Genomic DNA, 190,665 nt, shown 5'->3' with positions numbered 1-190,665 from the left:
GACCCGAACCTGACAGGCTCTGCGACACTGTGAATGTGTTGGAGGCCTCAGCAATATCAAAGCCGCCGCCATGATCGCCAAGGCTGATCGCACGGCTGGTGCTGGTAAAGGCGTTACCGGTTACCTGCAAGGTGCCGCCATCGAGCATCACTGAGGTTGTAAGATCGCCGATATTGTTGTCCCCACCCACCGACAGGGTTCCGCCCAGCAGATTGACGGTACCGACAAAACCCGAATTATCGCCGGTCAAGGTGGTTAAGCCGGCTATCTGGTTGATGGTGCCTGTTCCGGCAATGACCGCATGGAGGGTGGTGCTGTCGGTGATGTTGAAATTGAGGCTTCCGGTGCTGCCGCCGCCAGCGCCGTTGAATTCGATATGATCGACATTGAGCGTTCCGGCGGCCTGGGCAGCGGCACCTTGCGCCGCACCAATATTGACAATGCCGCTGGATCCCGCCTGATAGCCGATCCGCAGCAAGGGGATATTGACGACGCCGCCGTTGGAAACGGTGAGTTCACCAGCACCCAAAAGGCCGACAGTCAAGAAGCTCGCGCCGTCGACGCCGCTGAGCGATGAGCCGGCACCAGAGATACTGGCGCTGCCATGCGAGCCGGCGCGCACACCGATATCTGTTCTCGGGCTGATGACCTGTGCGCCATCGTTGACAATCAGCGCGCCGTCGCCAAAATCGGCAATCCAGATTTTGACATCGGTACTCAGCAGTGATCCCTGGCCGGAAACGGTGACCTGTCCGTAAGCAGGGGGATTCGAGCCGATAATCAGCCCTGCGTCCAACGCTGCCGGATTATAGTCTCCATTCGCATAAAATTTTGCGCCATTGGTGATGTCAATATAGCCATCAGCCCCATTTTGGGCGACGATCACCTGCCGATGGGTGGTAAAAGTTGTGCCGACACCATCAACCGTGAGATGTGCTGTTATCTTCGGCGCCGTCTGGGAATTAGGCCCCTCCCCGACCCAGAGCAGATTCCCTTCAGCGGTTGCTCCACCTGTCATGAAAACGCCAGCATCGGCGTTGATCCCGGGCATTTCTCCGATAAGGACCCCGGTGGAATTGCTATCCGGGACCTGTTGAAAAATCCAAGTGGTGGCGCCCGGCGCCGGACCATTGAAAATCGGCCCATATGAGGTGATGGAGGGTTGGGCAAAGGCTGCGCTCATGCCTGCTATTTGACAAAGAGCCAATGCGGAAACTGAAGCAATGAGGTCAAGATAGCTGCGCGTTCTGAGAGCATCATGCACCACGGGAACCCCTGTCCGCCTCACAACACATCGAAGATATCGGGTTTAACCGCGCATCGATACTTAAGGCACTAATAATTTATACTTATCTAATTTAGATATAATTCGATTAATACACGATCTATTACATCTACGGTTTACTATATTAAATTTTATATAATATCAAAGCCAATTTGTTGGGCTTCCCGAAGCTTGTAGCAAGGCGCCTGCCATGCCTGGGTCATGACCGCAATAACGTGCGGTGAAATCGCCGCCCTGCCCATATCAAGAGGTGATATCGCTAAAGTCTCCGAACAGACATCTGCAGGAAGAGGATGCGCTCTGACCTATTCTTTGATGAAAGAGAAGAGAAGCCCATTGTAATCTGCTAACAAGTAATTGCCTGTTTACGCCCGCAATATTTTAGTTATGTTTTTCTAATACATATATCAAATAAATAGAGAGCTTTTATCATGCCACAATCACATCAGAGATATTTGAATAAATCCACAGTTGACATCATCAGGACAGTTTACAGAGATGAATTGTTCGATGATAAACTACCCATTTCCTTTTCTCCGCTTATCAATGACTATGGTTTGATGGCAGGTGAATTTCTCCCTTCCGAGCAGTCTTCCTACACATGTCATCCATCCCGGATTTTTAACGCTATTACGTCAGGAATATTGTTAAACCAGCTTTGCTTTGTTTATCTTCTGGAGAGCAACATCATCGATCCTGCAGAAGGACGCGGTTCGACCGGGCGCCTCTTGCTCACCAACATATCGATCGATTGCAAGGGGGTTATCAATAACAAGTCGGAACGCGATTATCTGTTCACAATAAACACCTCCAGGAAGGGCAAGCGAGAAACAGGGGAAGTCGAGCTCTCGCTTTCCAAGGGACGTTTCATTGTCCGTTCCAGCATCATCATTGCGGGTCGAAACCACCACTAAACAGCAAGTTCAGGGTGAGAATGCTATGCGTAGAAAAGACTTTTCCAGCGTCGGGCCAGGATTTCAGCTCTATAACGACCTGCTCATCCTTGTGATCCTGGGCTCATCCTTCTCTCTCTAATATCGTCACCAGCAGCGGCTTCCTCGCTTGGAACGGCTTTTACACCTCCAGCAATCAAGCACAGTTAAAGAATAGGGTGAGAACGCGTTCCTCGTCCGCCTCCAAAAACGCAACCGTTCAAATCAAACTCGCGGACATGGTGGCGCTGGGATTGTTCATTTGAAAGCGCCATCATGTCGCTTGTCGGGCGCCACATCTGCGACGCACAAGTGGACACCACGCTGCGCTGCTTACCTTTTCTTCCACGCATTCCAGAAGCGAATTTAGTTCTGAAGCAGGCTTTTGATCAGTGCGTAGGTGGCGGTAACGCGGGCTTCGTTGGGATAATTCTTGTTTGCGAGCACCACCACTCCCAGACGTTCACTTGGGATCATGGCAACATAGCCACCAAAACCGTTGGTAGAGCCGGTTTTATTGAGAATAACATGCTTCTGAGGCGGTAGCGGGGGTTCGATCTTTTCGACAGCTTGTGGCTTCAAGATAAAATCATACCCGTTGCCTTGCACCATCTGTTCCACAGCGACTGGCCACGGATATTGTTCCCAGATCATATCCTGTGTAAACAGGGCCGTCTTGTATTGGCCTTGCTGCGTGCGGTGGATTGCTTCCTGCAACTTATGTGAGACAGTAACCGCTCCCATCTCGATATCAAGAAGTCTGAGCATGTCACGGGCGCTCGATTTTACACCATAGGCCTCAGCATCCAGAACGCCCGGCGTAACTCTGATGGGAGCGTCAGTCTTGCGATCATAACCAAAGGCGTAGCTGTCCATCTTGTCGCTGGGTATGTCTATCCAGCTATTGCGAAGGCCGAGCGCCGGAAACAGCATTGTTTGCACAGCCTCTCTGTAATCGCTCGCCAAGGCTTTGCCACTAATATAGCCAAGCATTCCAATACTGATATTAGAATAGCTCCGCGCACCCGGATCGGAGGGCCGCCATTCTTTCAACCAGTTCACCAGGCCGGCTATGTCACTGACCTTTTCTGGTACCTGCAACGGCAGGCCGCCCGAATGATGGGTGGCAAGGTCCATCAGTGTGAGTTTATCGCCGATTGTGCATTTGTCGTCGCAAAGATGATGGGCCATTGTTTCATTGAGATTGAGGTCCCCACGGTGTTCAGCCCAGGCTGCGAGGGTGGCGGTGAAGATCTTGCTGATGGAGCCAAGTTCAAAAAGCGTATCAGGCGTCACGGGACTTTGTTGCTCGCGCTGCGCCAATCCTGTCGCATAGAATTCATGAACACCGTCTCGTGTTATGCCGACAATCAGACCTGGGACATTAAACTCTTGCACAATGGGCGCAAAGGCTGCCTGCGCTTTGGATTGAAAATCATTGGCCATCACCAGCGTGGGATCAAACGCCACGAGAACCGGAATCAGCTTGAGCGATAGCGAGGACAGCTTCATTTTGCAGCTCCATAAGACCGAAAGTGATTATATGCATTGTCGCTAACCCGCCCCGTGAGGCAAAGTTAAGGCGATAGCGTCCGGTCGTGCTGAAAGGCTCTGGATAAACAAAGCTGATCGCCGTCATGGAACGGCTGCCGGACAGGTTCCTGCTCATCCAGTCACAGAAGTGATCTATCCCAGGTCATTGCAGGGCCATGCTCTATCCGGTCGGTGTTTGTGTCCAGGCCCAAAGAGAACCAGATGCTTGGCGCGCGGCAGTTTGAGGTGAAATAGTTCCCGCAACGTTGCGGGAAGTCGCTTTCCTGTGCATGCAAATGTTTGGGCGAATTCTCATATTGTATCGCCGATGAACAGATTTCTAGCGGATCCTTGAAATGAGCCCGCAGACAGTCACAAAAATCCTAGTCCGTACATTCCTGGTTACACTTGGCTGGAGCCTTTATCTCGTTTTGATCGAGGCCTTGTAAATGCTCGACCGCAGTCAGCAGGCAAACGATGGGAAAAAGGGGCCGGCAAGCCTTTCACCCTCCATTGGTCGTTTTGATCTGCAACCCATGTTGGTGAACGATCAAAAGTCTCGACGCTCTCCGCGATGAACCCAGTGCCTTGTGACAAGCGTGGTCGTTCGAAATGGCCCTGAGCGCAGCCAGAGGAGCGGAACCAACCGGTGGGAGAGAATGGGTCGCTCGTGGTTGCGATCCTCCGCGCAGTATGCCGGCTTTTCCACTCGATCCGCATTATGACGGCAGATTGAACAGCTGGGACGGAAGATCGGCTTCAACGGCTTCGACTGTGGCCCTGTAAGAAGTGACCAGCAATCCCGGCTGCAGATATTTGCTCGCAAGACATCAAAGCCCAGCAAAGATGCGGAACGCTATCCTGAAACTTGTATTTGCTCTGAGAGCGAGACCGACATAGACACAAGCGGATTTCATCGTCTCCCGGATTCTATTCGTATTTATGAAGAAAATTGTTCTGATCTTATCCCTCGCATTGCTCCCGCTTTTCAGTGGTGTCCTGCTACTGACCGGTGTCGAGACCACGCATCGCGAACACCGCACCGATTACAGTTTTTTCATTAAGCAACAGCCGTCACGACAAGTGTTCTTCGAAAACCCGATTGTTTGTGGAGAATGCGACGTTGAAATTTATGAGAGATTACCACTGTCTCGCCTCGAGGAAATTCAGAGCTTTTGCCGTCACCGCTTCGGTCTCGACAACTTGCGGATGTGCCATGCGATATTCGCAGAAGAGCAACGACAAGCACACACACCCACGCAGGACCTGGATGCAATCGAGCAGGTCGCTGCGCGCTTTCTCAACAACAGCAATATTGAAAACGGTACGAATTTTTTGTTTCCGTCCATCAACGACAAAACCGTTGTGAAGGAATGCGCACGACCACTCAGTGCAAAATGGCGGGAAGATGCTGATCAGAAAAAACGCGTCGTTGTGAATTGCGAAGAGACAAATCAGCCTGCGCCGGAGAACCGCTGGTCCGTCACACTATCCGTCGTCAATGATCGTTGACCGTATCAACCGTCAACAGATCACACCGCACCGGGAAGAGGAGCGGTAAAGCCGTCGCACGCAAGCTCCGTCAGGAACGCAGGTTAGAAATCGGGTTGCCGGCTGAGGTTAGGGAACTGGCCGGAGACAGTGTTGCGGGCTTCGTCGATGGTCGAAGCATCATTGTTGGTGGGCGCCGCTTCGTTGAAAGACAAACTCGGGCTCCTTTCCGCGAATTCCCCAGCACAGAAACGGGGCGTCCTTGGTTGCAGTCGCGATTGACGGCAAGATTGCGAGTTATATCATCATGGCGGATCCGTTACGCGGCGGCGTCACGCAGACGCTACGCGGTTTACATAAGGACGGCGTCAAGCGCATCGTTCTGGCGACAGGTGACAGTGCTGCGGTAGCCAAACGCGTCACCCGAGGACTGGAACTCGATGCGATCTACGCTGGACTTTCAGCGGATCAAAAAGTGCTGACCGTGCTCAGCGAACGCAAGGCCGGGCCTGTCATGATGGTTGGTGACGGTGTCAACGATGCGCCTGCGCTTTCGGCGGCAGACGTCGGGGTTGCGACGGGCGCCAAGGCAACGGCAGCGGCGGCGGACGCAGCCGACGTCGTTCTGCTCGTTGACAGCATAGACAGGCTTCGCGCAGGAATGGAGATCGCAAAGCGCTCAAGACGCATTGCTATCGAAAGTGTTTTGGGGGGTATCGGCCTATCAGTTATTTGAATGGTCGTCGCAGCGTTAGGCTATCTGTTGCCGGTCCAGGGTGCATTGCTCCAGGAGGGGATTGACGTCGCTGTAATCCTGAATGCGCTTCGCGCGTTGAGAATCTCGCCAGCCATTGGTAAGAGGTCGCAACGCGACCTGAATAAGCTTTTACGCCAGGGTCCTTATCGATAATTCCAACCGTTCAACGACGAGGAGAGGAACCTGCTACGATAGCTTTATACCGGCCACCTGTTGCAGCGCTGATACCGAACAAATTTCTATCGAACCTGAATCATGCGACACAATGAGGCCAAGTTTACGCAGCCTTGTGAAACTCCTGCTCACGGTTTCAACAGTCAGCCCCAGAAAGTCCGCTATATCCTGGCGGGGCATCGCTATGGGAACAAATTTCGATTCTGGTTTCTGCTGATAAAGAAGGAGGATAAAGCAAGATAACTTCTCAACTGATGACAGACTACCCAGAATAACCTGCAGAGAATTTGATCTTCTCAGTAGATTTCGGGTTTCCTTCTGCAAGGCTAGCCATGCGACTTCATTGCATCTGACAAACGCCTGCAGCTTGTGTTAAGAGAGCGATGTCAATTTGCTCTCGACAACCGTCTCAACGCTTTTTGAATAGGAGCCGCTATCAACGAGCCCGATGAAATCGTTAGGGAACAAGAAATGCGTTATCTGTCGTCTGCCATCTGACAAAAATCTGAAAGCCCTCAGTAATCCGTCGTTGACCATATAAACGCGACGTATCTCTTCACCTTCGCTTACCACAGTATAATTCTGAGTGAATGTTTTGACAGAGCCATCGCATTGAATGAATGCGCTCCCCATGGCAATTTCGCGAAACACGGTTCATTATCCCCTTTATTCGATCGGACCATATCCCGGCCCTGTGGCGGCGTCCATGAGACAGGTTTGAGACGTTCACAATCGCAGTCGCTCCATCTCGGGAACCTATCATTGCGATATTACCCTGATAGATGAGGGCCGTCCTTGACGTGTCGCAAACTCTCTGAGCGAACCAAATAATTTTGAAAATGCCGGCCTGACAGGTCTGGTTTCAGGAACGCCGTCCGTCCCAAGCCCTTCGAGCAGGGTGAATGAAGGGGATAATGCGGAGAAAACGCGTCGATGATGGTTTGGTTGACTTTGATCACGCGTATCTCCCTTCAACGAGACAAGATCAATGCAAGTCCCGCCACAACAAATATTGCGCCAAGCCAAGCTCCCGTATTTGGCTTCTGACCGGTCCGCAGCCATAACATTGGAAGAATAATGACTGGCGTTGTTGCTGAAATTGTTGAAACTATACCGGTCTCTCCACCTGAGAGAGCGAACAGCATCAGCGTCATACCCATGGCCAGCGCGAGAATACCCGACAGTGCAGTCATGGATGCCACGTGGATAGTCATACGGTTGCGCGGTCGAACAACTGACAGCGGAAACGCGGAGAGAACACTGAGGCAGCAAGCCGCCGTGCCAACACGCAGCAGTGAGGCGAGAAATGGATCGATGCCACTTTCCATCACCGGTCGTACGATGATTGATCCAACTGCCTGACCCGTCGCAGCCAGAAGACCCAATGATATTCCCACCGTCCAGGAACCATGTACCGTTTCCAGCGCATGAGTGATCACACGGCGACTATTGAAAAATATCGCAAAGCAGACCCCAACAATCGTTAGGGTGATACCTGCAACCAACCGAAGCGTCAGTTCCTCCCCCAGCACGCCCCATCCAAGAAACGCAGCAATCGGGGCATTCATAGCAAATAAAATCCCTGCTCGGCGTGGCCCCAATCTGTTGAGGGTTGCAAAGAGCATGGTATCGCCAAGGAATATGCCTATCACGCCAGAAAGAAAGAGAGGGATTGCAGTGGCAAAGGATAATTGATGCCAGGTTCCGGTGGCCACCACGTAGATCATCAGCAAAAAACTAACAAATATCTGGCGCATCTGATTGAATGTGAACGCACCGAGATGACCGGCAGGTCCAGCGGAAATCAGACCGGTTAGAGCCCAGCATATAGCGGCTCCTAAGGCTGCCAGTTCATAAATAGGCATAGCGACCCCTGGAAAACCTGAAGCTTCCAATTTTTGACGTGACGTACTGAGTTGCAGCTTCACTTATCGGAGGCCGGCAGCGATGGCAATCATGCAGCAAAGCCTGTGACAAGGGGAAGACGAAATTGTCATGCCGTCCACTTCCTCAATATAAACAGCATGTATTTATGCTCAGAACGCATAAATCCCATAACCAATTGGCGTTTGTTAATTCGAATGCGAGCTTTCAATATTCATATCAACAAAAGCACTGAGCTAAAAAGCCAGAGGGAACGTAATGATAAAGTCTTTGATCGCAGACCCAGGAAAACTGGAAATCGTGCCGCCGCGTCATTGGGCAACGAAAGCTCTCGCAGTTGCTTGCGTCCTCGCGGTCCTGTTTCTTGTCCGAGCTTTCTGGAAGGGTGACATAGCCTGGCAATATGTCTCTGCCAATCTATTTGCGCCAGCGGTCCTCTCCGGTGTCGTCAATACCATCATCATGACGTTCTGCGCGATGGGGCTTGGCATATTGCTTGGCGTCGTGGCGGCGATGATGCGTATGTCGGATAATGGTGTGCTGCGCAGCATCTCGATTGGCTATATTTGGTTGTTTCGCGGAATTCCAGCTCTGCTTCAACTGCTTTTGTGGTTCAACCTGGCACTTATTTTTCCAACAATTGGTATTCCGGGGCTTTTTTCTGTCAAGACTGTCGAGATTATGACCCCTTTTGTGGCGGCTTTTCTGGGGCTGGGAATCCAGCAGGGCGCCTATACTGCCGAGGTTGTAAGAGCCGGTATTATGTCCATTGATAAGGGGCAAACAGAAGCCGCACAATCGATCGGAATGACCAGCCTTCGGTCTATGGTCAAGATCGTTCTCCCGCAAGCCATGCGTGTGATCGTTCCGCCAATTGGCAATGAAACAATCGGTATGGTGAAGTTGACATCGCTTGCAAGCGTTATCCAGTATTCAGAAGTGCTTCGAAGCGTTGAAGATATTTATTATGTCAACTCACGCGTCATCGAACTGCTCATCGTTGCTGCCATTTGGTACATGGTGGTCGTTACAGTCCTGAGTATTATCCAGCTCTATATCGAGCGGCATTTTTCGAAAGGGTGGGGAAGACGCAATCCAAGGCAGCAGATTGTTCAGGTGACTGCCGGAGAGGAAGCGTGATGGAACCGATCATTCATGCTCGTGGACTTCAAAAATATTACGACAGCTTTCACGTCCTCAAAGATATCAACTTTGATATTCATAAAGGAGAAGTGGTTTGCATCATTGGTCCTTCCGGATCAGGAAAGAGCACCTTTCTGCGCTGTATAAATCAGCTTGAGAAGGTCAATTCCGGTTATATTTCAGTCGATGGTGAAATTGTTGGCTTCAGGCTTGACGACACAAAACTCTATCCCCTCAGCGACAAGCAAAAGGCGAAACAGCGCCAAGCTGTTGGCATGGTCTTTCAGCGGTTCCATCTTTTTCCGCATCTAACCGTTCTGCAAAACATAATCGCCGGCCCCACCGGCGTGCAAAAGCGACCAAAGTCGGAATGTGTTGAGGAAGCACAGCAATTGCTCAACCGCGTCGGACTTTTGGATAAAGCGGATTCCTATCCGGCTGAACTGTCAGGCGGACAACAACAGCGAGTTGCTATTGCCCGAGCCCTCGCCATGCGCCCCAAAGCCATGCTGTTTGATGAGCCGACTTCGGCACTCGACCCGGAACTTGTTGGTGAAGTGTTGGGCGTGATGAAAGAACTTGCCGCATCGGGCACAACAATGATCGTGGTCACCCACGAAATTGGCTTCTGCCGCGAGGTGGCCGATCGTGTGATCTTTATGGACGAAGGCCGTATTGTTGAAACAGGAACCCCTGATCAGGTGCTCAATAATCCGACAAATCCGCGCATCCGAAATTTTGTGTCGGCAGTCCTATAACAAACAATAATCACTTAAGAGGAGAACATCATGAAGCTTACCACCCTCGTTGCCACAGCGATGACTCTGCTATCGGCATCTGTCGCGATGGCAGACAACAATCTCAATCTGATCAATGAAGGCGAACTGCGCGTCCTGGTCAATCCCATTTACCCACCAATGGAATACGTCAATCCGGAGACCGGGACGCTTGATGGCTTTGATATTGATCTCATCAATGCGGTGGCAAAGAGGCTCAACCTGAATGTCCTTCTTGTAACCTCTGCATTTCAGGAGCTGCAAAGCGGACTGCAAACGGGACGCGGTGACATTATCGTTTCCGGCATGAGCGACAATCCCAAGCGGCAGGAAAGCATGGATTTCGTCGATTACCTGACGAGTGGCCCTATTCTCTTCACGACCAACGCAAATGCGGCCCAATATAAGAACCCAGAGGATCTTTGCGGGAAGAAAGTTGCAGGAAGCCGCAGCACGACCTTCGGAACCAATGTCACCGACTGGAGCAAAGACAATTGTGTTGCCAAGGGAAAACCAGCCATCGTGTTTGAAGGCACCGCCGATTCCAATGCTGCGCGTCTGGGGATGAAGCAAGGCCGTTATGATGCGGTGGTACAGGGAATTGAAACCATCGCCTATCAGATGCGTCTCGAGCCCGATACGTTTACCCTTGTCGGCGACCCATTGCTGAGCAATGACACATTCGGCATGGGCTTTAAGAAGTCAAATACCGCTCTGCGCGATGCGGTTGCGAAAGCGCTTGACGCCGTTATCAAAGATGGCACTTACGCTGAAATTCTTAAGAAGTGGGGCTTGACCCACAACGCCGTCGAAAAGGCCATCATCAACGGCGTCAAGTAAGCCTCAACGAAGTTTAACGCGATCAGGAACAAACCAACGGAACGCGATAGCGCGTTCCGCAGGTTCACTGTGCGCACAATTTAAGTCACTGCAAACAAGCTAGCGAGCGTCTCAATGCTGCGGTCTTCCCTATATCAAAGTTCAATTCTCTGGCCAGAAGCGCGGCGCTCAGCGGTGGCTCTAGCCTTTGACGTGGATGGCCCGACCGGAGACGCAATGCTTGACGGCTCGCTGCGGGACAATCCGCGATATTTTACGCAAGGTGCCTATGGCCCGTGGAAAGCTCTGCCACGCCTTTTGGAACTGCTGGCCAGATATGAGCTGAAAGCAACTTTCTTCATTCCAAGCTGGGTTATTTTGCATTGGACCGAGCAGTGTGTCCGCCTTGTCGCGGAGGGACACGAAGTTGCCTATCACGGCCATCGGCACGAGGTTTTTATAGACTGCACGCCTCAGCAACAGCTCGATATTATGGAAGCCTCCAAGGAAATTTTCCAACGCTATCTTGGCGTGAAACCGGTTGGTTTCCGCACACCGTCTGGAGACTGGAGCAATGAAACGGCGGAATTGCTAAAAGCCTTTGGCATCGTTTACTCGAGCTCGATGCGTGGCGATGACAGGCCGTACTTTCACGAGACACTCTTGCCCGGCCCCGGCCTGGTTGAGATCCCGGCCCGATGGGATATCGATGACTATACTGCGCTCGCCTATACGGAAGAACCCGATTTTCCGATAGGGCTCGACCGCATTTCCGACTACCGGACGGTTGAAGCCAATTGGAAAGCCGAGTTCGAAGGCTATCATCGTGAAGGTCTGTGCTGGACAACCATACTTCACCCCAAGGTTTGCGCCCGTCCGGGACGTCTTTCAATCCTTGAAGGTCTTTTTCACGCGATCAGAGCGCATGGTGATGACGTGTGGTGCGCACGCCTCTCGGAAATTGCGCAATGGTGGATAGCAGCAAACCGCGCACCATCAGGCAGGGTCACAAGCTAATGACTGCACGGTCAAATTCTCATCTCACAAATGTCGGTGGGCCACATTCGTTCTGGCCTGAAGGCAAATGCTGCGCCGCTTCAATTTCGGTTCTGTTCAGTGATGGGCTGGATGCCCTCGCCGCATCGCCTGATCTTGCGGAAAGAAACAAAAGCTTCTCTGTATGGAAATATGGATCAGCGCGTGGTGTCGAACGCCTGTGCCGTACTTTCGAAAACAGAAAATTAGCGGCGAGCTGGTTCGTCCCAGCGACGCTCATCCAGACACATCAAACACTTCTTCGCGATATAAGCGCCATCGGACATGACTTCGCCAGCCATGGCCTGACAATCGAGCGTTACGATCTCTTCAGTCCGCAGCAATCGCTGGACCGCGTCAGGCAGTCGAAATCCCTTCTTGAGACCTGCCTTGGTCAGGAGATCACAGGCTTTCGCCTGCCGGCAGGAAATTGGCCTCACGGATTTGACCGGATACTGCTTGAGGCTGGCTTTCAGTGGTCAGCATCGTTGAACGGCGATGACATACCATTCCTCCATCCATCGCGGCTGCTGGAAATCCCCGTGCATGTCGAACTTGATGACCGCCCCTATTTCCAGTTCAACTTCACACCAGCCTTTCCAAAGGGCCAGAGCAGGCTTCCGGCATATGAAGGGGTTCTGGCAAACTGGAAAGCTGAATTCGATGCCTATCATCGATATGGCGGCTGCTTTGTCCTGCAAATCCATCCGGAATGGAGCGGCACGCCGGGCAGGATCAGCATCATTGAAGAGATAATTGACTACATCGGGAGTCATGACGATGTCTGGTTTGCGACAGCATCTGAAATTGCAGAATGGTGCCTTGAGCACGTGCGGCCTTCGCCACCGCAACATCCGATAAACGTCTACGAAGATTACGTGCAGGAGACCGCACAATGATCACAGATGTGCTTGCAGGTCTTCTCACAGAAACCTCCGAACGCGCCTTTTCGGAAGCGACAATCGGCAAAACAAAAACACATATTCTCGATACGATTGGGGTGTCTCTTGCGGGAGCACGATCATTCGAAACACAAAAAATGCGGGAAGTACTGCTACCATCGCGCGGTGAAGGTTATTGTGGGGTCTGGGGAACATCTTACTCCACCAACGCCCGCACCGCAGCGTTAATCAATGGCGTCTCAGCTCATGCCTATGAACTCGATGACAGTGGTGGCTGCGATCATTCGGGTGCTGTCGTGCTTCCCGCGGCAATTGCTGCTCTTGCAGATATTACCGAGCCTGTGACCGGAGCTGCCTTTCTGCGCAGTATTATTCTGGGCTATGAGGTCGGTCGCCGTGTGCTGGAGGCCGCGGGCGGCTATGAGACCCATAACGGTCTGGGCTGGCACTCAACGGGCACCTGTGGGGTATTTGGGGCAACGGTCGCAGTTGGCTCTCTTCTTAAACTCGAAAGGCATGCTCTTTCCTCGGCGCTTGGCACGGCCTGTTCATTCGCTGCAGGGACATGGGCTTTCATCGGCAACGGAAGCTCTGCGAAAAAGCTGCATGCAGGTCGCGCCGCCGAAGCCGGGATTCTCGCCGCGTTTCTGGCACGGAGCGACTTTCAGGGACCAGCGGCGGTGTTTGAACCCGATCATTGGGGAAGCTTTTTTGCAACCTATTGCGGAAACCACGCTGACCCGCAGAAACTTATAGGCGATTATGGTGTGTTCTGGCGTATCAATCGCTGTTCGATCAAGCCCTATGCAACGTGTCGGGGGACGCACTCCGCGATTGACGCTATCAACTTGATTTTCGCGAAAACCGGATTGCGCGCCTCCAATGTGGCGAAGATTGACGTCGGTATGAGTGCCTTTCAGTTTGCAATGTGCGGCAGCAAGCGAGTCACGTCGCGTGCACAGGCGCAGATGAGCCTGCCTTACGCAGTGGCCGCCAGACTGCATTATGGCAAGGTTTTTCTAGATGAGCTTGCCCACAATGCCTGGGAAGCGCCAGAAATTACAGCCTGGCTCGACAAATTCACCATAGCCATCGACAAAACAATGGCCGACGAAGATGAGCCGGAAATCACGATTATTACCCATGATGAGCAGGAGCACCGGCAAAGGGTTGAAACTCCTCTTGGCGGCCCGGACAATCCTCTTTCTGTTGAGCAGATCATGGGAAAGTATCACGACCTTAGCAAAGGCATACTGCCACCGAAGCAGATTGACGCCATACAGGAACTGATCACCGATCTTCAAGACGTGCCGGACGTCCGGGCGCTTCTTCCCCTCCTGCAATCCCCCATGCAAAACTGAGGACAATGTCAGATGTCAACCGATATGGCTTCAACCTGGTCACCACTGTTTAAAGAAGCAGTTGCTGACGATTTCCGCGATTTTCATGAATGCCTCGATCAGGACAAACGCCTTGCGTTGCATGATGTTCATGGCTCGCGGGTCCACGCTGACATGTTGACGCGTGCGGGAATTTTAACGCAGAAAGAAAACCTGGCGATCCAGTCCGGTCTCAATGCAATCGCTGAGGAAATGCAATCAGGAGAATTTGTCTGGAAAAAAGAGCTCGAAGACGTTCATATGAACGTTGAGAAACGCCTGACCGAGCTTGTGGGTGAGCCCGGCAAGAAACTTCACACGGCACGCTCGCGCAACGATCAGGTAGCAACGGATATACGCCTTTACGCGCGCAGCGAGCTCGAAAAGCTTGATACGGAGATTTCGGGCCTTCTTCGTGCACTTGTTGATCTTGCCGAACAGCAAGCGGAAACCATTATGCCCGGCTTCACGCATCTTCAGGTGGCACAGCCGATTACATTTGGCCATCATATAATGGCTTATACCGAGATGTTTCTGCGTGACCGTCAACGGGTGAGAGAAGCGCGTGAGCGCCTCAACATCTCGCCTCTGGGTGCTGCCGCGCTCGCCGGAACCGGCTTTCCTATCGACCCCGCGTTCAGCGCCACAAAGCTCGGCTTCAACGCAGCGTTCCGAAATTCCCTTGATGCCGTCTCCGACCGCGATTACGTCGTGGATATCTGTAGTCTTGGCGCGATCATCATGGGGCATCTTTCACGACTATCGGAAGAAATCATTCTCTGGTGTACTCCGATGTTCGACTTCATTGAGGTGGGTGACCGATTCTGCACCGGATCTTCGATCATGCCACAGAAGCGTAATCCGGATCTGGCTGAACTGTTACGCGGCAAGGCCGCGAGACTGATTGGGAACCTCGCTTTCTCCGCCTCGCTGATGAAAAGTCAGCCACTTGCCTTCAACAAAGATCAGCAGGAATCCAAGCCTCCGCTTACAGACAGTCTTGAAACAGTCCGCGGTGCGGTATCTGTGACAACGCAGATGATCCCTTCGATAAAGGTGAAGAAAGAGAAAATGCTTCTCGCAGCAGATCAGGGTTATTCAACGGCAACAGACCTCGCAGATTACCTTGTGCGTGCCGGCCTGCCTTTCCGCGATGCCCACCACGCGGTTGCCGCTATCGTCGGTTGTGCCCGGGAAAAGGAGCTGAATACGCTGTCAGATTTGTCCCTGGCACAAATGCAGGCTTTTGCCTCTGTGATCAAAGAAGACGTATTTGATGTTCTATCGGTGACAGGCTCGGTTGCGAGCCGCGATCATCGGGGCGGCACCGCTCCGAAACAGGTGCATGCTGCTATAGCGGAAGTTCGTGATTTGCTTTAATTCTAGAGGTTGTGGGACGATCCGACGCCCCACAACCATGGTTCACCTGTTTGTTGAATTCAATAGCTATCGGAAATCAACCTCAAGCTCTGGTACGTGATGCGATAATGTTCGCCTTTCCTGGCCGATAATGATAGGCTGGGTGGCTTCCTCAATCCTCTGAAACCATGAGTGCCCCTTGGATCTCAAGCAGGAAAACAATCGTCTGCCACCTTTGCAGACACTGCAAAGTTTTTCAGTTGTGGCGGATACTGGAAGCTTCACCGCCGCCGCCAACCAGCTCAATATCAGCCAAAGCGCCATCAGTCGTCAGATTCAGCTTCTGGAGCATTATTTCGGCTGTAGCCTTTTTGACAGGCATACGCGAAAAGTGCTTTTGACGGAGCAGGGACGAGCGTTGCTACCCATCATCAATGGATTGATGGCGTCGCTAAAAAATTCATTTGAGGCCACAAAGCGGCCTAGCCGAACATTGACGATACGCATGCCCCCGACGCTTGCTCGTCGCTGGTTCCTGCCCCGTCTTCCAGACCTTTTGAGAAGGCACCCTGATCTGAATATAAATATCGACACGGCGTGGTTCGCCCGCCCGAACTTTTCAATAGACGATATTGATATGCTGATTACTTATGGAAATGGCAGCTGGCCAGGCATGGTGGTTATCCCTTTGGTCAGAGAAAGCCTGACGCCCATGTGTGCGCCATCTTTGATATCCATACTGGGTCGTCCTGCAAACATAGCCAAACTGGCCGAATGTGTATTGATACACTCTAATCCGCGACACAGTGACTGGATGCTTTGGTTACAGGCTGAAGGCGCTTATTCGCTCCGAGGTTCACGTAATCAGGTCTTTGACACGCAGGATTTTGCAATGACAGCAGCTGCAAGCGGCTTTGGTGTCACAATGGGCGATCGCACGTTTGCAAAAGACGATCTGGCCAGTGGGGTGCTCCTACAGCCCTTCCCTCGAATATTGGAGACGGGATACGGGTATTATGCACTGTTTCCGGATCGCAAAGATCATCGCGATCGAATAAGGGAGCTATCCAGCTGGTTTGACGGGCAGGCGATACAGCGTGACTTTTAAATTCTTGATATCCAGGTAACGAAAACACATTTCTTTTTTCGTTACCTGGATACTTCAACCGCACGAGCCTTTGAAATGCCGGTGATTTCCAGTTTTATCTGGAATATCAATCGATTATTCTCCGATAGCCCGTCTAAATGATGGGCTCTAGAGCATGTCTCTCTAAAGAATATCCGCCGGGCGGGGATTCAGTCCACCGGACCGATTTCTGATCCCGCCGCGATGGGATAAAGATACGCGTAAAAACAAACAGTGAGACGCATTTTTAACGATCCAGCTTAAACAGGCAATGCTCTAGTTTAAAGTGCGACTTGGCAATGAATACCTGGGATAAGCGATGAATGCCGGCGTTTGTGAGAGCGGAACACCTCAAATTCCGTCACTGCGATATTGGACCCCAGATGACCGTCATCGCTCGGCAATCTGCTGGAAGATCAAGCCCAACAACTTTCGAGACCCGACGCTTGGGATTACAATGGCCTGCCAGGGTCGCCGGCAACCTCAGCAACTCCAGTGAAGTCGGCCCATGGCGTTAAGCCGGCTCGGACGGCTTATGCGCTTCGGGAGGGTAGAAAAACGCCCCGGAAACGCATCTTTCCGGATGATAACCGTTCATACGCTTTGGTTGCTTCGTCAAGCGAGAAGGTTTCGACGATCGGCTTGACCCTGCCCTTCGCGGCAAGGTCAAGGATTTCGGCGAGGTAATGCTGTCCGCCATGCGTGGAGCCGATCACGCGTTGGCGCATCATGTGGAATGGCTTGCCGTCGGAGGGGATCGCGAACGGTTTGCTGAAATCGAGCCCGCAAAGAACAATGCGCCCGTCAGGCCTCATCCCCGCGACCGCCTTTTCCGCGGTGGCGAAGTCATTCGTCGTGACCAGAAGGACGTCCGCGCCGCCGACCGCTAGCAGTTCCTTGCCATCGGCGACAACCATATCAGCACCAAGGTCGGCGGCCAGCTTGTGCTTGTCCGCCGAATGAGTGATCGCGATGGTTTCAAATCCCAAGGCCTTGGAGAACTGCAGGGCTACGTGGCCCAGCCCACCAATGCCAAGCACCGCAATTCTGTCACCGGGCTTCGGTTCCGCATCGCGCAGGCCACTCCAAGTTGTATAGCCTGCGCACATCATGGGCGCGGCATCCGCATAATCGAGCCCATCGGGCAACAACACACTGCCTTCGGCAGAAATCGCAATGTACTCAGCGTGACCGCCCTGCGTGGCGAAGCCTGTCGTTCTCGGCGAATCGCAGTTCATAGCCGTCTGACCGGTTAACGGGCGGTTTTGGCGGCAATACAAGCATCGGCCACAAGAGGACTGAACCCATGTAGTGCCGACCCGATCCCCTACCTTGCGTGTGTGTACCCCCGCGCCCACTTCGACAATCTCGCCGACAACTTCGTGGCCGGGGGTCTGCGGATAGATATCGCCCCCTGCCCCCTGGGTTGCCCAGACGTCCGTATAGCACATGCCGGAGGCGTGAACTTTAACGAGGATTAGCCCCGGCTTCGCCTCGGGCATGGGAACCTCTTGAACTTCCCAGGGGCGGTTCGCCCCGGTCATCACAACAGCTTTCATCTTCATTCATTTTTCCTCTATTCGGCAAGTCCCGGTATTCGTTGCGGCTGAGGGCGTGCACGTCACCAGTCGCTAGTCGGAGAGCCGTGGTTAGGCCGTGCGGCGTCAACGTTACGAGCTGTTGACTATTTAAACAATCTGATCAATTCTTGATGTTATGGTGAAAGCAATTCAGCAATCTAAGGGCAATGATCTGGCGGCATTCGCTGCTTTCCTCGCCGTCGCGAACCGCCGCAGCTTTCGCTGCGCCGCGAGCGAACTGAACATAACCCCCTCCGCGATTAGCCATTCGATCAAGGCTCTTGAGCAGCGATTGGACGTCCGCCTTTTCAATCGAACGACGCGCAGCGTCTCGTTGACAGAAGCCGGAGAGCGCCTTGCCTCCAAACTGAGGCCAGCAATGGCCTCGATCGATGAAGCCGTTCAGGAGTTGGAGGGAAATGGTGCAGTCCCGAGCGGCACAGTTCGCATAAATGCCAGTGAGGGTGCTATCCGTTTAGTATTGCGACCGCGGCTTGCCCGCTTCCTGCACGAGTATCCGAAAGTTCATCTTGATATAGTCAGCGATGGAAGACTGAGTGATATCGTGGCCGATGGTTTCGACCTCGGCATTCGATTGGCGGAGGCCATACCAAAAGACATGCTGGCCATCCCGGTAACGGGAGACGTACGCTTCGCGGCAATTGCATCCCCGGAATACTTAGAGCGTCGAGGATATCCCGTCGTGCCCCAGGATCTGCTCAGCCATGAGTGCATACGCTTCCGGTTTGAAAGTGGAGCAATTTATCGATGGGAATTTGAACGTCTGGGGGTTGTGGAACGAATCAATGTAGCTGGTTCTCTTACATTGAGTGACCAACCGCTGATGGTGGAGGCTGCTATCGACGGAATAGGTATAGCATTCGTTCCCGACCATCTTGCGAAAGATGCATTGGAGGACGGTCGCTTAAAGCGCGTCTTGGAGGATTGGTGCCCAGCGTTCCCGGGACTTTGTCTTTATTATTCGGGGCGTCGCCACGTTTCATCGGCACTCAGGGCATTGATCGACATGCTGACCCAACGCCGCAGATAATCGAGAGCCAACGTGGTCTGCACGTCGCCATTCTCGCTTGGCAAGTGGCTTTTTGATGGAACCAATTGTTGGTTTTGCGCTGATAAGTTGTATGTTTCCTCTGTGACGGCCCTACCATCTTTTTGAGGGTTGAAACGGCACAGGACTTCCATCGGCAGCTAGGCTGGCACTCGTCGATTTTCTGGTCGCATGCCAGCGGCTGCATCGCGATGCCTGCGTGAAAGAGTAGAAATTTTACGCTCTTGCCAAAGCGGTCCTTGCCGCAATGACGCAATACCGGCTCCAACGATAAGGATTATACCGAGTATCGAGGTCACATCCGGCACTTCGGCAAAGAAAATCATTCCCCAGACGACGGCGAAGCCCACATAGGAAAAATCGAAAGTTCCGATGACGGATGGCGGTCCATTCTGATAGGCGACGGCGGTCCCGATGCTGCCGATGAGTATAGCTGCTGCCATGAGCCCCATCGAAATCCATTCGGCCTGCCCCATCGCAGCCCATGGCGCCAGCAGAAAGCCATGCCGCGCGACATCTGGCCGTAGCGCGACCAATCCGGTCGCTCCTGCGCCAACAACAACAAAGCAAATATTCAGCGCCAGCGCCAGGGCAATAGGATGCTGTTGCCGGCATCTGGTGCGGGTGATGATCATGGCACCGGCGTAAAGCATGGCAGCCAGCAGCGGGAGGATTGTATATGCATTGAAATCGCCCACCCTCGGTCGAAGGATCAGCAGGACACCCAGAAACCCCACAAACACGGCAATGAGGCCGAGGCGGGAAATTCGATCACCTATGAAAAGAGCCGAGAACAGCGATAGGAAGAGGGGAAGCGTGTAGTAGGCGGCAGCTGCAACTGAAAGTGTCAGCTTCGGAAGCGAAAGATAATAGCAAATCCACATGGCAACCAACATCAGGCTACGCAGGACAACCCAACCAAGCAAATGGGGGACCCTAAGTCTTACAGACGATGTCACAACGAGGACGACGAGCAGAACCGGGATGGCGAGCAGTGAACGGATTACGAAAATCTGCCAGATGACGAAGCTGCCGCTTGTTAATTTAATCAGCGCATCGCCCAAAGAAAGCGCCAGCACGGTCAGGATGATGATGCCGACCGGCATGGGAATGTGGTCGGCGGGTTCTACCCGCGAGCTGGCTTTCGACATGAGGGATCCTCTCCGACAAATTCATATGGAACCTTAGGAGAACATCTTCCGGCAAGCAATGAAGGGAAACCTGAAACGGTCATTCCGACACCGGGAAGCCAACGATCGCGTTGGGGCGTAAACCTTCATTGACCCCATTTACTTTCCACGACCGCAATTCACCTTGCAGGAACTCTGACGGGTCAAGGGCTCCGGATCTCTCAAAGTTAAGATTGCTTTACGCGCGGTTTGGTTCATTCGGATCTGAGCAGGAATTCTCCAAAGCGGCGGCCTGCGGGACAGGGGCTGCAAATTGCAAGGGTGATCGGGATATAGAAAGATCACCCGTCCTGCACAAGCGGATCGAAGGTGTCGGCGAGAGTGAGAAACATGCATCCGCGCGGAAGGATGGGAAGATCGTTTCGGTCGAGCGCACGCGTCGCGGCGCGCCAGCGGACAGAGCCACGAGGAAACCACGCGGCCAAAGCGGAACGCAGGTCGGACGCATAAATTGGGTCAGGGTGGGGGAACTTCAAATTTGACGATCCTCACCCGCTCTGATCACCCTATTGCTGACAGATCAGCAGATCGGCAAGTTTCTGGGCTGCAGGTCCGAGTGCCTCGTCCCGACGGTAGGCGACATAGGCACTCGAGGTGACCTCGCCATTGCGGCCCATGGCGCTGACATTAAGGCGCACAAGCGTCCCTTGCTGCAAGTCCCGCTCGACGAGCCAATGCGGGAGCCGCCCCCAACCTGCTCCCCCCAAGATGAGATGGTGTTTGGTATCCTGCGAACTGACGCGGCAGGTCTGTGACGAAACGACTCCGAAGTCTCGGCCTGCGGATATGTCGGAGGGATCGGTCAGAACGATCTGGAGATGATCGGCAACATCCATCAGCTCCATTGGACGGCCCGCATGGCGAAGGGCCAGCGGATGGGTCGAAGCAGCGACCGAAACCTGCCGAATGGTTATCAGCGGCTCGAACTTGATGCGGGGGTCGCGGAAATCTTCACCGACCATCACCGCAAGCGCACAACGGCTCTTCCGAAGCGCATCGAGTGGTCCGCCCATAGCCTCCGACCATACACGAACGGCCACAGCAGGATAATCGTGTCGCATCCGTGAGATCGCACGTGCGACATCCGGCATAGGAAACAGCGTATCGACAGAAATCGCGAGTTCCGTTTCGACGCCATGCGTGAAGCCCCGCGCTTGGGCGCGCAGGACGTCCACGCGCAGAATGATGTCGCGTGCGTTGCCGAGCAATATCTGTCCCTGCGGTGTCAAGGCGGGCTTGTACCCGGAACGGTCAAACAGTTCCACGCCAAGTGTGTTCTCAAGGTTGGCGATGGTTGCGCTTACACCCGACTGGACGCGTGAAAGCTTCTGAGCTGCGGAGCGGAAACTGCCGCTATCGGCAATTGTTACGAAAGTCCTGATCTGATCGAGAGTGAGGGCATCCAACATGATCTATCCTTATGATCATCTCTAGCATTTTATTATCACTTATTCCGCTCATCGATTTGATGCAACCTTATGGTCAATGAAACGAATGCGAGGACGACGAGATGACGAAAGTGCTGGTGCTTTACTATTCCTCCTATGGGCATATCGAGACGATGGCTTCGGCCGTGGCGGATGGCGCATGTGAGGCGGGTGCGACGGTGGCGATCAGGCGGGTACCGGAGCTTGTTCCCGAAGCGCTTGCTGCAAAATCCGGATACAAGGTCGATCAGTCCGCGCCTGTCGCAACGTTGGCCGAACTCGCGGATTCCGATGCCATCATCATCGGAACGCCGACCCGCTTCGGCAATATGGCCTCTCAGATGAAGAACTTTCTCGACCAGACCGGTGGCCTCTGGTTCGAGGACAAGCTGGTCGGAAAAGTGGGAAGCGTCTTCACCTCAACCGGGAGCCAGCATGGCGGGCAAGAAACAACGATCCTGACCACCCAGACCGTGCTGTTCCACCTCGGCATGATCATTGTCGGCCTGCCCTACAGCTTCAAGGGCCAGATGCGGATGGACGAAATCACCGGCTGCTCGCCCTATGGTGCGTCCACGCTGGCTGATGACGGACAGGGTGGGCACCGCGAGGTCAGCGAAAACGAACTTGAGGGCGCGCGCTTTCAGGGACGGCATGTCGCCGCGATCACGTCCGCCCTCGTGGCCGGTCGCTTGGCAAGGGCGTCGTGATGAAGCCGTCGTCAACAAACGATATCGTGACCACACACTGGGCCGGCGTGTCCGTCATCGTTGGCAGCGGGATTGCTGTCGCCTTGCAGTTTGGCAAGGTGGCAATTGCAGCGCCCTTGTTGCAGAATGATTTTACAATCACCTTAGCGGTGATCGGCTGGCTGTCAGGAATATTCGCGCTCATCGGCCTTGTCGGCGGCATTCCGACTGGTGCGTTTGTTGCGCGTTTTGGGGCGCGGCGCATCCTCATCCTCGGGCTGTTGCTTACGGCAGCCGGCGCGGCACTTAGCGCGGCGACACTGGGACTGACGAGCCTGTTTCTAGGACGTGTTATTGAGGGTGCGGGCTTCTTGCTTGTGACGGTCGCTGCACCCTCATTGCTCGAAAAGGTCACGCGACCAGCGGATCGTGACCTGGCCTTCGCCCTTTGGAGCTGCTTCATGCCTGTCGGCATGGCGACGGCGATGCTGGTGGGTCCGCTGTTCGAGGCCTGGCGGACACTGTGGTGGGCAAGCGGCGCGCTGGCACTGGCCATCTGCATGGGAGTTTCACTTATCATTCCGACCGGAGGGAAGGGCCCGGTCATGTCCTGGAAGGGCTTGCGCCGCGACAGCATGAGCGTTTGGCGCAACCGGGGAGCTGTCGGGCTCGGGATCACCTTTGCGCTCTACAGCCTGATGTTTTTCGCTGTTTTCAGCTTCCTGCCGGTGCTGCTGATGGAGCGGCTGCAGGTTACGCACCAGATGGCCGGCCTGCTCAGCGCACTGGCTTCGGTCGTGAACGTCATCGGCAATCTGGCGGCAGGTCTGCTCCTCACCAAGGGCTTTAGCCGCTCGGCGCTCCTGAACGCTGCATGCTTCGTTATGGGAATGGCCAGCTTCGGGATATTTCTCCCCGTGCTACCGGACAGTGCGGCCTTCGGCCTGTGCCTGTTGTTCTCGGCTGTCGGCGGGGTGATCCCGGCTATCCTACTGTCCTCCGCGCCAATTGTGGCGCTAGCGGCAGGGCCGGCTCCGATTGTTCTGGGGCTGATCGTTCAAGGCAACAATCTTGGACAGATAGTTGGTCCAACGGCCATCGGCGGCGCATTGGACCGATTTGGCTGGGATTCAGCCGCCTACATTGTGGCGAGCGCGGCGCTTATTGCCGTGTTCGCGGTGACCTTGACGCTCAGGCGGGTCGGTGCAGACCAGGTCATGCTGGGGATGGGCGACCGCTGATGGGCATCGATTTCAATCACACGATCCTGGCAACGCGAGACGCACAGAGGTCTGCCCTGTTTCTGGCTGAGATGCTTGGACTGCGACCGCCGCGCAGATGGGGACCATTCTGGATGGTCGTCACCGATAATGGCGTCAACCTCGACTATATGGACGTAGAGCATGCTGTCGTTCCGCAGCATTACGCTTTCCTGGTCGATGACACGAGTTTCGGCGCTTTGCACAACCGGCTCGTCAAGCGGAACTTGCACTATTGGGCCGATCCTCAACGGCAGAAGCCGGGAATGAACGACCACGATGGTGGCCGCGGCCTCTATTTCAACGATCTCAACGGACACCTCCTCGAAATGATAACCCGCCCCTACGGTAGCGGCGGCTGGAACCCATGATCGACGATCGCGGACGACCTCTCTCACAGGGGCCGAAGGCTCGACAGATCCTAGGAGCGGGAATCTGCTTTGCCGTATTCTTATTTAAACAGCCCGCTTTCACTGCTGTTTCAGGCCTAAAATGGACTTGCTTCGTCGCAGGCACTGTTCCGGCGTTTATGATTACTGGAAAAAGCTCCCGTTTGATCAGCGCCCAGAACTCTACCTTCATGAACTTAGCCTTGGTGCTTTCAATTTCCAGCGGTATTTTTTTTTGATATTCTGGAGGATCCTGTCAATGGCGCTCGCTGACCAACAATCGTGATGCGGGTTCCACCGAATGGTTGCCCGATTTTCAGAAGGGGCGGTTCGTGCGCTTCATGAATGAGAATGGCACGCCTCAAGGCAATACAGCGCAATGGGGCTATACGCGTTTCGTATATTTACAATTGGCCAGAGATGCGATCACATTTTTTGATAAAAGCAATCCAATAAAGGGCAGTTCCGCCCTAGCGACTGATTACCCGCCAAGAACTGCGATGGTGAAATAATCAGGCTCGTAGGGTCGAGACCGCCCACCTGCATCAGGCGTATCACCTCATAACTAGAACGACCCTGAGATCATTGACGTTCGTTCCGGTGGGACCGGGCATGAACAGATCATCAATCGCATCAAATGCCGTCCATGCGTCATTGACGTTAAGCCGCGCAGCCCCGTCTTCACCCGCCTTTTGCAGCCGCGAAACCGTTGTGCCATCGGCAAAAGCTCCAGCATTATCTTCCGAACCGTCGATGCCATCGGTATCCGCTGCCAGCGCGTGAATATTCGTATAGCTATCTATATCAAGCGCGAAGGACAGTAGAAACTCGCTGTTGCGCCCGCCTTTGCCGCCTTTCGCACGAATAGTCACGGTCGTTTCACCACCTGACAGGATCACCACCGGCTTTTTAAACGGACGATCACGATCAGCCACTTCACGCGCAATCGCCGCATGAACATGAGCAACTTCGCGTGCCTCACCTTCCATTGAATCGGACAGGATCACCGCCTCAACGCCATGGCGCTCCGCTTCCTTGACTGCGGCCTCCAGAGAAACAGCTGCTGACGCAATCACCCGTACTTCATTGTCGGCAAAGATTTTGTCGTCGGGTTTTGGCGCATGAGCCTTCTCGCTTTTGATATGCGCGAGCACAGCATCTGGCAGTTCAAGCTTATAGCGTTCGATGATTTTCAGCGCTTCGTCGCGGCTGGTTTTATCCGGCACAGTTGGGCCTGACGCAACAAAGGCAGGATTGTCACCGGGAATATCAGAAACGACCAGCGAAAAGACTTTTGCCGGATGGGCGCAAGCAGCTAATCTTCCACCCTTGATGGTCGAAAGATGTTTTCTCACGGCATTCATTGCCGAAATCGGCGCACCAGATGCCAGCAACGACTTATTGACGGCGATCTCATCTTCCAAGGTCAGGCCTTCAGGCGGCGATGGCAACAATGCCGAACCGCCACCGGAAATGAGCGCGACGACAAGATCATCCTCGGTGAGACCCGACACCGCGTCAAACAGTCGTTTTGAAGCAGCAAGCCCGGCATCATCGGGAATCGGATGCGACGCCTCAATGATCTCAATAGTTTTGCAGGGCGTGCCATAGCCGTAACGCGTGACTACAACACCTTCCAGCGGCGCTTCCTCATTCTCATGCCGCTCTGCCCATGCCCGCTCGAATGCAGCCGCCATCTGCGCCGAGCCTTTGCCTGCACCAATCACAATCGTTCGGCCTTTGGGCTTTGCAGGCAGATTGGCGCGGATCACCAGTTCAGGGTCAGCAGCAGCAACCGCTGCATCGAACAGGGCTTCCAGAAAGACTCGCGGTTCTAACTTTGCCAACATATCGTTTAGAGGGCTCCTCTTGTGACCACAGAACCATTGCCTGTATTGGGCGGATTGTGGTGGCGACGCATACAGCGGGCCACCCTAGTGTGATGCTATTTTGCTATGCCGGATATCGACTTTAAAATGGAAGCTCCAAGTGTATATTTTGGATCCACCATATTACCAAGGCGGACGCGCCCCGCCTGTGTTAAAAGCATATAGGCTTCGATTTCATCGAAATCGAAATCCGTTGCCATCCAGCGGATCAACTCCCTGTAAGCCTGTCGAGCCGCGTCTTCCATCGGGCGGGACGAACCAATCGTCATATAGAATTTTTCATTCTCCAAACGGGGTGTACGGATCGTCCAGTTCTTGATCAAATCGACCTGGATCGTGGTTACAGTTGGATGTTCAACGGCCACACCGCAAAGTTCGCCATCACCTTGGGCGGCGTGGCAATCGCCAAGAAACAGATAGGCACCCTTGGTCTGCACGGGGAGGTAAATGACGGCGCCTGGTGCAACATCAGGCAAATCCATATTGCCTCCATAATAATCCGGAACGAGAGCACTGATCGCTTCGATTTCCGGTGCAGTGCCGATTGTACCGATGAAAGGTTCATATGGCAGTGTGATACGATCGCTCCACTTGACGCCTTTTTCAGCATCAATGTGCAACTTCTTGACCACTTCCGGCAATGTTGGCGTCAGCATCGCAGTATCTGCCGTCGGCACAAGACCGCCAAATTCCGGCATGATGACAGTGGTGCCCGATGGTTGCTCACCGCGCGGACGGATTTGTTGTATATATACCGCCAGAGTGTCGCCTTTCTCGGCACCCTCGACATAAATTGGTCCGTTTTGCGGGTTGAGAAATGGAAAGTTCAAAATCTCTGAAGGCTTGTCCGTTTCCTTGCGGATTTTTCCTTCAAATGCGTCGTGCGTCTCAGCGGAAATGACCGCGCCCGGCTCCACATGCAGAACAGGCTCAACATAGGAACCATAAACATATTGATATTTGCCCTGCACTTCCTCACTGATGTGATGGTTTTTTCCAGCGATGCCTTTTGCGACGCCTTTGCGGACCATGATCGTTTCATCAAACCAGGACATAGAAGTCTCCCTTAATAATTTTGCAATGCAACAGATTTCCAAGCCACGCTCGGGCCGGAAAAAACGAGTATTGGGGTAGGCAAACTGAAAAATGCGAGACTGCCATCATTACACGGCCAGATATCTGCGGACCGTGTCGCGATCCTCCAACATCTCGGCTGTGAGTGTTGCAATGATACGTCCTTTGTCCATGACGTAGCAGCGCTGGGCCATGGCGCGGATCATATCGATATTCTGCTCAACGAGAATGATCGACACTCCAGTCTTTTGGTTGAGTTCGACTGATAGCTTGGCGATATCCATCACGATGTTTGGCTGAATTCCTTCCGACGGTTCATCGAGAAGAATAAGAGATGGGCGTCCTATCAAAACACGACCAATCGCCAATTGTTGCTGCTGCCCGCCCGACATTGTTCCGGCGCGTTGATGCCGTCTTTCTGCGAGAATTGGAAACCGGGCATAAACCTCGTCGTAAAGCTCTTTGCTGGCACCCGGAGTGATGGATACACCAACAGCCAGATTTTCTTCAACAGTCATCCGGGGGAATACATCCCGACCCTGCGGAACATAGCCGATACCGTAGCGTGCCCGCTTGTGCGGTGGCAAATGCGTAAGCGCCTGTTCGTTGAAACTTATTGATCCTCGGTCCGCTGGTAAAAGCCCGATAAGCGACTTCATAAGTGTCGACTTACCAACACCATTGCGACCGATGACGGCTACGATTTCGCCCTTGTGCACATCGATATCGACACCCTGCAGCACGGGCTTTCCCCCATATCCAGCCCATAAACCGCGTGTTTGAAGTAGAATTTCCTTATGCATCGGCCTGCCCCAGATAGATTGCGGCGACCCGGTCATCCTTGACGATGTCCTCGATCGAGCCTTGCGCAAAGATTTTACCAAAATGCAGAACGGTGACCTGTTGGGCGATTTGCCGAACGAATGCCATGTCATGCTCAACGGCCAACACAGTCACTCCTTGTGCATTCAATTGTTGAACCATTTCGCCGGTGGCAAATGTTTCGTCCGGGGTCATGCCTGCCGTCGGCTCATCGAGTAGCAGCAGTTCCGGTTCAAGACTGATCGCCATACCGATCTCCAACCACTGCTTCTGGCCATGGCTGAGATTACCAGCAAGTTTAGGGGTGGACTCTTCAAGCTTCAGGAAGCTTAGAAGGCGGTCGATTTCGCGTTTGAGATCTGCACCGCGATGCTTGCGTTGAACAGCTATTTCGAGGTTCTGGTAAACACTCAGCTCCTTGAAGATTCCCGGCACCTGGAACTTCACACTGATCCCGCGGTCGATCCGATCAAACGATTTTAATCGCGTAATGGTCTCGCCCTTGTAAAGAACATCACCTTCACTTGGCAGATATTCGCCGAGAATGAGCCGGAAAAGGGTACTTTTTCCCGCCCCATTGGGTCCAATCAAACAATGAATCTCCCCCTTCCTGAGTTGAAGGTTGACATCATTGGTTACATGCAAACCACCAAAGCGCTTATGCAGATTGCGTGTTTCAAGAATAGTCATGACGCTGACCTCTTGCGTTTGAAAAATGGAACACACCCAATCAAATTGGCTAACCCCAGCACGATACCTTGTGGCGCAAGGAGCACTGTGAACACAAGCAGTGCACCCATGACAATCAGGGCGTATTGAGCGCCATAAATTGTCAGTGCCTGAAACCCGGCGAGCACGAGAATTGTGCCGATCAGCGTGGCTGTGATGTCGCTGCGTCCACCAACTGCAACCCAGACAATCGGCAGTGCTGCTGCGGTAATGCTCATGCTTGATGGCGTAATATATTGTCCCCAGGCCGTATAAAGAACGCCCGAAAGACCGGCCAGCATTGACCCTATGATGAAGCCCCCCCACTGATAGAGGCGAACATCATAGCCCAGCATCTCGGCTCTTTGCGGGTTTTCGCGAATGGCAACGAGAACATTGCCAAATGGCGAGTTCAGTAGAATCCGCAATCCCAGATAGACGATCAAGACGAGGCAAAGGACGACATAATAGAGTCCAATATCGGGATAGAGGGCGATATCGCCGCCAAACCACGGAAAGGTAATCGGTGGCATACCGCTCATGCCATTGAAACCGTTAAGACGAGCCTTTCCGATCGCCCATTCCGGGCCCGCGGTCTGCGCCATGAAGCGTTCCAGAACCAGCGTTACCGAGAGGGTGACGATGCCCAGAAAAACCCCGGTTATCCGCCCATAAAACAGAAAATAGCCAATGACGGCGGCAAACAGACCGGCAAGGAGAATAGCCAGCACCAGCGCCACGAGTGTAAATCCGAAAGCATCACCGATATTGATTGCCAGAACGCCATAAGCGTAACCCGCAACGCCGAAGAATGCAGTTTGGCCAAACGACAAGGCACCACCATAGCCCCAGATGAGACTGAGCCCCATGGCCATGAATGTCCAGATCAGGAAGTAGACATTGTTTCCAATTGTGTATCCGTCAGAAAACATTGGATAGATAATCGCGAGCAGGACAACGGCAACGAAGCCACTCCAGAAAACGGGGCCCTTCCCCTTGGTTTGCGGGCCTTCAAGATGCCCCAATAGCTTGGTTGCCATTAACCTTTTCCTTTGATGAAAAGCCCTGAAAGGCCATTTGGCAGCACACGAATGACGATGATTACGGCCACGAGCAGCCCAATCTGTCCGAACAGCTGGCCATACATGGAGGTCAGACTTGCCTTTACGACAGCGAGAATGGCCGCAGCCGGTGCCGTACCCAGAAAGACATCGGCGCCACCGACAACAACGGTTACGAATGACTCCACGATGAAGCTTGAACCCATAGTCGGCACCAGCGTCATGGTGGGAGCATAAAGCCCGCCTGCGAGCCCTGCGAGACCCGCGCCCAGACCAAATGTCAGCGCATAAATATAATTCGTGTTCACACCGAGCGACTTGGCCATGTCGGGGACCTGAATGGTCGCGCGTGCAAGGATGCCGAAACGGGTCTTGTTAAAGACAAGATAGAGGCCTGCGAGGATCGCCAGTGCTGCCAGCATCAGGACCATGCGGTATATTGAGAAGGACAAAGCTCCCAGCGTGAATGAGCCCAATGGAGTGCCGATACCCTGCATCGTTGAACCCAGGAGAATGAGCGTTCCCTGTGTCGCAATCAGACTGATACCCCATGTCGCAACGATCGTATCAAGCGGGCGTCCGTAGAGATGGCGAATAACAAGCCGCTCAAGCAGCATACCGATGAGACCGGCCACCAAGGCACCTGTGATTATCGCCAATGGCAAGGGCAACCCGGCCTTTGTAGTCATTACGGTCACATAAGCACCGCACATGATGAACTCTCCATGCGCGAGATTGATGACCCCCATCATACCGAAAATAATTGCCAGTCCGCATGCCGAGAGAACGAGAAACGCGAAAGCATCGCCAAACTGATAGAAGGCAGCGAAAAGAGAACCCAATAGCTCCATCATAATAATCCTTAGCGGGAGACGTCTGGTCTACCGGCACGCAGCAGATGCGTGCCGGATCAGACCCTTACTGCTTCGAAGGTGGATTAGATGGTGTGTATTGTTCGCCCGGATTGCTTTTCGTCAGGTCGCAACCCGCATCACCCAGCCAGTAAGGTTTCACATCCTTCCAGACTTGTGGGAAAGAAACATTGTGGTCATCGCCCACTTTGGCCAGATAGATGGTGTGCGACATATGCTGGCTCTTGGGATCAAGACAGGTTTTTCCCGAAGGGCCATCAAAGCAAACATCCCCTTCGGCGATTATCTTGCGCAAGTCATCCCGCTTCGTTGAACCACCGGCCCGCTCAACCATCTGCTTATAGAGGTTGACTGCAATATAGGAGTTGGCTGCTTCCTGATTGATATAGGGTTCATTTGGAAACTTGGCGTGGAAGCGTTCGATGAAGTCCTTGCTCGCAGGCGTATCAACTTCCTCGATGTAGTTTGTCGTCACATGCATATTGGCAAGGCTAGGCGGCGTAAAACGCTTATGCTCATAACCCTGTCCGACATTGACCGATGAAGCCATTGGCAGTTTCAGATTTGCGGAAGCCGCCTGTTCATAATAGGAGGCCTGCGCTGTTCCAACCAGCAAAGTCACAACCACATCGGGCTTGGCCGTCTGAATATTCTGAATGGTCTGCGAGAATTGTGACACACCGAGCGGGATGAATTCCTCACCCACCATCTCGCCGCCGTTCTCCTTGACGATATTGCGTACCCATTCAGCCGAAATCTGGCCGAAATTATAATCTGCGGCGATGGTGTAAACCTTCTTCCCGTAGGTTTCCATCATCCATGGAATGAGGGTCGAGAACTGCTGTTCCGGCACAGCACCGGTGACCACCATATTGGCATCACAGACACCGCCTTCATACTGATTGTTATAAAAGGCGAAACCGTCGAACTGGCGCACGATCGGCCGATAAGCCTCACGGGAAGCCGATGAAAAGCCTGCAAAAATCACATCGACCTTATCGCGTTGCAGCGCACGGCGTGTAAATTCCTGAAAGCGGGTATTGTCCGACTGGGTGTCATAGATGACCAGCTCAATCGGGCGTCCTGCAATACCACCTTTGGCATTGATTTCTTCGGTCGCGAGTTGGATTGCATGGACCTTGCCGATAACAGGCACGACAAATTCGCCAGATTGGTCTTCCAGAACCCCAATCTTAATCGGCTCCTGAGCAAGTGCTGCACCAGAAAAAAGCGCAAGCGTTCCCGTGACCGCAAAAGCTGCGGTTTTCTTGATGATAGACATTTTTATTCTCCTCGGAGGTTAGTTCGCGATCGTTGACCTTTGAATGGTTTCTGTTTCGCGGTCGTCCACCTTCATCCGTTCGCTGATGAAGTATTCTGCGTATGTTTCAACATTCATTCGCGATTTCATGCTTTCCTTGCGAAGAAGGTTGTAAGCCTCGTCATCACAGACATTGTGACGACGCATGATCTCGACAATTGCTTTGATCAGACTACGACGTTGCTGGCGGCGCATTTCATGCAGAGCAATTGTGGTCTCCATCTGTTGTCGCTGCTGGTAGGCGTTGATGCCAAGAACAATTGCCGAATAGACGATTGATCCGTAAACGGGTTTGCGCAGGAAGGCCGTGGCACCTGACTGCACAAGCCCTTTCAAGCGGCTTGGAGCTTCGACACCAACCAGGCCGATAATCGGAACGCATGCCAGACCGCTGACCGGACTGACTGGAAGCGAAAGTGGATTATCGAGATCACCATCCACAAACAACACGTCACGCTCAGCATTCAACTCAGCCTCCGACAGTTCCGCACTGTCAGCTTTTAGCGGGACATAGGATGCACTCAGGCCCAGTTTTGGGAGGGTTGAATCCAAAGCGCCAATTGCTCTGAAATCACGCGAAACAATGATCCCGCGGCGGTTTCTAAAATTCTGTATGAAGCGACCGCTCATTGGACAACCCTCAAACTAGCCTGACCAATCGAGCTTATAGCGAGGCTGTCGGCAGAAACGAGATAGGGGTCGGGTCGCACGGGCTCTGGTGCCTCGATCAACACTTCAAATTCAGCGTCCCGGGTCGATAGTCCAATCCGCGGCGTCAGATAGGCATGGTGTGTTTCGGGGTCGATTGTGACCAGTCCCTGCGGCGCCTGTAACTGCATTCCGGCAACAGCGCTTCTCACCAGCATGGGATCGCTGGAATTGGCCGCAGCAATAGCCTTTCCGAGCATGATCGTGGCGATATAGGCGGCTTCACCTTCTGCGGCAGGAGGTGGTCCGTCGGGAAAAGCCTGGTTATATTCGGCCACAAAACAACAGTTTTCGGGATTGGTCAGGGTCGAAAAATAGACGGACGAGCTGATATGACCATTCCTGCACTCGGGCATTATTTCGGTAAGATCGGGTTCAGAAAGATTGCAGCTTGCTATTGGGAAGCGTTCGGTCTGATTGATGCCGCGTGCTTCACAGGCCTGCCGAAACTGCTCGAAAAAGGCATATGAAGAGTCACCGATCAAAGCATTGAATATAAAATCCGGCTGCTCTTCAAAGATGGTTTCGATAATCTTGTGAAAGTCGGTCTCGCCAACGCCGAGATAGCGCTCGGCCAGGACACGACCCTTGCGCACATGAATATATTCGCGCAGGACACGGATGCTTTCCCAACCCCAAATATAGTTGGAACCAACACAAAAGGCTTTGCGACCATATCGGGCTAGGAGGTAGTCCATCAATGGTGACATATGATGGTTCGGCGAGGCACCCGTATAGATTACGTTTGGAGAGCTTTCAAAACCTTCATAATGGGATGGATGCCATAGCTGCGCATCATACTTTTCAAAAAGTGGAATAACCTCCTTGCGGCTGGATGACGTGTAGCATCCCACGACATGACGATAGCCAGCGTCGATCATCTTTTTGGTCGCCACCGAATATTCTTCCAGATCACCACCGGGGTTGTAATGCACCGGCTCCAGAGTGACCCTCAGATCATCGTCGGCATTTATCTGTGCACATGCCAGCAGGGTTCCGTTCAAGATCGCACGTCCAACTGCCGCATAGGCGCCAGTTGTTGAAATCAATATGCCGATCTTGCAGGTCAGCTCACCCATTCCACCTCACAAACGACAAAAATCCCGCCAACACGAAGTGTTGCGGGCTTCATTGCCACCTAGTTCCCTTAGATTATTTTTCTACGCATTTACGGGCAACGTTGCCCCCGCGTTTCGAATATACAACAAGCTTTTGCACACTCTGTCAAGCGTTTCGTCAGTGCTTCGTCACGGCATCCTGAAACCACAACTGCATCGACGTGAGAAGCTGTGCCGATCATGTCAGAAAAGCACCTGTCGCTTCAAAGCATGAAATTGCCAGTCAGAAAATGTTGCTTGATCCAGCGGCTATCGCCGGCACAATGTCCGAAAGTGTTCCGCAACAATGGATTTGCCGGGGCACGCTCTTCACTAATTTCATCCAAACTCGGATATTCCATTTCAAGATGTCGATCTCTTCAACTCGATAGTATTCAAGATCTACCTCGTTCGACATCCAATTGGTCCGGGGTATCGAAGACTGGAGGGATCTGGGTTCATCCGTCCGCCGAAATTCAGTGACAAACGATTCTAAAGCACTATCTACAGCGCGAAGAACTGTTGCCCTGTCAAAGGGTTTTGACACTCGTTCCTCAATAGCCTCACGGGAGAGTACTTCTGGGTTTCCGGCGGCCCCTTTGCGACCGGGATGCGGGGTAGTCCATAGAACTTTATTGTTTGGCCCGGGTCTTTGACTCTTAAACCTACCGCCCGGTTGGCGGTTCCATAAGAGCTTCGCTTATCAGTGACCATAACGCGCAACGAACGGCCCTGAGCAGAGAGAAGGTTTCGCATGAAATCTATGGATGGCTTGGTATCCGGGCGTTTCTGCACATGCAGCCGCCATTTATCGCCAAAGGCGTGGTGTGCGGTGACGGCTGCCGTCTGCACAGACAAACCCAAGCTTTACTGCCTATCTCTATAGTGCCTTTTGCATAAGGGATATTCCTGGATAAGCCAGCAGGTCCTCGACGATGCGAAAGATTGGCGGAAATTATAGCCACACAGCTTCGGCAATAATCCTGGCTGGAAAACGGTGACGGTGGCAAAGCGAAGCGCATCCACTTCCGCCGAGAACCGGCTTCCAAGGAGGACAGCTGCATCGTTGTGGATAATACGGCGTCCCATATCGATCGCCTCAGGCCGATCAGGTGTGGTTTGGATTCCAAGGCTTGCCCCTTTCGTTGCGGAAAGGTGATCCAGATTGTCCGAAGTAAGATGCTGATGTGGATCAATTTTTGCTGCCCAGCTGGGGGATCTTTCAATATCGATGGCGGGGGCATCCCTCGCGCCCAAATACAATTCACTTCTAAATTAGAGCCTGCCACAACTCAAAAGCGGCATATAAGGCAGTTGTCATCAGTGCGCTGAGCAGCATACCGCAACTGGCGAAAGCTACGGTATAGGGAGAAATACTCAAAGCTCTGGCGATGCCCATCGCGTGCGATGTTATCCCGAGCGCAAATGCCTTGTCTTCAGACTTCAGCGTTTTACCAAATAACCGCCAGGCGGGTTCCGAGATGATTACACCTCCTACGCCGTTGCACATGACCCCAAGAATTGTCAGACTTTCCCAGCCGCCTGTTGCCGTCGACAAAGGCAGCGCAACGGCCAAGGTCGTCATTTTAGGTGCGATGCTTGCAAATTCAGAGCCTGAAAGCCCAAGCATGGCTCCAATAAGCCAAGCTGTTCCAATTCCGCTCACGGTTGTAATAAGCGTCGCGATGAACATCGCTGATGCATTATTGCTGATTAAAACACGCTGTTGCCAGAGAGGGATTGCAAGGGCAACGGTCGCCAACCCTACGAAAAACGTTAGGGGGTACACTGCTTTGAGATATGTCTGCGCATCTTCCCCCCAAAAGTGCAGGAGCAAACATATGGATACAATACCTAGGACGAGTGGATTGCCGATTAAAAGATACGGCAACCTCTTTGCGAGGGCGACGCAGATGAGCCAGATCGCAATCGTTAAGCTAAGCCATGCTACACTTGAAATCATGTTATCTACCGGTGCGCCGCAACCATCTAAAAACATGAGCGCAAAGTAGCAGCGAAACGAGCAATGACACTGCAATCGTAATGATGATTTTGATGAAACCACCCAAGCCAATTCCAGATAGAATAAGAAACCCAGCGCCAGATGGGTACAAGAAGAGCGGGAAATTTTGCAGAAGCACAGACCCCGCTGGAAGAACTGCGGCAAACAGATTTTGAAATATTGCGAGACCCAAAAGCAGAATAAGTAACCCCAGAACCGCCCCGGGAACTGGCAAGTCAAATTGCGCGACCAGGAAAGCACCTATCGACCAGCTCACGACGATGCAGATGAACCCCGGCACAAAGCTGATTAACTTATCCAATGCTTTTCAACTCCAAGCAACACGCATTCACTTACGGGACCGGAACGGCTTCATGGACCAACCCCTCTCCTTTTAGTTTTTCCCAGAAGCCTGATGGTATGTCGGCGTTGAAATGCGCCACATTCTGCTCAACTTCTTCTCGCCGCACTGCACCAAAAACCACCGAAACCACTTCTGGTGCTGCGAGTGGAAATTGCAATGCTGCAGCGGGTAATGCAATATCAAATGATCTTGCGATAGTCGACAATCGATTTACTTTTTTGGTCACCTCTGCCGAGGCATCGCTATATTCATATTTAGAACCTTCAACAGCACCCGTTGCCAGAATGCCGGAATTGAAAACACCGCCGACAACGATGGACGCTCCCTGTTTGCCAGCACGCTGAATCTCATCGAAATAAATATCGTGTTCCAGCAACGTGTAGCGTGACGCCACCAGAAAAACATCGAGGTCTGCAAGATCCAAAAAGCGGTTGATCATACCGCGCTCATTCACGCCTGCACCAATTGCTTTAACTTCACCGCTGCGCTTGAGTTCCTCTAATGCGCGAAAACCACCATCCTCAAGCTCTTTCAACTTCGAGCTGAGACTGTCTGCGGTATTAAAATATCCGGTATCTAGATCATGAATGTAGAGTGTATCGACCTGATTGATCCCAAGCCGCTGCAAACTATCCTCATAAGAGCGCATAATTGCATCGTAGGTGAAGACATGATGATGATCAAAACAGAGCGCGCCAGACCACGCCGGAGGTTTGAATGATGCGCGGTCTTGTGGTCGGAATAGCACCCGCCCCACTTTTGTCGTCAGCGTATATTGATCCCGTGGCAAATCATAAAGGACACGACCTGTGCGATGCTCCCCTTGCCCCAGACCATACCATGGCGCGGTGTCGTAGAGCCGAATACCGAGTTCCCATGCAGCCTCTAAGGTTGCGCGCGCATCGATCTCGCTCACGGCAGAATAAACACCTGCTAACGGGCAAGTTCCTAACCCTAAAATCGGTAGCGACAACGCCGTGTGACCAACCTGCCTACGCTCGTTTAAATCCATGACCCTATCCTAAAGTTCCTGTGTCGTTACAAGGCTTCCACTTGACGCCGAGCGGTAGGCGGCTTCCGCCAGCACATAGGTGTGAAGGCTATCTTCTCCCGACGTTTCAAAGGAGCCGATGCCCTGCAGGACATCAATGAAGTGCTGTTGAGTGCGAGGAACGCTGTCCTGAATTTGTGTCCATGGTTCGAATGTCCAGTCACGTCCGTCTGCTGAAATTACTTCTTCTCGCTGCCCGCCATTAGAGTGGATGATAAGCTTCTGATCGCCGATAATCTCAATAGTGCCCAAGCGTCCTTCGATCTCTCCGAGAGTTTGTGGAAACGGGTTTGGAAAGCGATGAGACGCATAGCTGACATCTACGATTGAGGTCGCTCCGTTGTCATGTCTGAGTAGAATGGTTGCCGCGTCTTCCCCGGCCAATCCTTCCCTCACAGATTGATTGATGCAGCTAATCGCATTGGCATTACCAAAGATAAACCGTGCGAGATCAAGCATATGGATACCAACATCCATAATCATAAAGCGCTCTGTTTTCAGCAAGTATGGCTGATTGGAATAAACATCAATCGCATTGCGCCATGACAAACGTCCAAAAGTCAGATCACCGATTTCACCTGATTTTAGAATTTCGCGGATACGGCGAAACAACTTTTGAAACCGGAAGTTTTCATGAACCATGAGCGGTACTTCAGCCGCTTTTGCATGAGCAACAATACGCCGACACGTATTAAGATCCGGGGCGAATGGCTTTTGTACAATCACAGGCACATTATGTTGGACCGCAAGTCCGACGAGCGCTTCATGCGTATCCATCGTCGTGCAAATATCGACAAAATCAAAAGCGCCCGATGCCAAGATATCGGCACTCGTATGCCACGCAGGAATATTAAACGCCTGCGCATAGGCCTGCGCCTTTAGAGGGTCGAGATCGCACACAGCAGTGATTTCCGCTCCATGAACATCAGCCCATGCATGAAGTTGGTTTTTAGCGAAGAAGCCACATCCGATAAGCAAACCTTTTAAAATTTCTGTCATTTTATATTACTCATCGCGTAGGTGTAGAACGGCATATGCATCGAGTTTCACGAGATCAGGAAATTGCTTTGCTATGGAAAATGTATCCTTTTGGAGCGCCGCAGCTTCTAAAGATCCTGCATCGAGCAGATGTCCTTGCGGACGTAACCAATCAGTGAGCGACACGTCCCGTGCTTGTGCAGAAAGATTGGCCAACAAAGTATGAGGTTTCCCATTCACCTTCCACTCTAAGCGCGCGAGCCCATCCTCAAGGCCCGCCGCGACAAGCTCGCCACCAGCCGCACGTGAAATCCATTTTGCAACGTAGAACAATGGATAGAGGCTACCATCCGGCCATTCATCCCAGATGGTTCGTGAGCCTGTCTGACGTGTCGATATTAATCCAAATGGCCCGGTGGCGGCACCAAAAGAAAAACGCTCTACAGACCAAGATGCAAGTTGAGCTAGATAACCGACATGCCAAGCAGCGGCGAAGAGCCCGCGTTGGCGCGGGTCTTGAGCTGCCATTCCTTCACGCGCAGAGAAATCATTATTTGTGAGAGTTGGTCCATACGGATTGATGCGTGCGCCAATTCCAGTCGGTCCGACACGCAAAGGCTTGTCGCCAACCAGCAATCTTGCTGAATTGAGAATGTGCGGCAGAGATTGCAAAGTTTCCAATATCGATGCGTCATCAGCCGCATGAACGGAAGGCGTCGTGGTAAAAGTGAAGTAATCGGCTAAAGTCCGATCTGGACGTTTTCTGTTAAATTCGGTGAAAAATGCAGGTGTTCCGCTGCCATGACGTGCACGAGGAAAGTATTTCCTGAGACCAGCAAGAATAGCCTCTTCTGACGGATGATCAGGTCGCACTTCGCCAGGCTGAAACGATTGCTCATCGATTTTAGCGAATGCTGAAATTTCCGATACATGAATGCTGGCATAGCCGATAAGTTTCGCCAAGGATGCCAACTCTTTATCCGCACCATCGATATCGCCGGAAGCCAGAATTGCCTGGATTTCGAGGGAAGCGCCGATCACTTCGAGCAAGCGGGCGAGCGAGGAGAGTGACGAGTTGTTGGTTTCTTTCGTAAAATCATATCGCAAGAGAACCCGCGCGGGCGCAATTTCAGCAAGCGCCTCCGAATGTGGCATCGCATTCTCGACGGCTTGCAGACTATCGAAAGGGAGGCCAAAGGCAGGTAGTTTTTGCCCCTTAACCTGCGGAACCTCAATGGCTTCAAACGCTATATCGCTGCCACCGTCATCACAAATACTGACCTCTACCGACTGAACTGCGGGAACCTCTTGATCGAGCAGGTAAGGATATGGCAGCCCAATCGGACGGCTATAGGTTTTGAAAGAAGCATCGGACCAATTGCGATGGTCTTCCATCTCGAAAATATCACCCTCAAAACGTGTCGTAACGCTTAGACCCTCATAGGGGTGATGCGTCAGCGCACGAATGTCCATTAACGGCTGACCCGGACTGATTGGCACAGGCATAACCAGTTTACGGGATGCACCGGAGGCATGTTGCACATCGATTTCTGTGCCGACAACGCCTGCCAACGGATGCAGAACCACAAACCCGGTGCGGTTGGTCTCAAATGGTGCTGTCGCTTGAATGACGCCTTTAGCAGTCAAATGGCCGCTTGCGGTGCCCTCAAGCGTAATACTGACTTGGACCCCGGTGGCAACAGAGCCGTATAAAGCGTCGTAGGTGATCCGGAAATTATTCGGGTTTTCAGTGACCTCAAGATTACTGATCTGCGCCGCTGGCGTCCCCCATCCCGGGGTCCGCACCAGAAACATGATTGCGCGCAGAATTTCGATACCGTGCCAGCGTATCCAGCGCAGTGCACCACTGTCGAGTGTCGCTTCCAGTTTGCCTGCTTTAAAAACTTGCTTGGGGCTTTCTAAGACGTCAGTGCCCGTTAAGAAAATAGCATGTGTCATCGGGATTGTCTCTTAATGAAGCTGTCGAAAGCAACGGCTGCAACGATGATCAGGCCCACCAAAATCTGTTGGGTGTATGGTGAGACATTCAGGATGACGAGACCGTTGAGCAGAACGCCCGTCAACAATGCTCCGATGACAGTACCAATCACTGAACCTGTGCCGCCATAGAGACTGGTCCCACCAATCACGACAGCAGCAATCGCGGTCAGTTCATAACCTGCACCCGCAACGGCCTCGGCAGAATTCAAACGTGCCGCAAGCACAAACCCACCCAAGCCTGAGCAGAAGCCAACAATTGCGTAAACAAGTATCGTCACTCGGCTGGTGTTGATGCCAGACAAGCGTGCAGCATCGGGATTTGAACCGACGGCATAAACCGAACGACCAAAACGCGTCTGTGTCAGAACAAAGTGAGCAATGAGGGCCACAACCGCAAAAACAATCACCGGTACAGGAACAGGGCCAACCATCCCTCGGCCCCACCAGCCAAAAAACTCATCGAAGCCGGAAACAGGACCGCCATTCCCAACAGTGAGCGTCAATCCACGAAATACAGTCATGCCACCCAGCGTCACAACAAATGCCGGAACAGCTAGCTTTGCAACCGTCACACCTTGAAGAAAACCAGCGAATGCACCGACTAACACAGCTGCGAATGCAGCGATTGGCCAGGAGAACCCTCCTCCGTCACCAACTAGCAAAAACCGTCCTTCGATTCCGCCTTTGGCAACGACTGCGGCTATAATTCCGGATAAGGCAACCAGTGATCCAACGGACAAATCAATGCCGCGCGTGATGATCACAAATGTCATTCCAACGGCAATAATTCCGTAAATTGAGACCTGTCTGAGGATGTTGAACAGATTAAGGGGCGATAGAAAACGCGGCTGCAATGTTGTGAAAATTACCACTAGAATTAGCAAAAACACCAGCGGCGCGACACGACCTAAAAGAGCGAAAGCTCTTGCACGCGATCGTGCATTGGATGAGCTCTGAGACATTCACGAATTCCTTGATAGTTTTAAAGCCGGCTGCCAAATCAAACTCTGGTCATTTTGGACATAAGTGTTTCAGCTGTGACGTTTGCCGCATCGGTCTCAAACGTTGATCGCCCTTCACACAGAGTTACGATACGATGAGAAACTGCCATGAGTTCTGGCAGATCAGAGGAAATGACGAGAACGGCGACACCTTGTTGAGCGATCTCACGCAGGAGGCCATGAACTTCCTCCTTGGCACCTAAATCGATGCCACGTGTGGGCTCATCGACTATCAGCAGTTGCGGCGAGCGCGCTATCCAACGGGCCAAGATGACCTTCTGCTGATTTCCACCCGATAGCGTCACAATCGGCGCCGAAAAGCCCGGAAAACGAATACCAAGGCGTTCCACATAATGTTCAAGAGCACGCTGCTCGCCTGCGCTATCGTTGAGAATGCCAAACCGCGCTTTGACAGCAGACGCTATGGCAAAGTTTTCAAGCACACTTCTGCCGGGCAAAATCGAAAGCCCTTTTCGGTCTTCCGAAACATAGCCAATTCCTGCTTTAATCGCATGTTCGACTGACGTCGGTTTAAACGGCTTACCCGCGAGGAATATCTCACCGCCGCCCATGGCATCAAGGCCAAAGATCATTCTTGCGACCTCGGTTCGCCCAGCGCCTACGATACCTGCCAGGCCGATAATTTCTCCGGCTCTAACCGTGAAGCTGACATCTTTCACGCTGGCTGTAAGGCGCCCGGACAGGCGGCTAGCAAGGCTTTTCACCTCAAGTACGGTGCGTCCTGCAGCATGATTGGTTGGCTTTTTCCCAATCTCAACATCTCGACCGGCCATCGCTTTAATCAGGACTGCCGTCTCGACATCTGACACATTGCCTTCACCAGCGATCCTGCCATCACGTAGAACAGTGTATGTTTGGCAAAAGGCGCGGATTTCATCAAGGCGATGGCTAACATACAGGATTGCGACCCCTTCAGCAGAGAGGCGGGCAATGATCTTACCTAAATGCTCCACTTCCTCCTGTGACAAAGATGCCGTCGGCTCATCCATGATGACGACACGCGACTGGCGTGTGAGAGCACGGGCGATTTCGACCAACTGCTGTTGTGCAATTGAAAGCTCAGCCACGCGGGCGTTCACGTCAATCACAGTCAGCCCGAGCAATTCTAGTGCAGAGCGTGATTGTTCCCGGATGCTGCGCCAGTCCACCAGGCCAAAGCGGTTCCGTGGCAAGTGGCCAGCGAAAATGGCTTCTGCAACAGTGAGGTCGGGAAAGAGAGAGAGTTCTTGGCGTATAACACTGATGCCAGCGCGATTGGCATCAAGAGGTTGAGCAAAATGCACAGCTTGTTGATCAAAAAGGATTTCACCATCGTCAGGCTGATGCACGCCAGACAAAAGGTTGATAAGCGTCGACTTGCCTGCACCATTTTCACCAAGCAGAGCGCGCACTTCTCCGGGACGCAAAGCGAGCGCAATACCATCCAGCACCGTTACCCCAAAGAAACGTTTAACCAGAGCCCTCGCTTCCAAAAAAGAGAGACCGGAACGCGTTTCGCGCTCCGGTTCTTCTAATTCAAGCGGGCTTAGAACGGCCCTTACACTCATTTCTTGATCAGCCCTACTCGTTCGGCCTTATCAAGGTTGTCCTTCGTAATCGCAACAGGAGCGATCAGGATATTGTCCGTTTCTGGCTTTTTACCTTCACGGATAAAATCGACAAGCGTGCGGACGGCAACGCGCCCCTGCTGACCTGGAAACTGGTCAACAGTGCCTGCAAGTGAGCCATTGTTAACGGCAGCGAGAGCATCTTCCGAGCCGTCATAGCCAAAAATACTAACCTTACCCTTGAGACCACGGGCGTCAACAGCCTGTGCCGCACCCAATGCCATGTCATCATTGCCCGCAATGATAACTTGCGGCGCTTCTGCAAGCCCAGTGAGGACGTTTTCTGTGACAGTAAGTCCCTTATCACGCGAGAAGTTGGCGGCTTGTTCGGCAAGGAACTTGTACTTCTCACCGCCTGCATCGATCACTTTATGCGCGCCACCATTGCGATCATTGGCTGTCTTGTCACCCGGAATGCCCTGAAGATTGACGATTGTGGCCCCTTGAGGAAACAGCTTAACAACGGCTTCTCCCTGTGCTTCCGCACCTCTGAAATTATCGGCCGCAACATTTGCCAGCACGTCCGGCACGCCATTTACGGGGCGGTCAACCGTGACAACAGTGATGCCAGCTGCAATGGCTTCTTGAACGGCTGGTGCGAGCGCATCAGCGTCAGCGGGAGCAATGATGATACCATCGACGCCCTGCACGATGGCAGCTTCGATATCAGCGATCTGTTTTGGAGCTGAAAGCTGTCCATCCGCCTTCAGAATTTTCACGCCGCCAATCTTGTTTGCTTCATCTTCAAGTTGATCGGTCAGAAATACGAAATGCGAGAAGGCAAAAGTGAGTGGCGAAACGAAAATCGTCACCTCTGCATCTTTGCCTTTTGGCTCGGCGTGCAACGGAGAAAGACTTGCGGCCAACACAGCGATGCCAGAAACGGCAGTTAGAATTGTTTTGCGGATCATTTTGGGAGATTCCAAGGTTTCAACTGAAACTAAAATAGCCGCAGTCACAGCCGAAAGATCGCTCGTGGATTTTGTTTTTGCGCCACCTGAAAGAAACTAAATTCGTTTTTCATCGCTTCCTAAGAAAAACAATCTATGCGCGCATCCGACAACATGGGCGCATATCTTTCAAATCACTTTTCTTGAGTTATCCTAATGACATACAGCTTGCTGTACCATCGTCATGCGGGAACTCCGGGAGCAGTTATCTGTCGGTTTGGTGCTTGCACCAGCCACAATACCCACCGAAAGATCGGGCACAGCCGTGCCAGTTTGAGTAACCAAAGATCTCTTTTATTCGAAATAATGCACACCGGGGATATCCGTGTGTCAGGACAAAAACAATGTCAGACTATCTTGCTTCACTCTTCTCGCTAAACGGAAAAACTGCTCTTATCGCAGGCGGTGCAGGAGCAATCGGCTCTGCTATTTCCGAAGCTTTCGCCAAAGCCGGTGCGCGTGTCATTGTGCACGACCTTGCGCAGGACCGCCTCGACGCGCTTGAGAGCCGGTTTCTCTCTGAGGGGCTGGAGTTCACTGGCCTTCAGGCTGACCTTGGTTGGGCAACAGCCTGTGACGAACTGGTGGAGCGTGCTCGTGCTATTACCGGTCGCATCGATATTCTTGTGAACCTACAGGGTGCCAATCGGCGCAAGCCAATCGCGGATGTCTCGCAAGACGATTTCGACCTGATCACGTCCGTTAATTTCCGCAGTGTCTATTTTCTTTCAAAAGCTGTGCAGCCTCTTATGAAAGCGCAGGGCGGCGGCAAAATTCTGCACTTCAGCTCGCTTTCAGCAAATATTTCTTTTGATACAATCTCTGTTTACGCGGCAACCAAAGCAGCCGTGACGTCGTTGACCAAGTCTATGGCGCATGAGTGGGCAAGCGACAATATTCAGGTCAATGCAATTGAACCCGGATTTGTCAAAACAGAATTTACAAAACCGCTTTGGGATGACGAATATCGCGGGCGCTGGTTTGCCAGTTATATTCCGGCTGGGCGGCTTGCAGTGCCGGATGATTTGATCGCGACTGCATTGAGCCTCGTGGCACCATCATCACAATACATCACTGGTCGTGCAGTTGTCGTTGACGGTGGCGTTTTGTCCGGTGACAGCTGGGTCCAAAACCCTGATAAGCCTTCGTTTTATCCATAACGGTCTGTTGGTTATCGCTTGTAATTTCCCCGATCTTACGAAGGAAGAGATGTAAATGGCCAATTGGCTTATCGAAACGCATGAGCTAGCGGAACTCATAGAGAAAGAGCCTCATGCAAACCGCGTGGTGCTCGACACATCATGGTATCTGCCCGAAGCTCAGAAATACGCGATCGACGATTTCCGGTTAGGGCATATTCCCGGCGCGCGTTTTATCGACCTCTCCGAAATTTCGGATCCGAACTCGCCCTATGTCAATATGCTTCCTGATGCCGCCCTTTTTGCTGCAGTTGCGGGACGCCTGGGTATCGGTCCCAACACGGAAGTCATTATTTATGACGTCGGATATGTCTCATGTCGTTTATGGTGGATGTTCCGCACTTTTGGCCACGACAATGTACGCATTTTAAATGGTGGTTGGCGCAAGTGGCAAGCTGAGGAACGTGCTGTTGAAGTTGGCGATTTTGCAATGCCGATACCGCAAATATTCGCCGCGCAGCTGGTGGAAGGACGCGTTGTGACGATAGATGACGTGCAGGCTGCAATCGACAATGATAAAACCACTATTGTTGATGCTCGAACCGCCGCCCGTTTTGATGGACTGGAAGGCTCGGGCTATCCCGGCGTTGCTTCTGGCTACATGCCGCGCGCGATCAACACGCCCTGGGCCTTGTTCTTTGATAGGGAAAGTAACTTTTCGTTTGTTTCGACGGAAAGAGCCGCGGAGATTTTCCAAGAAGCCGGTGCTGATGTGCACGATGACGTCATCACCACATGCGGATCAGGCGTAACCGCCTGCATACTCGGCTTTATGATTGAGCGGCTCGGCAACACCAACTGGCGTCTTTACGATGGCTCGTGGCACGAGTGGGGACAGCAGTCCACAACGGCAAAGCTTATCAAAGAAGCTTAACCACTCTCAACCCACATATGCTTGAAGCATTACTATCGATGAATTCTGGATAGCACGTCGCAACTCCTTATCTTAGTGTGACGTGTTATCAGTTCTCGAAGGGAAGCATTCATTCGCGAGATGCTCGAGCCGCTATGGATGCATATTGGTCCATCCGTTCGACAATCAGTTCCGAACGATACACTTTTCAGAAGTTCGGCGCAAAGCCACATCAATGTCTTTGATGCAATCGTTGTTAAGGACGTCAAGGCAGCAACATCAGACTCATATCGGCCATAGGTGGGCGTCATCCTCTCAGATCTGAGGAGAGAACCCATACTTATAGACCCGCCAACTCTAGGGGTACCGGTGAAGAGTGGCGGTACCCACCCCACCTCAGCTCGCGGCTAAAAACTCTTCTGCAACTGAACGAATGCCGGCGGCATCTAACTTGTAGTGCGCATAGAGATGGGTCGGTGGCGCAATGAGACTGTACTCGTCGTAGATTCCGTGCCGCTTGAGTTTGACGCCAGCCCCTTCATCAGCCAAAACCTCGGCCACAGCCGCTCCAAGCCCGCCCAGAACATTGTGTTCTTCAACAGTCATCATTTTCTTCGTGCGCGAAGCGGCAGAAAGGATAGCCTCCCGGTCAAGAGGTTTGATTGAAGCCATATCGATCACCCCGATAGAGCGACCCTTGGCATTCATCGCACGGGCCGCTTCAAGCGCACCGTGGACAGCCATGCCGCAAGCAATGATCGTCAGCTCTTCGCCTTGGAGGTGTTCATGCGCCTGGCCGAAAACGAAGGTTGTATCCTTGTCGTAGACAACTGGATCTCGGCCCCGACCGATCCGGAAATAGATCGGTCGATCATGATTGGCGGACGCGCGAATGGCTGCTTCGAGCTGAGCGCCGTCTGCAGGCGAGACGACGGAAAGATCGGCAATCGAGCGGGTCGTCGCTATATCTTCGGTCGCGTGATGCGACGTTCCATAAAAGCCCAGCGATATACCAGTGTGATGGCCAATCATTCGCACTGGCTGCGCGGAGTAAGCAACGTCCATGCGGATCTGCTCACAGGCAAGCAATGCGATGAAAGAAGCAAAAGTCGCAACAAAGGGCGTAACACCGCAGGTTGCAATGCCGGCTGCGACACTCACCATATTCTGTTCAGAAATGCCGAAGGAAATGTATCGATCAGGGTAGACCGATGCGAAACGATTGAGGCCGTTGGAATATTGCAGATCCGCAGAACCGGCCACAACGTTGTGTCCAGCCTCCACGAGATCAATAATACCGTTCGAAAGATGAACGAGGCCAGGATTTGCTGCGTTCAGACCGCGATATTGCCAGGAATTGGCGGAAAGGGTGCGTCTCATGGTCAGATCTCCCGTGACTTGATTTCAGCAACAGCGGCTTCGGCGTCCGACGGATCGAGATAACCGAGATGCCAGCCCGGCTCCGTTTCCATATAGGAGACGCCCCTGCCCTTGACGGTGTTGGCTATAATGCAGCAGGGAATCTGGCGCTGGTCATCGGCGCGTATGCGCCGCAGGAGCTCGGTCGTCGCCGCCACGTCATGTCCATCCACGACATGAACCTCCCAACCGAAGGCGCGCCATTTCTCATCCAACGGTTCTACGTTCATGACATCATTGACCTTACCGTCGAGCTGATAACCGTTACGGTCGATAATGGCGATCAAGTTGCGGGCCTTGTGCTGAGCGGCGCCGATAGCTGCCTCCCAGACCTGACCTTCCTGCATTTCACCATCACCCATCATGCAGAAGACTTTGTAGTCTTCGCCCGTCCAGCGCTGTGCCAATACCATGCCAAGCCCATTGGAGAGCGCATGACCAATTGAACCAGATGAAAAGTCAACGCCAGGCACCTTGCGCATGTCGGGGTGATCACCGAGCGGGCTGCCTAGACGCGTATAGGTGTCGAGCCAGTCTTTAGGAAAAAACTCGAGATCCGCATATACGGGAAACAGACCAACCGCGGCGTGACCCTTTCCAATCGTGAAGCGGTCACGTGACGCCCAATTCGGCTCTGCGCGTCGAATGCGCATCACATCGTAATAAAGTGCGGCAAATATCTCCGCGGCGGAAAACACCGACGTGTAGTGACCCGTCTTCGCGATCTCGATGAGACGAACGGTTTCAAGGCGGATAAACTGTGCACGCTCCTTGAGCATGGCAACTGTTTCATCGGAGGGTTCGAAGCTATTCGGTTTTGACACGCCTATCGTGTCCGTCGGCGAGACCATTTTAAACTCCTGATTTATGCGTGAGAAGCGCTTATCCCGACCTCACCCTTTTGCATCAACAAGGTCGGCTTACGGTATCGCGCATACGAAAACCGCGATGGACGTTGACCGGGCACCTACGAGAAAGTGCATCCGTCAGTATCGTTCCAACCGATAAGAATTGCGTCACCTGCCACCGGTCTTGTGGTGAAATCCAGAAGTGGCTTGCGAACCACCATCGTCTGCCCGCAGCCAATGTCCACCAGTGCGCGCAAATGGTCGCCGAGGTAAGTCGTATCTAGGATTGTTCCCGTGCACTGATTGGAGCGGTTTTGCGCCGCTGTGCCGATCACCAGATGCTCGGGCCTGACTGCGATTTTTACAGGCTTACCCATATCGGTAAAACTGGAGGATAGATGTGTCCGCACTGTCTGGCCGCAATCCAAGCGGATCGTTGCATAACCCCGTTCATCCATGCCTTCCGAATGTCCAGAGATGATATTGTTCTCGCCAATAAAGCCCGCCACAAAAACATTTGCGGGCTGCTCATAAAGCTCCTGCGGGCTGGCGATCTGAGTGACCGATCCCCGCTCGAAAATGGCAATGCGGTCGGACATGGCAAGCGCTTCAGTCTGATCGTGGGTGACATAGACCATTGTGACACCCAAATCCCGATGGATTTGCTTGATCTCATATTGCATATGTTCGCGCAGCGTCTTGTCGAGTGCGCCAAGCGGTTCGTCCATGAGAACCAGGCTCGGCTCAAAGACGAGCGCGCGAGCAAGTGCCACGCGCTGCTGCTGCCCGCCGGAAAGCTCACTCGGTCGACGGTTTTGCATGCCTTCCAAGCGAACCATCGCGATGGTCTTATCGACCTTGACCCGTATTTCCTGCTTGCTCATCTTTCGCATGCGCAACGGATAAGCCAAATTCTGCGCTACGGTCATGTTGGGAAACAAAGCATAATTCTGAAAGACAACGCCGATGCCCCGGCGGTGGGGCGGCAAGTGTTCAATCGGCTTTCCCTTGACGAGAATATGACCTCGGCTAGGCGCTTCGAAACCGGCAAGCATCATAAGCGTTGTGGTCTTACCCGAACCTGAACCGCCGAGAAGTGTTAGAAACTCGCCCTGCCTTACCGACAGGTTCAGATTCTCGATAACAACGGTGCGTCCATCATAGGTTTTCTGCACACCCACGAATTCAATGATGTGTCCGGTTTGCATGAATGACCTTTCATGTGGCTGGTATGGGTTTTGGGGTTCCCCGTCCTGTCGGGAAGAATTTTTGCGCTCTATCAATCCCTGTATGGCACGTCAGTCGCGAGCCACCCGTCCTCCTGTTTCTGCCAGTAAATATCGTGCAGTCGACGTGTTAACGGACCGGGCTTGCCATCGCGGACTGCGTTGCCGTCGATTGTCGTGACGGGCATGATACCGCCAGCCGTGCTGGTCATGAAGATTTCGTCGGCACCGAGAACCTCGCCAATGGCGACAGGACGGACCTCGCAACGCAGTTGCAATTGCTCGCATAGTTCGAGAACGGTCCTACGGGTCATGCCTTCAAAAACACCGCTTTGTGGTGTGAAGAGAACATTATTTTTGACAGCGAATACGTTGAAGCCGGCGCCCTCGGTAATATTGCCATCCCCATCACGCAGAACGGCCACGAAAGCATCTCTGTCATAGGCCTCAAAAATGCCCATGGTGAGGTCAAGCCAGTGGAAGTTCTTGATGCGCGGATCCACCGCCTGTGGTGCAATACGGTGAACCGAGCTGACAACCATGGGAACGCCCTGCCGGCGCTGATCGTCATTCGCGATCCAGACAAAAGGCGTAGCGAAAGCATAAAAACGCTGGGTACAAAGACGCGGATCACGGCTGCCAGCCGGCGGCATTCCCCGTGTGCATGTCATCTGCACATAGGCGTCGCGCAAACCGCTCAAACTGACACATTCGATGAGGATCGCGGCGATTTGCTCACGCGTGTAGGGCAGCGACATCCGAAGCCCACGCATGGACGCAAAAAACCGTTCGATATGGTCGTCAAGACGAAAGAAGCGTCCCTTCCAGACATGCGCAACGTCGTAAGTCGCGTCAGAACGCACGAAGCCGCGATCAAGAATTGGAATGGTGGCCTCGGCAACTGGCATATAGCGCCCGTCAATGAATGCAACGCCCGCCTGCGGGTTAGGAATGTGGACAGCAGTTTCTCTGGTCATGTTATGCCTTTCCGAGATTTCGTGCATTGCGGTTCACCAGGAACAGCGCGGCGATGAGGCTGAGGGTGGCGACGATCATGAGGAACGTTGCCATTGCAAGGATGGACGGTTCGATATTGTCGCGAAGTCCCTCGAACATTTTCAAGGGAAGGGTTCGCTGGGCGGGGCCGGCAAGGAACAGCGTCACAACGACCTCATCAAACGAGGTCATAAAGGCAAAAAGCGCGCCAGAGATAATGCCCGGTGCAATGACCGGCACAAGAACTGTCATGAAGGCTTTGTAAGGAGACGCGCCAAGACTGGCCGCGGCGCGAAGCAGCCCCATGTCGAAGCCCTGTAGAGTGGCCGTCACGGTGATGAGCACGAACGGCGCGGACAGGACTATATGGGCGATGATAACGCCAGGCATGCTGGCGGTCAGGCCGAACTTCGCCATCAGAAAGTACATCCCGAGCCCGCTAATGACAGGCGGAACAATCATTGGCGCGATGAGAAAGCCGAGGATCGCGGTTGGCATGGGCAAGTCGCGACGGGCAAACGCATAAGCTGCAAGTGTGCCGAGAATGGTTGCGGCAACCGTCGACACCGAACCGATGATCAGGCTGTTCTTGAGTGATGAAAGCCACGGGCCATTCGCAAAAACACGCTCATACCACTGCAACGAAACACCTGGCAGCGGATAGGAGAGAAAGCTGCCCGAACTGAAGGACAGCGGGACGATAGCAATGAGTGGAACGACCAGAAACAGTATCATAGCCACGCCAAAGCCGTAGTAGAGTGTCCTTATGATCATTGCTTGACGATGATAGGGCATTGGCGACCTCACTTTAGTCCCGCAAGCTGACGCACGCCCACGGTGCGCGCGGCGAGCGCATAGACGGCAACAGTGCAAAGCAACAGCACAATCCCAAGTGCCGACGCCATGCCCCAGTTGATGGTTGTGTTGGCGAAGAAGGCGATGAAGTAGCCGAGCATCTGGTCGCGCGCGCTGGCGACCAGCGATGGCGTGATATAATAACCCGCTGTCACGATGAAGGTCAGCAACACCCCCGCTCCGACACCCGGCAACGTCATCGGCAAATAGACATTGAGAAAGCCGCGAACCGGATGAGCGCCAAGAGAGGCTGACGCCCGCATGAAATGTGGTGGTATACCCTTCATCGTGGAATAGAGAGGAAGGACCATGAAGGGTAACATCATGTGGATCATCACAATATAGAGCCCGGTGGTGTTGAAGATCAGCTCCAGGGGCTGCCGGATCAGACCAAGCCAGCCGAACAGGGAATTAACGAGCCCCTCGCGTTGAAGAAGGACAATCCAGGCCGAGGTGCGCGCCAATAGCGATGTCCAGAACGGCAACATCACGGCTATGATGAGCGCGATCGAAAGAAAGCGCGGTGCGCTCACCATCAGATTGGCAAGCGGATAGCCAAGCAGAGCGCAAACCAGAGTGACGATAGCTGCGGTCTTGAGCGTACGAAAGAGGATATCGACATAGGTTCGTTGCTCTTGGGGTGCCTGTACGACCTTACCGTTGTCATCAATGGCAAGGTCGACTGCGGCAAGCATGTAGAAAGGTGTGTAGGCTGGCGACGCGCGTTTCATCGCGTGCCAGTAGGCTGGCGCCTCCCATCTCTTGTCGATTCCGGCCAGAAAACGGCGTGCAGCACCATCTGCAGTGATATCGTCTGGCAGTGTACGCACCTTGCGAACGGTGCTGGTGAGTAGCGTTCGGTAGCCGCTCTCTTCGTAGTTCAAGCGTCGGGCAGCCTCAGCGACGAGAGTGCGCGGAGCGCCAGAAATTTCCTGCAGGAATGTGGAGAAAACCACATCCGGTGGCAATTCGGCTGGATCGCTCGCCGTCCAGCGGGACAATTCAGCCACCGTTTCTGGTAGAGCCTGCGTCAGTTCGACATTATCAATTGCCTTGTAGAGCATGATGCCGATCGGCAGCATGAATGTCAGCAGCACATAGAATAGAAGTGGCGCCACAAGCATGAGGGAAACAGCGCGACGACGTCTGTCGGATCGCCCCCATTGCCGGCGCTTTGCCTTGGTCGCGGCGGTGTCCTCATCGATCAAGGTCATCGGAATCATGCCTTCCATAAACCATGCCTCCACAAACCATGCCGGCTGGAAATCGACCGGCATGGCCTATAACACTATCCAGTTGGCTTACTGAGCAACCCAGCTGGCAAAGCGTTCTGCCAGTTCCTCACCGTGATCAATCCAGAACTCCGAGTTGAAACGCACCGCGTTTTTGAGATTGTCTGGTGCAGATGGGAGTTTTGCCAGTCGGTCCGCGGGAAGAGCTTCCATGGCTTTAACGTTGCTGACGCCGTAGGCGATATTCTTGGCAAAGGTGGTTTGCGGTTCCTTCGACATCATGAATTCGACAAAAGACGTTGATTCATCCAGGTTCGGCGTTCCCTTCATGATGGCCCAGAACTCAGTCGAGTTGATCTGTCCGTCCCAGACGATAGCGAAGTCTTTCCCTTCCTTCTGGGCATTGTCAACCCGACCGTTATATGCGGTCGTCATGACGACATCGCCTGAAGAAAGCCATTCCTGCGGCTGGGCTCCACTCTCCCACCACTGGATATGTGGCTTGAGTTGATCGAGCTTGGCGAAGGCTCTGGCCTGACCTTCTGTGGTAGCAATCACGCGATAGACTTCCGACGGCGGCACACCGTCCGCCATCAAGGCTACTTCCATGGTCAGCTTCGCAGTCTTGCGCAGACCGCGTTTGCCTGGCCACTTTTCAACGTTCCAGAAATCGGCCCAGTTCTTGGGCCCGTCCGTCAGTTTGGTTTTATCAAAGGTCAGAATGTTGGCCCAACTCAGAGCACCGACGGCGCATTCCTTGAACTGGCTAGGATCAATCTCATCTGCATGTGGCTTTTTCGACCAGTCAATATTCTCGAGAAGCCCCTGCTCGCACGCCATGGTGACTTCATCGTCCTCCATCTGCATAACGTCCCAGGTGACGTTTCCCGCGTCGACCATTGCCTTTTGCTTGGCGAGGCCGCCATTTGTTGTGTCTTCAAGCACCTTGATGCCCTTTTCCGTGGCGTAGGGCGTGAAATAGGCTTCTCGAAACGCGTCCTGAATCGCACCGCCAAAGCCAACGACAGTCAGATCGCGAGCTTGGGCGCCAGAAAGGCATGCCGCCGTTGCGATACCAGTTGCCAAAAGCATGTTGCCATATTTATGCATGTTCATGTCCCTCTCTGTTTTATGATCATTGCTCGCCCTTTGTTTTTCTTGTGACGAGGTATTTCGCTTCAGACCAGAATTTGCATCGGGTTCTGAAGAAGCGCCTTGAAACTGGACAGCCATTGCGCTCCCAAAGCGCCATCTATTGCCCGATGATCGAGCGACAGCGTCACGCGCATAACGCGGGCGTGAACGGCTTTGAGCTCTCGGGACACAACCCGTTCTTCGATCGCGCCGACTGCGAGAATTGCGGCTTGCGGTGGATTGACAATGGCGGTGAAGTCGCTGACGCCATACATGCCGAGATTGCTGATGGTGAAGGAACCGCCACGATACTCACCCGGTTTCAAGCTGCCATTGCGGGCCCTGAGTGCCAGATCGGAAATCTCATCCGAGATGACCGATAGCGATTTTTGGCCAGCGTCCTTGACCACCGGGGTGATCAACCCGCCAGCTGTCGCCACCGCAATGCAAATATCCGTTCGTTGCAGGCTGAGAAGGGCGTCCTCAGTCCAGATAACATTGCAGGCGGGAACGCGGGCGAATGCAGCCGCGGTGGCCTTGACCAGAAAGTCCGTAACCGAAAACCGCGCTTCTGCCGGACGCGTCGCATTGATCTGCTTTCGAAGTTCAAGCAGCGCATCGACAACGATTTCGGCGTTGAGATAGAAATGTGGAATCGTTTGTTTGGACGCGCTCAAACGCTGTGCAATCGTCCACCGCATAGCGGAATGCGGTATGGCAACATGCGGGATCTCCACATCGTTCGAGCGGACAACGGAGACATCTTCATTTACCACCGCTGGCTGGGCGGCAGGAGTGGTCGTAGGGGAAGACGAGCGTATCGCGGTATGGAAAGCCTCGACATCGCCGCGCAGAATACGCCCGCGCGGTCCCGTCCCATTGATGTCAGAGAGCAGGATACCCATTTCTCCTGCGAGCCTGCGCGCAAGCGGGCTGGCGAATATGCGCCGATTCAAGCTCCCGCGTGGCGTTTCCACCGACGGTGCTGCTGATGAATCGAAGCCGAACGCGTCCCGTTGAACCAGCATCGTAGAGGTGGAGGTTGTAAGCAGTTGTGCCACATTGGCTTCAGTCTCGCCTTCATCCGCGAGAATGCCGATCGGTGTCTCCACTGTTACTGTCGCGCCATCGCCGTGTATTATGCGAGCAATGCGTCCGGTTTTAGGGCTGGAGATTTCGATGACGGCCTTATCCGTCTCGATTTCGGCAAAAGCCTCACCTGAGGCAACAGCTTCTCCCTCGACCTTCAACCACCGAGCAATGGTGCCGTCGCGCGCATTGGCCACGACGGACGGCATGACGAGAAACTCAGGCATGGTGTCGCTCCGGCAGGGTTGCCAATGCAGCCGCGATTTCTTCTCGCCCGACATAGGCAGCGCGTTCGAGAACTTTGGAGATCGTCGGAGACGCTTCGCTTCCGCTGACCCGCTCGACGGGATGATCAAGCCAGTCGAACAACCGACGCTGGATTTCATCGGAAAGCCATGAACCGTAGGAGGACCCGCGCGGTCCCTGTTCGACAATCATGACGATGTTGGTTTTCTTCACGCTCTCCGCAATGGTTTCCCAATCGAGGCTGGCACGGTCGAGGCAGCGCAGGTCGATGACCTCGGCATCAAGGCCTGCCTCCTCAACGGCATCAAGCGTCGCCTGCACCATGGCGGAGTAGGTCAGTATCGTCGCGGCGGACCCGCTCCGGCGCACCGACGCTTTGCCAAAGGGAATGAAGTAATCAAGATCGCCAACCGGTGCTGGGCCCATCGTTTGATAAAGATCAACATGCTCGATCACCAGAACAGGGTCATTAGACGCCAGTGCTGTGTTCATCAGCCCGACATAGTCGAACGGCGTCGATGGCGCGACAATTCTCCAGCCCGGGGAGGTGGCGAAAATGCCTGCGGGATCCATGGAATGCTGAGAGCCATAACCTGTGCCAATTGCGATCTTCGTACGCAGCACAAGAGGGACGGCCATGTCGCCCCCAAACATATGGCGCGCCTTGCCGACCTGATTGAACACCTGATCTGCCGCAACCCACATGAAGTCGGGATACATGAACTCGACAATTGGACGATAGCGTCCATCCATCGCAAGTCCACCACCCAAGCCCAGGAAAGCGTTCTCGCTGATCGGCGTTCCGAGGATGCGATCCGGATACTTAGCCTTGAGACCACGCGTCGCGCCGTTGGTTCCCCCTTTCAAGCGGTGAATATCCTCGCCCAGAACGACGATGCCTTCATCCAGCGCCATACGCCGGTCCAGCACATCAGCAATGACGTCGACAAATTTGCGTTGTTCGATCCCGAAACTGAAGTTCGATCTCTCGACATATTGGAGGCCCGACAATTCGGATCCATCGCTACGAATTCCGACATCGCAAAAGTCCGGCTTCGGCCACAGCCCCGTCTTGATAATGCGGCGATTATCCACGTGATCTGTCAGCTCATCTGCAACATCCTGCATGATCTGTTTGCAACGCGCTCTCAACGCTTCGATACCAGTCTGATCGACAAGGCCACGCGCCATCATTTCACGTGCTACCCGATCCAACGGATCCTTCATCCGCCAGCTTGCCTCCTCCTCTTTCGTGCGATAGCCGAAGGCAGAGCCCGGGAAAGAACCGTTCTGATGGAAGTAGCGGTAAACCTCGGCCTCGATGATGGTCGGACCGTTTCCGGCGCGCATATGTGCAAGCGCCTCCTTCATAGCGAGATTGACCGCAAGCGGATCCATCCCGTCAACATGCCAGGATGGAATGGCGAAGGCCTGTCCGCGCGCCGCCAAACGCGTTTCTGCCGTTGATTCTTCAAGGCTGGTCGCGACCGCATAGCGGTTGTTTTCGATGAAGAAGCATAGCGGCAGGCGCCAGGCCGCAGAGAGGTTCATCGTCTCCAGTACCGAGCCGATATTCACCGCGCCGTCGCCAAAGTAACTTACCGCAACCGCGTCCGAGCCTGACTGCTTGTGGGCGAAGGCAGCACCTGCTGCCAGCGGCACGCCGCCGCCAACAATGGCATTGGTGCCCAGTGCACCCGCGGCCTGCCATCGCAGGTGCATGGACCCACCGCGACCACCACAGAACCCTTCGGCCAGGCCCATGATTTCGGCCAGAGAGCGGCGAAGAAGGGAACGGATTGAACTGTCAAATGCCATTGCGAAAGGCAGACCATCGGGCGCGACAAAGTTCAGAGCCTTTGCGAGAAATTGATGATGCCCCCGGTGAGAGCCGTTGATCTGATCATCTGCGCGCAGAGGCAGGATCGAGCCAACCGCACCGCCTTCTTGACCAATGGATGAATGTGCCGGGCCATGAACCAGCCCCTCATTTGCAAGTTCGAGGACTGCTTCTTCAAATGCGCGGATGAGATGAAGCGATGAGAGCATGGTTTCCAACGTGGCTGCGTCTTCCGCATCCCAATCCTTTTTGGTCGTGCCAAACTCTAGCCAGCGGGTGGAACTCGATACGGTCTTGGTTTGCGGCATTTCTTCCTCTACAGAAAAAGCTCGACCGTCACCTGCGAGCGTCTCGCAAGCGGCAGACAGCGGTCAGACATTACGCGCGATACCAGCGATTTTGATGCTCTGAACAAGCCAGAGCGGTTCCCACATTTATTCTGGTTGTGTTACTGCTAGGCTTTCATTTTCTTTGCGCGGTGTCAATTGATTGTATCCAATGAATCTAAAAATAAGGGAAAATATGCATAATATGGCTCGACAAAGACATTTTCCCGATGGACTATGCTTAGATTGGATACATTGACGCAAAGGTGAGCAAATGTCGATAACCAGCTACCGCCATCAGGACGAGGCATTTGCACGGGATAGCGGCTTACCTGGCCTGCGCGGCACGGAGCATATCGGTTTCACCGTCCCCAATCTGTTGGAAGCGGTGGATTTCTTTGTAAACGTCATCGGCTGCGAGCCATTTTACGCGCTTGGCCCTTTCTCTTCTGACGGGGATTGGATGCAGACAACTCTCAATGTGCATCCGCACGCCGTCATGAAGAAGCTACAGTTCTTACGTTGCGGGAATGGCTCCAACTTCGAGATATTTGAGTATTCTTCGCCCGACCAAAACCCGGTTCAACCGCGCAATAGCGACATCGGTGGACATCACCTTGCTTTCTATGTCGACGATATTGATACGGCAGTGCAGTATTTGCGCATGCATGATGTCCGCATTCTCGGTGAGCCTGTGGTGCGGAAAGATGGTCCGAGTGCAGGGCAAACCTGGGTTTACTTCCTGGCACCATGGGGAATGCAGCTCGAACTTGTTTCCTTCCCCAATGGCAAGGCTTATGAAAAAGGTCTGACGCGCCGTCTTTGGAGTCCGGTTGGTTCGCTTGCTGATCGCCTCTTCACCGAAGGGTAAAAGTAGTAGACGTGGGCCGAACATTGTCTGCTATATCTGGCGTCTCTGATGCACTGTCAGAGCATAGAAGGGGCGATTTTATGAATGAAACCACGTTGGGTCTTCGAGTAACGGGGGAAATTCGTCAAAAGATATTGAGCGGCGCGTTCGCGCCTGGACTGCGCATCCGTCAAGAAGAACTTGCCGCACAATTCGGCACGAGTCGTGTGCCCGTTCGCGAAGCTCTCAAACAGCTCGAAAGCGAGGGTCTCGTCGTCATCGTTCCCAATAGTGGCGTCTGGATTGCGCGTGTCGATATCAATGAGTGCGTGGAGATGTGGAAGATTCGAGAGCGCATCGAACCGCTTGCGCTTGGCGAAAGCCTGCCGCACCTGACCGATGACGATATTCGCGGCCTTGAGGAGATCTGTCACGCCATCGACGCCACAACAGATGTGGAGGAATTCCTGCGGCTTGATCGTCAATTTCATCTCGCAAGCTATCGCGCGACAGCCATGCCTACGCTCATCCCCATGATCGAGCGCATCTGGAACACCACCCAGCATTATCGGCGCGCGTACACAATGCTTTTGGGCCGGGAGCGGTTCTGGATCATTCAGTGCGAGCACGGGCTTCTGATGGAAGCGATCAAGCGAAGAGATGTCGAGGACTCAGAAAGAGCCCTTTACAGCCACATTCGCCGCACCCGCATGGAGCTTGAACGAAACCGCACGGCCTTTACTGACATTTCTTTCTAGAAAGCGGTGATGTCGGTCGATCTTGTCAGAGGCTTGTTCTGAACCGACAGCGCCCCCTGCCACATCGGCTTCGTGCCCGCTCACATCGGCATGTCGATTGCTGTTGAGGCGCATCAGGAAATGACCACCGCAGCTCGTCTGGTTGGCCGTGCGGACAGAACGAGCTTCCTCTCAGTAAACCAATTGACGCCAGGGACGCTTCGTGCAATTAATTGATGATGCATCATACAACAAACATCGGTTCTTCTCATGTATGATTATTGTCTGGTTGGCGGCGGCATTGTCGGCCTTGCCACCGCCCTTACCATTGTCCGGCAGCAACCCTCAGCCCGCATTCTCGTGCTGGAGAAGGAAGACGCCGTTGCGATGCATCAGACCGGCCACAATAGCGGTGTGATTCATGCCGGCATTTATTACCAGCCCGGCAGCTTCAAGGCAGAGCTGTGCCGCGCTGGCGAGCGCATGACGAAGCAGTTCTGTGACGAGAACAATATTGCCTATCGCGTTCCCGGCAAGCTTGTTGTTGCGACAAGTGAAGTCGAAGTGCAGCGTCTGGCCGCCCTTGAAACGAATGCGGCTGCGAACGGCATTGCTTGCCGTCGTCTCAACGGCGGTGAATTGCACGAATTCGAACCCGCTGTGACCGGGCTTGGTGCCTTGCTGGTCGAGCAGAGCGGCATTGTCGATTATCGTGCGGTCTGCCGCGCCATGGCAGATCTCATTGGGACTGCTGGTGGCGATATCGAGTTCAATGTGTTTGTAGACCGCATTGAAGAACGCAGCGACAATGTCCGGGTCCATGCGGGCGGCAAGGTATGGGAAAGCAGGCAGGTCATCGCCTGCGCGGGACTGCAGGCTGACCGCCTTGCCCGCCGATCCGGTGTCGATGTCGACTTCCAGATCGTGCCGTTTCGCGGCGAATATTATGCGTTGCGGCCTGAACTGAACAAACTTGTCGAACGCATGATTTATCCGGTCCCGGACCCTTCGATGCCGTTTCTCGGCATTCATCTGACGCCGATGATCGACGGCAGCCTGACCGTCGGACCCAATGCCGTTCTGGGCTTGTCGCGCGAAGGCTATCCAAAATTCTCGGCCAATTTGCGTGATATGGCGACCTATGCGGCCTTTCCGGGCTTCTGGAAAGCGATCACCGCCCATCTTTCGTCCGGCCTGGAAGAGATGAAGGACAGCCTGTTCAAGAAGAGCTATCTGGAAAAGTGCCGGAAATATTGCCCATCCCTGCAGGAGAGCGACCTTGTGCCCTACCGGGCGGGGATAAGAGCACAGGCCGTTTCGAGTGACGGCAAGCTTATTCACGACTTCAAGTTCCACCAGACAAAACGTGTGCTGCATGTGTGCAATGCGCCGTCTCCCGCGGCCACGTCGGCGATACCTATCGGAAATCTGATCTTACAACGCTTGCAAACAGGTAATTGAGTACGTCATGACCAATCCTCACTACCGCGACACCAAACTGTTCATCGATGGAAAATGGGTGGAAGGCGAAGGCGGCCCGCCCATCGCCGTGCTCAATCCGGTCAATAATGAAACCATCGGAACGGTTGGCGTCGCCTCGAAAGCTCAGCTTGAAGCCGCAGCCCTTGCCGCTGAACGCGGCTTTAACATCTGGCGCGATATGAGCGTCTTCGAACGCTCGAATATTTTGCGTAAAGCCGCCACGTTGCTTCGCGAGCGCGCCGGGGACGCTGCGCGTCTGCTGACTCTCGAACAGGGCAAACCGCTGGCCGAAGCGCTCGCGGAAATCAACGTCTCGGCCGATATTTTCGACTGGTTTGCTGAAGAAGCCAGACGGGCTTACGGTCGTATCATTCCGGCGCGGGACCGTTTTGTGCGCCAGACAGTGTTCAAGGCCCCGATCGGACCGGTGGCTGCGTTCACACCGTGGAACTTTCCTGTATCGCAGACGGCGCGCAAGCTGGGTGCGGCACTCGCCGCCGGTTGCTCGCTCGTCGTCAAGCCTTCGGAAGACACCCCCGCCTCGCCAACCGTTCTGGCCGAAGTACTGCATGAGGCCGGACTGCCGGCAGGCGTCGTCAACTTCGTCTATGGCGTGCCAGCCGACATATCGCGCTATCTGATCGCGCATCCGGCTATCCGCAAAGTCTCGTTTACAGGGTCGGTCCCGGTCGGAAAGCACCTCGCCTCGCTGGCAGGTGCGCATATGAAGCCCGCCACGATGGAACTTGGCGGTCATGCACCGGTTCTGGTCTTTGGCGATGCCGACATCGCGGCAGCGGCAACCACGATGGGCCGCTCGAAATACCGCAACGCTGGACAGGTCTGCGTCTCTCCGACCCGTTTCCTGATCGAGGACAAGGCTGTCGATCAGTTTGTCGATGTGTTTCTTCAGGAAGTCGGGAGCGTCAAGGTAGGCTCCGGTCTCGACGTCGACAGCACCATGGGGCCGCTGGTTTCACAGCGACGCGTGGAAGCCATTGAAGCGCTCGTGGCTGATGCTCGAGATAAGGGCGCGCATGTTGCCGCCGGTGGCAAGCGCATCGGCAATTCCGGCAATTTCTACGAACCAACGGTTCTGACGAATATCACGCGCGATATGAACATCATGAATGATGAACCTTTTGGCCCAGTGGCATTGATCATTCCGTTCTCTGACGCGGAAGAAGCCTTCAGCGAAGCCAATCGTCTGCCATTCGGCCTTGCTTCCTATGCGTTTACGCAATCGGCAACACGGATTGCCGAACTGGAACGCCGCCTCGAGGTCGGTATGCTGACCATCAATCACCTTGGTCTGGCGCTTCCGGAAGTCCCATTTGGTGGCGTCAAGGACAGCGGCTACGGTTCCGAAGGTGGCAGCGAAGCCATCGAACCCTATCTCACAACCAAATTCGTCACGGAACGACATACGGTGTAATCTGCACGGATCAAGCAGGCTTGATAAAGCGGCACTCCAACGGAGTGCCGTTGCTTTTTTGCGCGGTCATTCGCTCAAACAACAATCCCCACATTGCAACCAGCAATGCGGGGATCTTCGCTTTAGTCTATCCCTGCGTTACGCGCGTAGGCTCGCCGTTCTTTCGAGATCGATCTTGAATGTGCCAGGCTCCTCATCATTGGAGACCAAAGCAACGCGATAGATTTTTTCGGCAGCTTTAGGCGACAACCAGCCACGGTTCGCGGTGGCAAGCACGCGCTTTGGATCGCGTTTCAGCGGATCGCCGTAACCGCCGCCGCCCGACGCTGTAAAAGCAATCTTCGCACCGTCCTCAATGACGACTTCCGCAAAGGCCGGCAGAGTTTCTTCCCTGCCCTCGCCGACAATCTTGACCGTCTCCGAAGCCTTGCCCGTACCGCCACCCAACACGCCGCGTGGCGGGAAGGTCGTGCCATCAGCAGCGTAGACAATTGTCATATCATGGTCGAGTGGGTAGAAAACGCCGCCGACTGTCGGCGCGCCTTCAAACTCACCATAACCCTGCGAATCCTGGACAACACCGCGCCGCTCGATAATGATGGGATACATCGATTCATCAACCTCGACAGAGTCCAGCTGGATCAAACCAGCATTTGCTGGACCGCAATAGGTCAGCCAGCCATCATGGCCATGCAAGGCCCCACCACCGGCATATCCGACGAAGACCTGATTAACATAGCCTTTGCCATCCTTGTACGGGTCCTGACCTGAAATAACCCCAACCCCTGCCGGAAGATGAGAGCCGCCTTCCGCTTGACCATATGGCGCGCCCATCTGGGAGAACACTGCATTGCCGGCAATCATCAACCGGTCATTGACGTTGGTTGTGGCGACAGAAGTTCCCACCGGATATTTGGGCTTTCCGATTGCAGACCCTTCTCGCAACAACACCTTGATCTGCGCCTTGGCCCCCTCATTATGCGGGACGCTTTCATCAAGATTGTTGAACACACCAATACGGCATGATCCGGTCGCCGTGTTCTCCGACAAATTCAGGCCGCCTGGAACGCAATCGATATTGTCTCGCGCATCAACGACAATTTCACCTTTTTCAGGATCGACGTGGATGGTCAGTTTGACAGGAATACCTTCGTCGGCAACGCCGGGCACCGGGTCGTGGCGAACTTCATAACTGTAATGACCAGCGGGAAGCTTCGCAATGGCGGCCTTGGCGCATCGCGCCCCATAGTCGAACCAGTCTTCCACGAAGTCCATCACCGTTCCCGGCGAATAACGTTCCAGCAATTCGTGAATTCGACGCTCACCAGTGCGACAAGCGCCAATCTGTGCACGCACATCGCCAAGCCACATTTCAGGAACGCGATTGCGCATCGAGCCGATGCGAAGAATATCCGCCTTTTCCTTGTAGTTTTCGGCAATCCGCACGCAGGGCCAGTGCATTCCCTCTTCAAAGATGCTCTTCGCGAATGGCAGATAGGTCGATGGTGTCGGCGCTCCGGTATCAGCATGGTGTGACAGCGCCATCATCCAGAATAGCGGTTGACCCTGATAGAAAACCGGCATCGCCACGATCAGGTCGGCATGGTGCGTACCGCCCGTAAATGGGCAATTGTTGAAAAAGATATCTCCCGGCTTGATATCATCAAAGAGTTTGGTGATCGGGCGTGTCGCCAGATCCATCGACATAACGTGGATCGGCAGGGCATCTTCGACCGATACCAGCCGGTGGTCGTAAGTCAGGATAGCGCAGGAAAAGTCGCGCGCGTTCTTGATAACAGCCGACCGGCTCGCGCGCATGACGACAAGCGTCATCTCGCGCACCACCGCCTCGAAACGGCTTTTGAGAACGGACATAAGAAACGGATCCACACGACGGGCCGCACCCGTATCCGATATTTTTGTGCTCATATTCATCACTGAACCTTTCTGATCAGGCTACCTGGACAACAAGGTTGCCATATGTATCCACGGTGGCATCGTGCCCCTTCTTCAGGTAGGCGGTAAAGGTTTCGGCATCGACGATGCACGGACCTGCAAGTTGCGCGCCAGCGCCAAGTCCCGCCAGCTCGTAAACCGGCAGTTTCTCTTTCGCCTTGATTTCGTGGCTGTAAACATTGCGGAAGCCCTTTGGCTGTACTGCGCCGTTCTGACTGTGCAGCGTATGGCTGAGCCAAATGTCCTGTCCCGTACGTTTACCAATCGCACGTAGCTTCCAGGCTGTGAACTCCACGACGTCACCCTCCGCACGAATGGAATAGATGCGTTCATGCATCTTGTGGAAGGCTTCAACAAATTCCGCAAGTTGGGACTGCGTGACTTGGCCATTTTCAGGCGTGAACGGAACTTCAATTTCGAAGGATTGATACTCGTATCGTCCCATGAAACTGAATTCGAAACGCCGGTTTTCAGGAGTAACGCCTGCCTCATCTAGGAACCCGTCGCCGGACTGCCTTAGTCGCGACAGGATCGCGTTGACACCTTCTGGGTCAAATCGTTCGCTTGAAGTCAAAAGCACGCCGGTATCCTCGCGACGGATATCCGAGATCAGACCGCCAAAAGCCGACAGGCCAGCCATGAAGCGGGGGATCATATAGCGTTTGAGGCCGAGAATATCGGCCATTTCCGCGATATGGATAGCTGTTGCGCCGCCACCGCAAACGAAGAAACTGTCACGCGGATTAATTCCCTCGCGCACGGTAATTTCTTCAATAGCGGCCACCATGTTGTGGTTGGAGGTCGTGTAGATGGCATAGGCGGCTTCTTCATTGGAAACCCCCAATTCGCCAGCAACCTTTGACAAAGCCTGCTCGGCCAAGTCCTGCCGCAACTGCATTTTGCCGCCCAGAAAATAGTCTGGATCGACAATCCCCAAAACGACATTGGCGTCGGTAACCGTCGGCAGCTCACCACCCTTGTTGTAGCAGGCAGGGCCCGGGCGCGCGCCTGCACTATGCGGCCCGACATGCAAGAGACCGCCAGCATCCACTGATGCGATAGACCCACCGCCCGCACCGACAGAACGTACGTCAACCTTGGGAATGCCAAGACTGTCATGATGGATCATGCTGTCAGGCGTAACGATGATCTGGTGGTTGCGCAAAGCGGAAACATCGAATGTCGTACCACCCATGTCGCCGACGATAATGTCGGGTTCGTCGGAAAGCGCAAGGGCGGCCATTGGAGCAAGGGTTGGACCTGACATGACCGAGTAAATCGGCTTTCGGATCATTTCTGCAACCGGCATCATACCGCCCACGCAATTGGCCAGCAGCAATTCACCACCGAAATTGGTTTGGTCGAGTGCAAGGCGTAACTTTTCGATATAGCGCTTGACGATGGGGTTGATCGAAGCATCGATCGCAGCAGCGATGATGCGCTTATATTCGCGCGGCATCGGATTGATTTCATGGCTGAGCGTGATAGCTACGCCTGGCAGTTTCTCTTCGAGTATCTGGCGTATTTCCAGTTCGTGCTCCGGGTTAACCACGGACCACAGCAAGCCTACGGCAATCGCTTCAACACCGAGTTTCTTGAAGTCTTCCGCCGCCTTTACAACGTCATCGCGATTGAGCGCTGTGACCACGCGTCCACGCGCGTCAATGCGTTCACTGACGGTGCGCGTCAGGTGACGGGGCACATAGGCTTCGGGATAATCCAGCCGCCACTGAAAGGCGCCCTTGCGCGGGCCTTCGCGCAGAACCAGCACATCCTGATGGCCTTCGGTGACAAGCAGTCCAACCTTGACGGTCTTGCGCTCCACCAAGGCGTTGGTCGACACGGTCGAACCGTGAACGATAAGGTCGACCTGCTTGAAGAAGGCATCCGGGGTGAGATCATATCCTTCGGCGGCAATATGGAGGACATTGATAAACCCCTTCTCAAACTCGCCCGGTGTCGTCGGCGATTTGAAGATCGAGATTTCACCTTTTTCGTTCGAAACAAGGCAGTCGGTGAAGGTACCACCAATATCGATGCAAACCTGATATGTCATTGGATCCTCAAGATATCTCTTTTGGGGTCGATAAATGAACGGCAAAGCCGCCCGTAATACGAATACGAAAGCTCTGGACTAGCGCTGCGTCTGCATCTGCACGACGACAAGGGAAGTGATGATGATGAGGCCGAGGAATATCTGCTGGAGATAACCATCGACCTGAATGAGGTTCATGCCGTTGGAAAGAACCGTGATAAAAAGCGCTCCGATCAAAGCCGCGGTCACGCCGCCCTCGCCACCGGTCAGGCGCACACCCCCAACGACTGCTGCCGCAATGGATTCCAGGGTGAGATTTCCACCAAGATTGGGTTCGCCAGAGCCTGTGCGTGCCGTCAGCATGATTGCTCCAATGGCCGTCAGCACTCCACAAATGGTGTAGGCCAGAATGACCGCAGGCGCCGTTCGTATGCCAGCCGCCCGCGCAGCCTTGGGGTTCGCGCCGATAATATAGAGGCTACGACCGAATTTGGTGGCGGTCAGGACAAAGCCGAGCACAATGAAGATCAATGCAAGCACCCATATAGGCGCGAACAGACCAAGAAACTTTCCTTGCGAGAGCACGGCGTTAAAGACTGGAGGCAGGCCCGTGAGCGGGAAACCACCGCTGACAGTTGAGGCCAGGGCAAGGATGATATTGGCCATACCCAGCGTCACCACCAATGCGTTGAGCTGGAACCCGGCAATCAATACGCCATTCGTCAAACCGATTGCCGCCCCGGTCAGGAGTGCTGCGCCCATTCCAAGCAATACGGAGGTACCGTCCCCGCCATTGACCATCACCATGGCGGAAACCACGCTGATCAACGAAATATTGCAGCCCAGTGAAAGGTCGAAACCGCGTGTGAGAATGACGAAGGTTTGCGCCATGGCGAAGATCGCAAGGAAACTCGCCTGCACAATGATGTTCTGTATATTGCCCAGCGACCAGACGCGGGGTTCCACCAAGCCGAACAACAGCAAGGTGGCGAGGATTGCGAGAGGCAGAACCAGGCTGGTGACGCGGTGCGAAATCGACAGGGATCTTTTGATGACTGGCCGGGAAGTCGTGCTGTCGGACATGGTCATTTCCTCACCTGAAGCAAACGTTCAAACCCCAAAGCGACGATCAACACCGCGCCAAGCATCAATGTCTGAAATTTACTGTCTATTTGAAGCAAGTTCATCGCGTTGCCGATAACGGTGAGAAAAAGTGCGGCTAGAACGACAAGTTCCGCTCGCCCCACTCCACCACGCAACGACACGCCTCCAATAACTGCAGCGGCGATTGTTTCCATAGCCAGCGTGCTGCCGATTGTGGCCTGCCCTGAACCAAGCCTTGCCGTCATCAGAAAGCCGGTCAGGGCCGCCAGAACGCTTGCAAGCACATATGTTGATACAATCACACGCTTGACCTTGATGCCGGAAAGAAGTGCTGAACGGGGATTGCTGCCAATCGCATAAATATGACGTCCGAAAGCAGTATGACGCTGCATCACAACACAGAGGAGGGCGACGGTAGTAACGATGATCATGATCACTGGTATGTTCATGATCTGATTTCGACCGACGCCTTTGATATACCCGTCGAACACGCCGTAAACGGGAATGCCTTGGGTGAAATAGAGAGCAACGCCCATGATGATGGAGGTCACCGCCAGCGTCACCATGAAGGGCGAAATGTTAAAGGTCGCAACAAGAGCACCATTGATAAGCCCCACCAGTCCACCAAGTGCAAGGACAGCCAATAATGCGAGCAATGTTACGTAGAGCTCCATTCCCGGGAACATGGGTCCCACGACAAGCATGATCGTTGCTGTAACCAATGTCCCCCCCGCCACGACAGCTCCAACCGAGAGGTCGAAGCCGCCGATTGTCATAACCAGCATCTGCGCGAGAGCAGGCAGGGCCAGAAATGAGAAGTTTCTCATGACATTGATCAGATTGAGCCGGTTCAAAAAGCTCGGCGCTATCAGCGAAGTAATGATCAGTGACAAGGCCAGGAACGTAAGCACGATACCGCCGCTGGCGATAAAGCGCTGGAGAAAATGCGGCCCGCTATGAGGGGCAGTTTGTCGGGCGAGCGTGTCCGTCATGCTATCAATTCCTTCCCGGCGCTTTCCCCAAAATAGTGAGACAAAACGCTCGCTTCGGATTTTTCATTTTCCTGGATTTCCGCCATGATCCGACCTTCATGCATGACGTAAATGCGTGTCGACAGATTGATCAACTCAGGCAATTCCGAAGTGGAGACAATAACGCAAGCACCGCCCTCGACGAGACGCTTGATGTATCGGTAGACATCGGCCTTGGCGCCCACATCGATCCCCACAGTGGGCTCATCAAAAATATAGATGTCGAAATCCTTCATCAAACCGCGCGCCAGCATGATTTTCTGCTGGTTGCCGCCCGAGAATGCACGGGCGCGCCTGTCTGGATCGAAGGGGCTAAGCGCCAGTTCCTTCAGCGGACCAGCGACGACTGACGCTTCTTTCCTGTGTTTGAAGAAGGGGCCAATGGAAAGACTGGGCAGGTTTAAACCCGCCATGGTCACATTCTCACGGGCGGGCCGGATCAAAGCCAGTCCCTCCTCGCCACGGTCGGCAGGGAAATAGCAAAGATGGTTGTTCAGCATGACCGGAGGCGTCGGACGCTCGACGAGCTTGCCATGAAGTTCGATGCGTCCTGACGATATCGTCTCAAGACCAAAGATGGCGCGACACAATTCTGAACGCCCGCAACCAACCAAACCAGCAAGGCCAACAACCTCACCCGCTCGTGCATAAATGCTGGCATCGACGACAGCATCGCTTTCAACCGAAAGCCTGTCGATCATCAGAGCAACTTCGGTCGGACTGGTCTTGATCTTTGGAAACAGTTCCGAGACCGGACGCCCGATCATCATCTCGATCAGACCTTCGTCACTGATCTCCCCGGTGTTCACAGTGCCGATATACTTACCGCCGCGCAGAACTGTCACGCGATCAGAGAGATTGCGCAGTTCCGCCATGCGATGGGATACGTAGATGATACCGACACCCTTGTCTTTCAATCGCCTTATGGTGCGGAACAGCTTTTCCGCCTCACCATCAGTTAGCGATGCTGTCGGCTCATCAAGGATAAGAATTTTGGGTTCAAGTCGAAGGGCTTTGGCAATCTCGATCATTTGTCGCTGAGCGCGCGAAAGATGTCCGACCAGTGCATCGAGCGGGACATGAAACTCCAGTTCATCCAGCAATTGCTGTGCTTCGGCTCGCATGGCCGCTTTTTTGAGGAAAAGCCTGCCACTCTTTTCGCGTGCCAAAAACAGATTTTCCAGTACCGTCAAATCCGGAACAAGGCTGAACTCCTGAAACACCGACGCGATGCCAAGCGCACGTGCAAGTGCCGGGTTCATTTTGTTGTAGGTCTTTCCGTTCACCGTCAGCTCTCCTGCCGAAGGCTCGAAAGTTCCAACAATCAAATTGATGAGCGTAGACTTACCCGCACCATTTTCACCCAGAAGCGCATGGACCTCGCCGGGCTTCAGGTGCAGCTCAACGTTGCTCAACGCGGCAATGTTGCGGAAATTCTTTGACAGCCCTTTGATGTGAAGCATGTTCATTCCCGATCAATGATCCCCGCCCGGCCACTTTCGAGGCCAGACGACGTCGCATTGTTGAAAGGCGAAACTGCCTGAAAACGCAGCCTATTTGGCGTTGACCGAGAAAACGGGACGCGTGTTGGCTGGGGCGAAGATCTGCGTGGTATCGAAGCTGTCGATATTATCCTTGGTGACAATACCAGGAGAAACGAGCAGCACTTTCTCGTGCGGTTTCTTTTCAAGGGCACGAACAGCGAGATCAACGCCAATACGACCCATCATGACCGGATATTCAGTCGCAAAGGCAACAACTTTTCCGCTCTTGACCGCATCCAGCATCGTCTGATTTTCATAGGAAGAAACGATCATCACATCGTCACGCCCGGCATCTTCCACCGCGCCAATTGCAGCTTCCGCGGTTGGGGCGCCACCCCAGATGACGTTCATATCGGGATAGGTCTGCAACGCATCTTCTACCAGACGTAGCTGCGCTGGAACGCTGGCCTCACCAAACTGCTCCGCCAACAATTTGATATTGCCCACTTTGACGGAGTCCCGGAAGCCGCTCATATAGGTTTCCGCCCATCCCGAACCCTGAGGTCCGGGAAATCCGACTGCTTTTCCTTGCTTGTCGCCAAGAAGCTTCTTGGCATATTCGCCGGTCTGATAGCCCTTCTGATAGAAATCTGGTGTGACGCGGGCAGTGATCGGCGTGTCGAGAATGGGATTCGCCACAGCGATATTAACGATGCCCTTGTTCATGCCTTCGGTGATCTTCGCAGCGACGCCCGCTTCCGAGATTGGCGAAATAAGAATGGCATCCGCGCCGGCCGCGACGCAATCGTCATATTGCGAGATTTGCTTGGGAAGTGATGTGTAGCCGCCAGCTTGATAGATCGTCAGATTGACGCCCAGACGCTTGGCCTCCTCTACCATGCCGTAATTGACCGATACCCAGTAGCCATCCTGAATATGAGGATAGAGAACGCAAAGGTTCCAGGGCTTTTCAGCCTTCTCAAGCGGCGTGTATTCAATTTCAGAGGCCGACTTCGGATCACCGTCCTTTGCGGACTGTATCTTGAAGGGCCACCATTTTGCGGATCCATCTGCAGCAAATGCGGTTGCCGAAAACGAGACCGTCAGCGCCAGTATGGACGCGCCAATAGCATATTTCAGATTCATATCGAGACGAGCTCCCATTTTGCCCTCTGCGGTTGATTTTGTGAGGCGATTTTGCCTTCTTTAATTCGTTAACGCTTATATAGAATGCCCAAGCTGTCAATGCGATTGGATACATTGCTCTTATTTTTTTCGCTTTTGCGTCGTTTATTTTACTTATGAGCGCAAAATGTATCCAATCACGTTTTAATGCATGATGCCAGCGGGGGATTAAAGCCCGGTGCGCTCATTCGGATTTTTGCCTTTAAGAGCGGCCGATTGCGGTCAGCGTCTCATCCAACGACGTCTTCGTTGCCGCGACGACATCATCGACTTGCGCAGGCGTGATGATCATGGGCGGGCAAAACGCAATCGCATCCGCCATGTTGCGCGTAATGACGCCATTGCCGAACATCGCCGCATTGGCGAGAGCGCCCAGCGTGCCGACTTTCTCGTGCGGCGCCTTGGTTGCCTTGTCGCCGACCAGTTCAAGCGCAGCAATGAGACCAACACCGCGAACTTCGCCAACCAGCGGATGATCGGCCAACTCGCGCAGACGCTTTTGCATATAGGCACCGGTTTCACGCGCATTGGTGACAAGATCGCGCTCTTGGATGATCTTGAGATTTTCAACGGCAACGGCGGCTGCCACCGGATGACCCGACCCCGTATAGCCGTGACCGAATACACCAAGGCGTGCGCTTTCATCCGCCACCGGCTGGTAGACGCGGTCATTGAACATGAAGGCCGAGATTGGCAAATAGGATGACGAAATCTGCTTCGACAGCGTCATGATATCCGGCTTCATGTTGAAGGTCTGTGAACCGAACATATTGCCGGTACGACCAAAACCGCAGATCACTTCGTCGGCGATCAGCAGAATATCGTATTTCTGCAGGACGGCCTGGATCTTTTCCCAGTAACCTTCCGGTGGAACGACAACACCCCCTGCCCCCATCACCGGCTCGCCGATGAAGGCTGCAACCGTTTCTGGACCTTCGGCGAGGATCATGTCTTCCAGATCCCCGGCTAGACGCGTGGTGAATTCATCGACCGTCTCACCCGGCAGCGCATCACGGTAATAATGCGGGCAGGTCGTATGCAAAAAACCCGGCAGCGGCAGATTAAAAGAGGTGTGATTGACTGGCAGGCCCGTGGCGCTGGCCGATGCAATCGTCACGCCGTGATAGCCACGTTTGCGACCGATGATCTTGGTGCGCTGCGGCTGGCCCATGGCGTTGGCACGGAACCACAGCATTTTGATGATGGTGTCGTTGGCTTCCGAGCCGGAATTTGTGAAATAGACTTTGCTCATCGGAACCGGCGCGATGCTGATCAGCTTTTCGGCCAATTCGATGACCGGCGGATGCGACCGGTGCGTGAAAGTGTGCGAATAAGGCAGCTTCAACATCTGCTTGTGTGCAGCATCCGCCAGACGTTTTTCGGAAAAACCGACGCCGACACTCCACAGACCCGCCATCGCCTCGATGTAACGCCTGCCATTATTGTCTTCAACGTAGATGCCATCCCCCTTTTCGATCACCACCGGGCCGATTTCTTCGTGCCGGCGCGCATTGGTATTCGAATGGAAATGATAGGCAATATCACGTGCTTCAACGGAATTAGGCTGTCTCGTCATGTAATTCCCCTTTCAAAGCCGGTGGACCGGCTGTTACGGCTCTTATTTGCAGGTGAGGCCATGACAGCGAAGCTTACGCTGTGGCCACACGAAATCGTGGAGGCTGATCGTCCGTTGCAAATAAGCTATAGATAACTGTACTTCCGTGCAACATATTTGATGCATCAAACTACAAATATGCTAAAAGAGGCTATTGGATGGTAGTGGAGAGCGCGCGCATGCACAAAATTGCTGAACTGCAGACCCTCGTGCACGAGAACCTAGGCGATGTCGTTTATCGCAAACTCTCGGAGGCCTTAATGCGGGGCAAGTTTGCCCCCGGCACGCGGCTGACGATTCGCGAGCTGGCGGCTTCGCTCGGCACATCGGTCACGCCGGTTCGCGATGCACTGCTTCGGCTCATTCAGGACAATGCCCTTATCCAGAAAACACCGCGCGATGTGCGCGTGCCCATCCTGACGCCGGAACGCTATTGCGAGATACGCGATATTCGGGTTCGACTGGAAGGACTGGCGGTCAGCCGCGCCGCCGTTGCAGCGACACCAGAAGACATCGCCCGGCTCTGGGCCATTATCAACGACAATGAGATCGCCATTGCGGAACAACGCTGGGAAGATGCTCTAGAGTGCAATCAGATTTTCCACTCGGCTTTTGCGGAAATTGCAGGGATGCCATCGCTGATTACAATCCTTGGAACCCTCTGGCTGCAGATGGGTCCATTGATAGCAGGCATATACGAGTATGGTGGCCGTGATATGATTGAAGACCACTATATCGTCGTCAAAGCAATCGAAGCCCGTGATGCAGATGCCGCCGAGGCGGCGCTCGCCAAAGACATCCTGGATGCCAGCGAGCTTATTCTCGAAAGGATTGCGGCCCTTTTGCGCGAATAGGCTCGCGCTTTGTCATGACTGTGAATCGCCAGCCACGCGCAAGGTGACCGACGTCCATCGTTGAGGAGAAATTTCTGAAGCACAACCTGTCTTCAACGCTTGATCGCTAGAACGCCCGGACAGTTCATCTGGACGTTAAGGGGTGCGTGTTTTAGACCCCGCACATTTGCTGACCATTTCAAGCAGTGGTGGAGACGCGAACAGTTTATTCAAAACCCGCCCGACCACCTACACAGCGCTTTAATCCCAGGCGGGCTTCAAGATCCACCATATGTTAGCCGATCGCGAACGGCGGACATCCAGTCGAATCTCAGCGGCACCGAGCGCGCGGGCTTCGACCGCTGCCTTTTTGGCAGCGCACTTCAGAACGGGCCAGTAGAAGGCCGAGAATGTCGTCCTCCTGGGGCAATTGCTGGCAACTTCTCCCAGCACAGAAAATCTTCGTACCCATCAGCTTTTGACCACTCCCATTTCATGTGGAATGGAAACCTGTTGTAGTTGATTGTGGTCAGCTGACGATGTCAAAAATCTTACTGTCGTGACGCCGACCGAAACGTCGACAATGATTTTGATTTGCGCTGATGACCCACGACAAACGGATACGTCACGCAAATTGTGGCTCGTCGTGTCTCTGCATAGCCGGACATCCCCGCAACTCTTGAATACAGCGTAAACTGGGATTGGCGCTGCCAAGATCTGAACCGTCGCTAGCCGTCATAGGCCTGATAGTCATCTGCTCAGACTTGAAGAAGTCGCCCGTGTGGCGCGTGCCTCGTGTGATGAACGCAAACGGTAACGATCTCCAGGATAGGTGAACCGACTGCGGGTGACGGGTATCCCGTCACGCCATGTCTGCCTGTCTACAAGCAAACAAGGTTGGCTGACGTCTATCTGCAGATTTTCGCGAATATCTTCATCCGGGCGTATAGCGCGGATTGTATTATCGACTGTCGTGACAATCGTGTTGCGCAACAGCCAGAAATTCGGGGTCATCAGGGTGAAGTCCTGCTCGAGATAATCGGGCGCTTCCGCGCTATTCACATATCGTTCTTCGATCTGGATCGGGGTTCCATCTTCAAGGTGCAAAAGCTTGGAATAGAAGACTTCGTTTTCGGGTGAGCTCTGCAACATATTGCGGCGTGGATTGTCCGCACGCAAAACCTCGTGCTGCAAAACCCGGCTGCTATGCGCGCCGCCCGACAGGATCACCTCCTCGGAAGCGTCCGGCAGATTGAAAATTGCGCATTGCATTCGTGGACCGATGACAAATGTGCCACGTCCCTGAATGCGCAAGAGAACGCCATCAGCCTGCAATTCCCGCAATGCCCGGCGCACCGTCAGACGAGACGCGCTGAAGGTTCCCGCAAGATCATCTTCCGAAGGCACCTGGAAGTTTGCCGGCCATTCTGCTGTTTCGATCTTTTTGTCGATAGCGTTTTTTATTTGAGCATATAATGGTTGGTCTGAACTGTTCATATCTCTACAACAAATGATGTTATTAATAGTGCATAATCACATCCATAGTCTGGCTGGGTCAAGGCCACTTGCGTGATTACACATGGCTTGAATCATGGAATTTGTCCCTGGTGATTGCGCGCTATCCTTTCGGCCACAAATTCTGCGTCTGCGGGAAGATCGGCCAGCTCCAAAGAGCTGAAGACATTTAAGACCATCAGCGAAACGGCGAGAATGTCTGGCTTGCCATCAACGGAACACACCCTGAAATAGACCGGAATCAGTTTTTCCAGAACCATCACTTCAATTCTTTCAGCGTTTAACTCAGCGCTTTTTATCGTTTGACGGAATGCACCCGTATTCTCAAAACGTGTCGCCCACGAATGCAGCTTCAGTGTCTTTCGTACAGCTCTCAGCGGGATGACGACCTCTTCCCGCCATTGTTGTATCTCCGCGTATAAAGCGCTGATCGCCTTTGCCGTGACATGATGATCTGTTTTCACCGCGTGCAGAACCGCCAGATAAAACGGCACATCAAGGGTGTAACTGTCCTGCAAGCCCAGCAAGGCACCTGGAATTCCGGGTTCGGCATAAAGCTCGAGCATAAATCTCCAAAGTGCTGAATGCGGTTCAGTATCGTTCACACGCGTGTTCCTCTGCCCTTATGATCCAGACTGCAGTCCATCCCAACGCTTGACGGTGCCGGTTTCAATGCCGAACAGATCAAGAGCGCGGCCCACCGAGTGGCAAACCATCTCATCGATACTTTTTGGATGCGAATAAAAGGCGGGAACGGGCGGCATGATGATCGCCCCCATTTCGGTGAGTGCTGTCATCGTTTTCAAATGACCAAGATGCAGCGGCGTTTCCCGAACCATGAGAACCAGTCGACGCCGTTCTTTCAAAACCACATCGGCAGCCCTGCTCATGAGTGTCGACGTCACCCCCGACGCTATCTCGGACATTGTTTTGACCGAGCACGGCGCAACCAGCATACCCATTGTCCTGAACGATCCCGATGCTATCGAAGCGCCGACGTCAGCAGCCGAATGAACGACATCGGCGCGATCGGACAGTGCAGACTTTTGTATGTTCAGCTCCTGATGCAGCGTGAGCAGCGCTGCGCGTGAAACGACAAGATGCGTTTGAACGCCTACTGATCGCGCCAGTTCCAATGCTTTGAGCCCATAGGCTGCACCCGAAGCGCCCGAAATTCCTACCACCAGGCGTTGAACGTTCATCGGTTAAGCTCCTTTGAACCAGTCGCTGGCCTTCACATGATCGCCAAGTCGCAATCGTTTGCGTTCAAACTCCTGCTCACGCCCCCAAGGCTTTGTCGCATCAACCAGCAGCCTGCCCCAATGGTCCTTTTGTTCATCTCGATAGAAAGATGGCGTATCCGGGATGATCAGCATATCCTTATCCGGACGGCAACGCGTTAGAATGGCCCATTGAACATCATCCATGTCGTAAATGTTCACGTCGGTATCCACCACTGTGATCTGCTTTGACCATATGGGCTCGGCACCGATAGCCGCCAGCATGACCTGACGCGCATGTCCCTCGAACTGCGGTTCGATCTGAATAATGGCATGATTGACGAATGGTTGACAGGTCACATTGACAATGCCGGGCAGCGCTGCGCTCAGACGCTGATAGATATTGGCGGAGACCGATAATTCAAGTGTCAGCACTTCTTCGGGCGAACCACACAAGATCGAATGAAACAAGGCGTCTTTGCGCACGGTGACACCCAGCACCTCAAAGACCGCATTCGGTCCGACGGGAACGTAATAGCCCATAAACTCGCCAAAGGGCCCTTCGGCGCGGCGTTCATTGGGAAGAAAGCGTCCTTCGATAACGACTTCGGTTTCTGCAGGAACTTCAAGATCAATGTGATTGCATTTGCGCATGGCAATCGGTCGTCCACGCAGCCGCGCCGCCACTTCCAACTCGTCGACATCATATGGCAGGGGTGCTGCTGCGGTTAGAAATGCATGCGAAGGTGTGCCAATCAACATGGCCGCTTCGAGCGGCTTGCCCAGTTTTTCCGCCTTTTCATGATAGATCGTCAGATGATGGCGAGGTGCCAAGCGACAGCGCAGCTCATGATCGCTGATAAACATCGAACGATGATAGGACAAATTACCAACGCCGGTTTCTGGATCTTTAGCGATAAACATTGCAGAGGTGAAATAGGGCGCGCCGTCCCGGTCAGAATAGGTAATCAGCGGCAGATCCGACAGTTTCACTTCTTCATATTCAGGAAGCTCGCTGTCCTCGGCAAGTTTGAGCGGCTCCTTCATCTCTGACGTGCCAAGCGATGCAAGTCGGCTCCACTGGGTGCAAAAATCCTTTGCATCAATGCCGATCACTTCGGCAATTCTATCGCGCGTGCTGTAAACATTGCTGACAACGGGAAACCGTGTGCCTTTCACGTTGGTAAACATCACCGGCTTCGCCCATTTTTTCTGCGCAAGCTGTGTGACGGCTGCAAGTTCATGCGCTGGGTCAATCTCACGATCAACCACCAGCAGATCGCCGCGCTCTTCAAGCTTGTTGATAAAATCTCTCATCTCAAACTCCATTGTAGGGTTCAGCGGACAGTGCCAAAATTGGGTGTTAATGCGATACGGGTGGTGCGCGCATCGTGTGCAGAACGCAGCCGATAACGGTCTCCGGGATAGATAAAGCGGCTGCGTGTGACCGGAACCCCGTCGCGCCAGGTCGAGCGGTCCAGAAGAAGGCAGGGCTGGTTAGCATCGATCTGCAAAAGCTGGCGTATATCTTCTTCAGCGCGAATTGCACGAATCGCATTATCAACGGTTGTGATCACCGTTTCTCGCCGAAACCATGCCTCCGGCCCCTGCGCTGAAAACGTCTGATCCAGATATCCGGGCGCTTGTGCGGCGTTGACATAACGCTCTTCAAGCTGAATGGGCGTGCCGTCTTCCAGATGAAGAAACCGGCTGTAATAAACCACCGCATCTGGGGACAATTGCAGAATGTTGCGCGCAGGATTGTCCTGCGCAAGGGTCATGTGGATCAGAACCTGACAGGTGTGTGCGCCGCCAGAGCTTGCGATCTCCTCGCTGATATTGGGGAGGTCGAACACCGCGCACTGTGCGCGCGGCCCTAGCACAAACGTGCCCCGCCCCTGCACACGGATCAAAACGCCCGCCGTTTGCAGCTCGCGTAGTGCACGGCGCACGGTCAGTTGTGAAACATCAAACTCTGCCGCCAGTTCACCTTCCGAAGGAACTTGAAAATTCGCAGGCCATTCTTCCGTCTCGACGCGACGATCGATTTCACTTTTGATTTTTTTGTAGAGATGACGGTCAGTGTTCACGATACGCGCTCATAATATGGCCAATGTGATAGTAAACTTCGACTATTATGATATCATAATCAAGCCAGTAAATTACGAAATGCTATAAATCTGCCCGATCAAACCTGCCCAAGCGGACAGAAAGGCGGATATATCGCGGTTATATCGCCGTATTGCAGCATTTTCAGCGTCCAGGCTTTTTTCTATTGACTTTTAAAGTGATATCACTTTGCATAGATAGAGATATCTTTAGTGCATCGAAATGAACGATTCCGGGCCGCACCGCGCAAAAGGAAGCCATACTTCCATCGCACAGGCTCGCCAAGAGGAGGGGCAATGTCGACCCACGACCTGCAAAAACTTACTATGTATATCAACGGTGAATGGGTAGAGCCGTCATCGGGCCAATATATTGAGACCATTGATCCGTTTACGGCCAAACCATGGGCTTTGGTGCCGCGCGGCAATGCCGAAGATGCTGACAGAGCCATACAAGCAGCGCATAGAGCCTTTACCAATGGCCCGTGGAGAAAGTTGCATCCCAGCGAGCGTGGCCGCATTATACAGCGCTTCGCCGACCTCATCGAACAGCATGCCGATGAACTGGCTGAGATCGAAGTGCGCGACAATGGTCGCCTTCTCGCAGAAATGCGCCATCAAATTCGCTACATTCCCCGTTGGTATCACTATTATGCCGGACTTGCTGACAAGATCGAAGGCGCCGTACATCCCTGTGATAAAAAAGCCCTGAGCTTCTCGCGGCACGAACCCCTCGGCGTCTGCGTGGGTATCGTGCCGTGGAATGCGCCGCTGTTTCTGTTTTCACTCAAGGCTGCCCCCGCCCTGGCTGCCGGTTGCACTCTCGTGATGAAGCCAGCCGAAACCACGTCGGCTACCGCCATCAAATTGATGGAACTGGTCGAGAAGGCTGGGTTTCCCGCAGGTGTGATCAATGTCGTGACAGGTTATGGACCCGAAGTGGGCGAGCCGTTGGTGACGCATCCCCTCACGCGCCACGTTGGCTTTACGGGATCAACACGCACAGGGGCACATCTCTATGCGCTGGCCGCCAAGGACATCAAGCGGGTTAGCCTCGAACTGGGTGGCAAATCGCCCAATATCATTTTTGAGGACGCCAATCTTGATAACGCCGTACGTGGCGTCGTCGGCGGCATATTTGGCGCGGTCGGTCAGACATGTATCGCCGGTTCACGCTTGTTGTTGCAGCGCAAAATCCACGATGAATTTCTGGAAAAACTGACTGCCTTCACCAAAACGGCGCGCATTGGCGATCCCAAACACCTCGATACCCGCATCGGTCCGATCGCCAATGCCATGCAGTATGAAAAAGTACTGGGCTATATCGATATCGCCCGCCAGGAAGGGGCAGAACTCATCCTAGGCGGCAAACGGCCCGATCTGGATGAATGTGCGGCAGGCTATTTCGTTGAGCCAACGATTTTTTCGGGTGTGAACAATGATATGCGCATTGCGCGCGAAGAGGTGTTTGGGCCTGTACTGGCCGCCATCCCATTCGATGATGCGGAAGAAGCCGTAGCGATCGCCAATGACAGCGAATTCGGGTTGGCCGCAGGGGTCTGGACTTCGGATATGCGTCGCGCCATCCTCATGTCGGAAAGGCTTGAAGCGGGCAGTGTCTGGGTAAACACATATCGCGATGTGTCTTACACCACCCCATTTGGCGGCTATAAAAAGAGCGGAATAGGCCGGGAAAACGGAATAGAAGGAATTAAAGAGTTCCTGCAAACCAAAGCCGTGTGGTTGTCCACCGCAGAGGAGATCGCAAATCCGTTCGTGATCGGCTGAGAAGGAACTTTAGAACCAAAGCCTAAAAACAAGTGAGCCATTTGAGGCCGGGTGGCTCGCAAACAATGATGGCCAAAAGGGGAACTAGAAAATGATGGTTGTAAAGATAAAGCGCGCTGAAAAGGCAACAGCGCTTACTATTGGGGCGGCGATAAGCCTTCTCATGATCACAGGCTCCGTCAGTGCACAAAACGCAGCCGACAGCCTGCCACAGAAATATCGCGAAACCGGTGTCATCAAGCTGGTTACCGACGCGAAATATCCGCCCTTTCAGTCAATCAACGACGCCGGTGAGATGGTCGGTTTTGAGGTCGATCTCTGGAATGCCATCGCGGCCCGTCTCAACGTGAAGATGGATGTGACGTCGGTGGCTTTCGATTCTCTGATCCCCGGTGTGCAATCGGGGCGTTGGGATATCGCGATGGAGGGCATCACGGACAATGCCGAGCGTCAGAAGGTTGTCAGTTTCGTTGATTACGGTTACACGACATCATCAGCCTATGTCCTTGAGCAAAAAGGCACTGATATCAACGACCATCTGGGCCTCTGCGGGCTGAAAGGTTCCGCGCAAAGCGGCACCGAATGGGTCGAGATGATTACGAAGGAAATTGGGGATGCCTGCGCTGCGGCAGGCAAGCAAAAGCCTACGGTTTCTGAATTCGGCACATCCGAAGCGACATTGCTGTCGGTTTATTCCGGACGCAGCGATTTCGTTTTGACCTCTGCCGCACTTGCTGGAGAAATTCAGAAGTCAGCACCGCATCCCGTCAAAGTGATTTCCATGGGCATTTTGCCAAGAATGCCGAGTGGAATTGCATTTCGCAAGAATGAAGCGGATCTCGGCGAAGCACTGCTTGCAGCTCTCAAGGAAGTCAAGGCCAGCGGTGACTACGACAAAATCTACGCCCGTTGGACCGTCTCGCCAATGGCGATGGAACACGAGCCGGGTATAAATCTGGCCACGATAGCCGCTTCAAAATAGCAATCTCGGCCGATGACACAGCTCATGATCGGGCTCATCGGCCGCATCAATGCGCATACGATTGAGAGATAGCTACTATGTCGGATGATTCAACTCTCGACCCCTCCCCTTCCACTGACCGACCCATGCTGACCTATGTTCCGGCTAGCAACTGGAAAACAAGGATTGCAGCAACGCTGCTTATCATCCTCATAATTTACTGCGTGCAGATGATTGCTGCCAATCCTAATTTTGGATGGGGTGTCGTTGGAGAATATCTATTCGATAACCGCATCCTATGGGGGCTGTCTCTCACTTTATGGTTGACGGTGGTCACCATGGTTATCGGAGTTGTTCTGGGAACAATTTTAGCCATTATGGCAATGTCCAACAATATGGTTATTTCGAATGTGGCCAATGCCTATATCTGGTTCTTTCGTGGAACCCCCGTCCTGGTTCAGTTGATTTTCTGGTACAATCTCGGTGCCCTTTTCCCAGAAATTTCGATCGGGCTGCCTTTTACATCCTGGTGGATTTCCGTTCCCACCAACTCACTCATATCGCCAATAACCGCTGCTGTGCTGGGTCTGGGTTTGAACGAAGGCGCTTATATGTCCGAAATCATTCGGAGCGGCTTGATCTCGGTTGACCCGGGTCAAAAACAAGCAGCAAAGTCACTTGGTATGACCAACGGCAAGGCTTTGTGGCGCATTATACTGCCGCAGGCGATGCCCATAATCATCCCTCCGACCGGCAATCAGACGATTGGCATGCTCAAAACGTCCTCATTGGTGAGCGTGATATCATTGGCAGACCTTCTCTATTCAGCACAAACCATCTATTCCCGCAATTTTCAGACCATCCCTTTGTTGATCGTGGCGTGCATCTGGTATTTGGCGGCAACAACCATTCTGAGTGCGGCGCAGGTGCGCATCGAGCGGCATTTTGGTCGCTCCAATCAGCAGACCAATACAACCCCAGCCCGCCCAACCCGTCGTCTGTTTCGTCAGAAAGCAAGATAAAATGTCCGAACCGATGATTGTCTTTGACCGGGTGTCGAAAAATTACGGCAGCATGACTGTCCTCAGTAATATCAACCTTGAAGTGGCGGCCGGTGAGGTCATCAGTCTGATCGGCCCGTCGGGATCAGGAAAATCGACACTGCTGCGCTGCGTGAACCATCTGGAACGCATTGAGCACGGCAGCATAACGGTGGAGGGCGAGTTGATCGGCTACCGGCGCGACGGCAATTTTGCGCAGGAGCTACCAGAAAAGCTGATTGCACGCCAACGCGCCCGGATCGGCATGGTATTTCAGAACTTCAACCTCTTTGGGCATAAAACGGCACTCGAGAACGTCATCGAAGCGCCCGTCCATGTCCTGGGAATTGCAAAACGCGAGGCCGAGAAACAGGCAGGCGAATTGTTGGCACGCGTGGGGTTGGCGGATAAATTAAACCATTATCCCCGCATGTTATCGGGCGGTCAGCAGCAACGCGTTGCCATTGCACGCGCCTTGGCGATGAAGCCCAAGGTCCTGCTTTTCGATGAGCCGACCAGTGCGCTTGATCCGGAACTGGTGGGGGAAGTGCTGGACGTCATGCGGTCGTTGGCAGCCGATGGTCTGACAATGATGGTAGTGACGCACGAAATGTCGTTTGCACGCGATGTTTGCAACCGAATTGCATTCATGCAGGCTGGCAAAATTGTCGAATGTGGCGCGCCGTCGGAAATATTGGATAATCCCGCATTTGAGCGAACGCGCTCCTTCCTTTCCAAGGTTCACTAGATGATCGTTCCGCACAAGGCGCATTCTTCGGGCCAATGGGACCTCATCATCGTTGGCGGCGGTATAGTTGGCTGTTCAACGGCTCTCTATGCAGCGCGAGCAGGGATGCGTGTGCTGATCGTCGAGCGTGATACTCCGGGATCAAGACAATCGGGCCGAAATCTCGGCTTTGTGCGTCAGCAGGGCCGCGACTTTCGCGAACTGCCGCTGGCCATGGCTTCTCTCAACCTATGGGATGGGCTGGAACAGGATCTAGGCCGCAAGGTCGGCTGGCTTCGTGGCGGCAACGCTGTTCTTGCGACCAATGACAGCGACAAAGCAAACCAAGCTGATTGGCAATCCAAAGCCAGGCAGTTCGGGCTGGACACGATTCTGCTTACACAAGCGCAAATTCGCGAAAAACTTCCGCTTATCTCAGACAAAGCTGACGTGCGCGGGGCGATGTTTACGGCATCGGACGGGCGAGCCGAGCCGGGTCGGGCAACCAGAGCCATGTTTGAAGCCGCCGTCGAATCCGGTGTTTCCGTGATCCTTGGTGGGCGCGTGACGCGCGTGGATATTCATGCTGGAAATGTCCACGGGGTCTGGATTGGCAGCAAGCTTTATCGCGCAGATCAGGTGCTATGTGCTGCGGGCAGCGAAAGCGCCAAGCTGCTGCGCGCTGTTGGATACAATCTCCCGCAGGAAAGAATACGAGCAACCGTGGCACGCACGGTCCCGGCAGCAAGCCTCACCGTCAATGCTTGCATTTCACTGCCACTGACCGGCATTCGTCAGGATGCGCGTGGAGCATTCGTCTTTTCAGTGGCGGGCGGCGAATATGACGTACGCCTCGATTCCTGGCGCACTATGCGTCATTACAAAGAAACACGTAAAAGCAATCCTGACGCGGCCCGCATAAATTATCTCGCTCCTCTGCAAAGGTTTACGCCCTTGCGACCAACGGCACCGATTGGTGATATTGCACCAACGAGCGAGGCGGTTGAACCGGCATATTATCGCGTCCGGCAAGCTCAAGAGGAGATACGCCGCTTCCTGCCGGCGATCGCTGATCTCGATATCGAAGCGGTCTGGGCTGGCATCATCGACACACTGCCTGATGTGATCCCGGTTATGGGCCAGGTGAATGGCGTCGATGGACTTCTGGTAGCGACAGGCTTCAGCGGACACGGTTTCGGGCTGGGTCCAATGGCTGGAAAAGTCATGGCGGAACTCGCGCAGGGGCGCTCGTCTTCAGTGGATATATCGGGCCTTTCACCGGACCGGTTCTAACCATAATCGCTGCATTCCAAACCGTGCAACGCTGACGCAACACAATGAATATCAAAGACAAGGGGACGCAAAAATGGCTCAGAGAATTTTTTCGGGAGTTCCTTCGGAGGCAATCGCCGGATATGCCAAAGCGGTGATCGACGGAACGACGATTTATGTTTCCGGAACCACTGGCCGCGATAAATCGACGGGCACCTTCCCTTCCGATGCAGCGCAACAGGCACGCAATGCTCTCGCCGATATTGACGATGTTCTGAAGAAAGCTGGTGCGAGCCTCGCCCATGCCATCGCTAGCCGAGTTTACGTCACTGATCTTGAGGCTGCCGACGCTGTGACGCCCGTGCTTGGAGACGTTTTCAAAGACATTCGGCCAACCAGCACATTTCTCATCTGCCAAATTCCGGCACGCGGAGCAAAAGTTGAAATCGAGATTACTGCTTCAGTCGCGAAGTAAGGCGCCAACCTTAACAGTCTGACGAAAGTGCTGAGCGCCATCCGCATCACGGATTTAAAGTTCATAAACTTAGGCAAGTGAGAAGTATTTGGCTGAGGATTTGATGTTTTAGATAACCGCAGAGAACAGCAATTCACCGTCAGAGCCGGCGTCTGATTACGAGTCAAGAACATCCAGCGTGTCTCGGGCGATTGTGGCCTGTTGTGTGCTTTTGTTCGAAGTCGCGAGTCACGATCGTTAGAGTGAGCAAACAGAAGCGTGTTAATATTGGCATCATTTGGTGATACTTATGACGCCTCAACAGGGAGTCAAATTATGCGCTCAACCATCAATCTTGATGACAATCTTTTAGAAAAAGCCAGATCGTGACCGGAACGAAAGAGACAGCCGCTTTAGTCCGACAAGCGCTCGAAACACTTGTGCGACTAGAGACTGGTAAACGCCTTATCGCCCTTGGAGGCACGATGCCGGACGTTGAAGCAGCTCCTCGCCGCCGGAGCTCAGTGGCGAAGTGATCTTGGCAGACACTTCAATTTGGATTGACCATTTCCGCAGCGGCGATAATGAGCTCATTAAGATTATCGCTGAGGATCTTTTGCTTTGCCATCCAGCGATTATTGGCGAACTTGCATTGGGCAGTCTCCGAGACAGGACGAATGTATTGGCTTTTTTGAATGTGCAGCGTGAAGCTCAAGTCGCAACACAGGACGAAGTCATGACTATGATTGAAAAGCACTGCATTTTTAGCATGGGCATTGGCTCTACTGATGCCCAACTGCTGGCATCAGTTCTTCTCGACCGGCGAACTTCACTGTGGACCCGAGATAAGCGCTTAAAGGTTACGGCTGAAAAAGCTGGTGCACGGCTTTACGAGCCGCTGCACAATTAATTATGAAATGACATTTCACGGTTGGTTTTGAGGAAGAATATTGCGATCAACATTTAAAATGATCAATCCAATCATCTGATTGCCAATCAGAGTTTCGTGTACTTCGCTGCCGTCTAGATCGCGCGGTTGTTCCTATATCAAGCAACGTCACGTCTTCATGGGAACGCCGAGCGATACACCCTGAGACAGTGATCATGGACATGAATGCGACCACTCGGAAGTCATTTTCTGCCTACGAGTTGCATGCGGATACCGGTTGAATGCACATAAATATGCGCATATAGTTATCGACTAAAGGTGCATGTCTTATGCCACAACTGGAATCTGCCCGGACCTTCAAGCGCGCAACCAATCTTTCAATCGATAATGAGCTTCTTTCTGAAGCGCGTCGACACAAGATTAATATTTCGCGTGCAGCCGAGATTGGAATTGCGCAGGCGTTAGCTGCTGCAAAGTCAGCACTTTGGAAAGAAGAGAACCGTCCAGCGATGCACAGTTCTAATGCTTACATCGAAGCAAATGGCTTGCCTCTCGAACCTTATCGTCAATTCTAATGGCGAGATATGACGTTTACTCCAATCCGGGTGGCGGCTATGTGCTCGACGTACAGGCTGATCTACTCGATGAGCTGAAAACACGTATTGTCATCCCTCTCATTATTTAAGCACTCGCCCCAATCCCGGCGAAACGACTCAATCCGAGCTTCGAGATTGAAGGAGGGGAGTATGTGTTGGTTACACAGTTCATGGCGGCAATCCCGGTGTCCGTATTAAAGAACCCAGTAACAAACCTCTCCGATTCACATGACGAGATCGTATCTGCCGTCGATATGGCGTTTCACGGGTTTTGAACTCTACCGCTTAGTTATTTAGCTGGGTGACAATATTGATACCCAGTCACTGACCTAATCTCTGATCGAAATAACCAGTTCCCAGCATGCATTATGATTTGGTTTGTAAAAGCGAAGTGAGTAATGCAACCAACCTATCCGATAGCATCTGCCTCTATTATCGCGGGAATAGCCCTTAACACGATCGACGATCGGCATAGGCAAAGCATTCAAGCGCAATTGCCGTTTTGGCGGTACGGTTCAGTTGGCATGCAGGAACTCCTACACGTAAAGTGAACACACGCGTGATAACGCGCTATATTATTACAAGGTAATACCAAGTGATAAGGAGCCGTTATGGCCACTTCCCTCAAAATCGATGACGCTCTGAAAGGGCGCCTCCAACAGCTTGCTAGCCAACGCCGTCGGTCGGCGCATTGGATCATGCTCGAAGCCATTGAGCAATATGTTGAGCGCGAAGAAGCCCGCGAGAGTTTTAAACAGGAAGCCATTGCTTCCTGGGCTTCCTTTAAAGAGACGGGTCGCCATCTTACCGGCGCAGAAGTCCGTAACTGGCTCAACAACTGGGGCACAAATGACGAAACATCGGTGCCAGAGTGCCACGAGTAGTTATAACCGAAGGTGCCGCCCAAGGTTTGGAACGCTGCCGCCGATTTCTGATTGCCAAATCACAAGAAGCCGCACAGCGCGCTGGTAATGCGATTCAACGTCACTTGCTCCAAGTCGAGAATGCGCCCGATATCGCGCGGCCTTTCCCCGATGCGCCGGAGCTGCGGGAGTTGGTGATCCCTTTTGGGGACTCAGGATATATGGCGCTTTATCGTCATGAAACAGCCGAGAATGCGGTTTATGTGCTCGCGTTCCGACACCAGAGAGACGCCGGCTACTGAACACCTCGGAAACCGGGTGCGTGGAGTTTCACCAGAATTTGACCATTTTCTCACTTTACCGCAACACGTCTACGAAGGGACGCAAGTCGTCAGTTTCTGACAGAGAAGGCTCTGTCTTTGTGGCACCTGAAATAAGCATCATTTATACCGTACATGATGTATACAGATTGCCAGTCTGAATCTTTCGGCCTCGATCAGCGCCCTTTCGCGCGAACAAAAGCAACATCACGGTGACGTCAGGAAAGGCCGCATAACAAGTCGGCTATTATATAACTTGGCGAGATGATCGCTCAGAAACCAACCCTGCCCTTCAAGCCGGTAGAAGACTAATTCCATTTGTTCGCCTTGTGGATGTTTGGAACCGATTGTTCCGTGAGCCTATCCGATAGCCTTCCACATTGCTGCCGTGCAGGGCCGCGATATAAGCATTGACCGGCGCATTACCTTCGCCTTTTGGGATGTGAATGTGGGCGCCGGATGGGTGTTTTATTTCGTCTCATCCATGGGGAGATATGTTCAAGCATTTTGTGCCAACCCGTGAGACGGATGCGTCATAGGCTGCTCTCCGTCAATTCGGGCAACGCTCATGGGCGCTGCCCCACATATCGTCCGACAGCAGCCGGAACGGCTAAGCCCTTCTGGGTAAGCGTTAAGTTTTCCAGCCTTTGTAAAATGACAGGATCGGCGGCGACCGCTTTGCCTGCTTTCGTATCGACATGGAGCAGCATCTGCTCCGCGCTCGCCAGTTCCGTCTCACCGCGTTTCAACGAATGGATCAGGTGAATGCGCTTTGCATCGAAAGACAGAAGCTGTGCGTCGACATGCAGTTCGTCGCCAACTTGGGCTTCATTGCGATGCATGATGTGGGTTTCGACAGTGTAGTAGCTGCGCGCACCGTTCAGATAGGCTGCATCGACACCGATATGCGCAAGAAACTGGTCGGTGGTCTGCCCAAAAAGATCGAGATATCGATGCTCAGTCATATGGCCATTATAGTCGATCCAATCGGGGATCACACGGGCACCCAGCAGACGCAGCAGAGTTGAGCGTGGTGTTATATCCGCATTTGATGTGTCGAGTTGCGCCGTATACTCGTTTAGAAGTGCACCTGCGCCCCAGCCCTTGCCCTGCTGTTGTTGGGAAAGGGCGCGGATGATGGCCACCAGATTGGCGTCGCGAATTGTTTCAAGGTCGCGGATCGACAGGCCTTCGTTCTGCTCGTCCGACTGGCTGGCAATACGGTCTATCAGGGCGTTGTCCAGCTCTGGAACATCCGTCAGCTTCGTCCACGGCCATTGTAGTGCGGGACCGAACTGCGCCAGGAAGTGCCGCATTCCCGCCGGGCCACCCGCGATCCGATAGGTCTGGAACAAGCCCATCTGTGCCCAGCGCAAACCGAACGAATAGCGGATGATATTATCAATCTGCTCAACTGTGGCGATTCCGTCTTTGACGAGCCAGAGCGCTTCGCGCCATAGGGCTTCCAGCAAGCGGTCGCCGACAAAGGCGTCGATTTCCTTTTCAAGAATGACCGCTTCCATACCCGTATGGCGATAAAGATCAGCCGCCCTCTCAATGGCGTGGCGGTCGGTCTTTTCTCCAGGAACAAGTTCCACCAGCGGAAGCAGATAGACCGGATTATAGGGATGCGCAATGATCAGCCGCCCTGGGTGCTGCAAGGGGGCTTGCAGCTTGCTTGGCACGAAGCCAGAGGTGGATGACGCGATGAGCGCATCGCTTGAGCAGAATGCCTCGATCTCCTGGAGAACCGCGAGTTTGAGGTCCAGCCTTTCAGGCACGCTTTCCTGAACCAAAATCGTATCGCGCACGGCATCGGCCAGTGTCGGCACAAAGGAAAGCCTGCCTTCTTTCCGCAGGCGCTTTTGAGTGAGGGCGGAAAGTGCGCGCCGAGCATTGTCGAGGATGTGCTCAGTTGTGGCCTGCGCTTCCGACGACGGATCATAGACCGCAACATCATAGCCGTTGAGAAGAAAGCGCGCAGCCCAACCGCTGCCGATGACACCGCTGCCAATGCAGGCGATCTTGGGAGGATGGTTGTTCATAGGCATCACCAACGCTTCCGGAGTTTGAGCTTTTCTCGAACTTCACCGGGCGTTAGTATCTTGGACCCCATATTGACCGCGATGGTCCTTGCGCGCTCCACCAGATCGCCATTAGAGGCGAGGACGCCCTTGTCAAGCCAGATATTGTCTTCGAGACCGACCCGGATATTCCCACCTGCGAGCACCGCAAGCGCAACATAGGGCAACTGGTTGCGGCCGATGGAGAAGGCGGAGAAGTTCCACTTGTCCGGCAGGTTGTGGAGGATGGAAACAAGCGTCGCGAGATCATCCGGCGCGCCCCATGGAATGCCCATGCACAATTGCACCATCACCGGGTCGTCAAGCAGGCCTTGTTGCTGCAGCCATTGAGCCAATGGCAGGTGACCTGTGTCGAAAATTTCGATTTCCGGGCGAACGCCGAGACGCTGGATTTGTGCTGCCATTTCTTTCAGCATGGCAGGCGTGTTGGTCATTACATAGTCGCCTTCACCGAAATTCATGGTGCCGCAATCAAGCGTGCAGATTTCCGGCAGAAGCGCTGCAACATGTGCAAGGCGCTCGGTCGCGCCCGCCATATCGGTCTTCGACGCATCCGGTGGCAGAGGCGCTTCAGCAGAACCGAAAACAAGATCGCCGCCGACGCCCGCGGTCAGGTTAAGCACAATGTCCACGCCGGATGCCCGTATATGATCGACGACTTCGCGGAATAGTTCGACCTTGCGTGATGGTTCGCCCGTTTCGGGATCGCGCACATGAATGTGGGCGATTGCGGCACCTGCTTCCGCGCTTTCAATTGCGGCATCGGCAATCTGCCTTGGCGTTATCGGCACTTTGTTAGAGCGATGCGTGGTGGCGCCAGCGCCGGTAACAGCGGCTGTAATGAAGGTTTCGCGAGCGGGCTGCAAAGGCATGATGATCTCCCTCAATTTTGTCGAGCTTGACAGGTCGCAGATTGCTGAGATTATCATTTTACGAAATTAGTTTGGCGAAGAGCGAAGCACGTGATCTTTGAACCATCCGATGAGCAACTGTCTGTCACCCTGCTGGTTTTGCCGGATTGTTCGCTCATGTCGCTCGCAGCGACGCTCGACCCGATGCGGGGCGCCAACCGGGTTACGGGGCGGTCGCTCTATTCCTGGCGGGTGGTGTCCCCGGATGGAAGCGACCCCAATACATCCAGCGGCCTGAAGGTCGGTGTGAATGGAAAATTCGAGGCAATACCGCAGGATATCCTGATTATCGTCAGCGCATTTCATGCGCTGGAACACGCGACCCCTAAACTTCTTGCGCAGCTGCGTCAGGCCGCCAAACAGTCCCAATTGGTGATCGGTGTTGAAGCGGGTTCTTGGGTGCTGGCAAAGGCCGGGCTACTCAATGGCAGGAGAGCCACCACCCATTGGGAGGATCTGGAAGCGTTTTCACAGCGGTTTCCCGATGTGGAAACGCAATCGGATCGCTGGGTGCGCGACGGCACGTTTCTCACCACGGGCGGAGCCGCCCCCGCACTCGATATGATGCTGGCGCTCATTCGCGCGCGGCATGGCTATTCGATCGCACTCGATGTCGCGAGCCTCTATGTGTATGACGAGGTGCGACAGGCTTCGGATGCGCAGCCACTGGTATCGCTGGGGCGGCTTTTGAACCGGGAGCCGCGACTGGCCGATGCCATCAAGATTATGGAGAACCATATCGACCGGCCTCTACCAGTGACGCGGATTGCCAGACGGCTTGGTCTTTCGACGCGCAGTCTCGAAATGCTGTTTGCCAAAGTGATCGGGCAATCGCCGGGCAATTATTATCTGTCGCTTCGGCTCAAGGCCGCTCGACGCCTCATCCTCGATACGCATCTTTCAATGGCGGATACTGCGGAACAAACCGGCTTTTCGTCGATCAGCTCGCTTTCCCGCGCTTTCAAGCGGCATTTCGGACAGGCGCCGAGCAAGTTGCGGCAAAAATAATCTCGCGGCTATTTGTTACAGGCCGAGGCCGGACTTCACTTCGGTGAGCGCTGGCTTGCCGTCGAACGTGCTGAAACCCTCGAGCCACGCATCGAGCTGTGCCGGGTTATCCTTGATCCATTTGGTGACGGCATCCTTGGCTTCCATGCCGTCATTGAGGATCATGTTCATCATGGTGCTTTCCATCTCGGTCGTGAACTTCAACTTCGACAGAAAATGCGAGACATTCGGGCACTCGGTTGCATAGCCCTTGCGGGTCAGCGTCTCGACGGTTGCGGCACCGTCATCGGGGCCAAAGAGATTATCGCCGTGTTCCAGATAGGTAAGCCTGTAGCGAATATTCATCGGATGTGGGGTCCAAGCGAAGAACACCACCGGCTCATCCTTGCGCACGGCATTCTGCACCTGTGACAGCATCGCCTGTTCGCTCGATTCCGCCAGCTGAAAATCCTTTAGCTCGAAATTGTTCTTCTCGATCATCGACTGGATCGTTGCATTGGCGCTGCTGCCCGCTTCAATACCGTAGATTTTTCCGCCGAGCTGCTCCTTGAACTTTGCTATGTCGGCATAAGTCTTGATGCCGAGATCCTTGCCCGTTGCGGCAAGGCCGATTTTTGCATTTTCGAGATTGATGCCGGCCTGCTCGATTGTCTTTCCTTCGAGATAGGGTTTGCGCACTTCTTCCTGAAGCGGCATCCAGTTTCCAAGGAAAATATCGATCTGGCCATTCTCCAGTGACTGAAATGTCACCGGCACTGAGAGAATTGTCGTCTGGGGCTGGTAGCCAGCCTTTTCGAGCAAAAGCGATGCGAGCGCCGTGGTGGCGGTGATGTCGGTCCAACCGACATCAGAAAATCTCGGCGCTTTGCAGGATTCTGCCTCGGCTGCAAAAGCCGGAGCGGCGGACAGGGTTGCAATACCCGCCACCAGCAGGTGATTGAGCTTCTTCATCATCTCTCCCCTTTGTTTTTTGTTGGGAACAATATGATAGGGGAAACTGGCAAAGTCACTTTACGATTCACGCATCATTATTGGCGGTTTGCGAAGCTTGTGCCGGGCCCATGCCGTGATTTCTTGAACGGAGCAGGGCGTTTTGCGCTGCCTCCCGATGACGAGAAACCCCTTGTCAAAACTCATGCCAGCGCGGCAGCGACGATGAGGTGATCGGTCACAGAGGACGTGCGAGATGCGCGGACCGACTGGTTTGTGTTGATTTTAAAAGCAATGCGCGCGACGCCCTTGCCTTGAATCGATCAGAACCTACGAGTTTGGCTATTTGCCACTCATGTCTGATATAACGCGCCAGCACTTGATCTTTCAAGATCGACGACCGGCAAGTTCTGGTGGTGCTTCGTTCATACGCAGTCGACATCACACTGCATCGATCAGACGGATAATCATCTGTCCACCTATTCAGCGTTGGAGGCCTGGCAATCATCCCCCAGAACAAGGGCATTGCTGGCAACGAAAGGCGCTGTTGGGAAGCTGACAAAAGGTGTGGCGACTGACTGGGCTAACTATGGGCTGCGATGCCATCTCGCCGGGCTATTGCGACACAGCGCTGAATGATGCGCTCGTTAACGATCCCACTCTCTCCACATGGCCAAAAAAATACGCTAGTCGGTCGTTGGGGTAACGTCGAGCAGTTTGTTGGCGCGAGCGCGTCGAAGACATCGGCACCCGTCATCGCGCCTCGGTTCCAGTCTTGCTCAACGCGGTCTTGGCGGAAATGTAGGTATCCGGGCGAAGCTTCGCCTGTCAAAGCTTCACCGTCACGTGGACAGTGATAATAAGCTTCTCACCCCTTTTCCAGGCGTTGGAGGCAACAATGAAAACTTGTGACACAGTTTATGTCGGCAATTCCGGTGTCCGTATTAAAGAACCCAGTCACAAACCTTTCTACTTCACACGACGAGATCGTATCCGCGCTCGATAGGGCGTGTCACGGGTTTTGAACTCTACCGTTCCAGTTGTTCAACGGGGTGACAAGAGCGATAAATGTTCAAAAGACAGCGGAACGATACCACAGCGGAATCGCTGCCGAGGAGCCCGCACATCTTCAGTCCGCAATGGTAGAACTGGAAGAGGCGTCTCGGCGATTCGTTCGCCGACTTGTATCTGAAGCCCGGCGCGCGCCTTTACGAGCTGCTTCACAGTTAAATTTGAAACGACGCTATCCATCTCCCGCTTGGTATTGAGAAAGACTATTGCGATCAACGATTAAAATGATCAATCCAATCATCCGATTGCCACTCAAAAAATGGTAAGGGAACGACGAAACGAATAGATGTTTGATCCTTAACAAGACTTAAGCATCAACGTTGCAACACCTCACATTTTATAGATTCAGTCCTAATGAGCCTCTTTCAAAACAGATTCCAAAGTATCAACGAAATAATCAGCGCTGTCTTTCGTGAGGCAAAGGGGTGGTTTGATTTTAAAAATATTCAGATGATCTCCGGTCGGCTGCATAATGATACCAAGTTCGAGCAACCGATCGCAAAGCGCCATCGTTTCTTCAGTCGCGGGTTCCAATGAGACATGATCGCGGACAAATTCCAGCCCCATATAAAGCCCCATGCCATGAACCGCACCGATCAAAGCATATTGCTGTTTGAGTGCCTCAAGCCGGCTTTTGAGATGACCACCGACATTACGCGCGTTGGCCTGAAGCTGTTCCTCCTCCATAATGTCGAGGACAGTATTTCCGACGACAGATGAGACCGGGCTGCCGCCGGCCGATGAGAAGAAGTAGCCTTCCTTTTCAAGCGCATCGGCAATTTCCTTGCGTGTTATGACTGCGCCCAGCGGATGGCCATTGCCCATGCCCTTAGCGATCGTGATAACGTCTGGCACGACCTGCTGTTCTTCAAAGCCCCAGAAGTGGTGACCTGTGCGCCCATAACCAACCTGCACCTCATCAGCGATGCAAAGTCCGCCGCGGGAGCGAACTTCTTGATAGACTTTTTTCAGATAGCCTGCTGGCAGCGGGATTCCGCCAGCATTGCCATAGATCGGCTCACAGATAAAACCTGCAAGTCGGTCGCCTTTTGCGTCAAGCTCCAAAAGCTTATCCAAAACAGCTCCGATATATTGTTCAGAAGTCATGCTCCCGCGATACAAATTCGGAGACACGACCGGATGCACCCATGACGGACGTGTCCCTAGTGCATTCGGATTATCAGCCGTTGAGGTGGATACAGCATCACTCCCTACTGTCCAGCCGTGATAGGCCTCCAGCAACGAGACAATATTGCGCTGGCCGTTCCAAGCCCAAGCCAGTCTTAGGGCAAGATCATTGGCTTCAGACCCACTGTTCACGAGAAACACCGTATCTAGTCCTTGCGGTGCCAATGCGGCCAGTCTTTCTGAAAAGGCAGCCACTTCTGAATAATGGAATCGTGAATTGGTGTTGAGCTTCAACCACTGCTTGCTCACATTTTCTGCAAGTCGCGGATGGCCATGGCCTATAGTGGTCACGTTGTTGACCATATCGAGATAGGCACGCCCTTGAGTATCGAACAGATGCTCTTTCCAGCCACGCTCAATCTGAGGCGGATTTTCATAGTAATGCTTCTGTGTACCAGCAAGGCTGCGATAGCGCCGATCAAGCAAGGATGAAGATGTTTTCGATGGTATGTCTGTGGGCAAACCAAGAAATGCTGCTGGCGATGGGCAAACGGCAGACCATGCGGCGGACTGCGATGGTTTTGCGAATTGAGATAACGCTTCCGATGCTATTTCTGACTGCTGAACGCCAATGATGCCAAAGCCATTCTGTTCATTGCGAACTTTACCGAGCACATCGCCTGATGCTACGGAATATGCCAGTCCATCGATGATGTCCAAACCGCGAATGTGCAGATTTAGCGTACCAGTGCGCAAAATAAGTGTGCCATTTGCGCAATAGACGCGACATTCAAACGGCGCAACCACCTCTGTTCCAGCGGGAACACAAACTGCTATATGCATCGCAAAGTTTTTTGGCTCGGTGCGGCTGTTAACCTGTGTGCGCGTTAATCGATATTCACCATATCGCGTTACGCTGCTTCCTGCCGATTGAGCGGCTTCCAGCAAAATCTGGTGTTCGGCATCACTCGCATCCCAGTTCCCTGCGACAAATTGGGGATTATCAATCGACAAATCGACCTGCTTTGCGGACGCCAAATCCATGCTAGGAATAATAGATCTAATCTTGGCCGGACACTTGGTTTCAAAATCAACACCCAACGCACAGAAGATCGCTTTTTCCATTAATTCAAACGGAACCGACGTGGCGACATCAAAGATCATACGCTCATGAGCTGCATTGGCAGTAGCATAGTTGTTATCCGGATCAAGCTTGAGTTGCTGATGCGATGCTGCAAGCAGAACACAAGCACGCGCCACGATCAGCGGCCAAAGGGCGGTAAGCTCATCCGTGTTTAACGGGCAAATTGCATGAAACGCCTTCACCGCCGGCAAGATCGAGAAAGGGTCTTTGTCTCCGTGATGCAGCAAAGAAGCGCAGGTCGTCGCGAGTTCTGCAACCAGCCAGCTTTTGGTCATATCGCCAAAATCGATAACGGCATAAGGAAGCACTGTTCCCGAAAGCTCTTTGTGACCGACCACATTATCATCAGTAATATCGTGGTGAATGACCTGAACACGCAAACCGGCCTTTATCGGCTCAAGACGCTTTTTGATTTGTTCCATTGCAGCAAATATGGATGCAGCAACAGCGCCCTGCACTTCGTCCTGTAACAGAAATGGCACCACAGCTTCCGCATGAGCGAGATCCCACTGGGAATTTCTCAGCGTACCGACATGCGAAAAATGAGCCAATGAACGTGCAACGCATCCGGCAAGTGCGCCAAGTGATTCAATTGCTGAGCCGCTCAAATAATTGCGTGCAGTCAGTGTCTCACCTTCGATGAAACTCAACAAGCGAACGTGATAGTTTTCCGAACCAACACGAGCAGCACCAATCAGATTGCCGTCGCTGCACGGAATGACTTTCGGGAAGACAAAAGCGGGGTCGGTGCTGTCGTCCGTTTTCGAACCCAGATGCTGCAAAATGGCATTCTGTGCCTCAAGCTCAACGCGCGGATATTCGCTGTGGGAAATTTTAAGCACATAGCTCTCGTTGACAATGCTTACCTTAAAATTCCGGTCCTGCTGAGAGCCGAGCTCGCGCAATTCGCCCTTCAGCCCGTAAACCGAGCCAAGAATATCTGCCGCATCGTCACTTGTAAGATTAGGGCGGGACAATTCAGCTTTCGAAAAAAGGGCCATTTCAGACATACGCGTTTCCAATAGAAAATGGTTGGACAGATGAGAAGCGCGATGCGCCTTAGAGAAAGCGCATCACAACATGGTCGCGGCTCAACGCGCGTTGTATCGTGCGTAATAACGCTCTATGCGGGACTGAATGAATTCGAACGAAATGGACAGCATCCAATAGATCATCGAGGCGGTGATCAGCATTTCGATATGCCGGAACTCGGTCTGGCCCTGCGTTCTTGCGACATACATCAGCTCCCATACGCCGATGACCGAAACAAGCGACGAGTCCTTGAGCATGGCGATGAACTGGTTACCTGTTGGCGGGATGATAATCCGCATCGCCTGCGGCAGAATGACGAGCCACATTGTCTGCGCCGAGCCAAGACCAAGTGCTGTTGCACCTTCGGTTTGGCCGCGCGGTATGCTTTCGATACCAGCGCGGAAAATTTCCGTCATATAAGCGCCATAGCACAGCGAAAGCGCTAGAATACCGGCAGGAATCGCCCCAATCACATAGCCAATCTGTGGCAGGCCCAGATAGATAATGTAAATCTGCATCAACAGCGGCAGGCCGCGAAAAAGCGACGTGTAAAAAGTCGAAAGCCCGTAAATAACACCGTTTTTGGATAGCTTCGCAATCGCGCCAATAAGCGCGATGACTGTGGCAATCACAATCGATATCGCGGAAATATACAGTGTGGTGACGGTTCCCTGTGTGATCAGGAAGCCAATTTTACGAGCGATAAACGAAAACGACAGATCAAACGAATAAAAGAACAGCATCAAAAGCGTAAACAGCTCGACCCAAACCGCTACTATTTGCTGCTTTCTCGAAAGTTTCTTGAGTAGCTTCCAGTTCACAAAGAGGATCAGCGAAATAGCGAACGCGGAAACAATTTTCGCTGTGGCGGGATTTTCTTTCACCCATTCTGCAAGTGAGGGAACAACAGAACCCAACCAGTGGGCACTGATGCCAATTGAATAGAGCGCCACCATAGTGATTGCGAACAGGACAAGACCGCCAAGCCTGCGCGCTGTATCGGGATAGTTAAGAATGAATCGTCCAAGCATGAACGGTCTCCTTCAATTCGGTGTGCACCCTGTACCGCTGGGCTCGATGGATGTCTTTTTGTTCTGGGGGATTAAAATTCGCAGTAGGAAGAAAAGAGCTTAACCGGCAGACCGTTCGCGCCACTTATCCTGCGCCTGCAGTTTCCAATAGGTGAGTTGAGCAACCGCAAGACCGGCATAGCCGCCGGCCCAGGGAAGACCAAAGGGCTCAAAAAGCTTGTAGCGATCCGTGGTGCCAAGGATGGCTTCGGAAACCAGTTTGCCGCCAATTGCCGTGGTGTTTAGTCCATGCCCACCAAATGCTGTGCAATACCAAACGCCATCCGGCATTCGGCCGATTTGCGGCATCAGGTGACGCGCATAAGCCATCAGGCCAGACCACGCGAGTTCCGTCTTGAGTTGTGAAAGCTGCGGATAAGTGCTTGTCATTTCATTGCGCAATTCACGCACGAGACCTTCCGTAGAAGCGGCGCGCGTTGTAATGCGCCCACCCCACAAAATACGTCTTCCGCCTTCGATAAGCCGATAATAATCACCAGCCCGGCGGCTATCGCCAATCGCTGCCGGTGTTTTAATCGCTTCCCTGATCAGATCGGGGGCTGTTTCAGAAACCATCACATAGGTCGCTATTGGCAAATAGGACCGTTGAAGTTTCTTGTTCAACCCGCCGGTATAGCCGCCGGTCGTAATCACCAGATTTTTGGCCCGAACAGAAGCCTGGCTTGTACGAACCACTTTCTGAGGGCCAGAAACATCCATCGATTCTGCTGCCGAATTTTCATAAATCTTGCCGCCAAGACGTTCGATTTCTGTCGCGAGGCCGCGTGCATAGTTGAGTGGATGAATGTGAAACGCCTTGGCATCGCGAACGGCTTGAAAATAACGTTCGGACTTCAATACGGAATGAACTTCGTCGCGCGACATATATTCAAGTTCGTAATTGAAATCTCTCTTTGCCGCAGCCACTTCCATCTGCAAAGCGGCTGCATCTTCATAGCGTTGAACACTGATCAGCCCATGCTTCGGATCAGCAGAGGTGATGTTCAGATCGCGGATTGTTTGACCCACGAAATCCATGCCCTCGACCGAGAGCATGTGCAGCTTCTTAGCGGTGCCTTCGCCTGTGGTTGCTGCGATCTTGTCATGACCCGTTGCGTATCCGGGGCTGACAAAACCCCCATTTCGCCCGGACGCGCCGAAGCCGACATTCTGCGCCTCAAGAATGATAACAGAATGCCCCTGCCTTGCCAGTTCCAGCCCTGTTGTCAGACCAGCCAGACCTGCGCCGATGATGAGCGTTTCGCATTCCTCATTGCCAACAAGTGCAACACGATGCTTGGTATCGGCCATGGTTCTGAAATAATGCGTATCAGGATAAGACATTTTGTTACCAGCCTGTTTTTTTTCTTTATTTCCGCCCTCAGTTCAGATCCCGACCCGCCCGATACGACGGGGCCGGGATAGACATATATTGGGAAATCAGAGGCGATCTTATCGGCTAAGTTCAGTCCTTGCTGTAATCAGCGCCGTACCACTTCGTCGTAAGCGTTGCGAGCGTGCCGTCATCTTTCATCTGCTTGACGATTTCGCCGATCTTTGCGGTCCATTCAGGATCGTTCTTTTCAGCGATCACAACGAGTGGCTCACGGAACGCATAGCCACCTTCGAGAATACGAACGGGATAGCCATTTTTGATCGCCGTCTGTGCCGTCTGCTCAGGAGCAATAACAGCATTGAGACGCACGCCATCCCCAAGACGAAGATCGTCAAACGGCATCATGGAATCTTCAAAGGTGCGGATTTCGCCCGGTGTCACTTTGTATTCAAACGCGGGAAGATCCGGTGCATCTATTTCGAGACGACGGTTGATGAAATCTTCCGACGTGGTTCCAGTTTCAACGCCAATAATCTTGCCATTGAGATCATCCGCGGAATGCGCTGGGCTGTCCTTGTGAACCACATAGACATAGGGGCTATAGTAATAGATGCCAGCAAAATCGATGGCCTGTGCGCGTGCCTTGGTTGGGGTTACCGAGCCAACGCCGACATCATAACGTCCCTGCCAGTGACCACCGGTTAGCGTTGGCCATTCTGGTGTTTCAAAACGGACTTTGACGCCAAGGCGCTTACCAATTTCATTGGCCACATCAATGTCAAAACCCACGAGCTCGTTGTTGTCATCAAGGAAGCCCTGTGGAGGCCAGCCAACATTGGTGGCAACAACCATTTCCTTCTTTTCATTGAGACGGTCGAGTGTTGGGCCAGCATGTGCCATTCCTGAAACCAGAAACAGCGATGCTGATGCGAGTGCGAAAAATTTGTTCAAGTTTCCCTCCGTTGGTGCGGTTATAATTTTGATGGATCAATGTAGAATCTGACTGAGGAACAGCTTGGTCCGCTCGTGCTGCGGATTGTCGAAGAACTCGGCTGGCGCATTTTCTTCGACGATCTGCCCCTGATCCATAAAGATCACGCGGTTCGCGACCTGACGCGCAAAGCCCATTTCATGTGTCACACAGATCATTGTCATGCCTTCATCGGCAAGGCTGACCATGGTATCAAGTACTTCCTTGACCATTTCCGGATCAAGCGCCGAAGTCGGTTCGTCAAACAGCATCACTTTCGGGCTCATGCAAAGCGCACGCGCAATCGCCACACGCTGCTGCTGACCGCCTGAAAGCTGCCCCGGATACTTGTTGGCCTGTTCCGGGATTTTCACGCGCGCCAAATAATGCATGGCCACTTCTTCAGCCTGCTTCTTTGGCATTTTACGCACCCAGATCGGCGCAAGCGTGCAGTTTTCCAGAATAGTCAGATGCGGGAAGAGATTAAAGTGCTGGAACACCATACCGACTTCACGGCGCACTTCATCGATCTTCTTGAGGTCATTGGTAAGTTCAATACCGTCAACGATGATCTGGCCTTTCTGGTGTTCTTCCAGACGATTGACGCAACGGATCATGGTTGATTTGCCTGAACCCGATGGGCCGGCCACAACGATGCGTTCGCCACGCATAACCTTCAGGTTGATGTCACGCAGCACGTGGAACTCACCATACCACTTGTGCATGTTCTTGATCTCGATCGCCACTTCGGTCTTGGAGACTTCCGGTTTTGGGCGATCAATTTGAATTTGAGGAGCGGTGTTTGTCATCATATCACCCGTGAGCAATCATGACATGACGCACTGTGGTATAGTCCTCAAGCGCATAGATGGACATGTCTTTGCCATAGCCCGACTGTTTCAAGCCACCATGCGGCATTTCATTGGTCAGCATGAAATGCGTGTTTATCCATGTGCAGCCGTATTGCAGATGGGCCGCAGCCTTCAGACCCTTGCTAATGTCCCGTGTCCACACCGATGATGCCAGGCCATAATCACTGTCATTGGCCCATGATATGGCCTGATCTTCTTCGCTAAAGCGCGTGACAGAGACAACTGGGCCAAAAACTTCGCGTCGAACGATCTCGTCTTCCTGCAATGCTCCGGCAACTACGGTCGGTTCAAAGAAGAAGCCCTTGTCACCCGATGGATTGCCACCTGCGGTTATCTCGATATGTGTATTTTCTCGCGCGCGCGCCACGAAACTCTCAACCCGGTCACGCTGCCGGCGCGATATAAGAGGCCCCATTTCATTGCGCGCATCATCTTCCAGATTGAAACGAATGCTGGAAACAGCCCCTGATAAGTCGGCAACAAGGCGATCATAAATACGCGCGTCGGCATAGATACGGCAGGCAGCGGTGCAGTCTTGTCCGGCATTGTAGAATCCGAATGTTTTGATACCTGCAACGACCGCATCAATGTCGGCATCCGCCATCACGATGACCGGTGCTTTACCACCCAGTTCGAGATGAGTCCGCTTCACCGATTTTGCAGCAGCCTGCAAAACCTTCTTCCCCGTTGCAACATCGCCTGTGATCGAAACCATGTTAATCGACGGATGATTGATCAGCGCGTTACCGACAGTTTCGCCGCGCCCAAGAACGACGTTCACAACGCCCGAAGGCAGAATCTCTGCCATGACCTTCGCCATCTTCAATGCGGTCAAAGGCGTCTGTTCCGATGGTTTGAAAACGACTGTGTTACCACCAGCAATCGCAGGCGCGAGCTTCCATGCCATCATCATCAACGGATAGTTCCACGGCGCAATTGACCCAACGATCCCAACTGGATCTCGGCGGATCATAGATGTGTGGCCGGGGATATATTCAGCGGCAAGTGGGCCCTGCATATTGCGGACAGCGCCCGCAAAATAACGATAGCAATCAATAATCGCCGGCATCTCGTCATTGAGAACCGCATGATACGGCTTGCCACAATTCAGAGCCTCGAGTGCCGCAAAGCCTTCTGCATCTTTTTCAACGGCATCGGCGATTTTCAGCAAATAGCTAGAGCGCTCCGCAGGTGTTGTCCGTGACCATGATCGAAATGCTTTTTCAGCCGCTTCAACAGCCTTATCGACCTGACCCAATGAAGCTTCAGGCAAGTTCAAAACGACATCACCCGTTTTTGGATTGAGAACAAGTTCTTCATTCTCTGTTCCCAGCTCAAACTGGGAGCCGATAAGCATTTCAGAATTCATTACAGTCTCCGGCAGAAATTACGTCTGCTTTCGTTGCTTATTCATGACGAAGGATCGTTGAGGCTACGAAATGCAAAACAGATGTTGGGCTCGATACAAAACCGCGCAGAATACAGCTGCTTCATCTGTTAAAAGCGAAGCATGAAGTCAGAAAAGGTTTTGGAGTTATCGAAAAGCGCGCCTGAACAGCAATTGAGACACTTGGTTGCAACTCACAAAGCCAGCTGAGCCGCACGTAGAAAACATGGTCGCATTCTTCTCTCCATTTGGCCGTTTTCGGCTTTTCGTTCCTTGAAGAGGACGTTATCCGAATGGAGAACATTCGCAAATTCATTTATTAGAATGGAGGTATCGGTTTTTCCGATTGGTTTGACCGATCAGTAACTCACAAAATTCATTGTTTCTAAATTATAATTTGGAAACAATGGCTTGATTAAGGACACTTTTTCTTAAAGCGGTTTTAACGCTGCCTACCAGACCGTGCAGCTTCTGCAATTCCGATGAAATCACGAGCTGACTGTGGGAGGCTCGAGCCTTTTCGCCAGACCATGCCTATCTGGACAATTGGCAAAGTGCCCGACACGTCCCGGCTTTCAATTCGATCTCCTTCGAGCGACCAGGGACGATAGACAAGATCAGGAAGAAGCGCGACGCCAGCGCCTGTCGCCACAAGGCTACGTACCGCTTCAACAGAACGGGTCCTGAACGCCACATGCGGTCTCGCGCCGAGTGCAGCAAGAAGCTTTCCAGTATTTTCCTCGATTTCATCGACCGTGAGCATAATCAACGGCTCTTTGGCCACATCATCGATTGAAATTCCATCGACGGAAATAAGCGAATGCCCTAGAGGCAGCCAAAGCCGGTAAGGCGACGTTTCGAGAATTTCGGCATGAAGTGCCATACGGTCGCGCAAGCTGGAAATCACCACTACCGCCACATCAAGTTCGCCACCGATCAGCAGATGCTCCAGATAAGAGCCGTTATCTTCAATGGCACTGACCTCCACATCAGGGAATGCCCGTCGGTAGCGAGCCAAAAGATCGGACAGCACATAACCCGCAACAAGCGAGGTAACGCCAATATTCAGTGTTCGCTTTTCCGTCACCTGCTTACTTAAAATCGAACGTCTCGCATCCGAAACATCGGCCAAGATTTTCGTCGCATGACGCATAAATTGATGGCCGCTATGGGTAACAATCAGCCCACGCGGATGCCGCTCGAACAATGTCACATTCAGATCGGCTTCAAGCTCTTTGATTGCCTCAGTGATAGACGATTGCGAGATCGATAGAGTGTGCGCTGCACGCGTAACTGAACCCTGCTCGGCGCATGCAATAAAATAGCGTAATTGTCTGAGGGTGAACATTAACGGTTAGACCGACATTCCAAAACAGAACCACATTCAGCAAACTGGCATTTCATTTTTACTATTAATACCAAATGGGCAAAGTTCAAACGCCATCTGGAAAATTCGCGATAAACGAGTCCAAGAATATTTCAAGTTAAAATCAAGCTGTTGGCGTAAGACGCTTGCTTCGATCGGTCTTATTCTTTGATGGAGTTATCAGTACTGGCACCCAGATTGTAAGGGGCGGTGGCTGCGCTCAACGTCTGCTCTCCCGCACCACTCTGATCAGGGCAGCGCCTAAACCCTGTCGGGAACAATCGTTGCGCAGAGATGAGAATCCGGGCCGGATGGCATTGCTGGCAGTTTGAGTACCGACGATCATTTCGCCACCGCAATAACCTCACCGCCTGCCGTTATCGTCAGTGGCTCGTCGATAACGGGGCTAAGACGCGAAAGGGACAGCCGCCAAACCTGCGGTCTTCTTTGCTCATCTCTATCACTGGTGGTCTTGCTGCCAGTGAAGGCAGGGAAGCAGTGGACACGCCCTGGAAGGCTTTCAAAGAACGCTTTTGGCTCCCCGCGCTCCACAAGAACAGTTAAGATGCAGGACGTCTCGTCTTGTCCGCTACTGCGAACAATGCAGCTGGTGGTGCCATTAAACAGTATCTGTCCTATGTTACCTAAGCTTCAAACAAGTCGTGAATAGTACGCAGGCAAATCTGATAGCAAACGAGGTCAAAGTTTGCCTTCCTCTCACGATCAGAGATGTGCGCTTCGTTCATCTCACCGATGCCGGCAATCAACCGCACCTGCATTAATGTTGACATTTCGCCGGGAGAAGGCAGTGAATATCCAAGCAAGAGGCCTTTTTCTGCCGCCTGATATTCCATCTGCAACGATTTTTTCGAACAAATCTGCTTGATTTGAGCGCTCCAATACGAGTGAAGCGCGCTCGATAACAGAGTCCGGTTCCCAGCAATCACACCATTTGCGAAAGCATCAATCTTTGCATTGTGGCCAGCCCTGCTCCACCTGATATCCAGATGAGAAACGCACGATTTATTGAAGTGCTTACCGGCAACGCCGTCGCGAAGGCGCTGCCGGTAAGTGGCTATCGTCGGATCGGGGCGTCCCACAGCACCTTGTCAAGCGTAATTGGCAGGTCACGAACCCGGACGCCTGTCGCATTATAAACTGCGTTCGCAACGGCCGCGCCTACACCGGTAATACCGATTTCACCAATGCCGCGTGCACCCATCGGCGCGTGCGGATCGGGTGAATTGGAATAGAGGATATCGATCTTCGGAACATCCATCTGAACCGGCACATGATACTCGGCAAGCGAAGCGTTCACGACACGACCGGTGCGCTCGTCGAAATTGGTTTCCTCCGTAAGTGCCAAACCAATCCCCATGACGATACCGCCCTTAAACTGGCTGGTCGCCATCTTAGCATTGAGGATCTGGCCAGCATCGAAGGAGCCGAGAAAACGCGACACGCGGATTTCTCCCGTGAGCGCGCTGACCCTGACCTCACAGAACTGTGCGCCATAGGAATGCATGGAGAAGGCCTCCATTTCAACAGGTGCCGGTGCGTCGGCCTGACAGACCAGTTCATCACGGCCAGCGCGGGCGAGAATGGACTGATAGCTCTCGAAGCGATCAGGATCGCCGCGATGGCCAAGGCCGAAATCCCTTGGTTCGACCTCGTCAAGCGAAAGCCCCGCGAGTGGTGAATCGTTGCCGGCAAGCTTGATCAGTTCCTCAACGAAAACCTCACTTGCAGCGATCACCGCGCCGCCGATTGATGCGGTCTGGGTCGAACCGCCGGCGATCACGCCACGCGGCAGGCTGCTGTCGCCATATTCAAAGGTGACCTTTTCAAAGGAAACGCCGAGACGGGCGGCGATATGCTGTACCTGAGCCGTCGCGGTTCCCATGCCCATGTCGTGCACGGCGGTTGAGACGGTGATGTGACCATCCGAGGTCAGCCGGATCCTGGCAGCGCCACCGGGAAAGCGATGGTACGGATAGGTCGCGGTGGCGCAGCCCATACCGACCAGCCATTCGCCCTCGCGTTTCTGTCGCGGCTTCCGGTTGCGGTCCTTCCAGCCAAATTGATCCGCCCCCGCCTCATAGGCTTCGATCAGGTAGCGCGACGAAAATGGCTTGCCGGTGGTTGGATCTTTTTCCGGCTCGATACGGCGACGCAACTCGATCGGATCGAGATCCAACTGCTCCGCCAGTTCATCCAGCGCACATTCGAGCGCGAATGTGCCAACGGACTCACCAGGGGCCCGCATAAAAGTGTTGGCGAGCATGTCCATGTCGGCAACATCCTGCGCCAATTTGAAGTTTTTTGCGGCATAAAGATGCCGCGCCGGGAAGGTGAATTGTTCCGGACAGGAATTGTGCAGTGTCATGGCCGCCGTGCCGGTATGGATGAGCGCATCCAGCGTACCATCCGCACGTGCCCCGAGTGCCACCCGCTGTTCGGTCACCGTGCGACCGCCAACGATGCGGAACACGCCTTCGCGCGACAGCATGATCCGCACCGGTCGCTCGGCCAGTCTGGAGGCCGCAATGGCAAGGATCTGATGATCCCAAAGGCACTTTCCGCCAAAACCACCACCGACATAAGGCGAGGTTACACGCACCTTGCCGGGCTCCAAACCAAAGATATCGCCAAGCTGCCCGGCGGTCAGGTCGAGCAACTGGCTGGCATCGTGCACGCGCAGTTCGTCACCATTCCAGGCCACCGTTGCCGCATGCAGCTCGATGGCATTGTGGTTGTGACGCGGCGTCCGGTAGGTAAGGTCAACCTTGACCTCGGCATTGGCGAGCGCCGTTTCGGCATCGCCGATTTCCAGCACGGGTGGCTGGCCTAGCAGTGTTTCCAGTTGCCGAGGCGTCTTCTTCGCCTCCTCGAACACCGTCACGGCCGGTAGGCTGGCATAGTTCACCTTGATCAGGGAAGCGGCGTAATCCGCCTGTTCCTGTGTTTCGGCCAGAACGAGCGCGATCGGCTGGCCGTTCCAGTGGATCTCGTCATTCTGCATCACCGGCAGGTCATTGGCACCGGCAGCCGTCGGCGACGACATCATCAGCGACGGCGACTTCATGCGCGGCGCATTGTGATAGGTCATGACGAGGATAACGCCCGCCGCCGCTTCCGCCGCCGCCACGTTCAGCTCGGTGATTTTTCCGCGCGCGATACTGCTGAATGCGAGTGCCGCATAACTAATGTGTTCATACGGAAACTCAGCGGCAAAACGCGCCCTGCCCTGCACTTTCAAGGGACCATCGATACGCGAGACGGGTTGCCCGAGGGCGCCATGTTTGCGCAGTATGGGGTCGGGCGTCACAGCCGGCTGCCAGCGGCCCGGCTTGTTGGTATCGGCTTCAGTTTGGGCGCTCATGGGTTCGATCCCTTCAATTCGTCGAGCACAGCGACAAATGTGCGTTTCGCCAGCTCAATCTTGAATGCATTTTCACTGAGGGCGACGGCATCGGCGAGTTCGGCGTCTGCTGCAGCACGGAAGCTTTCCACACTCGCCATCTGCCCTTTCAGTGCGGCTTCCGCCTTCACTGCTCGCCATGGCTTATGGGCGACACCGCCAAGCGCAAGACGCACATCACGCACGATGCCAGCATCGTCGATATCGACAGCGGCCGCGACCGATATGAGCGCGAAGGCGTAACTGGCGCGGTCGCGAACCTTTCGATAGGTCGAGCGACGAGCAAAACCGAGCGGTGGTATTTCGATCGCGGTGATCAGATCATCCGGCTGCAGTTCCGTTTCGACCTCTGGCCGATCGCCCGGCAGGCGATGCAGATCTGTCAGCGGCATGCTGCGGGTGCCGGTCGGCCCCTGCACGTGAACCACCGCATCGAGCGCGACCAAAGCCACGCACATGTCCGACGGGTGGGTGGCGACGCAGGCATCGGAGGCACCCAGAATTGCATGGTAGCGATTGAATCCTTCAAGCGCGTCGCATCCCGCCTGCGGCTGGCGTTTGTTGCAGTGCGCCGCGTTATCATAAAAATACCGACAGCGAGTGCGCTGGAGGATATTGCCGCCAACCGTTGCAACATTGCGGATCTGCGCGCTGGCGCCCGCCAGAATGGAACGCGACAGCAGCGGGAAATAAGACCGTACCGCAGGATGAGCGGCCAGCGCCGTGTTCCTGGCCGCAGCACCGATTAGTATGCTGCCGTCCGAACGTTGTTCGATCTCGGAGGGCAGATGCGTGATATCGACCAGTGTTTCCGGCTGCTCGACGGTCTCGCGCATCAGGTCGACAAGATTGGTGCCGCCACCGAGATATTTTGCAAATGGACTGGCCTTCTTCAGGGCGATGGCGGAAGCGGCATCCGACGCCTGCTGGTAGGAAAAAATGTTCATGCCCGTACCCTTTCCTCGGTCGGAGCTGCCGTCTGGTGGGCCAGTGTTTCGGAAATCGCCTCGACGATGCCGTTGTAAGCCCCGCATCGACAGAGATTGCCGCTCATGCGTTCGCGAATTTCGCGCTCGTCGATCGGAATATCAGTGGCGGTGAGATCATCGGTCACGACGCTCGGGATGTTGCGTTTGATTTCATCGGCCATCCCGATGGCGGAACAAAGTTGGCCCGGCGTGCAATATCCGCATTGAAAACCATCATGTTCGATGAAGGCCTGCTGAAGCGGATGCAGATTGCCATTATCGGCAAGCCCTTCGACTGTCGTGATGCTGCGGCCCTGATATTGAACCGCCAGCGCCAGACAGGCGTTGATGCGTTCTCCATCCACCAGCACCGTGCAGGCGCCGCACGCACCTTGATCGCACCCTTTCTTGGTTCCGGTAAAGCCAAGATAGTTGCGCATGAGATCAAGCAACGATGTACGGATATCCGCCTCGACCTCGATCGCTTCTCCATTGATGATAAAATGCATAAGGACATCTCCTTTGGCGCAAAAGCATTGGCGATGATTGATCGCAGTGACGAAACGAATGTCGACGGCTGGATGATCCCCTTGAGAGGATTTTTTGTCCCTGAGGACGGTGGTCCCGACGCATAAGCCGCGCCGGTTGTGTTCTCAGCCTGCAAAAAGCGCGGCCTGACGACAGGCGGCAATATCGGCAATCACTGAAAGCGCCAGTGACTGGACATCACGGGCCCGGTCGAACAAGCCAATCGGAGCCTTGATCCGGTCGATGACTACTTGCGAATGCCCAAGATCTCTGAGACGCTGCATCCTTTTTTTATGGGTCCGACTGCTGCCCAGGGCGCCCAGATAAAACGGGTGGGCATGCAGAGCCGCATCAAGAACAGGTATTTCAAGCTCCAGATCGTGCTGCAGAAGTGCCACCGCCGTATCAGCATCAATCAGCGCCTCGACCGGGGCCTGTCCGGTCGCTGCGTCATAATGGAGAACTTCATAACCCGCTGCACGCGCCAGCTTGGCGGTTATCTCGACTTCCAACGTTCGGCCAGTAAGAAGGATCCTTACAGCGGGGGAGTAAGAGGTGAGGAACGTTTCATTATTCCAGCCGGCATTGGCCCTTCCGGAAACGAATGAAAGCGATTGCTTGCTCGGACTGTAAGACAGACCGGTCTTGCGACGACATTGCAGACCTTCAATCGCCTTCCGAATAGGCCGAACATCCCGCAATATGTGAACTGCGACGGTGACCCCGCCCCCACAGGGCAAAACGATGTCAAAGAATGGTGACCCTTCGCCCAGCATGACGAACCGGTCATACCCTTTCGCGATTGCCTGCAGTGCTTCAGCAGCGACAGCCGCCTCGGTACAACCACCCGACACATATCCGCAATAAAGCCCGTCATCGGCGACAGCCATATGCGCGCCCAGTGGCCGTGAGGAGCCGCCACGAATTTCCACCAGCGTACAAAGCGCCACCTGTCGACCTGCCTCCACAGCATGGACCGCAAAACCCAGGACTTCGACTGCGGAATCGGTCGAAAAGGCCTTGGCCGGCACCGGCAATAGCCCGGCGACCGCCGCACTGGTCGCATCCGGCTCGAAATTTTTCGCCAGGCCAGGGAACTTGCTTCGATACTGGTTGTTATCAAGGCTTGGATGCGACGACACCGTCATAACTTGCTCCTGCAGATCGCAGTGATTAGTAATTCGAAAATCGAGACCGCCTGATATGAGCGACCGAAACGAATTGGCTTTGCGGGCAACTACTCCGCGGTTTTTGGGCATGACATCCACCCCTTTGATAGATTAGAAGTTGGATGGCACTCCACATAAGCGGAGGCGCCTCCGTTTAAACATAGTGGCTGGCGAGTTTTCGTCAAGCCCTGTTTTGGGTTGGAGTTTTGGTGGCCAAGGAACAGACTTCGGAACCGCAGAAGCTGCCGCGGTTACGCGCAGATGCGCTGCGTAATCGCTTGAAGCTGATCGAAGTTGCAGCGGGCGCTTTCGCCGAACGCGGCGCGGACGCTTCACTTGAAGCGATCGCCCGGCAGGCCGGGGTCGGAATCGGAACACTCTATCGGCATTTTCCGACCCGCGAGCATCTCGTGGAAGCGGTCTATCGACGCGAACTTGAATTGCTCGCCACCGCCGCTACCGAGCTCCTGGCAGAAAAGGCGCCCGATATAGCGCTCGAGGAATGGATGCATCGTTTTGTCAGCTACATGGCCGCTAAACGCGGCATGGCGAGCAGTCTGAAACTGCTGTTCACATCAAACGCCGCCCTTTTCACGGAGGGTTCGACACTTATGAACGCCACATTCGACAAGCTTCTGCGAACGGCGGTCCAAGCGGGCACGATAAAAAACGACATCGGAACGTCTGATGTTCTTTACACGCTGTTCGGCATCTACTCGATCCCGGACACGCCCGATTGGCGGGAACGGGCGCACAGGATCGTTCGTCTGATCATGGACGGACTGCGTATTCGGTCGGAAACCGGATGATCAGAGCGGGTTGGTGGAGAAGGGATGGGAGAGAGCGTTGCAATGACCAACAAACAGGAGCTTACCCATCAATCCGCTAAGCCAGACATTTCGGTGGCGATCATCATCCTTGCCGCTGGTCGTTCGAGCCGGATGTTGCCCGACGCAGGTCACAAACTGCTTTCGACATTCGATGGCGTTCCATTGGTGAGGCGAATGGCCTTGCGGGCCATTGAAAGCAAGGCACTCGGCATCTATGCGGTCACCGGTTTCAGGCATATGCAGATCGAGGACTGTCTTGTCGGCCTCGACATGAGGATCGCCTTCAACCCGGCCTTTGCTTCCGGCATGTCAAGTTCGCTGAGCGCGGGTTTGAACATTCCCGGAGTGACCGACCATGACGGCGTGCTGATCCTTCTTGCGGACATGCCGTCCATTACCACGCGCAATCTGGACCAGCTCATCGACGCTTTCGCAGCATCAAAGGGGCGCTCGATCGTCCGAGCAGCACATGGACGCGCCACTGGTAATCCGGTGGTTCTCCCTCAGGCGCTTTACGCACAGGCACGGGAACTGCAGGGTGATCGCGGCGCGAGGACATTGATTGAGAACTGTGATTTGGACATCATCGACGTCGATATCGGTGAGGCGGCCATTGTCGACGTCGATACACAGAGCGACCTTCAGAGGCTGGGTGGTGTTCCCAGTGCACTATAAAAGGCATATGTCCGTTGGTTTCGAGCCAATCCACGACCCGGTGCGTCTGTTTATTCATCGCGTCGTAAGCCCACGATATCAAAGACTAGCCTGACACCTTGAGGCGATAAAGTCCTGCTCTTTTGCGGATATCATTTGATACCCGCGCGCATGAAGCTCTGCACGAACTGACGCTGGAACAAAAGAAATCCGATGAGCAAAGGAGCCGAAGTCATCAGTGCCGCAGCTGAGATGATACTCCACTGCACTCCCTGATCTGGAGAGGAAAACACCTGTAGCCCAACTGTCAGCGGACGGGTGGAGACGGAGTTAGTAATCACCAGGGGCCAGAGCAGATTGTTCCAGTGGTAACTGACTGATACCAGGCCGTAGGCTACGTAGATTGGTTTCGCCAAAGGCACATAGACCTTGAGAAGCGTGGTGAGCGCACCCGCCCCTTCGACACGCGCTGCATCATCAAGTTCTTTCGGCACAGTGAGGAAAGTCTGACGCAGCAGGAAAATGCCGAAGGCGGAGGCCATATAGGGCAGCCCCATCGCAACAACGGTATCCACCAACCCCAATTTGGCAATGGTCCGGTAATTTTCCACAAGCAACACTTCAGGCATGATCATCAGCTGCACCAATACCAGCATGAAGACGATTGTTTTGCCGCGAAATTCATAGCGAGCAAATGCATAGGCTGCCAGCGTACAGATAATGAACTGGCTGATCAGAATTGTCGTGATGAGCAGGAATGTATTGAGGAAGTAACGTCCGAAGGGCGCGGCATTCCATGCATTGCTGAAATTATCCAGCGTCAGCGGCGCAAGAAGATCAAAACGTGCCTCATATTGCGGTGGATGAAATGCCATCCAGACGGCATAAAGTAACGGCATGATCCACAGCAATCCCAACAGATAGCAGCCGATGGTTTCAAGAGCCCGCCAGAACGAAGCCTCGCGCGGCTGATGGGGTAATGTCATTGCACTCATTTGTAGTGAACCTTGCGATCAAGAACCCCGAACTGGACAAAAGCGATAACAGCAAGCGCCAGCAACAGCACAACTGTCAAAGCCGATGCGTAGGCTGTATCCCAGAAGCGGAATGCGACATTGTAAACATAGTAGAGCAACAAAGTGCTGGCATTGTCAGGGCCGCCACGGGTCATAACAATCACATGATCGATCAGGCGGAACGCATTGATCACCGCATTGATGAGCACAAACAATGTCGTTGGCATCAGAAGCGGGAATGTGACACGGCGAAAAAAGTACCACCGCCCAGTGCCTTCAAGCGCTGCGGCTTCAGACAGGCTTGGACTGATCTGCTGTAATGCTGCCAGATAGAAGATCATGAAGAACCCGGCTTCCTTCCAGATGGCAAGCACCATCAGGCTACCAAGAACAGTATCGGGGTTACCGAGCCAGTTCGTTTCGTGGAAACCGAACACTCCAAGAAATTGATCAATCAAGCCATAGCCCGGCGTGTAGAAAAACAGCCAGATATTGGCAACGGCAATCATCGGCAGGACGGTGGGCATGAAGAAAGACATGCGCATAAGCGAACGACCGCGAATAGACGAGTTTACGATTATCGCCATCAACATAGCCAATGCAATGGATGCGGGCACGGTACCAAGCGCGTAAATTGCGTTATTCTTGAGGGCCGCCCAAAACACCGGGTCATTGATCATAGTCGTATAATGATCAACCCCGACAAAACGGGCCGGGCGTTTGCCGCGCGGCGTCTGGTAGAAACTGTTGATGAACGTCATCACGGCTGGAATATGCGTAAACACCGCCAGCAAGACAGTGGCCGGCAGCAGCAGAAGCCATGGTGTTATCTGGTTTTTCGCCTGGTTCACGCGACTTCTCCAGTCTTCTTGCGGTGATGCGAACGGGCTTTGCCTGCATACAACGCATTGTCATTCTTCAATGAGCGAGAGCTGCGCATGTAGTTGCAAAGCGAAGCTCTCACGTCGACAGTTTTACTGGTAGGGCTTAAGGATTCGCTCAGCCTCGGCCTGCGCATCGTCGAGAGCCTGGTTAACGCTCTTGTTGCCCGTCAGCGAGGCCTCGATCGCATCGTCAATGACCCGGGCGACCCGCTGATTTTCATAGGTTGAAAGTTCGGGCACCATGTAAGGAATCTGGTCGTGCGGCACCTTTGCGCCAGGGAACTCCTCAACATATTTCTTCATGGCATCCGTTTGCCATGCATCGTCGCGGGCCGCGATATATCCGGTCTTGATGCTCCACTCGGCAGCCTGATCAGCAGAGGACAGCCATTTCACGAACTGGAATGCTGCTTCCTGTTTTGCCTTGTCATCAACATTGAAAATGTACGCATTGCCACCACTTGTCGGCGCGCCATAGGCCTTGTTCTTTGGCAGAATCTGCACACCAAACGGGAACGGCGCATTGTTTTTCACATTGGTAAGATTACCGCTCGTGGTTGTGATCATCGCAGCGCGACCTTCAAAAAAGTCCTTCGGATTGGTCGCCCATTCAATCACGCCGGGCTTCATCACCTTATGCTTATGAGCCAGATCCACCCAGTATTGCATTGCCTCAACAACTTCAGGTGCGTTGAAGTAGGTTGTTTTCCCATCTGGCTCGGCAATTTTGCCACCATTCTGTGCAACATAACCCTGCAGTAGCCAATATGATGTCAGCGATGATGGGACCTGCATGCCCCAGCGCGCGATGCTGCCGTCAGATGAGCGCTTTGTGAGTTTCGTTGCGAAATCGACAACTTCTTTCCAATCCTGTGGGCCTTTTTCCGGGTCTAAGCCAATTTCCCTGAAGGCTTCCTTGTTCCAGAAAAATACTGTTGTGCCGCGCTGAAATGGCACGCCCCATGTTTTGTCGTCACTTTTGCTGTTAACCATGAAGACCGGTGTGAATCCGGCCAGCCACGACTTGTCATCATCGCTCTTCACAAAATCGTCATAGGGGACGATCGCATCCTCATCTATTAGCGTGAACATGTCCGTGGAGAGCATGACCGCGACCTCAGGCGCCTGACCGGATTTGAAAGCGGTCAGGGATTTACTCAATGTTTCTGGATAGGTGCCGGAGTAAATCGGCTTCACCTTGATGTCGGGATGCTGTCCTTCAAAACGGGTGATCAGATCCTCGACGATTTTGGTCACCGGACCACCGATAGCGACCGGGTAATAGAAGCTGATCTCGACAGGTTCGGCCTGAGCGATGCCCCAACCACCCGCCACCGACAGCAACGCAGATGTGGCCAACAGCGTTACAGATCGTTTTACATCTATATTCATTGTTCTCTCCTCCCAAGGGATGATCGTTCCCCGATCATTTTCTGGTTAAACGGCTAATGCTGTCCGCTCGACGCGATTTCCCTCCGCCTCATCAAACACATGGACAGCAGATGGTGCCCAGGTCAGACCAACGGTATCGCCCCGATTAAGACGACGGATACCTTCAATACGCACTTGCAACGATTGATCGCCGACCCGACATTCAAGAATGCTATCTGCTCCGTGATATTCGATGGCTTCAATAGAGGCTTTCACGCCCCCCTCCTCCGCCACACGGATTTCCTCGGGCCGCAATCCCAACACGAGCCCCTTCGCCGGATCGCGCAAAACCGCCGGTCCATCTGCCGCGCCACTGATCGCCGCCTTGCCGTCATAGTCGGCAATACGGATAATGTTCATTGGCGGCGTCCCGATAAAACGGGCGACGAAGGTGGTCGCAGGCTCTAGATAGAGAGCGGAAGGTTTAGCCTTCTGTTCAATCTTTCCGTCCTTCATCAGGATGACTTGATCGGCCAGGCTCATGGCCTCAATCTGATCATGGGTCACGTAAACCATTGTCATGCCGAGTTGCTGCTGCAAGTTACGGATTTCTTTGCGCATATCGTGGCGCAACTGCGCATCAAGATTGGAAAGTGGCTCGTCCATCAAACAAACAGAGGCTTCCGCGACGATAGCGCGCCCCAAGGCAACACGCTGTTGCTGCCCCCCAGAGAGCTGCGACGGTCGCCGATTTAGCAGATGAGATAAACCCAGAATATCCGCAGCACGCTTCAGCCGCTGATCGCGCTCACCGGCCGACACTCTGCGGACGCGAAGTCCAAAAATGATGTTCTCTGCAACACTCAGATGGGGAAATAGTGCGTATGACTGAAAGACCATCGCGAGCCCGCGCTTGGCGGGGGGCGCATTCGTGACGTCGTTGCCCCCGATGATAATCTGACCAGAGCTGACAGAATCGAGCCCGGCGATCAGTCTCAAAGATGTAGATTTGCCGCAACCAGAAGGGCCAAGCAGCACTGTCAGCGTGCCGGGCTCCACGGTGAAGTTGACGTCATTGACCGCGTGGAATGTCGCCCACTTCTTGTTGAGACTGACGATCTCAATTCCCGACATGCGGGTCCCCTCTCAATGCTTCTATCTGCCTTTGGATCGATATCAGGCAGCTCCTGACTGGTACCGCTTTAAAACAAAGCTAGGAAACCGGTCTCCTCCGGTAAAAAATTATTGAACTTTTTATTCTTAGTCAATACTTTTGTACGAAACGGACTTCTTCTACCAAGACTCATTCCTTATGGGAGCAAACATGGCCAGTTTCAGCATATTGCAGATTTCAGATACGCATCTTTCGCCGCGAACCGAGCATTTCCGCGAGAATAATCGCCTACTAGCCGAGCCGCTCGCGGAATCAGACCATGATTTCATCATCCACACCGGTGACGTCACCTTGGACGGAATCCGGTATGACGAGGATTACGCCTTATGCCGGGATTTCTTCAAGGAATCTGGCAAAACCATCCACTTTCTTGCCGGCAATCATGACGTCGGCGACAATCCAAAGCTGTCAAAGCCGGAGAGTGAGAACGGCAGCTCCATCAATGCCGCGCGTTATGCCCGATTTGCAGAATTTTTCGGTGCCGACCACTGGGTTATCGACCAGGAAAAATGGCGTATAATCGGCATAAGCTCCATGTTGATCGGCTCCGGACTACCACAGGAAGCGGAACAGTATGACTGGATCGATGAGCAGATTGCATCATCAGGTGACCGCTACCTTGCCGTATTCTCACATCAGCCGATTTACATCGACAACATGGACAGCACCGAGCTGACTTATTGGACTGTCGATCCAAAGGGTTGGGGCCGACTTGGGGGGCTGATAAATCATCCGACACTGCGGCTGATTGCGAGTGGCCACTTGCATCAGCAGCGTTCATCCAAGCGCGGCAATGTGCATCTTGAATGGTGTTCATCCATAGCGTTTACAACGACGGAAGAGCTTGTCCCAGAAATGGGCGGAACCCGCGAAGTCGGTTATATGGAACATCATTTTTTTGATGAGGGTCGCGTTGAAAGCAAGGTCCTGAAGCACCAAGGCTTTGCCAATGACCATCTCGAGGACATGATCAAGGAAGTCTATCCGTTGATTGGCGGGTAGTTTTCGGCAAAAAAGCGACCGCTTCCAGCCCCCCGGCGGCCTTTGCTATCGGGGGGATTGCCTGGCCCTCACAAACCCTCAGGTCTGTGCGCCGTAACCGATGCCGGCACCTTCGAGTGACCAAACCAGTTCGGATTGGTTACACTGGCTTTTCCCGCATCAATCAGGGCATTCTCATCGTTGCCGTTGGAGGTGTAATCACGATCCGCCAAAGGCTGTATGCGAACGGAATTTTCCGTTTCTTCAAACAGGTTTACGTATTTCAGGTTCTTATCACGGCCGATCTCAGCCGTTGCCAATGCGGCTGGCAGCTTGCGCGGCAGATTGACGTTCAGCCAGTGACCGTCATGCGCCCAGTCATTTCTGGTCTCCCAGAAATTGCGAATATGGCTGGCAAGCCATGCCAATGCTTCCGCGTCGAACCCCTCGCAATCGCGTGGCGCGGAGAAAGCAACTGAGGCTATCCCGTTCAGCGCGCCCTCACGTGCGACTGCCATCGTCCCCGAATATGAGACATCCTCGGCGACATTCCGCCCGGCATTGATACCCGACAAAACGAGATCTGGCATTTGTTGATCACGGAACACCCAATGGATCGCCGCTATCACACAATCCACCGGCGTTCCCGTGCAGGCGTAACGCCTATTTGCGCGCTTGGTGACCGAAAAACCACTCGTCAGCGACACACAGTGTCCGTTTGCGCTACGGTTTCCATCCGGCGCGATGATCCAAACATCGTCACTCAACAGAAGCGCGGCTTTTTCGAGCACCGCGATGCCGGGAGCCTCAATACCATCGTCGTTTGAAATCAGAATTCGCATTTCCCACCTCTTGAAACTCCTCTCCCAGCAGGAGAGTCTCCACCGTTTATGTGGAAACATATGATTTATGTGTACATTCTTTGCAAGAATAATATATTTGTTCATTTCGTATTCAGATCACTTCTTGACGTGAAGGTCATTATCACTTCATTATCGCTCACAGATGAGAACATGAGCATTCTCGGAAGGAAGACGTAAAAGGTAGGATAATGGCTCGCAGCACTAAGCCGAAAACCAAGTTTCAGGCAGATCAGGACGAGCTGAAGCTCAGGGCTGCGTGGCTCTATTATATTGAAGGACTGACTCAGGAGCAGGTTGCCCAAAATCTTGACATCAGCCGGATCAAAGCTTTTCGGCTCTTGGCCGCCACGAGAGATGAAGGCATTGTCCAGATTTCTCTGAACTCGCATGCCGAACCATTAATCCGTTTGCAACGTGCACTGGAAAAACATCTGGGGCTGTTCGAAGCTATTGTCGTGCCGTCTTCAGATCAGTCTGAAGCCAGCATCTCTGCAGTCATCGGCCACGCCACCGGGCGTTACCTTTCTGATCGCTTGCAGGATGGGTTAACAATTGGCGTCGGCTGGGGCGCGACGCTGCAGGCCTGTATGAGCCATCTTAAATGGCGTGAAATTGGCGGGCTGTCTGTTATCTCGCTGCTCGGGGGGCTGACACATTCCATGGCAGACAATCCCTCTGCCGTCGCATGGCGGCTGGCTGAGTTTTATAAGACGGAACTTTTTCAGATCACTGCGCCCGTTTTTGTGCCAAGTGTGGCACTGGCGAAAGAATTGTGGGAGATCCAGGATTTGAAGGCGCTGAAAGGCAAAGTGTCCGACATTGACCTCGCGGTTTTGAGTGTAGCGGACGTCAGCAAACAAGCATCTATTTTCCGTCGTGGTTTGCTGACGACGCAAGACGCCGAGAACCTGCAGGCAGCAGGCGCAGTTGGCGATGTGCTGTGCCAGTTCGTTAATGAAGCAGGCGAAATTGTCGATCATCCGATTAACGAACGCGCCATGGCCATCAACCCAACGGAACTGCGCAAAGTGCCGAAGGTGATTATATCGGCAGGCGGTATTCGCAAAGCAAAAGTCATCCGCGCTAGTATCATGACTACGCACGCTCAAGTGCTGATAACCGACGAAGTCACCGCACAGGAATTACTGACATTGAAAAGCCTGACCTGATTGTCGAGAGCAGTGGATTAGACGGTCGGTATCGTGACTTTTGTGTGGGAGCTGATCGCTCCAATTAAGCCCCGAAATATGGGGCGAAGTGGCGATAGCGCGAAGATGTCACTCAGTTAGAGCGTTGTGATAGGCGATGCGGATCGACTTTTTCTGACTACTCCGTGTGACCGCAAAAGGAGAGCGTTGACATCGGGATCTAGAAGCAATCCTGGGGGAGGTGCGGCTCCTCAAGCGTTTAAGTTAATAGACTTCTTCGCCGCCGTTCCCGCTTCTTTTCAAAGACAGCAGCTTGAACCGCGCCCTGGACAACCATTCTTGGGATTGCCAGTCAAGCTGACAGCCAGCTACCGTCACCAATAGCAATATGGCCCTCGCCTTAAAGGAAATTGAACCGCGATCCGTCAATTACGTGAACAGAACTACATCATCCTGGATTATCAATAATGCCGTGAAATACGTTCGGGATTATTCAGCCCAGTCTTCTACTCGCAAGCCAGGAACACGATCAAATTCCCTGCGATTGTTTGTAACGATTATCAGGCCACGCGAGCGAGCATGGCCAGCAATCAATTGATCGTATGGACCGATTGGAGTTCCACTGCGGGCCAATTCAGCACGTAACTGGCCCGCATGGTTTGCTGCCGGTTCATCGTACGATAATACCTCAAGGCGAGCTGCAAATCCTTCCACGACTGCAATGTTTTTTTCAGGATGGGCAGACTTTTCCGCCCCGTAAATCAATTCCATCAAACTAATCGAGCTGATGCACAATTGATCGTAGAAGCGATTAAATGCTTCTCGGACTTGCTGTGGTCGATTCTTGATCGTGAAAATGCATATATTCGTATCCAGCATGTACTTCAGCATTACAACGCCTCGCGTTCCTGTGGAGCAGGCTGATCACGCTCATTCATGAAGTCGGAAGTCGTCTCTAAGCTATCAAACCAGCTGTCCCAGACCTCACCAGCGGGCGCTATGATTCGAGTGCGCCCCACAGCAACAATATCGACCCGTTTCACATCAGCAGGCAAAGCTACTGCTTTTGGCAAGCGGATAGCTTGGCTCCTGTTGCTCTGGAATACTGCTCCCTGCTCCATCTGCGTCACTCCTAGTTTTATCCATAGTGATATGATGTAGATAGTGAATCAAATGGGATATGTCAACGGGATATACGTACTCCGGACCGACAAAACGCACCATGATCTGGCTTTAAGAGACGGGGTGCGGTTGCTGACGGGCAGTTTTAAAATCACGCCTCTTACAAGCGTCCATCAAATTAGAATAGCTGCGTCACACGTCGAACTCAGCGCGATGGTGAAACGATGATGCTAGAATGATGGCGGGATATGGGCGCACCGTACTAAGTGTGCGTAGCCTTGCGATTTCCATTGTGCAGTCATGTGCACAGCACGCTCACCAAGGATAAGCTCCAACGGGCCCTGTAAAACTGCCGGTCGGGCTTGCCGTATCCAGGACCGCAAGAATTAGCAGTCGGTTCTCACCACCACACTGCATGATGGCCATTCGATCCCTCGATCTACACTACGTCGCCGGGCGCTGCATAGCTGGCCCAACGCGTCGCCGGGCCCTTTTCGTGTAGTGCGAATGCAATAACCAGATGACGGCGAACTGCATCGAACTTGCGAGGCGTGTAGTCGTGCTTGCACAGCTTGGTCTAGCTTTCAGCCAAGAGAAAAAAGCTTGAAATGATCGTGGTTTACGGCACTTTCGAGATCGCTGCGCTCTGGGGACGTAAAGCTGATCCTTGCCATTTAGGAGTGAGCCGTTCGATTGACACGACCGTAAGCTTAAGTCGCTTTGGTTCTTGTCAGACACGGACGATTTGATGCTCGAGAGTGATGTGGGTGCGTTCTTCAATTTCCTGTGAAAACTTTTGCGCGGTGAGCATTCTCACATCTCCTGTCCTGAAATAGGTCGCGCCGTGGACCACCGAGGCGGGCGTTTCCCGCCGCGGTGCCGATGCCAATCACCGATAGTCCGTGCTGGCAATAGCCTTGATCCTCATCGATAACTCGACGTCGGCGGTGAAAGGAACCGAGAGGTAGCCATGCTCAACGGAGCGAACGCGCGCGAGGTAGTCCGGACTTGCGTCCGCATTGTCGGCGACGATCAGTGCACCCACACGCAGGCGAGGTTCGAGCAAAGAAAGAACGGAAGAGTAGAGCGTCTTGGCGCCATCCATAAGGACGAGGTCGATCGTGTCCGGTAGATCGCGGGCGAATGTCTCTAGCGCGTCGCCTTCGCGTATATCGACCAGATCGGATAGGCCAGCCGTCTCAATGTTTTGGCGCGCTCGCTCCACCTTCGAGCACTCGAACTCACTGCCAATCAGTCGCCCGCCGCCGTTATCTCGGAGACCTGAAGCCAGATGAATTGTTGAGATTCCGAACGAGGTGCCAAACTCGACGATGGTGCGAGCGCCGATGGATCGGGCCAAGATATAGAGCAGGGTGCCGGTTTCACGAGATACCGCCAACGGTTGGTCTCTCAGCTGTGCGTAGAACTGTCGATAATCCGCTCGGTCCACATTACGGACTTCGGGCGAGGCATCCTGCATCTGCTGATCGTAAGATCCCTCAACAGCATCGGCCTCGTCGAATAGTCGGGTGATAAGGGATGACACCGGCGGTAAAATAAAAGTCGTCGTCATTGAACTCTCCATGAGATTGAAGAACCCAAGGCCAATGCGTTAGCGATCCCTGCAAATGCGTTGCTGAAAGAACGACCGAAGCCCGTCGCAGCACCCGGGACCGAGACTGCGACTCTTTTAGACCAATTTCGATAAAATACCCCGTGAAGAGCATTAGACGACAACCTCAGCGCAATTGCAAAAAACCGACTCAGTCGGCCCCAGGCTTGCGCGTTGAGTGACGTTAACGCTTACGGTCTCTCTGAAGGAGACACATGATAATAGGCTTGAAAAAGCTTCGCCGGCAAGCAAAATCGAGCAATGGTATAATTCTATCTGACTGCAGCGCAATTCCGCTTGCATGGCATGATCCAGTTAGCCGTGCGTTGAAACACCGTCAGCTGCCCAACTGCCCATGAGCTTTCTGGCAAATAATGAACAGCGGAGGCCGCATTGCGGATTGAGGCAACGCGCTTTCCTTTTAGATCGATCGAAAAATCGACGATCTACCATTCGCGTAAGCGATGGTTCGAACAGGGGCTCGTCGGGCTTGACGCGGAAGCAGCCTCCTGACCCGCACTCCCTAGCAAGCTACCCGCTCAACTTATCTTCGAAAGGGTCGTGGTTTGATACTTAGTCCGAAGTCCAGGCGCGTACCGCATTGGGGAAATTTTGCAGAAAACGAGGCATCCAGTGACAAGATTGATGCCACCAAATTACCAATATTCTACAGCCTAATGCGAGCGACCTGTATGGAATATGCTTGAGGAAAACCATTTGTCTAAATTCGCAGACTATAGACACGTTAATCCTGCATATCAGAATAATCTTAAGTCCTGGCGAATCGAACATCCCTCCCCTGTATCGCTTTTCATTTTCGCTGCCATCACACTGGTGGCTCAATTGGCGAGCACATTGACGGCAAATGCGATTGCAGCCATGTCTGATCAGGCTGTAGAACGATACGCTCAAGACAATGATATTCCTCCCAGGCACCAGTGGGAAGCAAACTACGGCTATTGCGGCGAGGTCTCATTGATCAGCGCAGGGCTCTATTACGGCCAGTATGTTTCCCAATACGATGCCCGCGCGATCGCAAGCAAAAATGCGGATCAGTCTGCGGAAGAGAGCCAGTTTTTGCTTGGCGTGAACGACGCTTACGCAGCATCTCAGATGCACTTGAAGGCAAAACGGTGGAATGGTTCTTCTCTATCTGAGAATTTTCTGACATGGGTTAAGAAAGAAGTCGCTGCAGGATATCCGGTCATCATCGGTGTTTTCAAAAATGCAGGTTCTTTCGAGGAATCCAACGAGCCGGGTGCCGGAGACGAGCATTACGACCATATCGTCTTAGTTACCGGTGTTTCATCTAAACATGCCTTCGAACCGCCAGCTTACTACGCCGACGACATCATAACGTTCACCGATCATGGGCTTTGGTCTCCCGCTGACAAACCGGAATTTTTATATACGTCCAACTTCAAAGATTTGGGAGCCAACCGCAGGCAAGCAAATTCGGTTTCTCATCCGATATATTCGCTACCAGACGTCGACAGAAATTACGGCATCGCGATAATGGGCATCATCGACCACGACGGCCAAACCTTGCCTGTTCGACTATCGACAAATGTGAATTACGAGGAACCGATTATGCGCGATGGGTCGAGTATTCGCCCCATACCGCAAGATCTGACCTTGACAGTCACAATTTCTGGGATGGTTCCCGGTGTGTCCTATAAACTGTATCGCTATAACGACTTCCAGTCAGTTCCGGAGGCCGGATTCAATGCGAAAGCTGGGAAGGCGGTCAAAGCTTGGGAAATAAAGACTAGTTCCGGGTCATCTTTTACTTTGAAAGAAAAGATCAAGTCGAACCAGATCGCCGTCTACCGAGCAGTTCCGATAACGGCACCTTAGGAGGCCGTTTTATCGAATTGCGAAAACTCTAGGCTGAAACTCATTCACATCCACACGTTTGACGAGGGCGGTGCGAAGTTCGAGAATCGATGCCGTCCCACACACTCCTCTCCCTCGTTTGATATCTTGACTCATCCAAAGGCAGCTCTTGTTTCCACGCGATTGACGCTGTGCGCACCTGGACCGCCCTCCTTCATGTGTGCACTGAGGGGCTAAAGACCATGAGGCTGAGGATCTCGAAGAGGATCTGTGCTCCCAGCTGCGCCGTATTGGTGGACGCGTCATACTGCGGCGCAACTTCGACAACATCGCCGCCGACGATGTTTATCCCCTTCAAGCCACGAATGAGATCGAGCACTTCGCGCGTGGTGAGACCACCAATCTCCGGCGTTCCTGTACCAGGCGCGAAGCTTGGATCGACACTATCCACATCGAAAGAAACATATGTGGGCCCATTCCCGACAATCATTCGAGCTCTTTCGATAATCGCCGGAATCCCCATTCCTGTTACCTCCTCGGCGTGGATGACAGTCATCCCGGACTCGTATGAGAATTCCCAAAGGTATTCGGCAGCTCCGCGTATTCCGATCTGGATCGTACGAGTAGGATCCAATACACCGTCCAAGACAGCATTACGCATCGGGCCACCGTGGTGGAATTTTGTCTCGTCAAAAAGTCCACCTGTGTCGCAATGAGCGTCAATATGAATAAGGCCTACCGGAGCCTCCCTGCCGACCGCCTTCAGGATTGGATGCGTGATCGAATGATCCCCGCCGACCGACAGCGGGATCACGCCTGCTTCAACGATCTGACCAATACGCTTCTCAATATCCTCGTGGCTTTTTTCTAGCCGATAGCGGCTGCGAAACGGGACATCGCCGATATCGGCCACCCGCAATTCGTGGGCCGGAGCACATTCCAGAATATGATTGTAAGGTCCAATACGTTCGATAGCCCGCAGCGCCCGCGGTCCGAAACGCGAACCTGGTCGGTTCGTCACACCAAGGTCCATTGGCATGCCGATCAGGGCTACCTGCAAGTCACCGAACTCCGGATTTTCCGCATCGACTAGGAGATGCGGCACATCCAGCAGCGTCGGCAGGCCAGCGTAAGGCGCGGCGCGTGTGCCCGCTTTGTTAAATATCTTGTCACCGATCCGCTTGAATTTCTCATCGAAGATCGCGCCGCCAGCACTGTTCGCAAACTTTGCTCGCAGTTCTTCGAGCCGTTTGTTGCCAAAACTCATCCGTGTCTCCCTTTTGTCATGGTCAAACCAGCCTATCGGTTATCGATACCGAAGTTGGTGGTGACCAGATCGTCCTTGTCTGTGCGCGGCTCACCAATGCGGTCTCCTCAATGCAGTAGTTTGCCAAGAAACCGTTTTGTCCGCTCATGCGTAGGCGACGAGAACAGAATGTCCGGGGCGTTGCGCTCGATAATTTGGCCTGCGTCCATGAAAACCACTTCGCTCGCAACTTCACGTGCAAAGTTCATCTCGTGAGTGACACAAACCATCGTCATTCCATCCGCCGCAAGGGAAATCATCGTATCCAGAACTTCCTTGACCATTTCGGGATCGAGCGCTGAGGTCGGTTCGTCGAACAGCATGATACTCGGGTTCATGCAAAGAGCGCGGGCGATGGCGACGCGCTGCTGCTGCCCGCCCGAAAGCTGGCCCGGATATTTGTCAGCTTTCTCTGGAATTCGTACGCGTTCGAGGTATCTCATTGCGACCTCCGTTGCTACGTTCTTTGGCAGCTTGCGGACCCAACGCTGAGCGACCGTGCAGTTTTCCAACACAGTGAGGTGAGGAAATAGATTGAAGTGCTGAAAGACCATACCGACGTCGCTTCTAATGCGATCAATACGCTTCAACTGACTCGTGAGTTCAACGCCGTTGATAACGATCGAACCTTCCTGATGAACTTCCAGGCGGTTCATACATCGGATGAGCGTCGACTTTCTGGATCCCGACGGGCCGCAAATTACAATGCGCTCCCCTTTATTCACCTTTAGGTCTATTCCCTTTAGGACTTGGAACGCCCCATACCATTTGCTGGCGCCAACAACTTGAATAGCAGCTTGTTCGTTCATGTTGCACCTGTAGATTTGTGATGATTAACGATAGCCGCGCGAAAGCACATACTCGATACGGTTCTGTGCTAGTGTGAGCACGGAGACGATTGCAAGATAGTAGACCAGAGCTGCTCCATACCATTCGAGGAAGCGGAAGCTCGTAGCGATTGCGAACTGTGAGACCGTCATTAACTCCTTAAGTGAAATGACGGTCGCGAGCGACGTGGTCTTCAACAGAGAGATGAACTCGTTCATCAGTGCAGGGACGGCGATCCTCAGCGCTTGGGGCAGGTTAATAATTAGGAAAGTCTGCCAGCGGTGCATTCCGAGAGCAGCCGCGCCCTCTTGTTGTCCGCGACCGACGGCAGCAAAGGCGCTACGCAGTATTTCGGCTAGATAAGCAATCTGGATCAGGGACAGTGCCGTGAAAGCAGCAAAGAATGGTGTGAACCAACTCCCTCGAAACGCTGGCGAGATCTGCGGCAGACCGTTCCAGACAAAGAGGAGCACCAGCAATGCAGGTGAACCCCGGAAAAGCCAAACGTAAAACGTCGCAAGCCAACGAACAGGCGCGCGTGTTGAGTTTGCCATTGACCCCAGCCCGAGGCCCATGACCAGGGCTAGGGCCATAACACAAATTGAGAGGCCAATTGTCAGGAGCGCCCCTTTGAAAAGAGGGGTACTGAAGACGGCATGTAGGAAGAGGTCGAGTTGGAACAATTTAACCTGCCTGCTTATCGTCATGGGAGATGTCGGTGGAGGTTTCCGGCAGTTTCCACTTCATAAGGAACGCCTTCATCTCGCCACTGGCCCGCAGAGCCTCGAGCGCTTCCTTGAGCAGCTGTCGGTCACCATCGCTTTTACGCAAGTAAATGCCGTAATTTTCGCTCTCCTCATATGTGTAGCGAATGCCGAGCTGTCGGGCACCTGCAACATGCGGTAGGCGGCTGTGGTATCTTGGGTTATCGTCGCGGTCGCACGGCCAACTAAGATCTGCTCAATCACGGCGGAAGCTGACGGATAGGTTTGCGTCTGAACCGGTGCTTTGCCAGCCGCTTCAAGCTCTGCATTGAGATCGGCAACCGTCTTTTCGTAGGTGGTACCAGCTTCGATCGCCATGGTCTTGCCGCTGACATCGGCGGGAACTTTTGTCTCCTTGTCACTAGCCGCGGTGACCAACACAACATGAGACCCAAAATATGGGACGCCATCATATTTCTCGAGACGTGCCGGAGTGATCATGATTCCGCTTGCGACGAGGTCACAGCGTTTGGAGTCCAGCGAGGGAAGTAGACCTTTGAAGTCACCGACAACGTACTCAGCCTTTGCGCCCCAATGCTTGGCGATCGCATCCAAGACGTCAATCTCAAAACCGACAAGTTGCTTGTCTCCGGGGTTTTCATAGTATTCCAACGGCGGGAATTCGCCGTTGGTGCATACTTTCAAGACGCCGCCGGAGGCGAAGTCGGGCCTTTTGTCAGCGGAAAAGGAGGCGTCGACGCTCACGGCGACAATAAGCGCAGTCGCTGCAAGCAGCGAAATTTTTCTTCCCAATGTTGCTTTCATACCCAGGTTCCCCTTTTTTGGTTTTCGGTGCTCAAGCCTGTGCATTTTGGCTGACGACCTCCTTACGACAGCATCGTCGCCTTGTGGCGCTTGCGAATAGTTACGCGAGCGGTCGCCCGAGGGCGTTGAGTATTTCGCCATACTTTTCGGTGTCGAAGGCGGGGAGGATCAGCGGCTCGACATGCCCGTCTCGGCGCGCCGTGAGCACGTACTGCATCATCGCATCATTGCTCGGCATTTCGAAAACCTGCATGAAGTCATAGGCCCCCAGCAGGGCATAAAAGGCGATCGACCTTCCACCAAGCGCTGCGACGCGATCTTCGCTGACCTTCCGGCGCTTCCCGCTATGGGTCAATTCGTCGAGCCCTTTTTGCGTCAGGCGCATAAGCGAGACATATTTCTGCACCTCGCTCATCTGCCCGACGCCTCCAGCTTTTGCAGGCCCTCAAGAACCGCTCCCGAATTCGTCAGCGCTCCGAAAATTCCGTTCTCGACGGTGACCATGTGTAGAGCGGCCTCATGAGCATACTGGTCCCCGCTGGCGCAGGCGTCGGAAATAGTCAGGCATTGGAAGTTACGGTCACAGGCCTCACGCAATGTCGTATGAACGCAGACATCAGTGGTACAACCTGAGAACAACAGGTGCGTGATGCCCCTAGCGCGTAGTACGTGCTCGAAATCCGTGTAGGTGAAGGCGCTGTTGCAAGTCTTGTCGACAATGATGTCCTGCGGATCCACATCAAGCTCAGGAACGATCTGAAATCCGGGGCTGGACCGCAGAAGCGCTTTCGTTCCGTCCAGGCCAGATCGTTGTCTGCGCCATTTTTCGTAAGGCGTCATGTCCGCCAGATCTTCACGGTATCCTTGGCGTGTATGAATGATACTGATCCCCGCTCCGCGGCACGCAGCGATCAGCTGGTTTACGGCTGGAAGGATTGCACGAAGGGGTGTGGGATCATAACCTTGCCGGGCAAAATACCCAGTGGTCGAAAGAAAATCCTCTTGCAAGTCTATTACGACGAGCGCGGTTTTGCTTGGATCAAGTTTCCCATCGTAGGGATAATCGAATGGCTTTGCCGATATCATAAATGATCTCCTCTTTGTCGTTGAATATCACTCTTAACAGTTTGAAAAAATCAATTTATAATCACCAATATTGTTCTAATTTTCCAAACAGTTTGAATGGTTTCCGCATGAGCCGCCTTCCGCCCTACCTGCAATACCTTCCCGCTTTCGAAGCAACTGCGCGCCTTGGTGGTGTGCGGCACGCAGCAGAAGAGTTAAACCTGAGCCCAAGCGCGATCTCCCTCCAGTTGAAGAAGCTAAGCGATGCAACGGGTATCATTTTGTTCCAAAAGTCTGGAAGGAAGGTCGCTCTCACCCAGGCGGGCAGAGATTTCTCACAAACTGTCGCCCTAACCCTCGTACAGCTAGACACAGCGACTCGGGCATCGCAAAAACTAACTTCCGGCAGTCAACCAGCTTCGTTGTCGGTTTCTGTACCGACTGCTCTCGGCATTGCATGGCTTACTGCGGCTCTGGTCGATTTTGCTCAATCAAACGAAATCGCCACTCTGACCATCAATGAGGCAAAGACGGCTGCAGAAGTAAATTGGGATCACAACGACTTGGCGGTCGTTTACGATAACCCACCTTTTACCGGAAAATACTGGCGCTCGCTTAGTGAGGTTCGCCTCTGCGCCGTCTGTTCACCGACACTGTTTCCTCGCCTCGACCTCCGTAGTCGCGATAGAAAGCTAAGCGCTGTAGCGCTGTTGCACGAGGACGATGGTGAAGAATGGGCAAAATGGGCCGTAGCAGCTCGAATCGCGCTCGAGGGAAACATAAGTGTCCGCGTGGACTCGGTTGCACAAGCAATCGCCTCGGCCGTTCAAGGTCGCGGCGTAGCTTTGGTGTCGGACGTCCTCACGAGAAACTATTTGAACGACGGAAGGCTAATTCAGCCTTTCAACACAACTATCAACGCAGCGCGAGAATATTATATTGTCTGTTCGATCGATCGAGCGAACGATCCGGTTTTACGGGCGCTGGCTGATCTCATACTGGATCAGCTGCGCCCGGGGCGCGAGCAGAATGCCTGACACTGATTTCATTTGGCCTCGTGCGGAGTTGCCAAGTTATGACGATCAATTAGCAAACGTGGATGCATGCGTTCAAGCTCAGCAACCAATGCAGTCCCGATGCGCCAAGCGATAGCCGAAATGTAAATGGCCACGCCGGATTTGCCCCGATTAGGGATATCGCTTGTCGCGGTCATTGTGAGCGCACGGCACTGGCGTTGCGTGACATAGGGGCTGATGCGGATCAAGTGGCAACTGATAATGTCTTCTTCGCTTTAAAGATCTAAGCGCACTTGGGTGTATTCGGCGTCTTGGCTGTGGTGTAATCTTTTCATTCAATGTGCTTTTCAGCGCAGGTTCGTTGGATAGGCGCAAAAAGCCGGAGATTGATGTGGTCACAGACAGACTCATTTATATCATTATGGGCAGTGTTCGCCGGAACCGGCTTTCCCCCACGATTGCAGACTGGGTTGCGGTGTTGGGGAAAAAGACGATCCCCGCGGTGACATTTGAAATTATTGATCTTCGTGACTGGCCACTTCCGATGGATGCCGAACCCGACATTCCTGCGCATTCTGGCTATTCTACCGACGAGACGAACGCCTGGAGCACAAAAGTATCACTGGCAGATGCGTTTGTATTTGTAACGCCTCAATACAATTGGGGTTATCCAGCGGCCCTTAAAAACGCGATCGATCACCTCTACAGGGAATGGTGCGATAAGCCGGCTGCGATTATCACTTATGGTGGGCACGGCGGTGGCAAGTGCGCCGCTCAACTTTATCAAGTCCTATCCGGCATCAAGATGCACGTTGTCTCGGAGATGCCCGCCCTCACGTTGGCGAAATCGATCATTGAGGCAAACTCCGGCCAAATCGATGCGAGTGAAGCATTCGCCGGGCAGCAATCTGCAGTCCTGCGTACGTTGAATGCACTTGTGGCGTCGATCTGAATACTCCCAAGCCCATGATTTCGCAGCATCCTGCCGCCGCACTAGATCCCTTGCTGCGGATCGGTCGGCAAATGGACGACATCCTGCGCAGTCATACGAGCTTGCCGCGCGGTCAGCATCGCGCGAACGCAGATGAGCTGTTGGGCCGCCTCCAGTCTGACTGACGCACAGTGGATGATAAACAGCTATCAGCACGAACTCTCAGACGGTATGCTGTGTGCCAGGGCGCTGATGCTCAGCCCGAAACTCCTCATCCTGGACGAGCCGACATCGGCGCTCGCCATCTCCGTTCAGGTGCAAATTCTCAACCTCCTCGCCGATCTCAAGCAGGAGTTCGGACCGTCGATGCTGTTTGTGACCCAGTCTCAAGGTTGTTCAGCACGTTTCCGACACCCTTGTCGTGATGCGGGGCGGTCGTAGAGCTGAAACCGGTCCGACCGACCAGGTGTCCAGGAAGCCGACCGCGGACTACACACGCCAACTGATGGGATTTGGCGGTCATTAGCGTGCCGCGGCAGACGAGCGATGTGCCCACAGAGCATCAACGAACCCGATTTGAAACCCCTGTCGCTCTTCAAAGCGCCACGCTGACAGCCTGCAGCAAGGCTCAGGGTGGGTTGCAAAGTGATCCACCGCCGATCACGACCAGACCGACCGCGACCACGGCGCCTCGGAATGACCTCATGCGATACATTGGTTAATCAGCTGCAGTTGCCTCGAGCATCCTTCAAAATCTGGCGTCGCTATATCCTCCCCATTCAGGCCCCTGCTTTTCTGGGGCAGGCGAACATCGCGATAAAATTTCGTTCGAGTCCAGGGCTTGCATTGAGGTGTACGGGCCAGCTCTTCCTCTATATCGCCCTACCCGAAAGGCCGGATTATTGTCGTTCTGAAAGCATCTGACGCGTTAGCGTGGTTAGCGATTTTTCGATAGAAGGCAGACTGCCGTTCTGGGCCGCGACCTGAGCACCTTCCAACATAAACGTAATGTGTGCCGCGGCAGCATCGGGATCGGAAAACCCTGCCTTCCTGCACAAGGCCTTCAACCGCTCAACCTGATCCAGCTTGTGGTTTCGAATCTTTTGGCGCAACGGATGCTCCGGGTCCGAGACTTCTGCGATGGTGTTCACAAAGGGGCACCCCCGATAAGAAACGGTGGGAAGCCCTTCCAAAACGTGGGTTACCCATTCCCGAAGCTGGGCATGCGGATCTTCTGGATAAAGACATTCGATTTCGTCAAGGACTCCGCGATATTTCGCAATCGTCGCGGACAACCACTGGTCAACGAGTACGTCCCTCGAAGAGAAATGGCGATAGACCCCCATCTTCGTCGTCTCGGCCGCCACGGCGATCGCATCCACCGAAACGTGTTGAATACCCCTTTCATCGAAAAGCCGGAAGGCCGCTTCTATAATGCGTTGCCGTAGTGGCTGCTTCTTCATTGTGGGCACCATTTACGATTCGAGCTCTATTGACAAAGATACCATACAGTATCATTGATACCAATGAGTATCATTTTGGAGTTTTGCAATGAAACTACGTGATTATGTGTCGTTCGACGCCCTCGGCCTAGCCGAGCTGGTAGCTAAGCGAGAGGTCAGCGCCGATGAGGTGGTCAATGCGAGCCACAGGGCGGTGGAGCGCGTAAATTCTGCGATTAACGCCGTTGTTGAGACATGGGCCGACGAGACGCCAGCCTCCTTGCGAGACCAAAAGAGCGGCGAACATTTTGCGGGTGTTCCGTTTCTCGTTAAGGACCTTGGCATCACACGCGCCGGTCGACCCAGTGAGCTGGGTAGCCGTCTTGCCAAAGGCCTTGTTGCAGCTTCCGACTCGACTTTGATGTCCAGGTTCCTCAATGCGGGTCTTGTCCCGATCGGTAGAACAACCACACCGGAGTTCGCAATAAGCTCGACAACGGAAGGTGCCGCTACCGGTGTTACGCGTAATCCCTGGGCGCTGGATCGTAGCGCCGGCGGATCGAGTGGTGGGTCTGGCGCCGCCGTCGCGGCAGGTATCGTCCCTTTTGCTCACGCGACTGATGGTGGCGGCAGCATCCGTGTTCCCGCATCCGTGAACGGCCTGTTTGGGCTGAAACCTACCCGGGGCCGCGTGTCCAATGGACCTGCTGTCGATGAAGTTTGGAGCGGCCTTGCTGTCCAGCTCGGTGTTAGCAGAACAGTTAGGGACAGCGCTGCACTTCTGGATGCCGTCCAGGGCGGCGGCGTTGGCGAACCTTACTACACTGCGGCACCACAGGCGAGCTTCCTGTCTAAAGTCGAGCAAGATCCAGCGAGGCTCAAGATCGGCTTCATGCCAAACCCTTTGAACGGCGTTCGCACCTCGGCTCCTGTTGCGGCTGCGTTGGGAGCCGTAGCGCAGTTGTGCGACCAACTTGGTCATGCTGTCGAGGATGTGACGCTCGACATTGGTGTCTCCTGGGAAGCCTTTGTGTTTGCCAATACCCAACTGTTCACCGTGAACACGACAGCCTGGATCGATGCCATTTCAGCCGCCATGGGTCGCGGTGCGACAGCGGACTATCTCGAACCCGCGACCATGGCCGTCTACACATATGGACGCAAGGTCAGCGGCCTCAACCTTCTCGGCGCGCTTGATGTCAGGAACACGGTCGCGCGGGCCATCGGCACATATTTTGAATCGTTTGACATTTTGTTGACGCCCACCCTGCCGCAATTGCCATCATTGATTGGCGCTTTCAATCAAGGGCAGAGCGACCTCGACGGTCCAGGCTGGGTGGACAAGGTGTTCAGCAATTCGCCGTTCACCGCTGTGGCAAATGTATCAGGTATCCCCGCCATGTCCGTACCACTGTCGACCGATCCTGTGACCGGCTTGCCTGTCGGATCGCAATTTTTTGCCGGGTTTGGCCGTGACGACTTGTTGTTCAGCCTGGCAGGTCAGCTAGAGCGCGCGGAGCCGTGGATAAACAGGAGGCCAACCGTTTGGGCGGGTGCCTAACCAGGTGGCGGCGCCGCAAAGAAAACCAATTGCAGCGGCAGTGAACTTAAGTTGTATTCATCATTTCGCCGAGTTTTACAACTGCTGCTCAAGTGTCGGCGTTGATTTGCAATAAATCCCGCGAATGAGCCCCGCCAATAGAAACATTTTTGGAGTGCTATCAGATGTTTACTTTTCGTCGTGGACGACCTGACGATCTGCCTACCATCTATCGGCTGGAGCGACTGTACATTGAGACTATGGAGCCACTTCAATTGGAGAAATGGCTGTCCGCCCTTGAGCGACATTTACAACAGTGGGTGAAGGTTCTTCCACAGACAATTACGGTCGAAACCCTTGATGAACCTATCGGCTATTTATTCTGGGAAAGAGAAGACGACACAGCGATACTCGCGTCCATCAGTGTTGAACCTAGCCACCAACGGAGGGGCATAGCAACGAACCTTTTAGTCAGGTTTGAACATGAGGCAGCGGTGGCTGGGTGCCACGATTTGGAGTTGGGCTGTTTACCTCAAAATCCTGCTCGCCGCTTATATGAGTCTTTAGGATATATTTATGATCGGGAGGAATTGCCCTATGTGGTTCTGCGCAAGAAAATCCTTAGACCGAGATAAGTATATCAATCGCAATCCTCTCTATAAACACCCGCTTTATTTCCGAGGGGAAAGGAACCGGTTGGTGGATTGAAGAGTCCTGTGCCAACCGGCGAATGTCCAGTCTTTCGCGGCTCGATGGCTGGCCTGCATGCTCCCCTGTCAACACTTCACGTACAGCCTCACGACTGCCCTCGCATGACTCGAGGTGGATGTGGATCGCTACTCCTTCATCGTAACGGACTTTCACCATCTACTCCTTGCCGGTTTGTACCGGCGTTCCCACCAAATCTGCCCCGATTACCGCTACGCGTAAGCGGGACAGATTTAGGGCTGGGGTTTTGTCTTTGAGTCGAAGACAAGAAGACGCTCTACCAGTCCTGAGCATAGGCGCTGCGATATTGCAAAATTGCCAGTCAAGAGCATGCGATTGACCCAAATGGCAGCACTGGGCCCGGGAGCAGTCGATCAACTTGAAGCGACGGCCATTGGAAAACAATCATCACTTATTACCTAAACTGCTGTTCGTCCGAGCCCTCTTGAAGAATTGTTTTCTATGGAACACCGTTCTCGTAAAAAACTACACATCTACATCTTGGATTGACGAACTGCTCTTAAGAGGCCTGGTTACAACTTTGAGCGCGCTGCAAATTTCTATAATGGCCATTTTTGAGCGACAGCAATTCTTGGTGGGTTCCTTCTTCAGCGATCTTTCCGGTCTCGACAACCAGAATGCGATCAGCATTGGCGATTGTGGCAAGACGATGGGCGATTATCAGTGTTGTTCTGCCTTCAGACAATTCGGCCAGTGATTGCTGGATTGCACGTTCGGTCTCGGTATCGAGTGCTGAGGTTGCTTCGTCGAGTATAAGAATTGGGGGATTCTTCAGAAAGATGCGTGCGATAGCAAGGCGCTGCTTCTGCCCGCCGGATAGCTTGACGCCACGCTCGCCAATGACAGTATTAAAACCACCAGGGAGTGATGCGATGACACGTTCCAAGCGCGCGCGCCGGGATGCGTCGATAATTTCTGCCTCCGTTGCACCGAGCCTACCATAGGCAATGTTTTCTCGGATCGTACCTGCAAACAGGAACACATCCTGTTGCACAATGCCGATATTGGCGCGCAGGGATTTAAGCGTCATATCCTGAATGTTCATGCCATCGATGCTGATCGAACCGTGTGTTGCTTCGTAGAACCGCGGCAGCAGCGAACAAATCGTTGTCTTTCCCGCACCCGACGGACCGACAAAGGCAACCGTTTCGCCAGCCCGAATGGACAGATCTAAACTATCCAATATCTGTCTGTCGGGATTGTAGCCAAAACGCACATCGCGATACTCGATGTTGCCTTTCAAACGAGTGACAGCATGGGCATCGTCACGATCGGCGATGTCCGGCCTCGTATCAAGAAATTGTAGGTAGCGTTGAAAGCCAGCGATGCCCTTCGGATAAGTTTCGATGATCGAATTAATCTTATCAATTGGGCGAAAGAACACGCCCACGAGTAGCAGATAACCCACGAAGCCGCCCGCGGTTAATTCACCGCGAACGACAAACCAAGCGCCTGCCAGCATAACGACGACCTGGACGAAACGCATGGATAGGTAGGACAGCGACATCGATGCTGCCATCACCTTATAGGCTTCGAGCTTGGTACGCAGGTAGTTACGGTTATTTTCGGCAAAAAGGGCCCGTTCGTGATCCTCATTGGTAAATGCCTGTACGACGCGAATGCCACCGACATTCTCTTCAATACGCGCGTTGAACTCACTCACCCGACGATAGAGCGCATGCGAATTGGCAGTCATGCGCTTGCCGTAGATTGTTGTGACAATGGCGGTAACAGGCACGATAGTTGCGGTAATCAGTGCAAGCGGAACATGCACCCAGAGCATCAAGAAAAAAGCCCCGATCAACGTCATAAGCGCAATGAACAGGTCTTCAGGACCATGATGGGCGACCTCGCCAATCTCTTCGAGATCTTTGGTCAGACGGGCTACGAGATGGCCGGTCTTTTGATTATCGAAGAAGCCGAAGGAAAGCTTTTGCAAATGATCGAAGGCTTTCCTGCGCATCTCGGTCTCAATCTTCAAACCAAGCATATGCCCCCAATAGGTGACAATGATCTGGAGGCCGGCATTGACCAGATAAATCAACAGAAGCCCCAGAGCAGCGAGTGCTATTATGCCAAGTTGATTGCTGGGCAGCAGGCGATCAATGAACAGCGTTACAGCAATCGGAAACGCCAGTTCCAACAAACCGGCAACAACTGCGGAAGAAAAATCGAGCACGAACAAACGCCGATGCGGACGGTAGTAGGCGGCAAAACGCTTGAGAAGATCAGCCATGACGCGGCTCCTTGATCGTGTGAGCCAAGCCAGAAGTGCTCAGATTGGATGAAGTGCCCGGGTTGTTTAAGGTGCTTGTTGCGCGTCTTCCCTTTGGCACAATCAATGGCGTGCCTGAAACCGGATCGGGAATAATGATCGATGGCAATCCAAAAACATCTTCTATGAGTGGTTCGGTGACGATCGCGGATGGATCACCTTGGTCAACAATCGCCCCATCCTTCATCGCAATCAGGTGCGATGCGTAACGGCAGGCTTGGTTGATGTCATGCAGAACCGCTACAATTGTGCGGCCACTGGCATTGAGCTCGGCAAGAAGATCAAGCAACTCAATCTGATGGGCGATATCAAGAAACGTCGTTGGCTCATCAAGCAGCAATATCGGCGTTTGCTGTGCCAGCACCATCGCGACCCAAACACGCTGCCGTTGGCCGCCTGAGAGTTCATCTACCAATCGTGCCGAGAGATCCCAGATGCGCGTTGCTTGCATGGATGCGATGACAGCGTCTTCGTCATCTCTTGACCATTGCCGGAAAAACGACTGGTGTGGATAGCGTCCGCGCGCCACCAAATCAGCAACTGTGATGCCGTCGGGTGCTATTGAGGTTTGGGGTAAAAGGCCGAGACGGCTCGCCACTTCTTTGGCTTTGAATGTATGAATGTTTTTGCCGTCCACTATGACATCGCCATTTGAGGGCTTCAGCAAGCGCGACAATGCCCGAAGCAACGTCGATTTACCACAGGCATTGGGACCAACAATAACAGTAAAGGACTTGTCCGGGATTGAGACAGTCAAGCTGCTTGAGATTGTGCGCTCGTCATAGCTTAGCGTGACATCATCCGCTTTCAAACGGCATTCAAGACTATGCGTAGTGGGCAGCCCCAACTTTGTATGAAGCGATTTAGCGTTCAACGTATAGGTCATTTACGCCCTTCCCGGATTAGCAATGTCAGAAAGTATACCCCACCGATACTGACAGTCATGATGCCAACAGGGAGTTGTGTTGCGAAGGCATGTTGTGCAGCATAGTCAGCGCTTATGAGCAGCCCGCTTCCGGTAAGAGCGGAGGGGATCAGGGCAACTCCGGCAGAGCGGGTGATACGTCGAGCAATCTGCGGCGCGGCAAGCGAAATAAAGGCAATCGGACCAGCCGCAGCTGTAACGATTGCAGTGAGTGCAACACCAAGGATCATCAGCGACACCCGCGTTCGATTGGCATTCACACCTGAGGCGCGCGCTGCATCATCTCCCATTTCGAGCTGTCGCATTGGCCGGGCAAGCAGCATGGTCAGCGGCATGATGATGATGAGAACAATCGCAACTGGGACAAGCTGATCAACACCGAGTCCATTGAGCGAACCAGCCCCCCAAATGGCAGCCGACATAGCGACATTAAGATCAGCCGCCTTGATCATCCAGCTATTGAAAGCGGATAGCAGGGCCGAGATGCCGATACCGACAATGATCAGCCGGAAGCCCTGCATGCCATTGCGCCATGCAAACAGATAAACGGCAAGAGCCGTGAGAACCCCTCCAATCAAAGCACCCGCTGCAGTCTCGTAATAGCCGCCCGACAAAAGCAAAATGACAATCAGCGCCCCGCTATAAGACCCGGCTGCAAAGCCGATAATATCTGGACTGCCTAGAGGATTGCGGGTCAGTGACTGGAAGATAGCGCCACTCATGCCAAGCGATGCGCCCAAAAAAACAGCGAGCAGAACACGCGGCAATCGCCATTCGATAACAATCGTCCGCACCATATCGTCGCCTTCGCCGCGTAAAGCACGCAGCGCATCAGGGATCGGTATTGGATAGCTTCCACTGGTGAGCGAGGCTATTGCAACAAGCAGGATCAGGGCAAGAAGAGCAGACCCAGTCAGCAGGCTGCGGCGATGCAGATGAAGAGAGAACCGATCCCCAAAAAGGCGCATAGGCGTTCTGCTGCCAATTGGTTTGATGGTCGTGGGGCGTGAGCGCTCTGTTTGGGTCACAGTCCGCTCACCTTTCTGCGGCGTGCCAGCGCAATGAGCACCGGTGCGCCAATGAAGGCCGTGACAATACCGGCTTCAAGCTCTCCCGGATAAAGTACCAGACGCCCGGTAATATCAGCGCTGAGCAAGAGGATCGGTGAAAAAACGAGCGTCAACGCGATAATCCTGCGCTGGTCGGGTCCGGTAAACCATCGCACCACGTGTGGCACCATCAATCCGACAAAACCAATCGGACCACATGCTGCAGTTCCCGCTCCTGCAAGCAGCGTGACGGCAGTCACCACAAGAATGCGGGCGCGCAGAATATCGGTTCCCAATGAGCGCGCCAGATCATCACCAAGTGCCACCGCATTAAGCGGTCGCGCTGCAAACAATGCGACGACAAGCCCTATGACAATGAACGGCGCAACCCGTGTCACCACATGCATGTCACGGCCAGCAAGTGAACCAATCGACCAGCTGCGTAGCGCATCAAAGGTCTGCGGATTGAGCAATGCCATGGCAGAACCAATGCCGCCGAGAACCGCTGAAAGCGCGACACCAGCCAGAACAAGCCTGACGGGCGTTGCACCTTCCTGACCTGTGGCACCCAGCGCATAGACAATCAATGTAATCACAATCGCACCAGCGAAGGCTGCCCAGATATAGGTATCAATCGACTGCCAGCCCAAAAGGCCGACTGCTAGTGTAACGAAGAAAGCAGAACCGGCATTCACGCCTAAAATACCGGGATCAGCCAGGGAATTACGGGTTGCAGCCTGAATAAGGGCACCCGAAACGCCAAAGGCTGCGCCGCATAATAGCCCAAGTAGAGTTCTTGGAAGACGGTAATTAAGAAGGATAATCTGTTCAGTGGATGTCTTATCCTGCCCAGACAAGGCATCAACCAACAAGAAAGGCGAAAGCATCCGCGTTCCCACAACAAGGCTGACAAAGCAGACCAAAATCAACACGCCAAGTCCGCAGAGCAAAAACAGAAGGCCAGCCTGCCTTGTCCGAGCGGGAGTACTCCCCGGCAGTTCCAGGACCGGAGCTTGCGCGAACGACCCGCTCTTCTGATCATCGTTCTGCTTCTCAACCCGACCTGAGGCAGAACTCGTCACATCCCGCTCTGTCATGCTTGCATTCTTTTTTCCATGCACATCAGACCCGCGCCTGCCCTTCAATCCAGTAGCCGATCGCATCAATACGCTTTTTGTTGAAGCCAAGCGTATCGCGAAAATGCTTGCGGCAATTCGAAACGGCACGCGCTTCACCGGCGATAAAAATATAGCCTGAACCATCCGGCAGATGCTCAATGCTCTGAGCGATGCGTGGCAGTTCCGTATAGCCCGGACGCTCTTCCCTCACGCCATGACAGACATGCCAGTGAATATCCGCATTGGCTTTGGTGGCGATCTCCTGCCTATCGGCATCATGCGGTACTTCCACATGCACAACCGCTTTAAACCCCTCGGGTAGTTCTTCCAGAACACGACCAACAGCGGGCAGACCTGTGATGTCGGTGATCATCAAGATCCACTCACTCCCCTTGGGAATCCATAAATGGCCTTCAGGGTTACAAATACCCACCACATCACCCACTTTGGCATTCATGGCCCAACCTGCAGCAACCCCGCCTTCATGCACAACGATATCAATGGTCATCTCGCAGCGTAACGCATCCCAGCGACGGATCGTATAAGGACGGTTTGGACAATGTTTTGACCCATCCGGTCGGCCCCATTTGCCATTCTCCATAACAACAGGAAGCGTAACAGGCGTGTCGGGATCAGCTCTTAATGCAAGCCGCACCCACTCATCATTATGGCCCGATGGGATCAGGCGTTCACCATCAATGATCTTTAAAACGACCCGAACAAGCGACGGCGACAAACGCTCAACACCAATCGTCTGGCCAAGAAAATAATCCTCCACATAAGGTTCATGATGATGACCATCATCATAATCGTGATCGCGTTCTTCAGAATGACTATCGTGTCCATGCGTATCATCATGCATCATTATTGCTGCTCCGACTTGCGTGCGGCATCAGCCAAACGCGGCAAAAATTGAAGGCACCCATGCGGCTTAGACAAAATACTCAAAGCCGACGTCGACCAAACCGAGACCCAACTGTCGAATGTGTTGGCAGTATTCTGCCACTCCCCCCCACCCCCGAAATATCTAGAATCGTCCACGGTCAATGACTTTCAAGTGAAGCGGCGATGCGTTCAAAAAAAATGTCAAACGCAAAAGGTATCGATAAAACGCTCAGTGCAGAGGAGGCCCATATCATCGTTGGATCATCAAGGAAGACGCTATGTCCTTCCCGAATCGCGCGATTTTGCATGAAAAGCGGGCTGCTTTTGACTGCATCGGCGATACCCTCACCATAACCGAGAATAAAGAGATCGGCTTCAAGCTCATCGATATTCTCTATGCTGAAATTCGTGCGCCATTTTCCAGGGTTCTCATCGCCAAGCAATTTGATTGCGGGAGCAACCTGAAGTCCAAGCCTGTGCAGCAGGGCTATTCTCGCATCCTCCGGGAGATAGACCGCCATGTTTCCTTCACCTTCCGCATAGGTTCCGAAGACAAATGATTTATTCCGCGTTATAGGGCGTGAGGCTGCAAGTTCATCCAAAAAATTCTCGGTTTTTTGGATGAGTGCCTGCGCATCTTTGCTTTGGTCGAGTGCATTGCCAATAAACATTGTTTGCTGTTGCCATGCCAAACGCGCGTCTGTCGATTGATGAATAATCGTTGGGGCAATTTGCGCGAACCGCTTATACGAGGCTTCTTTGAACTTTGAAAATACGGACAGAATAATGATTAGGTCCGGCTTCAAAGAGGCTATTTGTTCAAAATCTGTAAGCTCAGCCTGCAGTAAAACAGGTTTGCCCGAGCCAAGAACCTGTTCATTCCAAGGTAAAATTCCTGAATCAAACAGCGCACGGTGTTCCATTGCAATCGGCACATGACCAAGTGCGAGAAGAATGTCTTCACTATTCCAGCCAAGCGCAACGATACGTTTGGGCTCAGCTGTAAGAATTGTCTCACCAAATTCATGGTTGAGACTGCGAGGAAATGAACCCGTTCTATCTGTTGAAAACGCTCGTACGCCCAGAGGCATCATCGATGCTAATAGGCCAGCGCAGACAGATCGTCTCTTCATCATTAGGGGAGCGAGCGATAGCTTAATTATTTTGTACTCCCTACGGTTTGATCGTTTAAATCGTTACGCCGTGTGCAGAATTCATCGCCGACCACAGCCACAATGTTTAGAATTTCTGAGATAACTTCAGAGTGAAATTCCTCGGTTCACCATAATTGCGGGTGCTGTAGAAATTAACCTGCGAAAAATAACGCTCATCAAGGATGTTATTTGCATTGAACTGGAGCGCAGTTTTATCGGTCAGGTCATAGCGAGCCATCAAGTTGACAATCGCGTAGGGCTTTTGCTCCGCACGCCTTTGCACGGTTTCACCACTTCCATCCGCACCCCATACGGTAGCCCAAACACCACTTTGCCACCTCATGCCACCGCCAACTGTCAACTTTTCGAGCGCGCCGGAAAATTGGTAAGTCGAATAGAAATTGAAAGTCTCGCGTGGCGTTGGCGTGTTCAGTTCCACGCCTTCAGGATCTTTAAGATTGAACCGGGAATAGCCCGCCCTGATGTTCCAGTTCGGTAGTATCTCTCCACCGACTTCGGCCTCGAAACCTTTGCTTTGTGTTCCATCAACTCCGTAATAGGCTTGCCCGCCAGTCCCCGGCACCAAAGCATCAAGTTCTGCCTCGGCAACGTTGTCCTGTTTAGTCAGGAACATCGAAAATGATGCATTGAGACGATCATCAAAGAAACTACCCTTAACGCCAGTCTCGTAGTTGGAACCCTGGAGTGGATCTAGAAAATTGCCATTTTTATCGAGGTAGTCCTGGGGTTGGAATATGTCCGTATAGCTCGCATAAACCGATAGGTTGTCATTCAAATCATAGACAATGCCAGCATAGGGGGAGACCACTTTAAACGTATCCGTTTGAGTGTTTTTGTAGTCAGTGTAGCGTGCACCAAGGATAAGCTTCAGCGGATCTGAAATATTGAGACGAACCGCGCTGTAAAGCCCAATTTGACGGGTGTCATTGTCGAGCTGCCCCTTTGGATCATTCCAAATGGGCTCTGCATAATCGCCATTCCAGTCGAGCAGACTGCCGTTATAATCTTCCCGAAAAGCCGCAGTACGAACAGTTCCGTAATTCTGCTGCCACGCTGAACTTCCGCCAATCATAAATTCATGATTGCGACCCAGAAGCTCAAAGTCACCATCGAGCTTAGCGTTGATAGCGTGTTGCTCTCTGTATCCTTCATACCACTCAGAATACACTTTCTTGGTTTGAGAGGTCCAGGTCATCGGATCGACAAGTCCGCCGATGCTCATACCCATCCGTGCATCAAAATTCTGCTTGCTGTGGGAATAGCCAACTTGGCCCTTCCAACCGTTGTCAAATGAATGATCCAGTGTTGCGAATTGAGACTGGGTTTTGCTGTTCCAACGCGACCAGTTTGGAGCTCCACTGAACGAGAGAGGCCAATCAATCAGTTCACCGTTGCTGAACCAACCAGCGCCCATTGCACCGCCCCAGGTGGATGCCTTTGGTCGATTGATCTGATAATCGGCACCGACGCGCAATGTAGTATTCTCTGTGAGATCGGCTTCGATTGTTCCGAAAACAACGCCCTTTTTCTTTTCGTATCGGTCAATGAATGAATCGCCGAGCTGCCCCGCAGTAATGAAGCGGCCGCGCAGTGTTCCAGCCTTATTAAGAGGCGTGGATACATCGACTGTGCTTCGATAATTATTCCAAGAACCCGCAGAAGCGCTGACTGCGCCAGTCAGACTGGTGCTGGAAGCCCGCTTTCTGACAAGGTTTATCGACGCCCCTGGATTGCCCGCTCCATTCATCAATCCTGTCGCACCGCGAACAATCTCGACGCGATCATAAATAACGGAATCAAGTTCGGATTCGCCGGCTGCAAACGCGTTGTTGAAGGTCGTGGGAACACCGTCGTACTGATAATTATCGACATCGAATCCACGATAGCTGAACGAAGAGCGCTCTGAATCATACGCACTTTCGGAAACGCCAGTTGTGCCACGTAGAATTTCGGATAGCGAACGCGCGCCCTGATCATCAATTTGCTGCCGGGTAACAACGGTTACCGCTTGCGGTGTTTCCTTGATGGATAATGGCAGGCCCGTAGCAGTGGTCATTTGCGAGGTGGTGTACGAACCTGTTCCTTCAGTCGTCGCGCCCTGACCCTGAACACTAATCGTGTCCAGAATTATCGCTCCTTCACCCACCGATGCAGCCTCGACAGCGCCTACTTTCGGATTAATGAGGGCTGCGGACCCAGCAGAACCGACACGAACAGAAATGCCTGTGCCCGCAACAAGGCGTTGGAGTGCTAAAGCGGGCGCCAGCGAACCGCTCAGTCCACTTGATCGTTTGCCGCGCACCAGCTCGGAAGAATAGCTAATCTGCCAACCACTTTGATTGATAAAGGCATTGATAGCGGAGGAAAGCGGCTGCGCCGGGATCTGAAATTTGATGCTCTGAGAGGATGCCGCAGCGGGTTGGGCTTGGGCAAAAGCCGAAGAGCATTCCAATGTCCACACACAGCCTAGAACGGACGATGCCAATAGGACCTTTGCGAGCTGCCGTCCGTCAAACTGTGTTTTCATATTCCCGGCTTGCAGCATTGCCCTGCGTTGATCCATCGTCGGCTACCCTCTTAAAACTGCCGAGGAACCGATCCGCACCTTACGAAAACGCGCCCCTCTAATACCTTGACGCAGGAGGGGGCAGCAATCGGAAAAAAAACTTGAGTATTTAACGCAGAATTACGATTCCACCAGGAATTCGGTTCATCGAGACACCGGCAGCATCTGCCAAGGTACGTATTGCGCCTTCAATATTATCAAGCCGATAGTTGCCTGTAACCACCAACCTGTTGATACGACCATCAGTCACCAACACTTTGCCAGGATAATACCGGCGGAGTTCAGAAAGGACATTTCCAAGTGGTATATTTTCGAAGCTAATGCGACCGTCTCGCCATGCTAATTTGCGCTGTGCATCAACATATTGGATTGGCGAGAGTTCGCGCGATGTCGCTACAATGGACTGACCGGGGCGCAACTCCGCTTGCGCAGCCCCATCGCAAAGACAGCTTACATCAACGTGCCCGCGTTCGAGTACCACCTCGGTTTCTTCGTCATTTCTGCGAACGGAGAAAGCAGTCCCTTTCACTTCAACATCACCGTATCCACCCGCAACCCGGAATGGGTGCTCTGCATCATGTTGAACATCAAAAAACGCTTCGCCTTGCAGGAGGTTTACCGTCCTGCGACCGTCTTCAAAATCCAACGACACAGCAGATGCCGTATTCAGGATCATTATCGAACCATCGGGCAATGTGACAGTCGTTTTCTCACCCGTCGCGCTGACGTAATCCGCTTGCCATCTCAGAAGAATGTCCGGCAATTTCCACGCGCCCAGTGTCACAAATACAATTGCCGCAGCAGCCAAGGTTCGAGGCAGCAATCGCGACGGACGGCTAAGTGGATAGTGCTGTAACATGGGGACATCGAGTGGTGCCGCATTAAGAGAGGCTACCGCCGAAACAAAAGGTTTTGACCCCCACATTACCTCAAGCGCGCGAAACTCTCGCAAATGACGAGGATCTGCTTTCAACCACGCTTCAAATTGCTGGCGTGTGATGTCATCCGGCTCGACATTGCGAAGTCGGGTGAACCAGTCAAGCGCTGCATCGACGACAGGGTCGCTGTGCGCGTAACCATCGTCCCGCATCTGCTTGTCATCCGAACTCTTACGTCCCACCCTGATCCGTCCCATCATTCAAATATCTCAGTTCCTATAACCTAGACGACCGAGGATTGGGAATCCGGCAAAAAAATAAATAAATATGCGCGCGCACATCGATGCGGTTTGATTTGGTATGGCAGGCAGAACAAACTGTTGTTTCTGAAGAAATTATCTATTTCCGCTCGTGACGCGCCATTGCGTCGCGGCAATGCGCCATCGCCAGCTTCAAATCTGAAAATACCGTGCGCTCGGATACGCCAAGATGCTCTGCAATGCGACTATTTGGCCATTCTTCGATACGGCTCAATGCAATTACTGCCTTCGCGCGCTTCGGAAGTCCTGAAAGCGCGTTTTTGAACCACATAAGTTCCTGCCGATCGATAATGATCTGTTCAATCGACGGAACATTGTGCGGCACGCCGTTGATTGTTCCTTCATCAACGCCGTCAGCCTCTACTGCCTTGCTCACCTTGCGACGGCGAAGATGATCGAGTGCGAGATTTTTCGCGGTCTGGTGAAGGTATGCTTCGAGGTGCTCGACACTGCCGTTTTCAACTGCCTTGTGCGCACGAATGTACGTCTCCTGCGCCAGATCTTCTGCAGTTTGAGCATCGCGAACAATCCTCATGACGCTCCACATGAGCGACCGCCGATGCGTTTCAAATAACGCATTTAAAGCCGCTGACATTCACGCCTCCAAAAGCTGCAACGTGCAAAAGCCATTCAATAACAACCGCTGCTTTGACATAAAGACGGTCGCTTTGAATTGGGAGCCTAGTTCGGCTAATTTTAAGCCCGGTCTCGTAGTTTTTGGACATCAAAACACGCCTGTAACAAATCTGAATTTCTCGCAGGAACATTTTCCGCAATAATCATTCGCATTAGTCACTTATGACGAGCCTTTCAACTGCAACCATTTAGAACCAATCAAAAGTGAAAACGCGCCCAACTAAACATGAGTAGTTTTGTGAGCTTTTAGCGTTGATTTTTCTACAGAGTCTATCGAGGAGCTGTTATCAGGCCTGCAAAAGCGAGCAACAAAATGATGCGCAGTTGTTGTATTCTTGTCACAACAGACAAATTGAGCTCGCAATGTCTCCTTTGTTTATATGCGCCGTCAATTCGAACAAAAGCCGCTATTCACATGATTCACGATATCCAACCAGAAAACTTCGATGCTGGAAGCGGTTCGAGGGGGATTAAAATGGTCGCAGCCTATGTCGGATCTGCTGCTGTTAGTGCGGTTGTTTACATCGCGATGAAAGGCAAGGCGCACAAGAAACGATTGATAGTTTCTACATTCCATTTTGTGCTTCTGAGTGCAGCTTTTACGGTGTAGTTTATTCAAACAGAAGTCGGTTGTGGAATTATAGGCAAAAATGGCATTACGCCCAACTGGGCGACTGAGTGTTAATTGGTAGCTTGGCGAACGGATATCGCGCTCTGCGTCGTCGTGCAGGACGAGATCTTCCATCTCGACCAACTCACCATCAAGCCACAGCGATGCGAAGGCACCCAACGAACGCACACGTTCGCCAGCCCGTGAATGCGCAAGATTCTCATCAACACCCGCCAAGGCCTCGCTGGCGCGCGCCTTCGGTGACAGCAGGTAAGGGGAAGTTTGACGGCGGTTTGATATTATTGAATTGGAGTAAAGAAAACCGCAGCGATTTCAATGCTCAGATAGAGCAACTTGCCAATTTCGACCGCCGTAAAACAAGCCGAACACGACAACCTCTCGCTCCGTGCCATTGAAGGCGATTGTTATTCTACGTTCAAAACCAACAGTTCGGAGCCCTTCACCTATATCGTTACGTAGAGTGCCTCGCTCAGAGGCGGAGTTAAAAGCCGCGTATATAGTTTTCAAGTCTATCGATATAAACAGGCGCAATATCAGGCGAGGCTCTTTCGGCTATCCAATCATAAAGAGCCAAAAGATTTGCCTCAGCTTCCGGGGACAAGACTACCGATCTGCACATCACTTATGATCCTTCATGCGTTGAGCATGTCGATTGCGAATTGAAGCAAAAGCAGCATCAACAGTCACCGCCCGAGAAGGGTCTGATTTCATTGCATCGAAAGACGCACGAACTTCATTGTGTAGCCAGCGTTCGATCACTTCATCCCGCTCTCTTAATGCACGGAGCCAGCACGAACAACCTCACCAACGGAAGCGTAGTCCCCATTCCTGACCTTAGATTCTATAAAAGCTGCCTGCTCACTAGGCAGGCTAATGCTGCTGAAACGTTCCAATGTGGGAGAGCTTCATACCCGCTTACCAAACAACATCGCTAACCCAAACAACGCCCCCAATGTAGCGACTATGGCAAGTGCAATTGAAGGTTCACGCAGATTCATCGCCATCATGGCCGAAACGCCCCCTAACGTTGCAATCAGTGCACCTATAAGACGAGCCCCCGTGGATCCGTAGAAATGCGTTCGCTGTACCGGCTTCTTACCGGGATGTTGCTTCTTCTGCCAATCTTCGAGCGCATTTCGAAACTGGCTGAACAGAATTTTCCGGTTAGGCAAATCCAACGGACTCACCAGCAGGGTTGGATAACCCGATCGGACCAGCTTGAGGAGATCGTCATCACCCCAACGCGTCAAATCAGAAAATGCAATTGGTGCACGGCGTGAAAACTCTAAACCGTCGGGGGTGATCTTAATCAGATGGCGGGTTGGGAAGACTTTGAAGGTTATGAGCAATGGTACCAACAGGGCCAGCAGAGCAACTACTCCCGCGATGCCCAACGAACCACGATTGAAAATCACCAACACAAAACTTCCCGCACTCAGTGCAAAGGCAAAAGGAACCGCCAATTGGTGCCAGCGTGTATACACCGATGCGCTAATTCCATCCGCACTATTCATCATTAAAACCTTTCAGAAATGCCGTTCGTAAAATTTCGGCATCTTAGATACCGAAGGCAAAAATTATCAGGTGGGAGCGCCTGCGCACAAGTGTCAGTCGTGTATTAACGATGCCTATAGTACATAAAGCCATCAATTCACTTATCAATAATTTAGCAACAGGCCAGACCGCCACCATGCGACATGACAAACCTGCCGATTATCGCTAGTAACTCAAGTAAACCATCCCCGACAAACTTAAAACAGTTCAGGCCGGGCAAAAGGTTTCTGTGATGTTGATCTGGATCGCCTGCCTATCATCGGAGTTTGGAACCGTCACAACTTGCGCGGATTTCATCCAGTCGACCAATGATCACTGCTATGCCGAAGCAAACAGACCCAAGCCCAAATGATAATGTACCAAGTATCAGTCTTTGTACTGACGAAGCCTCAACAATGAACAATAACCCAATCAGGATCTGAACTAATCCGAGAATGAACACTGTAATCTTCATTCTTTTTCAACCGACTGTTCTGGTTGTATATTGGAAAATAACGGTACTGCGACTGCCAACATATCCCTGTCCGTCATTTAATAACAGCAGCGCAATCGAATTTGATGGCATCAATCTCTCCTGAAGCAACATTATATTCACTTACCTGAAGAAATGAACACATATAAATCTTTTCTTCATTCTGCAGAAAAACATAATTTCCCGTCGACGTTTTGATTTCATAGCCTTTCTCAACGAGATCAAGAATGGTTGGCTTTCGTTCAGCAATGGCTGAGGACGTTATCGCAAGGACGACGCCGAGTGTAGTGAACAAGATTCTCATTTTAGTCCCATAAATAATAATGCATTCAGAATAGATGGTCTTTCTAAGAGACCTGTGAATTCTTAAGTTCTGCTTCGATTCCGCACAACAAAAAACCACTGTACAACTCCGGCTCCAAACGGCACCATTAAGTCGGTATGACACCCGTCCTTCATAGAGGGTGTGGTTCGCGGCTCCGCAATATGACGCTCTAAATGTCGCGGCAGGAGAAAGTCCGTCTCGTCTATCAAACGTCTTCTGGGCCTCGACCAGAAGAGTGATCATTTTCCGTTTGAGGATAGGATCAGCAAGGCCAAGGCGGAAAAGTGGCTCGGTCACTCAATGTTCTTCCTTCATCATCTGCATATGCCCATGCAGTTCCTCGATGGAAATTGAGTCTCCTCGGTTGTTGATTTGCCAATAGGCGCGATACGAGCAACCGGCGGAAACGCGAAGCTCTCCGTTGACGTTATTGCGGAGAAATTGGGAAGGCACCGTTCGACGATTTTTTGTGAACTCAAACGTAATCAGTTTAACGATGATGAGATCGTGGATCTTACCGGCTATTACTGCACGGTTGCCGACCAGAAATCCCGTGAGCGTCGCTTGAAGCAACGCAAACTCGTTCGGTTTGATGAGCTACGTCAATCCGTGATCCAGCACATCAGCGATGGATGGTCACCGCAACAGATTGCCGGGAGAATGCGGTTGGAGCAACATCCCATCGCTCTCAGTCATGAAACAATCTATCAGTTTGCGTATTCCGCGGATGGTCGAAAAGAAGAGCTGGAAGTATCTGCCGGAACGCCGCGCCATACGGCGCCCACGTCATGCCCGGCGTCATCATGGGCGCCGCTTTCCACCAGAACTGAGCATCCTTTATCGTCCAGACATGGTTGCCAGGCGCAAGCAGTTCGGCCATTGGGAATGTGACACTATCCAGTTTCGCAAGAAGTTTGGCAACGCCAATGTGGCGTCTCTGGTCGAGCGGGTGAGCCGCTTTACGGTATTGCTACGTAACAATGATCGTCAGTCACGACCGGTGATGAATGGCGTGATTAGGGTATTCCAGCCCCTGCCCCAAATGGCCCGCCGATCGATCACCTTGATCGCGGCACTGAGTTCACACAATGGGCTTATCTGCAGGCAGGGATTGGATCACAAACATGGTTTTCCGATCCGCAGTCCCCCTGGCAGAAAGGCACTGTTGAGAATACCAACAGACGCACAAGACGCTGGCTTCCCAGAGACCTTGATCCGCTGACACTCAGTGATCGAAAACACCTGCAGAAGTCTTTCGGCAGAAACGCATCTTAAACAGACATCGTTATGAGTAAACTCAAAACGCAAAAGTCGCGCTTCAGCATGACCTCACATTTCCACTTGTCACAGAGTGTCTGCGCAAAAATCTGGCAGACCTCTCGCCTGTCTGGTGGCTGATGGTTGCGCTTTGCATGGTGCTCTTCTTTCTGGACATCCGCATTCAGCCGGATCGAAGAGCGCCCTTCATGTCAGATACGAACTACCTCAAAGAATTGAGGTGAGCCAAGCTCTTTCTAGTCAACTGTTACCTCGAAAGTGAGTGTCAATCGCAGCTTTAACACGGGCAACCCCCACAGATATATTGCTGCTTGGTATGGAAGAATATCCCATACGGAAGAAGTGACATGGGGCTTCATTGCGTGGAAAAAAGGGGGAGCCGGATTCTATGAGTACCCCGTGTTGCCGCAACTCTCGCACCAGCCGATCCGCGTCCAGCCCCTTCGGTCCTTCCATCCAGAACGAAGTGCCGCCAAAAGATGAGGATCCTGCTACAACAAGACCTTGCTTCTTGAGATTCTCGGCCATCAACACATGCCGCTTGTGATACTCGGTACGCATACGATGCAATACGGCGTCGTAATGCCCGAGGGCAAGGAAGTACGCGGCGGTGCGTTGGAGATGCCCCGGCGGATGTCGTAACATCAGCGAGCGTAGAGCACGCGCTTGACGAATAAAGGGTGCAGGTGCAACGAGATAGCCGAGCCGCAAGCCGGGAAAGAGTGATTTCGAGAAACTGCCTATGTAGAGCACGCGGCCTGAGGTATCGAAAGATTTGAGGGCTGGGGAGGGTGGCGCAAGAAAGCTGATCTCGAATTCATAATCGTCTTCAACAATAACGAAATCCTTTTCCGCAGCCGCTTGAAGGAGCTTCATACGGCGGTCGATTGGCATCGTTGCGCCTGTCGGAGAGTGGTGACTGGGGGTGACGAAGACGGCGTCTGTTGCTGGCGGCAGATTGTCCGGGGGCAAGCCTTCGGAATCGACATTGATGGTGGTAACGTCCGCACCACTTAATAGAAGTGAAGCGCTAATATCGGGGTGACAAGGGTTCTCGCAAACGGCGGTTGTGCCCTTGCCAAGTATCAGCCGCGTCACTATCCACAAGGCATTTTGTGCACCGACGGTTACAAGGATCTCGTCAGGATTGGCGTGGATACCGCGTCGAGGGAGAGTGCGCGAGCAAATATAATTGACAAGTTGCACATCGTCCGCAGCCGCAAAATCACTTGCCATCGAGATAAAGTCTTCGCGCGCCAGTGCGCGCCGGTTGCAATCGCGCCATGCGTTGAGATCGAAGAGAGTCGGGTCCATCTGGCCATAGAGAAACGGATAGGGATAGCGTCTCCAGTCGAGCGGCTTTTCAACCTGGCGCACTACGCTGAAATCGAGCGCAACCTTGCGGGACCAGTCAACTTCTGAAGCTTGAGAGGGCAATTGATCGGTTACAAGTGCTCGGCCCGGCGGATTGCGTGCGATGCGATACGAGCTTCGATCAACCGCTTCCATATAACCTTGAGAGACCAGTTCTTGATAAGCAAGTGTAACGGTAATGCGCGAAATGTTCAGATAGATGGCAAGTCGACGTGTAGAAGGCAGTTGCGCGCCGGGCACGATGCGTCCGGCGAGAACTGCCGAGACAACTGTTTCTCGCAGCTGAGCCTGAAGCCCCAAACCGCTTTCGCGGTCGATGAAGAAGATTGTCTCGGAGACATGAGTTTGCACGAGGTCCATCCTCAGAGCGGTTCCAGTGATGGCTGAACCGTTGCAACCGCTCTATCTATTTGTTTAGCCATTAGCCGGAGCAAAACTGCTTCGCGCTTTTGACTCAATTACTTAATCTGGACCTATTCAACTTCCAATCTGGATATAACGCAAGTGGGAATACACTGCTTATCTCTATAAGCACAAGACCGGCAAAGCCGGCGGGGAACATCAAATGGAGGTTAGCATGCTTTTCAGGACTATTAAGAGCCTGGCGGCCACGGCGAGTATTGTCGCGGGCGTTTTGGCATCGAATGCGGCATATGCTGAAACTCGACTGGTCGTCGGTTATCAACAGATCGTGGGCCCATTCATCGCCGCGATCGCCGACGGCCGCTTTGACGCCGCAGCTAAAGAAGCGGGCTACGCCATAGATTGGCGTCAGTTCAGCTCCGCTGGCGACATTACGACAGCACTTGCCTCTGGCGATGTTCCGATCGGAGTGATCGGCTCCACCGGCACAGCATCGGCAGCAACGCGTGGCGTCGAGTTGCAGCTCTTCTGGGTTCTCGACAATATCGGAAAATCTGAAGCACTCGTTGCCCGCGACGGATCGGGCATTGAGTCGCCGACAGATCTCAAGGGTAAAAAAGTGGCGGTGCCATTTGTTTCCACTTCACATTTCCACTTGCTTGTGGGTTTGAATCAGGTGTGGAAGGTCGACCCGAAAGAAGTCGAAATCCTGAACTTGAAACCGCCGCAGATCGTTGCTGCCTGGCAGCGGGGCGATATTGATGCGGCTTATGTCTGGCCGCCAGCGCTCTCGGTGATCCAGAAAACTGGAAAGACAATTTCCGACTCCGAAGTCATTGGTGCGGCCAGTGTGCCCACATTCGACGGTCTTGTGGTCGATAAGAAATGGGCAGAACAAAACACCAAATTCATGGAGGCATTTACTAAAGTGCTGGCCCAGTCTTATGCCGATTATAATGCCGACAAGGCAGCTTGGACGGAGGATTCCGCGCCAGTAAAGGGCATTGTAAAGCTTATCGGTGGCGATGGAGCAAGCACAGTTGAGGCACTCGGACTGCTTTCATTCCCTAATGCGGATGAACAGGCATCGGAGACCTGGCTTGGTGGTGGAGCAGTGCGCGCACTCAATGAAAGCGCTAAGTTCTTGGCAGAACAGAAGCAGATAAGCAAAGCGCTCGACGATTATTCGCCCTTTGTTAATGCTGATTTTGCTAAAGCTGCCGCTAAATAGCGCCTCCGCTAATCTCGCATCGGCCGTCTTAACTGGCCGGTGCCCTCTTCATCCGTATAGAGCAATTCAAGTGAGCATGAATGAATGTTTGCGTTTGGGGTTGCGTGAAACTCTATACTGCCCTTGACCAAGGTGCAGGGAGGCATATCGTATGGAAACGCTTAATGTCAGAAATATCGGTCTAACCTACCCGGGGCTTTACTCGGATCAGGCGATAATCGCCCTCAAGGGAGTGAACCTTACTATTAACAGTGGCGACTTTGTCGTGGCACTCGGAGCATCGGGTTGCGGAAAGACAACACTTCTCAATCTCATGGCGGGTTTCATGGCGCCTTCAGAAGGTGACATTTCGCTTGGTAATCATCACGTCAATGGACCAAGTGCCGAACGTGGGGTTGTCTTTCAAAAGCATGCGCTTCTGCCCTGGCTCAATGTTATGGAAAATACCGAATTTGGTTTGAAGCTACGCGGCGTCGACAAGGCTACACGTCGGGAGTTGGCCACCAAAAACCTCGCTCTGGTGGGGTTGCAGGATTTCCATAACCACATGATTTACCATCTTTCGGGCGGAATGCAGCAACGCGTGGGAATCGCGCGAGCGCTGACATGCGACCCCGCCATGCTGTTGATGGACGAGCCAATGGCAGCACTTGATGCGCTGACGCGCGAAACTATTCAGGAGCTCTTGCTCAAAGTTTGGCAGCTGACCAATAAGATGTTCTTCTTTATCACACACAGCGTGGAGGAGGCACTGTTTTTGGGTTCCCGACTGATCGTCATGTCACCGCGCCCGGGCCGCATCACCCATACCTACGATCTTGATTTCAACCGTCGCTTTCTCGAGGAAGGCAACGCTCGCGCTATCAAGTCCAGCCCCGATTTCATCCGTATGCGCGAGGAAGTTCTGGGCATTATTTATGGTGACGAGCGAGCGTCTGCCGATCGGGAGGTGGCACATGCTTGACCGTGTAACCCGCTCCCCATCCACCAAGCCCGTCAAGGCAGGTAAGATCTTTGGCGCTCCTGGTGACGGTGCCAGTGGCATGATCAGCCTTGCGACAGCCAGTTTCCTTATCGCGCTATGGTTCCTCGTTACCGAAACTGGCTGGATCAAACCGCTCTTCCTGCCTTCACCTCTTGCGGTATGGGACAAGTTCATTCTGGCACTAACGGAAGGAGTCTCGAACTCGACTCTTTGGCAGCACACACTGGCGAGCATAGGTCGCGTATTTGGTGCCTTTGCGTTGGCACTCGTCACGGCGGTGCCCATTGGTGTTCTCATGGGCGTTAATCGGGTCGTCCGGGGCCTGTTTGATCCGGTCATAGAGTTCTATCGGCCGTTACCACCGCTCGCATATCTGCCACTTGTCATCATTTGGCTCGGCATTGGTGAATTTCCCAAGGTATTCCTGATCTATCTTGCGATCTTTGCGCCCATGGCAATCGCGGCGAGAGCTGGTGTGCGATCAGTCTCTATAGAGCAGATACATGCGGCTTATGCGATGGGCGCCACCCGTTGGCAGGTCATCAGCCAAGTGATCATGAAAGCGGCTCTCCCCGAAATCTTCACGGGCATGCGCATCGGTATAGGTGTTGGTTGGACCACCCTGGTCGCGGCTGAAATGGTCGCGGCGAACAGAGGCCTCGGCTTCATGGTTCTGAATGCGGCCGAAAATCTTGAAAGCGATACCGTGATCATGGGTATCTTCATCATCGGTATCTTCGCTTTCGCCTTCGACCTTTTGATCCGATACCTCGAAAAAGCACTGATCCCTTGGAAGGGGCGTATCTAAGCCCCACCACTTCTTTTGATCTTGGCCATCGCAGCCCATGCAGGGCGGTCTTACTGGCCCGGCGGAGCTATGCCTTCTGACATACCAAAGGAGATAACGATGACACTGACCGCAAATGATCTCAAAGCCTTGTTTGATGCATTTAATAGGCACGACATTGATGGAGTCATGCACTTTTTCGCTGAAGATTGCATCTTCAACGCCGTCGGTGGACCGGAAATCTACGGCACTCGTTTCACGGGGCGTCAGGAGATTTCAGCTGCATTCAGCGGGGTCTGGAAATCGATGCCGGATGCTGAGTGGGTCAATCACAGCCACTTTACTGATGGAGATCGCGGCGTTTCAGAGTGGACCTTCTCCGGCACGGCAGCTGATGGCAGTCGTATTGAAGCAGAGGGCTGTGATCTTTTCACCATCCGAGGCGGCAAGATCGTGCGCAAGCAGGCGTTTCGCAAGAACCGCCCGGTTCTACAACCTCGTCAATAATACCGGAACAACGCCATGCAACAGCACGCCAATTTCATAAAGGCCGAGCGACAGCCCTTCGATCCGGCCTACGATCCTAACCACTCGTCCAGCCCTGGTATTGGTAAAGACTATGCGCCTACCTACTGGATCGGCACAGCAGGGCCGGCACCAGAGGACGATGGTCCTGTCACGCACGATCTGGATGTCGATGTTGTTATCATTGGCTCGGGCTATACTGGTCTTTCCTGCGCCATACACCTGGCGCGAGAGCACGGTATCAAGGCCACGGTTCTGGAGGCAAACGGCGTCGCCTGGGGCTGTAGCACCCGCAATGGTGGGCAGGCGCAGATTTCCGCCGGACGTCTGAAGCGCTCGCAATGGATTGCCCGTTGGGGTGTCGATGTTGCGCGCAAGATGCATGCAGAGGTTGCCGAAGGCTTCGATCTCTTCCGGGCATTGATACGGGAGCCGGAGATCGATTGTGAGCCGCAGGATGGCGGTCATCTTTACATTGCTCATCGTGACAAGATGCTGCCGTCGCTTGAAAGTGAAGTCCACCTGCTGAACAAGACGTTCGGCTATCGGGCTCGCATGGTGTCGCGTAACGAAATCCATAGCGATTTTGTTCGAGACGAAGAAGCACGCGGCGCATTGTATGAGCCAGACGGTATGGGCATCCATGCCGCGAAGCTGGCTTTCGGATATCTTCGCCTCGCACGACGGCTCGGGGCTAAAGTACATACTTCCAGTCCAGTGCTCGATTGCACGACCAAAGGGGGGATGCACTATCTTACAACCCCCGGCGGCACGGTTCGTGCACGCGCTGTTTGTATCGCCACTGCCGGTTATACATCGCCAGGCATGAATGCGCTGACCCGCCATCGGCTAATGCCGATACTGTCAAACTCAATTGTCACCCGACCCTTGACGGATAGCGAACGGGAACTGCTCAACTTCAAGACACGCATTCCCCTTACAGACACGCGCACACTGCGCCATTACTTTCGGATGCTTCCGGATAACCGGGTGCAGATCGGCAGTCGCAGCGCCATCACAGGGCGCGACGCAACCAATCCGAAGCATCTCGATTTGCTGTTGAATGGCCTTTATCGCAAGTTTCCGACCCTTCGCGGTGTCAATGTCGAATACTCCTGGTGGGGCTGGGTGGATGTCAGCCACGATATGATGCCTCGAATCTTCCAGCCGGACCCTTCGCAAAAGTTGTTTTACGCCATGGGTTATGGCGGCAACGGCGTCATGTATTCAGCTCAGGCTGGCCGTCGAATGGCTCAGCTGGTCGCGGGCAAAGGAAGCAATCTGCAGCTTCCGATTTTTACCTCTCCTCTGCCAAGCCATGGTCTGCTGACGCCGTTTCGACGGATAGGGCAGTGGGGAATGTACCGCTGGTACGCGCTGCGCGACGAAATCCTCTAATCAATTGAAGCCAATCCTTTCAGAAAGGAACTCTCCATGAAAATGACCACCGAGGAAGCCTTCGTCAAAGTTCTCCAGATGCATGGTTTAGAACATGCTTTTGGCATCATCGGCTCGGCGATGATGCCGGTATCAGATCTTTTTCCAAAGGCTGGCATTAAATTCTGGGACTGCGCTCACGAAACCAATGCCGGCATGATGGCAGATGGCTTCAGCCGCGCAACAGGCACAATGTCAATTGCCATTGGCCAGAATGGCCCTGGTGTTACTGGCTTTATTACTGCCATCAAGACGGCATACTGGAACCATACCCCGCTCTTGATGGTGACACCACAGGCAGCCAACAAGACGATTGGTCAGGGCGGTTTCCAGGAAGTTGATCAGATGGCCATGTTCAAGGAGATGGTCTGTTACCAGGAAGAGGTACGTGATCCCTCGCGCATCCCTGAAGTGCTGAACCGGGTGATTGAAAAGGCCTTGCGGGGTTGCGCCCCGGCACAGATCAATATTCCTCGCGATTACTGGACACAGGTAATCGATGTAGATTTACCGGCAATCGTCCGTTTTGAACGTCCGATCGGTGGTCCGCAGGCCATCGAGGAAGCGGCAAAGCTGTTGTCGGAAGCAAAGTTTCCAGTCATCCTCAACGGTGCTGGTGTTGTTATTGGTGGCGCTATCGGGGAGTCAATGAAACTTGCCGAACAGCTCGACGCACCGGTCTGCTGCGGCTATCAGCACAATGATGCTTTTCCCGGTAGTCATCGTCTTGCGGTCGGGCCGCTCGGTTACAACGGCTCGAAAGCGGCGATGGAGCTGATCTCAAAAGCTGACGTAGTGTTGGCGCTTGGTACCCGCCTCAATCCATTCTCGACCTTGCCGGGCTACGGCATAGATTATTGGCCGAAGAACGCTGCGATCATTCAGGTTGATATCAACGCTGATCGTATTGGGCTGACCAAAAAAGTATCGGTTGGCATTTGCGGTGATGCCAAACAGGTTGCGCGGCAGATTCTTGAGCAGCTTGCTCCCTCGGCTGGCGATGCGGGTCGTGAGGAACGTAAAGCGGCGATCCATCAAACCCGATCTGCGTGGCAGCAACAGCTCTCCTCAATGGACCACGAGGACGATGATGTCGGAACTGAATGGAACGAAGGTGCACGTAAACGCGAACCTGATCGCATGTCACCCCGTCAGGCCTGGCGCGCTATTCAGGCTGCTCTGCCAAAGGATGCAATCATATCGACCGACATTGGCAATAATTGTGCAATCGGCAACGCCTATCCAACTTTCGAAGTTGGCAGAAAGTATCTTGCACCGGGCATGTTCGGTCCTTGCGGATACGGGTTTCCGTCGATTGTCGGCGCCAAGATCGGTTGCCCGGATGTCCCGGTAGTAGGCTTTGCAGGTGACGGTGCCTTCGGGATTTCGATGAATGAAATGGGCTCAATTGGCCGAGAAGGATGGCCTGCAATTACTATGGTGATCTTCCGCAATTACCAATGGGGTGCGGAAAAGCGCAATACGACACTATGGTATTCGAACAACTTCGTTGGCACCGAACTTAATCCCAATCTCAGCTATGCGAAAATCGCCGAGGGTTGTGGTTTGAAGGGAGTTTCCGTCTATACGACTACGGCACTCACCGAAGCGCTTTCCACCGCGATCTCAGAGCAGGAAAAGGGCGTGACGACGTTCATAGAAGTCATCCTCAATCAGGAACTCGGTGAACCCTTCCGGCGCGACGCTATGAAAAAGCCCGTGCCGGTTGCCGGAATTGACCGCGCGGACATGCGCGTCCAAAAGCGAGCTTAATCCAGATTGATTACCAAGCGCCTGCCCGGGCTACCCCGGGCGGGAGCGGCGGGGTGATCTGAATGACCTCGCTACCTTCGCTACCGTGGCATTACGGCACCTTTATCCTTGTCAGCATTCACTATCTGGGGCTCGCCTGATGAAACCGCTTGATCATATCATCGAAACTGCCAAAGCATCGCCGCGCCGGATAGTGCTTGCCGAGGGAGAGGACTCGCGCATTATTGAGGGAGCGATCCGCGCCACGCGGGAGGGGGTCGCTGAGATCATTCTTGTTGGTAATCGCTCGACTATCGAGGTAAGCCTTGCTGCGGCAGGGGCGATACCCGAAGACTTCCAGATTGAGGACCCAATCTCGTCCGAATTAGCCCCGGGATTAGCTAAGGCCTATCATGTTCTTCGCGCGGGTAAGGGTGTTGATGAAGAAGCAGCCACTATGGCACTGCGTTCCCCGCTTGTTTTTGCGGCTATGATGGTGCGCGAGGGTGAAGCAGACGGGACTGTGGGTGGAGCGATAGCGACAACTGCCGACACAGTACGCGCCGCACTGCAAACAATTGGTCGAGCGCCCGGCACGGGCCTTGTATCGAGCTTCTTCCTGATGATGCTGTGCGCGCCGCACCATGCCAAAAAAGGCATCTTCGTTTTCGCCGATTGTGGCCTTGTGGTCGAACCCGATGCGGCTAGTCTCGCCGATATCGCTGTGAACTCGGCTCGTTCCTTTGAAACCCTCGCTGGCAAGCCGCCAAAAGTGGCCATGCTTTCGTTCTCAACGGCTGGCAGCGCTGTGCATGAAAAGGTTTCCAAGGTGGTGGAGGCAACCCGGCTCGCCCATGTTGCCGTGCCCGAACTCATCATCGACGGCGAACTGCAATTCGATAGCGCCTTCGTTGAAGCAATCAGCGACGCCAAGGCACCTCAATCAGTGTTGCACGGCGGGGCCAACGTTTTCATATTTCCCAATCTTGATGCGGCAAATATTGGCTACAAGATCGCCCAGCGTATCGGTGGCGCGACTGCTATCGGGCCTGTCATGCAGGGTCTCGCTAAACCCGCCAATGACCTGTCCCGTGGTTGCAGCGCTGATGATGTGTTCCACATGATTGCCATCACTGTTGTCCAGGCTGGCTATATTAGTTAGAAGTCTTCACGGTTTTCGATAGGTGATGCGGCTTTTTGCAATTGGCCGGAACCTATTTTTATTGTCTTTTTCATAAGCACTGCCCTCCATCCTTGTCTGATTGTGACGCGGAGGGCAGCATGCAGTGGCTTCAGTCGATACTTCAGCAGGCCCCTGAGATAGCATTGTTTCTATCTCTGGCTGGCGGTTATGCGCTAGGAAAATTCAATTCGGGAAATTTCAACTGGGTGGCGTCGCCGGCTCACTCCTTGTGGCGGTTCTGATTAGTCAAGTCGGTGTTCAGATAGACAATGGATGCACAATTTACAGCAGACTTTCCCCTGGAGGGATGGTTCGTGAACGTTACAGTCAAAAATCGTGATTACTGATATTTCGACCTCCCTACACCCGAAGGCAAAGATAAACGAAGTTACGTCGGACCTGCGAGTGACGAAGCGATCAGGGACAACATTAGGGAGCGAAGGCGCATGGTTAGCACGCTGCGACGCGGGCCTCCCCGGTCCTGATCCTTTTGTGGCGATGTCACGAAAGCCTTAGCCGAGGCCGGACTGTTTCGCTTGCGCGCTATCCAGATCGGGTCAGTGGCATTCAGCACTTACGCTGGAATGCTAGGTGTCCGCTTGCCTTCCACAGCGATGCAGACAGGCGACGCGGATGTTGCCCAGGGCTTCGCCATATCAGCTGAGGTCCAGGACAGTCTGCCGCCAATCCTCGAAATACTACAGTCGGTTGATCTATAATTCCGAGCTGTTCCGCATCAGACAGATAAAGTCAGTGTAACCGCTTTCGTGAATGGCAAAGGTTACAGAGTGGAATTCCTGACCAGTAACCCGGGATCAGACGAATACACAGGAAAGCCATCGCCGATGCCGGCACTGGGTGTCGCCTCGGCGGAAAACCTTCGTTTCCCCGACTATCTTATTTACGAGCCTATCCGCACGGTGCTTCTTTTTCGTCAAGGCGTCACCGTCGTCGTTCCTGCTCCGGAGAGATATGCCATTCACAAACTGATTGTGTCTTCGTGGAGGCTCACAGAGACGTTAGGCCGTTTGAGGGCCGACAAGGACCTTACCCAGGCTGCCCTGCTCTTCGAAGCTCTGGTGCAAAAGCGTCACGGTGATGAGCTAACAGATGCCTGGGAAGAAGCATTGAACCGCGGTGACCCATGGAAAGAAAGCATCGTCAGTGGCCTTTCGAGATTGCCCAAAAAACAACACTAGCCTCCGATATCGTGGAAAGACTGCTGAAAAAGTGATGGATGGACTATGATCCCGTCAAAGAGCAAGCTGCTCAAAGCGAAAAGCGCGCAAGCCCTAGTGAAGGATCAAAGAAAATAACTATGATATCCAGTCAAGAATGCGGTGTGCGGGTGCGGCGACGGATTGCATTGGCGTAATCTCGTCCGAGCTTATTAACCCACTCGCGCACTGTTTCTCGGGTAATGATGATCTCTCATATGCCAGCCTGTCTCGACCATACGAAAACTCTGCGGAAACCGGAAATACAGCCACACTGCGTCAGCGATAATCTCAGGCGAGAAGCGATGGCGGTGATAAAGCGAGGGGAGACTTTCATGCATGCCCTCTTCCCGGCTCAGTTCAGAAGGGACTGAAGCTCACGCGCAGCATGCAGGATACGCAGCACTTCGATGCGTTCTGCATTGTGTGTGAAGAAGACAAGATAGCGATGATGGCGCGCGACGCGCAGGCCTTCGCCGAGGTCGGGTCGTGCCGGGAAGCTGTCCGGGCGCACCGCAATTGCGCTAAAGATGAGCGCTTCGAATTCCGCGATAAAGGATAGGCCCGATCCGGGTTGTCTATCGCGATGTAATCGCCGATCTCGATAAGGTCTGCCTGTGCGGCTGGACGAATGAAAAGCGTCATTGTCAGGCCTTGGTGTAGCGGGCACGCAGGGCTGCAAAGACTTCTTCAGCGGGAATAGCAGGGCCGCTCTCCAGGCCTGCACGAATAGCTCCCCGCAAGGCTTCAAGATCCCGACGTTCGGTGTCGTGCGCACGCACCCAGTCGCGCAACGCCTCTCGGATGACTTCGCTTGTGGAGGCGTATTCGCCGCCGGCAACGGCATCGCGCACTGTCGTTGCCATTTCTGTGGGCAGGGTAATGGTTAGACGTTCCACTGAAGACATGACTAAGCTCCTTTTACGCATACTTTATCATACTTAGTAATCCGGTCAACAGTAGAAGGCCGTCAGAGTAGCAGCCTTGGCCAGTTGGTTTTGGGCCGGCAAGTGCTGCCTAGGCCTTTGGCCCGCGTCGTGTAACTCTATATTCGTTTTCAGTGCAGGCAGCGCGAAAGCCGTAGAAGTTGAAATGATTATATAAATTCAGTTTCGGATTATTCGAGATCACAGAAGAAGACGGCGATATCATCGCAAGTGCTATGAAGCGCGGTTAAAAGGGCGTCTCTGGTCCGAGGATAGCATAAGTTTTCTCTATCCCGGAGGCCATGCGATTTAGACAAAAGTCATCGTTGGGTTCTGCACAGCGCCGAGCACTGCGCAACGGAATGGTCGTCCACACAAATACGTCGCCAGACGCGATCATCATCGGCTCACGGCAGACATTATCTAAGACGTAAATGCTCCGGGGATCCGAGGGAAATCTAATGTCAGGTTTCTGATCTAGAGTCAGAGTCAAGAAAACTCTCGCAACTTAGAAAAGATGAGTTAGTGACAGCTTCTGCTCTTCCGAAGACTTGTGAGAACAGAATAAACGTTATAAAGGATCGCTAATCCAGTCTTCAAATGCATTCCGTATGCTAATTACAAATATCGCTCCGTTTTGTTCAATTTGATAAATAATCAGATGAGCTTTAAACGGATGAATCCGGACAGGCGGAGAGATTTCTTCTCGTTCACGTGCCATTTGTGGATTTTTGGCGATCAGATCCAACGTGTTAAACAGGTCCGAATGATATCGTTTGGCCTGTATAGGTCCGAACATTGCTATGCCGTGCTCTGCAATAGCGATGATATCTTCTTCCGCCTAAACAGAGAGATTAAATACCATTAGTTGCGTTTCAGAGATTTTTCGGCGTTAGCAATTGCCATAGCGAAGAGATCATCCCGCGAACGAGTTCCCTTACCACTTTGCAGGCCATCATCAACAAATCGCTGCAGTGCTGCGATCTTATCGCCACGCATCTGATCCTTACGGATCAAGTCGCGCACATAGTCACTTACGTTCGAATAGCGTCCTGTTTTAGCCTGGGCCTCAACCCATTCTTTCATAGGATGAGGGAGCGAAACATTCATCGTAGCCATCAAATTCTCCTTTCGCTGCAATCCATATTCACAGATTGGCAAAGTTTGTCAATTTATTATCAACTCCTACCGTTGTGTTGTACGCAAGCCAATTAAAGCTGATTGCCAGTCAAGAAAACCCATTCGCCGAAAACGTCAGCAATGGGGCCGGAAGCCGACTGACCGCTGCACGGACATGCCGCGAGAAAGCAGATATCCTGGACCACCTCCGGACGAGGAAATATTCGACAATGCTGCAGAGGGTGTTTAATCTGCTTCCAGCAAAGCAACTATTCTAAATCTCGGCAATGGAATGCAGTCGAGAATGCTTCGAGGAAGGGCGGATCTTGATAAATTTCGAAGACCTGTTGGGAGACGACGAAGTAGCCGTGACCGACCCGCGTGATATTTTTCTCACGCTGGATCGGGCGAAGCGGTTCTCCTTCCCTCGAGATATCCAGACAGAGGTAATGAAAGCTTGGTTCCAAGACCCTAACAATCATGACACCGTTATCAAGCTGAACGTCGGCAGCGGCAAGACCGTTGTCGGCCTACTGCTCCTCCAGAGCTCCTTGAACGACGGCAAAGGGCCCGCCCTTTACATCTGCCCCGACAACCAGTTGGTGTCTCAGGTCATTGAGGAAGCAGGCGCTCTTGGACTCGAGATCGTCGAGGACCCACGCGACCCCGCCTATGCTGCGGGCCAGAGAATCTGCGTTACAACCATCCACAAGCTATTCAACGGCAAATCCGTATTCGGGCTGGAGCAGGTCAAAATATCAATCGGCAGCGTCGTGGTGGACGACGCGCACGCCTGTGTGGCGACCATCGGCGAGCAATTCCGCATCACCCTGCCGAATACTCACCCAGCCTACGGCAAGATCCTCCATGTTGTCGCCAATCAGTTGAAGCGCCAGAGCCCGTCCCGATTCCTTGAGCTCGAGGATAGCGATCCGAGGGTGACTATGGAGGTCCCATTTTGGGCATGGAAGGACAATCAAGACGAGATATTGAAGGCTCTGCATGTCCATAGGGAATCCGAACAACTGCTCTTCAGCTACCCCTTGCTGAGGGAAGTGTTGCCATACTGCCGTTGCGTTATAGGCGGTCAATTCCTCGAGATCGAACCCATCTGCCCACCCACTGACCTCATCAGGTCGTTCTTCAAAGCCAAGAGGCGGATTTATCTCACGGCTACTCTTGCCGATGACAGCGTCCTCGTCTCCCATTTTGGTGCAAACCCCAAGGCGCTCAAGGATCCTATCGTACCTGTGTCCTCACAATTCATGGGCGAGCGAATGATCTTGATGCCGCAGGAGCTGAATCCGGAGATAGACATTGCTGAAGTTAGAGCTTTGCTTGTCGATCTGGCCAAGGATCAAAATGTCGTCGTCATCGTTCCATCCAAGCCCGCAGCGGATGCTTGGAAGGATGTCGCGGATCAAATCCTGATTGGTGACAAGGTAGCTCCGGGCGTCGAAAAGCTCCGGAACGGGCATGTAGGTTTGACAGTTCTGGTGAACCGCTACGATGGTATCGACCTTCCCGACGATGCATGTCGGGTACTGGCGCTCTTCGATCTACCGGAGGTCTCCTCACTCCGCGAGGCAGCCGACATGGCAGTCATATCGGACTCGAAGGCCGGCCTTCGCCGTCAGATGCAGCGCATTGAGCAAGGCATGGGAAGAGGAGTACGGTCCAATGACGACCACTGCGTCGTCTTATTGTGTGGCGCCAAGTTGACCAGTCGCATCAAGTCGGTCGAGGGTCGACAGATGCTGGCCGGTGCCACACAGGCACAGTTGGAGCTGTCCACCAACCTCGCCAAGCAACTCGACGGTACCGACATAGATGGCATACGGAAGGTCATACACCAATGCCTCGGCCGCGACGCTGGCTGGGTGAAGGTGAGCAAGAAGGCGCTCCTTCGAGCCAAGCCGGGGAAAGGTCTCGCTCTCGATCCTACGGCCGTCGCCTTGCGCACGGCGTTTGATCTGGCTCGATCAGGTGACCATCCCGGTGCACTTGAGGAGCTCAGATCAGCCGGAAATCGGCTCGACGATGCGGACGAGAAGGCACTGACGTTGGTCAGGCAGGCGGAGGTTGCTCATCATATCGACCCAGCGAACGCACAGAAGATCCTGTTGTCAGCGCACCGGCTCAACAACTACGTTCTGCGTCCAATCGACGGGATCGCGTACCAGAAACTTGCCCCAGTCGCCGGTAAGCAAGCCGCGAAGGTCCAAGAAATCCATAGATCGACCTTTCTCGAAGCGGTCGACAGGATGCTACGGTTCCAGAGCCTAGTCGATGACCTGCGGTTCGAGCCCAATACCTCCAACGAGTTCGAGGCTGCGATCCACGAGACGGGCAGGCTGCTCGGCCTTGGCTCGCAGAGGCCGGAGAAGACATCAGAGAAGGGCCCCGACAATCTTTGGGCGTTCTCCGATGGTAGCTTCCTCATTATAGAATGCAAGAACGGCGCCACCACAGAGCAGGGCATCTCGAAGCACGACCTGGGGCAATTAGGCCAGGGCATCGATTGGTTCGAGGAGAAATACACCCAGGTGGCGGAGAAGACGGCGTTGATCGTGCACCCCATGAAGACAACCGGGGCTGGTGCGGCGATGATCGAAGGCGCTCGTGTGATGACAGAAGATCAGCTCAACAAACTGCGAAATGCATTGCTAGACTTCGCCAAGGCATTAGGGGACGCGAATGTCCTGAACGACGTGGAGCGGATCGGTGCTCTCTTAAAGACCCATGCCTTCACTCCTAAGATGTTCATCGATCGGTATTCGGTGCCCCTGAAGAAAACCTGATCGCCGCATGCTAAAGCGCCGCAATGTTGGAGGTGACGCTTATGCATTTTGCCGGGGTCATAGTCAGGGTCCAGATGCCACAGTTGCCTGCCTCCATTCTTGTGCTGCAGGCAGGACGTCTTCGGTAATGCAACCGAAAGCGAATAGACAGGGCGTCATCCACCCTTCTCGGTTTCAGCAACAGCCAAAGTAGAAAGGCTGCTATCGGTGTTCGCCAGATCTGCATGGATAACAGCAATAAAGCGCGTTGCCGATCGGTCGGTTGCGACTTCATGTCAGCCATTCGGCGCGCTGCCATCCCCACCCAAAACCTGCCATCCTTTCCGTTCTGCCTAGGGCACGGGCGGGGCCTAAACGCGGCTGGCCGCTTCAATTTGCTAACGTACGAAAAACAACGATCCCCGAGGGGATTACTAACTCAATCCCACGTCAGTCTCCGAGTGTTATGGCTACCGTTTAGGATACTTCTCTCTGAGCGTGTCAAGGTTGAAACGCCACAGACCTTTTTCCTCCATCGCGCGCATTAGTTCTTCCACAGGCGTTTGAGTTTCGAACAGTGTCATTTCCTTCAAAGACGAGTTGACCATGTTTTGCAGATATAAGCCGATCGGTTGTTGATCCTCAAAGAAACTAGTTCTGAACAGAGACAACCAAGCCATGAGGAAGGCAAGAGGAGTATCGGTGCTGTAGGGCATAATGAAGCCACTTACGTCCAGAGCACCAACCTTATGAAGGAAAGGTAGACCGATTGCTTGTGTGAACGGTGCTTCCTGGTGAGGCGACAAGATCAAGGCGACGTTCTGGTCCAGAAGGAATATGCCGTCGAGAGGGAGGACCCTCTCACTGTCGATATACTCCATCAACTCCAATAGGATCGATTGCCAGGGCGACTTCGTCTCGGTTGCTATGATGAAGTACGGGCGATAGAAAACATAGTAGGAAGCCCAGACGTCGGGGCTAGTGACCTGTACTAGCCGAGACATGTTCTTTGCACGTAATGCACGAAACTTCCGAGCTTTCCTCAATTCGTCCGGCATGACGGAGCGCGACAAACTGGTTTTCACTTCGCCAGCGGCTAGTACCCCTTCGATGAAAAAAAGTGTCGGAATATCTCGTGCCGTCGGGAACGGTTGCGACTGATTCGAAAACACCAAATCCATCTGGCCCGATCGGGCCCCAGCGCTGTCGTTGTCGCTTTCCGAAGCGATCACTTCGCCCGTACCCACGTTTACGGATCGGGGTAGGTGCTTTTCGAAGAAGTCGCGGGAGGCGATCTCGAGTGCATTACCCCGTAAACCGAGATGTTCAAAACGAGTGCGCGCTACTTCTAGCTCCAGTTCGAGTATCTTTTGCTGATGCGTAAAAAGATCCTTGAAGTCCATTTTCCCTGCCCCTGTTCTATTCACCGATTAGCAAATCTCCACTGCATTAGAAACTCGTTGGCTTCGGACAACTTGCTCACTATGATCTTTCCAACCTCAGAAGCTTGCCTCGAATGTCTGCATCGGGCAACCGCCGGCCCTCCGCCACAAGTGCCTGTTACGAGTATTGCACAGCGGTTCTTTTGCCAAAGCAAGAAGATCATTCAGCGTGAGGTCAAACAAATGGAGTTGGGCAGCCAATTCCATTTCCGGAATAATGCACGGCGTAGAACAATTCAGCACATTGAAATATTGTGGAAGGCACACTTGCTTCCCTTCAATGACGCAATGTACTTTGCAATCGGGGATGGCGCTGTGACGTCAGTGGGGATTCGTGGAACTAAGTGCGTTAAAGAAGCAGCTTCAGGAACACCTTGGCGATGGCCTGGTTCTGATAGTCGGCTCAGGGCTGTCCTGTGCCGAGGGCGTTCCTGGCATGGGCGCGCTCGGGCATCATCTGGTGACACACATACCAGCCAGCCTGTCCTTGGAAGACACGAAACTCTGGGAAGAGATCCATCCACTCATCGAAACCAATGGTCTGGAAGCGGCGCTGCTGAAACACGCGCCTACTCCGTCCCTTGAGGCTGCCATCGTACAGAGCACCGGAGACTTCATCGCTGCCTCCGAGGCAAACATCATCGCGGAAGTATTCAACAATACGCGGACACTTCGGCTCACCAAGCTTATCCCGCACTTGTTGAAACCAGGTACCGGCATTCCAATCGTAACGACGAACTATGATCGTCTTGCCGAGCTAGCCTGCGAGGAAGCCGGACTGGGCGTCGATACTATGTTTTCCGGCCATTTCGCTGCTCGACTCGATCCGGAGGATAGCTACTGGAGCTTCTGCCGCCACGTGAAGCTCGTCGGCAAGAACGTGCGATACAAGTTTGCCTCAAAGGCCAATGTTTTCAAGCCTCACGGCAGCCTGGACTGGTACCATCGGGAGGGTAATCCGGTCCGCTATGCAGGCACACTGCCGTTGCCGCGCTTAATCATCACGCCCGGACTGAACAAGTTCCGCAGCGGCTACGAGAGTCCATTCGACAAGCACAGAGAAAAAGGGAACGACGCCATCGACAAGGCCCGCCGTTTTCTCATTATAGGCTATGGGTTTAATGATGATCATTTGGAAACCCATCTCACGCCACGCATCAAATCGGGCGTGAAGACCGTAATTTTGACCTATGCGCTTTCCCCCAAGGCGCGAGAGATAGCGATCGAAAACAAAAACGTAGTTGCGGCGGAGTTTCACGAAAACGGTGGAAATGCCGGTGCCCGCATCATCGTCGATGGAGCGGAAGTTTTCTATCCCGGTATCGACTACTGGGACCTCGATGGTTTTGTGAAGGGAGTTCTAGCGGCATGACTAGTCCGGCACTTGAGTTTACGGAGAATGATCAGATCGGGCGCGTGGCCGGTGTTGACACCAGTCGTGTAGCGATAGACGTCACCAATTCCGAAATGCTGACGCGCGTTGGGATCGGGCAACTCATTGCTATTAAAGGCGCGACACAGGCGGAATTTCTTATCGGGATGACCGACCGGGTCACTCGCTCTCTTCGCGAAGAGCTCCCTGATCCAGAAGGCGGTGAATTCGGCGCGCTGACCGTTTCGCCTGCGGATCACATGCAGGCCTTTGTCATCGGTACCTACCGAACCATTGATGGTGACAAGGTAGACACCTTCAAACGCGGCGCGGACAGTTTCCCCCAGATCGACCGCGATTGCTTTGTCATCGAGGGCGGCAACCTACAGCGCTTCATGGGGATCTTGGGTGCCAACGTTTCTGAGGAGGAGCGCTTGAAGCTAGGCACATTTGTCGCCGATCGAAGCGCTGAAGCGATTGCAAGTGGTGATCGCTTCTTCCAGCGTCACGCCGCAATTCTCGGCAGCACCGGCTCTGGTAAGAGCTGGGCAGTCGCCCTCATTCTTGAGAGAGCAGCCAAGCTCAAATACCCCAATCTCGTCGTATTTGATATGCATGGCGAGTACGCTCCCCTTGCTGATAAGACTAAAGGTGGATTCGCGCAGCGCCTCAGGATTGCCGGCCCTGGAGACCTCGCTGCACCGAAAGACGACACTCTCTTTCTACCGTATTGGCTCCTGAACCGCGATGAGATGCTGTCCATGATCTTGGATCGCAGCGATCAAAACGCGCCCAATCAGGCCTCACGCTTCACCCTCCATGTCCGCGAACTGAAAGGCGCAACGCTGGACATGGCGAAAAAGACTACTGTCAAGGAGACCTTCACCGTCGATTCTCCAATCCCCTACGCCATGTCGGAGTTGGTCGACCGATTGGAGACCGACAATACGGCTAAAGGAATCGGTAAAAACGGTGCCGCCATAAAGGGAGATTGGGAAGATAAGCTGACGCGCTTCATCTCCCGCCTGGAAGCGAAGCTCGATGATCGCCGATATGGGTTTATGTTCTCGCCACCTGTTGAAGCGCTCGACTATGGGTGGCTCGCGAAGCAGATCGTGAAACTGCTGCGGGCCGACTCCGGTAACGGCATTAAGATCATCGACTTCTCGGAGGTTCCCGCCGACGTGCTGCCGGTCGTGACCGGCACGCTTGCCCGCCTGCTCTACGACGTCCAATTCTGGATGAACGCGGAGTCACGCACAGCAATTACACTGCTGTGCGATGAGGCGCATCTCTATCTTCCTGTGAAGGATGATGCCGACGCTGTGCAACGGCAGGCCCTGTGGTCGTTTGAGCGCATTGCTAAGGAAGGTCGAAAATACGGCTTCTCTCTTCTTGTGGTAAGCCAACGCCCATCCGACGTGAGCCGAACAATCCTCTCCCAGTGCAACAACTTCCTTGCCCTGCGGCTTACAAATGACAGCGATCAGAACGTCATCAAGCGCTTGATGCCGGATTCTCTCGTCGGTTTGACGGCAATGCTTCCGCTTCTCGACACGGGCGAAGCACTTTTGCTCGGCGATGCGGTCCTACTTCCCACGCGGATTAAGTTGGATCGGCCGCAGGTGAAGCCTGACAGCGCTACGCGAGAATTTTGGAAGGAGTGGGGCACATTGCAACCCGATGAGAAGCTTCTTGAAGCAGCGGTCGAGTGCCTGCGCAGCCAAACCCGGTTGAAATAAAGTCGCTTCGAAGACGAATATCAATAAGGTTCCAGCAACCGTTCTCTCTACTGCGGCGAAACCAATTAACGAATGGCAGGTTGCGGGGTCGCGACGATAAGTCTTACGACAACGTCACAGAAGCTTCGAGCCTCGCGGTTCAAGATGTGTTTGGAGGGGAAATGGCGAAGCGCGATAAATATGCAAGTTGGGATGAGCTAATGCAGAACGCGACCGAGAATGTAGACTATCGCATTTCGGTGCGGCGCATAGAAGGAAGCGCTACGGCGATCCTTGCGCCTCATGGCGGAGGCATCGAATTCCTGACGCTTCCGCTAGCACGCTCAATTGCCGGCGGCGACTACAATTTCTATGCATTCGAGGGCGTCAAGAAAGATGGCAATTGGGACCTGCACATAACCTCGCACCGCTTCAAAGAAGCGCGTGCGCTCACATTGATCGCCGGTTGCGATCGTGTCGTGACCGTCCACGGCTTGGACGGCAACGCTAAGTCGGTAAAAGTCGGTGGTGCCGATGGCGCTTTGGGTAAAGCAATTCATGACGCTCTGATAGCTGCGGGGTTCGATAGCAAGATCGAGACATCAGGAGCGTACGCTGGAACCGAACCGCTCAACATCTGCAATCGAGGCCGTTCCAGAAAAGGCGTTCAACTAGAACTCAAGGCTGGGCTTCGTAACGCGTTGAGGGACGACAAACAGGTATACGACGCATTTGTGGCGGCCATCCGCGCAGCGCTTCAGCAGAATGGGCGCACAGATCGAGACGTTGGCATTGGATGAAGTCTGCTGCCAAAGTGGGCTTAACAAGACCTGCCTGTCTCCTCTCCGCCTAATAATGGTCGTTAGTAGCAGAAAAAGCGGAATGACCGCGTTGGAGTGTGTGTGAATTGTACGGTAATGTCTGCAATGAAGGCGCAAAGCGGCCATTGCGATTGTGTTCTGACTTGATAGCTTGAGCGATAGTCATTGCTTCTATTGCTCACCGTTATGTGATATTTAGAGCGATAGAAAAGGATGTTATCGCTCATGCCGTGGAACTGGACGCAACCGGACTGGCCAAATTTTCGTTATGACGGTTCGGCGCTACAAAGTCTGGAGCAGCAATTCCTGCTCTCCTCCGGCGAAGTGATCGGTGCGGTGCGCCACATCAATCCGCAACAGCGCGACCTGTTGCGCATCGAACTTTTGAGCGATGAAGCGATCAAGACGAGCGCCATTGAAGGAGAAACTCTGGACCGCTTGAGCGTCCAGTCATCACTGCGGCGGCAACTGGGCCTGGACACGAACAGACGTTCGGTGCAACCGCGCGAACACGGCATCGCAGAAATGATGATCGACGTGTACGGAACCTATGCGTCATCACTCGATGACGCCACCTTGTTCCGCTGGCATCAGATGCTGATGCAAGGCAACCGGCATCTTGAAACCATCGGTGCCTGCCGGACGCATACTGACGCCATGCAGATCGTCTCTGGACAGCTGGAGCGCCCCACGATTCATTTCGAAGCGCCGCCTTCAGAACAGGTACCGGGCGAAACGGGCCGTTTCATTGCTTGGTTCAATGAGACGGCACCCAATGGCTCGTCTCCCCTCCCCGCACTGACCCGGGCCGGGCTTAGCCATGTCTGGTTTGAAAGCATCCACCCCTTTGAAGACGGCAATGGGCGTCTGGGTCGGGCACTGGCCGAAAAGGCCCTCGCCCAGTCGCTGGGTCAGCCCAGCCTGATCCTGCTGAGTTTTACCGTCGAACAGAGCCGCAAAGCCTATTACGAGCAGTTGGAGAAACATCAACGGACCCTCGACGTTACCGGATGGCTGGTGTGGTTTGCCGAAACCGTTCTGGCAGCGCAGCAACTCACATTGCAGCGCGTACGCTTCTATATTGCCAAGGCGCATTTTTATGATCGGTTCCGCGGTGCCCTCAGTCCACGCCAGGAAAAGGTTGTAGCACGGTTGTTTGAAGCCGGACCCGATGGCTTTGTTGGCGGTTTGAGTGCGGACAATTATCTCGCCATCACGAAAACCTCACGCGCCACTGCCACCCGCGATCTGCAGGATATGGTCGACAAGGGTGCTCTGACGCGTAGCGGCCAGTTGCGGTTTACCCGTTATGGTCTGAACTGGGAACAGTTTGCGCAATAAGGCATCTGAAATCATATAGGATTCCAGCCGTTGCGAAATCTAACTCTCTCATAAGTATGGTTACCGCGACATTAACCATGTTGGCTTATAGCCTCCGATAAGTATAGGTTATCGGAGGTTATTGATTTGAAGCCGCAAATCAGCGAAAGTCAGGCCCAAAGCAGCGGTTTAACAGGAGGCAATGACGCACAAAAGCCTATTCCGAGCGATGCGCTTGCTGGTGACGCGCGCTACGAGCGGAGTGCAACAAAACGGTCTCGGATCTCGGCAAACAGCGCCGGTGGTAGCGGACCGTAATAACCGGTATCGTCATCCACAGGTCGCAGATCCGGTCCCGGCCAGACAAAGCGATTGCTTTCGCTGAGCACTATCCAGGAACGATCATCGTCCAGTCCGAGGCGGCGTTTGGTGGCAGCGGGAATTTCAATTGCCTCGTCATCCCGTTGCGGTGGCGTATGGGTGATGGGCAAAACCCTGACAACCGGCGATCCGTCTTCCAGTTTCGTCGTAATAGCTAATACGAGAACAGGACGATCCTTATCGCCCTCTTCCCGTCTCTGCTCGAACTGCCAGTGCCGCAAATAGGAATATCTGAAAATCCAACCGACCTTGAGCTCACTCGGAATCATGATATTCTTCGTTCAGTTCACGATCGAGATGCTCAAGGCCTGCTTCCGTGGAGGCGGCTTTAACAGCCGCGAGATCGTCTTCGGTCAGCGTACCAGTCAATTCGACGCGACGCTCGCGCCGATAATCCTCGTATGCGAGCAGAACGGTGCACGGGCGACCGTTCTTGGTAATGATAACCGGATCGCGCACGGCAGCGTCCTGGTAGGCGCCAAAATTCTTGGAAATGGCTGCTGCTGTTACTGTGGATGTCATGATCAACCTCCGTTGTCCGTAATATACGGATTTCACGGGTTTTCCGGAAGTTTTTAAATCGAGAAGCATTGTGCAATGACCAAACCGAACCCCATGTCTTCAAATGTCGGGAGCCGGGCGGAACAACTCGACACGAATGCTGCTGTCCTGCCGATAAACCGTCGCGACATGCTGGCAGGCATTTTAACCGATGAGGATATCGAGACACTGCGTCATCTGGTCAATGAAGGCATGGGCGAAAACACCCTTCGCGCGCTGACTTCAGATCTGGCCTATCTCGAAACCTGGTCGACGGCTGCAACCGGCACCCCCTCCCCTGGCCTGCGCCTGAAGCCTTTCTGTTAAAATTCGTTGCCCATCATTTGTGGCGACCACAGCAGCGGGAGATCGAACCTGGTCACGGCATGCCGACCAGTGTGGAAGACGAATTGCGCCGACAAGGCTTTTTGCGCGTGTCGGGACCGCATGCGCCGGCAACGGTCCGTCGTCGTCTTGCCAACGGGTCGACACTGACCCGCTGGCGCGGACTGGAGGGGTCGTTTTCGTCGCCGACCGTCAAGTCTGCAATCCGTCTTGCCGTCCGTGCCGTCAACCGTCCGCGAAGCCGCAAGAGCGCGAATGCTATTACCGGCGATGTCCTCATAAAGCGGCTGGCGACCTGTTCCGGCGATGATCTGCCCGCGATTCGTGACCGGTCCATCCTGATGGTAGCCTTTGCCTCCGGCGGGCGAAGGCGCAGCGAAGTAGCCTGCTTGCGCATAGAACAGCTGGTCAAACAGGCCCCTATCACCGATGAGGATGGCCCTACCCTCCCCTCTCTCGGCATCCATCTTGGTCGAACCAAAACCAGCGGTGCCGATCAGGACGAGGTCGTCTATCTGACCGGTCGCCCCGTCGAAGCGCCTACCCGCTGGCTTAAAGCGGCAAACATTGACAAGGGCAGTGTGTTTGGCAAAATCGATCACTGGGGCAATGTCTCGGCAGGAGCGCTCGAGCCGAGCGCCATCAACCGGATCGTCAAGCAGCGCGCGCAAATGGCCGGGTTAGAGCCGGGGGAGTTTTCTGCGCACTGGCTGCGTTCCGGGTATCTCACCGAAGCCGCCAATCGGGGCATTCCCCTCCCCGAAGCCATGGAACAGTCTCGCCATCGCTCTGTGCAGCAGGCATCCGATTATTACAACAATGCCAAACGGCGCAGCGGACGCGCGTCGCGGCTGCTTTAAAGCCCAACCGGTCGTGGGCCATAGCAAAAAAGCGGGGGCAAAACCGCGACTTTCACCACCTAGTTTAGCGACAAACCTCTGGAATCCCAACATGGAAGGCGGTTCGTCGCAGAAGCGAGGAACCGTGCGGCTGATGATGGGTGCGTTGGGCGCTTTATCTGCTCGGTCCGACAGCGATGGTAATAGACGATCCTATCTGAGTGAAGGAATACGCGACAGCACCATGCTAGTAAGCGGATATCATTTCTATAGAGTCCGCCTTTCCAGAGTGTGAGAAAGGCCAAGTTGCACCGACAAGGCATCCAGCAATCCGTCAGGTCTGGCCGTCGATTATGTACATGCTTTGGGTCCATTTGGACCGACCGCGCCCCAGAATGACAATGGTTCGGCTTGACCTGCAGTCTGCCGCCGCCAACCAACGGCCTCTACAGAGCCTCCATTGTAACCAACGAAATGGGTACGCCATTCTTCTGTTTCCGCATCGGTCAGCCTCTGCCAGCCGAGATCATCACCTTTTTCCGTCGCCGCTTGCAAACCGGTCGCTTCGCAAATGGCAAGAAAGCGGTCAACCGTCATATTCTCCGGAAACGCAGTGGCTGTTCCAACACTCAAAAATGCAGCCCACAAGCCGCTGATAACGCTTATACGCATCCACACTATATCGCTTTCCCGGGCCCAAAAATATATCCGCTATGCTGAACTGTCGCATAAAACCCGATTGAAGCGACACTCGTTGTCCTAACTTTTATACGTCGCAGAATAAGGATTGTGGCCGCAGGCACAGTGTGCGGGGTTAGCCCCGAAGCGGTCAATCAGGACAGGCCATTTGGCTAAGGCTGAAGGCAAACCCTCTCGCCACCATGCGCTTATCCATATCTGCATCAGCGATGGGATGGCTTCGTTGAGATCTCGGCCATCAGCACCGTCCTGAATGCGAAGCTCACCAGAAAGCAATGGAACCGGTTCGGCAGGCCTCGAACATGCATCGTGCTGAGATGCTTTCCATCATCGACCTTGCGCCTGAGGCAGGTCGCGATGCCCGCACAATTTATCATCCGGTCAGCCGCGCGCACATCATCTAGGTGACGATTGTCGGGCGCCGTTGCTCGCTCCGAGGTTGATCAAACATCCCGGCGAGTACTTGTTGTTGGTTTGCATTTCTGCTCAAAGCCTAGAGCAACAGTCGATCCGGCATAGGGTTGTGGGCCAGTGCTGGCTGGCACGCCGGCACCAGACTTTTGTCAGCCGTACTTTTTGCCAAAAAGCGTATATTTTTCTGGTAGTTAGGAGAATTGATCGCGTTTAGCGCTCACTGGTCGGCGCTTTGGTAAAGGGCGCAAACATGATCTGTGTGAGCGTGCGTCTTCAGTACAGTAGACCAATCTGTCCAGTACAGTTTTCAGACAGTTTCGCGAATGCGCTCTTCTGCTGCATCATGCATTGGCGAGTAATGTGCCACAGCCAGAAGGAAACGCCCGTGCTATTTCTGCGTATCACAGAAGAGCGCGCCTGCAGGACGTGGCAGATTGCCAGCCCAGGCTTAACTATGCCCATTGTTTGACAGGCAGCGGCGCGCATCCTTTCGGGAAATCCAAATAGCTTGACGACAATGCGCATCGTTTTTGTCATAGTAATATATCGCGTGCATACCCACTCCTGTGGGCATCAGCACCAAAATACTGTCGCTTTTTCCCAAGAGATCGGTGCAGTTTCTCCGCCAGAAACATTTACGGCTTAGAAGGAGCGAGAGTCGTCACTTGGTATGAAGCGCCTATCCGCAGCCCGTTAATCTTTCATTAACCTTAAACTCCTTGCAGCGCAGGCAGAATCGGAATTATAGTTGCGAAAATATGAATGCCGGGCGCTTTTTTGCGAAAGTGTCATAAGCAAGGACATTAGTTCTCAAAATGACCGAACACAATGCGAACCGTTTCGACCACGAAATTGCCAGCCAAGGCGCCAAGATTTCCGGTGCGCTCAACATGTTGCGCACGCAGCAATATCCGCCTGACGCGCGAAAGACCCTGCGGCGCTTTCAGCTCCCGGAGGTTGCCGATCTGATCGGCGTCACGCAATCGCATTTGCGGCAGTTGCACAGCGAAGGCAAGGGTCCCGAAATCGAGGTGGTTTCTGGTCGCCGTTACTACACTGCCGAGCAGATGCTTGAATTACGCTCCTATCTTGAAGAGAACAAGAAATCTGACAAGAGGATCTATCTGCCGCGCCGCAAGGCGAGCGAGCCACTGCAGGTTCTTTCTGTCGTCAATTTCAAGGGTGGGTCCGGCAAAACAACGACATCCGCCCATCTCGCTCAATATCTTGCTTTGACCGGCCACCGCGTGCTGGCGATTGATCTCGATCCACAGGCGTCGCTCACGTCGCTCTTTGGGATCCAGCCTGAGCTCGACGAAATCGCGTCGCTTTATGAAGCCCTGCGTTTCGACGAGGAAAGAAAGCCGATCGCCGATGTGGTGCAGTCAACCAACATTCCCAACCTGGACATCATCCCGGCAAATCTACTGCTCCAGGAATATGAGTATGACGTTCCGCTTGCCATCTCCGGACGCAAGGGCGAGGAGGGGCGGCTGTTTCATCTTCGGATCGTTAATGCGCTCAAGGAAATTGAAGACAATTACGATGTCGTCGTCATCGATTGTCCACCGCAGCTCGGATATCTCACCATTACCGCTTTAATGGCGTCAACGGGCATCCTGATCACCATTCATCCGCAGATGCTCGATATCATGTCGATGTCGCAGTTCTTGCAGATGCTCGGCGGTATCATGACCTCGGTTGCAGATGCAGGCGCCGAAATCAGGGTCAAATGGTTTCGCTATCTCATTACCCGTTTCGAACCGACTGACATCCCGCAGGCTCAGATGGTGGGTTTCATGCAATCGATGTTTGCTCAAAACATGTTGCGGAACCACGTTCTCAAGTCGACAGCGATTTCAGATGCATCGATCAAGAAGCAGACACTTTATGAGGTCGAGAAGGGCGATTTCGTGCGATCGACCTACGAACGCGCAATGGAAAGCCTCAATGCCTCCAACGGAGAGGTCGCAGAACTCATTCATCAAACCTGGGGGCGGAAATGATGCATTTGTCAGCCGTTCTTTTTGGTAAATTATCTCCTTTTTTCAGAGACTTATTCAAAATGAGCCTGGAGGACCCAGTCCATGTCGCGTAAGAACCCCTTTGCAAATCTTGATCTTTCTTCGATCGGCAACACTGGACCAGCGGCAAAGAGCGGCTACGGTATGACTGGTGCCGCCAAAACGGTAGTCCGCTCAATCGAGGAAATGGCTGAAAACACCAAGCGTCTTATGGATGGTGAGACCATTGTCGAGATTGAGCCGCAATTGCTGGACGTTTCTTTCGCTTCCGACCGTCTCTCCGACGAAGATGGCGAACTTCTCGCTTTGCAAGAGGCGATCAGGGATCATGGCCAGACCTCGCCTATTCTAGTGCGTCCAAATCCGCATAATTCGGAACGTTATATGGTGGTGTTTGGTCATCGCCGTGCCCGCGTTGCGATGAATTTGGGCGTTAAGGTCAAGGCCGTCGTCAAGAAACTTGATGATATTGCATCGGCGATCGCTCAGGGACAGGAAAACTCGGCCCGATCCAATCTCTCTTTCATTGAACGGGCTTATTTCGCTCAGAACCTGCTTTCCAGCGGCATGACCAAGGAGACAGTCAAATCGGCCATCGGTATCGATGATGCGCTGCTGTCAAAGATGCTCAGCGTCATCGAGACGATCCCCTCGGCGATGACCCTGGCATTGGGTGCCTCCAAAAAGATCGGTCGTGATAAATGGCTCTCGCTACGCCAAATCATTCTCAATCCGGCCTATCTGAATATAGCCCTTGAGAGAATTGACACCGAAGCCTTCCTGGCATTGCCAGAAGACGAGCGTTTCGACGCGCTGCACGATTATCTGAAGAAATATAGTGCCCGTTCGACGGCAAAAGTACCGGCCAAGGCAGTGATTGAGAAATCCTGGGCTTCCGATGATAAATCGGTGCGTTTTTCCATGAAACAGAAGCCGAAGAGCGTGGCTATTGAATTGACCAGCGCAGAAGCGCGGCCTTTTAGTGACTGGCTATCAGGGAATATGGATCGGTTCTACAACGAATATAAAACTGCAAGAACGCAAAACAACGGAGATTAACAGCAAAAGAAAAAGGCCCCCGATAACGTTGCCGTCATGGAAGCCTTCCTCAAGTTTGGTCGCTTCAAGAATCGCATTTCCATGAATCACTGTCAAGAGCGTTAGGCGTCAATTTGGCGGGCAGATTTCTTTTGCCTTATGAAAGGTGAAGGAAAATGCACATTCAGGAGAATGTCACGTCCACATTTCGTGGGCGAAGGGCTTCGTTCGCCCAAATGAAAATTGCTTGCCAAAAAATTTCCCCCGCCGGGACGGTCAACCGCTGGGTGGTCTATAAGCATCTTTGCATCGCCAAGGCGACGTTCGGGATCAATGATCGTTGCCTTGCTGTCCTGAATGCCCTGCTGTCCTTCTACCCGGAAAACGAGCTGAGTGCCCGAAACGGACTGGTGGTGTTTCCGTCAAACCGACAACTCGCATTGCGGGCGCATGGCATGCCGGAATCGACGCTGCGTCGTCATCTGGCGTCATTGCTGGATGCCGGGCTTATTATCCGGCGCGACAGTCCCAACGGCAAGCGTTACGCCCATAAGACCGAGGCCGGTGAGATCGAGGAAGCCTTCGGCTTTTCCGTTGCTCCTTTGTTAGAACGGGCTTCAGAAATTGCCAAAGTTGCTGAGACAATTGTGACTGAAGCCAAGCATTTGAAGCGCACCAGAGAGCGTCTAACACTTTGCCGCAGGGATTGCTTGCAGCTGCTCGACACTATCGAAATGCTGGAGCAGCGCGATGTGCGTCGGGCTTATCATGACCAATACCGGGTGATCGTTGATCGCATTCCCCGCCGCGCGGCGGTCGAGCAGTTGGACGCTATCTTCACCGAATTGTCCTTTCTTCGCCAGGAAATAGCTAACTGCATGAATTTCAAGGATGATGCAGAAGAATTGAGCGTCAATCATGCTCAGATTGAGCGGCAGCATAATGAATCAAAACCTGAATCTCTTTTTAAAGATAATAAGGAAAATCTGTTTGATTTGAAGGAAGAGCCGGCTCAATCGTCGAGGCCAATGCCGGGCCTCAGTCAGGCGAAGGCAGGTTTACAGAATGTCGATGTCTCTTTGGATCTCGTTCTACGATGTTGTCCTGACATTCATGACTATGCCACCACGCCTATCAGGTCCTGGCGTGAATTAAGCGATGCGTGTCGTGTCGTGTCGAGTTTTCTGGGTATTGCGGAATCCGCTTATCGAGAGGCGCAGTTGTGTTTGGGGCAGGAAAGAACCGCTGCGATCATCGCGTGGCTGCTGCAACGTATCGCCAAGATCCAGTCGGCTGGCGGTTATTTGCGGTTCCTGCTCAATAAAGCGCGGATCGGCGATTTGTCGGTTTCAAACCTGCTTCTGGTGGATCCCGTCAAGCAGATGCAGACTGCAATGTCGCAGTGAAACGCGACCAGAGATGAAACTATTGAATATTTCATAGCGGGTTCAGGACCACGGTTTGCGGCTTTGATCTCATTTGTCGACCAAAGCCTGTCGACACGGGCTTGATAAATTGCCCGCCTTTACGAGCCCGCCCGATAAAGCTCAGAGGAAGGAAGTTCGCGTTGTTTTTGACTGAACGAAACAACGCAATATGTCTTTGTTTACCAAGGAGAAAAGCAGTCGACTGAAAGCTAATAACGCAATTGGTTTCGCAACATCGACGAGGGAGATGGGCTCGGATTTTAAAAGATTTTAATCGAAATCCTGACGACGCGCATGTGATCAAAAAGGGCCCGCAGCTGCCGACAATCTATCATCAATCATTCATCTTGGGCAAGGTTTTAGTTGTGCTTTCGACTGGGCCCGGGGGAGGCCACCGGCAGGATAGCCTAAGAGCAGGTATCGCTTAATCATGGATGAAGATGAAGGTCCCATGGCTGCCTGACCTTTGCTAATGATGTGCTAAGCTGGAAAGAAGCCGCACCCAGCGCTGTCCACTCCTCCAGGGAATAATTGTTATGCCTTTGCGGAATTGCTCGCTGAAAAACGCCATCGGCTTCCGACCAATGTCGGACAGCTTTCGGAGCAGTGAAACGTGTTACGTGCGATGAGCATTTGCCGAGAATCAGATATAAACCCGCTATGACGACAGCGTTAGAGGATCCGCGATCCGCCCCTTTTTCTGATCGCCTTGATCAGACCGCGCTTCTGGACCTTTTGGAGAAGGCAGAAACCAAGCGCAAACAGGCATTATCCGCCAGTCTGTGTCTCGCATTTGGGTTTGGCGCCCAGGTTTCGCAACTCAGCCTTTTCGATGTCGCGATTATCGGGCCGTATGTGGCAGCGTTGATGATCGCGGCTTTATGCTGGGAATGTTCCAATCGCCTTTGGCGTATAAGCGCATTAAGGCTCATTGCACCTCAGATTGGAGCGTCCTTCGGGCAGACGCGTTTTTTAACAGGGTGGGAAGCGCTGGATTTTGAGCAGTGGCTGAAGGATCTGTTCGCCTCAAACGGCTCCAAGTCGACCTCTTGGCAAACAGCGGGACTTTATCGAGACGTCTCCTACCGGTTCAGCGAGCAGTTGATTTCTCATCCGAGGCTGAACAAGACAGCAGGCAGAGAACCAGCAAGCTATCACTACTTGATAGAAATCTCCGTTCCTCTGCCGTTTGTCGGTCGCCTGGAAATTATGCCTGCTGCAGCCATCAGCAGCCTGTTTGACACGGTCACGAGAGATGCCTTCAGGCCTGACAGGCGTGTTCATACCGGTGATCCGCAGTTTGATCAGGTATTTTCTGTTCACGCGGACAAGGGTGCAAGCGACACTGAACTACTCACCCCCGCAGTCAGACAGATTCTTCTGGCAATCGCCGCGGAAAACCAATCGCTGAAACTCCAAGCGGGCTTCGAAAATGGTTGGTTTCATTTAGTGTTTCCGATCCCTGAGGCAAGCTTCTCCAGCCTTTCTTTGCTGACACCGATGCCGAGCCTGATACGCTCAACGCAGCGGATATGCTGGCAACTGACTTTTGCACAGCGCTTGATCGACCGGTTCATGGGTGATTATCGCGGACCGTTAGGCTGAGAGGATGCTAAGAATTCTCGTGCAAGGCGGGTAGATGCGCCAAAAGGATTTGCTTGGTGACAAACATCGACATCAAGCGTATCTACCAGCAGCGCGCCCCGCGTTTGGTTCGCCTATCGCGTCGATAGGCTCCTCCGTCGTCAATATCTACAAGGGTTGCCTTCAATTGCAGGTCGGGTTGCATTTCATGGCGTCGCAATCGGGCGCAAGCCCAGACATTGCTGCTTTGTCGTCGTTGCGAAATTTCTCGAACGGATTGCGATCGGGCCTCAAATCTAGCTGCGGCGGTCCATGTCAGATTGCAGAACGCTGTTTCGTTGGTGTGGATTAACGCAATCGCCATTGGCTTTGGTCCGCAATGGGGCCGGGGCCGAGTGAGCACGTGTTGGCTGTCAGAGCCAGAATTCTTACGACCTTGAACGCAAGGGGACGGTCGGTGCTGTCGCCATGCTGATCCACCGCAGAACACCCAAAGGCACGCCCGTTTTGACCTTAAGAGCGGATTGATCCCTCGCTTCGCCGTCTTTTCTGACACATGGTCCGCGCATGACCGGTTCCGGGTGTCTGTGCGCTTCTGCCGATCGGACAACGCGACCTGCTTACCGGTAAAAGAAACGCGAAAACCCTTTCAAATATACTTTCGTATACGCGGCATAACCAAACGCATCTGCTGATCCGACAGCTTTTGCGTGGTCTGTCATTGATGCTTCTGGTAATGACAATGTGTCTGAGCCGAGGGTTTGGCTCTTCAACACAGGAAACCACAATGTCCAGCGACAGTAGTCGAAAGCGGTCGCCACTGGGGTTGTCTGGCAAGAGTTGATTGAAGCTCTTACGCAGACGCTCAAGTGGCGCGTCATGAGGTAAGAGATGAATATTAGGACCATCGCCAATTTTGGTGCGCGCTTTGTTATGCGCATGCGCTCTGACCTGCGTAGCACGTGTCTCGGTAGAAACGTGCCAGATAACGATGCATTCGCAGGCCATGCCTGCATGAAAGACCTGACAATCAAACCTGCCGAGCCTGCAAGGCTCACAGCCCTCTGGCAGGTCAATCCGCAAAACGGACATGTCGAGTGCCATTGGACCACGAATCCTGAGGACATCGCCTCCTATCAGGCATTGCCCGTTCTGGAGCGCTATGGACTTATCCTTGCCGCAAGCCAGCAGAGCAGGGCGACACACCGCATCCACGGATGAGCCGTGCCATTGAGGGCTCTGCACCGACCCGCGCTTCCATTTTGCTTGGGGCAGGCAATGTTGCCCGCTTCTGGTTCTGTTCGAAGCGAAGGCCGTGTCTGCCTTCAGGCGATTACCAAGACGATAGAACCGCAACAGAGGATTAAAACAATGGATGACGACCCCAGTATGTCCGCTCAGTTCGCATATGTGATGCGGCCTGAGCGGACTTCGCACGCTTTCTACTCCCAAGTGAACCGGACGTCGCTTCGACGCTACGGCATGGTGGTGCACATCCTTTAGCTGGGTGGGCATGTCTGTGTCCGTGCCGTCTGTCGCGGCATAGGATAAAGACATGAATGTAACAGTGAAACAGCCCCAACCAGCAAACGCGCGCAAGGATGACAGAAAACTCTCGATGCGTGCCGTGCGCGAGGCGCAAAACAGCGTCGATACGACCCTTGCCAACTTCAAAACGAGCCTCAACGGTCTCACCGAGGCAGAAGCACAAGAGCGTCTCATCAAAGACGGACCAAATCATGTGGCGCATGAAAAGCGTCTGCATCCGCTTTTCCAGTTTTTGATGGCCTTCAAGAACCCGTTTATTGCTGTTCTCGTGCTTCTGGCCGCTATCTCCAGTGTGACCGACATCATCTTGCCGCTGCATAATGGTGAAGAAGCAGAATATACCGGTGTCACGATTATCATGACGATGGTTATTCTTAGTGCATTGCTGCGTTTCTGGCAGGAATTTCGCTCCGGCAAAGCTGCGGATGCGCTCAAGGCAATGGTGCGCACCACGGCAACGGTGCTGCGTCGCCAGCAGCGTGGGCCGGCCCAGCATGAGAAAAGCCAGGCGGTTGAAATCCCGATGGCCGAGATTGTCGCCGGCGATATCGTTAAGCTGTCTGCCGGTGATATGATCCCTGCCGATGTGCGGCTGCTTGAATCGCGCGATCTCTTCGTCAGCCAGGCAGCCCTCACCGGCGAGGCGTTGCCGGTTGAGAAATACGACACACTGGGGGCTGTCGCAGAAAAATCCGCGCATGCCACAGCCGCTTCGGGCGATGCTACAGACATGCTCGATCTGCCCACTGTCTGTTTCATGGGCACCAATGTCGTAAGCGGTACGGCGACGGCCGTGGTGGTCGCAACAGGTGCGCGTACCTATTTTGGCTCGCTCGCGAAAGCCATTGTTGGATCCCGTGCGGAGACCGCCTTTGATCGCGGTGTCAACAGCGTGAGTTGGTTGTTGATCCGTTTCATGCTGGTGATGGTGCCGATCGTGTTGTTGATCAATGGCTTCACAAAAGGCGATTGGCCAGATGCATTCATGTTCGCTCTCGCCGTCGCTGTCGGTCTGACGCCTGAAATGCTGCCAATGATCGTTTCGTCCAACCTCGCCAAGGGCGCTATGGCGATGGCGCGGCGCAAGGTCGTGGTGAAACGTCTCAACGCGATCCAGAATTTCGGCGCAATGGATGTGCTTTGCACGGACAAGACCGGGACATTGACGCAGGACAAGATTATTCTGGAGCATCATGTCGACACCAACGGCGTTCGTGATGAAAATGTTCTGCGTCTGGCATGGTTGAACAGCGCGCATCAAAGCGGTGTGAGAAACCTCATGGATCAGGCCGTTGTTCGTTTTGCAGACGCTACGCCTTCCCTGGCGGCGTCGGTAGAGTTCTACAACAAGATTGATGAGCTGCCTTTCGACTTTGTGCGTCGTCGTCTGTCGGTTGTCGTTGAAGGCCCGCAGGGCGAACATCTGCTGGTCTGCAAAGGCGCGGTTGAGGAAATGCTGGCGATCTCGACCGCGATCCGCGATGGCAATGAGGTCATACCGCTCGACGATTCACGCCGTGATGCGCTCATTGAACGTGCTCGTGATTATAATCGGGATGGTTTTCGTGTGCTTGTCATTGCGACGCGTGAGATTGCGGCGATACAAACCATGGCGCGCTATGGGATATCGGATGAAAAAGAACTGGTGGTGCAGGGCTTGCTCACTTTCCTTGACCCGCCAAAGGAAACCGCCCGTCCGGCCATCGCAGCCTTGGCCGAACATGGCGTGGCCGTTAAAGTTCTGACCGGAGACAATGAGGTGGTGACGGCGAAGATTTGTCGCGAAGTCGGGCTTGAACCGGCGACGCCAATCCTTGGCCGTGAAATCGAAAAAATGAGTGATCAGGCTCTGCGGGTCACTGTTGAACAAACCACGGTTTTCGCGAAGCTGACACCATTGCAGAAATCGCGTGTGCTCAAAGCGCTGCAGGCCAATGGCCATACGGTTGGTTTTCTTGGCGACGGTATCAACGATGCGCCTGCGTTGCGTGACGCCGATGTCGGTATTTCGGTCGACAGCGGCACTGATATCGCAAAGGAGTCCGCCGATATCATTCTGCTTGAAAAAAGCCTGATGGTACTGGAAGAAGGGGTCATCAAAGGCCGCGAGACCTTTGGCAACATTATCAAGTATCTCAACATGACGGCGAGCTCGAACTTCGGCAACGTATTCTCGGTGCTGGTGGCGAGCGCGTTTATTCCGTTTCTGCCGATGCTTGCGATCCATCTGCTGATCCAGAACCTGATGTATGACATTTCGCAACTGTCGTTGCCGTGGGACCGCATGGACAAGGCGTTTCTTGCCAAGCCGCGCAAGTGGGATGCCCGCAATATTGGTCGATTCATGATCTGGATCGGACCAACTTCATCGATCTTTGACATCACGACCTTTGCACTGATGTGGTATGTCTTTGCGGCCAACTCCCCTGAAATGCAGTCGCTGTTTCAATCGGGCTGGTTCATTGAGGGTCTGCTGTCTCAGACGCTGGTTGTGCATATGCTGCGCACGCAGAAAATACCTTTCATCCAGAGCACGGCGGCGCTGCCGGTCATGCTGATGACGGGCCTCATCATGGCAATGGGCATTTACATTCCTTTCTCGCCTTTGGGCGCGATGGTGGGATTGCAGCCGCTACCATGGGAGTATTTTCCTTGGCTTGCAGGCACCTTGCTTGCCTATTGTGTCGTGGCTCAGACGATGAAGACCTTCTACATTCGTCGCTTTGGTCAGTGGTTTTGAACGCGGGTTCTAACGCTTTGTCCTGACCGGGGCACGCTCCAGCCTTCTGGTTCAGATCTAAGTCGCATGGTGATGACTGGATGAGACCTTGACGGTGCCATGCAGTCGCATCGACCGAGATGACCAGCCTGGATTCTGGTCATCTCTTCACGCTTCACAACACGATCGTGTCAGGAGAACAAACATGATCACTGGTTTTATGTCCGCCTTCGCACCCCCTCAACAGGACCGGGCACCGGGGGGTGGGGGAAAACGCTTCAAGCCATACGAACCGAAAGGGCCGCGCACGCCATTTCCTGCGCGACCGAAACGAGCCTGGGCAGGGATCAGACATTACCCGCATCGGCTTTTATGCTGGATGTTGGCTGTGCTGGCGACGAAGCTTGCCAGTGCGACCTACGCCCTGTCGCGCTTTGGTGTTCTTGATCAAGCGCAGACAGGCTGGCTCTTGCGGCTTGCGACGCGCTTACACGCTAAATCTGTCCGTATGCTTATGGAGGGATCGTGGTAAAACCGATGCGGTGACGCTGTCGGATTTCAGGCAAGCGCCGCCCTTGCGGTTTGAACGGAAGATATTGATGGGAAAGAAATTCTATCGTCCTTTGTCGCCGCGGATGCTTGCAACATCTGTGGTTCTGTCGATTGTCAGTGCTGCGATATTCATTTTTGACACTCTCACTGATTATGCCATCGCGGCCGCTGTTTTCTACACGGCGGTCGTGCTGGTCTCTACCCGCCTGTTTTCGCATCGCACGGTAATTGGTGTCGCGGCAAGCTGTATCGTTTTAACCATCGTCAGCTTCTTTCTGACGCGTTCAGGCTCCTACGATGTGGGAGCCATCAATACCTTGATCAGCATTCTCGCCGTTGCGTGTACGGCCTATCTGGGCCTGAAACTGGTGGATGCAGAGGCGGAGACCTATCAGACGCGCGAGCGTTTGTTGCGCCTTGCGCGGCTGACGACGCTGGGACAGTTGACGGGTTCAATCGCGCATGAGGTCAGCCAGCCGCTGGTTGCGATTGAAACAAGCGCCGGCGCTGGTCAACGCTGGCTCGCACAACGCCCGCCCAATGTTGATCGTGCGATGGCAGCGCTCGAACGCATATCGCTCGATTCCCATCGGGCCAGCGAGATACTCGACCGCGTTCGACGTTTGTCGAAGGGCGACAAGCCGCAGCTAGCGAGCTTTGACTTCAATACGGCAATCCAGGAGATGGTCGAGCTTGCCAGGGCCGAGCTTTATCGAAATGATATTCATTTTGAAATCGAGCTCGCTGAAGCGTTGCCGCCCGTTTCGGCGGACAGAGTGCAGATCCAGCAGGTTTTTGGCAATCTGATCCTCAATGCGATCGAAGCACTGGCGCAGACCGAGCAAAGTCAACGTTCATTGTGGATAGCGTCATCGCTCGGTGAACACCGTTCTCTGCGATTTACGATAGCTGATACGGGACCAGGCCTGTCGGTCGCGGCGCGTGAGCGGCTTTTTGACGCCTTCTGGACGACAAAGGAAGGCGGCTTCGGCCTCGGACTGACCATAAGTCGCACGATTATTGAGGCGAATGGCGGTCGTATATGGGTGAATGCAATTGCAATGCAGAGCGCGGGCGGCACTGGCACAAGTTTTGTTGTGGAAGTTCCTCTGGCCGGAGAAGAATGAGCATGGCCGCGAGTCCGCAAGAAAATACGTTTGTTTATATCATCGACGATGATCGTTCGGTCCGCCAGGGCCTTGATGACCTGTTCGCGTCCATCGGCATGACGGCGTTGAGCTTTTCCTCGGTGCGCGCATTTTTGGACTATCAGCGACCGCCCGGACCGGCTTGCCTCATTCTGGATGTTAGAATGCCGGTTCAGACAGGGACGGAGTTCTTCGCGCAGATGTCGGGTCTTGGCATCGATATGCCGGTCATCTTCATCACCGGCCACGGTGATATCGCGATGGGTGTGAGAGCGATGAGAGACGGCGCGGCGGATTTCCTGTCGAAACCTTTTCGCGAGCATGATCTGTTGGACGCTGTCCATCGCGCGATCGAAGCTGAGAGAAAGCGTCTGCACAACGACGGCGTCCGTCGGGCGGTGTGGAACAAATGGCAGAGCCTGACTGTGGGTGAACGCGATGTGTTCGCGTTGGTGGTGCAGGGGCTATTGAACAAGCAGATTGCTGGAGAGCTCGGCATCAAGGAAATCACGGTAAAGGTTCGCAGAGCCCATGTGATGCAGAAAATGCAGGCGGGGTCTCTTGCCGAGCTGGTGCGTCTGTCCATGCTGATCGCCGACGCCGATCGCAATCCGGACTGAAACTAACCGAGCGTGAGCAGCCGTCACTGGCGTGAATGGTCCCATTGCTTGTGATCGCCCCTTCAGCGGATTGAACCTTTTAGCCAAGCCCTGTGCAATTGACGTCCAAAGATTATTGCCGCGCAGATCTGTGCATCGACGGGCCCCATAGCTGCAGACCGCAGTTGAGGCCCGCTCAGGACAAGCTGACGTCTCGGATCAAAGCGGCATCACCGAGACCAGTCTGAGACGGCTTGGCCTGTGATCAAAGCTTTCGCGGGTATGCGCGCCCTGCGCAAAAGACAGACCGCGACCTGCAATCGACAGTCTCTTCCGCGACAGATATATTGATTGCTGCGTAATCAAAAAATCAATTTCATTATATTAGCAATTCTTCAATTAAATCCCGCAGTAAATCGGTTTTTCAACCTTCGTTATTAATGTATAGAGAATTTTGGAATAAGAGATACTAGAATCAACTGCGTGAATCTGTGGATTTATATACGCAAATGCTAATATTTACACGAAATACTCGGGATAATGATTTGCGGATTGCTGATTAGCGGTCACCACACAGAAAATCATTACTCGGTTGAAAATGAATTGTTGTTATTGTTTTACATCAAGCGCAGACGCCGGAGTTGTTGCATGCGTGAACTGATTGACGGTCATCGTCCTCCGCACACCATCGGTTGCGTGTCTTCCGCGCAGAATCTTGGGCTGATCGCGGCAGCTGAAGATCAATCCGCCACAAAGAAAGCGCATGCAAATCGGCGCCGAAAACGGATTGCCGCTCTGCTGTCTGGAACGGTGATCAGCCTGATGATAAGCGGTGGATATATCCCGCAGGCGCAGGCGAAAGGCGGCCAGGGCGGTACGACCTCGGCAAATACCGGAAACTGCGGTGTCGGTGGCGCAGGCGGGTTCGACTATGAACCCGATCTGGCGACAACCTATTATGATGGCAAGAATGCAACCAACAATGGGCAGCACACCAATTATTGCGGCTACAATGGCGGCGGCGGCGGCGGCGCGGGTGGTGGCAGTGGTGGAAAAGGCATTGCCAGCGATCCGGAGGCGCTTCAACCGATAGCCGGCGATGGCGGTGATGGCGGCGCCAACGGCCAGGTGGTCAATTCGAATGTCAGTGTCTCAACCGATGTCCTCGCAGGTGACGGCATGGCTGGTGGCAAAGGCATCCGGACGGGCGCCTCGGGCGGCGGCGGTGGCGCCGGCGGTTACGGGCTGATCGTCACCGTACCGGCCAATACCATTACCAATGCCGCCACCATCCAGGGTGGCCGGGGTGGTGCCGGTGGCGCGGGTGCGGGGGGTAAATCAACCTATAATGAGGGCGGCGCTGGTGGTGGCGGTGGCGATGGCGGGGTTGGGATTTACAGTGCTGCAGCCAATGTCACCAATTCCGGGACAGTGGCCGGTGGGGCCGGTGGCAGTGGTGGCCTCGGTGGTTATGAGAACCAGACGGATATTCATGCTTATGGTGGCGACGGGGGGGCTGGTGGCGACGCCGTCACAGCTCAAGCGGGAACAAGGTCCCCGGCGCTCACCAATCAGGCCGGGGCAACCATTCGAGCGGGAAATGGTGGCAATGGTGGCGACAACACCGGAACCATTGCGACTTCGAACTTGACGCTACTCAGCAATGGTGGGGCAGGTGGCTATGGTGTGCGAAATTTCCGCAACCTGACAAATCGCGGCACGATCATTGCCGGAGACGGGGGGCACGGCGCCAATACGATGGCGGGAAGCGGTGGCGGCGGCTCCAATCTTGGTGGCACGGGTGGCGACGGTTTTGCGCCCTACGGCGGCAGGGGGATTATCGACAACAGTGGTGTCATTACGGCGGGACGCGGTGGTGATGGCGGGCAGTTTAGTCATTCCTCCAATACCAGCGATGCAGGCAATGGCGGCGCCGGCGGCTACGGCGTGCGGCATTTTTCCGGAGCGCTTCAAAACACCGGCAGCATCACGGCGGGTGCCGGCGGGAATGGCGGATCGGACTCACAGGGCGATTACAATGTTGGTAATGGCGGAAAAGGCGGGGTCGGCGTTGAGTTTTCCGGCACTCTGACCAATCGTGGAACGATCACCGGAGGGGCGGGCGGCGCGGGTGGGACCAATATTGCTCTAGACTCGTTATTTTCCACCGACGCCGCCAATGGCGGAGATGGCGGCGCAGCGATCGACGGCGACGGATGGGTGATCAACAGTGGCAAGGTCATTGCCGGGGTTGGTGGTGCTGCCGGTAGCAACGACGCGACCGAGGGCGCGCGCGCCGGCGCCGATGGCCTGGCGATCCGTCTGAGTTCGGGCAACACACTTCAAATCGAAGCAGGCTCGGAAATCATCGGCCAGGTTGCGGTCAGTCGTAACGATAATGGAGCAAGCAATGGGCATCTGATCCTTAATGCAGAAACGGCTTTCAGCTTTTCCGGCGGTATCAGTTCCGATCTTAATCAGGCCGGCTTTCAATATCAGGGTTTCGTTGACCTCAGAAAAGACGGCAAAGAAACCGCATATTTGTCCGGAACAAACACCTATACCGGTCCGACCTATTTTGAGAAAGGAACGCTTTCGGTCTCCTCGGATGATAGCCTTGGCATCTTAACCGGCCCCGATATCAGCCCACTGACATTTCAGGGTGGCACCCTGCAGATTACCGGGACGACGATGACGTCGACGCCGCGCCGCATCGATTGGCAATCGGGTGGCGGCGGGTTTGACATTGCTGACGCGAATAATGTCTTCACGATCAGCCAGGCGCTTGGAACTGCCGCAGCACCGGGCGGCAGGCTGAGCAAGGCCGGCGCTGGGACGCTGGTTCTCACAGGCACCAATTATTATGGGGGTGGGACTGACCTTCAAGGCGGTACCCTGTCGGTTTCTGCCGATCATAATCTGGGTGAGGCCAGCGGAAATCTACGCTTTTCCGGCGGCACTTTGCAGGTGACCGAGACGATAAATTCTGCCCGGGCGGTTAACCTCGCGACTGACGGCGGCACGGTCCTCGTTGACACCGGCAAGACGTTGACGCTTGCAGGCACTGTCAGCGATCTGGGTGCTGCGCATGGCGCTTTGAGCAAGACAGGTGACGGCACATTGGTGCTGGCCGCAACAAACAGCTATTCGGGCGGCACGACAATCGCCGCCGGGATCCTGCAACTGGGGGACGGAACACCCGGCCATGACGGACAGATTGTTGGCGATATTATCAATAATGGCGCGCTTGTGGTTGCCAATCTTGGCGATAGCGCGCTTGATGGCGATATCAGCGGCACAGGAACGCTGACGCAGTCAGGCGCGGGCGTGCTGAGGCTATCGGGCAAGAATGATTATAGCGGCGATACACAGCTATTTGCGGGAACCGTTTCGGTCGCCCAGGAAGCCAACCTTGGTGTTACAGCCAGTGCATTGACCTTTGACGGTGGCACACTGCAGGTAACCGGCACCGACTTCAACCAGACGTCTCGCACCATCAACTGGGGCAATAATGGCGGCGGCTTTGATATTGTTGACGCCAATAACAGTTTTACTGTCTCTTCGGCGTTGTCCGGCACAGGCGCTTTCACCAAGACCGGTGCCGGC

165 protein-coding genes and 10 pseudogenes are annotated in these 190,665 nt (G+C 53.5%); 75 read left to right on the top strand and 100 right to left on the bottom strand.

The window, feature by feature from the left end; all coding sequences use genetic code 11:
* Positions 1-1,051: pseudogene (locus tag QBD00_RS16300) on the bottom strand (hypothetical protein); the annotation flags it as partial.
* A gap of 737 nt (positions 1,052-1,788) precedes the next feature.
* Between QBD00_RS16300 and QBD00_RS16295 the strand changes: the two are divergent.
* The gene (locus tag QBD00_RS16295) at positions 1,789-2,199 is read left to right on the top strand and encodes a hypothetical protein (protein ID WP_318580038.1); all 411 of its coding nucleotides are present in this window, start codon (positions 1,789-1,791) and stop codon (positions 2,197-2,199) included.
* A 384-nt stretch (positions 2,200-2,583) separates the two neighbouring features.
* Here QBD00_RS16295 and ampC read toward each other — a convergent pair whose 3' ends face one another.
* Positions 2,584-3,729 carry a class C beta-lactamase gene (gene ampC / locus QBD00_RS16290; RefSeq protein WP_151095990.1) on the bottom strand — a complete coding sequence of 382 codons (1,146 nt, stop codon included), beginning with the start codon at positions 3,727-3,729 and terminating at the stop codon, positions 2,584-2,586.
* Positions 3,730-4,692: 963 nt separating this feature from the next.
* Here ampC and QBD00_RS16285 point away from each other — a divergent pair.
* Together QBD00_RS16285 and QBD00_RS16280 are read left to right on the top strand one after the other, a co-directional pair.
* A complete protein-coding gene (locus tag QBD00_RS16285) occupies positions 4,693-5,262 on the top strand; it encodes a hypothetical protein (protein ID WP_151095987.1) in 570 nt (189 codons plus the stop codon).
* A gap of 95 nt (positions 5,263-5,357) precedes the next feature.
* Positions 5,358-6,151 (top strand): annotated as a pseudogene (locus tag QBD00_RS16280) (HAD-IC family P-type ATPase); the annotation flags it as partial.
* Between the two features lie 33 nt (positions 6,152-6,184).
* On the opposite strand, the gene QBD00_RS16275 reads toward QBD00_RS16280, so the two are convergent.
* The 3 genes from QBD00_RS16275 to QBD00_RS16265 all read right to left on the bottom strand — a co-directional run bounded on the left by QBD00_RS16275 (position 6,185) and on the right by QBD00_RS16265 (position 8,037).
* Positions 6,185-6,496 carry a helix-turn-helix domain-containing protein gene (locus tag QBD00_RS16275; protein ID WP_318580037.1) on the bottom strand — a complete coding sequence of 104 codons (312 nt, stop codon included), beginning with the start codon at positions 6,494-6,496 and terminating at the stop codon, positions 6,185-6,187.
* A 48-nt stretch (positions 6,497-6,544) separates the two neighbouring features.
* Complete coding sequence (locus tag QBD00_RS16270) at positions 6,545-6,805, bottom strand: cyclic nucleotide-binding domain-containing protein (protein WP_318580042.1); 261 nt, start codon at positions 6,803-6,805, stop codon at positions 6,545-6,547.
* 338 nt (positions 6,806-7,143) lie between these two features.
* Positions 7,144-8,037 carry a DMT family transporter gene (locus tag QBD00_RS16265; RefSeq protein WP_191794018.1) on the bottom strand — a complete coding sequence of 298 codons (894 nt, stop codon included), beginning with the start codon at positions 8,035-8,037 and terminating at the stop codon, positions 7,144-7,146.
* Between the two features lie 277 nt (positions 8,038-8,314).
* Here QBD00_RS16265 and QBD00_RS16260 point away from each other — a divergent pair, with 277 nt between their 5' ends.
* From QBD00_RS16260 to QBD00_RS16225, 8 genes are all read left to right on the top strand, one after another.
* Positions 8,315-9,196: an amino acid ABC transporter permease gene (locus QBD00_RS16260; protein ID WP_151095981.1), complete on the top strand. Its 882-nt coding sequence runs from the start codon at positions 8,315-8,317 to the stop codon at positions 9,194-9,196.
* Entirely contained in the window at positions 9,196-9,957 is a 762-nt protein-coding gene (locus tag QBD00_RS16255; protein ID WP_151095979.1) for an amino acid ABC transporter ATP-binding protein, read from the top strand. The genes QBD00_RS16260 and QBD00_RS16255 overlap by 1 nt, the downstream gene beginning before the upstream one ends.
* A 30-nt stretch (positions 9,958-9,987) precedes the next feature.
* On the top strand, positions 9,988-10,815 hold the full coding sequence (locus tag QBD00_RS16250) for an ABC transporter substrate-binding protein (RefSeq protein ID WP_318580036.1): 828 nt from the start codon (positions 9,988-9,990) through the stop codon (positions 10,813-10,815).
* Positions 10,816-11,031: 216 nt separating this feature from the next.
* A complete protein-coding gene (locus QBD00_RS16245) occupies positions 11,032-11,811 on the top strand; it encodes a polysaccharide deacetylase family protein (RefSeq protein WP_235902046.1) in 780 nt (259 codons plus the stop codon).
* Positions 11,811-12,728: a polysaccharide deacetylase family protein gene (locus QBD00_RS16240; RefSeq protein ID WP_151095971.1), complete on the top strand. Its 918-nt coding sequence runs from the start codon at positions 11,811-11,813 to the stop codon at positions 12,726-12,728. Before QBD00_RS16245 ends, QBD00_RS16240 begins: the two co-directional genes overlap by 1 nt.
* The gene (locus QBD00_RS16235; protein WP_151095968.1) at positions 12,725-14,092 is read left to right on the top strand and encodes an MmgE/PrpD family protein; all 1,368 of its coding nucleotides are present in this window, start codon (positions 12,725-12,727) and stop codon (positions 14,090-14,092) included. Before QBD00_RS16240 ends, QBD00_RS16235 begins: the two co-directional genes overlap by 4 nt.
* A 12-nt stretch (positions 14,093-14,104) precedes the next feature.
* Complete coding sequence (gene argH, locus QBD00_RS16230) at positions 14,105-15,490, top strand: argininosuccinate lyase (RefSeq protein ID WP_151095965.1); 1,386 nt, start codon at positions 14,105-14,107, stop codon at positions 15,488-15,490.
* A gap of 178 nt (positions 15,491-15,668) precedes the next feature.
* Positions 15,669-16,577, top strand: coding sequence for a LysR substrate-binding domain-containing protein (locus QBD00_RS16225; RefSeq protein ID WP_191794010.1), 909 nt, complete (start codon positions 15,669-15,671; stop codon positions 16,575-16,577).
* Between the two features lie 551 nt (positions 16,578-17,128).
* Here QBD00_RS16225 and QBD00_RS16220 read toward each other — a convergent pair.
* The gene (locus QBD00_RS16220; protein WP_235902044.1) at positions 17,129-18,160 is read right to left on the bottom strand and encodes an alcohol dehydrogenase catalytic domain-containing protein; all 1,032 of its coding nucleotides are present in this window, start codon (positions 18,158-18,160) and stop codon (positions 17,129-17,131) included.
* Positions 18,161-18,311: 151 nt separating this feature from the next.
* Here QBD00_RS16220 and QBD00_RS16215 point away from each other — a divergent pair, with 151 nt between their 5' ends.
* The gene (locus tag QBD00_RS16215) at positions 18,312-19,226 is read left to right on the top strand and encodes a LysR family transcriptional regulator (RefSeq protein ID WP_151095959.1); all 915 of its coding nucleotides are present in this window, start codon (positions 18,312-18,314) and stop codon (positions 19,224-19,226) included.
* A gap of 158 nt (positions 19,227-19,384) precedes the next feature.
* Here the strand turns inward: QBD00_RS16215 and QBD00_RS16210 are convergent, their stop codons facing one another.
* Positions 19,385-20,395, bottom strand: coding sequence for a DMT family transporter (locus QBD00_RS16210; RefSeq protein WP_318580035.1), 1,011 nt, complete (start codon positions 20,393-20,395; stop codon positions 19,385-19,387).
* A 545-nt stretch (positions 20,396-20,940) separates the two neighbouring features.
* Complete coding sequence (locus tag QBD00_RS16205; protein ID WP_151095953.1) at positions 20,941-21,843, bottom strand: LysR family transcriptional regulator; 903 nt, start codon at positions 21,841-21,843, stop codon at positions 20,941-20,943.
* A 101-nt stretch (positions 21,844-21,944) separates the two neighbouring features.
* Between QBD00_RS16205 and wrbA the strand changes: the two genes are divergently transcribed.
* The 5 genes and pseudogenes from wrbA to QBD00_RS23645 form a co-directional block, all read left to right on the top strand.
* Positions 21,945-22,571 (top strand): NAD(P)H:quinone oxidoreductase, encoded by a 627-nt coding sequence (gene wrbA / locus QBD00_RS16200; protein WP_151095950.1) that lies wholly within the window; start codon positions 21,945-21,947, stop codon positions 22,569-22,571.
* Positions 22,571-23,791 carry a CynX/NimT family MFS transporter gene (locus QBD00_RS16195; RefSeq protein ID WP_151095999.1) on the top strand — a complete coding sequence of 407 codons (1,221 nt, stop codon included), beginning with the start codon at positions 22,571-22,573 and terminating at the stop codon, positions 23,789-23,791. The genes wrbA and QBD00_RS16195 overlap by 1 nt, the downstream gene beginning before the upstream one ends.
* Positions 23,791-24,180: a VOC family protein gene (locus QBD00_RS16190; RefSeq protein WP_191794016.1), complete on the top strand. Its 390-nt coding sequence runs from the start codon at positions 23,791-23,793 to the stop codon at positions 24,178-24,180. The genes QBD00_RS16195 and QBD00_RS16190 overlap by 1 nt, the downstream gene beginning before the upstream one ends.
* A gap of 121 nt (positions 24,181-24,301) precedes the next feature.
* Positions 24,302-24,484, top strand: a complete 183-nt coding sequence (locus QBD00_RS23650; protein ID WP_151095944.1) for an alpha/beta-hydrolase family protein — start codon at positions 24,302-24,304, stop codon at positions 24,482-24,484.
* Positions 24,462-24,710, top strand: a pseudogene (locus QBD00_RS23645) (alpha/beta-hydrolase family protein); the annotation flags it as partial. The gene QBD00_RS23650 and the pseudogene QBD00_RS23645, both read left to right, overlap by 23 nt.
* Before the next feature lie 42 nt (positions 24,711-24,752).
* Here the strand turns inward: QBD00_RS23645 and QBD00_RS16180 are convergent.
* From QBD00_RS16180 to QBD00_RS16095, 18 genes are all read right to left on the bottom strand, one after another.
* On the bottom strand, positions 24,753-26,048 hold the full coding sequence (locus tag QBD00_RS16180; RefSeq protein ID WP_318580034.1) for a glycerate kinase: 1,296 nt from the start codon (positions 26,046-26,048) through the stop codon (positions 24,753-24,755).
* Between the two features lie 95 nt (positions 26,049-26,143).
* Positions 26,144-27,142, bottom strand: coding sequence for an acetamidase/formamidase family protein (locus QBD00_RS16175; RefSeq protein WP_151093824.1), 999 nt, complete (start codon positions 27,140-27,142; stop codon positions 26,144-26,146).
* A 108-nt stretch (positions 27,143-27,250) separates the two neighbouring features.
* On the bottom strand, positions 27,251-27,964 hold the full coding sequence (gene urtE, locus QBD00_RS16170; RefSeq protein ID WP_318580033.1) for an urea ABC transporter ATP-binding subunit UrtE: 714 nt from the start codon (positions 27,962-27,964) through the stop codon (positions 27,251-27,253).
* Positions 27,957-28,673, bottom strand: a complete 717-nt coding sequence (locus tag QBD00_RS16165) for an ABC transporter ATP-binding protein (RefSeq protein ID WP_151093827.1) — start codon at positions 28,671-28,673, stop codon at positions 27,957-27,959. Before QBD00_RS16165 ends, urtE begins: the two co-directional genes overlap by 8 nt.
* A complete protein-coding gene (locus QBD00_RS16160; RefSeq protein WP_318580032.1) occupies positions 28,670-29,731 on the bottom strand; it encodes an ABC transporter permease subunit in 1,062 nt (353 codons plus the stop codon). The genes QBD00_RS16165 and QBD00_RS16160 overlap by 4 nt, the downstream gene beginning before the upstream one ends.
* Positions 29,731-30,603, bottom strand: a complete 873-nt coding sequence (locus tag QBD00_RS16155; RefSeq protein WP_318580041.1) for an ABC transporter permease subunit — start codon at positions 30,601-30,603, stop codon at positions 29,731-29,733. Before QBD00_RS16155 ends, QBD00_RS16160 begins: the two co-directional genes overlap by 1 nt.
* 67 nt (positions 30,604-30,670) lie before the next feature.
* On the bottom strand, positions 30,671-31,906 hold the full coding sequence (locus QBD00_RS16150; protein ID WP_151093830.1) for an urea ABC transporter substrate-binding protein: 1,236 nt from the start codon (positions 31,904-31,906) through the stop codon (positions 30,671-30,673).
* An 18-nt stretch (positions 31,907-31,924) separates the two neighbouring features.
* Positions 31,925-32,575, bottom strand: a complete 651-nt coding sequence (locus tag QBD00_RS16145) for an ANTAR domain-containing response regulator (RefSeq protein WP_151093831.1) — start codon at positions 32,573-32,575, stop codon at positions 31,925-31,927.
* Entirely contained in the window at positions 32,572-33,732 is a 1,161-nt protein-coding gene (locus QBD00_RS16140) for a transporter substrate-binding domain-containing protein (protein ID WP_151093833.1), read from the bottom strand. Before QBD00_RS16140 ends, QBD00_RS16145 begins: the two co-directional genes overlap by 4 nt.
* Positions 33,733-34,617: 885 nt before the next feature.
* Complete coding sequence (locus QBD00_RS16135; RefSeq protein WP_268967529.1) at positions 34,618-35,007, bottom strand: UPF0262 family protein; 390 nt, start codon at positions 35,005-35,007, stop codon at positions 34,618-34,620.
* 13 nt (positions 35,008-35,020) lie between these two features.
* Positions 35,021-35,713: an LrgB family protein gene (locus tag QBD00_RS16130; RefSeq protein ID WP_191793685.1), complete on the bottom strand. Its 693-nt coding sequence runs from the start codon at positions 35,711-35,713 to the stop codon at positions 35,021-35,023.
* A gap of 1 nt (position 35,714) precedes the next feature.
* A complete protein-coding gene (locus QBD00_RS16125; RefSeq protein ID WP_151093837.1) occupies positions 35,715-36,074 on the bottom strand; it encodes a CidA/LrgA family protein in 360 nt (119 codons plus the stop codon).
* A gap of 31 nt (positions 36,075-36,105) precedes the next feature.
* Positions 36,106-37,128, bottom strand: coding sequence for an aldo/keto reductase (locus QBD00_RS16120; RefSeq protein WP_318580031.1), 1,023 nt, complete (start codon positions 37,126-37,128; stop codon positions 36,106-36,108).
* 9 nt (positions 37,129-37,137) lie between these two features.
* The gene (locus QBD00_RS16115) at positions 37,138-38,166 is read right to left on the bottom strand and encodes a Gfo/Idh/MocA family oxidoreductase (protein WP_318580030.1); all 1,029 of its coding nucleotides are present in this window, start codon (positions 38,164-38,166) and stop codon (positions 37,138-37,140) included.
* 6 nt (positions 38,167-38,172) lie between these two features.
* Positions 38,173-40,104: a hypothetical protein gene (locus tag QBD00_RS16110; RefSeq protein WP_318580029.1), complete on the bottom strand. Its 1,932-nt coding sequence runs from the start codon at positions 40,102-40,104 to the stop codon at positions 38,173-38,175.
* Positions 40,101-41,108, bottom strand: a complete 1,008-nt coding sequence (locus QBD00_RS16105) for an ABC transporter permease (protein WP_151093845.1) — start codon at positions 41,106-41,108, stop codon at positions 40,101-40,103. The genes QBD00_RS16110 and QBD00_RS16105 overlap by 4 nt, the downstream gene beginning before the upstream one ends.
* Positions 41,109-41,146: 38 nt before the next feature.
* A complete protein-coding gene (locus QBD00_RS16100) occupies positions 41,147-42,715 on the bottom strand; it encodes a sugar ABC transporter ATP-binding protein (protein ID WP_318580028.1) in 1,569 nt (522 codons plus the stop codon).
* Positions 42,712-43,686 carry a substrate-binding domain-containing protein gene (locus QBD00_RS16095; protein ID WP_318580027.1) on the bottom strand — a complete coding sequence of 325 codons (975 nt, stop codon included), beginning with the start codon at positions 43,684-43,686 and terminating at the stop codon, positions 42,712-42,714. The genes QBD00_RS16100 and QBD00_RS16095 overlap by 4 nt, the downstream gene beginning before the upstream one ends.
* A gap of 383 nt (positions 43,687-44,069) precedes the next feature.
* Here QBD00_RS16095 and QBD00_RS16090 point away from each other — a divergent pair, with 383 nt between their 5' ends.
* Positions 44,070-44,885 carry an SDR family NAD(P)-dependent oxidoreductase gene (locus tag QBD00_RS16090; protein ID WP_151093851.1) on the top strand — a complete coding sequence of 272 codons (816 nt, stop codon included), beginning with the start codon at positions 44,070-44,072 and terminating at the stop codon, positions 44,883-44,885.
* 55 nt (positions 44,886-44,940) lie between these two features.
* Complete coding sequence (locus QBD00_RS16085; protein WP_318580026.1) at positions 44,941-45,798, top strand: sulfurtransferase; 858 nt, start codon at positions 44,941-44,943, stop codon at positions 45,796-45,798.
* A 375-nt stretch (positions 45,799-46,173) separates the two neighbouring features.
* Here QBD00_RS16085 and QBD00_RS16080 read toward each other — a convergent pair whose 3' ends face one another.
* The 9 genes from QBD00_RS16080 to QBD00_RS16040 all read right to left on the bottom strand — a co-directional run bounded on the left by QBD00_RS16080 (position 46,174) and on the right by QBD00_RS16040 (position 56,970).
* On the bottom strand, positions 46,174-47,157 hold the full coding sequence (locus QBD00_RS16080) for a transketolase family protein (protein WP_151093855.1): 984 nt from the start codon (positions 47,155-47,157) through the stop codon (positions 46,174-46,176).
* Between the two features lie 2 nt (positions 47,158-47,159).
* On the bottom strand, positions 47,160-48,047 hold the full coding sequence (locus QBD00_RS16075; protein ID WP_151093857.1) for a transketolase: 888 nt from the start codon (positions 48,045-48,047) through the stop codon (positions 47,160-47,162).
* A 116-nt stretch (positions 48,048-48,163) separates the two neighbouring features.
* A complete protein-coding gene (locus tag QBD00_RS16070) occupies positions 48,164-49,252 on the bottom strand; it encodes an ABC transporter ATP-binding protein (protein WP_151093859.1) in 1,089 nt (362 codons plus the stop codon).
* A 71-nt stretch (positions 49,253-49,323) separates the two neighbouring features.
* On the bottom strand, positions 49,324-50,247 hold the full coding sequence (locus QBD00_RS16065) for an aminotransferase class IV (RefSeq protein WP_318580025.1): 924 nt from the start codon (positions 50,245-50,247) through the stop codon (positions 49,324-49,326).
* Position 50,248: 1 nt separating this feature from the next.
* A complete protein-coding gene (locus tag QBD00_RS16060) occupies positions 50,249-51,061 on the bottom strand; it encodes an ABC transporter permease (RefSeq protein WP_318285404.1) in 813 nt (270 codons plus the stop codon).
* An 8-nt stretch (positions 51,062-51,069) separates the two neighbouring features.
* Complete coding sequence (locus tag QBD00_RS16055) at positions 51,070-52,353, bottom strand: ABC transporter permease (protein WP_235901875.1); 1,284 nt, start codon at positions 52,351-52,353, stop codon at positions 51,070-51,072.
* 69 nt (positions 52,354-52,422) lie between these two features.
* Positions 52,423-53,469 (bottom strand): ABC transporter substrate-binding protein, encoded by a 1,047-nt coding sequence (locus QBD00_RS16050; protein WP_318285403.1) that lies wholly within the window; start codon positions 53,467-53,469, stop codon positions 52,423-52,425.
* Positions 53,470-53,531: 62 nt separating this feature from the next.
* Positions 53,532-54,803 carry a 2-oxo acid dehydrogenase subunit E2 gene (locus QBD00_RS16045; RefSeq protein ID WP_318580024.1) on the bottom strand — a complete coding sequence of 424 codons (1,272 nt, stop codon included), beginning with the start codon at positions 54,801-54,803 and terminating at the stop codon, positions 53,532-53,534.
* Positions 54,796-56,970: a thiamine pyrophosphate-dependent enzyme gene (locus tag QBD00_RS16040; protein ID WP_318580023.1), complete on the bottom strand. Its 2,175-nt coding sequence runs from the start codon at positions 56,968-56,970 to the stop codon at positions 54,796-54,798. The genes QBD00_RS16045 and QBD00_RS16040 overlap by 8 nt, the downstream gene beginning before the upstream one ends.
* Positions 56,971-57,262: 292 nt before the next feature.
* Between QBD00_RS16040 and QBD00_RS16035 the strand changes: the two genes are divergently transcribed.
* The 4 genes from QBD00_RS16035 to QBD00_RS16020 all read left to right on the top strand — a co-directional run bounded on the left by QBD00_RS16035 (position 57,263) and on the right by QBD00_RS16020 (position 61,492).
* Positions 57,263-57,859, top strand: a complete 597-nt coding sequence (locus tag QBD00_RS16035; RefSeq protein ID WP_151093867.1) for a VOC family protein — start codon at positions 57,263-57,265, stop codon at positions 57,857-57,859.
* An 80-nt stretch (positions 57,860-57,939) separates the two neighbouring features.
* Positions 57,940-58,596 (top strand): GntR family transcriptional regulator, encoded by a 657-nt coding sequence (locus QBD00_RS16030; protein ID WP_151093869.1) that lies wholly within the window; start codon positions 57,940-57,942, stop codon positions 58,594-58,596.
* 249 nt (positions 58,597-58,845) lie between these two features.
* On the top strand, positions 58,846-60,036 hold the full coding sequence (gene lhgO, locus QBD00_RS16025) for an L-2-hydroxyglutarate oxidase (protein WP_151093871.1): 1,191 nt from the start codon (positions 58,846-58,848) through the stop codon (positions 60,034-60,036).
* Positions 60,037-60,043: 7 nt separating this feature from the next.
* Positions 60,044-61,492 carry an NAD-dependent succinate-semialdehyde dehydrogenase gene (locus tag QBD00_RS16020; RefSeq protein WP_318580022.1) on the top strand — a complete coding sequence of 483 codons (1,449 nt, stop codon included), beginning with the start codon at positions 60,044-60,046 and terminating at the stop codon, positions 61,490-61,492.
* Between the two features lie 138 nt (positions 61,493-61,630).
* Here the strand turns inward: QBD00_RS16020 and QBD00_RS16015 are convergent, their stop codons facing one another.
* The 7 genes from QBD00_RS16015 to QBD00_RS15985 form a co-directional block, all read right to left on the bottom strand.
* Complete coding sequence (locus QBD00_RS16015; protein WP_318580021.1) at positions 61,631-63,427, bottom strand: hydantoinase B/oxoprolinase family protein; 1,797 nt, start codon at positions 63,425-63,427, stop codon at positions 61,631-61,633.
* A 16-nt stretch (positions 63,428-63,443) separates the two neighbouring features.
* Positions 63,444-65,504, bottom strand: coding sequence for a hydantoinase/oxoprolinase family protein (locus QBD00_RS16010; RefSeq protein ID WP_151093877.1), 2,061 nt, complete (start codon positions 65,502-65,504; stop codon positions 63,444-63,446).
* 78 nt (positions 65,505-65,582) lie between these two features.
* Entirely contained in the window at positions 65,583-66,566 is a 984-nt protein-coding gene (locus QBD00_RS16005) for an ABC transporter permease (protein ID WP_151093879.1), read from the bottom strand.
* Positions 66,567-66,568: 2 nt separating this feature from the next.
* The gene (locus tag QBD00_RS16000) at positions 66,569-67,579 is read right to left on the bottom strand and encodes an ABC transporter permease (protein WP_318580020.1); all 1,011 of its coding nucleotides are present in this window, start codon (positions 67,577-67,579) and stop codon (positions 66,569-66,571) included.
* Entirely contained in the window at positions 67,576-69,081 is a 1,506-nt protein-coding gene (locus QBD00_RS15995) for a sugar ABC transporter ATP-binding protein (protein WP_151093883.1), read from the bottom strand. The genes QBD00_RS16000 and QBD00_RS15995 overlap by 4 nt, the downstream gene beginning before the upstream one ends.
* A gap of 90 nt (positions 69,082-69,171) precedes the next feature.
* The gene (gene torT, locus QBD00_RS15990; protein ID WP_151094038.1) at positions 69,172-70,248 is read right to left on the bottom strand and encodes a TMAO reductase system periplasmic protein TorT; all 1,077 of its coding nucleotides are present in this window, start codon (positions 70,246-70,248) and stop codon (positions 69,172-69,174) included.
* 241 nt (positions 70,249-70,489) lie between these two features.
* Positions 70,490-71,863 carry an aspartate aminotransferase family protein gene (locus QBD00_RS15985; protein ID WP_151093885.1) on the bottom strand — a complete coding sequence of 458 codons (1,374 nt, stop codon included), beginning with the start codon at positions 71,861-71,863 and terminating at the stop codon, positions 70,490-70,492.
* 218 nt (positions 71,864-72,081) lie between these two features.
* Between QBD00_RS15985 and QBD00_RS15980 the strand changes: the two genes are divergently transcribed.
* On the top strand, positions 72,082-72,756 hold the full coding sequence (locus QBD00_RS15980; protein WP_151093887.1) for a GntR family transcriptional regulator: 675 nt from the start codon (positions 72,082-72,084) through the stop codon (positions 72,754-72,756).
* 729 nt (positions 72,757-73,485) lie between these two features.
* Here QBD00_RS15980 and QBD00_RS15975 read toward each other — a convergent pair.
* The 5 genes from QBD00_RS15975 to QBD00_RS15955 form a co-directional block, all read right to left on the bottom strand.
* Positions 73,486-74,232: a UTRA domain-containing protein gene (locus tag QBD00_RS15975; protein WP_151093889.1), complete on the bottom strand. Its 747-nt coding sequence runs from the start codon at positions 74,230-74,232 to the stop codon at positions 73,486-73,488.
* Positions 74,233-74,324: 92 nt separating this feature from the next.
* Positions 74,325-74,855, bottom strand: coding sequence for a TIGR02444 family protein (locus QBD00_RS15970; protein ID WP_191793674.1), 531 nt, complete (start codon positions 74,853-74,855; stop codon positions 74,325-74,327).
* Between the two features lie 18 nt (positions 74,856-74,873).
* Entirely contained in the window at positions 74,874-75,452 is a 579-nt protein-coding gene (locus QBD00_RS15965; RefSeq protein WP_151093893.1) for a UbiX family flavin prenyltransferase, read from the bottom strand.
* 3 nt (positions 75,453-75,455) lie between these two features.
* The gene (locus tag QBD00_RS15960; protein WP_151093895.1) at positions 75,456-76,787 is read right to left on the bottom strand and encodes a UbiD family decarboxylase; all 1,332 of its coding nucleotides are present in this window, start codon (positions 76,785-76,787) and stop codon (positions 75,456-75,458) included.
* A 20-nt stretch (positions 76,788-76,807) separates the two neighbouring features.
* Positions 76,808-77,563 carry a UTRA domain-containing protein gene (locus tag QBD00_RS15955; RefSeq protein ID WP_151093897.1) on the bottom strand — a complete coding sequence of 252 codons (756 nt, stop codon included), beginning with the start codon at positions 77,561-77,563 and terminating at the stop codon, positions 76,808-76,810.
* Between the two features lie 312 nt (positions 77,564-77,875).
* On the opposite strand from QBD00_RS15955, the gene QBD00_RS15950 reads away from it, so the two are divergent.
* From QBD00_RS15950 to QBD00_RS15895, 12 genes and pseudogenes are all read left to right on the top strand, one after another.
* Entirely contained in the window at positions 77,876-79,366 is a 1,491-nt protein-coding gene (locus QBD00_RS15950; RefSeq protein WP_151093899.1) for an aldehyde dehydrogenase, read from the top strand.
* Between the two features lie 91 nt (positions 79,367-79,457).
* A complete protein-coding gene (locus QBD00_RS15945; RefSeq protein WP_151093901.1) occupies positions 79,458-80,348 on the top strand; it encodes an ABC transporter substrate-binding protein in 891 nt (296 codons plus the stop codon).
* A gap of 125 nt (positions 80,349-80,473) precedes the next feature.
* Complete coding sequence (locus QBD00_RS15940; protein ID WP_191793672.1) at positions 80,474-81,349, top strand: amino acid ABC transporter permease; 876 nt, start codon at positions 80,474-80,476, stop codon at positions 81,347-81,349.
* Between the two features lies 1 nt (position 81,350).
* The gene (locus tag QBD00_RS15935) at positions 81,351-82,115 is read left to right on the top strand and encodes an amino acid ABC transporter ATP-binding protein (RefSeq protein WP_151093905.1); all 765 of its coding nucleotides are present in this window, start codon (positions 81,351-81,353) and stop codon (positions 82,113-82,115) included.
* A complete protein-coding gene (locus QBD00_RS15930; protein WP_318580019.1) occupies positions 82,116-83,387 on the top strand; it encodes an FAD-binding oxidoreductase in 1,272 nt (423 codons plus the stop codon).
* Between the two features lie 73 nt (positions 83,388-83,460).
* Positions 83,461-83,841: a Rid family hydrolase gene (locus QBD00_RS15925; protein WP_151093909.1), complete on the top strand. Its 381-nt coding sequence runs from the start codon at positions 83,461-83,463 to the stop codon at positions 83,839-83,841.
* Between the two features lie 315 nt (positions 83,842-84,156).
* A pseudogene (locus QBD00_RS15920) lies at positions 84,157-84,356 on the top strand (type II toxin-antitoxin system VapB family antitoxin).
* Complete coding sequence (locus QBD00_RS15915; protein ID WP_191793670.1) at positions 84,353-84,730, top strand: type II toxin-antitoxin system VapC family toxin; 378 nt, start codon at positions 84,353-84,355, stop codon at positions 84,728-84,730. The pseudogene QBD00_RS15920 and the gene QBD00_RS15915 overlap by 4 nt, the downstream one beginning before the upstream one ends.
* A gap of 308 nt (positions 84,731-85,038) precedes the next feature.
* A complete protein-coding gene (locus QBD00_RS15910) occupies positions 85,039-85,284 on the top strand; it encodes a type II toxin-antitoxin system CcdA family antitoxin (RefSeq protein WP_151093913.1) in 246 nt (81 codons plus the stop codon).
* Positions 85,284-85,580: pseudogene (locus tag QBD00_RS15905) on the top strand (CcdB family protein). Before QBD00_RS15910 ends, QBD00_RS15905 begins: the two are co-directional and overlap by 1 nt.
* 336 nt (positions 85,581-85,916) lie before the next feature.
* Positions 85,917-86,189 carry a CopG family ribbon-helix-helix protein gene (locus QBD00_RS15900; protein WP_318580018.1) on the top strand — a complete coding sequence of 91 codons (273 nt, stop codon included), beginning with the start codon at positions 85,917-85,919 and terminating at the stop codon, positions 86,187-86,189.
* The gene (locus tag QBD00_RS15895; RefSeq protein WP_318580017.1) at positions 86,177-86,470 is read left to right on the top strand and encodes a type II toxin-antitoxin system RelE/ParE family toxin; all 294 of its coding nucleotides are present in this window, start codon (positions 86,177-86,179) and stop codon (positions 86,468-86,470) included. The genes QBD00_RS15900 and QBD00_RS15895 overlap by 13 nt, the downstream gene beginning before the upstream one ends.
* Before the next feature lie 584 nt (positions 86,471-87,054).
* Here QBD00_RS15895 and QBD00_RS15890 read toward each other — a convergent pair.
* Positions 87,055-88,533 (bottom strand): carnitine 3-dehydrogenase, encoded by a 1,479-nt coding sequence (locus QBD00_RS15890; RefSeq protein ID WP_318580016.1) that lies wholly within the window; start codon positions 88,531-88,533, stop codon positions 87,055-87,057.
* A 5-nt stretch (positions 88,534-88,538) separates the two neighbouring features.
* Positions 88,539-89,444: a 3-keto-5-aminohexanoate cleavage protein gene (locus QBD00_RS15885; protein WP_151093923.1), complete on the bottom strand. Its 906-nt coding sequence runs from the start codon at positions 89,442-89,444 to the stop codon at positions 88,539-88,541.
* A 90-nt stretch (positions 89,445-89,534) separates the two neighbouring features.
* On the opposite strand from QBD00_RS15885, the gene QBD00_RS15880 reads away from it, so the two are divergent.
* A complete protein-coding gene (locus QBD00_RS15880; RefSeq protein ID WP_151093925.1) occupies positions 89,535-90,491 on the top strand; it encodes a GlxA family transcriptional regulator in 957 nt (318 codons plus the stop codon).
* A gap of 15 nt (positions 90,492-90,506) precedes the next feature.
* Here QBD00_RS15880 and choX read toward each other — a convergent pair whose 3' ends face one another.
* On the bottom strand, positions 90,507-91,442 hold the full coding sequence (gene choX, locus QBD00_RS15875) for a choline ABC transporter substrate-binding protein (protein WP_151094040.1): 936 nt from the start codon (positions 91,440-91,442) through the stop codon (positions 90,507-90,509).
* Positions 91,443-91,949: 507 nt separating this feature from the next.
* On the opposite strand from choX, the pseudogene QBD00_RS23640 reads away from it, so the two are divergent.
* Together QBD00_RS23640 and QBD00_RS15865 are read left to right on the top strand one after the other, a co-directional pair.
* Positions 91,950-92,149, top strand: a pseudogene (locus QBD00_RS23640) (SDR family oxidoreductase); the annotation flags it as partial.
* Between the two features lie 180 nt (positions 92,150-92,329).
* Entirely contained in the window at positions 92,330-92,446 is a 117-nt protein-coding gene (locus QBD00_RS15865) for a CcdB family protein (protein WP_318580015.1), read from the top strand.
* A 397-nt stretch (positions 92,447-92,843) separates the two neighbouring features.
* On the opposite strand, the gene QBD00_RS15860 is transcribed toward QBD00_RS15865, so the two are convergent.
* The 11 genes from QBD00_RS15860 to QBD00_RS15810 form a co-directional block, all read right to left on the bottom strand.
* Positions 92,844-95,774, bottom strand: a complete 2,931-nt coding sequence (locus tag QBD00_RS15860) for an aminotransferase (protein ID WP_318580014.1) — start codon at positions 95,772-95,774, stop codon at positions 92,844-92,846.
* A gap of 81 nt (positions 95,775-95,855) precedes the next feature.
* On the bottom strand, positions 95,856-96,827 hold the full coding sequence (locus tag QBD00_RS15855; RefSeq protein WP_318580013.1) for an amino acid ABC transporter permease: 972 nt from the start codon (positions 96,825-96,827) through the stop codon (positions 95,856-95,858).
* Positions 96,828-96,926: 99 nt separating this feature from the next.
* Entirely contained in the window at positions 96,927-98,210 is a 1,284-nt protein-coding gene (locus tag QBD00_RS15850) for an NAD(P)/FAD-dependent oxidoreductase (RefSeq protein WP_191907286.1), read from the bottom strand.
* A gap of 121 nt (positions 98,211-98,331) precedes the next feature.
* On the bottom strand, positions 98,332-99,102 hold the full coding sequence (locus QBD00_RS15845; RefSeq protein WP_318580040.1) for a transporter substrate-binding domain-containing protein: 771 nt from the start codon (positions 99,100-99,102) through the stop codon (positions 98,332-98,334).
* A gap of 87 nt (positions 99,103-99,189) precedes the next feature.
* Positions 99,190-99,981 (bottom strand): amino acid ABC transporter ATP-binding protein, encoded by a 792-nt coding sequence (locus QBD00_RS15840; RefSeq protein WP_151093931.1) that lies wholly within the window; start codon positions 99,979-99,981, stop codon positions 99,190-99,192.
* Positions 99,982-99,985: 4 nt separating this feature from the next.
* Positions 99,986-101,413, bottom strand: a complete 1,428-nt coding sequence (locus QBD00_RS15835) for a gamma-aminobutyraldehyde dehydrogenase (RefSeq protein ID WP_318580012.1) — start codon at positions 101,411-101,413, stop codon at positions 99,986-99,988.
* A gap of 460 nt (positions 101,414-101,873) precedes the next feature.
* Positions 101,874-102,779, bottom strand: coding sequence for a LysR family transcriptional regulator (locus QBD00_RS15830; protein ID WP_318580011.1), 906 nt, complete (start codon positions 102,777-102,779; stop codon positions 101,874-101,876).
* Between the two features lie 662 nt (positions 102,780-103,441).
* On the bottom strand, positions 103,442-103,897 hold the full coding sequence (locus QBD00_RS15825; protein ID WP_318580010.1) for a hypothetical protein: 456 nt from the start codon (positions 103,895-103,897) through the stop codon (positions 103,442-103,444).
* Complete coding sequence (locus tag QBD00_RS15820) at positions 103,873-106,179, bottom strand: xanthine dehydrogenase family protein molybdopterin-binding subunit (protein WP_318580009.1); 2,307 nt, start codon at positions 106,177-106,179, stop codon at positions 103,873-103,875. The genes QBD00_RS15825 and QBD00_RS15820 overlap by 25 nt, the downstream gene beginning before the upstream one ends.
* Positions 106,176-107,165, bottom strand: coding sequence for an FAD binding domain-containing protein (locus QBD00_RS15815; protein ID WP_151093941.1), 990 nt, complete (start codon positions 107,163-107,165; stop codon positions 106,176-106,178). The genes QBD00_RS15820 and QBD00_RS15815 overlap by 4 nt, the downstream gene beginning before the upstream one ends.
* The gene (locus QBD00_RS15810; protein ID WP_151093943.1) at positions 107,162-107,695 is read right to left on the bottom strand and encodes a 2Fe-2S iron-sulfur cluster-binding protein; all 534 of its coding nucleotides are present in this window, start codon (positions 107,693-107,695) and stop codon (positions 107,162-107,164) included. Before QBD00_RS15810 ends, QBD00_RS15815 begins: the two co-directional genes overlap by 4 nt.
* Here QBD00_RS15810 and QBD00_RS15805 point away from each other — a divergent pair.
* Entirely contained in the window at positions 107,690-107,821 is a 132-nt protein-coding gene (locus QBD00_RS15805; RefSeq protein ID WP_268967531.1) for a hypothetical protein, read from the top strand. The genes QBD00_RS15810 and QBD00_RS15805 overlap by 6 nt on opposite strands.
* Before the next feature lie 18 nt (positions 107,822-107,839).
* Here QBD00_RS15805 and QBD00_RS15800 read toward each other — a convergent pair whose 3' ends face one another.
* Positions 107,840-108,862, bottom strand: coding sequence for an XdhC family protein (locus QBD00_RS15800; protein WP_151093945.1), 1,023 nt, complete (start codon positions 108,860-108,862; stop codon positions 107,840-107,842).
* 227 nt (positions 108,863-109,089) lie between these two features.
* On the opposite strand from QBD00_RS15800, the gene QBD00_RS15795 reads away from it, so the two are divergent.
* A complete protein-coding gene (locus tag QBD00_RS15795) occupies positions 109,090-109,692 on the top strand; it encodes a TetR/AcrR family transcriptional regulator (RefSeq protein WP_191907287.1) in 603 nt (200 codons plus the stop codon).
* A 42-nt stretch (positions 109,693-109,734) separates the two neighbouring features.
* The gene (locus QBD00_RS15790) at positions 109,735-110,388 is read left to right on the top strand and encodes an NTP transferase domain-containing protein (RefSeq protein WP_151093949.1); all 654 of its coding nucleotides are present in this window, start codon (positions 109,735-109,737) and stop codon (positions 110,386-110,388) included.
* Between the two features lie 131 nt (positions 110,389-110,519).
* On the opposite strand, the gene QBD00_RS15785 is transcribed toward QBD00_RS15790, so the two are convergent.
* The 4 genes from QBD00_RS15785 to QBD00_RS15770 all read right to left on the bottom strand — a co-directional run bounded on the left by QBD00_RS15785 (position 110,520) and on the right by QBD00_RS15770 (position 114,772).
* The gene (locus tag QBD00_RS15785; protein ID WP_134157736.1) at positions 110,520-111,362 is read right to left on the bottom strand and encodes a carbohydrate ABC transporter permease; all 843 of its coding nucleotides are present in this window, start codon (positions 111,360-111,362) and stop codon (positions 110,520-110,522) included.
* A complete protein-coding gene (locus tag QBD00_RS15780) occupies positions 111,359-112,234 on the bottom strand; it encodes a carbohydrate ABC transporter permease (RefSeq protein WP_134157735.1) in 876 nt (291 codons plus the stop codon). The genes QBD00_RS15785 and QBD00_RS15780 overlap by 4 nt, the downstream gene beginning before the upstream one ends.
* 123 nt (positions 112,235-112,357) lie before the next feature.
* A complete protein-coding gene (locus tag QBD00_RS15775) occupies positions 112,358-113,659 on the bottom strand; it encodes an ABC transporter substrate-binding protein (RefSeq protein ID WP_151093951.1) in 1,302 nt (433 codons plus the stop codon).
* Between the two features lie 45 nt (positions 113,660-113,704).
* The gene (locus QBD00_RS15770; RefSeq protein ID WP_151093953.1) at positions 113,705-114,772 is read right to left on the bottom strand and encodes an ABC transporter ATP-binding protein; all 1,068 of its coding nucleotides are present in this window, start codon (positions 114,770-114,772) and stop codon (positions 113,705-113,707) included.
* Positions 114,773-114,962: 190 nt separating this feature from the next.
* On the opposite strand from QBD00_RS15770, the gene QBD00_RS15765 reads away from it, so the two are divergent.
* Complete coding sequence (locus QBD00_RS15765) at positions 114,963-115,814, top strand: metallophosphoesterase family protein (RefSeq protein WP_151093955.1); 852 nt, start codon at positions 114,963-114,965, stop codon at positions 115,812-115,814.
* 68 nt (positions 115,815-115,882) lie between these two features.
* Here the strand turns inward: QBD00_RS15765 and QBD00_RS15760 are convergent, their stop codons facing one another.
* The gene (locus tag QBD00_RS15760) at positions 115,883-116,635 is read right to left on the bottom strand and encodes a 5'/3'-nucleotidase SurE (RefSeq protein WP_151093957.1); all 753 of its coding nucleotides are present in this window, start codon (positions 116,633-116,635) and stop codon (positions 115,883-115,885) included.
* A gap of 209 nt (positions 116,636-116,844) precedes the next feature.
* Here QBD00_RS15760 and QBD00_RS15755 point away from each other — a divergent pair, with 209 nt between their 5' ends.
* A complete protein-coding gene (locus QBD00_RS15755; RefSeq protein ID WP_235901879.1) occupies positions 116,845-117,825 on the top strand; it encodes a sugar-binding transcriptional regulator in 981 nt (326 codons plus the stop codon).
* Positions 117,826-118,293: 468 nt separating this feature from the next.
* Here QBD00_RS15755 and vapC read toward each other — a convergent pair whose 3' ends face one another.
* The 4 genes from vapC to QBD00_RS15740 all read right to left on the bottom strand — a co-directional run bounded on the left by vapC (position 118,294) and on the right by QBD00_RS15740 (position 120,499).
* On the bottom strand, positions 118,294-118,695 hold the full coding sequence (gene vapC / locus QBD00_RS15750) for a type II toxin-antitoxin system tRNA(fMet)-specific endonuclease VapC (RefSeq protein WP_318580008.1): 402 nt from the start codon (positions 118,693-118,695) through the stop codon (positions 118,294-118,296).
* A complete protein-coding gene (vapB, locus tag QBD00_RS15745; RefSeq protein WP_151093963.1) occupies positions 118,695-118,925 on the bottom strand; it encodes a type II toxin-antitoxin system VapB family antitoxin in 231 nt (76 codons plus the stop codon). Before vapB ends, vapC begins: the two co-directional genes overlap by 1 nt.
* 440 nt (positions 118,926-119,365) lie before the next feature.
* Positions 119,366-119,497, bottom strand: coding sequence for a siderophore-interacting protein (locus QBD00_RS23635; RefSeq protein ID WP_412535038.1), 132 nt, complete (start codon positions 119,495-119,497; stop codon positions 119,366-119,368).
* A gap of 318 nt (positions 119,498-119,815) precedes the next feature.
* Positions 119,816-120,499, bottom strand: a complete 684-nt coding sequence (locus QBD00_RS15740; protein ID WP_318580007.1) for an O-methyltransferase — start codon at positions 120,497-120,499, stop codon at positions 119,816-119,818.
* Positions 120,500-121,255: 756 nt separating this feature from the next.
* On the opposite strand from QBD00_RS15740, the gene QBD00_RS15735 reads away from it, so the two are divergent.
* A complete protein-coding gene (locus QBD00_RS15735) occupies positions 121,256-122,395 on the top strand; it encodes a C39 family peptidase (RefSeq protein ID WP_318580006.1) in 1,140 nt (379 codons plus the stop codon).
* Positions 122,396-122,588: 193 nt separating this feature from the next.
* Here QBD00_RS15735 and speB read toward each other — a convergent pair whose 3' ends face one another.
* The 6 genes from speB to QBD00_RS15705 all read right to left on the bottom strand — a co-directional run bounded on the left by speB (position 122,589) and on the right by QBD00_RS15705 (position 127,123).
* Positions 122,589-123,641 (bottom strand): agmatinase, encoded by a 1,053-nt coding sequence (gene speB, locus QBD00_RS15730; protein WP_318580005.1) that lies wholly within the window; start codon positions 123,639-123,641, stop codon positions 122,589-122,591.
* Positions 123,642-123,748: 107 nt separating this feature from the next.
* Complete coding sequence (locus tag QBD00_RS15725) at positions 123,749-124,489, bottom strand: amino acid ABC transporter ATP-binding protein (RefSeq protein ID WP_318580004.1); 741 nt, start codon at positions 124,487-124,489, stop codon at positions 123,749-123,751.
* Positions 124,490-124,513: 24 nt separating this feature from the next.
* A complete protein-coding gene (locus QBD00_RS15720) occupies positions 124,514-125,215 on the bottom strand; it encodes an amino acid ABC transporter permease (protein WP_318580003.1) in 702 nt (233 codons plus the stop codon).
* Between the two features lie 51 nt (positions 125,216-125,266).
* Positions 125,267-126,037 carry a transporter substrate-binding domain-containing protein gene (locus QBD00_RS15715; protein ID WP_318580002.1) on the bottom strand — a complete coding sequence of 257 codons (771 nt, stop codon included), beginning with the start codon at positions 126,035-126,037 and terminating at the stop codon, positions 125,267-125,269.
* A 100-nt stretch (positions 126,038-126,137) separates the two neighbouring features.
* Positions 126,138-126,452 carry a GYD domain-containing protein gene (locus QBD00_RS15710; RefSeq protein ID WP_318580001.1) on the bottom strand — a complete coding sequence of 105 codons (315 nt, stop codon included), beginning with the start codon at positions 126,450-126,452 and terminating at the stop codon, positions 126,138-126,140.
* Positions 126,449-127,123, bottom strand: coding sequence for an isochorismatase family cysteine hydrolase (locus QBD00_RS15705; protein WP_318580000.1), 675 nt, complete (start codon positions 127,121-127,123; stop codon positions 126,449-126,451). The genes QBD00_RS15710 and QBD00_RS15705 overlap by 4 nt, the downstream gene beginning before the upstream one ends.
* A gap of 2 nt (positions 127,124-127,125) precedes the next feature.
* Between QBD00_RS15705 and QBD00_RS15700 the strand changes: the two genes are divergently transcribed.
* The 3 genes from QBD00_RS15700 to QBD00_RS15690 all read left to right on the top strand — a co-directional run bounded on the left by QBD00_RS15700 (position 127,126) and on the right by QBD00_RS15690 (position 129,490).
* On the top strand, positions 127,126-128,139 hold the full coding sequence (locus QBD00_RS15700; protein WP_318579999.1) for a LysR substrate-binding domain-containing protein: 1,014 nt from the start codon (positions 127,126-127,128) through the stop codon (positions 128,137-128,139).
* Positions 128,140-128,509: 370 nt separating this feature from the next.
* Positions 128,510-129,070: an NAD(P)H-dependent oxidoreductase gene (locus QBD00_RS15695; protein ID WP_318579998.1), complete on the top strand. Its 561-nt coding sequence runs from the start codon at positions 128,510-128,512 to the stop codon at positions 129,068-129,070.
* Positions 129,071-129,202: 132 nt separating this feature from the next.
* The gene (locus tag QBD00_RS15690) at positions 129,203-129,490 is read left to right on the top strand and encodes a hypothetical protein (RefSeq protein ID WP_318579997.1); all 288 of its coding nucleotides are present in this window, start codon (positions 129,203-129,205) and stop codon (positions 129,488-129,490) included.
* Positions 129,491-129,948: 458 nt separating this feature from the next.
* On the opposite strand, the gene QBD00_RS15685 is transcribed toward QBD00_RS15690, so the two are convergent.
* A complete protein-coding gene (locus QBD00_RS15685; RefSeq protein WP_318579996.1) occupies positions 129,949-130,512 on the bottom strand; it encodes a TetR/AcrR family transcriptional regulator in 564 nt (187 codons plus the stop codon).
* An 88-nt stretch (positions 130,513-130,600) separates the two neighbouring features.
* Between QBD00_RS15685 and QBD00_RS15680 the strand changes: the two genes are divergently transcribed.
* Both QBD00_RS15680 and QBD00_RS15675 read left to right on the top strand, forming a co-directional pair.
* The gene (locus QBD00_RS15680) at positions 130,601-132,052 is read left to right on the top strand and encodes an amidase (protein WP_318579995.1); all 1,452 of its coding nucleotides are present in this window, start codon (positions 130,601-130,603) and stop codon (positions 132,050-132,052) included.
* A gap of 164 nt (positions 132,053-132,216) precedes the next feature.
* Entirely contained in the window at positions 132,217-132,666 is a 450-nt protein-coding gene (locus tag QBD00_RS15675) for a GNAT family N-acetyltransferase (RefSeq protein WP_318579994.1), read from the top strand.
* A 593-nt stretch (positions 132,667-133,259) separates the two neighbouring features.
* On the opposite strand, the gene QBD00_RS15670 is transcribed toward QBD00_RS15675, so the two are convergent.
* From QBD00_RS15670 to QBD00_RS15610, 13 genes are all read right to left on the bottom strand, one after another.
* The gene (locus tag QBD00_RS15670; RefSeq protein WP_318579993.1) at positions 133,260-134,996 is read right to left on the bottom strand and encodes an ABC transporter ATP-binding protein; all 1,737 of its coding nucleotides are present in this window, start codon (positions 134,994-134,996) and stop codon (positions 133,260-133,262) included.
* Positions 134,989-135,921, bottom strand: coding sequence for an ABC transporter ATP-binding protein (locus QBD00_RS15665; protein WP_318579992.1), 933 nt, complete (start codon positions 135,919-135,921; stop codon positions 134,989-134,991). Before QBD00_RS15665 ends, QBD00_RS15670 begins: the two co-directional genes overlap by 8 nt.
* The gene (locus QBD00_RS15660) at positions 135,918-136,988 is read right to left on the bottom strand and encodes a FecCD family ABC transporter permease (protein ID WP_318579991.1); all 1,071 of its coding nucleotides are present in this window, start codon (positions 136,986-136,988) and stop codon (positions 135,918-135,920) included. Before QBD00_RS15660 ends, QBD00_RS15665 begins: the two co-directional genes overlap by 4 nt.
* Positions 136,985-138,106: a FecCD family ABC transporter permease gene (locus tag QBD00_RS15655; protein WP_318579990.1), complete on the bottom strand. Its 1,122-nt coding sequence runs from the start codon at positions 138,104-138,106 to the stop codon at positions 136,985-136,987. Before QBD00_RS15655 ends, QBD00_RS15660 begins: the two co-directional genes overlap by 4 nt.
* 25 nt (positions 138,107-138,131) lie before the next feature.
* On the bottom strand, positions 138,132-138,992 hold the full coding sequence (locus QBD00_RS15650; protein ID WP_318579989.1) for a siderophore-interacting protein: 861 nt from the start codon (positions 138,990-138,992) through the stop codon (positions 138,132-138,134).
* Between the two features lie 178 nt (positions 138,993-139,170).
* Positions 139,171-140,106 carry an iron-siderophore ABC transporter substrate-binding protein gene (locus QBD00_RS15645; protein WP_318579988.1) on the bottom strand — a complete coding sequence of 312 codons (936 nt, stop codon included), beginning with the start codon at positions 140,104-140,106 and terminating at the stop codon, positions 139,171-139,173.
* Positions 140,107-140,251: 145 nt separating this feature from the next.
* Positions 140,252-142,714, bottom strand: a complete 2,463-nt coding sequence (locus QBD00_RS15640) for a TonB-dependent siderophore receptor (RefSeq protein WP_318579987.1) — start codon at positions 142,712-142,714, stop codon at positions 140,252-140,254.
* A 148-nt stretch (positions 142,715-142,862) separates the two neighbouring features.
* On the bottom strand, positions 142,863-143,891 hold the full coding sequence (locus QBD00_RS15635) for a FecR family protein (protein WP_318579986.1): 1,029 nt from the start codon (positions 143,889-143,891) through the stop codon (positions 142,863-142,865).
* Between the two features lie 139 nt (positions 143,892-144,030).
* Positions 144,031-144,546, bottom strand: a complete 516-nt coding sequence (locus tag QBD00_RS15630) for an RNA polymerase sigma factor (RefSeq protein ID WP_318579985.1) — start codon at positions 144,544-144,546, stop codon at positions 144,031-144,033.
* A gap of 429 nt (positions 144,547-144,975) precedes the next feature.
* Positions 144,976-145,434 (bottom strand): hypothetical protein, encoded by a 459-nt coding sequence (locus QBD00_RS15625; RefSeq protein ID WP_318579984.1) that lies wholly within the window; start codon positions 145,432-145,434, stop codon positions 144,976-144,978.
* 557 nt (positions 145,435-145,991) lie between these two features.
* Entirely contained in the window at positions 145,992-146,111 is a 120-nt protein-coding gene (locus QBD00_RS15620) for a type II toxin-antitoxin system ParD family antitoxin (RefSeq protein ID WP_318285402.1), read from the bottom strand.
* A gap of 12 nt (positions 146,112-146,123) precedes the next feature.
* The gene (locus QBD00_RS15615) at positions 146,124-146,735 is read right to left on the bottom strand and encodes a hypothetical protein (protein ID WP_318579983.1); all 612 of its coding nucleotides are present in this window, start codon (positions 146,733-146,735) and stop codon (positions 146,124-146,126) included.
* 564 nt (positions 146,736-147,299) lie between these two features.
* Positions 147,300-147,866, bottom strand: coding sequence for a hypothetical protein (locus tag QBD00_RS15610; RefSeq protein ID WP_318579982.1), 567 nt, complete (start codon positions 147,864-147,866; stop codon positions 147,300-147,302).
* A gap of 111 nt (positions 147,867-147,977) precedes the next feature.
* Between QBD00_RS15610 and QBD00_RS15605 the strand changes: the two are divergent.
* A pseudogene (locus QBD00_RS15605) lies at positions 147,978-148,864 on the top strand (IS30 family transposase); the annotation flags it as partial.
* Between the two features lie 223 nt (positions 148,865-149,087).
* Here QBD00_RS15605 and QBD00_RS15600 read toward each other — a convergent pair.
* Positions 149,088-150,581 carry a PLP-dependent aminotransferase family protein gene (locus tag QBD00_RS15600; protein ID WP_318579981.1) on the bottom strand — a complete coding sequence of 498 codons (1,494 nt, stop codon included), beginning with the start codon at positions 150,579-150,581 and terminating at the stop codon, positions 149,088-149,090.
* A gap of 217 nt (positions 150,582-150,798) precedes the next feature.
* Between QBD00_RS15600 and tauA the strand changes: the two genes are divergently transcribed.
* From tauA to QBD00_RS15560, 8 genes and pseudogenes are all read left to right on the top strand, one after another.
* A complete protein-coding gene (tauA, locus tag QBD00_RS15595) occupies positions 150,799-151,815 on the top strand; it encodes a taurine ABC transporter substrate-binding protein (RefSeq protein WP_151093967.1) in 1,017 nt (338 codons plus the stop codon).
* A 151-nt stretch (positions 151,816-151,966) separates the two neighbouring features.
* Positions 151,967-152,779 (top strand): taurine ABC transporter ATP-binding protein, encoded by an 813-nt coding sequence (locus QBD00_RS15590; RefSeq protein WP_151093969.1) that lies wholly within the window; start codon positions 151,967-151,969, stop codon positions 152,777-152,779.
* Entirely contained in the window at positions 152,772-153,608 is an 837-nt protein-coding gene (locus tag QBD00_RS15585; RefSeq protein WP_151093971.1) for an ABC transporter permease subunit, read from the top strand. The genes QBD00_RS15590 and QBD00_RS15585 overlap by 8 nt, the downstream gene beginning before the upstream one ends.
* Positions 153,609-153,713: 105 nt before the next feature.
* Positions 153,714-154,094 (top strand): nuclear transport factor 2 family protein, encoded by a 381-nt coding sequence (locus QBD00_RS15580; protein ID WP_191793692.1) that lies wholly within the window; start codon positions 153,714-153,716, stop codon positions 154,092-154,094.
* 15 nt (positions 154,095-154,109) lie between these two features.
* Positions 154,110-155,510 (top strand): FAD-binding oxidoreductase, encoded by a 1,401-nt coding sequence (locus QBD00_RS15575; protein WP_318579980.1) that lies wholly within the window; start codon positions 154,110-154,112, stop codon positions 155,508-155,510.
* A gap of 36 nt (positions 155,511-155,546) precedes the next feature.
* On the top strand, positions 155,547-157,322 hold the full coding sequence (gene xsc / locus QBD00_RS15570) for a sulfoacetaldehyde acetyltransferase (RefSeq protein WP_095448125.1): 1,776 nt from the start codon (positions 155,547-155,549) through the stop codon (positions 157,320-157,322).
* A gap of 139 nt (positions 157,323-157,461) precedes the next feature.
* On the top strand, positions 157,462-158,463 hold the full coding sequence (pta, locus tag QBD00_RS15565; RefSeq protein ID WP_191793666.1) for a phosphate acetyltransferase: 1,002 nt from the start codon (positions 157,462-157,464) through the stop codon (positions 158,461-158,463).
* A gap of 290 nt (positions 158,464-158,753) precedes the next feature.
* A pseudogene (locus tag QBD00_RS15560) lies at positions 158,754-159,683 on the top strand (GSU2403 family nucleotidyltransferase fold protein).
* 373 nt (positions 159,684-160,056) lie between these two features.
* Here the strand turns inward: QBD00_RS15560 and QBD00_RS15550 are convergent.
* The 4 genes from QBD00_RS15550 to QBD00_RS15535 form a co-directional block, all read right to left on the bottom strand.
* On the bottom strand, positions 160,057-160,371 hold the full coding sequence (locus tag QBD00_RS15550; protein ID WP_318579979.1) for a type II toxin-antitoxin system RelE/ParE family toxin: 315 nt from the start codon (positions 160,369-160,371) through the stop codon (positions 160,057-160,059).
* Positions 160,349-160,609 (bottom strand): type II toxin-antitoxin system ParD family antitoxin, encoded by a 261-nt coding sequence (locus QBD00_RS15545; RefSeq protein ID WP_151093981.1) that lies wholly within the window; start codon positions 160,607-160,609, stop codon positions 160,349-160,351. The genes QBD00_RS15550 and QBD00_RS15545 overlap by 23 nt, the downstream gene beginning before the upstream one ends.
* A gap of 589 nt (positions 160,610-161,198) precedes the next feature.
* A complete protein-coding gene (locus QBD00_RS15540) occupies positions 161,199-161,456 on the bottom strand; it encodes a type II toxin-antitoxin system RelE/ParE family toxin (protein ID WP_318580039.1) in 258 nt (85 codons plus the stop codon).
* Positions 161,457-161,491: 35 nt separating this feature from the next.
* Positions 161,492-161,746, bottom strand: coding sequence for a type II toxin-antitoxin system ParD family antitoxin (locus tag QBD00_RS15535; RefSeq protein ID WP_318579978.1), 255 nt, complete (start codon positions 161,744-161,746; stop codon positions 161,492-161,494).
* A 326-nt stretch (positions 161,747-162,072) separates the two neighbouring features.
* Between QBD00_RS15535 and QBD00_RS15530 the strand changes: the two genes are divergently transcribed.
* Positions 162,073-164,547, top strand: a complete 2,475-nt coding sequence (locus QBD00_RS15530) for a DEAD/DEAH box helicase family protein (RefSeq protein WP_318579977.1) — start codon at positions 162,073-162,075, stop codon at positions 164,545-164,547.
* Positions 164,548-164,996: 449 nt separating this feature from the next.
* On the opposite strand, the gene QBD00_RS15525 is transcribed toward QBD00_RS15530, so the two are convergent.
* Complete coding sequence (locus tag QBD00_RS15525; protein ID WP_059757634.1) at positions 164,997-165,929, bottom strand: DUF6602 domain-containing protein; 933 nt, start codon at positions 165,927-165,929, stop codon at positions 164,997-164,999.
* A 373-nt stretch (positions 165,930-166,302) separates the two neighbouring features.
* Here QBD00_RS15525 and QBD00_RS15520 point away from each other — a divergent pair, with 373 nt between their 5' ends.
* The 4 genes from QBD00_RS15520 to QBD00_RS15505 all read left to right on the top strand — a co-directional run bounded on the left by QBD00_RS15520 (position 166,303) and on the right by QBD00_RS15505 (position 171,223).
* On the top strand, positions 166,303-167,340 hold the full coding sequence (locus QBD00_RS15520) for an SIR2 family protein (RefSeq protein ID WP_105731565.1): 1,038 nt from the start codon (positions 166,303-166,305) through the stop codon (positions 167,338-167,340).
* On the top strand, positions 167,337-169,082 hold the full coding sequence (locus QBD00_RS15515) for an ATP-binding protein (protein WP_318579976.1): 1,746 nt from the start codon (positions 167,337-167,339) through the stop codon (positions 169,080-169,082). Before QBD00_RS15520 ends, QBD00_RS15515 begins: the two co-directional genes overlap by 4 nt.
* Before the next feature lie 161 nt (positions 169,083-169,243).
* A complete protein-coding gene (locus QBD00_RS15510; protein WP_318579975.1) occupies positions 169,244-169,861 on the top strand; it encodes a poly-gamma-glutamate hydrolase family protein in 618 nt (205 codons plus the stop codon).
* 246 nt (positions 169,862-170,107) lie between these two features.
* Positions 170,108-171,223 carry a Fic family protein gene (locus QBD00_RS15505; RefSeq protein ID WP_318579974.1) on the top strand — a complete coding sequence of 372 codons (1,116 nt, stop codon included), beginning with the start codon at positions 170,108-170,110 and terminating at the stop codon, positions 171,221-171,223.
* Positions 171,224-171,419: 196 nt separating this feature from the next.
* Here QBD00_RS15505 and QBD00_RS15500 read toward each other — a convergent pair.
* Positions 171,420-171,852: pseudogene (locus QBD00_RS15500) on the bottom strand (plasmid maintenance toxin (PemK-like)).
* A complete protein-coding gene (locus QBD00_RS15495) occupies positions 171,839-172,105 on the bottom strand; it encodes a type II toxin-antitoxin system Phd/YefM family antitoxin (RefSeq protein WP_318579973.1) in 267 nt (88 codons plus the stop codon). The pseudogene QBD00_RS15500 and the gene QBD00_RS15495 overlap by 14 nt, the downstream one beginning before the upstream one ends.
* A gap of 75 nt (positions 172,106-172,180) precedes the next feature.
* Here QBD00_RS15495 and QBD00_RS15490 point away from each other — a divergent pair.
* Positions 172,181-173,328: pseudogene (locus QBD00_RS15490) on the top strand (tyrosine-type recombinase/integrase).
* Between the two features lie 330 nt (positions 173,329-173,658).
* On the opposite strand, the gene QBD00_RS15485 reads toward QBD00_RS15490, so the two are convergent.
* Positions 173,659-173,979, bottom strand: a complete 321-nt coding sequence (locus QBD00_RS15485) for a hypothetical protein (RefSeq protein ID WP_151094002.1) — start codon at positions 173,977-173,979, stop codon at positions 173,659-173,661.
* Positions 173,980-175,235: 1,256 nt separating this feature from the next.
* On the opposite strand from QBD00_RS15485, the gene repA reads away from it, so the two are divergent.
* From repA to QBD00_RS15435, 10 genes are all read left to right on the top strand, one after another.
* Positions 175,236-176,426 carry a plasmid partitioning protein RepA gene (gene repA, locus QBD00_RS15480; RefSeq protein ID WP_151094005.1) on the top strand — a complete coding sequence of 397 codons (1,191 nt, stop codon included), beginning with the start codon at positions 175,236-175,238 and terminating at the stop codon, positions 176,424-176,426.
* Between the two features lie 81 nt (positions 176,427-176,507).
* On the top strand, positions 176,508-177,503 hold the full coding sequence (repB, locus tag QBD00_RS15475) for a plasmid partitioning protein RepB (protein WP_318579972.1): 996 nt from the start codon (positions 176,508-176,510) through the stop codon (positions 177,501-177,503).
* A gap of 155 nt (positions 177,504-177,658) precedes the next feature.
* Entirely contained in the window at positions 177,659-178,888 is a 1,230-nt protein-coding gene (repC, locus tag QBD00_RS15470; RefSeq protein WP_318579971.1) for a plasmid replication protein RepC, read from the top strand.
* 888 nt (positions 178,889-179,776) lie between these two features.
* Entirely contained in the window at positions 179,777-180,514 is a 738-nt protein-coding gene (locus tag QBD00_RS15465; protein WP_191907288.1) for a DUF3137 domain-containing protein, read from the top strand.
* An 870-nt stretch (positions 180,515-181,384) separates the two neighbouring features.
* Positions 181,385-181,714, top strand: a complete 330-nt coding sequence (locus QBD00_RS15460; RefSeq protein ID WP_191793640.1) for a hypothetical protein — start codon at positions 181,385-181,387, stop codon at positions 181,712-181,714.
* Between the two features lie 334 nt (positions 181,715-182,048).
* A complete protein-coding gene (gene mgtA, locus QBD00_RS15455) occupies positions 182,049-184,781 on the top strand; it encodes a magnesium-translocating P-type ATPase (protein WP_318579970.1) in 2,733 nt (910 codons plus the stop codon).
* Between the two features lie 184 nt (positions 184,782-184,965).
* The gene (locus tag QBD00_RS15450; protein WP_318579969.1) at positions 184,966-185,292 is read left to right on the top strand and encodes a hypothetical protein; all 327 of its coding nucleotides are present in this window, start codon (positions 184,966-184,968) and stop codon (positions 185,290-185,292) included.
* Between the two features lie 67 nt (positions 185,293-185,359).
* Positions 185,360-186,439, top strand: a complete 1,080-nt coding sequence (locus tag QBD00_RS15445) for a sensor histidine kinase (RefSeq protein ID WP_151094024.1) — start codon at positions 185,360-185,362, stop codon at positions 186,437-186,439.
* A gap of 2 nt (positions 186,440-186,441) precedes the next feature.
* Positions 186,442-187,080, top strand: coding sequence for a response regulator transcription factor (locus QBD00_RS15440; RefSeq protein ID WP_151094026.1), 639 nt, complete (start codon positions 186,442-186,444; stop codon positions 187,078-187,080).
* Positions 187,081-187,707: 627 nt separating this feature from the next.
* The coding region (locus tag QBD00_RS15435; protein WP_318579968.1) for a beta strand repeat-containing protein at positions 187,708-190,665 on the top strand (2,958 nt) is incomplete at its 3' end.

Origin of the sequence: Ochrobactrum sp. AN78, from assembly GCF_029909885.1 — a bacterium.
Classification (GTDB): Bacteria; Pseudomonadota; Alphaproteobacteria; order Rhizobiales; family Rhizobiaceae; genus Brucella; species Brucella quorumnocens.
This window is presented reverse-complemented; position numbering and strand designations above follow the sequence as displayed.

Excerpts from the sequence above, each read along its gene's own strand:
- QBD00_RS16190 (WP_191794016.1), top strand. The coding sequence starts at position 23,791 with ATGGGCATCGATTTCAATCACACGATCCTGGCAACGCGAGACGCACAG.
- QBD00_RS16090 (WP_151093851.1), top strand. The coding sequence starts at position 44,070 with ATGTCAGACTATCTTGCTTCACTCTTCTCGCTAAACGGAAAAACTGCT.
- QBD00_RS15815 (WP_151093941.1), bottom strand. The coding sequence starts at position 107,165 with ATGAACATTTTTTCCTACCAGCAGGCGTCGGATGCCGCTTCCGCCATC.
- QBD00_RS15805 (WP_268967531.1), top strand. The coding sequence starts at position 107,690 with ATGCATAAGGACATCTCCTTTGGCGCAAAAGCATTGGCGATGATTGAT.
- QBD00_RS15885 (WP_151093923.1), bottom strand. The coding sequence starts at position 89,444 with ATGCCTTTGCAGCCCGCTCGCGAAACCTTCATTACAGCCGCTGTTACC.
- QBD00_RS15465 (WP_191907288.1), top strand. The coding sequence starts at position 179,777 with ATGATCGCGGCTTTATGCTGGGAATGTTCCAATCGCCTTTGGCGTATA.
- QBD00_RS16270 (WP_318580042.1), bottom strand. The coding sequence starts at position 6,805 with ATGGGGAGCGCATTCATTCAATGCGATGGCTCTGTCAAAACATTCACT.
- QBD00_RS16160 (WP_318580032.1), bottom strand. The coding sequence starts at position 29,731 with ATGGCAACCAAGCTATTGGGGCATCTTGAAGGCCCGCAAACCAAGGGG.
- ampC (WP_151095990.1), bottom strand. The coding sequence starts at position 3,729 with ATGAAGCTGTCCTCGCTATCGCTCAAGCTGATTCCGGTTCTCGTGGCG.
- QBD00_RS15945 (WP_151093901.1), top strand. The coding sequence starts at position 79,458 with ATGATGGTTGTAAAGATAAAGCGCGCTGAAAAGGCAACAGCGCTTACT.
- QBD00_RS15685 (WP_318579996.1), bottom strand. The coding sequence starts at position 130,512 with ATGAAGAAGCAGCCACTACGGCAACGCATTATAGAAGCGGCCTTCCGG.
- repC (WP_318579971.1), top strand. The coding sequence starts at position 177,659 with ATGCACATTCAGGAGAATGTCACGTCCACATTTCGTGGGCGAAGGGCT.
- QBD00_RS15860 (WP_318580014.1), bottom strand. The coding sequence starts at position 95,774 with ATGTCTGAAATGGCCCTTTTTTCGAAAGCTGAATTGTCCCGCCCTAAT.
- QBD00_RS16175 (WP_151093824.1), bottom strand. The coding sequence starts at position 27,142 with ATGTCCTGGTTTGATGAAACGATCATGGTCCGCAAAGGCGTCGCAAAA.
- QBD00_RS16050 (WP_318285403.1), bottom strand. The coding sequence starts at position 53,469 with ATGAACATGCATAAATATGGCAACATGCTTTTGGCAACTGGTATCGCA.
- QBD00_RS15965 (WP_151093893.1), bottom strand. The coding sequence starts at position 75,452 with ATGAACGTTCAACGCCTGGTGGTAGGAATTTCGGGCGCTTCGGGTGCA.
- QBD00_RS15855 (WP_318580013.1), bottom strand. The coding sequence starts at position 96,827 with ATGCTTGGACGATTCATTCTTAACTATCCCGATACAGCGCGCAGGCTT.
- QBD00_RS16205 (WP_151095953.1), bottom strand. The coding sequence starts at position 21,843 with ATGTTGGATGCCCTCACTCTCGATCAGATCAGGACTTTCGTAACAATT.
- QBD00_RS15985 (WP_151093885.1), bottom strand. The coding sequence starts at position 71,863 with ATGACGAGACAGCCTAATTCCGTTGAAGCACGTGATATTGCCTATCAT.
- QBD00_RS15835 (WP_318580012.1), bottom strand. The coding sequence starts at position 101,413 with ATGAATTCTGAAATGCTTATCGGCTCCCAGTTTGAGCTGGGAACAGAG.
- mgtA (WP_318579970.1), top strand. The coding sequence starts at position 182,049 with ATGAATGTAACAGTGAAACAGCCCCAACCAGCAAACGCGCGCAAGGAT.
- QBD00_RS16120 (WP_318580031.1), bottom strand. The coding sequence starts at position 37,128 with ATGGATTTAAACGAGCGTAGGCAGGTTGGTCACACGGCGTTGTCGCTA.
- vapB (WP_151093963.1), bottom strand. The coding sequence starts at position 118,925 with ATGGAGCAGGGAGCAGTATTCCAGAGCAACAGGAGCCAAGCTATCCGC.
- QBD00_RS15545 (WP_151093981.1), bottom strand. The coding sequence starts at position 160,609 with ATGTCTTCAGTGGAACGTCTAACCATTACCCTGCCCACAGAAATGGCA.
- QBD00_RS15495 (WP_318579973.1), bottom strand. The coding sequence starts at position 172,105 with ATGACATCCACAGTAACAGCAGCAGCCATTTCCAAGAATTTTGGCGCC.
- xsc (WP_095448125.1), top strand. The coding sequence starts at position 155,547 with ATGAAAATGACCACCGAGGAAGCCTTCGTCAAAGTTCTCCAGATGCAT.
- argH (WP_151095965.1), top strand. The coding sequence starts at position 14,105 with ATGTCAACCGATATGGCTTCAACCTGGTCACCACTGTTTAAAGAAGCA.
- QBD00_RS16240 (WP_151095971.1), top strand. The coding sequence starts at position 11,811 with ATGACTGCACGGTCAAATTCTCATCTCACAAATGTCGGTGGGCCACAT.
- pta (WP_191793666.1), top strand. The coding sequence starts at position 157,462 with ATGAAACCGCTTGATCATATCATCGAAACTGCCAAAGCATCGCCGCGC.
- QBD00_RS16110 (WP_318580029.1), bottom strand. The coding sequence starts at position 40,104 with ATGACACATGCTATTTTCTTAACGGGCACTGACGTCTTAGAAAGCCCC.
- repB (WP_318579972.1), top strand. The coding sequence starts at position 176,508 with ATGTCGCGTAAGAACCCCTTTGCAAATCTTGATCTTTCTTCGATCGGC.
- QBD00_RS15940 (WP_191793672.1), top strand. The coding sequence starts at position 80,474 with ATGCTGACCTATGTTCCGGCTAGCAACTGGAAAACAAGGATTGCAGCA.
- QBD00_RS16080 (WP_151093855.1), bottom strand. The coding sequence starts at position 47,157 with ATGAGACGCACCCTTTCCGCCAATTCCTGGCAATATCGCGGTCTGAAC.
- QBD00_RS15615 (WP_318579983.1), bottom strand. The coding sequence starts at position 146,735 with ATGATGAATAGTGCGGATGGAATTAGCGCATCGGTGTATACACGCTGG.
- QBD00_RS15760 (WP_151093957.1), bottom strand. The coding sequence starts at position 116,635 with ATGCGAATTCTGATTTCAAACGACGATGGTATTGAGGCTCCCGGCATC.
- QBD00_RS15575 (WP_318579980.1), top strand. The coding sequence starts at position 154,110 with ATGCAACAGCACGCCAATTTCATAAAGGCCGAGCGACAGCCCTTCGAT.
- QBD00_RS16155 (WP_318580041.1), bottom strand. The coding sequence starts at position 30,603 with ATGGAGCTATTGGGTTCTCTTTTCGCTGCCTTCTATCAGTTTGGCGAT.
- choX (WP_151094040.1), bottom strand. The coding sequence starts at position 91,442 with ATGAAGAAGCTCAATCACCTGCTGGTGGCGGGTATTGCAACCCTGTCC.
- vapC (WP_318580008.1), bottom strand. The coding sequence starts at position 118,695 with ATGCTGAAGTACATGCTGGATACGAATATATGCATTTTCACGATCAAG.
- QBD00_RS15675 (WP_318579994.1), top strand. The coding sequence starts at position 132,217 with ATGTTTACTTTTCGTCGTGGACGACCTGACGATCTGCCTACCATCTAT.
- QBD00_RS16045 (WP_318580024.1), bottom strand. The coding sequence starts at position 54,803 with ATGCCTGAGTTTCTCGTCATGCCGTCCGTCGTGGCCAATGCGCGCGAC.
- QBD00_RS16115 (WP_318580030.1), bottom strand. The coding sequence starts at position 38,166 with ATGACAGAAATTTTAAAAGGTTTGCTTATCGGATGTGGCTTCTTCGCT.
- QBD00_RS15445 (WP_151094024.1), top strand. The coding sequence starts at position 185,360 with ATGGGAAAGAAATTCTATCGTCCTTTGTCGCCGCGGATGCTTGCAACA.
- QBD00_RS16180 (WP_318580034.1), bottom strand. The coding sequence starts at position 26,048 with ATGTTGGCAAAGTTAGAACCGCGAGTCTTTCTGGAAGCCCTGTTCGAT.
- QBD00_RS15440 (WP_151094026.1), top strand. The coding sequence starts at position 186,442 with ATGGCCGCGAGTCCGCAAGAAAATACGTTTGTTTATATCATCGACGAT.
- QBD00_RS15665 (WP_318579992.1), bottom strand. The coding sequence starts at position 135,921 with ATGACCTATACGTTGAACGCTAAATCGCTTCATACAAAGTTGGGGCTG.
- QBD00_RS16150 (WP_151093830.1), bottom strand. The coding sequence starts at position 31,906 with ATGTCTATCATCAAGAAAACCGCAGCTTTTGCGGTCACGGGAACGCTT.
- QBD00_RS16075 (WP_151093857.1), bottom strand. The coding sequence starts at position 48,047 with ATGGTCTCGCCGACGGACACGATAGGCGTGTCAAAACCGAATAGCTTC.
- QBD00_RS16010 (WP_151093877.1), bottom strand. The coding sequence starts at position 65,504 with ATGACATATCAGGTTTGCATCGATATTGGTGGTACCTTCACCGACTGC.
- QBD00_RS15700 (WP_318579999.1), top strand. The coding sequence starts at position 127,126 with ATGATCTCCTCTTTGTCGTTGAATATCACTCTTAACAGTTTGAAAAAA.
- QBD00_RS16265 (WP_191794018.1), bottom strand. The coding sequence starts at position 8,037 with ATGCCTATTTATGAACTGGCAGCCTTAGGAGCCGCTATATGCTGGGCT.
- QBD00_RS15790 (WP_151093949.1), top strand. The coding sequence starts at position 109,735 with ATGACCAACAAACAGGAGCTTACCCATCAATCCGCTAAGCCAGACATT.
- QBD00_RS15705 (WP_318580000.1), bottom strand. The coding sequence starts at position 127,123 with ATGATATCGGCAAAGCCATTCGATTATCCCTACGATGGGAAACTTGAT.
- QBD00_RS16215 (WP_151095959.1), top strand. The coding sequence starts at position 18,312 with ATGGTGAAAGCAATTCAGCAATCTAAGGGCAATGATCTGGCGGCATTC.
- QBD00_RS16140 (WP_151093833.1), bottom strand. The coding sequence starts at position 33,732 with ATGGGTGAGCTGACCTGCAAGATCGGCATATTGATTTCAACAACTGGC.
- QBD00_RS15960 (WP_151093895.1), bottom strand. The coding sequence starts at position 76,787 with ATGAGAGATTTTATCAACAAGCTTGAAGAGCGCGGCGATCTGCTGGTG.
- QBD00_RS15770 (WP_151093953.1), bottom strand. The coding sequence starts at position 114,772 with ATGTCGGGAATTGAGATCGTCAGTCTCAACAAGAAGTGGGCGACATTC.
- QBD00_RS16065 (WP_318580025.1), bottom strand. The coding sequence starts at position 50,247 with ATGACCAGAGAAACTGCTGTCCACATTCCTAACCCGCAGGCGGGCGTT.
- QBD00_RS15935 (WP_151093905.1), top strand. The coding sequence starts at position 81,351 with ATGTCCGAACCGATGATTGTCTTTGACCGGGTGTCGAAAAATTACGGC.
- QBD00_RS15630 (WP_318579985.1), bottom strand. The coding sequence starts at position 144,546 with ATGTCAGCGGCTTTAAATGCGTTATTTGAAACGCATCGGCGGTCGCTC.
- QBD00_RS15840 (WP_151093931.1), bottom strand. The coding sequence starts at position 99,981 with ATGACAAACACCGCTCCTCAAATTCAAATTGATCGCCCAAAACCGGAA.
- QBD00_RS15650 (WP_318579989.1), bottom strand. The coding sequence starts at position 138,992 with ATGATGCATGATGATACGCATGGACACGATAGTCATTCTGAAGAACGC.
- speB (WP_318580005.1), bottom strand. The coding sequence starts at position 123,641 with ATGAGTTTTGGCAACAAACGGCTCGAAGAACTGCGAGCAAAGTTTGCG.
- QBD00_RS16020 (WP_318580022.1), top strand. The coding sequence starts at position 60,044 with ATGACCAATCCTCACTACCGCGACACCAAACTGTTCATCGATGGAAAA.
- QBD00_RS16255 (WP_151095979.1), top strand. The coding sequence starts at position 9,196 with ATGGAACCGATCATTCATGCTCGTGGACTTCAAAAATATTACGACAGC.
- QBD00_RS15710 (WP_318580001.1), bottom strand. The coding sequence starts at position 126,452 with ATGAGCGAGGTGCAGAAATATGTCTCGCTTATGCGCCTGACGCAAAAA.
- QBD00_RS15720 (WP_318580003.1), bottom strand. The coding sequence starts at position 125,215 with ATGACGATAAGCAGGCAGGTTAAATTGTTCCAACTCGACCTCTTCCTA.
- QBD00_RS15950 (WP_151093899.1), top strand. The coding sequence starts at position 77,876 with ATGTCGACCCACGACCTGCAAAAACTTACTATGTATATCAACGGTGAA.
- QBD00_RS15725 (WP_318580004.1), bottom strand. The coding sequence starts at position 124,489 with ATGAACGAACAAGCTGCTATTCAAGTTGTTGGCGCCAGCAAATGGTAT.
- QBD00_RS15975 (WP_151093889.1), bottom strand. The coding sequence starts at position 74,232 with ATGAACAGTTCAGACCAACCATTATATGCTCAAATAAAAAACGCTATC.
- QBD00_RS15600 (WP_318579981.1), bottom strand. The coding sequence starts at position 150,581 with ATGGACCTCGTGCAAACTCATGTCTCCGAGACAATCTTCTTCATCGAC.
- QBD00_RS15450 (WP_318579969.1), top strand. The coding sequence starts at position 184,966 with ATGATCACTGGTTTTATGTCCGCCTTCGCACCCCCTCAACAGGACCGG.
- QBD00_RS16055 (WP_235901875.1), bottom strand. The coding sequence starts at position 52,353 with ATGGAAGGCATGATTCCGATGACCTTGATCGATGAGGACACCGCCGCG.
- QBD00_RS15515 (WP_318579976.1), top strand. The coding sequence starts at position 167,337 with ATGACTAGTCCGGCACTTGAGTTTACGGAGAATGATCAGATCGGGCGC.
- QBD00_RS16235 (WP_151095968.1), top strand. The coding sequence starts at position 12,725 with ATGATCACAGATGTGCTTGCAGGTCTTCTCACAGAAACCTCCGAACGC.
- QBD00_RS16195 (WP_151095999.1), top strand. The coding sequence starts at position 22,571 with ATGAAGCCGTCGTCAACAAACGATATCGTGACCACACACTGGGCCGGC.
- QBD00_RS15900 (WP_318580018.1), top strand. The coding sequence starts at position 85,917 with ATGGCCACTTCCCTCAAAATCGATGACGCTCTGAAAGGGCGCCTCCAA.
- QBD00_RS15890 (WP_318580016.1), bottom strand. The coding sequence starts at position 88,533 with ATGAACAACCATCCTCCCAAGATCGCCTGCATTGGCAGCGGTGTCATC.
- QBD00_RS15460 (WP_191793640.1), top strand. The coding sequence starts at position 181,385 with ATGAATATTAGGACCATCGCCAATTTTGGTGCGCGCTTTGTTATGCGC.
- QBD00_RS16105 (WP_151093845.1), bottom strand. The coding sequence starts at position 41,108 with ATGTCTCAGAGCTCATCCAATGCACGATCGCGTGCAAGAGCTTTCGCT.
- QBD00_RS15810 (WP_151093943.1), bottom strand. The coding sequence starts at position 107,695 with ATGCATTTTATCATCAATGGAGAAGCGATCGAGGTCGAGGCGGATATC.
- QBD00_RS15690 (WP_318579997.1), top strand. The coding sequence starts at position 129,203 with ATGAGCTGTTGGGCCGCCTCCAGTCTGACTGACGCACAGTGGATGATA.
- torT (WP_151094038.1), bottom strand. The coding sequence starts at position 70,248 with ATGAATCTGAAATATGCTATTGGCGCGTCCATACTGGCGCTGACGGTC.
- QBD00_RS16260 (WP_151095981.1), top strand. The coding sequence starts at position 8,315 with ATGATAAAGTCTTTGATCGCAGACCCAGGAAAACTGGAAATCGTGCCG.
- QBD00_RS15680 (WP_318579995.1), top strand. The coding sequence starts at position 130,601 with ATGAAACTACGTGATTATGTGTCGTTCGACGCCCTCGGCCTAGCCGAG.
- QBD00_RS15845 (WP_318580040.1), bottom strand. The coding sequence starts at position 99,102 with ATGGCACATGCTGGCCCAACACTCGACCGTCTCAATGAAAAGAAGGAA.
- QBD00_RS16100 (WP_318580028.1), bottom strand. The coding sequence starts at position 42,715 with ATGAGTGTAAGGGCCGTTCTAAGCCCGCTTGAATTAGAAGAACCGGAG.
- QBD00_RS15485 (WP_151094002.1), bottom strand. The coding sequence starts at position 173,979 with ATGCGTATAAGCGTTATCAGCGGCTTGTGGGCTGCATTTTTGAGTGTT.
- QBD00_RS15585 (WP_151093971.1), top strand. The coding sequence starts at position 152,772 with ATGCTTGACCGTGTAACCCGCTCCCCATCCACCAAGCCCGTCAAGGCA.
- repA (WP_151094005.1), top strand. The coding sequence starts at position 175,236 with ATGACCGAACACAATGCGAACCGTTTCGACCACGAAATTGCCAGCCAA.
- QBD00_RS16060 (WP_318285404.1), bottom strand. The coding sequence starts at position 51,061 with ATGCCCTATCATCGTCAAGCAATGATCATAAGGACACTCTACTACGGC.
- QBD00_RS15645 (WP_318579988.1), bottom strand. The coding sequence starts at position 140,106 with ATGATGCCTCTGGGCGTACGAGCGTTTTCAACAGATAGAACGGGTTCA.
- QBD00_RS15850 (WP_191907286.1), bottom strand. The coding sequence starts at position 98,210 with ATGTCTTATCCTGATACGCATTATTTCAGAACCATGGCCGATACCAAG.
- QBD00_RS16165 (WP_151093827.1), bottom strand. The coding sequence starts at position 28,673 with ATGACTATTCTTGAAACACGCAATCTGCATAAGCGCTTTGGTGGTTTG.
- lhgO (WP_151093871.1), top strand. The coding sequence starts at position 58,846 with ATGTATGATTATTGTCTGGTTGGCGGCGGCATTGTCGGCCTTGCCACC.
- QBD00_RS15995 (WP_151093883.1), bottom strand. The coding sequence starts at position 69,081 with ATGCTTCACATCAAAGGGCTGTCAAAGAATTTCCGCAACATTGCCGCG.
- QBD00_RS16245 (WP_235902046.1), top strand. The coding sequence starts at position 11,032 with ATGCTTGACGGCTCGCTGCGGGACAATCCGCGATATTTTACGCAAGGT.
- QBD00_RS15505 (WP_318579974.1), top strand. The coding sequence starts at position 170,108 with ATGCCGTGGAACTGGACGCAACCGGACTGGCCAAATTTTCGTTATGAC.
- QBD00_RS15800 (WP_151093945.1), bottom strand. The coding sequence starts at position 108,862 with ATGACGGTGTCGTCGCATCCAAGCCTTGATAACAACCAGTATCGAAGC.
- QBD00_RS15635 (WP_318579986.1), bottom strand. The coding sequence starts at position 143,891 with ATGATGGGACGGATCAGGGTGGGACGTAAGAGTTCGGATGACAAGCAG.
- QBD00_RS15525 (WP_059757634.1), bottom strand. The coding sequence starts at position 165,929 with ATGGACTTCAAGGATCTTTTTACGCATCAGCAAAAGATACTCGAACTG.
- QBD00_RS15590 (WP_151093969.1), top strand. The coding sequence starts at position 151,967 with ATGGAAACGCTTAATGTCAGAAATATCGGTCTAACCTACCCGGGGCTT.
- urtE (WP_318580033.1), bottom strand. The coding sequence starts at position 27,964 with ATGCATAAGGAAATTCTACTTCAAACACGCGGTTTATGGGCTGGATAT.
- QBD00_RS15765 (WP_151093955.1), top strand. The coding sequence starts at position 114,963 with ATGGCCAGTTTCAGCATATTGCAGATTTCAGATACGCATCTTTCGCCG.
- QBD00_RS15925 (WP_151093909.1), top strand. The coding sequence starts at position 83,461 with ATGGCTCAGAGAATTTTTTCGGGAGTTCCTTCGGAGGCAATCGCCGGA.
- QBD00_RS15930 (WP_318580019.1), top strand. The coding sequence starts at position 82,116 with ATGATCGTTCCGCACAAGGCGCATTCTTCGGGCCAATGGGACCTCATC.
- QBD00_RS16250 (WP_318580036.1), top strand. The coding sequence starts at position 9,988 with ATGAAGCTTACCACCCTCGTTGCCACAGCGATGACTCTGCTATCGGCA.
- QBD00_RS15785 (WP_134157736.1), bottom strand. The coding sequence starts at position 111,362 with ATGAGTGCAATGACATTACCCCATCAGCCGCGCGAGGCTTCGTTCTGG.
- QBD00_RS15740 (WP_318580007.1), bottom strand. The coding sequence starts at position 120,499 with ATGACGACGACTTTTATTTTACCGCCGGTGTCATCCCTTATCACCCGA.
- QBD00_RS15910 (WP_151093913.1), top strand. The coding sequence starts at position 85,039 with ATGCCACAACTGGAATCTGCCCGGACCTTCAAGCGCGCAACCAATCTT.
- QBD00_RS16030 (WP_151093869.1), top strand. The coding sequence starts at position 57,940 with ATGAATGAAACCACGTTGGGTCTTCGAGTAACGGGGGAAATTCGTCAA.
- QBD00_RS16005 (WP_151093879.1), bottom strand. The coding sequence starts at position 66,566 with ATGTCCGACAGCACGACTTCCCGGCCAGTCATCAAAAGATCCCTGTCG.
- tauA (WP_151093967.1), top strand. The coding sequence starts at position 150,799 with ATGCTTTTCAGGACTATTAAGAGCCTGGCGGCCACGGCGAGTATTGTC.
- QBD00_RS15655 (WP_318579990.1), bottom strand. The coding sequence starts at position 138,106 with ATGACAGAGCGGGATGTGACGAGTTCTGCCTCAGGTCGGGTTGAGAAG.
- QBD00_RS15755 (WP_235901879.1), top strand. The coding sequence starts at position 116,845 with ATGGCTCGCAGCACTAAGCCGAAAACCAAGTTTCAGGCAGATCAGGAC.
- QBD00_RS16070 (WP_151093859.1), bottom strand. The coding sequence starts at position 49,252 with ATGCAAACCGGACACATCATTGAATTCGTGGGTGTGCAGAAAACCTAT.
- QBD00_RS16035 (WP_151093867.1), top strand. The coding sequence starts at position 57,263 with ATGTCGATAACCAGCTACCGCCATCAGGACGAGGCATTTGCACGGGAT.
- QBD00_RS15640 (WP_318579987.1), bottom strand. The coding sequence starts at position 142,714 with ATGAAAACACAGTTTGACGGACGGCAGCTCGCAAAGGTCCTATTGGCA.
- QBD00_RS16000 (WP_318580020.1), bottom strand. The coding sequence starts at position 67,579 with ATGACGGACACGCTCGCCCGACAAACTGCCCCTCATAGCGGGCCGCAT.
- QBD00_RS16085 (WP_318580026.1), top strand. The coding sequence starts at position 44,941 with ATGGCCAATTGGCTTATCGAAACGCATGAGCTAGCGGAACTCATAGAG.
- QBD00_RS15775 (WP_151093951.1), bottom strand. The coding sequence starts at position 113,659 with ATGAATATAGATGTAAAACGATCTGTAACGCTGTTGGCCACATCTGCG.
- QBD00_RS15510 (WP_318579975.1), top strand. The coding sequence starts at position 169,244 with ATGGCGAAGCGCGATAAATATGCAAGTTGGGATGAGCTAATGCAGAAC.
- QBD00_RS16210 (WP_318580035.1), bottom strand. The coding sequence starts at position 20,395 with ATGTCGAAAGCCAGCTCGCGGGTAGAACCCGCCGACCACATTCCCATG.
- QBD00_RS15980 (WP_151093887.1), top strand. The coding sequence starts at position 72,082 with ATGCACAAAATTGCTGAACTGCAGACCCTCGTGCACGAGAACCTAGGC.
- QBD00_RS16095 (WP_318580027.1), bottom strand. The coding sequence starts at position 43,686 with ATGATCCGCAAAACAATTCTAACTGCCGTTTCTGGCATCGCTGTGTTG.
- QBD00_RS16015 (WP_318580021.1), bottom strand. The coding sequence starts at position 63,427 with ATGAATATGAGCACAAAAATATCGGATACGGGTGCGGCCCGTCGTGTG.
- QBD00_RS16220 (WP_235902044.1), bottom strand. The coding sequence starts at position 18,160 with ATGAAGATGAAAGCTGTTGTGATGACCGGGGCGAACCGCCCCTGGGAA.
- QBD00_RS15820 (WP_318580009.1), bottom strand. The coding sequence starts at position 106,179 with ATGAGCGCCCAAACTGAAGCCGATACCAACAAGCCGGGCCGCTGGCAG.
- QBD00_RS15535 (WP_318579978.1), bottom strand. The coding sequence starts at position 161,746 with ATGGCTACGATGAATGTTTCGCTCCCTCATCCTATGAAAGAATGGGTT.
- QBD00_RS15830 (WP_318580011.1), bottom strand. The coding sequence starts at position 102,779 with ATGTTCACCCTCAGACAATTACGCTATTTTATTGCATGCGCCGAGCAG.
- QBD00_RS16040 (WP_318580023.1), bottom strand. The coding sequence starts at position 56,970 with ATGCCGCAAACCAAGACCGTATCGAGTTCCACCCGCTGGCTAGAGTTT.
- QBD00_RS15670 (WP_318579993.1), bottom strand. The coding sequence starts at position 134,996 with ATGGCTGATCTTCTCAAGCGTTTTGCCGCCTACTACCGTCCGCATCGG.
- QBD00_RS16145 (WP_151093831.1), bottom strand. The coding sequence starts at position 32,575 with ATGAGCGGTCGCTTCATACAGAATTTTAGAAACCGCCGCGGGATCATT.
- QBD00_RS15715 (WP_318580002.1), bottom strand. The coding sequence starts at position 126,037 with ATGAAAGCAACATTGGGAAGAAAAATTTCGCTGCTTGCAGCGACTGCG.
- QBD00_RS16130 (WP_191793685.1), bottom strand. The coding sequence starts at position 35,713 with ATGATTTCAAGTGTAGCATGGCTTAGCTTAACGATTGCGATCTGGCTC.
- QBD00_RS16285 (WP_151095987.1), top strand. The coding sequence starts at position 4,693 with ATGAAGAAAATTGTTCTGATCTTATCCCTCGCATTGCTCCCGCTTTTC.
- wrbA (WP_151095950.1), top strand. The coding sequence starts at position 21,945 with ATGACGAAAGTGCTGGTGCTTTACTATTCCTCCTATGGGCATATCGAG.
- QBD00_RS23650 (WP_151095944.1), top strand. The coding sequence starts at position 24,302 with ATGGACTTGCTTCGTCGCAGGCACTGTTCCGGCGTTTATGATTACTGG.